The 226,580-nt window shown below is 74.1% G+C and carries 197 protein-coding genes, 2 pseudogenes and 1 riboswitch (2 of these 200 cut by a window edge); of the genes and pseudogenes, 119 read left to right on the plus strand and 80 right to left on the minus strand.

The annotated features are described in order from the left end of the window. Nucleotides 1-300, plus strand: the 3' portion of a protein-coding gene (locus GCE86_RS01605) for a carbohydrate ABC transporter permease (protein WP_154225248.1). It extends 588 nt beyond the left edge of the window; the window shows 300 of its 888 coding nt (coding positions 589-888); its start codon lies beyond the left edge, outside the window; it ends in the stop codon at nucleotides 298-300. Between the two features lie 52 nt (nucleotides 301-352). Here GCE86_RS01605 and GCE86_RS01610 read toward each other — a convergent pair whose 3' ends face one another. Beyond that, nucleotides 353-928 carry a GNAT family N-acetyltransferase gene (locus tag GCE86_RS01610; protein WP_154225249.1) on the minus strand — a complete coding sequence of 192 codons (576 nt, stop codon included), beginning with the start codon at nucleotides 926-928 and terminating at the stop codon, nucleotides 353-355. Nucleotides 929-963: 35 nt separating this feature from the next. Between GCE86_RS01610 and GCE86_RS01615 the strand changes: the two genes are divergently transcribed. Next, the gene (locus GCE86_RS01615) at nucleotides 964-2,274 is read left to right on the plus strand and encodes a glycosyltransferase family 87 protein (RefSeq protein ID WP_154225250.1); all 1,311 of its coding nucleotides are present in this window, start codon (nucleotides 964-966) and stop codon (nucleotides 2,272-2,274) included. On the opposite strand, the gene GCE86_RS01620 is transcribed toward GCE86_RS01615, so the two are convergent. Next, nucleotides 2,173-2,724, minus strand: coding sequence for a GNAT family N-acetyltransferase (locus tag GCE86_RS01620; RefSeq protein WP_154225251.1), 552 nt, complete (start codon nucleotides 2,722-2,724; stop codon nucleotides 2,173-2,175). The two genes, GCE86_RS01615 and GCE86_RS01620, sit on opposite strands and share 102 nt — an antisense overlap. 129 nt (nucleotides 2,725-2,853) lie before the next feature. Between GCE86_RS01620 and GCE86_RS01625 the strand changes: the two genes are divergently transcribed. From GCE86_RS01625 to GCE86_RS01655, 6 genes are all read left to right on the plus strand, one after another. Next, nucleotides 2,854-4,083, plus strand: a complete 1,230-nt coding sequence (locus GCE86_RS01625; RefSeq protein WP_154225252.1) for a winged helix-turn-helix domain-containing protein — start codon at nucleotides 2,854-2,856, stop codon at nucleotides 4,081-4,083. A 250-nt stretch (nucleotides 4,084-4,333) separates the two neighbouring features. Further along, a complete protein-coding gene (locus GCE86_RS01630) occupies nucleotides 4,334-4,864 on the plus strand; it encodes a DUF2752 domain-containing protein (RefSeq protein ID WP_244317332.1) in 531 nt (176 codons plus the stop codon). Between the two features lie 1,149 nt (nucleotides 4,865-6,013). Continuing rightward, complete coding sequence (gene thyX / locus GCE86_RS01640) at nucleotides 6,014-6,751, plus strand: FAD-dependent thymidylate synthase (RefSeq protein ID WP_154230289.1); 738 nt, start codon at nucleotides 6,014-6,016, stop codon at nucleotides 6,749-6,751. A gap of 52 nt (nucleotides 6,752-6,803) precedes the next feature. Next, a complete protein-coding gene (gene dapA / locus GCE86_RS01645) occupies nucleotides 6,804-7,730 on the plus strand; it encodes a 4-hydroxy-tetrahydrodipicolinate synthase (protein ID WP_154225253.1) in 927 nt (308 codons plus the stop codon). Between the two features lie 51 nt (nucleotides 7,731-7,781). Further along, on the plus strand, nucleotides 7,782-9,470 hold the full coding sequence (locus tag GCE86_RS01650; protein ID WP_154225254.1) for a ribonuclease J: 1,689 nt from the start codon (nucleotides 7,782-7,784) through the stop codon (nucleotides 9,468-9,470). Nucleotides 9,471-9,645: 175 nt separating this feature from the next. Next, nucleotides 9,646-11,202 carry a S1 family peptidase gene (locus GCE86_RS01655; RefSeq protein ID WP_154225255.1) on the plus strand — a complete coding sequence of 519 codons (1,557 nt, stop codon included), beginning with the start codon at nucleotides 9,646-9,648 and terminating at the stop codon, nucleotides 11,200-11,202. An 87-nt stretch (nucleotides 11,203-11,289) separates the two neighbouring features. Here GCE86_RS01655 and GCE86_RS01660 read toward each other — a convergent pair whose 3' ends face one another. Together GCE86_RS01660 and GCE86_RS01665 are read right to left on the minus strand one after the other, a co-directional pair. Further along, nucleotides 11,290-12,867 (minus strand): type III secretion system chaperone family protein, encoded by a 1,578-nt coding sequence (locus GCE86_RS01660; RefSeq protein WP_154225256.1) that lies wholly within the window; start codon nucleotides 12,865-12,867, stop codon nucleotides 11,290-11,292. Then, nucleotides 12,864-13,343: a type III secretion system chaperone family protein gene (locus GCE86_RS01665; protein WP_154225257.1), complete on the minus strand. Its 480-nt coding sequence runs from the start codon at nucleotides 13,341-13,343 to the stop codon at nucleotides 12,864-12,866. The genes GCE86_RS01660 and GCE86_RS01665 overlap by 4 nt, the downstream gene beginning before the upstream one ends. 113 nt (nucleotides 13,344-13,456) lie before the next feature. Between GCE86_RS01665 and GCE86_RS01670 the strand changes: the two genes are divergently transcribed. Continuing rightward, entirely contained in the window at nucleotides 13,457-15,904 is a 2,448-nt protein-coding gene (locus GCE86_RS01670) for a DNA translocase FtsK (RefSeq protein ID WP_154225258.1), read from the plus strand. Nucleotides 15,905-15,967: 63 nt separating this feature from the next. Here GCE86_RS01670 and GCE86_RS01675 read toward each other — a convergent pair whose 3' ends face one another. Further along, the gene (locus GCE86_RS01675) at nucleotides 15,968-16,207 is read right to left on the minus strand and encodes a hypothetical protein (RefSeq protein WP_154225259.1); all 240 of its coding nucleotides are present in this window, start codon (nucleotides 16,205-16,207) and stop codon (nucleotides 15,968-15,970) included. A gap of 91 nt (nucleotides 16,208-16,298) precedes the next feature. Beyond that, a complete protein-coding gene (gene sugE, locus GCE86_RS01680) occupies nucleotides 16,299-16,613 on the minus strand; it encodes a quaternary ammonium compound efflux SMR transporter SugE (RefSeq protein ID WP_154225260.1) in 315 nt (104 codons plus the stop codon). Between the two features lie 53 nt (nucleotides 16,614-16,666). After that, nucleotides 16,667-16,732: riboswitch (guanidine-III (ykkC-III) riboswitch) on the minus strand. Between the two features lie 95 nt (nucleotides 16,733-16,827). Here sugE and GCE86_RS01685 point away from each other — a divergent pair. From GCE86_RS01685 to pspM, 7 genes are all read left to right on the plus strand, one after another. Beyond that, nucleotides 16,828-17,751: an ornithine cyclodeaminase family protein gene (locus tag GCE86_RS01685; protein WP_167537018.1), complete on the plus strand. Its 924-nt coding sequence runs from the start codon at nucleotides 16,828-16,830 to the stop codon at nucleotides 17,749-17,751. Between the two features lie 76 nt (nucleotides 17,752-17,827). After that, nucleotides 17,828-19,327 carry a 30S ribosomal protein S12 methylthiotransferase RimO gene (gene rimO, locus GCE86_RS01690; protein WP_154225262.1) on the plus strand — a complete coding sequence of 500 codons (1,500 nt, stop codon included), beginning with the start codon at nucleotides 17,828-17,830 and terminating at the stop codon, nucleotides 19,325-19,327. A 47-nt stretch (nucleotides 19,328-19,374) separates the two neighbouring features. After that, nucleotides 19,375-19,956, plus strand: a complete 582-nt coding sequence (gene pgsA / locus GCE86_RS01695; RefSeq protein WP_154225263.1) for a CDP-diacylglycerol--glycerol-3-phosphate 3-phosphatidyltransferase — start codon at nucleotides 19,375-19,377, stop codon at nucleotides 19,954-19,956. Nucleotides 19,957-20,050: 94 nt separating this feature from the next. After that, nucleotides 20,051-20,623 carry a CinA family protein gene (locus GCE86_RS01700; protein WP_154225264.1) on the plus strand — a complete coding sequence of 191 codons (573 nt, stop codon included), beginning with the start codon at nucleotides 20,051-20,053 and terminating at the stop codon, nucleotides 20,621-20,623. 263 nt (nucleotides 20,624-20,886) lie between these two features. Then, the gene (locus tag GCE86_RS01705) at nucleotides 20,887-21,336 is read left to right on the plus strand and encodes a helix-turn-helix domain-containing protein (protein ID WP_154225265.1); all 450 of its coding nucleotides are present in this window, start codon (nucleotides 20,887-20,889) and stop codon (nucleotides 21,334-21,336) included. Nucleotides 21,337-21,503: 167 nt separating this feature from the next. Continuing rightward, entirely contained in the window at nucleotides 21,504-22,355 is an 852-nt protein-coding gene (locus GCE86_RS01710; protein ID WP_154225266.1) for a PspA/IM30 family protein, read from the plus strand. Between the two features lie 16 nt (nucleotides 22,356-22,371). Further along, a complete protein-coding gene (pspM, locus tag GCE86_RS01715; protein WP_154225267.1) occupies nucleotides 22,372-23,151 on the plus strand; it encodes a phage shock envelope stress response protein PspM in 780 nt (259 codons plus the stop codon). 102 nt (nucleotides 23,152-23,253) lie between these two features. Here pspM and GCE86_RS01720 read toward each other — a convergent pair whose 3' ends face one another. The 5 genes from GCE86_RS01720 to GCE86_RS01740 all read right to left on the minus strand — a co-directional run bounded on the left by GCE86_RS01720 (nucleotide 23,254) and on the right by GCE86_RS01740 (nucleotide 33,989). After that, nucleotides 23,254-26,865: a multicopper oxidase domain-containing protein gene (locus GCE86_RS01720; protein WP_154225268.1), complete on the minus strand. Its 3,612-nt coding sequence runs from the start codon at nucleotides 26,863-26,865 to the stop codon at nucleotides 23,254-23,256. A 181-nt stretch (nucleotides 26,866-27,046) separates the two neighbouring features. Beyond that, a complete protein-coding gene (locus tag GCE86_RS01725; protein ID WP_154225269.1) occupies nucleotides 27,047-27,907 on the minus strand; it encodes a zinc finger domain-containing protein in 861 nt (286 codons plus the stop codon). Between the two features lie 37 nt (nucleotides 27,908-27,944). Continuing rightward, complete coding sequence (locus GCE86_RS01730) at nucleotides 27,945-28,739, minus strand: SAM hydrolase/SAM-dependent halogenase family protein (RefSeq protein WP_154225270.1); 795 nt, start codon at nucleotides 28,737-28,739, stop codon at nucleotides 27,945-27,947. After that, on the minus strand, nucleotides 28,736-29,242 hold the full coding sequence (locus tag GCE86_RS01735) for a GNAT family N-acetyltransferase (RefSeq protein ID WP_154225271.1): 507 nt from the start codon (nucleotides 29,240-29,242) through the stop codon (nucleotides 28,736-28,738). The genes GCE86_RS01730 and GCE86_RS01735 overlap by 4 nt, the downstream gene beginning before the upstream one ends. A gap of 94 nt (nucleotides 29,243-29,336) precedes the next feature. After that, on the minus strand, nucleotides 29,337-33,989 hold the full coding sequence (locus GCE86_RS01740) for an ATP-dependent helicase (protein WP_154225272.1): 4,653 nt from the start codon (nucleotides 33,987-33,989) through the stop codon (nucleotides 29,337-29,339). A 172-nt stretch (nucleotides 33,990-34,161) separates the two neighbouring features. On the opposite strand from GCE86_RS01740, the gene GCE86_RS01745 reads away from it, so the two are divergent. From GCE86_RS01745 to GCE86_RS01790, 10 genes are all read left to right on the plus strand, one after another. Beyond that, complete coding sequence (locus tag GCE86_RS01745; RefSeq protein WP_154225273.1) at nucleotides 34,162-34,530, plus strand: hypothetical protein; 369 nt, start codon at nucleotides 34,162-34,164, stop codon at nucleotides 34,528-34,530. Between the two features lie 120 nt (nucleotides 34,531-34,650). Continuing rightward, the gene (locus GCE86_RS01750) at nucleotides 34,651-37,485 is read left to right on the plus strand and encodes a Na+/H+ antiporter subunit A (RefSeq protein WP_154225274.1); all 2,835 of its coding nucleotides are present in this window, start codon (nucleotides 34,651-34,653) and stop codon (nucleotides 37,483-37,485) included. Next, nucleotides 37,482-37,964: a Na(+)/H(+) antiporter subunit C gene (locus tag GCE86_RS01755; protein WP_154225275.1), complete on the plus strand. Its 483-nt coding sequence runs from the start codon at nucleotides 37,482-37,484 to the stop codon at nucleotides 37,962-37,964. The genes GCE86_RS01750 and GCE86_RS01755 overlap by 4 nt, the downstream gene beginning before the upstream one ends. Before the next feature lie 55 nt (nucleotides 37,965-38,019). Continuing rightward, nucleotides 38,020-39,516, plus strand: coding sequence for a Na+/H+ antiporter subunit D (locus GCE86_RS01760; protein WP_154225276.1), 1,497 nt, complete (start codon nucleotides 38,020-38,022; stop codon nucleotides 39,514-39,516). Further along, nucleotides 39,513-40,169 (plus strand): Na+/H+ antiporter subunit E, encoded by a 657-nt coding sequence (locus GCE86_RS01765; protein ID WP_154225277.1) that lies wholly within the window; start codon nucleotides 39,513-39,515, stop codon nucleotides 40,167-40,169. Before GCE86_RS01760 ends, GCE86_RS01765 begins: the two co-directional genes overlap by 4 nt. After that, nucleotides 40,166-40,429 carry an MrpF/PhaF family protein gene (locus tag GCE86_RS01770; protein ID WP_154225278.1) on the plus strand — a complete coding sequence of 88 codons (264 nt, stop codon included), beginning with the start codon at nucleotides 40,166-40,168 and terminating at the stop codon, nucleotides 40,427-40,429. Before GCE86_RS01765 ends, GCE86_RS01770 begins: the two co-directional genes overlap by 4 nt. 58 nt (nucleotides 40,430-40,487) lie before the next feature. After that, entirely contained in the window at nucleotides 40,488-40,817 is a 330-nt protein-coding gene (mnhG, locus tag GCE86_RS01775; protein WP_154225279.1) for a monovalent cation/H(+) antiporter subunit G, read from the plus strand. A gap of 161 nt (nucleotides 40,818-40,978) precedes the next feature. Further along, nucleotides 40,979-42,334 (plus strand): hemolysin family protein, encoded by a 1,356-nt coding sequence (locus tag GCE86_RS01780; RefSeq protein ID WP_154225280.1) that lies wholly within the window; start codon nucleotides 40,979-40,981, stop codon nucleotides 42,332-42,334. Further along, nucleotides 42,331-43,395, plus strand: coding sequence for a hemolysin family protein (locus tag GCE86_RS01785; protein ID WP_154225281.1), 1,065 nt, complete (start codon nucleotides 42,331-42,333; stop codon nucleotides 43,393-43,395). The genes GCE86_RS01780 and GCE86_RS01785 overlap by 4 nt, the downstream gene beginning before the upstream one ends. A gap of 91 nt (nucleotides 43,396-43,486) precedes the next feature. Beyond that, nucleotides 43,487-44,413: a sporulation protein gene (locus tag GCE86_RS01790; protein WP_154225282.1), complete on the plus strand. Its 927-nt coding sequence runs from the start codon at nucleotides 43,487-43,489 to the stop codon at nucleotides 44,411-44,413. Nucleotides 44,414-44,444: 31 nt separating this feature from the next. On the opposite strand, the gene leuE is transcribed toward GCE86_RS01790, so the two are convergent. Next, the gene (gene leuE, locus GCE86_RS01795) at nucleotides 44,445-45,113 is read right to left on the minus strand and encodes a leucine efflux protein LeuE (RefSeq protein WP_154225283.1); all 669 of its coding nucleotides are present in this window, start codon (nucleotides 45,111-45,113) and stop codon (nucleotides 44,445-44,447) included. Further along, complete coding sequence (locus tag GCE86_RS01800; protein ID WP_154225284.1) at nucleotides 45,110-46,357, minus strand: bifunctional pyridoxamine 5'-phosphate oxidase family protein/GNAT family N-acetyltransferase; 1,248 nt, start codon at nucleotides 46,355-46,357, stop codon at nucleotides 45,110-45,112. The genes leuE and GCE86_RS01800 overlap by 4 nt, the downstream gene beginning before the upstream one ends. A gap of 38 nt (nucleotides 46,358-46,395) precedes the next feature. Here GCE86_RS01800 and GCE86_RS01805 point away from each other — a divergent pair, with 38 nt between their 5' ends. Then, nucleotides 46,396-47,733 (plus strand): aminotransferase class I/II-fold pyridoxal phosphate-dependent enzyme, encoded by a 1,338-nt coding sequence (locus GCE86_RS01805; protein ID WP_154225285.1) that lies wholly within the window; start codon nucleotides 46,396-46,398, stop codon nucleotides 47,731-47,733. Nucleotides 47,734-47,959: 226 nt separating this feature from the next. Continuing rightward, nucleotides 47,960-48,658, plus strand: a complete 699-nt coding sequence (locus GCE86_RS01810) for a UdgX family uracil-DNA binding protein (RefSeq protein ID WP_154225286.1) — start codon at nucleotides 47,960-47,962, stop codon at nucleotides 48,656-48,658. On the opposite strand, the gene GCE86_RS01815 is transcribed toward GCE86_RS01810, so the two are convergent. Beyond that, on the minus strand, nucleotides 48,655-49,308 hold the full coding sequence (locus tag GCE86_RS01815) for a 4a-hydroxytetrahydrobiopterin dehydratase (protein ID WP_154225287.1): 654 nt from the start codon (nucleotides 49,306-49,308) through the stop codon (nucleotides 48,655-48,657). The genes GCE86_RS01810 and GCE86_RS01815 overlap by 4 nt on opposite strands. A gap of 94 nt (nucleotides 49,309-49,402) precedes the next feature. Here GCE86_RS01815 and GCE86_RS01820 point away from each other — a divergent pair, with 94 nt between their 5' ends. Further along, a complete protein-coding gene (locus GCE86_RS01820) occupies nucleotides 49,403-50,140 on the plus strand; it encodes a GNAT family N-acetyltransferase (RefSeq protein ID WP_163636816.1) in 738 nt (245 codons plus the stop codon). Between the two features lie 37 nt (nucleotides 50,141-50,177). Here the strand turns inward: GCE86_RS01820 and GCE86_RS01825 are convergent, their stop codons facing one another. Genes GCE86_RS01825 through GCE86_RS01840 form a run of 4 tightly spaced genes read right to left on the minus strand, consistent with a single transcriptional unit; the run spans nucleotide 50,178 to nucleotide 54,225 of the window. Beyond that, complete coding sequence (locus GCE86_RS01825; RefSeq protein WP_154225289.1) at nucleotides 50,178-50,990, minus strand: ABC transporter permease; 813 nt, start codon at nucleotides 50,988-50,990, stop codon at nucleotides 50,178-50,180. Beyond that, on the minus strand, nucleotides 50,987-51,901 hold the full coding sequence (locus tag GCE86_RS01830) for an ABC transporter permease (RefSeq protein WP_154225290.1): 915 nt from the start codon (nucleotides 51,899-51,901) through the stop codon (nucleotides 50,987-50,989). Before GCE86_RS01830 ends, GCE86_RS01825 begins: the two co-directional genes overlap by 4 nt. Nucleotide 51,902: 1 nt before the next feature. After that, entirely contained in the window at nucleotides 51,903-53,102 is a 1,200-nt protein-coding gene (locus tag GCE86_RS01835) for an ABC transporter substrate-binding protein (protein WP_154225291.1), read from the minus strand. Next, complete coding sequence (locus GCE86_RS01840; protein ID WP_154225292.1) at nucleotides 53,089-54,225, minus strand: ABC transporter ATP-binding protein; 1,137 nt, start codon at nucleotides 54,223-54,225, stop codon at nucleotides 53,089-53,091. Before GCE86_RS01840 ends, GCE86_RS01835 begins: the two co-directional genes overlap by 14 nt. A gap of 166 nt (nucleotides 54,226-54,391) precedes the next feature. Here GCE86_RS01840 and GCE86_RS01845 point away from each other — a divergent pair, with 166 nt between their 5' ends. The 7 genes from GCE86_RS01845 to rny all read left to right on the plus strand — a co-directional run bounded on the left by GCE86_RS01845 (nucleotide 54,392) and on the right by rny (nucleotide 63,183). Beyond that, nucleotides 54,392-55,534, plus strand: a complete 1,143-nt coding sequence (locus GCE86_RS01845) for an acyl-CoA dehydrogenase family protein (protein ID WP_154225293.1) — start codon at nucleotides 54,392-54,394, stop codon at nucleotides 55,532-55,534. A 70-nt stretch (nucleotides 55,535-55,604) separates the two neighbouring features. Next, nucleotides 55,605-56,981: an MFS transporter gene (locus tag GCE86_RS01850; RefSeq protein ID WP_154225294.1), complete on the plus strand. Its 1,377-nt coding sequence runs from the start codon at nucleotides 55,605-55,607 to the stop codon at nucleotides 56,979-56,981. Nucleotides 56,982-56,984: 3 nt separating this feature from the next. Beyond that, nucleotides 56,985-57,185 (plus strand): DUF3046 domain-containing protein, encoded by a 201-nt coding sequence (locus GCE86_RS01855; RefSeq protein WP_154225295.1) that lies wholly within the window; start codon nucleotides 56,985-56,987, stop codon nucleotides 57,183-57,185. 184 nt (nucleotides 57,186-57,369) lie between these two features. Continuing rightward, the gene (gene recA, locus GCE86_RS01860) at nucleotides 57,370-58,416 is read left to right on the plus strand and encodes a recombinase RecA (protein WP_091269420.1); all 1,047 of its coding nucleotides are present in this window, start codon (nucleotides 57,370-57,372) and stop codon (nucleotides 58,414-58,416) included. Nucleotides 58,417-58,430: 14 nt separating this feature from the next. Then, a complete protein-coding gene (locus GCE86_RS01865; protein WP_154225296.1) occupies nucleotides 58,431-59,129 on the plus strand; it encodes a regulatory protein RecX in 699 nt (232 codons plus the stop codon). 182 nt (nucleotides 59,130-59,311) lie between these two features. Next, nucleotides 59,312-60,016, plus strand: a complete 705-nt coding sequence (locus GCE86_RS01870; protein WP_154225297.1) for a 3-keto-5-aminohexanoate cleavage protein — start codon at nucleotides 59,312-59,314, stop codon at nucleotides 60,014-60,016. A gap of 1,400 nt (nucleotides 60,017-61,416) precedes the next feature. Then, a complete protein-coding gene (gene rny, locus GCE86_RS01875) occupies nucleotides 61,417-63,183 on the plus strand; it encodes a ribonuclease Y (protein ID WP_154225298.1) in 1,767 nt (588 codons plus the stop codon). 68 nt (nucleotides 63,184-63,251) lie between these two features. On the opposite strand, the gene GCE86_RS01880 is transcribed toward rny, so the two are convergent. Genes GCE86_RS01880 through GCE86_RS01895 form a run of 4 tightly spaced genes read right to left on the minus strand, consistent with a single transcriptional unit; the run spans nucleotide 63,252 to nucleotide 66,652 of the window. Continuing rightward, entirely contained in the window at nucleotides 63,252-64,214 is a 963-nt protein-coding gene (locus GCE86_RS01880) for an amino acid ABC transporter permease (protein ID WP_154225299.1), read from the minus strand. Then, on the minus strand, nucleotides 64,211-64,918 hold the full coding sequence (locus GCE86_RS01885) for an amino acid ABC transporter permease (RefSeq protein ID WP_091269415.1): 708 nt from the start codon (nucleotides 64,916-64,918) through the stop codon (nucleotides 64,211-64,213). Before GCE86_RS01885 ends, GCE86_RS01880 begins: the two co-directional genes overlap by 4 nt. 42 nt (nucleotides 64,919-64,960) lie before the next feature. Next, a complete protein-coding gene (locus GCE86_RS01890) occupies nucleotides 64,961-65,839 on the minus strand; it encodes a glutamate ABC transporter substrate-binding protein (RefSeq protein ID WP_154225300.1) in 879 nt (292 codons plus the stop codon). A 57-nt stretch (nucleotides 65,840-65,896) separates the two neighbouring features. Then, nucleotides 65,897-66,652: an amino acid ABC transporter ATP-binding protein gene (locus tag GCE86_RS01895; RefSeq protein ID WP_091269413.1), complete on the minus strand. Its 756-nt coding sequence runs from the start codon at nucleotides 66,650-66,652 to the stop codon at nucleotides 65,897-65,899. 198 nt (nucleotides 66,653-66,850) lie between these two features. On the opposite strand from GCE86_RS01895, the gene selD reads away from it, so the two are divergent. The 3 genes from selD (at nucleotide 66,851) to miaB (ending at nucleotide 70,216) form a co-directional block, all read left to right on the plus strand. Next, nucleotides 66,851-67,840 (plus strand): selenide, water dikinase SelD, encoded by a 990-nt coding sequence (gene selD, locus GCE86_RS01900; protein WP_154225301.1) that lies wholly within the window; start codon nucleotides 66,851-66,853, stop codon nucleotides 67,838-67,840. Between the two features lie 238 nt (nucleotides 67,841-68,078). Next, on the plus strand, nucleotides 68,079-68,558 hold the full coding sequence (locus GCE86_RS01905) for a hypothetical protein (RefSeq protein ID WP_091269411.1): 480 nt from the start codon (nucleotides 68,079-68,081) through the stop codon (nucleotides 68,556-68,558). 158 nt (nucleotides 68,559-68,716) lie between these two features. Continuing rightward, nucleotides 68,717-70,216: a tRNA (N6-isopentenyl adenosine(37)-C2)-methylthiotransferase MiaB gene (miaB, locus tag GCE86_RS01910; protein WP_154225302.1), complete on the plus strand. Its 1,500-nt coding sequence runs from the start codon at nucleotides 68,717-68,719 to the stop codon at nucleotides 70,214-70,216. A gap of 51 nt (nucleotides 70,217-70,267) precedes the next feature. Here miaB and GCE86_RS01915 read toward each other — a convergent pair whose 3' ends face one another. Together GCE86_RS01915 and GCE86_RS01920 are read right to left on the minus strand one after the other, a co-directional pair. Then, entirely contained in the window at nucleotides 70,268-71,878 is a 1,611-nt protein-coding gene (locus GCE86_RS01915) for a cellulase family glycosylhydrolase (protein WP_154225303.1), read from the minus strand. A 348-nt stretch (nucleotides 71,879-72,226) separates the two neighbouring features. Next, a complete protein-coding gene (locus tag GCE86_RS01920) occupies nucleotides 72,227-73,435 on the minus strand; it encodes a DUF349 domain-containing protein (protein ID WP_154225304.1) in 1,209 nt (402 codons plus the stop codon). A 202-nt stretch (nucleotides 73,436-73,637) separates the two neighbouring features. On the opposite strand from GCE86_RS01920, the gene GCE86_RS01925 reads away from it, so the two are divergent. From GCE86_RS01925 to dapF, 3 genes are read left to right on the plus strand one after another with little or no spacing between them, the layout of a single operon-like run. After that, on the plus strand, nucleotides 73,638-74,357 hold the full coding sequence (locus GCE86_RS01925) for a class III extradiol ring-cleavage dioxygenase family protein (protein WP_154225305.1): 720 nt from the start codon (nucleotides 73,638-73,640) through the stop codon (nucleotides 74,355-74,357). Nucleotides 74,358-74,406: 49 nt separating this feature from the next. Continuing rightward, nucleotides 74,407-75,312, plus strand: a complete 906-nt coding sequence (gene miaA / locus GCE86_RS01930) for a tRNA (adenosine(37)-N6)-dimethylallyltransferase MiaA (protein ID WP_154225306.1) — start codon at nucleotides 74,407-74,409, stop codon at nucleotides 75,310-75,312. 7 nt (nucleotides 75,313-75,319) lie between these two features. Further along, nucleotides 75,320-76,165 carry a diaminopimelate epimerase gene (gene dapF / locus GCE86_RS01935; RefSeq protein ID WP_154225307.1) on the plus strand — a complete coding sequence of 282 codons (846 nt, stop codon included), beginning with the start codon at nucleotides 75,320-75,322 and terminating at the stop codon, nucleotides 76,163-76,165. A gap of 112 nt (nucleotides 76,166-76,277) precedes the next feature. Here the strand turns inward: dapF and GCE86_RS01940 are convergent, their stop codons facing one another. Beyond that, nucleotides 76,278-77,750 carry an NAD-dependent malic enzyme gene (locus tag GCE86_RS01940; RefSeq protein ID WP_154225308.1) on the minus strand — a complete coding sequence of 491 codons (1,473 nt, stop codon included), beginning with the start codon at nucleotides 77,748-77,750 and terminating at the stop codon, nucleotides 76,278-76,280. A 196-nt stretch (nucleotides 77,751-77,946) separates the two neighbouring features. On the opposite strand from GCE86_RS01940, the gene hflX reads away from it, so the two are divergent. Next, the gene (hflX, locus tag GCE86_RS01945) at nucleotides 77,947-79,410 is read left to right on the plus strand and encodes a GTPase HflX (protein WP_154225309.1); all 1,464 of its coding nucleotides are present in this window, start codon (nucleotides 77,947-77,949) and stop codon (nucleotides 79,408-79,410) included. A gap of 50 nt (nucleotides 79,411-79,460) precedes the next feature. Next, on the plus strand, nucleotides 79,461-81,026 hold the full coding sequence (locus GCE86_RS01950) for a hypothetical protein (RefSeq protein ID WP_154225310.1): 1,566 nt from the start codon (nucleotides 79,461-79,463) through the stop codon (nucleotides 81,024-81,026). Nucleotides 81,027-81,075: 49 nt separating this feature from the next. Here the strand turns inward: GCE86_RS01950 and lexA are convergent, their stop codons facing one another. After that, complete coding sequence (lexA, locus tag GCE86_RS01955) at nucleotides 81,076-81,858, minus strand: transcriptional repressor LexA (RefSeq protein WP_154225311.1); 783 nt, start codon at nucleotides 81,856-81,858, stop codon at nucleotides 81,076-81,078. 544 nt (nucleotides 81,859-82,402) lie between these two features. Between lexA and nrdR the strand changes: the two genes are divergently transcribed. The 4 genes from nrdR to GCE86_RS01975 all read left to right on the plus strand — a co-directional run bounded on the left by nrdR (nucleotide 82,403) and on the right by GCE86_RS01975 (nucleotide 87,622). Beyond that, complete coding sequence (gene nrdR / locus GCE86_RS01960; RefSeq protein ID WP_091269402.1) at nucleotides 82,403-82,897, plus strand: transcriptional regulator NrdR; 495 nt, start codon at nucleotides 82,403-82,405, stop codon at nucleotides 82,895-82,897. Nucleotides 82,898-82,965: 68 nt separating this feature from the next. Then, on the plus strand, nucleotides 82,966-85,818 hold the full coding sequence (locus GCE86_RS01965) for a vitamin B12-dependent ribonucleotide reductase (protein WP_244317145.1): 2,853 nt from the start codon (nucleotides 82,966-82,968) through the stop codon (nucleotides 85,816-85,818). Nucleotides 85,819-85,937: 119 nt separating this feature from the next. Continuing rightward, nucleotides 85,938-86,873 carry a DUF2332 domain-containing protein gene (locus GCE86_RS01970; protein ID WP_154225312.1) on the plus strand — a complete coding sequence of 312 codons (936 nt, stop codon included), beginning with the start codon at nucleotides 85,938-85,940 and terminating at the stop codon, nucleotides 86,871-86,873. 8 nt (nucleotides 86,874-86,881) lie between these two features. Next, nucleotides 86,882-87,622 carry a nucleotidyltransferase domain-containing protein gene (locus GCE86_RS01975; protein WP_154225313.1) on the plus strand — a complete coding sequence of 247 codons (741 nt, stop codon included), beginning with the start codon at nucleotides 86,882-86,884 and terminating at the stop codon, nucleotides 87,620-87,622. 150 nt (nucleotides 87,623-87,772) lie between these two features. Here the strand turns inward: GCE86_RS01975 and GCE86_RS01980 are convergent, their stop codons facing one another. The 3 genes from GCE86_RS01980 to GCE86_RS01990 all read right to left on the minus strand — a co-directional run bounded on the left by GCE86_RS01980 (nucleotide 87,773) and on the right by GCE86_RS01990 (nucleotide 90,724). Next, nucleotides 87,773-88,963: an RNA polymerase sigma factor gene (locus GCE86_RS01980; protein WP_154230291.1), complete on the minus strand. Its 1,191-nt coding sequence runs from the start codon at nucleotides 88,961-88,963 to the stop codon at nucleotides 87,773-87,775. A 65-nt stretch (nucleotides 88,964-89,028) separates the two neighbouring features. Next, the gene (locus GCE86_RS01985) at nucleotides 89,029-89,370 is read right to left on the minus strand and encodes a YciI family protein (protein WP_154225314.1); all 342 of its coding nucleotides are present in this window, start codon (nucleotides 89,368-89,370) and stop codon (nucleotides 89,029-89,031) included. A gap of 97 nt (nucleotides 89,371-89,467) precedes the next feature. Then, nucleotides 89,468-90,724 carry an MFS transporter gene (locus GCE86_RS01990; protein ID WP_154225315.1) on the minus strand — a complete coding sequence of 419 codons (1,257 nt, stop codon included), beginning with the start codon at nucleotides 90,722-90,724 and terminating at the stop codon, nucleotides 89,468-89,470. A gap of 107 nt (nucleotides 90,725-90,831) precedes the next feature. Between GCE86_RS01990 and GCE86_RS01995 the strand changes: the two genes are divergently transcribed. The 4 genes from GCE86_RS01995 to GCE86_RS02010 all read left to right on the plus strand — a co-directional run bounded on the left by GCE86_RS01995 (nucleotide 90,832) and on the right by GCE86_RS02010 (nucleotide 93,360). After that, nucleotides 90,832-91,473 (plus strand): class I SAM-dependent DNA methyltransferase, encoded by a 642-nt coding sequence (locus GCE86_RS01995; RefSeq protein ID WP_154225316.1) that lies wholly within the window; start codon nucleotides 90,832-90,834, stop codon nucleotides 91,471-91,473. Between the two features lie 35 nt (nucleotides 91,474-91,508). Further along, entirely contained in the window at nucleotides 91,509-92,447 is a 939-nt protein-coding gene (locus tag GCE86_RS02000) for an asparaginase (RefSeq protein WP_204342332.1), read from the plus strand. A gap of 35 nt (nucleotides 92,448-92,482) precedes the next feature. Continuing rightward, the gene (locus tag GCE86_RS02005; protein WP_091269395.1) at nucleotides 92,483-92,725 is read left to right on the plus strand and encodes a DUF5522 domain-containing protein; all 243 of its coding nucleotides are present in this window, start codon (nucleotides 92,483-92,485) and stop codon (nucleotides 92,723-92,725) included. 86 nt (nucleotides 92,726-92,811) lie between these two features. Further along, nucleotides 92,812-93,360 carry a hypothetical protein gene (locus tag GCE86_RS02010; protein WP_154225318.1) on the plus strand — a complete coding sequence of 183 codons (549 nt, stop codon included), beginning with the start codon at nucleotides 92,812-92,814 and terminating at the stop codon, nucleotides 93,358-93,360. A gap of 16 nt (nucleotides 93,361-93,376) precedes the next feature. On the opposite strand, the gene GCE86_RS02015 is transcribed toward GCE86_RS02010, so the two are convergent. Continuing rightward, nucleotides 93,377-94,033: an iron-dependent transcriptional repressor DtxR gene (locus GCE86_RS02015; protein WP_239542818.1), complete on the minus strand. Its 657-nt coding sequence runs from the start codon at nucleotides 94,031-94,033 to the stop codon at nucleotides 93,377-93,379. Between the two features lie 128 nt (nucleotides 94,034-94,161). Here GCE86_RS02015 and GCE86_RS02020 point away from each other — a divergent pair, with 128 nt between their 5' ends. The 3 genes from GCE86_RS02020 to GCE86_RS02030 are packed head-to-tail and all read left to right on the plus strand — an operon-like array spanning nucleotide 94,162 to nucleotide 98,830. Continuing rightward, on the plus strand, nucleotides 94,162-95,019 hold the full coding sequence (locus tag GCE86_RS02020; protein WP_154225320.1) for a sulfurtransferase: 858 nt from the start codon (nucleotides 94,162-94,164) through the stop codon (nucleotides 95,017-95,019). A gap of 48 nt (nucleotides 95,020-95,067) precedes the next feature. After that, complete coding sequence (locus GCE86_RS02025; protein ID WP_154225321.1) at nucleotides 95,068-96,249, plus strand: acetoin utilization protein AcuC; 1,182 nt, start codon at nucleotides 95,068-95,070, stop codon at nucleotides 96,247-96,249. A gap of 25 nt (nucleotides 96,250-96,274) precedes the next feature. Continuing rightward, nucleotides 96,275-98,830, plus strand: a complete 2,556-nt coding sequence (locus tag GCE86_RS02030; RefSeq protein ID WP_154225322.1) for a bifunctional acetate--CoA ligase family protein/GNAT family N-acetyltransferase — start codon at nucleotides 96,275-96,277, stop codon at nucleotides 98,828-98,830. A 67-nt stretch (nucleotides 98,831-98,897) separates the two neighbouring features. Here the strand turns inward: GCE86_RS02030 and sigB are convergent, their stop codons facing one another. Then, nucleotides 98,898-99,884 (minus strand): RNA polymerase sigma factor SigB, encoded by a 987-nt coding sequence (gene sigB / locus GCE86_RS02035; RefSeq protein ID WP_154225323.1) that lies wholly within the window; start codon nucleotides 99,882-99,884, stop codon nucleotides 98,898-98,900. A 225-nt stretch (nucleotides 99,885-100,109) separates the two neighbouring features. On the opposite strand from sigB, the gene GCE86_RS02040 reads away from it, so the two are divergent. Next, nucleotides 100,110-100,898, plus strand: coding sequence for a sporulation protein (locus GCE86_RS02040; protein ID WP_091269450.1), 789 nt, complete (start codon nucleotides 100,110-100,112; stop codon nucleotides 100,896-100,898). A gap of 4 nt (nucleotides 100,899-100,902) precedes the next feature. On the opposite strand, the gene dtd is transcribed toward GCE86_RS02040, so the two are convergent. Together dtd and GCE86_RS02050 are read right to left on the minus strand one after the other, a co-directional pair. Further along, nucleotides 100,903-101,325 carry a D-aminoacyl-tRNA deacylase gene (gene dtd / locus GCE86_RS02045; RefSeq protein ID WP_154225324.1) on the minus strand — a complete coding sequence of 141 codons (423 nt, stop codon included), beginning with the start codon at nucleotides 101,323-101,325 and terminating at the stop codon, nucleotides 100,903-100,905. Continuing rightward, nucleotides 101,325-102,809 carry a DUF7782 domain-containing protein gene (locus GCE86_RS02050; RefSeq protein ID WP_208818062.1) on the minus strand — a complete coding sequence of 495 codons (1,485 nt, stop codon included), beginning with the start codon at nucleotides 102,807-102,809 and terminating at the stop codon, nucleotides 101,325-101,327. Before GCE86_RS02050 ends, dtd begins: the two co-directional genes overlap by 1 nt. A 185-nt stretch (nucleotides 102,810-102,994) precedes the next feature. Between GCE86_RS02050 and GCE86_RS02055 the strand changes: the two are divergent. From GCE86_RS02055 to GCE86_RS02070, 4 genes and pseudogenes are all read left to right on the plus strand, one after another. Next, nucleotides 102,995-104,209 (plus strand): annotated as a pseudogene (locus tag GCE86_RS02055) (S8 family peptidase); the annotation flags it as partial. Nucleotides 104,210-104,324: 115 nt separating this feature from the next. Further along, nucleotides 104,325-104,909: an HhH-GPD-type base excision DNA repair protein gene (locus GCE86_RS02060; RefSeq protein ID WP_154225326.1), complete on the plus strand. Its 585-nt coding sequence runs from the start codon at nucleotides 104,325-104,327 to the stop codon at nucleotides 104,907-104,909. A gap of 62 nt (nucleotides 104,910-104,971) precedes the next feature. Beyond that, nucleotides 104,972-106,171 (plus strand): low temperature requirement protein A, encoded by a 1,200-nt coding sequence (locus GCE86_RS02065; protein ID WP_154225327.1) that lies wholly within the window; start codon nucleotides 104,972-104,974, stop codon nucleotides 106,169-106,171. A 73-nt stretch (nucleotides 106,172-106,244) separates the two neighbouring features. Beyond that, on the plus strand, nucleotides 106,245-107,477 hold the full coding sequence (locus GCE86_RS02070; protein ID WP_154225328.1) for a low temperature requirement protein A: 1,233 nt from the start codon (nucleotides 106,245-106,247) through the stop codon (nucleotides 107,475-107,477). Nucleotides 107,478-107,480: 3 nt separating this feature from the next. Here the strand turns inward: GCE86_RS02070 and GCE86_RS02075 are convergent, their stop codons facing one another. Next, complete coding sequence (locus GCE86_RS02075; protein WP_154225329.1) at nucleotides 107,481-107,792, minus strand: hypothetical protein; 312 nt, start codon at nucleotides 107,790-107,792, stop codon at nucleotides 107,481-107,483. After that, entirely contained in the window at nucleotides 107,782-108,093 is a 312-nt protein-coding gene (locus GCE86_RS02080; RefSeq protein WP_244317147.1) for a hypothetical protein, read from the minus strand. Before GCE86_RS02080 ends, GCE86_RS02075 begins: the two co-directional genes overlap by 11 nt. A 107-nt stretch (nucleotides 108,094-108,200) precedes the next feature. Between GCE86_RS02080 and GCE86_RS02085 the strand changes: the two genes are divergently transcribed. Next, nucleotides 108,201-108,557, plus strand: coding sequence for a DUF3099 domain-containing protein (locus tag GCE86_RS02085; RefSeq protein ID WP_154225331.1), 357 nt, complete (start codon nucleotides 108,201-108,203; stop codon nucleotides 108,555-108,557). 102 nt (nucleotides 108,558-108,659) lie between these two features. Here the strand turns inward: GCE86_RS02085 and GCE86_RS02090 are convergent, their stop codons facing one another. Together GCE86_RS02090 and GCE86_RS02095 are read right to left on the minus strand one after the other, a co-directional pair. Beyond that, complete coding sequence (locus GCE86_RS02090) at nucleotides 108,660-109,556, minus strand: carbohydrate kinase family protein (RefSeq protein WP_154225332.1); 897 nt, start codon at nucleotides 109,554-109,556, stop codon at nucleotides 108,660-108,662. Continuing rightward, a complete protein-coding gene (locus tag GCE86_RS02095) occupies nucleotides 109,553-110,488 on the minus strand; it encodes a pseudouridine-5'-phosphate glycosidase (protein ID WP_154225333.1) in 936 nt (311 codons plus the stop codon). The genes GCE86_RS02090 and GCE86_RS02095 overlap by 4 nt, the downstream gene beginning before the upstream one ends. 88 nt (nucleotides 110,489-110,576) lie before the next feature. Between GCE86_RS02095 and GCE86_RS02100 the strand changes: the two genes are divergently transcribed. The 3 genes from GCE86_RS02100 to GCE86_RS02110 all read left to right on the plus strand — a co-directional run bounded on the left by GCE86_RS02100 (nucleotide 110,577) and on the right by GCE86_RS02110 (nucleotide 113,400). After that, nucleotides 110,577-110,795 (plus strand): DUF3039 domain-containing protein, encoded by a 219-nt coding sequence (locus GCE86_RS02100; RefSeq protein ID WP_030502976.1) that lies wholly within the window; start codon nucleotides 110,577-110,579, stop codon nucleotides 110,793-110,795. 40 nt (nucleotides 110,796-110,835) lie between these two features. Beyond that, nucleotides 110,836-111,486 (plus strand): trimeric intracellular cation channel family protein, encoded by a 651-nt coding sequence (locus GCE86_RS02105; RefSeq protein WP_154225334.1) that lies wholly within the window; start codon nucleotides 110,836-110,838, stop codon nucleotides 111,484-111,486. A gap of 180 nt (nucleotides 111,487-111,666) precedes the next feature. After that, the gene (locus GCE86_RS02110) at nucleotides 111,667-113,400 is read left to right on the plus strand and encodes a DEAD/DEAH box helicase (RefSeq protein ID WP_154225335.1); all 1,734 of its coding nucleotides are present in this window, start codon (nucleotides 111,667-111,669) and stop codon (nucleotides 113,398-113,400) included. Nucleotides 113,401-113,621: 221 nt separating this feature from the next. Here the strand turns inward: GCE86_RS02110 and GCE86_RS02115 are convergent, their stop codons facing one another. Together GCE86_RS02115 and GCE86_RS02120 are read right to left on the minus strand one after the other, a co-directional pair. Continuing rightward, nucleotides 113,622-113,855, minus strand: coding sequence for a DUF7455 domain-containing protein (locus tag GCE86_RS02115; RefSeq protein WP_013284786.1), 234 nt, complete (start codon nucleotides 113,853-113,855; stop codon nucleotides 113,622-113,624). A gap of 245 nt (nucleotides 113,856-114,100) precedes the next feature. Then, a complete protein-coding gene (locus GCE86_RS02120) occupies nucleotides 114,101-115,723 on the minus strand; it encodes an RNA polymerase sigma factor (protein WP_154225336.1) in 1,623 nt (540 codons plus the stop codon). Nucleotides 115,724-116,010: 287 nt separating this feature from the next. Here GCE86_RS02120 and GCE86_RS02125 point away from each other — a divergent pair, with 287 nt between their 5' ends. Then, on the plus strand, nucleotides 116,011-116,832 hold the full coding sequence (locus tag GCE86_RS02125; protein WP_154225337.1) for an inositol monophosphatase family protein: 822 nt from the start codon (nucleotides 116,011-116,013) through the stop codon (nucleotides 116,830-116,832). A 58-nt stretch (nucleotides 116,833-116,890) separates the two neighbouring features. On the opposite strand, the gene GCE86_RS02130 is transcribed toward GCE86_RS02125, so the two are convergent. Then, nucleotides 116,891-117,403: a LytR C-terminal domain-containing protein gene (locus GCE86_RS02130; protein ID WP_208818104.1), complete on the minus strand. Its 513-nt coding sequence runs from the start codon at nucleotides 117,401-117,403 to the stop codon at nucleotides 116,891-116,893. 435 nt (nucleotides 117,404-117,838) lie between these two features. On the opposite strand from GCE86_RS02130, the gene GCE86_RS02135 reads away from it, so the two are divergent. Beyond that, nucleotides 117,839-118,135, plus strand: a complete 297-nt coding sequence (locus GCE86_RS02135; protein ID WP_091269374.1) for a DUF4193 domain-containing protein — start codon at nucleotides 117,839-117,841, stop codon at nucleotides 118,133-118,135. 132 nt (nucleotides 118,136-118,267) lie between these two features. Continuing rightward, the gene (locus GCE86_RS02140) at nucleotides 118,268-119,167 is read left to right on the plus strand and encodes a hypothetical protein (RefSeq protein ID WP_154225339.1); all 900 of its coding nucleotides are present in this window, start codon (nucleotides 118,268-118,270) and stop codon (nucleotides 119,165-119,167) included. Nucleotides 119,168-119,189: 22 nt separating this feature from the next. Here GCE86_RS02140 and GCE86_RS02145 read toward each other — a convergent pair whose 3' ends face one another. Next, on the minus strand, nucleotides 119,190-119,681 hold the full coding sequence (locus GCE86_RS02145; protein WP_154225340.1) for a DUF3093 domain-containing protein: 492 nt from the start codon (nucleotides 119,679-119,681) through the stop codon (nucleotides 119,190-119,192). A gap of 86 nt (nucleotides 119,682-119,767) precedes the next feature. On the opposite strand from GCE86_RS02145, the gene dut reads away from it, so the two are divergent. The 4 genes from dut (at nucleotide 119,768) to GCE86_RS02165 (ending at nucleotide 122,268) form a co-directional block, all read left to right on the plus strand. Next, nucleotides 119,768-120,265 (plus strand): dUTP diphosphatase, encoded by a 498-nt coding sequence (gene dut / locus GCE86_RS02150; protein ID WP_208818063.1) that lies wholly within the window; start codon nucleotides 119,768-119,770, stop codon nucleotides 120,263-120,265. 25 nt (nucleotides 120,266-120,290) lie between these two features. Continuing rightward, nucleotides 120,291-120,941: a DUF3710 domain-containing protein gene (locus GCE86_RS02155; protein ID WP_154225341.1), complete on the plus strand. Its 651-nt coding sequence runs from the start codon at nucleotides 120,291-120,293 to the stop codon at nucleotides 120,939-120,941. A gap of 275 nt (nucleotides 120,942-121,216) precedes the next feature. Continuing rightward, nucleotides 121,217-121,597, plus strand: coding sequence for an OB-fold nucleic acid binding domain-containing protein (locus tag GCE86_RS02160; RefSeq protein WP_154225342.1), 381 nt, complete (start codon nucleotides 121,217-121,219; stop codon nucleotides 121,595-121,597). Then, nucleotides 121,594-122,268 carry a DUF3159 domain-containing protein gene (locus GCE86_RS02165; RefSeq protein WP_154225343.1) on the plus strand — a complete coding sequence of 225 codons (675 nt, stop codon included), beginning with the start codon at nucleotides 121,594-121,596 and terminating at the stop codon, nucleotides 122,266-122,268. The genes GCE86_RS02160 and GCE86_RS02165 overlap by 4 nt, the downstream gene beginning before the upstream one ends. 21 nt (nucleotides 122,269-122,289) lie before the next feature. Here the strand turns inward: GCE86_RS02165 and GCE86_RS02170 are convergent, their stop codons facing one another. Next, entirely contained in the window at nucleotides 122,290-122,979 is a 690-nt protein-coding gene (locus GCE86_RS02170; RefSeq protein WP_154225344.1) for a potassium channel family protein, read from the minus strand. Between the two features lie 2 nt (nucleotides 122,980-122,981). Then, complete coding sequence (locus GCE86_RS02175) at nucleotides 122,982-123,647, minus strand: potassium channel family protein (protein ID WP_154225345.1); 666 nt, start codon at nucleotides 123,645-123,647, stop codon at nucleotides 122,982-122,984. A 158-nt stretch (nucleotides 123,648-123,805) separates the two neighbouring features. On the opposite strand from GCE86_RS02175, the gene GCE86_RS02180 reads away from it, so the two are divergent. The 4 genes from GCE86_RS02180 (at nucleotide 123,806) to dxs (ending at nucleotide 130,328) form a co-directional block, all read left to right on the plus strand. Then, nucleotides 123,806-125,869, plus strand: a complete 2,064-nt coding sequence (locus GCE86_RS02180) for an APC family permease (protein ID WP_154225346.1) — start codon at nucleotides 123,806-123,808, stop codon at nucleotides 125,867-125,869. Next, nucleotides 125,866-127,104 carry a class I SAM-dependent RNA methyltransferase gene (locus GCE86_RS02185; RefSeq protein WP_154225347.1) on the plus strand — a complete coding sequence of 413 codons (1,239 nt, stop codon included), beginning with the start codon at nucleotides 125,866-125,868 and terminating at the stop codon, nucleotides 127,102-127,104. Before GCE86_RS02180 ends, GCE86_RS02185 begins: the two co-directional genes overlap by 4 nt. 13 nt (nucleotides 127,105-127,117) lie before the next feature. Then, the gene (locus GCE86_RS02190) at nucleotides 127,118-128,311 is read left to right on the plus strand and encodes an anhydro-N-acetylmuramic acid kinase (RefSeq protein WP_154225348.1); all 1,194 of its coding nucleotides are present in this window, start codon (nucleotides 127,118-127,120) and stop codon (nucleotides 128,309-128,311) included. 70 nt (nucleotides 128,312-128,381) lie between these two features. After that, a complete protein-coding gene (gene dxs / locus GCE86_RS02195) occupies nucleotides 128,382-130,328 on the plus strand; it encodes a 1-deoxy-D-xylulose-5-phosphate synthase (RefSeq protein WP_154225349.1) in 1,947 nt (648 codons plus the stop codon). Nucleotides 130,329-130,409: 81 nt separating this feature from the next. On the opposite strand, the gene GCE86_RS02200 is transcribed toward dxs, so the two are convergent. Beyond that, entirely contained in the window at nucleotides 130,410-131,054 is a 645-nt protein-coding gene (locus GCE86_RS02200; protein WP_154225350.1) for a hypothetical protein, read from the minus strand. Between the two features lie 178 nt (nucleotides 131,055-131,232). Here GCE86_RS02200 and GCE86_RS02205 point away from each other — a divergent pair, with 178 nt between their 5' ends. After that, complete coding sequence (locus GCE86_RS02205) at nucleotides 131,233-131,868, plus strand: GNAT family N-acetyltransferase (protein ID WP_239542792.1); 636 nt, start codon at nucleotides 131,233-131,235, stop codon at nucleotides 131,866-131,868. Here GCE86_RS02205 and GCE86_RS02210 read toward each other — a convergent pair. Together GCE86_RS02210 and GCE86_RS02215 are read right to left on the minus strand one after the other, a co-directional pair. Next, nucleotides 131,843-132,424: an HD domain-containing protein gene (locus tag GCE86_RS02210; RefSeq protein ID WP_154225351.1), complete on the minus strand. Its 582-nt coding sequence runs from the start codon at nucleotides 132,422-132,424 to the stop codon at nucleotides 131,843-131,845. The genes GCE86_RS02205 and GCE86_RS02210 overlap by 26 nt on opposite strands. After that, nucleotides 132,421-133,551 (minus strand): helix-turn-helix domain-containing protein, encoded by a 1,131-nt coding sequence (locus GCE86_RS02215; protein WP_154225352.1) that lies wholly within the window; start codon nucleotides 133,549-133,551, stop codon nucleotides 132,421-132,423. Before GCE86_RS02215 ends, GCE86_RS02210 begins: the two co-directional genes overlap by 4 nt. Before the next feature lie 406 nt (nucleotides 133,552-133,957). Between GCE86_RS02215 and GCE86_RS02220 the strand changes: the two genes are divergently transcribed. Both GCE86_RS02220 and GCE86_RS31525 read left to right on the plus strand, forming a co-directional pair. Further along, nucleotides 133,958-134,176 (plus strand): flavin reductase, encoded by a 219-nt coding sequence (locus GCE86_RS02220; RefSeq protein ID WP_154225353.1) that lies wholly within the window; start codon nucleotides 133,958-133,960, stop codon nucleotides 134,174-134,176. Next, nucleotides 134,173-134,346, plus strand: a complete 174-nt coding sequence (locus GCE86_RS31525; protein WP_167537019.1) for a hypothetical protein — start codon at nucleotides 134,173-134,175, stop codon at nucleotides 134,344-134,346. Before GCE86_RS02220 ends, GCE86_RS31525 begins: the two co-directional genes overlap by 4 nt. Before the next feature lie 209 nt (nucleotides 134,347-134,555). Here GCE86_RS31525 and GCE86_RS02225 read toward each other — a convergent pair whose 3' ends face one another. Further along, nucleotides 134,556-135,737, minus strand: coding sequence for a hypothetical protein (locus tag GCE86_RS02225; RefSeq protein ID WP_154225354.1), 1,182 nt, complete (start codon nucleotides 135,735-135,737; stop codon nucleotides 134,556-134,558). 168 nt (nucleotides 135,738-135,905) lie between these two features. Between GCE86_RS02225 and GCE86_RS02230 the strand changes: the two genes are divergently transcribed. Then, the gene (locus GCE86_RS02230) at nucleotides 135,906-137,783 is read left to right on the plus strand and encodes a DUF6311 domain-containing protein (protein WP_154225355.1); all 1,878 of its coding nucleotides are present in this window, start codon (nucleotides 135,906-135,908) and stop codon (nucleotides 137,781-137,783) included. After that, nucleotides 137,741-139,528 (plus strand): DUF6311 domain-containing protein, encoded by a 1,788-nt coding sequence (locus GCE86_RS02235; RefSeq protein ID WP_154225356.1) that lies wholly within the window; start codon nucleotides 137,741-137,743, stop codon nucleotides 139,526-139,528. Before GCE86_RS02230 ends, GCE86_RS02235 begins: the two co-directional genes overlap by 43 nt. Before the next feature lie 39 nt (nucleotides 139,529-139,567). Here GCE86_RS02235 and GCE86_RS02240 read toward each other — a convergent pair whose 3' ends face one another. Further along, complete coding sequence (locus tag GCE86_RS02240) at nucleotides 139,568-141,403, minus strand: DUF6311 domain-containing protein (RefSeq protein ID WP_208818105.1); 1,836 nt, start codon at nucleotides 141,401-141,403, stop codon at nucleotides 139,568-139,570. Between the two features lie 94 nt (nucleotides 141,404-141,497). Here GCE86_RS02240 and GCE86_RS02245 point away from each other — a divergent pair, with 94 nt between their 5' ends. Together GCE86_RS02245 and GCE86_RS02250 are read left to right on the plus strand one after the other, a co-directional pair. Next, a complete protein-coding gene (locus GCE86_RS02245) occupies nucleotides 141,498-142,784 on the plus strand; it encodes an outer membrane protein assembly factor BamB family protein (protein ID WP_154225358.1) in 1,287 nt (428 codons plus the stop codon). Then, the gene (locus GCE86_RS02250) at nucleotides 142,781-144,064 is read left to right on the plus strand and encodes an outer membrane protein assembly factor BamB family protein (protein WP_154225359.1); all 1,284 of its coding nucleotides are present in this window, start codon (nucleotides 142,781-142,783) and stop codon (nucleotides 144,062-144,064) included. Before GCE86_RS02245 ends, GCE86_RS02250 begins: the two co-directional genes overlap by 4 nt. Nucleotides 144,065-144,088: 24 nt before the next feature. Here the strand turns inward: GCE86_RS02250 and GCE86_RS02255 are convergent, their stop codons facing one another. Beyond that, nucleotides 144,089-145,342, minus strand: a complete 1,254-nt coding sequence (locus tag GCE86_RS02255) for a C39 family peptidase (RefSeq protein WP_154225360.1) — start codon at nucleotides 145,340-145,342, stop codon at nucleotides 144,089-144,091. Nucleotides 145,343-145,502: 160 nt separating this feature from the next. Here GCE86_RS02255 and GCE86_RS02260 point away from each other — a divergent pair, with 160 nt between their 5' ends. From GCE86_RS02260 to GCE86_RS02275, 4 genes are all read left to right on the plus strand, one after another. Continuing rightward, the gene (locus tag GCE86_RS02260) at nucleotides 145,503-146,171 is read left to right on the plus strand and encodes a response regulator transcription factor (RefSeq protein ID WP_154225361.1); all 669 of its coding nucleotides are present in this window, start codon (nucleotides 145,503-145,505) and stop codon (nucleotides 146,169-146,171) included. After that, nucleotides 146,168-147,241 carry a sensor histidine kinase gene (locus GCE86_RS02265; RefSeq protein ID WP_154225362.1) on the plus strand — a complete coding sequence of 358 codons (1,074 nt, stop codon included), beginning with the start codon at nucleotides 146,168-146,170 and terminating at the stop codon, nucleotides 147,239-147,241. Before GCE86_RS02260 ends, GCE86_RS02265 begins: the two co-directional genes overlap by 4 nt. Before the next feature lie 275 nt (nucleotides 147,242-147,516). After that, nucleotides 147,517-150,057 carry a malectin domain-containing carbohydrate-binding protein gene (locus tag GCE86_RS02270; RefSeq protein ID WP_154225363.1) on the plus strand — a complete coding sequence of 847 codons (2,541 nt, stop codon included), beginning with the start codon at nucleotides 147,517-147,519 and terminating at the stop codon, nucleotides 150,055-150,057. Nucleotides 150,058-150,261: 204 nt separating this feature from the next. After that, nucleotides 150,262-150,648 (plus strand): VOC family protein, encoded by a 387-nt coding sequence (locus GCE86_RS02275; protein ID WP_154225364.1) that lies wholly within the window; start codon nucleotides 150,262-150,264, stop codon nucleotides 150,646-150,648. Between the two features lie 64 nt (nucleotides 150,649-150,712). On the opposite strand, the gene GCE86_RS02280 is transcribed toward GCE86_RS02275, so the two are convergent. The 4 genes from GCE86_RS02280 to GCE86_RS02295 form a co-directional block, all read right to left on the minus strand. Next, entirely contained in the window at nucleotides 150,713-151,588 is an 876-nt protein-coding gene (locus tag GCE86_RS02280) for a hypothetical protein (protein WP_154225365.1), read from the minus strand. Between the two features lie 249 nt (nucleotides 151,589-151,837). Next, on the minus strand, nucleotides 151,838-153,907 hold the full coding sequence (locus GCE86_RS02285) for a 3-hydroxyacyl-CoA dehydrogenase NAD-binding domain-containing protein (RefSeq protein WP_154225366.1): 2,070 nt from the start codon (nucleotides 153,905-153,907) through the stop codon (nucleotides 151,838-151,840). Further along, nucleotides 153,904-155,100, minus strand: coding sequence for a thiolase family protein (locus GCE86_RS02290; protein WP_091311743.1), 1,197 nt, complete (start codon nucleotides 155,098-155,100; stop codon nucleotides 153,904-153,906). Before GCE86_RS02290 ends, GCE86_RS02285 begins: the two co-directional genes overlap by 4 nt. 103 nt (nucleotides 155,101-155,203) lie before the next feature. Next, a complete protein-coding gene (locus GCE86_RS02295; RefSeq protein ID WP_154225367.1) occupies nucleotides 155,204-156,526 on the minus strand; it encodes a ribonuclease D in 1,323 nt (440 codons plus the stop codon). Nucleotides 156,527-157,157: 631 nt separating this feature from the next. On the opposite strand from GCE86_RS02295, the gene GCE86_RS02300 reads away from it, so the two are divergent. Both GCE86_RS02300 and GCE86_RS02305 read left to right on the plus strand, forming a co-directional pair. Further along, on the plus strand, nucleotides 157,158-158,267 hold the full coding sequence (locus GCE86_RS02300) for a S1C family serine protease (RefSeq protein WP_154230295.1): 1,110 nt from the start codon (nucleotides 157,158-157,160) through the stop codon (nucleotides 158,265-158,267). 126 nt (nucleotides 158,268-158,393) lie between these two features. Further along, nucleotides 158,394-159,272 carry a hypothetical protein gene (locus GCE86_RS02305; RefSeq protein WP_154225368.1) on the plus strand — a complete coding sequence of 293 codons (879 nt, stop codon included), beginning with the start codon at nucleotides 158,394-158,396 and terminating at the stop codon, nucleotides 159,270-159,272. A gap of 124 nt (nucleotides 159,273-159,396) precedes the next feature. Here GCE86_RS02305 and GCE86_RS02310 read toward each other — a convergent pair whose 3' ends face one another. After that, entirely contained in the window at nucleotides 159,397-159,969 is a 573-nt protein-coding gene (locus tag GCE86_RS02310) for a DUF3000 domain-containing protein (RefSeq protein ID WP_154225369.1), read from the minus strand. 160 nt (nucleotides 159,970-160,129) lie between these two features. On the opposite strand from GCE86_RS02310, the gene hemE reads away from it, so the two are divergent. From hemE to hemQ, 3 genes are read left to right on the plus strand one after another with little or no spacing between them, the layout of a single operon-like run. Beyond that, the gene (hemE, locus tag GCE86_RS02315) at nucleotides 160,130-161,221 is read left to right on the plus strand and encodes a uroporphyrinogen decarboxylase (RefSeq protein WP_154225370.1); all 1,092 of its coding nucleotides are present in this window, start codon (nucleotides 160,130-160,132) and stop codon (nucleotides 161,219-161,221) included. Between the two features lie 13 nt (nucleotides 161,222-161,234). Beyond that, the gene (gene hemG / locus GCE86_RS02320; protein ID WP_154225371.1) at nucleotides 161,235-162,644 is read left to right on the plus strand and encodes a protoporphyrinogen oxidase; all 1,410 of its coding nucleotides are present in this window, start codon (nucleotides 161,235-161,237) and stop codon (nucleotides 162,642-162,644) included. Beyond that, complete coding sequence (gene hemQ, locus GCE86_RS02325) at nucleotides 162,641-163,342, plus strand: hydrogen peroxide-dependent heme synthase (protein WP_091269343.1); 702 nt, start codon at nucleotides 162,641-162,643, stop codon at nucleotides 163,340-163,342. The genes hemG and hemQ overlap by 4 nt, the downstream gene beginning before the upstream one ends. 46 nt (nucleotides 163,343-163,388) lie before the next feature. Here the strand turns inward: hemQ and GCE86_RS02330 are convergent, their stop codons facing one another. The 3 genes from GCE86_RS02330 to GCE86_RS02340 all read right to left on the minus strand — a co-directional run bounded on the left by GCE86_RS02330 (nucleotide 163,389) and on the right by GCE86_RS02340 (nucleotide 165,368). Next, the gene (locus GCE86_RS02330) at nucleotides 163,389-164,498 is read right to left on the minus strand and encodes a lytic polysaccharide monooxygenase auxiliary activity family 9 protein (RefSeq protein WP_154225372.1); all 1,110 of its coding nucleotides are present in this window, start codon (nucleotides 164,496-164,498) and stop codon (nucleotides 163,389-163,391) included. A gap of 129 nt (nucleotides 164,499-164,627) precedes the next feature. After that, nucleotides 164,628-165,077: a GNAT family N-acetyltransferase gene (locus tag GCE86_RS02335; RefSeq protein ID WP_154225373.1), complete on the minus strand. Its 450-nt coding sequence runs from the start codon at nucleotides 165,075-165,077 to the stop codon at nucleotides 164,628-164,630. A 30-nt stretch (nucleotides 165,078-165,107) separates the two neighbouring features. Then, on the minus strand, nucleotides 165,108-165,368 hold the full coding sequence (locus tag GCE86_RS02340; protein ID WP_091269340.1) for a Prokaryotic metallothionein: 261 nt from the start codon (nucleotides 165,366-165,368) through the stop codon (nucleotides 165,108-165,110). Nucleotides 165,369-165,524: 156 nt separating this feature from the next. Here GCE86_RS02340 and GCE86_RS02345 point away from each other — a divergent pair, with 156 nt between their 5' ends. Next, nucleotides 165,525-165,800, plus strand: coding sequence for an isoamylase early set domain-containing protein (locus GCE86_RS02345; RefSeq protein WP_148427919.1), 276 nt, complete (start codon nucleotides 165,525-165,527; stop codon nucleotides 165,798-165,800). Between the two features lie 21 nt (nucleotides 165,801-165,821). Here GCE86_RS02345 and msrB read toward each other — a convergent pair whose 3' ends face one another. After that, nucleotides 165,822-166,229, minus strand: a complete 408-nt coding sequence (msrB, locus tag GCE86_RS02350) for a peptide-methionine (R)-S-oxide reductase MsrB (RefSeq protein WP_154225374.1) — start codon at nucleotides 166,227-166,229, stop codon at nucleotides 165,822-165,824. Between the two features lie 47 nt (nucleotides 166,230-166,276). Between msrB and ligD the strand changes: the two genes are divergently transcribed. The 5 genes from ligD (at nucleotide 166,277) to GCE86_RS02375 (ending at nucleotide 175,044) form a co-directional block, all read left to right on the plus strand. Beyond that, nucleotides 166,277-167,305 carry a non-homologous end-joining DNA ligase gene (gene ligD, locus GCE86_RS02355; protein WP_154225375.1) on the plus strand — a complete coding sequence of 343 codons (1,029 nt, stop codon included), beginning with the start codon at nucleotides 166,277-166,279 and terminating at the stop codon, nucleotides 167,303-167,305. 105 nt (nucleotides 167,306-167,410) lie between these two features. Further along, nucleotides 167,411-170,584 (plus strand): ABC transporter permease, encoded by a 3,174-nt coding sequence (locus tag GCE86_RS02360; RefSeq protein WP_154225376.1) that lies wholly within the window; start codon nucleotides 167,411-167,413, stop codon nucleotides 170,582-170,584. 43 nt (nucleotides 170,585-170,627) lie between these two features. Continuing rightward, the gene (locus GCE86_RS02365; protein WP_154225377.1) at nucleotides 170,628-173,339 is read left to right on the plus strand and encodes an FtsX-like permease family protein; all 2,712 of its coding nucleotides are present in this window, start codon (nucleotides 170,628-170,630) and stop codon (nucleotides 173,337-173,339) included. Then, complete coding sequence (locus GCE86_RS02370) at nucleotides 173,339-174,331, plus strand: ABC transporter ATP-binding protein (protein WP_154225378.1); 993 nt, start codon at nucleotides 173,339-173,341, stop codon at nucleotides 174,329-174,331. Before GCE86_RS02365 ends, GCE86_RS02370 begins: the two co-directional genes overlap by 1 nt. Next, nucleotides 174,328-175,044, plus strand: coding sequence for an ABC transporter ATP-binding protein (locus GCE86_RS02375; protein ID WP_154225379.1), 717 nt, complete (start codon nucleotides 174,328-174,330; stop codon nucleotides 175,042-175,044). The genes GCE86_RS02370 and GCE86_RS02375 overlap by 4 nt, the downstream gene beginning before the upstream one ends. Here the strand turns inward: GCE86_RS02375 and GCE86_RS02380 are convergent. Next, nucleotides 174,986-175,567, minus strand: coding sequence for a hypothetical protein (locus GCE86_RS02380; protein WP_154225380.1), 582 nt, complete (start codon nucleotides 175,565-175,567; stop codon nucleotides 174,986-174,988). The genes GCE86_RS02375 and GCE86_RS02380 overlap by 59 nt on opposite strands. A 209-nt stretch (nucleotides 175,568-175,776) precedes the next feature. Continuing rightward, a complete protein-coding gene (locus GCE86_RS02385; protein WP_154225381.1) occupies nucleotides 175,777-176,229 on the minus strand; it encodes a GNAT family N-acetyltransferase in 453 nt (150 codons plus the stop codon). 63 nt (nucleotides 176,230-176,292) lie between these two features. Between GCE86_RS02385 and GCE86_RS02390 the strand changes: the two genes are divergently transcribed. Next, nucleotides 176,293-176,790 carry a potassium channel family protein gene (locus tag GCE86_RS02390; protein WP_154225382.1) on the plus strand — a complete coding sequence of 166 codons (498 nt, stop codon included), beginning with the start codon at nucleotides 176,293-176,295 and terminating at the stop codon, nucleotides 176,788-176,790. Here GCE86_RS02390 and GCE86_RS02395 read toward each other — a convergent pair. Together GCE86_RS02395 and GCE86_RS02400 are read right to left on the minus strand one after the other, a co-directional pair. Next, entirely contained in the window at nucleotides 176,750-178,336 is a 1,587-nt protein-coding gene (locus GCE86_RS02395) for an alpha/beta hydrolase (RefSeq protein ID WP_244317149.1), read from the minus strand. The genes GCE86_RS02390 and GCE86_RS02395 overlap by 41 nt on opposite strands. Before the next feature lie 34 nt (nucleotides 178,337-178,370). Beyond that, complete coding sequence (locus tag GCE86_RS02400) at nucleotides 178,371-179,483, minus strand: ATP-dependent DNA ligase (RefSeq protein WP_154225384.1); 1,113 nt, start codon at nucleotides 179,481-179,483, stop codon at nucleotides 178,371-178,373. A gap of 136 nt (nucleotides 179,484-179,619) precedes the next feature. Between GCE86_RS02400 and GCE86_RS32460 the strand changes: the two genes are divergently transcribed. Further along, nucleotides 179,620-179,832 carry a hypothetical protein gene (locus GCE86_RS32460; RefSeq protein ID WP_154225385.1) on the plus strand — a complete coding sequence of 71 codons (213 nt, stop codon included), beginning with the start codon at nucleotides 179,620-179,622 and terminating at the stop codon, nucleotides 179,830-179,832. An 11-nt stretch (nucleotides 179,833-179,843) separates the two neighbouring features. Here the strand turns inward: GCE86_RS32460 and GCE86_RS02410 are convergent. Then, nucleotides 179,844-180,314, minus strand: a pseudogene (locus tag GCE86_RS02410) (GNAT family N-acetyltransferase); the annotation flags it as partial. A 93-nt stretch (nucleotides 180,315-180,407) separates the two neighbouring features. Here GCE86_RS02410 and GCE86_RS02415 point away from each other — a divergent pair. Next, on the plus strand, nucleotides 180,408-180,908 hold the full coding sequence (locus tag GCE86_RS02415; protein WP_154225387.1) for a DUF1990 family protein: 501 nt from the start codon (nucleotides 180,408-180,410) through the stop codon (nucleotides 180,906-180,908). On the opposite strand, the gene GCE86_RS02420 is transcribed toward GCE86_RS02415, so the two are convergent. Continuing rightward, nucleotides 180,902-181,816, minus strand: coding sequence for a DNA-3-methyladenine glycosylase family protein (locus GCE86_RS02420; RefSeq protein WP_154225388.1), 915 nt, complete (start codon nucleotides 181,814-181,816; stop codon nucleotides 180,902-180,904). The genes GCE86_RS02415 and GCE86_RS02420 overlap by 7 nt on opposite strands. 455 nt (nucleotides 181,817-182,271) lie before the next feature. Between GCE86_RS02420 and GCE86_RS02425 the strand changes: the two genes are divergently transcribed. Genes GCE86_RS02425 through GCE86_RS02445 form a run of 5 tightly spaced genes read left to right on the plus strand, consistent with a single transcriptional unit; the run spans nucleotide 182,272 to nucleotide 191,866 of the window. After that, nucleotides 182,272-184,200 carry a stealth family protein gene (locus tag GCE86_RS02425; protein WP_239542791.1) on the plus strand — a complete coding sequence of 643 codons (1,929 nt, stop codon included), beginning with the start codon at nucleotides 182,272-182,274 and terminating at the stop codon, nucleotides 184,198-184,200. Further along, entirely contained in the window at nucleotides 184,193-186,253 is a 2,061-nt protein-coding gene (locus GCE86_RS02430; protein WP_154225389.1) for a PIG-L family deacetylase, read from the plus strand. Before GCE86_RS02425 ends, GCE86_RS02430 begins: the two co-directional genes overlap by 8 nt. Next, on the plus strand, nucleotides 186,250-187,863 hold the full coding sequence (locus tag GCE86_RS02435; protein ID WP_204342264.1) for a stealth family protein: 1,614 nt from the start codon (nucleotides 186,250-186,252) through the stop codon (nucleotides 187,861-187,863). The genes GCE86_RS02430 and GCE86_RS02435 overlap by 4 nt, the downstream gene beginning before the upstream one ends. Beyond that, nucleotides 187,860-190,088: a glycosyltransferase family 4 protein gene (locus tag GCE86_RS02440; protein ID WP_163636814.1), complete on the plus strand. Its 2,229-nt coding sequence runs from the start codon at nucleotides 187,860-187,862 to the stop codon at nucleotides 190,086-190,088. Before GCE86_RS02435 ends, GCE86_RS02440 begins: the two co-directional genes overlap by 4 nt. Nucleotides 190,089-190,111: 23 nt before the next feature. Beyond that, on the plus strand, nucleotides 190,112-191,866 hold the full coding sequence (locus tag GCE86_RS02445) for a stealth family protein (protein WP_204342263.1): 1,755 nt from the start codon (nucleotides 190,112-190,114) through the stop codon (nucleotides 191,864-191,866). 153 nt (nucleotides 191,867-192,019) lie between these two features. Here GCE86_RS02445 and GCE86_RS02450 read toward each other — a convergent pair whose 3' ends face one another. The 8 genes from GCE86_RS02450 to GCE86_RS02485 form a co-directional block, all read right to left on the minus strand. Next, complete coding sequence (locus tag GCE86_RS02450; protein WP_091269323.1) at nucleotides 192,020-192,676, minus strand: COG4315 family predicted lipoprotein; 657 nt, start codon at nucleotides 192,674-192,676, stop codon at nucleotides 192,020-192,022. Between the two features lie 205 nt (nucleotides 192,677-192,881). Continuing rightward, nucleotides 192,882-193,670 carry an anti-sigma factor family protein gene (locus tag GCE86_RS02455; RefSeq protein WP_154225391.1) on the minus strand — a complete coding sequence of 263 codons (789 nt, stop codon included), beginning with the start codon at nucleotides 193,668-193,670 and terminating at the stop codon, nucleotides 192,882-192,884. Then, on the minus strand, nucleotides 193,667-194,365 hold the full coding sequence (locus GCE86_RS02460) for a sigma-70 family RNA polymerase sigma factor (protein ID WP_154225392.1): 699 nt from the start codon (nucleotides 194,363-194,365) through the stop codon (nucleotides 193,667-193,669). The genes GCE86_RS02455 and GCE86_RS02460 overlap by 4 nt, the downstream gene beginning before the upstream one ends. Before the next feature lie 82 nt (nucleotides 194,366-194,447). Next, complete coding sequence (locus tag GCE86_RS02465) at nucleotides 194,448-195,305, minus strand: spermidine synthase (RefSeq protein ID WP_154225393.1); 858 nt, start codon at nucleotides 195,303-195,305, stop codon at nucleotides 194,448-194,450. Further along, nucleotides 195,305-196,264: a hypothetical protein gene (locus tag GCE86_RS02470; protein WP_154225394.1), complete on the minus strand. Its 960-nt coding sequence runs from the start codon at nucleotides 196,262-196,264 to the stop codon at nucleotides 195,305-195,307. The genes GCE86_RS02465 and GCE86_RS02470 overlap by 1 nt, the downstream gene beginning before the upstream one ends. Continuing rightward, complete coding sequence (locus GCE86_RS02475; protein WP_154225395.1) at nucleotides 196,261-198,735, minus strand: AAA family ATPase; 2,475 nt, start codon at nucleotides 198,733-198,735, stop codon at nucleotides 196,261-196,263. Before GCE86_RS02475 ends, GCE86_RS02470 begins: the two co-directional genes overlap by 4 nt. Continuing rightward, on the minus strand, nucleotides 198,735-199,883 hold the full coding sequence (locus GCE86_RS02480) for an exonuclease SbcCD subunit D (protein ID WP_154225396.1): 1,149 nt from the start codon (nucleotides 199,881-199,883) through the stop codon (nucleotides 198,735-198,737). The genes GCE86_RS02475 and GCE86_RS02480 overlap by 1 nt, the downstream gene beginning before the upstream one ends. Nucleotides 199,884-199,893: 10 nt before the next feature. Beyond that, nucleotides 199,894-201,642 (minus strand): ATP-binding protein, encoded by a 1,749-nt coding sequence (locus GCE86_RS02485; protein WP_154225397.1) that lies wholly within the window; start codon nucleotides 201,640-201,642, stop codon nucleotides 199,894-199,896. Between the two features lie 218 nt (nucleotides 201,643-201,860). Here GCE86_RS02485 and GCE86_RS02490 point away from each other — a divergent pair, with 218 nt between their 5' ends. Further along, nucleotides 201,861-203,513: a hypothetical protein gene (locus tag GCE86_RS02490; protein WP_420846466.1), complete on the plus strand. Its 1,653-nt coding sequence runs from the start codon at nucleotides 201,861-201,863 to the stop codon at nucleotides 203,511-203,513. Here the strand turns inward: GCE86_RS02490 and GCE86_RS02495 are convergent. Together GCE86_RS02495 and GCE86_RS02500 are read right to left on the minus strand one after the other, a co-directional pair. After that, nucleotides 203,485-203,937 carry a DUF7144 family membrane protein gene (locus GCE86_RS02495; RefSeq protein ID WP_154225398.1) on the minus strand — a complete coding sequence of 151 codons (453 nt, stop codon included), beginning with the start codon at nucleotides 203,935-203,937 and terminating at the stop codon, nucleotides 203,485-203,487. The genes GCE86_RS02490 and GCE86_RS02495 overlap by 29 nt on opposite strands. A 70-nt stretch (nucleotides 203,938-204,007) precedes the next feature. Next, nucleotides 204,008-204,841 carry an alpha/beta fold hydrolase gene (locus GCE86_RS02500; RefSeq protein ID WP_154225399.1) on the minus strand — a complete coding sequence of 278 codons (834 nt, stop codon included), beginning with the start codon at nucleotides 204,839-204,841 and terminating at the stop codon, nucleotides 204,008-204,010. 71 nt (nucleotides 204,842-204,912) lie between these two features. Between GCE86_RS02500 and GCE86_RS02505 the strand changes: the two genes are divergently transcribed. Beyond that, entirely contained in the window at nucleotides 204,913-205,944 is a 1,032-nt protein-coding gene (locus GCE86_RS02505) for a sigma-70 family RNA polymerase sigma factor (protein ID WP_208818064.1), read from the plus strand. Between the two features lie 74 nt (nucleotides 205,945-206,018). Here the strand turns inward: GCE86_RS02505 and GCE86_RS02510 are convergent, their stop codons facing one another. Further along, entirely contained in the window at nucleotides 206,019-206,804 is a 786-nt protein-coding gene (locus GCE86_RS02510) for a pyrimidine reductase family protein (protein WP_154225401.1), read from the minus strand. A 150-nt stretch (nucleotides 206,805-206,954) separates the two neighbouring features. Between GCE86_RS02510 and GCE86_RS02515 the strand changes: the two genes are divergently transcribed. The 6 genes from GCE86_RS02515 to GCE86_RS02540 all read left to right on the plus strand — a co-directional run bounded on the left by GCE86_RS02515 (nucleotide 206,955) and on the right by GCE86_RS02540 (nucleotide 213,626). Continuing rightward, nucleotides 206,955-207,500 carry a plasmid pRiA4b ORF-3 family protein gene (locus GCE86_RS02515; protein ID WP_154225402.1) on the plus strand — a complete coding sequence of 182 codons (546 nt, stop codon included), beginning with the start codon at nucleotides 206,955-206,957 and terminating at the stop codon, nucleotides 207,498-207,500. Nucleotides 207,501-207,750: 250 nt separating this feature from the next. After that, nucleotides 207,751-209,055 (plus strand): ABC transporter substrate-binding protein, encoded by a 1,305-nt coding sequence (locus GCE86_RS02520; RefSeq protein WP_239542790.1) that lies wholly within the window; start codon nucleotides 207,751-207,753, stop codon nucleotides 209,053-209,055. A 129-nt stretch (nucleotides 209,056-209,184) separates the two neighbouring features. Then, the gene (locus GCE86_RS02525; protein ID WP_154225404.1) at nucleotides 209,185-210,168 is read left to right on the plus strand and encodes a carbohydrate ABC transporter permease; all 984 of its coding nucleotides are present in this window, start codon (nucleotides 209,185-209,187) and stop codon (nucleotides 210,166-210,168) included. 41 nt (nucleotides 210,169-210,209) lie between these two features. Next, complete coding sequence (locus GCE86_RS02530; RefSeq protein WP_154230300.1) at nucleotides 210,210-211,067, plus strand: carbohydrate ABC transporter permease; 858 nt, start codon at nucleotides 210,210-210,212, stop codon at nucleotides 211,065-211,067. Then, nucleotides 211,064-212,497 carry a GH1 family beta-glucosidase gene (locus GCE86_RS02535; protein ID WP_154225405.1) on the plus strand — a complete coding sequence of 478 codons (1,434 nt, stop codon included), beginning with the start codon at nucleotides 211,064-211,066 and terminating at the stop codon, nucleotides 212,495-212,497. The genes GCE86_RS02530 and GCE86_RS02535 overlap by 4 nt, the downstream gene beginning before the upstream one ends. A gap of 82 nt (nucleotides 212,498-212,579) precedes the next feature. Then, nucleotides 212,580-213,626 (plus strand): LacI family DNA-binding transcriptional regulator, encoded by a 1,047-nt coding sequence (locus tag GCE86_RS02540; protein ID WP_154225406.1) that lies wholly within the window; start codon nucleotides 212,580-212,582, stop codon nucleotides 213,624-213,626. 5 nt (nucleotides 213,627-213,631) lie between these two features. Here the strand turns inward: GCE86_RS02540 and GCE86_RS02545 are convergent, their stop codons facing one another. Further along, nucleotides 213,632-214,843, minus strand: coding sequence for an acyl-CoA dehydrogenase family protein (locus GCE86_RS02545; protein ID WP_154225407.1), 1,212 nt, complete (start codon nucleotides 214,841-214,843; stop codon nucleotides 213,632-213,634). Then, entirely contained in the window at nucleotides 214,843-215,916 is a 1,074-nt protein-coding gene (locus GCE86_RS02550) for a phosphotransferase family protein (protein WP_154225408.1), read from the minus strand. Before GCE86_RS02550 ends, GCE86_RS02545 begins: the two co-directional genes overlap by 1 nt. Before the next feature lie 150 nt (nucleotides 215,917-216,066). On the opposite strand from GCE86_RS02550, the gene GCE86_RS02555 reads away from it, so the two are divergent. Both GCE86_RS02555 and GCE86_RS02560 read left to right on the plus strand, forming a co-directional pair. After that, on the plus strand, nucleotides 216,067-216,765 hold the full coding sequence (locus GCE86_RS02555; RefSeq protein ID WP_154225409.1) for an ACT domain-containing protein: 699 nt from the start codon (nucleotides 216,067-216,069) through the stop codon (nucleotides 216,763-216,765). A gap of 80 nt (nucleotides 216,766-216,845) precedes the next feature. After that, nucleotides 216,846-217,922: a GNAT family N-acetyltransferase gene (locus GCE86_RS02560; RefSeq protein ID WP_154225410.1), complete on the plus strand. Its 1,077-nt coding sequence runs from the start codon at nucleotides 216,846-216,848 to the stop codon at nucleotides 217,920-217,922. Between the two features lie 51 nt (nucleotides 217,923-217,973). On the opposite strand, the gene GCE86_RS02565 is transcribed toward GCE86_RS02560, so the two are convergent. From GCE86_RS02565 to GCE86_RS31770, 3 genes are all read right to left on the minus strand, one after another. Continuing rightward, nucleotides 217,974-219,539, minus strand: coding sequence for an aldehyde dehydrogenase family protein (locus GCE86_RS02565; RefSeq protein ID WP_154225411.1), 1,566 nt, complete (start codon nucleotides 219,537-219,539; stop codon nucleotides 217,974-217,976). Between the two features lie 267 nt (nucleotides 219,540-219,806). Then, nucleotides 219,807-220,331: an isochorismatase family protein gene (locus GCE86_RS02570; protein WP_154225412.1), complete on the minus strand. Its 525-nt coding sequence runs from the start codon at nucleotides 220,329-220,331 to the stop codon at nucleotides 219,807-219,809. A 99-nt stretch (nucleotides 220,332-220,430) separates the two neighbouring features. Then, nucleotides 220,431-221,213 (minus strand): LPXTG cell wall anchor domain-containing protein, encoded by a 783-nt coding sequence (locus tag GCE86_RS31770; RefSeq protein WP_163636812.1) that lies wholly within the window; start codon nucleotides 221,211-221,213, stop codon nucleotides 220,431-220,433. A 292-nt stretch (nucleotides 221,214-221,505) separates the two neighbouring features. Here GCE86_RS31770 and GCE86_RS02580 point away from each other — a divergent pair, with 292 nt between their 5' ends. The 4 genes from GCE86_RS02580 to GCE86_RS02595 all read left to right on the plus strand — a co-directional run. Further along, nucleotides 221,506-224,370: a glycoside hydrolase family 9 protein gene (locus GCE86_RS02580; protein ID WP_154225413.1), complete on the plus strand. Its 2,865-nt coding sequence runs from the start codon at nucleotides 221,506-221,508 to the stop codon at nucleotides 224,368-224,370. Between the two features lie 113 nt (nucleotides 224,371-224,483). After that, nucleotides 224,484-225,437, plus strand: a complete 954-nt coding sequence (locus GCE86_RS02585; protein ID WP_154225414.1) for a DUF559 domain-containing protein — start codon at nucleotides 224,484-224,486, stop codon at nucleotides 225,435-225,437. A gap of 63 nt (nucleotides 225,438-225,500) precedes the next feature. Continuing rightward, nucleotides 225,501-226,022 (plus strand): DUF488 domain-containing protein, encoded by a 522-nt coding sequence (locus GCE86_RS02590; RefSeq protein WP_154225415.1) that lies wholly within the window; start codon nucleotides 225,501-225,503, stop codon nucleotides 226,020-226,022. 51 nt (nucleotides 226,023-226,073) lie between these two features. After that, nucleotides 226,074-226,580, plus strand: the 5' portion of a protein-coding gene (locus tag GCE86_RS02595; RefSeq protein WP_154225416.1) for a GNAT family N-acetyltransferase. Its footprint extends 18 nt past the window's final position; the window shows 507 of its 525 coding nt (coding positions 1-507); its start codon is at nucleotides 226,074-226,076; its stop codon lies beyond the right edge, outside the window.

The raw sequence follows: 226,580 nt of genomic DNA on the forward strand, positions 1-226,580 counted from the left end.
CGGACCTTCTGGTCCGTGGTGCTACCGATGGCCCGGCCGGCCCTCATCACGTTGACGATCCTGTCGTTCCAGGGCTCCTGGAACGAGTTCCCGCACAGCCTGGTCTCGGTGCAGAATCCGGACCTGTTCACCCTGCCCCGCGGGCTGGCCGACCTGGTCAGCGGCTCGCTCGGCAAGGGCACCCAGTATCCGCTCAAGCTGGGCGCCGCGCTGCTCGCCACCATCCCGGTGGCGGTGCTCTTCGTGATCTTCCAGCGCTACTTCGTGCGCGGCGCGAACGAGGGCGCCGACAAGGGCTGACCGGCGGCCGGCGGTCCCGCCCCGTGCCGGGACCGCCGGCCCCGGCTCAGGCTCAGGCGGCCGGCTCGGTGGGGACGCCGACGTGCAGGCGGACCTGCGGGACCAGCATGTCGTCCACGTCGAGCGCGCGGCCCGCGCCGTCCGGCTCCCAGCCGGTCGAGGTGAGGAACTTCCGGGTCGCCGCGTCGGCGTCGAACGCCCAGGCCACCGCGCGGGTGAAGCCGTCTTCCCGCCAGTGGTCGACCATGGCGGCGAGCAGCCGGCTGCCGTGCCCGCGCCGGCCCCAGCGCGGCTCGACCAGCAGGTCCGTCACGGCCGCCACGCCGTCGGCCAGCGCGTCGGCCGGCTCGCCCGGCGCGAGCGCCTCCGCATCGGCCGGACCGGAGGCGGCGAACCCCACCAGATACGATTGCTCGGCCTGTTCGACGGCGACCAGCACGCGGTGCGCGCCCGAGGGCGGCTCCTGCACCGCCGCGCTCCACCGCCGGGCGAGGTACGCCTCGTCCAGGTTGTCGAGCACGTGCCGGGGCAGGATCCGGCGGTACGCGGCCCGCCAGGTGGCGAGCTGGAGGCGTGCGATCTCGCCGGCGTCCTCCGGACGCGCGGGGCGGACGAACCCGAGAGCCATGGCACGAGAGCCTACGCAGGGCGAGGAGGGCGACGGTGGCGCAGGGTGCCAGGCGGGCCATCGCGCAGGTCGTCGCCGTGGTGGCGCTCGCCGTGGCGGTGACCGCCTTCCTCTCGGTGGCGGCCGTGCGGCACGGCTTCTTCGACCTCAAGGTCTACTACGGCGCGCTGACCTTCTGGGTGCACGACGGCGGCGAGATCTACGACTTCCTCAAGGGCGGCACCCAGTACGGCTTCACCTACCCGCCGTTCGCCGCGCTGGTCATGCTGCCCATGGCGTACCTGCCGTGGCCGGCGGCCATCACCGTGAGCGTGGCCGCCACCGTGGTGGTCAGCGCCGTGGTGATCTGGTGGCTGCTCGACCCGGTGGCCCGCCGCGCCGGCTGGACCCGCTGGTTCGTCCTGGCGGTGGCGCTCTGCCTCGCCGCCGCCTACGAGCCGATGCGCGAGACGGTCAACTTCGGCCAGGTCAACATGCTGCTGCTGTTCCTCGTGGCGGTGGACCTGCTCCGGCTGCTGCCGGCGCGCAACCGGTGGGCCGGGGTGGGCATCGGGCTGGCCACCGCGATCAAGCTGACCCCGGGCATCTTCATCGTCTACCTGCTGGTCACCGGGCGCTGGCGGGCCGCGTTCACCGCCATGGGCGCGGCGGCCGCGGCGACCCTGGCGGCCGCCGCGCTCTTCCCGGACGCCTCCCGGGAGTTCTGGACCGAGGCGCTGTGGAACACCGACCGGGTGGGCGAGCTGGCCTTCGTCTCCAACCAGTCGCTGCGCGGGGTGGTGGCCCGGCTCGATCCGGAACACCCGAGCACCGTGGCCTGGCTCGCGCTGGTCCTCGCCACCCTGGCCGTCTGGGGCTGGCGTTCCCGGGCCGCGGTGGCCGCCGGCGACGAGGCCACCGGCCTGGCGCTGACCGGCGCCACCATGTGCCTGGTCAGCCCGGTGACCTGGGTGCACCACCTGGTCTGGCTGCTGCCCGGGCTGATCCTGCTGGTCGACAACGGCATGGCGGCCCCCGCCCGGAGCCGCCGGCGCCGCCTGCTGCTGGCCGCCGCGCTCATCGGGTACGCCTTCCTCATCAGCCGGATCGTCTGGGCCTGGGAGAAGGACTTCACCGGCGTCGACGGGTTCCTGGGCAGCAACGCCTACGTGTGGATCAGCCTCGCGCTGCTGCTCGCCCTGCCGATCCGGCACTGGGCCACGCCGACCGGCGGTGGCCCCGCCGAGCGGGGCGGGCCGGCCGGGTCAGCCGTCGAGCCGGGCGGTGTAGCGCAGCTCGAGGAGCCGGACCGGGTCCCGCCCGCCGTGCAGCGGGACCGCGTAGGTGGACTCCTCCCCGTCCGGTGACAGCCCGGCCCGCTCGTAGAAGCGGCGGGCCCGGGCGTTGCCGGCGAGCACCCAGAGCCGGTACTCGGCCACGCCCCGCTCCGTGAGACCGGCCCGGGCCGCCGCGAACAGCGCCTGACCGGTCCCGCTGCCCCACCGCGCCGGATCCAGGTAGATCGCCAGGATCTCCCCGTACGCCGGGTCGAGGTCGCCGCGGTCCTGGTTGTTCCGGTACGGCCCGAAGGTGGTGAAACCCTCGATCGTGCCGTCGGCCTCGGCGACCAGCGTGGTGAAGGGGTGCTCCGGGTCCGCCGTGCCGAGTTCCCGGCGGCGCTGCGCCCAGGCGGCCGGGTTCAGCCGGTCCAGCACCTCGGCCGGCATGATCCCCGCGTACCCCGACTGCCAGCCGCGGATGTGCACCCGGGCGATCGCCTCAGCGTCGTCCGGTTCCTCCCGGCGGATGGTGACCACCCGTCCGTTCTATGCCGCGCCGGGCCATCGGTCCAGCCGCCGCACTGCGACAACTCCAGCTCGGCGCGTCTAACGCCGCGCCGCGACCTGGAGTCGTCGTGTCAGACGGGTGGAATAGGGTCCCGGACGATGGCCGTACCGGAATCTCTCTCCCTCGCCCAGGCCCGCCGGATCGCCCTGGCCGCCCAGGGCTTCGCCGACCCGGCGCCCACCGGGGTGCCCACCCGCCGGCACCTGCGCCGGGTGCTCGACCGGGTCGGGCTCATCCAGATGGACTCGGTCAACGTCCTGCAACGCGCGCACTACCTGCCGCTCTACAGCCGGCTCGGGCCCTACCCGACCACCCTGCTCGACACGGCGGCCTACCGGCGTCCCCGCGACCTGTTCGAGTACTGGGCGCACGAGGCGTCGCTGGTCCCCGTGGGGCTGCACCCGGCGCTGCGCTGGCGGATGGCCAAGGCCCACGACGAGGCCTGGGGCGGCATGCGCCGGATCGCCCAGGAGCAGCCCGAGCTGGTCGCCTGGGTACGCGACGAGGTGGCCGCCCGGGGCCCGCTCACCGCCGCCGAGATCGAGCACGACGCGCCCCGGGAGACCGGCAACTGGGGCTGGAACTGGTCCACGGTCAAGCGCGCGCTCGAGTTCCTGTTCTGGGCCGGCGAGGTGACCGCCGCCGACCGCACCACCTCGTTCGCCCGCCGCTACGACCTGCCCGAGCGGGTGCTGCCGGCCGCCGTGCTGGACGCGCCCACGCCGAGCACCGCCGACGCCCACCGCACGCTGGTGGCGATCGCCGCCCGGTCGCTGGGCGTGGCCGCCGAGCCGGAGCTGCGCGACTACTTCCGGCTGCCGGTCGCCGGTGCCCGGCAGGCCATCGCCGAGCTGGTCGAGGCCGGCGAGCTGACCCCGGTCACCGTGGCGGGGTGGCGGCAGCCGGCCTACCTGCACGCTCAGGCCCGGCTGCCCCGCTGGGTGCGCGGCAACACGCTGGTCAGCCCGTTCGACCCGCTGGTCTGGGAACGGGGCCGCACCGAGCGGCTCTTCGACTTCACCTACCGGATCGAGATCTACGTGCCCGCGCCGCAGCGGGTCTACGGCTACTACGTGCTGCCCTTCCTCCAGGGCGAACGCCTCACCGCCCGGGTCGACCTCAAGGCCGACCGGAAGGCCGGCGTGCTGCTGGTGCCGGCCGCGTGGGCGGAGCCGGGCGCCGACCCGGGGGAGACCGCGGTGGCGCTCGCCGCCGAGCTCTACCGCCTCGCCGGCTGGCTCGGCCTGGACGCGGTCGCCCCGCCCGCCGGCGGCGACCTGGCCGCTCCGCTGGCCGCCGCCCTGGTGGGCGTGGCAGGTGTACGGTGAGCGCGTGACGAGCGTTGACCGGCCGGCCGCCGCGCCCGACCCGCATTCGGCGACCCCGCCCGCCGGTCCCACCGGTCCGGCCCTGGCCGGACCGCCCGCCACCGTCACCGGCCCGCACGCGGAGCACGCCGTGGGGCCGCACGCGGTGCATGCCGTGGGGCCGCACGCGGTGCACGCCGTGGGGCCGCACGCGGTGCACGCCGTGGGGCCGCACGCGGTGCACGCCGTGGGGCCGCACGCGGAGCATGCCGTGGGGCCGCACGCGGAGCATGCCGCCGGGGCTTACGGGGCGCCCGGGTCGTGGCCGGCCGGGGTGGCCTACCCGGCGGTCGAGCCGGACCGGTTCACCCGCCTGGTGCTGCGGCTGCACGCTCGCGCTCCGCGCTGGGCGGTGCCCCTCGCGGCGCTCGGCTGCGTCGGCCTGGGCATGGCCTACGCCCTGCTCAGCGACCCCACCCACAGTGACCCGGACGCGCGGCCGACCTGCCTGCTCAAGCTCACCACCGGGCTGGACTGCCCGGGCTGCGGCGGCACCCGCGCCCTCTGGTACGTGCTGCACGCCGACCTGCCCGCCGCCGCCCGGCACCACTTCCTGTTCGTCTTCTCGCTGCCGTTCCTGGCCTGGCTCTTCGTGAGCTGGGCGGGCAACCGGGCCTTCGGCTGGCGGCTGCCCGAGCTGCGGATCAGCCCCAAGGTGATCGGCGGCTTCCTGGCCCTGTGGCTCGCCTTCTCGGTGGCGCGCAACCTGCCCTGGGCCCCGTTCACGTCGCTCTACGTCTGACCGCCCGCGCAGCTCCCGCCGGTCGTTCCCGGCTCCGACGGTGGTTCCCGGCTCCGATGGTGGTTCCCGGCTCTCGATCGTGGTTCCCGGCGTTCCTGAGCGTGGTTCTCGCGCTTCCGGAAATCGAAGCCTGCCCCAAGCCGTTCGGCGTGCCGGCGGCCGTTCAGGAATCGCTCCGGCCGAGTCGCCGTCCAGCGCCTGCGTGCCTTTCGAGCTGAGTTGTTGGTGATGTCATCGCAGTCTTGTGCGCGCCCGCTCGCCGCCGACTCGTCGCCTGTCCTCCGTCGCCTGGACGGCCCTCATGGAGTAGCCGGCCGTTCAGGAGGCGCAGCCCCGGGATCGTTGTCCTGCGCCGGGTGCCTTTCGAGCTGAGTGGTTGGTGATGTCATCGCAGTCTTGTGCGCGCCCGCTCCCCGCCGACTCGTCGCCTGTCCTCCGTCGCCTGGACGGCCTCATCGAGTAGCCGGCCGTTCAGGAGGCTCAGCGCCGGGTCGTTGTCCTGCGCCTGCGTGCCTTTCGAGCTGAGTCGTCGGTGATGTCACGGCGGGCTTGCCACTCGCGCTGACCGCTGGGCCGCCCTCCGCCCGCAAACGCCCCAGCGAGCAGTCCGCCGCTGAATCTTGGAGAGTTTCTGTCCAGACCGAACGGAAACTCTCCAAGATCTCACCGCGGCCCGTTCACCGCGGCCCGTTCACCGCGGCCCGTTCACCGCGGCTTGTTCACCGCGGCCCGCACGCCGCGGTTTGTTCACCGCGGCCCGCACGCCGCGCCCGCACGCCGCGCCGCGCCCGCTGCGGCCCGGTGAGGCCGCGGTGCCCGACGAGCGTCCGAGCCTCATCGCGCATCGATCACCTCGGGCATGATGTCGGCACCGACTCAGCTCGACAGGCTGCCGCAAGAGACCCCGCCCCAACGCACCGCCCCCGAACCCACCGGCCCCGAACGCACCGCCCCCCAACGCACCGCCCCCCAACGCACCGCCCCCGAACGCACCGCCCCCGCCGCCGGAGGGCCGCCGAGATCTTGGACACTTGCCGTTCGGAGCGGACGGGAAGTGTCCAAGATTCGCAGCTGGTGCCCCGCTTCACCTCCGCGCGCCCAAGTTTCGCGACCGGCCCAGGGGCCACTACAGTCGCAGGAATGCCGGAGATGGTGCAGCCCCAGGTCAAGTTGATCGCGTGGACCCAGTTCCAGGCCCCGGACGACGTGCCGTGGTCGACCGACGCGGAGGGCGGTCAGGCGCTCGCCGAGTTCGCCGGCCGGGCCTGTTACCAGAGCTGGAAGAAGCCGAACCCGGCCACCGCGACGAACGCCGGTTACCTGGCGCACATCCTGGACGTGGGGCACCTGTCCGTGCTGGAGCACGGCTCCGTGAGCTTCTACTTCAGTGGGGTGTCCCGGTCCTTCACCCACGAGCTGATCCGGCACCGGCACTTCTCCTACTCGCAGCTCTCCCAGCGCTACGTCCCGGAGCGGGACGCGGCCATGGTCGAGCCCGCGGTGATCGCCGAGGACCCGGAGCTGCACAAGAGGTTCGTCGAGGCGAGCGAGGCGGCGGTCCGGGCGTACACCGAGTTGCTGGAGGGTCTGGAGGCCCGGTTCACCGACGAGCCCAACCCGACGCTGCGCCGCAAGCAGGCCCGGCAGGCGGCCCGCGCGGTGCTGCCCAACGCCACCGAGACCCGGATCGTGGTGACCGGCAACTACCGGGCGTGGCGGCACTTCATCAAGATGCGCGCCACCGAACACGCCGACGTCGAGATCCGCGAGCTGGCCGTGGAGTGCCTGCGGCAGCTCCAGGGCGTCGCGCCGAACGTCTTCGCCGACTTCGTGATCTCCACGCTTCCCGACGGCACCGAGGTGGCGGCGTCTCCGCACGCCGAGTGAGTCGTCGCCCTTCGCCGCCGGGGCCCCGGTGGTCGTCCGCTAGGTTGTGAACATGACGCACGACCTCCCTGCCGCCGCGAACCGGGGCGCGTCGCGCCCGTTCGGGCGACTGATCACGGCCATGGTGACCCCGTTCACCGCCGACGGGTCGCTCGACCTCGACGGCGCCGCACGGCTCGCCGGCCACCTCGTCGACGAGCAGGGCAACGACGCGCTGGTACTCAACGGCACCACCGGCGAGTCGCCGACCACCACCGACGCGGAGAAGGAGGCCCTGATCCGCGCCGTCGCGGAGGCGGTCGGTGACCGGGCCCGGATCGTGGCCGGGGTGGGCACCAACGACACCCGGCACACGGTCGAGCTGGCCGCCCAGGCGGAGAAGGCCGGCGCGCACGGCCTGCTGGTGGTGACCCCGTACTACAACAAGCCGCCGCAGGCCGGGCTGCTGAGCCACTTCACCGCGGTCGCCGACGCCAGCGGCCTGCCGATCATGGTGTACGACATCCCGCACCGCACCGGCACCGCGATCGCCACCGACACCCTGGTGAGGCTGGCCGAGCACGGCCGGATCGTGGCGGTCAAGGACGCCAAGGGCGACCTCACCGCCACCTCCTGGGTGCTGGCCCGCAGCGACCTGGCCTTCTACTGCGGTGAGGACGCCCTGACCCTGCCCGCCCTGGCGGTCGGCTCGGTCGGTGTGGTCGGCACCTCCACGCACTTCACGGGCGCGCAGACCAAGCAGATGATCGAGGCGTACGAGGCGGGCGACATGGCCACGGCGCTCACCCTGCACCGGCGGCTGCTGCCCCTGTTCACCGGCATCTTCCGGACCCAGGGCGTGATCCTGGTGAAGGCCGGCCTGGCGGCCAAGGGCCTGCCGGCCGGGCCGGTACGCCTGCCGCTGGTGGACGCCACCAGCGACGAACTGGCCCAGCTGCGCGCCGACTGCGCCGCCGCGGGCCTGCCCCTGCCCGAATGATCGAACGACACGACGGACGCCGCGCGACGGCGTCGCAGAATGAGGTGACGCGTGACCGAGGCGCACATCGAGGGTGAGCTGCCCCCGCCACTGCCGGAGGGCGGCCTGCGGATCATCCCGCTCGGCGGACTCGGCGCCATCGGCCGGAACATGACGGTCTTCGAGTACGACGGCAAGCTGCTGATCGTGGACTGCGGGGTACTCTTCCCCGACGTCGAGCAGCCGGGCGTGGATCTGATCCTGCCCGACTTCGGCCCGATCCTGGACCGGCTCGGCGACGTGCAGGCGATCGTGCTCACCCACGGACACGAGGACCACATCGGCGCGGTGCCGTACCTGCTCGCCCACAAGCCGGACATCCCGCTGGTCGGCTCGCAGTTCACCCTGGCGCTGGTCGAGGCGAAGCTGGCCGAGCGGCGGATCCAGCCGTACACGCTGACGGTCGCCGAGGGCCGGCGCGAGCGGCTCGGCCCGTTCGAGTGCGAGTTCTTCGCCGTGAACCACTCGATCCCGGACGCGCTCGCGGTGGCCATCCGCACCGGCGCCGGCCTGGTGCTGCACACCGGCGACTTCAAGATGGACCAGCTCCCGCTCGACGGCCGCATCACCGACCTGGCCGGCTTCGCCCGGCTCGGCGCCGAGGGCGTGGATCTGCTGCTCTCCGACTCCACCAACGCGGAGATCCCCGGCTTCGTCACCCCGGAGCGGGAGATCGGCCCGGTGCTCGACTCGATCTTCGCGAAGGCGCGTGGCCGGATCATCGTCGCCTCGTTCGCCTCCCACGTGCACCGGGTGCAGCAGGTCTTCGACTCGGCGATCGAGCACGGCCGCAAGGTGGCGCTGATCGGCCGGTCGATGGTGCGCAACATGGGCATCGCCCGCGACCTGGGCCTGCTCAACATTCCGCCGGGCCTGGTGGTCGGGCTGGAGGAGGCCACGACCCTGCCGCCCGAGCAGATCGTGCTGATGTCCACCGGCTCGCAGGGCGAGCCGATGAGCGCGCTGGGCCGGATGGCCAGCGGCGACCACCGGCACATCACCATCGCCCCCGGCGACACCGTGGTGCTCGCGTCCTCGCTGGTACCGGGCAACGAGACCTCGGTCTACCGGGTGATCAACCGGCTGGCCCGCGCCGGCGCGAACGTGATCCACAAGGACGTGGCCAAGGTGCACGTCTCGGGTCACGCTCCGGCCGGCGAGCTGCTCTACCTGCTCAACGTCACCCGGCCCAGCAACCTCATGCCGGTGCACGGCGAGTGGCGGCACCTGCGGGCGCACGCCCGGCTCGGCATCGAGTCCGGCGTCGCGCCGGACCGGGTGGTGCTCTGCGAGGACGGCGACGTGGTCGACCTGGTCGACGGTCGGGCCAGCCTGGTCGGCCACGTGAAGAGCCGCTACGTCTACGTCGACGGCCTCGCGGTCGGCGACGTGAGCGAGTCGCTGCTCACCGAGCGTCGGATCCTCGGCGACGGCGGCTTCATCGCGACCACCGTGGTGATCGACTCGGTCACCGGCAAGGTGGTCGGCGGGCCGACCGTCTCGGCGAAGGGCTTCTCGGAGGACCCGGAGGCGTTCAACCCGGTGGTCCCGCTGGTCACCGAGGCGCTCAACCGGGCCGCCGCGGACGGCATCACCGACCCGCACCAGCTCCAGCAGATCGTCCGGCGCACCGTCGGGCGCTGGGTCAACGACGCGTACCGCCGCCGGCCGATGATCGTCCCGACGGTCGTCGAGGTCTGACCCACGCCGGCTCCGCACGCCGGTCCACCGTCCGCGGTGGGCCGGCGTCGTCGCTCTCCGGGTACGCCCCGACGCGCTCCGTCGATGCTGGCCGCTCGCGTTCAACCGATCGGCGCCCGTCTCCGTATTCCGCTCCGGCAGGCGTACCCCGCGCCGGCCGGGAGGAGCGTGGCGGATGGACCGCAGACGGATGACAGCCATCGCCGTACTGGTGGCGGCGGCGGGCACGGCGGCGGCGGTGACCCTGCCGTCGTTCGCCGGCGAGAACCCGGCGACCCGGCGGGCCGCCCCGGCGGCGTCCGACGCGGTCGCGCCCGAGGTGCTGGACGCGCTGAGCCGCGACCTCTCGCTCACCCGGGACCAGGCGGTGCGGCGGCTGAAGACCGAGCGGTGGGCGTCCGGCACGGTGGCGAAACTCCGCGGCGAACTGGGCGCCGACTACGGCGGCAGCTGGCTCGGCGCGGACGGCACGACCCTGAACGTGGCGGTGGCCGACCCCGCGCAGGCGGCCCGGGTGACCGCCGTGGGCGCGGTGCCGAAGCGGGTCGACCGCGGGGTCGCCGAGCTGGACGCCGTGAAGACCCGCCTCGACGCGGCCGGCGGCGAGGCCACCCCCGACGTCGCGGGCTGGTACGTCGACGTGGCCGCCAACTCGGTCGTGGTGGTCGCCCAGCCCGGGGCGGAGGCGGCCGGTCGCCGGTTCGCGCAGGCCAGCGGCGTGCCGGCCGGTGCCGTCCGGGTGCGGACCGCCGACGAGGCGCCCCGCCCGCTGTTCGACGTGCGGGGCGGCGACGCGTACTTCATCAACGACGCCGGCCGCTGCTCGGTCGGCTTCTCGGTGGTCGGCGGCTTCGTCACGGCCGGGCACTGCGGCCGGCCGGGGGACCGGACCGCGGGCGCGAACCGGGTCGCCCAGGGCACGTTCGCGGCCTCCTCATTCCCCGGCGACGACTGGGCCGTCGTCGAGGTCAACGGGCAGTGGACGCCGCAGGGCGTGGTGAACGACTTCAACGGCGGCACGGTGCCGGTGAACGGCTCCACCGAGGCCCCGGTCGGCGCCTCGGTGTGCCGCTCCGGCTCGACCACCGGCACCCGCTGCGGGGTGATCCAGGCGAAGAACGCCACGGTGAACTATCCGGAGGGGACGGTCACCGGCCTGACCCGGACGAACGTCTGCGCCGAGCCGGGCGACTCGGGCGGCGCCTGGCTCTCCGGTGACCAGGCGCAGGGCGTCACCTCGGGCGGCTCCGGCGACTGCACGCGCGGCGGCGTGACCTTCTTCCAGCCGGTCAACGAGATCCTCCAGCGCAACAACCTGACCCTGGTCACCGCGAACGGCCAGCCCTCGGCACCACCGGCCGGGGGCGGCGCCACCGCCCCGCCGGCGAGCACCGCGCCGGCCACCCCGCCGGCCGGCGACGCGACGGACTGCACCGGGCAGGTGGGCCGGACCGGCCGGATCGCCGCCGGGCGGGCGCAGGTCCAGCCGGACGGCCGCTTCTTCCGGGTCTCCGGCGGCGCCCAGGAGGCGTGCGTGTCCGCGCCGGAGGGCGCCCGGGTGGTGCTGGAGCTGCAACGCTTCACCGGCAGCGCGTTCCGCACCGTGGCCCGCGCGACCAGCGCCGACGGGCTCGCCCGGCTGACCGCCGACACCCCGGCCGGCGCCTACCGCTACCGGGTGGTCGGGCTGGCCGGCGCCGGCGAGTACACCCTGGCGTTCTCCGCCCGCTGACCCGCCGCCGGGCCGGCTCCCGGCGGCACCGGACCGCGGCCCCCGTCCACCACCGCCCGGTGGCCGGGGGCCGCGCCACGTCCGGGCTCACGGCAGCGCCGCGACCGCCTCGGCGTACGCGGCCCCGGTGCTGACCGCCGACGTGACCAGCACGACGAGCTGCGCGCGGGCCACCCCGTACGCCAGATCGGTGGTGACGTCGGCGGCCAGCAGCAGCGTCCCGTCGCCCGGATCGTGGACGTACGCCGCGGGCAGCAGCCGGTCGTGGTTCCAGGCGTTGCAGAACGCGTACGCCTCGGCGCGACGGTCGGCCGGCAGCCGGCGTAGCGCCACGGCCCGCGCGTGCAGCACCTCGCCCTGCGGCCCGAGCCGCCGGAACTGGACCACCGCCTCGCCCCAGCGCCCCACCACGGTGCCGTCGGGCTCCACCCGGTACGCGTCGCCGCGCGCGTCGAGGGCGGCCGTGAGCATGCGCAGGCTCAGCGGGGCCGGTTCCTCCTCGCCGGGCGACCCGGGCTCGGCCGGGTCGTCGTCGGGGATCTCGTCCTCGGCGGGCAGCGGCACCGGCTCGGCGAGCGGCCGCTCGGCCAGCCAGGACGCGATCCGGCCGGACTGGTGGCCGGTGCCGTTGCGGGCGTCGAAGCTGCCGGCCAGCGTGGTGGCGAGGGACTGGAGCTGGCCGGCGAGCGTCGCCACGTCCACGTCGGCGGCCGGCCGGGGCCCGTGCCCGGGGCGATGGATGCGCCGTCCGCCGAGACCGGCCTCGACGGCCAGCCCGCAGAGCAGCGCGCCGGCGGCGGCGAACTCCATGGCGGACAGGTCGTCGGCCGGGTGGTCCAGCCCGGGCAGCTGCTCGGCCAGCACGTCCAGCCCGTGCGCCAGGTGCCCGCCCAGCGCGCAGAACCGCAGGTGCGCGGCGAGCTGCGGGAAGGCGGCCCGCTCGCGGCGGTGTCGCCGGTACGCCCGCACGTGCGCCCGCGCGGCGCGCGCCGCCTCGCCGGTACGCAGCCAGGGCAGCAGCCCCGCGGCGAGGGCCCGCTCCGGCTGGTCGGTGCAGGCCGGCTCGCCGTCCAGCGCCGGCCCCAGCGCGGCCAGCGCGGCCGCCGGCTCGCCCCACCCGGCCAGCAGCTCGGCGCGCCGGGCCGGTGCGCAGCCGGGGCAGCCGGCCACCGGGTGGGACGCGTCGGCGGCGGACCAGTGGTCGTACTCGTGGCGGGCCGCCGGCTCGTCGCCGAGGTGGTCGGCGAGCCGGCAGCGCAGCTCGGCCACCGGCCCGGCGTGCGGGCCCAGCCGGTCGGCGAGATCGTCCAGGAGGGAGCGGCCCTGGTCCAGGGGCACCCGGGGCGTGCCGAACAGCGCCTCCACGGCCTGTCGCTGGTGCCGTCGCAGCCGCTCGGCCTCGCCGGGCCGGCCGTCGAGCAGCTCCGGCCGGGCGTCCACGGTGGCCACGCACCGGCGCACCGGCTCCACCATCCGCCACCGCTCGCCCAGCTGCAGGTACGCCTCGATCAGCGCGAACCGCGCCGCCAGCCCGGTGCGCGGGTCGCCGGTGGCGTCCGCCCGGGCGGCGATCCGTTCCAGTTCGGCGCAGCGGGCCTCGCCGTCGGGCAGGTCCCGGGCGTCGGCGAGCGCGTCGGCCAGCCCCCGGTCCCGGAAGGTGGTCATCGCAGCGTCCCGCCGGGCAGGTCCGCCACGGTGGCGGCGAGCTGGCAGCCGGTGGAGACGCCGCAGTCGACGAGCTGGTCGAGCTGGTGCGGGGTGACCCCGCGTTCCAGGTCGGTGGTCACCTCGCCGCAGATCTGGGCCAGCCCGTCGTCGGCGACGTGCACGAACGCCTTGGGCCAGAGCCGGTCGTGGTTCCAGGCGTTGCAGAAGGCGTGCAGGTCCGGCACCCGCTCGATGCCGAACCGGTGTGCCGCGACGGTGCGCACCTGGAGCAGCTCCCCGGCGGTGCCGCGCCGGTAGAACCAGATGAGACTGTGGCCCCACCGGCCGACCAGGTCGCCGTCGGCGTCCTCGGCCACCGCGTACCCCCGGTTTGCCAGCACGGCGGCGATCAGCTCGCGGGTCAGCGGTCGCAGCGTCTGCGGGTGTCCGGCCAGGGGGCCGTCCGGACCGTCCTCGATCTCCGGCGACGCCATGAGGGCATCCCTTCTGAGGCGAATAACACAACCGGCGGCGGATCCGTGCCGCGACGCGCGGACACGACCCGGAAAAGCGGCGATCTGCCGGGTCCCGCCGTTACGGTGACTCTATGGCGGGCCGTACCTCTCAGGCGAGCCGGCGGCGCGGCGCGTCGCCGCGCGGGACCACGAACAGTCGCGCCCGCCAGCCGGCCAAGAAGGCCACCCGGGCGGCGCCCCGGCGGCGCCCGGCGCGCGGGCCGAGCCCGGCCGCGTTCGTGGGCCGGGCGGTGGGTGCGCTGTGGATGGGGCTGGCGCACAGTGTGGGCTGGGCGTTCCGGGCCGCCGGTCGGCAGGCCGCCACCACCCGCCAGCTGGACCCGGAGCACCGTCGCGACGGCGCCGGGCTGCTCCTGTTCGGCCTGGCCATCCTCAGCGCCGTGGGCATCTGGTCCGGCGGCGCGGGGCCGGTGGGCCGGCACCTCGCGGACACCGCCCGCCTCTTCGTCGGCGCGATCGCCATCGTGGTGCCGGTGCTGCTCATGGTGGGCGCCTGGCGGCTCATGCGCACCCCGGCCGATCCCGAGCACCGGGGGCGCGGCCTGGTCGGCTGGGGCTCGATGCTGCTGGCCACGGCGGCCATGCTGCACATCGGACAGGACCCGGTCGACGAGGTCCAGCGCGACTACGCGGGCGGCCTGCTGGGCGCCGGGGTGGGTAACCTGCTCAAGTCGGCGGTCACGGCCTGGGTGGCCATGCCGCTGCTGCTCCTGCTGCTGGTCTTCGGGCTGCTGGTGATCACCGCGACCCCGATCAACAAGATCCCGGAACGGCTCGGGCTGCGCGCCGGCCTGGTCCCCCCGCCCGACGCGGAGGAGGAGACCCAGGCGGAGGCGGCGGCGAAGCCGGCCCGCAAGCGGCCGGCCAAGCGCCTCCCGCCGCCGCTGGACCCGCTGGACCCGGACGACGAGCTCGACGGCGTCGACCTGCAGGACACCCTGGTGCTGCCGCGCAAGAAGGTGCCGGCCAGCCGCAAGCCGGTCGAGCCCCCGGAGCACTCGCCGCTGCCCACCCGCGCCGAGCAGCTCGCGCTCACCGGGCTGGCCGGCGACTACACCCTGCCGCCGGCCAACATGCTGGGCAGCGGTGCCGCCCCGAAGACCCGGAGCAAGGCCAACGACGAGGTGATCGCCGCGCTGACCGGCGTCTTCGAGCAGTTCGACGTGGACGCCGCGGTCACCGGCTTCACCCGCGGCCCGACCGTCACGCGCTACGAGGTCGAGCTGGGGCCGGGCGTCAAGGTCGAGCGCATCACCCAGCTCTCCCGCAACATCGCGTACGCCGTGAAGTCGCCGGACGTGCGGATCCTCAGCCCGATCCCGGGCAAGAGCGCGGTGGGTGTGGAGATCCCGAACACCGACCCGGAGAACGTGGCGCTCGGCGACGTGCTGCGGTCGCGGGCCGCCACCAGCGACCACCACCCCATGGTCGTGGCGCTCGGCAAGGACATCGAGGGCGGCTACGTGGTGGCCAACCTGGCCAAGATGCCGCACATCCTCATCGCGGGCGCGACCGGCGCGGGCAAGTCGTCCTGCCTGAACTCGCTGCTCGTGTCCATCCTGACCCGGGCCACCCCGGACGAGGTGCGGCTGCTGCTCATCGACCCGAAGCGGGTCGAGATGACCGGGTACGAGGGCATCCCGCACCTGGTCACCCCGATCGTGACCAACCCGAAGAAGGCGGCCGACTCGCTGGAGTGGGTCGTCCGCGAGATGGACATGCGCTACGACGACCTCGCCGCCAACGGGGTCCGGCACATCGACGACTTCAACCGCAAGGTGCGCAACGGCGAGATCAAGGCGCCGCCGGGCAGCGAGCGGGAGATGCGGCCCTACCCGTACCTGCTGGTGATCGTGGACGAGCTGGCCGACCTCATGATGGTCGCGCCGCGCGACGTGGAGGACTCGGTCGTCCGGATCACCCAGCTGGCCCGCGCCGCCGGCATCCACCTGGTGCTGGCCACCCAGCGCCCCTCGGTCGACGTGGTCACCGGCCTGATCAAGGCGAACGTGCCGTCCCGGCTGGCCTTCGCCACCTCCTCCCTGGCCGACTCCCGGGTCATCCTCGACCAGCCCGGCGCCGAGAAGCTGCTCGGCCGCGGCGACGGGCTGTTCCTGCCGATGGGCGCGTCGAAGCCGGTCCGCATCCAGGGCGCCTGGGTGACCGAACGCGAGATCCACGACGTGGTGAAGTTCTGCAAGGACCAGCGCGAGCCGGACTTCCGTCCGGACGTGCTCGCCCCCGCGCAGGACAGCAAGAAGAAGATCGACGAGGACATCGGCGACGACCTGGACCTGCTGGTGCAGGCGGTGGAGCTGGTGGTGACCTCGCAGTTCGGTTCCACCTCGATGCTCCAGCGCAAGCTGCGGGTCGGCTTCGCCAAGGCGGGCCGCCTCATGGACCTCATGGAGACCCGCGGTGTCGTCGGCCCGTCCGAGGGGTCCAAGGCCCGCGACGTGCTGGTCAAGCCGGACGAGCTGGAGGAGGTCCTGGTCGGCCTGCGCGGCGGCGAGGAATAGGCCTGCACCACGACGAGGGCCCCGCCGGGATCCGGCGGGGCCCTCGTGGCGCTGGTGGCGCGGTCAGGAATTCAGGATCGCCGCGGCGATCACCATGCCGAGAACGGCGCCGACGACGCTCGCCACGGCGGCGTACCAGCCGAGGGGCTTGTCGCCGAGCACCGCGCCGACGATGCCGAGGATCAGCCCGACGATGCCGAGGAACGGCACGAAGATGGCGATGACGGCGAAGACGAAACCGAGAATCGTGCAGATCCGGGCGGCGTTGCTGCGGGGTCGGGTGCTGGCGGGCATGTCGGCCATGATGTCCTCCGTCGGTGGGTTTCCTCTCGGGTGAAGCGGAGAGGAGATACCCCGGGCGGCACGCCGTCCAAACGGGACGCCGGCGGGTCGCTCAGTGGAAGAGCTTGAGACCGACCACGCCGGCCACCACCAGCAACAGGCTGGCGATCCGGGGCAGGTTGGCCGACTCACCCAGCGCCAGCATGCCGATCAGGGCCGTGCCGACCGCACCGATGCCGACCCACACCGCGTAGCCGGTGCCGACCGGGATGTCGCGCAGCGCGTACGCGAGGCCGGCCATGCTCGCCACCAGCGCGACGACGAAGACCAGGGAGGGGAGTGGGCGGGTGAAGCCGGCGCTGCGATCGAGGGCGATCGCCCACGCGGTTTCCAGCAGTCCGGAGAGCACCAGCACGAGCCAGGCCATGGGTCACCTCTGAGCGGGACGGGCCCGGCCACCGGGGCCGGGACGGGCGGTCACACGGGGCGTCTTGGCCTGACCGGGTACGCCCACCACTCGTCCGGGGCGGCACGGGGCCGCCGGATCCGACGCTAGCACCGCCGGGGCCGGCGGTCCGCTGCGGTGACAAACCCCACCATCGCTGGAGTTAACGCGAACTTCAGGTTGCAGGATGGTCGGCATGACCGTGCTCTTCTCCGACGAGGACGTCGCCGCCGCCCTGGACGCCCCGCTCACCGTCGCCGCCATGCGGGACGCGCTGCTGGCCGCGTACGAGGGTCGGCTCATCGCCCCGCCCCGGGCGTCCGCCCCGCTCGGCGGCGGCCGGATGGTGCTCACGGCCGGGCACCTCACCGGCGAGTGGTACGGCTTCCGCTCGTACGACACGTTCGGGCATCCGGAGAGCGGGCAGCTCGTGGTGCTGCACGACGCCGGCACCGGAGCGGTACGCGCCATCGCGGTCGGCGAGGAGCTGGGCTCGCGGCGCACCGGGGGGCTCGGCGGGGTGGCCGTGGACGCCCTCGCCCGCCCCGACGCGGCCACCCTCGGCGTGGTGGGCTCCGGCCGCCAGGCGTGGACCCAGGTCTGGGCCGCCGCCGCGGTCCGGCCGCTGCGCGAGGTGACCGTGCACAGCCGCTCGGCGGCCCGGCGCGAGGCGTTCGCCGCCCGGGTCCGCGCCGAACTGGGCGTGCCGGCCCGCGCGGTCGACTCGGCCGCCGCGGCGGTGCGCGACCGGGACCTCGTGGTGCTCGCCACCACCAGCACCTGCCCGGTGCTGGACGCCGCCGACCTGGCCCCCGGCACCCACGTGAACACGGTCGGCTTCAAGCAGGTCGACCGGCACGAGTTCGGGCCCGACCTGCTGGACGCCGCCGACCTGCTGGTCACCGACTCGCCCGCGCAGGCGGCCGCGTACGCCCCGCCGATGCTCGCCGCCGTCGACCCGTACGCCGACCGGCTGCGCGACCTGGGCGCGGTGCTGGCCGGTGCGGTCCCGGGCCGGACCGGCGCGGACCAGATCTCGGTCTTCTGCTCCACCGGCCTGGCCGGCACCGAGGTCTTCCTCCTCGACCGGCTGGCCCGGGTCGGCGCGGCCGCCCACTGACCCGCGGCTCGGTGTGAGCCGGCCGATGCCCGCGGCCCGCCGTCGTGGGGTTCCCGCCGCGGCCCGGTACCCTCGGATGGTGTCTGCCACCTCCCCTTCTTCTTCTGACGGCCGTCGCGTCGCCCTGCTGACCCTGGGTTGCGCCCGCAACGAGGTCGACTCGGAGGAGTTGGCCGCCCGGCTGCACGCCGACGGCTGGCAGGTGACCACCGACGGCGAGGGCGCCGACGTGGTGGTCGTGAACACCTGCGGCTTCGTGGAGAAGGCCAAGCAGGACTCGATCCAGACGCTGCTGGCCGCCGCCGACACCGGCGCCAAGGTGGTCGCCGCCGGTTGCATGGCCGAGCGCTACGGCCGCGAGCTGGCCGACAGCCTCCCCGAGGCGCAGGCGGTCCTCAGCTTCGACGACTACCCCGACATCGCGGCCCGGCTGGACGCCGTGGTGGCCGGCGAGGCGCTGGGCGCGCACACCCCGCGCGACCGGCGCGAGCTGCTGCCGCTCACCCCGGTCAAGCGCCGGGAGGCGGCGGTGTCGCTGCCCGGTCACGGCACCCCGACCCGGGTTGCCGCCGAGGCCGACGAGCACACCCCGGCGCACCTGCGGCAGGTGCTGCGGCACCGGCTCGACACCGGCCCGGTGGCCTCGCTGAAGCTGGCCAGCGGCTGCGACCGGCGCTGCGCGTTCTGCGCCATCCCGGCCTTCCGCGGGGCGTTCGTCTCGCGTACCCCGGACGAGCTGCTCGCCGAGGCGGAGTGGCTGGCCAAGACCGGCGTCCGCGAGCTGGTGCTGGTCAGCGAGAACTCCACCTCGTACGGCAAGGACCTGGGCGACCCGCGGGCGCTGGAGAAGCTGCTGCCGCAGCTCGCCGCGATCGACGGCATCGTGCGCGTACGGGCCAGCTACCTCCAGCCCGCCGAGACCCGGCCCGGCCTGGTCGAGGTGATCGCCACGACGCCGGGCGTGGCCGCGTACTTCGACCTGTCGTTCCAGCACTCCAGCGAGCCGGTGCTGCGCCGGATGCGCCGGTTCGGCTCGACCGACCGGTTCCTGGAGCTGCTCGCCTCCGCCCGTGAGCTGGCCCCGGAGGCGGGCGCGCGGAGCAACTTCATCGTCGGCTTCCCCGGCGAGACCCGGCAGGACGTGGCCGAGCTGACCCGCTTCCTCACCGAGGCGCGCCTCGACGCGATCGGCGTGTTCGACTACAGCGACGAGGACGGCACCGAGGCCGCCGGCCTGCCCGGCAAGGTCTCCGCCGCGACGATCAAGCGGCGCTACGACCGGCTCGCCGCGCTCGCCGACGAGCTGTGCTCGCAGCGGGCCGAGGAGCGGCTCGGCTCGACCGTGGAGGTGCTGGTCGACTCGGTGGCCGACGGCGTGGTCGAGGGCCGGGCCGCCCACCAGGCGCCCGAGGTCGACGGCTCCACCACGCTGGTCGCCCCGCAGGGCGGCGGGGTGGACCTGGCCGCGCTGCGCCCCGGCGACCTGGTCCGCGCCACGGTCACCGCGACCGAGGGAGTCGACCTGGTCGCCGTACCGGATGAGATGATCTCGGCGGCGCCCGGCGCGGCACGGTGACGGCGGGCCCGGACGGAACGGGGAAGCCACGTGGGGCGGTGCCGGACATGACCGGAGCGGAGTCGACGGTGGCGGCGCCGGTACCCCTGTTCAACGCCGCGAACGTGCTGACCGCGGTGCGGCTGGTGCTGGTACCGGTCTTCGCGGTCACGGTGGTCGCCTCGGCCATGAGCCACTCCGGCTGGCGGATGGCGGCCTGCATGATCTTCGTGGTCGCCTCGGCGACCGACCTCGTCGACGGCTGGATCGCGCGCCGGTTCGGCCTGGTCACCTCGCTGGGCAAGGTGGCCGACCCGATCGCCGACAAGGCCCTCACCGGTGCCGCACTGGTGCTGCTCTCCTGGTACGACCGGCTGCCCTGGTGGGTGACCGTGGTGATTCTCGCCCGTGAGCTGGGCATCACGGCGCTGCGGTTCTGGGTGATCCGGCACGGCGTCATCGCGGCCAGCCGGGGCGGCAAGGTCAAGACGGCGCTCCAGATCCTGGCCATCACCTGGTACCTCTGGCCGATGCCCGACGCCCTGGCCCCCGTCGGCCCCTGGATCATGGGCGCGGCCGTGGTGGTCACCGTGGTCACCGGTTTCGACTACATCGCCCAGGCGCTGCGCCTGCGCCGCCCGACCCGCTGACCCCGGGCGGCGCGTCGGGGGCGACAAACCCCATGATCGGCCGATCCGTGCGCAGGATGAGTAGGTCGCGGCGGGGCGGGAAGAGAGGGCGGGCATGGGAACGGATGCGAAGCACGAGCGGACCGCCGGCAGTCCGGCGGCCTCCGTCGTGCACAGCCTGCACGAGCGCAAGGAGACCCTGGCCACCGTCGAGTCACTGACCGGCGGGCTGCTCTCCGCCGCGATCGTGGAGATCGCCGGGGTGAGCGGGGTCTTCCGGGGCGGCCTGGTGGTCTACGCCACCGAGCTGAAGTCGGAGCTGGCCGGCGTACCCGAGGACCTGCTGGCCGAGCGCGGACCGGTCGATCCCGACGTGGCCGCCGCACTGGCCGAGGGCGGGCGGCGGCGCTGCGGCGCCGACTGGGGGCTGGCCACCACGGGCGTGGCCGGGCCCGAGCCGCAGGACGGCAAGCCGGTCGGCCTGGTCTACGTGGCGGCGGCCGGACCCGGGGGCACCGAGGTACGCGAGCTGTACCTCGACGGTGGCCGGGACCACATCCGCTCGGCCGCGGTGATCGAGGCGCTGCGCCTGCTCGCCGAGCAGATCCACGCCGCCGTCCAGGCCGACGAGGCGCGCTCGGCCGGGGAGGCGGACGACGCCGACCGGGCGGGGGCCGGCCAGCGGTGAGCCGGTCCGGAGGCGGTGGATCGCTCCGCGGCGGTGGGCCGGCGCGCGACACGCCCGGCGGCGGGCAGAGCGTGCGGAGCCGCCGATCGGCCCGCGCGTCCGGTTCTGCGGGATTGGAGAGGCGGGGTGGGATGTCGTCCGGGCGGCCAACGGGTACGGTTGCGGGAAGGCTCCGGCGGACGACGCCGGCGCCGGGGCGGTCCGCCGCGCCCGGCGCGGCACGCCCGGCCGGAGATGGTGGTTCCCGTCCAGGGGGAGGTGCGATGGTTCTGCTACGCCGGGTGATCGGTGACGCACTGCGGGCGCGCCGGCAGGGGCAGCACCGCACCCTCCGCGAGGTCTCCTCCGCCGCCAACGTGAGCCTCGGTTACCTCTCCGAGATCGAGCGCGGCCACAAGGAACCCTCCAGCGAGCTGCTGGCCGCGATCTGCGACGCGCTCGGCGCCCGCCTCTCCGAGCTGCTCCGCGAGGTCAGCGACACGGTCGCCCTGGCCGAGCAGATGCCCGGGGTGCTGGTGCCGGTCACCGACGAGCCGGTCGAGCCGGCGCCGGTCGCCCCGCCGGCCGTGCGCAAGGCGACCAATCGGGGGGTCCGCCAGGTCACCTCCGACGGTTCGGTGGCCGTCCAGGTCCGCCAGGACTCGCCCCTCAAGGCCACGCTGCGCACCACCCGGGTCCGCCCCGCGGACCGCGACGTCGTCTGCGCCGCCTGATTCCACCCGTCGCGCCGTGGTCCCCGGTGGCGGCCGCGTCGTAGTGTTGATCAGGGTCGTACGGGGTGCCGGGCTGGCGTCCGGCTGGAACCATGGAGGCACACCGCGCGGCCCGCGGGTCGACCCCGGCCGAGGCGACGCGACGCTACTGAGGGGACAAGGCGGAGATGGCGAACCCGTTCGTCAAGGGTTGGAAATACCTGATGGCGCTCTTCGGCGCGAAGATCGACGAGCACGCCGATCCGAAGGTGCAGATCCAGCAGGCCATCGAGGAGGCCCAGCGGCAGCACCAGGCGCTGGTCCAGCAGGCGGCCGCCGTGATCGGCAACCAGCGGCAGCTGGAGCTGAAGCTGTCCCGGCAGATGACCGAGGTCGAGCAGCTCCAGGCCAACGCCCGGCAGGCCCTGGTCCTGGCCGACCAGGCCCGCGGCCGCGGTGACGAGACCGAGGCGGGCCGCTACGAGCAGTCCGCGCAGTTGCTCGCCAGCCAGCTGGTCTCCGCCGAGCAGGCCATGGAGGACCTCAAGACCCTGCACGACCAGGCGCTCGGCGCGGCCGCGCAGGCCCGTAAGGCGGTCGAGAACAACTCGATGATCCTCCAGCAGAAGCTGGCCGAGCGCACCAAGCTGCTCAGCCAGCTCGAGCAGGCCAAGATGCAGGAGACCGTGGCCCGCTCGCTGGAGTCGATGTCGGCGCTCACCGCCCCCGGCACCACCCCGTCGCTCAACGAGGTCCGCGACCGGATCGAACGCCGCTACGCCGACGCCATGGGCCGGGCCGAACTGGCCGGCAACTCCGTCGAGGGCCGGATGCTGGAGATCCAGAAGGCGACCCTCGACTCGGCCGGGTCGGCGAGACTGGAGCAGATCCGGTCGAGCATGGCCGGCGAGCAGCTCGGCGCCCGGCAGGAGCGCCCCGGGGTGGGGCAGCCGGCCGACCCGGCGGCCGCCGCCCGGCTCGACGAGATCCGGTCCACCATGAGCCGGGAGCGGGGCACCGGGGAGAGCACCACGAGCTAGGGGACGGGGGAGACCGATGGTCGACGAGCGGGCGCGGCACTTCCGCCGGCTGCGCAGGTTGCGCCGGTCCGCACGGCGCTGGAGCGTCCTGGCCGGCGGGCTGGGCGGCGCCGCCGCGGTGCTGACCCCGTACGCGGGGCTGGGCCTGCCCGACGCGGCCTGGGCCGGCGCCGCCGGCAGCGCCATCGCCGTCGCCGCCTGGCGCTGGGTCGACCTGCGCGCCCTCGCCGCCGTGCCCGCTCCGCCGGCCCTCGACCCGGCCGCGGCCGCCGCCCGGTCCCGGGCCCGGCTGGTCGCCGCGCTCGAGCGGCTGCCCGTGGGCCCCGGCGTCCTCGCCGAGGTACGCCGCGTCCGCTCCCGTCTCGCGCTGCGCGGCACCACCGCCGCCGACGCCTGGGCCCGGCTCGACCGGGCCGCGCTGACCCTGGCCGGGCTGGCCGGCCGGCTCACCGGGCTGGCCGAGCCGGCGGTCCGGGAGGCGGCCGAGGCCGACCGCTCCCTGCGCGACCTGGCCAACCGGGTGGCCGGTGTGGAACGTGCGTTGAAGCTCGCCCCCGCCGAGGCGCGCGGGTCCCTCGCCGAGGCGCACGCCACCCTCGTCGGTCAGCTGGAGAGCGGGGTGGCCGCGTACGAGCGGCTGGTGGTGGCCGCCGCCGGCTACGTGGCCGAGGACGCCCACCCCAGCACCCAGGACCCGTCGGCCACCCGCCTCACCGAGGCCACCGACCTGCTGCACGGCGTCGCGTCCGCGCTCGCCGAACTCCGCACCGCCCACACCCCCCTGCGCACGCCCTGACCACCGCCCCGCCTTCGGCGCGTTGATCAAGAGGTTTGCGTCAGGATCGGCGCGATTCCTGACGCAAACCTCTTGATCGACAAGGGTCGGGTGGGCGGGCCGTCAGGGGGGCGTCGTCACCTGGGTGGGGGTGGTCCAGGGGGAGGTGCCCACCACGTTCGTCGAGCGGATGCGGTAGTGGTACGTCACGCCCCGGGCCAGGCCCGTGTTCGTGAAGCCGCGGCCCGTCACGCTGAACGTGGCCAGGTCCTGGGTGAAGGTGGCGTCCGTGGCGCGTTGCACCACGAAACCGGCGCCCGCGCCGGTGGGCGTGCTGGCCGACCAGCTCAGGATCACCGTGGCGGTGTCCGGGGCGGGTGCGGTGGCGGTGGCCAGCACTCCGGTCGGCACCCCGGGCCGGGGCGGTGTCGTCACGGCGGCCACCGTCGACCAGGGTGACGCCGCACCGAGGTACGTGGTGCGTACCCGGTAGTAGTAGGTCGTGTCCGGGGCGACCGCCGGGTCGAGGTGCGCCTCGCCCACGGCGATGGCGGTGGTCCCCGGGCCGCTCGTGAACGTCGGGTTGGTGGCCCGCTGCACGTCCACCCCGGTGGCGAAGGAGCGGTTCGCCCAGCGCAGCGCGATCCGCAGCGGCGCGGCCGCCGGCACCACGGCGGCCAGCTTCGCCGGTGCGGTGAGCTGCACCGAGGCGGGGGTGCTGTTCGACCACGCCGAGCAGCTCACGGCGTTCTCGGCCCGGATCCGGTAGTGGTAGGTGACCCCCGGGGTGACGGTCGCGTCGGTGTACCGGGTGGCGGTCGCGGCCACGGTGATCTCGGTGAGCCCCGCCGTGAAGGCCGCGTCGGTGGCGCGTTGCAGCCGGTGGCTGGTGGCCGGCGGGCGGCTGCCGTTGCCGGTCCAGGCCAGGGCGATGGCGGGCAGCACGGTGGCCGAGCCGGGGGCCGGGGTGGCGGTCAGCCCCGTCGGCGCCCTGGGTGCCACCCGCAGCACCAGCGGCCGGCTCATGCCCTGGTCGCGCAGCCCCGCCGAGCGGGTCTGCCAGCGGTACTCCCAACCCAGGTTGACCAGCTGGTTGACGACCACGGCGGGCCGCCCGTCGATCGGGCTGACCGGGCTGGCGTCCAGCCGGGCGCCGGCCGGCCGGGTCGGGTCGAGCAGCCGCACGCTGTCGCCGATCTTGAACGGCAGGCTGGGCGGGACCGGGCGCAGGGCCACGATCACGTCCTCCCGCGGGTTGACCCGGACGGTGTCCTTCCAGCCCAGCTCGTTGGCGTCCGGCGGGCGGACGCTGCCGTCCCAGCCGACCCGGTTGACGAGCTGCACGTCGCAGCCCTCGATGTGCACCGGGTGGGTGCGCGGCGCGTCGCCGACGATCCGCCACAGCTGGGTGCCGTCGGCCGGCGCGCCCACCGGCACGGTCGGGTCGGTCACGTGCAGCACCTCGGTGGCCGGGTCGACCGGGCCGAGCGGCAACGTCGCGGGGGCCCGCTGCCCGGCGCCCGGGTGGCCGACCCCGAGCCGTCCCACCGCCCGGCCGTGCCGGGACTCGAAGACCTGCCCGACCGACTTGACCGCCAGCGGCACGGTGACCGGCGCGGCCGCGCCCGCCGGGGTGAAGGTCACCGAGGTGGAGCGCGCCGGCACCAGCGTCGCGCCGGGGGTACGGGTGCCGAAGGCGGCGTCGTAGGCCGGCTGCGGCACGATCGGCGGTCGCTGGCTCTCCGCGTACGCGCCGGGTAGCCGCGCGGCGAGCCGGTCCCGGTCGTACGGCGCCGCCGGGCTGCCGGACACCCGGATCTGGAGCAGGGTACGGGTGTTCGGGCCGTAGCCGGGTCGCGCGGCGGGGAGGCCGCCGGTGGCGGTGCGGTCCGGCGCGTCGGTGTGCTGGTCGTACCGGGGATCGAACCGGGGCAGTGGTGCCGGGCAGTCGTTGTAGAGGATCAGCGTGCTGCCCGGCGGCACGCCCGCGAAGTCGACCACCACGTCGGCCCGCTCGCCGGGGGCGAGCAGCAGGGCGTGTCCGTCCACGTTGAGCACGGTGGGGTCCTGGCGGTCGTACCGGTAGCCGATCGGGCGGTTGGGCAGCACGACGGGGGCCGGCAGCAGGCCGCCCTCGTTGCCGATCTGGATCAGCTCCGGCCCGGCGGCGGCCGGGTCCGGCACCCCGCCGTCACGCCCGTCCACCGGCCAGTGCGCCGGGCGCCCGGCGGCCCGAACCGCCTCGACCATCGGCACCTCGCCGGCGAGCGGGTCGCCCGCCGCACCGGTCTCCGTCCACATCGGCTTGTCGGAGCGGGCCCGGTAGAGCTGCAGGTTGAGCGTCCGGTCCGGGCAGGCGTTGAGGATCCGGAACCGGTACGCCCGCGGCGCGACCTCCAGGTACGGGTAGGCCACCCCGTTGACCAGCGGCGTGTCCCCGTACGCCTCGGGCACGGCCGACGGGTGCGGCACGCCCGGCGCGAGCGGCGGCTCGTCCGGCTCGGCGACCGGGTCGTGGTGCGGGTTCGGCACCGGGGCGACCCAGGGGCTGGCCCCGCCGTCCGGGTCGTGCGTCCACGGGCCGTAGTCCCAGCGGCCGGTCGGGTTCCCGCCGCTGGTCCGGTAGGGGTTCTGCCGGGGCTGGTAGACGTGCGGGTGCCAGAGGCTGCCCTTCGCGCCCCAGCGGTCCCGGTCCCAGGTGGGGTCCTGTGCGGCGAGCTGGGCGTCGTCCGGCACGAAGGTCTTGTCCTCGATCACCAGGGGGAGCTGGTCGGCGGGGAGCACCCCGTCGTCCACCAGCCGCTCCTCGGCCGGGTCGGTGAGCAGGTAGAGCGCGAGTTGCCCGGAGTAGACGGTGAGCCGGGACAGGCCGAGCGTGTTGTCGTGCAGCCACATGAGCCGGCCGCTCTGCTCGTTGGGGAAGTAGAGCGTGGTGGCGCCCGCGCCGGGCGGCGGCATGTCCGGCACCGGGGTCACCCCCACCCCGGTCGGGTACGGGGTGATCTCGCCGGCCGGGGTGACCCACTGCCAGGGGTTGCCGGCGCTGATCCACCCGGTCTGCGCCCCGGCCAGGTGCGGCACCGCCCGGTTCTGCGGGTAGGGCGCCGGCCCGTCCAGCGGGCCGATGCCGGCGCCGTCGACCGTCTCGTCGACCGGCAGGAACAGCTCGCCGGCCTGGCCGGTGGGCAGCTGGTTGATGAACTTGACCCGCACCGGCCGGCCGCGCCGGGCCACGATCATCGGGCCGAGGTGCCAGGGCCGGTCGGGCGGCGCCACGGTGTTGTGGCCGGACGCGTCGGTGCCCAGGTTGAGCTGGCGGTAGCCGCGCAGCCGGGTGGCCGGCAGGTCGCGGTGCAGTCTCTGCGCGTACTCCTGGAGGCCGATCTCGTAGTAGTCGCAGCCCGGCCAGGTGATCGTGTCGGGGACCGCGACCGGCAGGCGGGCGCCCAGCCCGGCGGTGGCCGGCGGGCCGGGCACCGGCAGCGGGTCGACGAACTTGCGGACGCCGGTGCCGGGCAGCGGCCGACCGTCGGCGTCGACCGCGGGCAGCGGGCTGGCGGCGAAGTTCGGCACCGGGCCGAAGCAGCGCGGCACGGCGGCCGGGTCGAGGCTGGCCGGGGTGGGGCCGGTCTCCTCGTCGGCGGCGCGGGCGGCGGGCACGGTCGGCGCGTGGTCCTCGGCGGTCCGGGCGAACCGGTCCGTCCATCCCGGCCGGAGTCTGCGGAACAGCACCATGGCTCTCCCCGGGGTCGGGGCGCGCCTGCCGTCACCCCGACGTGGCGGGCGTACGCGCTGCTGACTAGCGGTGAGCACTCCACCGCAGCATGCGACGCCGAAGGTGGGGGAGGGAACTACCCAATCGTCCCTATCTCGGGCGATCTTGGGCGTTTCGTGGAAGTTCCACGCGCCGTCCCGCTCAGCGGTCCGGCTGGCAGACCGGGCACCAGTACGTGACCCGCTCGCCCAGCTCCTCCTTGCGGATCGCCGTCCCGCAGCGCCGGCACGGCTGGGCCCGCCGGCCGTAGACGTAGCTGGTCTGACCCCGGTGCACCGAGCCGGTGGTGCTCTGCGTCCAGCGGCCCCGGTTGGCGGCGAGCAGCCGCTGCGCGAGGGTGACCGTGCCCGGCAGGTCGGCCACCGCGCGGACCGGCGTCCACGGGTTGACCCCGCGCAGGAACAGCACCTCGCACTTGTAGAGGTTGCCCACCCCGGCCAGGTTCCGCTGGTCCAGCAGCGCCTCGCCGATCGTCTCGTCCGGGTGGGCCGACAGCCGACGCACCGCCTCGTCCGGGTCCCAGTCGGGGCCGAGCAGGTCCGGGCCGAGGTGGCCGACGAGGGACTCCTCCTCGGCGGTCGGGATCAGGGCCAGCTCGTGCAGGTGGTAGCCGACCGCGATCGCGCCGGGGGAGCGGAGCACCACCCGGATCAGGTGCGCGGGCCGGGCCGACCAGCGCTCGCCCGGGGCGTACGCCCGCCAGACGCCGTCCATCCGCAGGTGCGAGTGCAGCGTCCAGTCCCGCCCACCGCCGTCGGCCGACCCGGCGGCCGTTTGTGCGGCTTCGGCCGGCGTGCGTGTGGCCCGCGTGGCGGCTCCGGGGGGTGCGGTGAGCCGGAGCAGCAGGTGCTTGCCCCGGCTGGCCGACTCGCGCACGGTCCAGCCGGTCAGATCCGTCGCGGCGAGCTGCGGCACGCGGAAGTCGGAGCCGGTGAGCCGGGCGCCGGCCAGGGCGCGCTGGAGGACGCGGGCGGTGTTCCAGACGGTGTCGCCTTCGGGCACCCGTCCATCCTCCCTCGGCGCGCCGGATCCGCACGGCTCAGCCGCCGGTCACCGTCACCACGTCGCCCGGGTGCAGGCCCAGCAGGTCGACCGCGCGGCCCGTGTTGACCGCCAGGGCCACCAGCCCGGCCGAGTCCACGTACGCGACCAGGCCGCCGGCCGGGGCGTCGCCGAAGGTACGCCCGCGCACCGCCGCCCGGCCCGCCGCCCTGACCCGCTCCGGCAGCCCCTCCAGCAGCGCGCCGGGCGCGGCCAGCTGGACGTTGCCGAAGTGGTCGACGGTCAGCACCTCGGCCGTGAAGCCGCCGGCGTCGGTGCGGACCAGCGGCTCCGGCAGCCGGACCAGCGTCCCGGGGTCCACGGCGCGCCCCGCCTCGCCGAGCGGCGCGCCGAGGGCCAGCCGCGCGGCCACCGGCGCGAACACGTCCCGCCCGTGGAAGGTGCCGGAGACCGCCGGGGCGAGCCAGGCCGGATTGGTCAGCTCCACCGCCCCGGTGATCCCGCCGAGGGCCGTGGCCGCGTCCAGCAGCAGGCCGTTGTCCGGGCCCACCAGCAGACCGCCGGGGGTGGCCAGCGCGACACCGCGCCGCGCCGTGCCGACGCCCGGGTCGACCACGGCCACGTGCACCCCGACCGGCAGGTACGGCACGGTCTGCGCGAGCACGGCCGCACCCCGGCGTACGTCGGCCGGCGGCACCAGGTGGGTCACGTCGATCACCCGGGCGGCCGGGGCGAGCCGGGCGAGCACCCCGTGGCAGGCCGCCACGAAACCGTCGGCCAGGCCGTAGTCCGTGGTCAGCGAGATCCAGGGCGTCGCTCCGGGGCCGGTCACGGCCGTACCTCCGGCCCGGTCAGCCGCCGTTCCAGCCGCAGCTCGTCGTGGAGCGGGATGTCGTCCTCACCCAGGTGCGGGATGCCCGGCTTGACCGCGCGTGCCCGGTCGACCGCGCCCGGGTCCACCGCCACGATCCGCAGCCCCCGGCGCTGGTAGAAGCGCAGCGCCCGGAGATTGTCGTTGGTGGTGACCAGCCAGAGCCGGTCCGCCCCGGCGGCCGTGGCGACCGCCTCGGCGGCGGCCAGCAGGGCGCTCCCGGCACCGTTGCCCGGTGCCGTGGCGGCCAGGCTGACCACTTCGAGGCCGCCGTCGGCGAGCCGGTGCACCAGCGCCCCGGCGAAGCCGCCCGCCTCGTCCACGGCCACGAGGGCGGGCAGTTCCCGCAGGTCGTAGCGGGAGTCGTGGACCACCACGAACGGGCCGCCCCACTCCCGCTCGTGCAGGGCCGCGAGGTCGGCGTGGTCACCGGGCACGGCGGGCCGTACGTGGATCGAGGCCATCGGTCCCTCCTCGTCTGTGCGCGCACACCCTAACGACCACCAACTGGAGCTGACGCCGCCTCCCAAGACCGCGCACGCCTCACGCCGCCGGCGGTCAGCCGCGGAGGCGGAGGCCTCGGGGGGTGGCGCGGAAGCCGGCCGCCGTCAGCGCGTCCCGCAGCGGCGAGGAGTGCACCGCCTCGCCGTCGGCGCGTTCCACCGAGATCGCGCCGAGCGCCCCCGAGTGCACCGCGTCGGCGAGCGCCTTGCCGGCCGCGGCCAGCGTGTCGGTGTCGTCGGTGAAGGACAGGATGGTCCGCCCGCCCCGCTCGACGTAGAGCACCAGGTCGCCGCCGACCAGCACGACCAGCGCGCCGGCCTTGCGCCCGGCCCGGTGGCCGGTGGCCGGTGCGGCCCCGTCCCCGGAGTCGACCACCCGGTCGGGCCAGGGCAGGGCCGCGCCGTACGGGTTGGCCGGGTCGGTGGCGGCGAGGACCACGGTGGGGCCGCCGCGGGACCGGCTGTCGTCGGCGGGGTCGGCGAGCGCGCGGATGCGGTCGACCGCGCCGGGCACGGCGAACTGGGCCGCGCCCAGCCCTTCGACGAAGTAGCCGCGCCGCGCCGCCCCGCGTTCCTCCAGCGCGGACAGCACCGGGTAGACCGCCGCGAAGCCCCCGGTCACCTGCTCGGCCATGACCGCGCCCCGGGTGACCACGCCGTGCCGTTCGAGGAGCAGGTCGGCGAGGGCGGCGGCCCGCCGGGTGGGGTCGAGGTCGCGCTCGGGCAGCCGGGACCAGCGGCCGGCCACGGTGGGCGGGCCGCCGCGGCTGGGCAGCGCCACCCGGCCGGGGCGGCGGTAGCGGGTGCGCGCCGCGGTGGGCCGGGACCGGTGCGCCCCGCCACCGCCGAGCGCCGCCCGGAGCGGGGCCAGGGTGTCGTTGGTGAGGTGGCCGGCCCAGACCAGATCCCACACGGCGGCCGTCAGGGCGGTGTCGTCGGTGGAGCCGACCCGGTCGGAGAGGGAGCGGAAGAACAGCGCCTGCCCGTCGGCGAGTGCGTCGAGCACCGCCTCGTGCAGCGGGGTGAGGGTCAGCGCCTCGTCCGGCGGGGGCAGCAGCAGCGGCGCGACGTCCGCGTACGCGAGGGTGACCCAGCCGTCGCCCCCGGAGATCGCCCCGGACCCGGCCCAGACCACCTCGCCGCTGGCGCAGAGCTCGTCGAGCTGGGCGGGGGAGTAGTCGGCGACGCGGGCGGGCAGCACGAGGCGTTCCAGCGCGGACGCCGGCACGGCCGCCCCCTGCAACTGCTCGACGGTGGCGGCGACCGCCTCGACGCCCCGGGCCGAGGAGCCGACCTGCTGCCAGCGGGGCAGGAACGCGGCGAGCGCCCGGGGCGGCACCGGCTCGATCTCCCGGCGCAGCGCCGCGAGGGACCGGCGGCGCAGCAGCCGCAGCACCTCGGCGTCGCACCACTGGGTGCCGACGCTGTCGGGCGCGAACTCACCGGAGACCACCCGCCCGGTGGCGGCCAGGCGGCGCAGCGCCTGCTCGACCACGAACACCCCGAGCCCGAACCGGGCGGCGCAGGTGGCCGCCGCGAACGGGCCGTGGGTGCGGGCGTAGCGGGCGACCAGGTCGCCCAGCGGGTCGGCCACCGGTGCCAGGTACGCCTCGGCCACCCCGACGGGCAGCGCCACGCCGAGCGCGTCGCGCAGGCGGGCGGCGTCCTCGACGACCACCCAGCGGTCCTCGCCGGCAACCCGTACCCGCAGCACCCGCCGGGCCGCCTCCAGCTCGCCGAGCCACCCGGCCGGTACGCCCCGCTCGGCCAGCTCGGCCTCGCTCAGGTCGCCGACCACCCGGAGCAGCTCGACCACGTCCTCCGCGTCGCGGGGGCGACGCTGTTCGGTGCGCCAGCGCAGTTGCCGTTCGGTCTCGGCGAGCACCGCCGGATCGAGCAGTTCCCGAAGGTCGACCCGGCCGAGCAGCTCGCCGAGGAGCCCCGAGTCGAGGGCCAGGGCGGCGGCCCGCCGTTCGGCCAGCGGCGCGTCGCCCTCGTAGAGGAACGCGCCCACGTAGCCGAACAGCAGCGAGCGGGCGAACGGCGACGGGCGCTCGGACTCGACCTCGACCAGGCGGACCTTGCGGGCGCCCAGGTCGCGCATGAGCTGGGCCAGCGCGGGCTGGTCGAAGACGTCCTGGAGGCATTCCCGGGCGGCCTCCAGGGTGACCGGGAAGTCGGCGTACTCGCGGGCCACGTCGAGGAGCTGGGCGGCCCGCTGGCGCTGCTGCCAGAGCGGCTGCCGGCGGCGCGGGTCGCGGCGGGGCAGCAGCAGGGACCGGGCCGCGCACTCACGGAACCGGGAGGCGAACAGCGCCGAGGTGCCGACGGACTCCTCGACCAGCTGGGCGATCTCGTCGGGGTCGAAGACCACCACGTCGGCGCCGGGCGGCTCGTCGGCGGTGTCCGGCAGGCGGACCACGATGCCGTCGTCGGAGGGCATCACCTGGGCGTCGACCCCGTAGCGTTCGGCGAGCCGCCGCCCGATGGCGAGCGCCCACGGGCCGTTGACCCGGGCGCCGAGGACCGAGTGCACGGCGAGCCGCCAGTCGCCCAGCTCGTCGCGGAACCGCTCGACCACCACCGTGCGGTCGTCGGGCAGCGACCGGGTGGCCTCCTTCTGCTCGCGCAGGTAGGTCATGAGGTTGCCGGCGGCCCAGCCGTCCAGCCCGCCCGCGCGCAGCGCCGCCACCGCGTCGGCGTCGGACTGGCGCAGCAGCGCCCGGACCCGGGCGCCGATGGCCCGGCCCAGCTCGACGGGGCGGCCGAGCTGGTCGCCCTTCCAGAACGGCATCCGGGCCGCCTGCCCCGGGGCGGGGGAGACCAGCACCCGGTCGGGGGTGATCTCCTCGATCCGCCAGGACGACGAGCCGAGCAGGAAGACGTCGCCGACCCGGGACTCGTAGACCATCTCCTCGTCCAGCTCACCGACGCGGGCGGCCCGCTCGGCACCGGCCAGGAAGACCCCGAACAGGCCGCGGTCGGGAATGGTGCCGCCACTGGTCACGGCGAGCCGCTGCGCGCCGGGCCGGCCGGTGAGCACGTCGGCGGCCCGGTCCCACACCAGCCGGGGCCGCAGCTCGGCGAAGGCGGTCGACGGGTAGCGCCCGGAGAGCATGTCGAGCACCGCGTGCAGCGCCGAGTCGGGCAGCTCGGCGAACGGGGCGGCCCGGCGGACCAGCACGGCCAGGTCGCCGAGCCGCCACGGCTCCAGGGCCACCATGGCCACGATCTGCTGGGCCAGCACGTCGAGGGGGTTGCGCGGGTAGTGCAGCTCCTCGATGGCGCCCTCGCCCATCCGCTCGGCGACCACGGTGCAGGACAGCAGGTCGCCGCGGTGCTTCGGGAAGACCACGCCGCGGGACACCGCGCCGACCTGGTGCCCGGCCCGGCCGACCCGTTGCAGGCCGGCGGCCACGCTCGGCGGGGCCTCGATCTGCACGACCAGGTCGACGGCGCCCATGTCGATGCCCAGCTCCAGGCTGGAGGTGGCGACCACGGCCGGGAGCTGCCCGGACTTGAGCGCCTCCTCGATGTGCTTGCGCTCCTCGCGGGAGACGCTGCCGTGGTGGGCCCGCGCGATCACCGGCGGCGCACCGGCCGCCGCCCCGGACTGCGCCATCACCTCGGCCGGCTGCCGCGGCGCGCGCAGCGGCCCGACCGGCCCGCCGAACGCCTCGGCGCCCCGCCGCCGCGCCGGACCGGCGTCGTCCACGAGACCGCCGCCGTCCGGGGTGGCCGCCGCCTCCAGTTCCTCGGCGGCCAGTTCGTTGAGCCGGGCGCAGAGCCGCTCGGCGCTGCGTCGGGAGTTGGTGAAGACGATGGTCGACCGGTGCGACCGGATCAGCGAGAAGACCCGTTCCTCGACGGCCGGCCAGATCGACGCCCGGCGGGGGCCGAGCCCGCCCAGCGCGTCCTCCGGCGGCTCCTGCTCGTCGAGGCGGGTCATGTCCTCGACCGGCACCTGCACGCTGACCTCGATGGTCTTGCTGGTGGGCGGCTGCACCACGTCGACGGGGCGGGCACCACCGAGGAAGCGGGCGCACACGTCGATCGGCCGGACGGTGGCGGAGAGGCCGATCCGCTGCGCCGGGGTCTCCAGCAGCGCGTCGAGGCGTTCCAGGGAGAGGGCCAGGTGGGCGCCGCGCTTCGTGCCGGCGACGGCGTGCACCTCGTCGACGATCACCGTGCGGACCCCGCGCAGCGAGTCGCGGGCGGCGGAGGTGAGCAGCAGGAACAGCGACTCGGGTGTGGTGATGAGGATGTCCGGCGGCGTGCGGGCGAAGGCGCGCCGCTCGTCGGCGGGTGTGTCGCCGGTTCGCATGCCCACGGTGATGTCGGGCGGGGTGAGGCCGAGCCGGGTGGCGGCCTGCCGGATGCCGGTGAGCGGGGCGCGCAGGTTGCGCTCCACGTCGACGGCGAGCGCCTTGAGCGGGCTCACGTAGAGGACCCGGCAGCGCTGGCGCGCCTCGGCCGGCGGTGGCTCCTTGGCCAGCCGGTCGAGCGACCACAGGAACGCCGCGAGGGTCTTGCCGGAGCCGGTCGGTGCGACCACCAGGGCGTTGCGGCCGGCGGCGACCGACCGCCAGGCGCCCTCCTGGGCGGGGGTGGGCGCCGCGAAGGCCGCGGTGAACCACTCCCGGGTCGCCGCCCCGAACTCCGCCAGGACCGCCGCGCCCCGGGTCACCTCGTCCGCCACGCCCTCCATCCTGCCTCGCCGGTCTGACAACCCGCTTGCTGGCGAAACGCTGATCTGTCCGGGACGGGGCCTTAAGCGACGGATGCGGCCTTGAATGCGTTAAGTCTCACTTAACTGCTTGCTTGCACCGCGCAACATAAAGTAACTTCACCCGCAACGCAGCGTGGGGTGGAGGGCTTGGATGACCGTGCAGGGGCGAGGCTCCGGGTCCGGGACCGACGTGCTCATCCGCAAGGTCGACAGTCACCTCGCCACGCTCCGCACCGGTCTGCACGGTCCCGAGCTCGAGCTGGCCGAGGACCTGGCCCGCTGCCTGCGCGAGCTGGTCGTCGCCACCGCCCACTCCAGCGCCGCCGACCGGGGGCTCGTCCGCGCCGCGGTGCACTACTTCGTCCTGCGCCGGGAGAGCCGCGGCAAGCTGCTGCCGGTGCGCTCCCTGGCCGCCGCGCAGCGCGTGGTCAACAAGGCGGTCCGCCAGCTCGGCCGTCCCGACCTGCTCGTCGAGACCCCCCGCCGGGAGCGCTCCGCCCCCGACCCCGCCCTGCGCTGACGGCCCGCCCGCGGCCCGGGCCGGTTTCCGGAAAACCGCCCGGTCGGGCAGGAATGTGGCGTCTGATCGATCGTGGCCGCAGCGTGCCCCGGCGCGCTGTCACCTCGACCGGGAGTGCGCGTGCTCGTCCTGCTGATCCTGCACCTGGTGGCGGCCCTGTCCGCCCCGCTGCTGGTCCGCCGGTGGGGCCCCCGCGCGTGCCTGCTGCTCGCGCTCGCGCCGGCCGCCACCTTCGGCTGGGCCGTGGCGCACACCGGGGCGGTCCGCGCGGGCGGGGCGGTGGTCGAGACGTACCCGTGGGTTCCGGAGCTCCGGCTCGACGTGGCGCTGCGGGTCACCACCCTGTCCTGGCTGATGCTGCTGCTGGTCGGCGGCGTCGGCGCGCTGGTGCTGGTCTACTCGGCCCGCTACTTCCACGCGGGCTCGGCGGGCCTGGCCCGGTTCGCGGCCGTCCTGGTGGCCTTCGCCGGGGCCATGGTCGGCCTGGTCGTCTCCGACGACCTGCTGCTGCTCTACGTCTTCTGGGAGCTGACCACGGTCTTCTCCTACCTGCTGATCGGGCACAGCACCGAGCGGCGGTCCAGCCGGTGGGCGGCGGCCCAGGCCCTGACCGTCACCACCCTCGGCGGGCTGGCCATGCTTGTCGGTTTCCTGCTGCTCGGTCACCACGTGGGCAGCTACCGCTGGTCGGTCGTCACGGCCGCGCCGCTGCCCGGCGGCGGCTACCTGGTGGTCGCCGTGCTGCTCGTCCTCACCGGCGCCCTCGCGAAGTCCGCGGTCTTCCCGTTCACCTCGTGGCTGCCGGTGGCGATGGCGGCACCCACCCCGGTCAGCGCCTACCTGCACGCGGCCGCCATGGTGAAGGCCGGGGTGTTCCTCGTCGGGCTGCTCGGGCCGGCGCTCGCCCCGGCCGGGCCGTGGCGGCCGGTCACCGTGGTCGCCGGGCTGGTCACCCTGGTCGCCGGGGGCTGGGCGGCGCTGCGGCAGACCGACCTCAAGCTGCTGCTGGCGTACGGGACGGTGAGCCAGCTCGGCCTGCTCACCGTGGTGCTCGGGGCAGGCACCCCGAAGGCGGCCCTCGCCGGTGCCGCCATGCTGCTGGCGCACGCGCTGTTCAAGGCCGCGCTCTTCCTCGTCGTCGGCATCCTCGACCACAGCGCCGGCAGCCGGGACCTCCGTGATCTGTCCGGCGTGGGCCGCAGCGCGCCGGTGCTCGCCACGGTCGCCGCGCTGGCCGCCGCCTCGATGGCGGGCGTGCCGCCGCTGCTCGGCTTCGTGGCCAAGGAGGCGGTGCTCGGCGCGTTCACCGGGCGGCCGGTGGTGCTCGCCGGGCTGGTCGTGGGCAGCGCGCTGACCGTCGCGTACAGCATCCGGTTCCTCTGGGGCGCGTTCGCGTCGCGGCCGGGCGTCCCGGTGACCGACGTGGAGCCGCCGCCCGCCGCCATGCTCGTACCCCCGGCCCTGCTCGCCGTCGCCGGACTGGCCGCCGGTCCGGCCGCCGGCTGGCTGGGTGGCCTGCTGCGCCCGTACGCCGAGCTGTTCGGTCCGGTCGAGGAGAAACTCGCGCTCTGGCACGGGCCGACCGCGGCGCTCGGCCTCTCCGCCGTGGTGCTGGCCGGCGGGGCGGTGCTGCACCTGGTCCGTGGCCCGCTCGCCCCCGCGCTGACCCGGCTGCGCGCGCCGGTCGGTGGCAACCAGGGGTACGAGTGGATCACGCACCGGTTCGACCGGTTCGCCATCGAGGTCACCGGCGCCACCCAGCGCGGCGCCCTGCCGCAGTACCTCGGCACCGTGCTCGTCGTCCTGGTGCTCGTGCCGGGCGGCGCCATGCTGGTCACCCGGCCCTGGCGCACCGAGATCGCCGTGTGGGACAACCCGACCCAGCTCGTGGTCTGCGTGGTCATCGCGGTGGCCGCGCTGCTCGCGGTGGGCGCCCGGCGCCGGCTCACCGCCATGCTGCTGGTCGGGGTGACCGGCTACGGCACCGCCATGATGTTCGTCCTCTACGGCGCTCCCGACGTGGCGCTCACCCAGTTCCTCGTGGAGACCGCCACCATCGCCGTCTTCGTGCTGGTGCTGCGCCGGCTGCCGGAACGCTTCTCGGCCCGCCCGCTGCGCCGCAGCCGCTGGGTACGCCGGGGCATCGGGGCGGCCGCCGGCCTGGTCATGGCCGGGCTGGCGCTGGCCGCGGCCGGCGCGCGGCGGGAGCCGTCGGTCTCGGCGGCCTTCCCCGACCTGGCCGTGGCGCAGGGCTACGGCCGCAACGTGGTCAACGTGACGCTGGTCGACATCCGGGCCTGGGACACCATGGGTGAGATCGCGGTGCTCGTGGTGACCGCGACCGGGGTGGCCAGCCTGATCTTCGAGCGGTCCCGCACCGGGCCCCGCCCGCGCCGTCCCGACCCGGTGAGGTCGCTCCGGGACCGGCGGACGGTCTGGCTGCGTGGCGGGGCGACCCTGAACGAGCGCCGCCGCTCGATCGTCTTCGAGGTGGTCACCCGGCTGATCTTCCACACGGTGCTGCTGTTCTCCCTGTTCCTGCTCTTCTCCGGGCACAACGCCCCGGGCGGCGGGTTCTCCGGCGGCCTGGTCGCCGGCCTCGCGCTGACCGTCCGCTACCTGGCCGGCGGCCGGTACGAGCTGGCCGAGTCCGCCCCGGTCGGCGCCGGCACCGTGCTGGGCACGGGCCTGGCCGTCTCGGTCGGCGGCGGCGTGCTCGGGCTGCTCCTCTCCGGCCAGGTGCTGGAGAGCGTGAAGGTCAACCTCTGGCTGCCGCTGGTCGGCCACTTCTACCTGGTCACGTCGCTCTTCTTCGACATCGGCGTCTACCTCGTCGTGGTCGGGCTCGTGCTGGACATCCTGCGCAGCCTCGGCGCGGAGGTGGACCGGCACGTCGAGGCCGCCGGCGAGCCGGCGCGGGGGCTGGCCGTGCGGCGTGAGGGTGAGAGTTCATGACCCGGGGCGCGGCCGGGCCGACCCTGGTGCTGGTGATCGCCGTCGGGGTGCTCGTCGCGGCCGGGGTCACCCTGCTGCTGGAGCGCAGCCTGACCCGGATCCTGCTCGGCGTCATCCTGCTCGGCAACGGGGTGAACCTGCTCATCCTGCTCGGCGGCCGGTCGGGGGCCGCCCCGCTGGTGGGCACCGCGCCGGCCGCGGGCATGAGCGACGCGCTGCCGCAGGCCATGGTGCTCACCGCCGTGGTGATCACGTTCGGGCTGACCGCGTTCCTGCTCGCCGTGGCCTATCGGAGCTGGTACCTGTCCGGCGACGACGAGGTGCAGGACGACCTGGAGGACCGCCAGATCGTCCGGCTCGCCGACCGCAACGAGGTGTCCACGGCGGACCTCGGCGGCGAGGGTCCGGACAACGATCCGGAGCAGGTCGACCCGGAACCGGCGCTGCGCCGCCTGCGCCGGCGGGGCGAGGACCAGTGAGCGCGAGATGTGAGCCGGGTCTGCGAGCCCGGCAGTTGCGAACGAAGGCCAGCGCATGACCCGGGCGCTGGTGCCGCTGCCGGTGGTGGTGCCGCTGCTCGGCGCGGCGCTCACCCTGATCCTGACCAACCGGCCCCGGTTGCAGCGGTCGGTCAGCGTGCTCGGGCTGACCACCACCCTGGTGGTGGCGGTGGTGCTGCTGGTCGAGGCGTACCGGCACGGGCCCGTCGTGGTCCGGGTGGCCGGCTGGCCGCCGCCGGTCGGCATCGTGCTGGTCGCCGACCAGTTGGCCGCGCTGATGCTGGTGGTCTCCTCGGCGGTCACCCTCTGCGTGCTGCTCTACTCGATCGGCCAGGGGCGGGGGGAGACCAGCGAGAGCGCCCCGGTGAGCATCTACCACCCCACCTACCTGGTGCTCACCGCCGGCGTGACCAACGCCTTCCTGGCCGGGGACCTGTTCAACCTGTTCGTCGGCTTCGAGATCCTGCTGGCCGCGAGCTTCGTGCTGATCACCCTCGGCGGCACGGAGGTCCGGATCCGCACCGGCTCGACGTACGTGGTGGTCAGCATCCTGTCGTCGATGATCTTCCTGGCCGCGCTGGGGCTCGTGTACGCGGCCACCGGCACCGTCAACATGGCGCAGCTCGCCGGCCGGCTGGACGCCCTGCCGTCCGGCGTACGCCTGGCGTTGCAGCTCACCCTGCTGCTCGCCTTCGGCATCAAGGCGGCGGTCTTCCCGGTCTCCGCCTGGCTGCCGGACAGCTACCCGACCGCACCGGCCCCGGTGACCGCGGTCTTCGCCGGCCTGCTCACCAAGGTCGGCGTGTACGCGATCATCCGCACCGAGACGCTGCTCTTCCCCGGCGGGCAGGTCGCCAACCTGCTCATGGTGGTGGCCGGGCTGACCATGGTGGTCGGCATCCTCGGCGCGGCGGCCCAGTCCGACATGAAGCGGCTCTTCTCCTTCACCCTCGTGAGCCACATCGGCTACATGATCTTCGGGGTGGCGCTGAGCAGCGTCGCGGGCCTGGCCGGGGCGATCTTCTACGTGGTGCACCACATCACCATCCAGACCACGCTGTTCCTGGTCGCCGGCCTGGTCGAGGAGCGCGCCGGCAGCACCGACCTGCGCCGGCTCGGCGGGCTGGCCCGGATCGCCCCGCTGCTCGCCGTGCTCTTCTTCGTCCCGGCCATGAACCTGGCCGGCATCCCGCCGTTCTCCGGCTTCCTCGGCAAGCTCGGCCTGCTCCAGGCCGGTGTGGCGGCCGGCGGGACGCTGCCCGCCGTGCTCGTGGGGGCGGGCGCGCTGACCAGCCTGCTCACCCTCTACGCCGCCTCCCGGGTGTGGAACATCGCGTTCTGGCGGGCGCCGCGGCTGGCCACCTCCGGCCCGCCCGTCCGGCTGCCCGGGCTGATGGTCGGTGCCACCGCCGCCCTGGTGCTGCTCGGCCTGGTGCTCACCCTGGCCGCCGGGCCGCTGTTCCGGGTCACCGTGGACGCGGCCACCGACCTGCGCCAGCGCACCCCGTACGTCCGGGCGGTCCTGCCGTGACCGACGACCCGCCCCCGGGCCGGGCGGCCGGCGACGCGGAACCGCCGGACACGCCGCCGCCGGTCCACCTCGCGCCCGACGCGCCCGCTCCCGCCGTGGGCCGGGGCGGGCGGCGTCGCGACCAGGCCATCGCGCTCGGGTGGCTGGTCGCCATCTGGGTGCTCCTCTGGGGCGACCTGTCCTGGGGGAACCTGCTCGCCGGCCTGGTGATCGGCGCGGCCGTGCTGCTCTTCTTCCCGCTCCCGCCGGTCACCTTCGGCGGGCGGCTGCGCCCCGGCGCCCTGCTGGTCCTCGCGGTCACCTTCGCCGGCGAACTGGTCACCGCCAGCCTGCACGTCGCCGCCGTCGCGCTGCGCCCCGGCTACGTCCCGCGCGGCGCGGTCATCGCGGTGCCGCTGCGGGTCCGCACCGACCTCAACCTGGCGCTCACCGCCGAGGTGGTCTCCCTGGTGCCGGGGACCCTGATCCTCGAAGTGGACCGCGACCGGGGCGTGCTGTACGTGCACGTGCTCGACGTCCGCGGCCCGGAGGACCTGACCGCCAGCCGGGAGCGGGTCCTCGCCGTCGAACGGCGCGTCGTCCGCGCCGTCGGCTCCCCCGCGGAGGTACGCCGGCTCAACCCCGAACTCGTCGATCGGAGGAACCATCCGTGACCGCGCTGCTCGCCCTGGCGCTGACCGTGCTGCTCTCGGTCACCGCGCTGCTCGCCCTGGCCCGGATCTACCGCGGGCCGACCCTGCTCGACCGGGTCGTCGCCGCCGACCTGCTGCTGGCCACCATGCTCGGCGCGGTGGGCGCCGAGGCGGGGGTCAACGGGCACGCCAGCACCCTGCCCGTGCTGGTGGTGCTCTCGCTGCTCGGCTTCATCGGCTCGGTGTCGCTGGTGCGCTTCGCGGTCCGGGAGGAAGTGTGAGCGCGAGGAGTGTGCCGGGTCTGCGAGCCCCGCAGTCGCGAACGAGAGGAGGCACGGCATGAGCACGGTCGCCGACTGGCTCGGTGGGGCCTGCCTGCTGGCCGGGGGGCTGCTCAGCCTGGTCGCCGGGATCGGCGTGCTGCGCTTCCCGGACGTGCTGGCCCGGATGCACGCGGCCACGAAGCCGCAGGTGCTCGGCGTGCTCCTGCTGCTCGTCGGCATCGCGCTGCGGCTGCGTACGCCGTCGGACCTGGGCATGATCGCGCTGGTGGCGGTGTTCCAGCTGGCCACCGCGCCGGTCGCCGCGCAGATGATCGGGCGGGCCGCCTACCGCTCGGGGCGGATCGACCGGAAACTGCTGGACGCCGACGAGCTGGCCGGCCGCTGAACCGGACAGCGGGGAGCCTTCCGGCACCCTCAGCGAACGTCCAGCCGCCGCCGATAAAATGGCTGCATGATCGACTCCTCTGCCCAGGAGGGCAGCAGTAGCCAGCCGGGTCGTGCCCGGCAACCTCTGGACCCGACGGCCCCGGGAGCCCTGAACCTCCCGTGCTGATCCTCGTCGGACTCGTCCTCATCATCGTGCTCACCGCCGCCACCGGTTACTTCGTGGCCCAGGAGTTCGGTTACGTCGCCGTGGACCGGGGCAAGCTCAAGCAGCTCGCCGACGGTGGCGACCGCGCCGCCGCCCGGGCCCTGGAGGTGACCGGCCGGCTCTCGTTCATGCTCTCCGGCGCCCAGCTCGGCATCACCGTGACCGCCCTGCTGGTCGGTTACGCCGCCGAGCCGTACCTGGGCGCCGGTCTGGCCGACCTGCTCGGCGTGGCCGGCGTCTCCGACGCGGTGGCGCTGCCGCTGTCGGTGGCGCTCGCCCTGATCATCGCGACCGTCGTGCAGATGGTCCTCGGCGAGCTGGCCCCGAAGAACCTGGCCATCGCCCGCGCCGAGCCCCTGGCCCGGGCGCTCGCCCGGTCCACCCTCATGTACCTGCGGATCGCCGGACCGCTGATCACCCTCTTCGACCGGGCCGCCGTGCGGCTGCTGCGCCGGATCGGCATCGAGCCGATCGAGGAGCTGCCCAGCGGCGCCACCCCGGAGGACCTGGAGCAGATCATCGCGGAGTCCCGGGAGGAGGGGCGCCTGGACGCCGAGATGTCCGACCTGCTCGACCGGGGCCTCGACTTCCGGGAGCTGACCGCCGGGGAGGCCATGGTCCCCCGGGTCGACGTGCACACCGTACGGGCCGGCGAGCCGGTCAGCCGGGTCGTCGAGCTGCTCGACACCGGTCACTCCCGGTTCCCGGTGCGCGGCGCGGAAGGCGTCGACGACCTGGTCGGCGTCATCGGCATCGCCGACGTGCTCGGGGTGCCGCCGGCCGAGCGGGCGACCACCCGGGTCGCCGCGGTGGCCGTACCCCCGTTGCTGGTGCCGGAGACGCTGCCGCTGCCGACGGTGCTGGACCGGCTCCGGGTCGGGCACCGCCAGCTCGCCTGCGTGGTCGACGAGTACGGCGGCTTCGCCGGCGTGATCACGCTGGAGGACCTCGCCGAGGAGCTGGTCGGGCCGATCCGCGACGAGGACGACCCGCCGGAGCGCGCCCCCGCCCGGCAGGACGACGGCTCCTGGGTGGTGCCGGCCCGCTGGCGGATCGACGAGGTCGCCGACAGCACCGGCATCGCGCTGCCCGAGGCGCCCGAGTACGACACCCTCTCCGGCCTGGTCATGCGAGAGCTGGGCCGGGTGCCCGAGGTCGGCGACCGGCTGGAGATCGCGCTGGCCGTCGACGGCGAGGAGCCGGACACCGAGCCCCGCGCCCTGGTCGAGGTGCTCGCCGTGGACCGGCACGTGGCCGACTCCGTCCGGCTGCGGACCACGGCCGGCGTGCCCGGGGAGGAGGCGGCATGAGCCCCGGGTTCGCGCTCTTCTTCTCCGTGGTGCTGCTGGCGCTCAACGGCTTCTTCGTGGCGGCCGAGTTCGCGCTGGTCGCCGCCAAGCGGTACCGGCTGGAGCAGTCGGCGGCCGGCGGCGGCCGGGCGGCCCGCGCGGCGCTGGACGGCGTCCGCGAGCTGAGCCTCATGCTGGCCGGCGCCCAGCTCGGCATCACCCTGTGCACCCTGGGCCTCGGCGCGCTGGCCGAGCCGGCCATCGAGCACCTGCTCAGCCCGCTGCTGCACGCGGTCGGCCTGCCGGACGCGGTGAGCCACCTGGTCGGGCTGCTGTTCGCCCTGGCCCTGGTGACCTTCCTGCACCTGGTGGTCGGCGAGATGGCCCCGAAGTCCTGGGCGATCACCGACGCCGAGCGCTCGGCCATGCTGCTGGCGCTGCCGTTCCGGGCCTTCGCCCGGGTCGCCCGCCCGGTGCTGTCCGCGCTGAACGCCCTCGCGAACGCCGTGCTGCGGCTGTTCGGCGTACGCCAGCAGGACCAGCTCGCCCAGGTGCACGGCCCCGACGAGCTGCGCATCCTGCTGGAGCAGTCCCGCGAGCACGGGCTGCTCGGCGCCGAGCAGCACCAGCTGCTCACCAGCATGCTGGAGCTGCAGGGCACCCGGGTGGCGCAGGTGATGGAGCCGTTCGACCGGATCGTCACGGTGCGCCGGGACGACACCGCCGAGCGGATCGAGCACGTCTCCCGCGACAGCGGCCGGTCGCGGCTCGCCGTGGTCGACCGTGGTGGCGAGGTGTGCGGGCTCGTCCACGTCCGCGAGGCGGTCCGGGCGGTCACCACCGGCCGGCCGGCGACCGCCGAGGAGCTGATGACCCCGGCGTTCACGCTGCCCGGCGAGGCGTCGGTCACCGAGGCCGTCGCGGCCATGCGGGGCCGGCAGGCGCAGCTGGCGTTGGTCAGCAACGGCGGCGGCCCGACCCGCCCGATCGGCTTCGTGGCGCTGGAGGACCTCCTCGAGGAGGTCATCGGCGAGTTCGACGACGAGACCGACCCGGTGCCCCGCGGCCGCCGCATGCGCTGACGCTCCCGCTGCGGGCGCGCCCGGTGTCGCTCCGGCGACACCGGGCGCACCCGGCTCGCATGGGGGAGCGGGCGGTGGGAATGCCCGCGGCATGCGGCTGACCGGGGTGTCGTCGGAGTCCGTGTGGACCGGCCTGTCGGTGAGTACCACGCTGCCCAACCCGAGCACCCGCCCCGGCCTGCGCCTGCCCGGCCGGGTCACCCTGACGGCCGGCGGCACCGACGTGGCCGTCCGGCACATCCGCCTCGGGCTGGTCGCGCAGGCCGAGCCGGAGGACCCGGAGTCGCCGCGCCGGCTCGTGCAGTACCACCAGGTGCCGATCGCCGGCCGGTTCGTGGTGCCGGCCGGACGGCGGCGGGCCGTCGACTTCGCGATCCCGCTGCCCTGGGAGACCCCGGTGACCATGTTCGGCGGGGTGCCGCTCATGAGCCTGCGCACCGGGTTGCGCACCGAGGTCTCCGTCGACCCGGACCTGGACCAGGGCGCCATGGTGCCGGTGTTCGTCCACCCGCTGCCCACCCAGCAGCACATCCTCGCCGCGCTGGACACCCTGGGTTTCCTCATGCGGCAGGCCGGGCTCCAGTACGCGCGGCTGCCCGGGGTGGAGCAGGCGCTCCCGCTGTACGAGCGGCTGGGGTTCTGGGTGGCCCCGCTCTACGCCGGCCCGATCACCGAGCTGGAGGTGATCTTCGTGACCAACGCGGCGGGCCTGGAGGTGCTGCTCTGGATGGACCGGCGGCTCTCCCTGGCCGGGGTGACCCACCAGAGCATCAGCCGGTTCCGGGTCTGGCACGCCGGCGCCGACCGGCGGGACTGGGTCGCCACCGTGGACGGCTGGCTACGGAAGGCCATCGACCGGCACGCGGCGGCCGCCGCCCCCGAGGAATGGTCCGCCGCGATCCGGGAGTCCGCGCACGTCAGCCGCGCGCCGGACGAGCCGGTCGCGCCCGGCTACGGCCTGGGTGGCACGGCCGGCGGCGCGGGCGTGGGCGGCGGCGGAGGCAGCGACGGAACCTGATGCCGGCCGCCGCCCACGCCGGGAGGCCGGGTCAGACCGAGGCCGTGGCGAGCTTCAGGCTGAAGCCCAGGAAGAGCACGGCGACGGCGGTGGTGCCGGTCGCGGCCAGCCGCCGCCGGCGGTGGAACTGGGCGGCCAGGAACGTGCCGGTGAAGATCAGCGCGGTCAGGTAGAGCGCGCTGGTCACCTGCGCGATCAGCCCGAGCAGCAGGAACGACAGCGCCGGCCAGGCGTACCCGGGATCGACGAACTGGATGAAGAAGGAGATGAAGAACAGGATCGCCTTGGGGTTGAGCAGGCTGACCACCAGCGCCCGCCGGAACGGGTCGCGCACCGCCGCCGGCTCCGCCGCGTCGATGAGCCGCGGCGCCGCGGGGTCGTTGCGGTCGCGCCAGCGCCGCCACGCGCCGCGCAGCATGCTCAACCCCAACCAGCCGAGGTACGCGGCGCCGGCGTACTTGACCACGAGGAAGAGCGCCGGGTACGCCTTGAGCAGCGACGCCACCCCGGCGGCGGAGAGGATCATCAGCACCGAGTCGCCGACGAACACGCCCCCGGCGGCCCGGTAGCCGGCCGCCACCCCGCGGCGCGCCGCGGTGGACAGCACGAAGAGCGAGTTCGGCCCGGGCAGCAGCACGATCGCCACGGTGCCCAGCACGTACGTCCAGATGTCGGTGATCCCCAGCACGCCGGTCATCATGACGCCACAGGGGCCGCCGGGCGAAGCCGTTCCCGCAGCGTGACCTGTGCGTTTGGCCACTCCTCGGCGAGCATCGAGTAGAGGGCGGACTCCCGCCAGGTGCCGTCGGCGCGCCGTCGGTTGGACCGCAGAGTCCCCTCGCGGACCGCGCCGAGCCGCTCGATGGCCCGCTGCGAGCGCTCGTTGAGCGAGCTGGTCTGCCAGGTGACCCGGATGGCGTCGAGCTCCTCGAAGGCCCGGGTGAGCAGCAGCAGCTTCGCCTCGGTGTTGATCCCGGTGCGCCACCAGGGCCGGCCGAGCTGGGTGTAGCCGATCTCCACGGTCCGCAGCTCCGGGTCGGGCTGGTAGTAGGAGGTGGTGCCGACGACCGCGCCGGTCACCGCGCAGCGCTGCACCCAGGGCATCCGCACCCCGCGCCGGTGGGCGTCGAGCCCGGCCCGGATCTGGTCCGCCAGCTCCGCGACGCTGCCCGGGCGCGGGCTGCCGACGTACCGCCAGACCTCCTCGTCGTCGAGGGCGGCGTACAGCTCCTCGGCGTGGGACTCGTCGAGCGGCTCCAGCACGACGTGCTCGCCGCGCAGCACCACGGGCTCCAGCCACGGCGACGGCGCCGCCCGCAGGTACGGCGGCACGGGCGCGGTCACCCCGGCGGCCGGCTCGGGTAGGCCGGGGGTGAGCCGCAGCGGCACCACCCCGGCCCAGTACGGCAGGTCGCGGTCGGCGGGATCGTCGTTGGCCCCGGCGGCCCGGGCGCGGACCGACACCTCGCGCAGCGGCAGCGCCAGCACGGCCGTCTCGGCCAGCTCCCGCCGGCTCGGCGGCCGGCTGTCGGTGCTGCGCCCGGCGGCCACCTTCTCGACCAGCGCGGTGAGCACGGCGAGCTTCTCCCGCTCGTCGGTGACCAGGTGGGCGGTGCCGTGCGCGACCACGGACCGGTAGTTGGCGCTGTGGTTGAACTGGGAACGGGCGAAGACCAGCCCGTCGAGGTGGGTCACCGCGACGCAGATCGGCAGGCCGGCGTCGCCGCGGGCGGCGAGCAGCGGCCGGCTGCCGGTGGAGCCGTGCAGGTAGAGGGTGTCGCCGACGCGGACGTGCAGGGTGGGCAGCAGTCGCGGCTCGCCGTCCACGGTGAACCCGAGCGTGCAGTGGTACGCCTCGTCCAGGACGGCGTGCGCGGCGGCCTCGTCGTAGCTCATCCGGCCCCGCATGCGGGTGGCGGTGGTCCGTTCGGTCGGGGGGTACATGCGACATCCCACCTTTGTTCTAGTACAATCGCCAAACTGTGGCAGCACGTTATCAGATCAGCGGCTCCTCGTCGGCGGCGATTTCGGCGAGTGTGGAAAGCGGCATCCGGGCCGGCGACCTCGCCCCGGGCGACGCCCTGCCCGCCGTCCGCTCCCTCGCCACCGCGCTGGGCGTCAGCCCGGCCACCGTGGGGAAGGCGTACCAGGAACTGCGGCAGCGGGGCCTCGTCGTCACGGCCGGCCGGCACGGCACCCGGGTCCGCCCCCGGCCGCCGGTGGCCAGCCGCCGTTCCGCGCTGCTGCCCCCGCCGCTGCCCGGCACGCGCGACCTCTCCGCCGGCAACCCCGACAGCCGGCTGCTGCCGCCGCTCGGCCCGCACCTGGCCGCGCTGGCCGCCGAGTTCCGCACCCCCGGCGGCTACGCGGAGCGGGCCGTCCTGCCCGAGCTGGCCGCCGCCGCCCGCGACCGGCTCACCGCCGACGGGGTGCCCGCCGACGAGATCACCGTGACCGGTGGCGCGCTCGACGGCATCGAGCGCCTGCTCGCCGCCCACCTGCGCCCCGGCGACGCGGTCGCCGTCGAGGACCCGGGCTGGGCCAACCTCCTCGATTTGCTCGCCGCGCTCGGCCTGCGCGCCATCGGGGTGCCCGTCGACGACGAGGGGCCCACCGCGCCGGGGGTCCGGGCCGCGCTGGCCGCCGGCGCCCGCGCGCTGATCGTGACCAGCCGGGCCCAGAACCCCACCGGCGCCGCGGTCTCCGCCGGCCGGGCCGCCGAGCTGCGTACGCTCCTCGCCGGCCGCGCCGACCTGCTGCTGATCGAGGACGACCACGCCGCCGAGCTGGCCCGCGTACCCCTGCACCCGCTCGCCGGGGCGACCCCGGCGTGGGCCTTCGTCCGGTCGGTGAGCAAGCCCTACGGCCCCGATCTGCGGCTCGCCGTGCTCGCCGGCGACGAGGCCACCGTGGCCCGGGTGGCCGGCCGGGCCCGGGTCGGCGCCGGCTGGGTCTCCACCGTCCTGCAACGCCTGGTCCTGGCGCTCTGGCGCGATCCGGCCACCGCCGGCCTGGTGGGCCGCGCGGCGGAGAGCTACGAGCGGCGGCGCGACGGGCTGGTCGACGCCCTCGCGGCGCGCGGGCTGGCCGCGCACGGGCGGACCGGCATCAACGTGTGGGTGCCGGTGCCGGACGAGACGGTCGCGGTCACCGCCCTGCGGGACGCCGGCTGGTCGGTGGCGCCCGGCGCGCTGAACCGGATCGCGGCCGCGCCCGGCGTGCGGATCACCGTCAGCCGGCTCGACGAGGCCGACCTCGGCCCGCTGGCCGACGCGGTGGCCCGCGCGGTCCGGCCGGCGCCCGCCGGGTTCACCACCTGAGCCGCGGCATGGCCGGGCCGCCCGCGGGTAACCGCGGCCGGGAGGTGCGTGGCATGGCTTCGAACAGATCCCGGACCGGTCTCTGGATCGGCGTGGCGGCAGTCGTGATCATTCTGGTGATCATCGCGATCGCGCTGGCCTCGCGCGGCGGTGGCGGCGGCTCCGGCTACTGACGGCGGTCCGGGCGCATCCGGCGTCGATGCCGAAACCGGTATATAAAGCTGGCATGGCCGAGACTGAGAACGCCCCCGGAGCCCAGGAGTTCATCCCGCCGCAGGCGGACACCATCGACGAGCTGCGCGACGCCGCGGCCGGCTGCCGGGGCTGCGAGCTCTACCGGGACGCCTCTCAGACGGTGTTCGGCCGGGGCGACGAGAGCGCCCGGGTGGTCTTCGTCGGGGAGCAGCCGGGCGACATGGAGGACCAGAAGGGGCTGCCGTTCGTCGGCCCGGCCGGCCGGCTGTTGCGCAAGGCCGTGGACGACGCCGGCATCGACCCCGGCCACATCTACCTCACCAACGCCGTGAAGCACTTCCGCTTCGAACTGCGCGGTAAGCGGCGGATCCACCAGACGCCCGACCGGGTGCACATCACCGCCTGCCGGCCGTGGCTGGTGGCCGAGTTCGCCCGGCTGCACCCGGAGATCGTGGTGGTGCTCGGCGCCACCGCCGCCAAGGCCCTGCTCGGCCCGGCCTTCCGGGTGACGAAGCAGCGCGGCGAGCTGCTGCCCTGGCCGGCCGCCGCCCAGCACCCGGAGGACTTCGCCCGGGTCCCGGTCGACAACACCGGAAAGGTCGCCGACGCACCGGACGCCCGGCTGCTGGCCACCATCCACCCCTCCGCGGTGCTGCGCGCCGACAACCAGGACGTCGCGTACGACGGGCTCGTGAAGGACCTGAAGGTGGCCGCCCGCGCCCTGCGCTAGTCGCGGCCCTGCCAGGTGCAGAGGCAGACCCGGTTGCCGTCGGAGTCGGCGAGCACCCAGAAGTGCGGCGCCGCCGCATCGCCGACCAGCGTCCCGCCGGCGGCCAGCGCGGCCTCGATGCGCGATGCCACCTCCACCGGGTCCACCCACACGTCGGGGTGCCAACGCTGGCGGGGCTCCTCGCGGCCGGACTCCTGGAACCACACCGTGGGCAGCGCGCCGGCCGGATCCCGCACCTCGTCACCGAACCCGGGACCGGCCAGGTGCTCCCCGGCCAGCACCGCCCGCCAGAACGGCAGCACGGCGGCGAAGTCGGGGCTGTCCAGGGCGAGTTCGAGCCGGGACACGCCGGTGTGCGCCGGCGACAGGCCGGCCTCGGCCGCGAGCGCGGAGATGGCCCGGGCCAGCCGGACGTCGCGGTCGGTGACCCCGCGCGCGTCGTGCGACCAGAGCCGCACGTCGACGTGGGTGTAGCGCAGGTCCAGGTCGGGATGGTGGTCCCGCCGCTCGGCCTCCGCGCCGATGGCGTCCACGAGGGACAGCCCGGCCGCGAAGTCCGGCGTACGGATGCGGGTGTGCAGGGCACCCAGCAGGTAGGTCCAGCCGTCCAGTTGCTCGTCGGCGATCTGTTCTCCGGTCAGCGTGGTCATCCCGCCATGCTGGCGTACCCCGCCGGAACGGACCAGCCCGACGGCAGCGAAATGGACCTGCACGATGCCGGCCGGCGGCCCTAGCGTCGAGGGCATGACGAGTGATCTTGAGCTGTCCGTCCGGAACGCCGCCGCCATGTGGACGGCGCTCGCCGAGAGCCGCGGGCACCGGCTGCTGCGCCGGCCGGGATTCCTCGCCGTGCTGGGCGACGCGCCCGCCGGGCTGCGGATCCTTCTGCGCGACCCGGACCCGTCCCCGGACGACCGGGCCGCGCTGGCCGCGCTGGTCCGCGGGCGGACCGGTCCGGTCGTCGTCGAGGACCAGTACGCGTGCCTCGACCTCGCCGACCTCGGCCTGACCCCGCGCACCCTGCCGGTGATGATCCGCCGCCCCGGGCCGGTGCCCGACCCGTCGCTGCCGGTCACCCCGGTCGAGCACGACCACCAACTGGCCGTCGCCGAGGACGTGGTGGTGCACGCCTTCCCGCTGGAGCCGTTCCAGCCCTACCGCCCGGGGCAGGCGTTCCCGCGCGCCCTGCTGGACCGGCCGGAGGTTCGGTTCTTCCTGGTCCACCGGGACGTCGCCGGCGCCACCGGGCCGGCTGCCACGCCGGCCGGGGCCTGCCTGACCGTCCGGGACGAGGGCGTCGGCCTCTACTGGATGACCAGCCTGCCCGCGCACCGCTCGCAGGGCGTGGGCCGCGCCCTGCTGCACGGCGTGCTCGCCCGGTTCGGCGACGCCCCCATGACGCTCACCGCAGCCCGCGCCGGCCGCCCGCTCTACGACTCGCTCGGCTTCATTCCGGTGGCCGACGCCACCTGGTGGGGCTGAGCCGCCCGCACCGGGGAGCGTGGGCGGCGGCGGGCGCTCAGAGGCGGCCGCCGCTGGCCGTGTCGGAGAGCCGCTGGGCCAGGTAGATCGGCACCACCGAGGCGACGATGAGCACGGCGGCCACCACGTTGATGACCGGCGCCTGGTTCGGCCGGAACAGGTTGCTGAAGATCCAGATCGGCAGGGTCTGCACGCCCGGACCGGCGGTGAACGTGGTGACGATGATCTCGTCGAAGGAGAGCCCGAACGCCAGCAGCGCGCCGGCCAGCAGCGCCGAGCGCAGCACCGGGAACGTCACGTACCGGAAGGTCTGCCAGCCGTCGGCGCCCAGGTCGGCCGACGCCTCCTGGAGGTTGCCGCCCGACCGGCGCAGCCGGGCCAGCACGTTGTTGTAGACGACGACCACGCAGAACGTCGCGTGCCCGACGATGACCGAGAAGAGCCCCTTGCCGACGCCGAGCGGCGCCATCACCGAGCGGAACGCGGTGTCCAGGGCGATGCCGGTGACGATGCCAGGGAGCGCGATCGGCAGCACGACCAGCAGCGACACGGTCTCCCGACCGAAGAACCGGTACCGCTGCACGGCGAAGGCGACCAGGGAACCGAGCAGCAGCGCGACGCCGGTCGCACCCAGCCCGGCCTGGACCGACGTCCACAGCGCCTCCCGGGCGCCCGCGTTCTCCCCGGCGCGTACCCACCACTCGGTGGTCCAGCGGGGCGGGGGCCAGGCGAACGTGCGGTCGGCGTTGAACGAGTTGACCAGCACGATGGAGAGCGGCAGGTAGATGAAGGCCAGGCCGAGCGCCATCGCCCCGCGCAGCAGCCAGCGCGCCGACCGGGAGAGCGTCACAACTCCTCCAGGGCCCCGGACCGCCGTACGGCGACCAGGTAGACGACCATGATCAGGACCGGGATGGTGGCCAGCGCGGCGGCGAACGGCAGGTTGTTCGCCGCCCCGATGTTGACGTAGACGAGGTTGCCGATGAGCTGCGTCTTGCCGCCCACGATCTGCACGGTGATGTAGTCACCCAGCGAGAGCGAGAAGGTGAAGATCGAGCCGGCGATCACCGACGGGACCACCACCGGCAGCACCACGGCGCGGAACGTCCGGCCCGCCCGGGCGCCGAGGTCGGCCGACGCCTCCAGCAGCGAGTCGGGCAGCCGCTCCAGGCCCGCGTAGATCGGCAGGATCATGTACGGCAGCCAGAGGTAGGCCAGCACCAGTACGGTCGCGCCCAGCCCGTACCCCGGGCCGCTGCCCGGCCCGCCGAACAGCCAGTCCACCGGCCCGCCGTTGGCCAGCAGCACCCGCCAGGCGTACGCCTTGACCAGGTAGCTGGCCCAGAGCGGGGTGAGGATGGCGACCACCAGCCAGCGTCGGTGGCGGGGCTTGGCGACCTTCGCCATGTAGAAGGCCATCGGCAGGGCGATCAGGGTGTCGATCACGGTCACCCCGGCGGCCACGCCGACGCTGCGCAGCGCGACCGTCCGGTAGACCTCGTCGGTGACGATGGTGCGGAAGTTGTCCAGCGTGGGCTGGCGGACGACCTCCCCGGTGAACCCGTTGACCGTCCAGAGTGCCGAGACGAACAGCACGGCCAGCGAACCCAGGTAGGCGATCACCAGCCAGAACAGCGGCGCGGTGAGCAGGGCGGCGAGGCGTACCCCGGCGTGCCGGTGCAGCCAGGCCGAGAGCCGGCGGACCGGCCCGCGGAGGGCGGTGGTGCCGCCCGCGGGCCGGTCGAGCGTGGAGGTGGCCACCTCAGCCCTTGATCGTCGTCCAGGCCTGGGTCCAGGCCGCGTAGTCCTTGCACTTCACGTCGGTACGCCCGTCCAGGCACTGCTGCACCGGGGTGTTCCAGTACCAGACCTTCTCGAAGTAGGACTCGTCCTCGGCGTGGTACGTCGCGCAGTGGTTCTTGTCGGCGGTCTCGGCGCAGGACAGCTTGTTGGACGGCGCCTCACCGAACCACTCGGCGACCGCCGCGTTGGCCTTCGGCGAGATGATGTGGTCCATCCAGCGGTACGCGCAGTTCGGGTGCTTCGCCTTGGCGGAGACCATCCAGGTGTCGGACCAGCCGGTCGCCCCCTCCTCGGGCAGGATCGCCTCGACCGGGGCCTTGTCGGCGGTGGCCAGATTGGCGATGACCTGCCAGGTGGTGCCGAGCACCGAGTTGCCGGCCTTGAAGGCCTGCACCTCCTTGGTGTAGTCCGACCAGTACTCGCCGATCTGCTCGTTCTGCTTCTTCAGCAGGTCGACGGCGGCGGCGAACTGCTTGTCGTCCAGCGCGTACGGGTTCTTGATGCCCAGTTCCGGCTGGTGCTTCATCAGGTACAGCGCCGCGTCGGCGAGGTAGATAGGCGAGTCGTACGCGGTGATCTTCCCCTTGTAGGGCGAGTTCGCGTCGAACACCGCGCCCCACGAGGTCGGGGCGGGCTTGACCACGTCGGTGCGGTACATCAGCAGGTTCGCGCCGCGCCCGTGCGGGACGCCGTAGGCCACCCCGTCGACGGAGTTCCACTGCTTCAGCTTGAGCCCGTCGAAGACGTCCTTGTAGTTGCTGATCAGGTCGGTGTTCACCGGGGCGACGTCGCCCCCGTAGATCAGCCGCAGCGAGGCGTCCCCGGAGGCGGAGACCACGTCGTACTCGCCGGTCTTCATCAGGGTCACCATCTCGTCGGAGGTGCCGGCGACCTTGACGTTGACCTGGCAGCCCGTCTGCTTCTCGAAGTCGGTGACCCAGTCCACCTTCGGATCGGTGGAGCCGTCCTCCACGTACCCGGCCCAGGCGACGACGTTGACCTGTCCCTCGCCGGCGCCCAGCGCCGCGAGCTTGTCGATCCTGGGCGGCTTGATGCCGCCCGGGCCGGAGCCGCCGGTGGCCGTGCCGCCGTCGCCGCAGCCGGTCAGGGCGAGCAGGCCGACCGCGGCGAGCGCGGTGAGGTTTCTACCGGTACGCATTAGCGCTCTCCTTCGCAAGGGGGGTCGGTACGGCGGGGACAGGTACGGCCACGGCGTGCTCGGTGCGCCACGCCAGGCGGACCGGGGTGCCGCGCAGTGCCGCCACGTCGGCCGAGGAGGTGGTCAGGTTCTGTTGCGTCACGACCAGCCGGGCGCCGGCGTCGAGGTCGACGACGAACCGGGTGCTCGCCCCGGCGTAGACGACCTCGGCCACCCTGCCGGTGGCCGACGTCTCCTCGTCGGTGGCCGTCGACAACTCCAGCTCGGGCGCGTCTGACGCCGCGCCGCGACCTGGAGCCGTCGGTTGGCCCACGAGCCGGATCTTCTCCGGCCGGATGGAGAAGGTGCCGTCGCGGCCGAGCACCGAGCGGGCCACGTCGCCACTGAGCAGGTTGGATGTGCCGACGAAGCCGGCGACGAACGGGGTGGCGGGCCGCTCGTAGACCTCGGCGGGCGTACCCACCTGGGCGATCCGGCCGTTCTCGAAGACCGCCACCCGGTCGCTCATGGTGAGCGCCTCCTCCTGGTCGTGGGTGACGAAGACGAAGGTGATGCCCACCTCCCGCTGGAGCGCCTTCAACTCCACCTGCATCTGCTCGCGCAGCTTCAGGTCCAGCGCGCCGAGCGGTTCGTCGAGCAGGAGCACCTTCGGCCGGACGACCAGCGCGCGGGCCAGGGCCACCCGCTGCCGTTGCCCGCCGGAGAGCGCGGCCGGTCGCCGGTCGGCCAGACCGTCGAGCCGTACGCCCCGCAGCGCCTCCGTGGCCCGGGCCCGGCGCTCGGCGCGGCCCACCTTGCGCACCCGCAGCCCGTACTCGACGTTCTGCTGCACGGTCATGTGCGGGAACAGCGCGTAGTCCTGGAAGACGGTGTTGACGTCCCGCTCGAACGGGGCCAGCCGGGTGACGTCACGCCCGCCGAGCAGCACCCTTCCGGCGGTCGGCGGCTCGAACCCGGCGATCATGCGGAGCACCGTCGTCTTGCCCGAGCCGGACGGCCCGAGCATCGAGAAGAACTCGCCGTCGGCGATGTCCAGATCGACGCCGGCCACCGCCTCCACCGCGCCGAACGACTTGCACAGTCCGCGGAGGGAGACGGCGGGGGTGGCGGACCCGGCTGACATGGGCGCTCCTCAGTCCTACGGTTAACGTTGCGCCAGCGGACCAGAGTCCACGGAAATCGTGCCGTGAGAATAGAGCCGCGACGGATAGCGTCGTCAAGAGCTGATGGCGGTTTGCCTTGCCGGACGCCCCTTCCCGGCGGCCGCCCCGGCGGGCACACTCGTCGCCATGGAGCAGCATCTCTACGAACCCGTCCACCAGGAATTCCGGGACCTGTGCCGCCAGTTCCTCACCCGGGAGGCCGTGCCGCACCACGAGCGCTGGGAGGCCGACGGGATCGTCGACCGCGAGGTGTGGCGCCGGGCGGGCGCGGCCGGGCTGCTCGGCATGGACGTGGACCCCGAGCACGGCGGCGGCGGGCAGCGCGACTTCCGGTTCAACGCCGTGCTCGACGAGGAGATTATCGCGGCCGGCTGCACCGGGCTGGGCTTCGGGCTGCACAACGACGTGGTGGCCCCGTACCTGACCGAGCTGACCACCGACGACCAGCGCAAGCGCTGGCTCCCGGGCTTCTGCTCCGGCGACCTGGTCACCGCCATCGCGATGAGCGAGCCGGGCGCGGGCAGCGACCTGGCCGGCATCCGCACGAGCGCGGTACGCGACGGCGACAGCTGGGTGCTCAACGGGCAGAAGACGTTCATCACCAACGGCGAGCTGGCCGACCTCGTGGTGGTGGTCGCCAAGACCGCCCCCGACCAGGGCGCGCACGGCGTGAGCCTCATCGTGGTGGAGACCGGCACGCCCGGCTTCGGCCGGGGCCGGCGACTGGCCAAGGTCGGCCTCAAGGCCAACGACACCGCCGAGCTGTTCTTCGACGACTGCCGGGTGCCGGCGGAGAACCTCATCGGCACCGAGAACCACGGCTTCTACCACCTCATGGCCAACCTGCCGCGGGAGCGGCTGAGCATCGCGGTGGCCGCGGTGGCCGCGGCGGAGAAGCTGCTCGCGCTCACCCTCGACTACGCCCGCTCGCGGGAGGCGTTCGGCCGGCCGATCGGGCGGTTCCAGCACAACCGGTTCCTCCTGGCCGAGCTGGACACCGAGGTCACCATCGCGCGGACCTTCGTGAACCACTGCGTGGCCGAGTACAACGCCGGCCGGCTCTCGGTGACCGACGCGGCCAAGGCCAAGTGGTGGACCACCGAGCTGCAGAACAAGGTGGCCGACCGCTGCGTGCAGCTGCACGGCGGCTACGGCTTCATGCTGGAGTACCCGGTGGCGAAGGCCTGGCTGGACAGCCGGGTCCAGACCATCTACGGCGGCACCACCGAGATCATGAAGGAGATCATCGGCCGCGGTCTCGGCCTGTAGCGAAACCGGGTGCGCGCGAGCCGGTCGGGTGCGGGAGGATGGTGACCCCTTACTCCCGGGAGCATCCGCCATGGCCACCGACCTGACCGCACCGGCACCGAGCCGGCTCGACGTCGTCCCGATCCAGCGGCGCACCGTCCGGCTGCTCCTCCTCACGCAGATCATCGGCGGCATCGGCGTCACCATCGGCATCTCGGTCGGCGCGCTGCTCGCCGCCCGGGTCGCCGGCACCGCCCTGGCCGGAGTGGCGCAGAGCGCCGGGGTGGTCGGCGCCGCGCTGCTCGCCGTACCGGTCACCCGGATCATGACGGCCCGGGGGCGGCGGCCGGGGCTGGTCACCGCGTACCTGGTCGGGTCGGTCGGGGGCGTGCTCGTGGTGGTCTCCACCGTGCTGCACGTGGTGCCGCTGCTCTTCCTCGGCATGCTGCTCTTCGGCGGGGGGACCGCCGCCAACCTCCAGGCCCGCTACACGGCGGTGGACCTGGCCGAGCCGGCCCGCCGGGGGCGACAACTCTCGCTGGTCGTCTGGGCCACCACCATCGGCGCGGTGGCCGCCCCCAACTTCGCCGCGCTCGCCGACGCCACCACCCGTGGCTGGGGCCTGCCGGCGCTGGCCGGCCCGTTCGCCTTCAGCGCCGCCGCGTTCGTGCTGGCCGCCGCCGTACTGGCCGCGTTCCTCCGGCCGGACCCGCTGCTCACCGCGCGCCGGCTGGCGGCGGCCGAGACCCCGGCCGAGCCGGTCGCGGCGCCCGGTGCGCCCGCCCGGCGCCGCGCGGGCATGGTGGCGGCCTGGCGCACGGTACGCGAGCGGCCCGCCGCCCGCCTCGGCATCGCCGCCGTGGCCATGGGCCACCTCGTGATGGTCGCCGTCATGTCGATGACCCCGGTACGCCTCGGCGAGTCGCACTCCGACGCCGACGTGCTGCGGGTGGTCGGCATCGTGCTCAGCCTGCACATCGCCGGCATGTACGCGCTCTCCCCGCTGGTCGGCTGGCTCACCGACCGGCTGGGCCGGCGCCCGGTGATCCTCGGCGGGGTGGCCCTGCTGCTGGCCGCCTGTGCGGTCGCCGGCACGGCCGGACACCACACCCCGCTGCTCTCGGTGGGTCTGGCCCTGCTCGGGCTGGGCTGGTCGGGCACCATGGTGGCCGGCTCGACCCTGCTGTCCGAGTCGGTGCCGACCGCCGACCGGCCGGGTGTGCAGGGCCTGTCCGACCTGGTCATGGGGCTGGCCGGGGCGGGCGCGGCGGCGGCGAGCGGGTTTGTCATGCGGGCCGCGGGTTATCCGACCCTGACCCTGCTGGCGGCGATCGCGGTGGTGCCGCTGGTGGCGCTAGCGTTGCGTCCGGCGCCGGTCGAGGTGCCGGAGGAACTCGGGCGTCCGGCGGACGAGGTGCCCGGCAAGCTCGGGCGTCCTTTGGACGACCTGCCCGGCAAGGAGGAGTGACACGTGCGGCTGACCGACTTCTGGGCGCGGCTGGAGGAGGCGTTCGGGCCGGGCTACGCGACCAGCATCGCCAGCGACCAGGTGCTGTCCCAGCTCGGCGGGCGGACCATCGAGCAGGCCCTCGCCGCGGGGGTGGAGACGCACGTGGTGTGGCGCGCGGTGGTCGCCGCCTATCCGGACCGGGTGCCCGCACGACTACGCTGAGCAGCCTTTTCGCCGGTTCCGCGTGTCGCTTGTCGAGTCGTACACCTGTTCGGCTATTGTCCACAGCGGGGTGCTCGTCCACAGCTCGCGGCCCGTCGGCTGGTTTTCTGTCGGACCCAGCGCCTAGCGTGTCCGCGTGACGCGAAGCTCAGGAAAGACGCCGGCGAAGGCAGGGGTGGCAACGATGGCGGCAGGGCCGGACCGGGAGAAGGCACTCGACCTTGCTCTCGCTCAGATCGACAAGCAGTTCGGCAAGGGTTCGGTGATGCGGCTGGGGGAGCGGCCCGTCGTCCAGACGGCGGTCATCCCGACCAGCTCCATCGCGCTCGACGTGGCGCTCGGCGTGGGCGGTCTGCCCCGCGGTCGGGTCGTGGAGATCTACGGTCCCGAGTCCAGCGGTAAGACCACGGTCGCCCTGCACGCGGTGGCCAACGCCCAGCGGGCCGGCGGCATCGCCGCCTTCATCGACGCCGAGCACGCGCTCGACCCGGAATACGCGAAGGCCCTCGGCGTCGACACCGACGCCCTGCTGGTCTCCCAGCCGGACACCGGCGAGCAGGCGCTGGAGATCGCCGACATGCTGGTCCGCTCCGGCGCCATCGACATCATCGTCATCGACTCGGTCGCCGCGCTCGTGCCGCGCGCCGAGATCGAGGGCGAGATGGGCGACAGCCACGTGGGTCTCCAGGCCCGGCTCATGAGCCAGGCGCTGCGGAAGATCACCGGTGTGCTCAACAACACCGGCACCACGGCGATCTTCATCAACCAGCTCCGCGAGAAGATCGGCGTGATGTTCGGCAGCCCGGAGACCACGACCGGTGGTCGGGCGCTGAAGTTCTACGCCTCGGTCCGGCTCGACGTGCGCCGCATCGAGAGCCTCAAGGACGGCACCGACGTGGTCGGCAACCGCACCCGGGTCAAGGTCGTGAAGAACAAGGTCGCGGCGCCGTTCAAGCAGGCCGAGTTCGACATCATGTACGGCAAGGGCATCTCCCGCGAGGGCTCGCTCATCGACGTCGGCGTGGAGCAGGCGATCATCCGCAAGTCCGGCGCCTGGTACACCTACGATGGCGACCAGCTCGGCCAGGGCAAGGAGAAGGCCCGCGAGTTCCTCCGCGAGAACCCGGACGTGGCGGCCGAGATCGAGAAGAAGATCCTGGAGAAGCTCGGCGTCGGCACCGGCGCTGGCGACGCCGCCGGCGGCCCGGAGCTGCCGCCGGTCGACTTCTGATCCCCGGCTGACCCGTGGCAGGACGACGCGCCCGCACGGGGCGTGGCTGGGACGCCAGCCCGCCCCGTCCGGGTGACGCCACCACTCCACCGCGGCCGCGCCGCGGCCGCCGTGGCCGCGGCGAGGAGCCCGCTGCCGAGGCGGCACCCGCGCCGCCCCGCGACGAGGCGGAGCTGGCCCGCGAGATCTGCCTGCGGCAGCTCGCGGTCCGGCCCCGCACCCGTGCCGAACTGGCCGGCGCCCTGGCCAAGCGGGGCATCTCCGAGGAGGTCGCCGACCAGGTCCTCGACCGCTACGACGAGGTCGGCATCGTGGACGACGCCGCCTTCGCCCGGGCCTGGGTGAGCAGCCGGCACACCGGCCGCGGGCTGGCCCGCCGGGCGCTCGCCAACGAGCTGCGCCAGCGCGGCGTCGACGGCGAGGTGGCCGGCGCGGCCCTCGACGAGATCGACGAGGAGACCGAGGCGGAGACCGCCCGGGTCCTCGTGGAGCGGAAGCTCCGCTCGACCCGGGGCGAGCCCGACGCGGTGTTCCGTCGCCTCGTCGGGATGCTGGCCCGCAAGGGCTACCCGGCCGGCGTGGCCATCCGGGCCGTGAAGGACGCGCTGGCCGCGCAGAGCGCCGAGGCGGCCGAGTTCGCCGAGCACATCGACGCCGACGCCCTGGCCGACGCCGAGCACGACCTCGACCCCGCCGCCCGCCCCCTCGACTGACCCCGACCGAGCGACGTCAGGATCCACCCGGACGCCCTCGCCCCGGCCGGTGCCGCCGGCGCCGGCGGCGAACGACTCGCCGCGGCCGGTGCCGCTGGCGGCGGCGGCGAACGACTCGCCGCGGCCGGTGCCGCTGGCGGCGGCGCCGACGAACGGCTTGCACCGGTGGAAAGGTGGGCGGCGTGCTGAAGGCGTGTTTGAACGGCGGACGGCGGCGGGCGGAGCATCCGGCGGTGCCGGTGACGCCCGACGAGCTGGCCGCCGAGGCGGCCCGGTGCGCGGCGGCCGGCGTGGCAGCCGTGCACGTGCACCCCCGCGACGCCGACGGCGCCGAGTCGCTCGACCCGGGCGTCATCGCCGCGGCGGTCACCGCGATCCGGGCCGCCCGGCCCGGCCTGCCCGTCGGGGTGAGCACCGGCGCCTGGATCGCCCCCGAGCCCGCCGACCGGGTCGCCGCCGTCCGCGCCTGGACGGTGCTGCCCGACTTCGCCTCGGTCAACGCCCACGAGCCCGGCGCGGCGGCCGTCGCGGCCGCCCTGCACGAGCGGGGCGTGCTGGTCGAGGCCGGCCTCTGGACGGCGGCGGCGGTCGACGCCTGGCGCCGCTGGCCGGCGCCGACCGGGCGGATCCTCGTCGAGTGCCTGGCCGACCCCGTCGACGTGGCCCTCGCCGACGCGGCCGCCATCCTCGCCGCGCTGCCCGCCGACCGCCCGCCCGTGCTGCTGCACGGTGAGGGCCCGGCGACCTGGGCAGTGCTCGCCGAGGCGGTACGCCGCGGCCTCGACACCCGGATCGGCCTGGAGGACACCCTGGTCCTGCCGGACGGCGGCGTCGCACCGGACAACGTGGCACTGGTGAGGGCGGCCCGCGCCCTCGGCGCGCACTGATCCAGCAACCGCGCCCGCAGGGCCGGCAACCGCGCTCGCCCCGGCCCGCTACGGCGCTCGCCGGGGCGGCTACCGCGTTGGCGGGGGTCGGCTTCCGCGCTCGCCGTGGCCGGCGCTGGCGGGGCGGCGACCGCTCGCCGGGTCGGCGGCAGCGCTGACTGGCTCGTGCTTCGCGCCTGGTGGTCCAACGATCTGCGACCGCTCGGACTGGTGCCCTCGCTGCTGTGCCGCGCTACCGGGGGAGATCTTGGCCTGGCAGGGCTGGCAACCGCGCTGGCGGGGCCGGCAACCGCGCTGGCCGGGTCGGCGACAGCGCTGGCTGGGTCGTGCTTCGCGCTTGGTGCCGCGGCGATCTGCGACCGCTCGGACTGGTGCCCTCGCTGCTGTTCAGCGCTACCCGGCGGAGATCTTGGTAGGAAATGGCCCCTATAGGGGCCACTTCGTACCAAGATCTTCAAGCGGCCGGGTGTCGGCGTGGGATCTTGGAGAGTTGGCGTGCGCCTCGAACGGAAAGTCTCCAAGATCTGTCAGTCGTCGTCCGAGCGGAGCCTCAGTGTGTGAGTCGTTGACGACGTCAGGTCCACACGCGGCGGTGGAGTACCCGGGACTGAGCCGCCGCCACCTTCGCGGAGAGCTCGGCGGGCGGTGAAACGCGAATCACTCTTGCGGAAAGTTCTGGGGTCGGCGGAGTCGACGACGAGTCACCCCGGAACCCGGCCGGCACGGTCGCGTTGCGGCTCTGAGCAGGTCGGGAGCGTGACCGAGGCGGCCCGGAGGGGTGAGTTTTGTCCAGCCGTGTCCGGCATCTGGACAGCGCTGAGTGACGCCTCAACTTCTCTCCGTCCGGGTGGTTTGATCATGAGTCCTTGACCGAACGGCCCCTCGCGACCTAGCCTCGCCATACAGGCTCACTTTGCCCGACCAGCGCAGGCTAAGCGCACAACATAGATCGCGTAACAGAACAGCATCACTTTGGCCAGCTACACCGGCCTTTGACGGCAAGCTCCGGGACGGTGCGTCCGGAGCCGACCCGACAACTGCAACCGGCCGCCGGCGATGTCCCCACGGGGGCACCGCCGACGGAAAGCTACCCACAGCCAGCCGCTCCGGTCGGGCGTCCAGAGCCGCAGGTGCGTGCCGTCCGCACGCCGCCTGCGGTGCCGACGTTCAGGGGAGGCGGCCATGGCGGGGCGGCAGAGGTTCACCGGCGGTCTTCCACGCGCTGCCGGCCGCTCCTCGCCGGCCGATGGCCCGGGCTCGCCCGGAATGGACTCGCCGGCCGCCGGCCCGGGCTTGCCGCGAGCGAACGCGCCGGACCGCAGCGAAGCGGGCGTGCCGGACCGCGGCGGAGCAGGCCTGCCGGACCTGATCGGCGTGAGCGGCCGGTCCGGAGCGGGCGCATGAGCGCCTTCGACGTCGTCATCCTCGCGGTGGTGCTGCTGCTCGTCGTCGTGGTGGTCGGTGCCGTCCTGTTCGGCGTGCGTACCCTGCGGCGGCTGAACTTCGCGCCCGCACCGGAGGACCCGGCCTTCATCGCCGAGAAGGACCGCCAGGAGCAGTCCCTCGCGGCCCTGCGGAGCGCCGCCGACGAGGCGAACAGCACGATCGACGTGGCGAAGTCGGCCGCCGCTGCGGCCCGTACCGAGGCGGCCGCCGCGAAGGCCGAGGCGAAGGCGGCCCGGGCCGAGGCACGGCGGGTGCTCGACGACGCCCGGGCCGAGGCCGACACGGTGCTGGAGCGCGCGCACAAGCAGGCCGAGGCGGACGCCGAACAGCTTCGCGCCGCCGCCCGGCGCAGCGGTGAGCGGGAGGTGGCCGTGCTCGCGGCGACCACCCGGGAGCAGGCCGCCGAGGTCGAGCGCCGGGCGGCCCGGATGGACGAGCGGGAACGGCTGCACACCGAGGAGGTGGAGCGGCTCGCCGAGCGGGAGCGGCAGCTCACCGCCGCCAGCGCCGCGCTCGCCGCGCGGGAGGCCGCAATCGTGGAGCGGGAGCAGGCGCTCACCGAGGCGGAGGAGCAGCGCCGCCGCGAGCTGGAGCGGGTGGCCGGGCTGACCGCCGACTCGGCGCGCGCCGAGCTGGTCGAGTCCATCGAGGGGCAGGCCAAGCGGGAGGCCGCGCTGCTGGTCCGGGAGATCGAGGCCGACGCCCGTGGTACCGCCGAGCAGCGGGCCCGGCACATCGTGGTCGACGCCATCCAGCGGGTGGCCAGCGAGCAGACCGCGGAGAGCGTCGTCAGCGTCCTGCACCTGCCCGGGGACGAGATGAAGGGGCGGATCATCGGCCGGGAGGGCCGCAACATCCGCGCCTTCGAGTCGGTCACCGGGGTCAACCTGATCATCGACGACACCCCCGAGGCGGTCCTGCTCTCCTGCTTCGACCCGGTACGCCGGGAGGTCGGCCGGCTCACGCTCGAGAAGCTGGTGCTGGACGGCCGGATCCACCCGCACCGGATCGAGGAGGTCTACGACCTGGCCCGGCACGAGGTGGAGGAGCTGTGCCACCGGGCCGCCGAGGACGCCCTCGTCGAGGTCGGCATCACCGAGATCCACCCGGAGCTGGTCACCCTGCTCGGCCGGCTGCGTTACCGGACGTCGTACGGGCAGAACGTGCTCAAGCACCTCGTGGAGACCGCGCACATCGCCGGGATCATGGCCGCGGAGCTGCGGCTGGACGTACCGACGATCAAGCGCTGCGCGTTCCTGCACGACATCGGCAAGGCGCTCACCCACGAGGTGGAGGGCAGCCACGCGATCATCGGCGCCGACCTGGCCCGGAAGTACGGGGAGAGCGAGGACGTGGTGCACGCCATCGAGGCGCACCACAACGAGGTGCCGCCGCAGACCATCGAGGCGGTGCTCACCCAGGCGTCGGACGCCTGCTCGGGCGGGCGGCCGGGGGCCCGGCGGGAGAGCCTGGAGGCGTACGTCAAGCGGCTGGAGCGGATCGAGGAGATCGCGGCCGGCAAGCTCGGCGTGGAGAAGGTCTTCGCCATGCAGGCCGGACGGGAGATCCGGGTGATGGTCAAGCCGGAGGACGTCGACGACATCGGCGCGGCGGTCCTGGCCCGGGACGTGGCGAAGCAGATCGAGGAGGAGCTGACCTACCCCGGTCAGATCCGGGTGACGGTGGTCCGCGAGTCCCGGGTCACCGAGATCGCCCGCTGACGACCGCGACGACGCGAAAAGGGCCGGCCCGGAAACCTCCGGGCCGGCCCTTCGCGACAGGCGGGCGGTCAGGTGGCGGTGCCGGCGACGGCTTCCGTGCCGAGCTCGGTGCCGCCGGCCCCGGTGCGGGGGGCGGAGCGGCGGCCCTGGCTGAGCCGGCGCTGAACGAACTGCGCCAGCTTCGACAGCGAGTAGTTCACCGCGATGAACAGTACCGCGATCACCGCGTAGACCTGGATCGGGTTGCCCAGCACGCCGATGATCTGCTTGCCGATGTTGAGGGTCTCCTCGTAGCTGATGATGAAGCCGAGCGAGGTGTCCTTGAGCACCACGACGAGCTGGCTGATCAGCGCCGGAAGCATGATCCGGAACGCCTGCGGCAGCAGGATCATCCGGGTGGTCTGGGCGGGCGAGAGCCCGATCGCGGCGGCGGCCTCGGCCTGGCCGCCGGGCAGGCCCTCCATGCCGGACCGGAGGATCTCGGCGATGACCACCGAGTTGTAGATGGTCAGGCCGATGACCAGGTACCACAGCGTGTCGAAGGTGACGCCGAACTCGGGGAAGCCGCGGGCCACGAAGAAGATGGTGATGACCACCGGCAGGCCCCGGAAGACCTCGACGCAGACCCGGGTCAGCGCGGACAGCACCCAGCTCAGCCCGCGCAGCAGGTACGCCACCGGCGTCGCCAACCCGGTGAAGCGCCGCCGGGTCAGGCTCTTGAGCTGGATCCGCAGCACGGCGATCAGGGTGCCGACCACGAGGGAGGCGACGATGGCCAGTACGGCGGCGGTCAGCGTGTTCTTCAGGCCGAGGCCGATCCGGTCCCAGACCTGGGAGAAGTTCTCGTTCGAGGGGTCGACCAGCGGCCCCCACAGCTCCATCGAGAACTGACCCTTGTCGGCCAGCGGCCGGTAGATCAGGAAGTACGCCCCGACCAGCACGACCACGGTGGCGACCAGGCTGCTGATGAGGGTGATCCGCCGCTGGCGGGGACCGGGGACGTCGTAGAGGACACTGTTCTGCTGGCTCATCGGGCCACCGCCTGTCGCTTCTCGATCCGGTCGAGGAGGGCTCCGAGCGGCACGGTCATGATGAGGTATCCGACGGAGATGCCGATGGCGACGGGGATGAAGGCATAGCCCTCGGCCCCGGTGAGCTGGTCGGCGGTCGCCGACAGGTCACCGACCACGCCGAAGAAGCCGATCAGCGCCGAGTTCTTGATCATCGCGATGATCACCGAGCCGAGCGGCACCACGGAGGCCTTCCAGGACTGCGGCAGCACCACGTACCGGAGGTTCTGGCCGAAGGTGAGGCCGAGCGACCGGGCGGCCTCCGCCTGCCCGGCGGGGACCGCGTTCACACCGGACCGCAACGCCTCGCAGACGAACGCCGCCGTGTAGAGCACCAGGGCGATCAGCGCGAAGCGGAAGTACGGCAGGTCCGTGCCGAGCCGGCTGAAGACGGCGTCCAGCCCCGGGATGCGCAGGAAGTCGGCGTTGGAGCCGAGCGCCGGCAGCCCGAAGGCGGCGAAGAACATCACCACGGTCAGCGGCATGTTCCGGAAGACGTTCACGTAACCGGTGCCGAGCGCCCGCAGCGGCGGCACCGGGGAGATCCGGAGCACCGCCACGACGGCGCCCAGGATCAGGGCGCCGATCGCGGCGAGCACGCAGATCTGGAGGGTGAGCCAGAATCCACCCGCGAAGACGTCGAACTTGTCGATGAGCACACTCACGGGTCGGACTTCCTCCCCACCCTCCAGATCGAACGGGTCAGATCAGTAGCGGTTGACGGTCGGCGGGTTGCCCAGCTCGGCGCCGAACTTGCCCGCGGTGTCGTCCCAGGCCTTCTTCCAGCTGCCGTCGCCGAACGCCTTCTCCAGCGTGTCGTTGACGAAGTTGCGGAAGTCGGTGTCCTCCTTCTTCACCCCGATGCCGTACGGCTCCTTGGTGAAGTTGTCGCCGGCCAGCTTGAAGGAGGCCTCGTCCTTGGCGATGTAGCCGAGCAGGATGACGTTGTCCGTGGTGACGGCGTCCACCTGGCCGCCCTTCAGGGCGTCACGGCACTTGTCGTAGGTGTCGAAGAGCACCACCTGGGTGGCGACGTCCTTGACGTACTTCTTGATGTTCTCGGCCGGGGTCGAGCCGGTCACCGAGCAGACCTTCTTGGTCCCGTCCTTGAACGAGTCCGGGCCGGTGATGGCGGTGTCGTCCTTCTTCACCAGGATGTTCTGGCCGGCCTCGTAGTACGGCCCGGCGAAGGCGATGCGCTCCTTGCGCTTGTCGTTGATCGTGTAGGTCGCGGCGACCAGGTCGACGGTGCCGTTGACGATCACGTCCTCACGGACCTTGGACGGCGTCTCCACCCACTCGATCTTGTCCTCGGGGATGCCGAGCTCCTTGACGATGATCTTCGCGACCTCGACGTCGAAGCCCTCCGGCTTGCCCGACAGCCCCTTCAGGCCGAAGCCCGGCTGGTCGAACTTCGTGCCGATCTTGATCTTCTGGGCCTTGTTGAGCTTCTCCATGGTGCTGCCGGCGGCGAAGGACTTGCTGCCCGAGCCGGTGCCCTCGTCGCCGTCGTCACCACCGCAGGCGGCCAGGCCCAGCGCCAGGGTCGCCGCCGCGGCGACCGCGGCCACGCGCTTGAAACGCATACTCTTCTCCTTCTTCGACGGAGCCACCGGGGGACGGCGCACTCCAACTACGGACGCTCAGTGCGTGAGGATCTTGGACAGGAAGTCCTTGGCCCGCTCGCTGCGCGGGTTCGCGAAGAACTCCGTGGGCGGGGCCTCCTCGACCAACTGGCCGTCGGCCATGAAGACCACCCGGTTGGCCGCGTGCCGGGCGAAGCCCATCTCGTGGGTCACCACGACCATGGTCATGCCGTCGCGGGCCAGCGAGGTCATCACCTCCAGCACCTCGCCGACCATCTCCGGGTCCAGCGCGCTGGTCGGCTCGTCGAAGAGCATCGCCTTGGGCTGCATGGCCAGCGCGCGGGCGATGGCCGCCCGCTGCTGCTGGCCGCCGGAGAGCTGTGCCGGGTACTTGTCCGCCTGGTTGGCGATGCCCACCCGGTCGAGCAGGGCCAGGCCGCGCTCACGGGCGGCGGCCGGCTTCTCCCGGCGCACCTTGACGGGGCCGAGGGTGACGTTCTCCAGGATGGTCTTGTGCGCGAAGAGGTTGAACGACTGGAACACCATGCCGACCTCGCTGCGCAGCTTGGCCAGCGCCTTGCCCTCGGCGGGCAGCGGGGTGCCGTCGAAGGTGATGGTGCCCGAGTTGATCGGCTCCAGCCGGTTGATGGTGCGGCAGAGCGTCGACTTGCCGGAACCGGACGGGCCGATCACGACGACCACCTCGCCCCTACCGACGGAGAGCGAGACGTCGTCCAGCACGTGCAGCGGGCCGAACCACTTGTTCACCCCGTCCAGCACGATCAGCGGTTCGCCCGTCGTCACGTCGTCCACCGTCCCTGTCGTCCATATGGAAAAGCGGGGTCGCGAGACCCCCGGTTGGGCAACTGTAGGCGGGGTGATGTGGCAGAACGCAACTCGAATGGTCACGGAGCGGTAACACCGGTCACCGCCGTACCCGTCAGTCCGAATTCCGTCACGAAACGGGCCGTCCGAATGGCGACCACACCGGTTCACGGAGATCATGTGGGGATGACAACTGCGGTCCGGCTGACCGATTACGCCCGCGGCGGCGGGTGCGCCTGCAAGATTCCGCCGGGCGAGCTGGAGACGATGGTCGCCGGGCTGGCGCCGGCGGTCGGCGTCGCCGATCTGCTGGTCGGTCTGGAGCACGGCGACGACGCCGCGGTGGTCCGGCTGGACGAGCGCACCGGCCTCGTCAGCACCGCCGACTTCTTCACCCCGGTCGTCGACGACGCCTACGACTGGGGGCGCATCGCCGCCGCCAACGCACTTTCCGACGTGTACGCCATGGGCGGCACCCCGCTCGTCGCGCTGAACCTGCTCTGCTGGCCCCGGGACGTGCTGCCGCTGGAGCTGGCCCGGGAGGTGCTGCGCGGGGGTCAGGACGTGGCCCGGGAGGCGGGCTGCCACCTGGCCGGCGGGCACAGCGTGGACGACGACGGCCCGAAGTACGGGCTGGCCGTCACCGGGGTGGTCCGGCCCGAGGAGCTGATCACCCTGGACGCCGGCCGAGCCGGCCTGCCGCTGTCGCTGACCAAGCCGCTCGGCGTCGGGGTGCTGAACACCCGGCACAAGCGGACCGGGGAGCGGTTCGGCGAGGCGGTCGCCTCGATGGCCCGGCTGAACCGCGACGCGGCCCGGGCGGCGGTGGCGGCCGGGATCCGCTGCGGCACCGACGTGACCGGGTTCGGGCTGCTCGGGCACGCGTCGAAGCTGGCCCGGGCCAGCCGGCTCACCGTGGCGATCGACGCCGCCGCGGTGCCCTACCTGCCGGGCGCCCGGGAGGCGCTGCGCGACGGGTACGTCAGCGGCGGCACGCGGCGCAACCTGGACTGGGTGACGCCATGGACCGACTTCGGCGGGGCCGACGAGGGGGAGCGGCTGCTGCTGGCCGACGCGCAGACCTCGGGCGGGCTGCTGGTCGCGGGCGAGGTCCCGGGGGGCACCGTGGTCGGTGAGCTGCTGCCGGCGAGCGAGCACCTGATCCGGGTGCGCTGACGGCCGGCGCCCTCATTCGCGAATCCGTCAGCAGGTATCGGTGGTTCGCGTCGCGAACGCGGCACCATACCCGATAAACTGTCACCTTCCCGCTACTCTGGGCAAGGCCACCCGGGGAAATTTTGCCCGTAATGGTCACAGACCGGTAACTTGCGCCCGGCTGAGGTCATAAGCACCCCACCATCGTGAGTAAGGCCCGATCCGGAGGCCGGTGGGACGAGCGCAGCGAGGAGGCGGCATGACCGAGCTGTGGAACTGGAGAATCGACGGCGCGGCGCCCGTGGAGGTCTACCCGGCGCTGGCCGAGGCACTCGGCCGGGTGGTGATGCCCCTCGCCGTCGCCGACCCGGCCCGACTCCCCGCGTACGCGGTGGTCTGCGACGTGTGGGAGGCGCCCGGGGTGTACGGCACCATGGTCGACTGTTACGGCGTGCCCGAGCGCCTGCCGGAGCTGCCCAGCATCGCGGCGCTGGCCCGGCTGCTGGACCGCAACTGCCTGATGCGCGACGACACCCTCGACGCGGGACGGCACCTGCTGGTCGCCCCGGACGGCACGATCCGCCCGGTGCACTTCGACGTGGTCGAGACCGACGACGGCGAGGTCCTCAGCGACCAGCGGCTCTGCACGGTGGCGGACCCCCGCTGCCGGGGCTGGTCGCAGTGCCACCGCTCCCGCTGGGCCCCCGACTCGGTCGCCCCGGCCCTCGCCGCCGCCTGACCGGCGGCGAGGGGGCGGCCCCGGCACGGCAGCCCGAGCACCCGCCGCCTGACCCGGCGGCGAGGGGGCGGCCCCGGCACGGCAGCCCGCCTGACCCGCGCGACGGCGCTCATCCTCGTTCGGTCCGGCCAGGTCCGCCCGGATACGCTGTCCGGGTCATGACTACCGCAGCCGCGGGCAGCCCGCGCACCTACCAGGTGCGCACGTACGGCTGCCAGATGAACGTGCACGACTCCGAGCGCATCTCCGGCCTGCTCGAACAGGCCGGCTACGTGCGCGCCGCCGAGGCCGACGAGCAGCCCGACGTGGTGGTGTTCAACACCTGCGCCGTCCGGGAGAACGCCGACAACCGGCTCTACGGCAACCTGGGTCACCTGCGCCCCGTCAAGGACAAGCATCCGGGGATGCAGATCGCGGTCGGCGGCTGCCTGGCCCAGAAGGACCGCGGCGAGATCGTCCGCAAGGCGCCCTGGGTGGACGTGGTCTTCGGCACGCACAACATCGGCTCGCTGCCGGTGCTGCTGGAGCGCGCGCGGCACAACACCGCCGCCGAGGTCGAGATCCTCGAATCCCTCGACGTGTTCCCCTCGACGCTGCCGACCCGGCGCGAGTCGACGTACGCCGGCTGGGTGTCGATCTCGGTGGGGTGCAACAACACCTGCACGTTCTGCATCGTGCCCTCGCTGCGCGGCAAGGAGAAGGACCGCCGCCCCGGCGACATCCTCTCCGAGGTGCGCGCCCTGGTCGACGAGGGCGTGCTGGAGGTGACGCTGCTCGGGCAGAACGTCAACTCCTACGGCGTCGAGTTCGGCGACCGCTACGCCTTCGGCAAGCTGCTGCGCGCCTGCGGCGACGTCGACGGCCTGGAGCGGGTCCGGTTCACGAGCCCCCACCCGAAGGACTTCACCGACGACGTCATCGCCGCGATGGCCGAGACCCCCAACGTCTGCCACTCGCTGCACATGCCGCTCCAGTCCGGCTCCGACGACGTGCTGCGGGCCATGCGCCGCTCGTACCGGTCCGAGAAGTACCTGGGGATCATCGAGAAGGTGCGGGCCGCCATGCCCGACGCGGCGATCACCACCGACATCATCGTGGGCTTTCCCGGCGAGACCGACGCGGACTTCGAGCGCACCCTCGACGTGGTGCGCGAGGCCCGCTTCTCGTCGGCGTTCACGTTCCAGTACTCGAAGCGCCCCGGCACCCCGGCCGCCACGATGGACGGCCAGCTGCCCAAGCAGGTCGTGCAGGAGCGGTACGAGCGGCTGATCGCGACGGTCGAGGAGATCACCTGGGCGGAGAACCGGAAGCTGGTGGGGGAGACCGTCGAGGTGCTGGTGGCGGTCGGCGAGGGGCGCAAGGACGAGCGCACCGGCCGGCTGTCCGGCCGCGCCCGCGACGGCCGGCTCGTGCACTTCGACGCCGGGTCGCTGGCCGGGGAGATCCGCCCCGGCGACATCGTCCACACCACGGTCACCTACGCCGCCCCGCACCACCTCAACGCCGACGGGGAGCCCCTGTCGCACCGGCGCACCCGGGCCGGCGACGCGGCCGAGGCGGGGCGCGCCCCGCGTACCCCCGGAGTGCTGCTCGGCCTGCCCACGATCGGCGCGCCGGCCGCGGCGCCCGCCCCCACCGGCGGCTGCGCCGCGCACTGACCGACGGCCGACGGCCGGGACCGCCCCGTGGCGGCCCCGGCCGTCGGGTGTTCAGCAGGCGGTGCCGTTGAGCTTCACGGCGCCCGGCGCCGCGGCCGTGCCGTTGGCCGTGAAGCCGACCGTCACCGAGGCGCCGGGCGCCAGCGACGACGCCCAGCTCGGCGCCGCCGCCGTGACCGTGGTGCCGGACTGGGTGACGGTGGCGTTCCAGCCGCTGGCCAGGGTCACCCCCGACGGCCAGGTCCAGGTGGCCGACCACGGGTTGACCGCGGCCGTGCCGGTGTTCTTCACGGTCAGCTCGCCCTGGAAGCCGCCCTGCCACGCGTTGACCTGCTTGTACGTGGCCGTGCAGCCCCCGGTCGGCGCCGGCGTGGTCGGGCTCGGCGACGTGTTCGGGGTGCCCGTCGGCGACGGGCTGGTGGTCCCCCCGCCCGGCGGGATCAGGTAGGGCTGGAGGATGTCCTGCTTGGCCTGGTTGATGGTGGTCCAGTCGTCGTTGGCGATGCCGCCCGTGTCACCCGAGTTGGGGTTCCACGACCAGTAGGTGAAGGACATGCCGTTCACCCCGGTCCCCGTGTAGGCCATGAGGTTCTGCAGCCACACCTTGTCCTTCGGGTCCTGGAGCGTGGTGCCGAACTCGCCCATCATGATCGGCGCGAGGTTCTGCTTGTAGAGGTAGCCCCAGTACTTGTCCCAGATGGCCGGCATGTTCGCCGGGTAGGTCGGGTCGTCGAACCAGGCCTGGTGGTAGACCGAGGTCGCGTACTCGTGCGGGGAGTAGACCAGCCGGTTGGCCACGTTCAGCCGCACCGGGAACTGCCCGGCCTTCGACAGGTTCCCGCCCCACCAGCCGCAGTCCTCGTCGTTGCTGGGGTCGTTGTCCCAGACGTTCGACAGGCCGCCGCTCGGGCAGCTCACCCCCTCCACGAAGATCAGCCAGTTCGGCTGCACCCCGAGGATCGCGTTGCCCGCCCGCTCGGCGGCCAGCCGCCAGTCCCGGGTGGTGTCGCCGCAGCCCCAGCAGGCGCCGGTGGCCGCCGGGTTGGTGCCCTCGGCGTGGGGCTCGTTGTGCAGGTCCGCACCGATCACCGTCGGGTTGTTCGCGTACCGCTGGGCGAGCATCTTCCAGTCGGCGATCCAGGTCGCCTCGGAGACCGTCGACGTGTACCAGAGCGGCGACTGCCCGGCCGAGGTGGGCCGGTGCCGGTCGAGGATGACCCGCATACCCTTGCTGCCCGCGTAGTCGATCACCTTGTCGAGGATCTGCAGGGGGGAGAGCCCGACCAGGTCCGGGTTCACGAAGTCGTTGATGCCGGTGGCCGTCGCGCCCGGCTTCAGCGCGTCGTTCGAGTAGGGGATGCGCAGCGTGTTGTAGCCCAGCCGGGCCATGGTGTCGAGCTGGCCGCGCCACGGGTTGCTCGACCACAGGCCGTGGAAGGTCTTGTTGTCGGTCTCCATGCCGAACCAGTTGATGCCGGTGAGCCGGACGGTGGCCCCCGTACTGTCGACGATCTTGTTGCCGCTGGTGTGCAGGTAGCCGGTGCCGGTGCCGGCGGTGGCCGCGGCGGCCGGTGTGGTGCTGAGGGCGGCGGCGACGAGGACGCCGGCCGCGGCGGTGGCGAGCGCCGCGAGGGCGCCGCCGAGGGCGGAGGGTCGGTGCATTGGCGAGCTCCACTTCGGATGCCCGCGCCGCGCGAGCGCCGCGGGCGGAAGGACCAGGGACGGCCCGCTCGTCATCGAGTACGCGGACAGCGCGCACCGGGCCGTGTCACGTAGACGGCCACTCGCGGAGGAAGGCACCGGCGAATCCCGACGGCGGATCGTGCCCGTCGTGCCCTCGCGCCGGTGCGGAACCTGGCTCTGCCGCCCATTTTGATCAGCTCAGGTCGATGCGTCAACAGGTGGCCCGGGGGCCGCGCCGAGCAGGCGCTTTCCGCTTCCCGGCCGGCGACGGACACGGAGGAGCCCCCGGTCCCGAGGCGGGACCGGGGGCTCCCGGTGAGGCTGAACTCAGCCGGCCTGCTCGGCCAGCTGGAGGAACTGCCGCTTCGAGGCGAGCGCCTGCTCGGCCTCCTTGATCCGGCGGGCGTCGCCGGCGGCCTGCGCCCGGGCCAGCCGCTCCTCGGCCTCGGCGACCTGGGACCGCATCTGGGCCAGCAGCGGGTTGTCCTCCTTGGAGGTGCGCCGCCACGCCGAGTCCATGACCTCGCGGACCTTGTCATCCACGGCGCGCAGCCGCCGCTCCAGGCCGGCGGCCGCCTCGCGGGGGACCCGGCCGGCCTCGTGCCACTGTGCCTGGATCTCCCGCAGCTTCGCCTGGGCGCCCTTCGGGTCGCCGTCGACGTCGAGCGCCTCGGCCTCGGCGAGCAGGGCCTGCTTGCGCTCCAGGTTGGCGCGCTGCTCGTTGTCCCGCGCCGAGAAGACCTCGCTGCGCCGGGTGAAGAACTCGTCCTGCGCCGCCCGGAACCGTTCCCAGAGCTTCTGCTCGGCCTCCTTGGAGGCGCGCGGCGCGGCCTTCCACTGGGCCATCAGGTCCTTGAGCTGGTTGGCGGTGGTGCCAAAGTCGGTCGACTCCTTGAGCTTCTCGGCCTCGGCGACCAGCTCCTCCTTGATCCCCTGCGCCTGCTTGCGCTGCTGGTCCAGGGAGGCGAAGTGGGCGCCCCGGCGGCGGGTGAAGCCGTCGCGGGCGGCGGCGAACCGCTTCCACAGCTCACCGTCGGCCTTCTTGTCGACCCCGCGGATGGTCTTCCACTCGTCGAGGATCTCCTTGAGCCGGTCGCCGGCCGTCTTCCAGCCGGTCGACTCGGCGGCCAGCTTCTCCGCCTCCTCGACCAGGGCGGTCTTGCGCGCCAGGGCCTCACCGCGGGCGGCGTCCCGGGCGGCCCGCGCCTCGCCCGCCTTCTCCTCGGCCACGGAGGCCAGCTTGTCGAGGCGGGCGGCCAGGGCGTCGATGTCGCCGACGACGTGCGCCTCGGCCAGCGAGGCGCGGATCCGCCGGATCGTGGTCAGCGAGTGGCCCGCGTCCGCGGCGCCCGAGTTGAGCCGGGCCTCGGTCAGATCCACCTCCGTCACCAGGTCGGCGAAGCGCCGGGCGAAGTGGGCGAGCCCTTCCTCCGGTGCCCCCGCCTGCCAGGATCCGACCACCCGCTCGCCCTCGGCGGTCTTGACGTAGACGGTGCCGTCCTCGTCCACCCGTCCGAAGGCAGTCCAGTCGCTCATGTGCCCATCCTCGTTCTCCCGGCGTCGTCGGGACACCTCCCGCGATCGCCGCCACGGCGCAGCAAAGTTCTCCCGGCATTGTCACAGGTCCGACCCGGTCCGTGTCGAGCGCCTGTCGTCGACCGTGACCATACGGTGTCGTAGCGCCTCGATGACCGGATCGGCGCGGGGACGCACCGGGGGATACGGATAGGTTGGTGCCGTGCCACTGGTCGCCGCCGCCGTCTGCCCCCACCCGCCCCTGATCGTGCCCGAGGTGGCCGGCGCCGCCGCGCCCGAGCTGGACGACCTCCGCGCCGCCGCCGACGCGGCCGTGGCCCGGCTGCTCGCCGCCGATCCCGAGGTGATCCTGCTGCTGGGCGCCGGTCCGGAGACGGAACGGTTCGGCGCCGCCGACCACGGGTCGCTGCGCCCGTTCGGGCTGGACCGGGACGTCCGGCTCTGGAAGGTCAACTGTGCGGGTGCCGACGTCCTGCCGCTCAGCCTGACCATCGGGGCCTGGCTGGTGAACCGGTCCGGGACCGAGCTGCCCCGCCTCGCCCGAGCGGTCGCCGCCGACGCCGCCCCGGCCGGCTGCGCCGCGCTCGGCGCCGAGCTGGTCGCCGAGGCGGACGGGCGGGTCGCGCTGCTGGTGCTCGGGGACGGGTCGGCCTGCCGGGGCGTCAAGGCGCCCGGCTACGACGACCCGCGCGCGCCCGCGTACGACGAGGGGGTTGCCGCGGCCCTGGCCGGCGCGGACGCCGAGGCCCTGCTCGGCCTGGACCCGGCGCTGTCGGCGGAGCTGAAGGCCGCCGGGCGGGCGCCGTGGCAGGTGCTGGCCGGCGCGGCCCGCGCCGCGGGCGGCGACTGGCGCGGCGACGTGAGCTACCACCGGGCCCCCTACGGCGTTGCCTACTTCGTGGCCAACTGGGAGCGGGTGTGAGCGCGAGGAGTGAGCTTGCGAGCCCCGCAGTCGCGAACGGAGAGCGGCCGTGACCGTCGTGGCCGTGGTCGGGCCGACCGCGGCGGGCAAGTCAGCGCTGAGCATCGCCCTGGCGCACGCCCTCGACGGCGAGGTGGTCAACGCCGACTCCATGCAGCTCTACCGGGGCCTGGACATCGGCACCGCCAAGCTGACCCCGGCCGAGCGGGAGGGCGTGCCGCACCACCTGCTCGACATCTGGCCGGTGACCGAGCCGGCCAGCGTCGCCGAATACCAGCGGCTGGCCCGCGCGGCCGTCGACGACATCCTGGCCCGGGGGCGGGTGCCGCTGCTGGTCGGGGGCTCCGGGCTCTACGTGCGGGCGGTGCTGGAGCAGTTCGAGTTCCCCGGCACCGACCCGGCGGTACGGGAGCGGCTGGAGGCCGAGCTGGCCGCCGTCGGCCCGGCGCCGCTGCACGCCCGGCTGGCCGAGGCCGACCCGGTGGCGGCGGCCGGCATCCTGCCGAGCAACGGCCGGCGCATCGTCCGGGCCCTGGAGGTCGTCGAGCTGACCGGAGCCCCGTTCACGGCGTCGCTGCCCGCGCCGACGCCGTACTACCCGTCGGTGCAGCTCGGCGTCGACCTGGACACCGCGCTGCTCGACGAGCGGATCGCGCGGCGGGTGGACCGGATGTGGGCCGACGGCCTGGTCGCCGAGACCCGGACCCTGGTCGGCCAGGGCCTGCCCGAGGGGCGGACGGCCAGCCGGGCGCTCGGCTACCAGCAGGTGCTGCGCTTCCTGGCGGGGGAGCTGACCGAGGCCCAGGCGTACGAGGAGACCGTGCGGGCCACCCGGCGGTTCGTCCGCCGGCAGCGTTCCTGGTTCCGCCGCGACCCGCGCATCCACTGGCTGGACTCGGCCTCGCCGGACTTTCTCGACACGGCGCTGCGGGTGGTCGCCGAGCATCGGGAATGATGGGGGCGTGGAGTTCACCAAGGGCCACGGCACCGGCAACGACTTCGTCATCCTGCCCGACCCGGACGGGGCGCTCGACCTGACACCCGGCCTGGTCGCCGCGCTCTGCGACCGGCGGCGCGGCCTGGGCGGCGACGGCGTGCTGCGCGTGGTCCGCGCCGCCAAGCACCCGGACGGCGCCGCGCTGGCCGGCGAGGCCGAGTGGTTCATGGACTACTGGAACTCCGACGGCTCGTTCGCCGAGATGTGCGGCAACGGGGCCCGGGTCTTCGTCCGCTACCTGCTGGAGACCGGCCTGGCCACCCCGTCCGGCCCGACCCTGCCGCTGGCCACCCGCGCGGGTCTGGTCCGCGCCCGGGTCGAGGGCGCCGACGTCGCCGTCGAGATGCGCCGCCCCCGGCTGTACGACACGGCCACCGCCACCGTGGGCGGGCTCACCCTGACCGGCGCCGCCGTCGACGTGGGCAACCCGCACCTGGTCTGCGCCCTGCCCGCCAGCCTCGACCTGGGCGTCCTGGACCTCACCCGGGCCCCCGACGTCGACCCGTCCGTCTTCCCGGCCGGGGTGAACGTCGAGTTCACGACCCCGGGCGAGCCGGTCGAGGGCAGCGACGGGCACGTGCTCATGCGGGTCTACGAGCGCGGCTCGGCCGAGACGCTCTCCTGCGGCACCGGCGCGTGCGCGGTGGCCGCCGTGGCCCTGCGCGACGCCGGCCGGGAGACCGGCACGACGACGGTGGACGTGCCCGGCGGCCGCCTCACGATCACGATCACCGACGACACCTGCTGGCTCGCCGGCCCCGCCGTCCTGGTGGCAACCGGCGAGATCAACCCGGAAACCCTCACGACGTAACCCGGCGGCGGGGTGCCCGCGGCTTTGGGATCATGGGGTTGGCGGGTTGGTTTGTCCTGGTTCGGGCCGGCCAACCTCATGATCGACGCGCCGTGGCGGCGCCCCGCCCGGGTCAGGGGGTGGCGCTGGCGTTGGCGGCGATCTCCGGGAGGTCGGCCGGGCCGGGGTCGGCGGCCGGCGCGGGGGTCGCGGCCGGGTTCTGGGCGGCGGCGCGGACGGCGGCGGCGACGGCCGGGGCGACCCGCGAGTCGAAGACGCTCGGCACGATCACCGTGGGGTTGATCTTGTCCTCGCCGACGACGTCCGCGATGGCCCGGGCCGCCGCGATCGCCATCTCCTCGGTGAACTCCTCGGCGTGCGCGTCGAGCATGCCGCGGAAGACACCCGGGAAGGCGAGCACGTTGTTGATCTGGTTCGGCTGGTCGGACCGGCCGGTCGCCACCACGGCGGCGTACTTGCGCGCCTCCCGCGGGTCCACCTCCGGGTCCGGGTTCGCCAGCGCGAAGACGATGGCGTCCTTGGCCATGCCGGCGATGTCCTCGCCGGTGAGCAGGTTCGGGGCGCTCACCCCGATGAACACGTCCGCGCCCCGGATCGCGCCGGGCAGGTCGCCGGCGTAGTTCTCCTTGTTGGTGTGCTCGGCCAGCCACCGCCAGGCCGGGTTCAGGTCGGGCAGGTCGCGGTGCAGGGCGCCCTGCCGGTCGTACGCGATGATGTCGCCCACGCCCTGCCGCAGCAGCAGCTTCATGATCGCGGTGCCCGCCGCGCCGGCGCCGGAGACCACGACCCGGACGTCCGCGAGCTGCTTGCCCACCACGCGCAGCGCGTTGGTCAGCGCCGCCAGCACGCAGATCGCGGTGCCGTGCTGGTCGTCGTGGAAGACCGGGATGTCCAGCGCCTCGCGCAGCCGGGCCTCGATCTCGAAGCAGCGCGGCGCGGCGATGTCCTCCAGGTTGATGCCCCCGTACGCGGGCGCGATCGCCTTGACGATCTGCACGATCTCGTCGGTGTCCTGGGTGTCCAGCACCACCGGCCAGGCGTCCACGCCGCCGAAGCGCTTGAACAGCGCCGCCTTGCCCTCCATGACCGGCAGCGAGGCGGCCGGCCCGAGGTTGCCGAGGCCGAGCACGGCGGAGCCGTCGCTGACCACGGCCACGGTGTTGCGCTTGATGGTGAGCCGGCGGGCGTCGGCCGGGTTCTCGGCGATCGCCTGGCAGACCCGGGCGACCCCCGGCGTGTACGCGCGGGACAGCTCGTCGCGGGTGCGCAGCGCGACCTTCGAGCTGACCTCGATCTTGCCGCCGAGGTGCAGCAGGAACGTCCGGTCGGAGACCTTGCGGACGTCCACCCCGTCGAGCGCGGTCAGTGCGTCGACCACCTGGTCGGCGTGGTTGGCGTCGGCGGTGTCGCAGGTGAGGTCGACGATCACGTGGGCCGGGTCGGAGTCGACCACGTCCAGCGCGGTGACGATGGCGCCGGCCTCGCCCGCCGCGGTGGTCAGCCGCCCGATGGAGGAGGCGTCCGCGGGTACCGCGATCCGGATCGTGATCGAGAATCCGGCACTCGGCAGTCGGGTGTTGGCCACGTAGAACTCCTCCGTCGGCGCTGAGCGGCTCGCCTGGCATTTCTACTCGCCCGCCCAGGTCGGCCGCCATCCGACCCCGCTACCGGTTAGTAGCGCCACGGGCATATAGCAGGTGCGTCGGGCGTTGCTACATGTCAGGATGCTCATGCACACCGGAAATGCCCCGGCAAACGACATAACGGACAGGAGTCGCGGTTTGCGAGACCAGGAGACCTTCCTTCCCTACGAGGACGACGAGCTCGACGCCACCACCGGCGAGTTCGAGCTGTCGGAGCGGCAGGCGCTGCGGCGGGTCCCCGGCCTCTCCACCGAGCTAAGCGACATCACCGAGGTCGAATACCGCCAGCTCCGGCTGGAGCGGGTCGTCCTCGTCGGCGTCTGGACTGAGGGGACCCAGGACGACGCCGACAACAGCCTCACCGAGCTGGCGGCGCTGGCCGAGACGGCCGGCTCGCAGGTGCTCGAGGGGCTGATCCAGCGGCGCAACCGGCCGGACCCGGCCACGTACATCGGTCGGGGCAAGGTCGACGACCTGAGCGCCGTGGTGCTCGCCACCGGCGCCGACACGGTCATCTGCGACGGTGAGCTGTCCCCGTCGCAGCTGCGCAACCTGGAGCAGCGCACCAAGGTCAAGGTGGTCGACCGCACCGCCCTGATCCTCGACATCTTCGCCCAGCACGCCAAGAGCCGTGAGGGCAAGGCGCAGGTCGAGCTGGCCCAGCTCGAATACCTGCTCCCGCGACTGCGCGGTTGGGGTGAGACCCTCTCCCGGCAGACCGGTGGTAGCGGCCGCGGCGGTGGCGCCGGCGGCGGCGTGGGCCTGCGCGGTCCCGGTGAGACCAAGCTGGAGACCGACCGGCGCCGGATCCGGCACCGGATCGCGCGGCTGCGCCGCGAGATCAAGAGCATGGCGACGGTACGCCAGACCAAGCGCGCCCGCCGCTCCCGCAACGCGGTGCCCGCGGTGGCCATCGCCGGCTACACCAACGCCGGCAAGTCCAGCCTGCTCAACCGCCTGACCGGGGCGGGCGTGCTGGTGGAGAACGCGCTGTTCGCCACCCTGGACCCGACCACCCGCCGGGCCACGGCCTCCGACGGCCGGCTCTACACCCTCTCCGACACGGTCGGGTTCGTCCGGCACCTGCCGCACCAGATCGTCGAGGCCTTCCGCTCGACGCTTGAGGAGGTCGGCGACGCCGACCTGGTGGTGCACGTGGTCGACGGCACCCACCCGGACCCGGAGGAGCAGGTCCGGGCGGTCCGCGAGGTGCTCGCCGAGGTGGGCGCCGACCGGCTGCCCGAGCTGCTGGTGGTCAACAAGGTCGACGCCACCGACGAGGAGACGCTGCTGCGGCTCAAGCGGCTCTGGCCGGAGGCGGTCCTCGCCTCCGCGCACAGCGGGCGCGGAGTGGACGAGCTGCGCGAGGCGATCGAGCAGCGCCTGCCGCGGCCGGCCGTCGAGGTCCGGGCCGTGCTCCCGTACGACCGGGGCGACCTGGTGGCCCGGGTGCACCGGCAGGGCGAGGTGCTCAGCACGGCGCACCTGCCCGAGGGCACGTTGCTGCACGTGCGGGTGGGCCAGGCGCTGGCCGCCGAGCTCGTGCCGTACCGGGCCGGTGACCGGCTCACCAGCGAGGAGCGGGTGGGCGCCGGGCGGTGAGCCGTCCGGCGTCACCCGCCGGAAACCTGGGTCGTGCGACACTTGGCGCCATGCGGCACGCAGTCTCCTCGGTCACGATCGCGCTGAGCCTCGTCGGCGCGGTCGTGGCGCCGGCCGGGCTCGCCCTGGCGGCTCCCGCCGCGGCCCCCGTGCTGGCCGCGGCTCCCAAGAAGAAGTGCACCATCGAGGACAAACGGCTCCGGGAACTGTCCGGCATCGTCGCCACCAGCACCGGCTATGTCGTGATCAACGACGGCAGCGACGACGAGAGCCGCAAGCGGATCTTCTTCCTCGACAGCAAGTGCGAGATCGCCAAGGACCCGGTCCGATACCCCGATCCCGGGCCCCGCGACACCGAGGACCTGGCCGTCGGGCCGGACCGGAAGAACCTCTGGATCGCCGACACCGGGGACAACTTCGACGCCAAGACCCGCCGGGAGCGGGTCGCCGTCTGGATCATGCCGCTGAGCGGGTCGAAGCAGCCGGTGCTGCACCGGTTGACCTACCCGGGCAACGAGCCGCACGATGCGGAGGCGCTCCTCGTCGGCGACGACAACCTCCCGCTGGTCATCACCAAGGACCTGTCCGGCAAGTCGGAGATCTTCACGCCCACGGCGGCGCTGAAGAGCACCGCGGACACCGAGCCGATCCCGATGAAGAAGGTCGGCGAGGTCACCCTCCCCAAGACCAACACGGAGAACAAGCTCGGCGCCCCCGGCCGGCTGCTGGTCACCGGTGCGGCCCGCTCGCCCGACGGCAGCAAGGTGGTGCTGCGCACCTACGGCGACGCCTTCGAGTTCGACGTGACCGGCGGCAACATCGTCGCCGCGCTCACCACCGGCAAGCCCCGGATCACCCCCCTGGCCGACCCGTTCGGCGAGGCCATCTCCTACACGCCCGACGGCAAGTCCTTCGTCACCGTGTCCGACGGCGGCCTCCTGGACGCCACGGACCCGATCGACATCCTCGGCTACACCCCGGCCACCACGGGGGCCGAGGCGCTGCCCAACGGCGGCAAGGACGTGACCAAGCCGGCCGCCGAGAAGTCCTGGATCGAGGGGCTCAGCCTCGACGAGATCACGTACCTCATCGCGGCGGTCGGCGTGCTCGGCGCGCTCCTGGTCGGCGCGGGCATCTTCGGCATCCTCAAGGCCCGCCGCAAGCCGGCGCCGCCGGAGGAGCCCACCGACGAGCATGACGACGGGTTCCCGGGCTACCCGCCGGCCCGGCCGGACGTCCCGCCGCGCGGCGGCGTCTACGGCGGCGGTGGCGGTCCGGGCGGGGTCTACGGTGGCACCCCGGCCAACGGCCGCCCCGCCGGCGGGGTCTACGGCGGCGGCCGTCCGCAGGGCGGCGGCCGCGGCGGCGCGGTCTACGGCGGCGGCCCGCAGCAGGGCGGTGGCCGCCCGCAGGGTGGCGGGGTCTACGGCGGTGGCGGAGCCCCGGGCGGCGGCTACGGCGGTGGCCGGCCGGCCGGCGGTGGCGGCTACGGGCCGGGGCGCGCCGAACCGCCGCGCCGGGAACCCGACCGCCGGGACGGTGGCTACGGCGACCGCGGCCAGCAGTACGGCCAGTTCTCCGGCGGTGGCCGGGAGTACCGGGGCGACCGCTACTGAGCGCAGGAGAAAGGGGGGTGACCGCCGGTCACCCCCCTTTTCCGTGGTCTCAGATGCGGCGGAGCACGGCGACGACGCGACCCATGATGGTGGCGTCGTCGCCCGGAATCGGGTCGAAGGCCGGGTTCTGCGGCATCAGCCAGACGTGCCCGTCGCGCCGCCGGTAGGTCTTCACGGTCGCCTCGCCGTCGAGCATGGCCGCCACGATGTCGCCGACCTCGGCCGTCGGCTGCTGCCGGACCACCACCCAGTCGCCGTCGCAGATCGCCGCGTCGAGCATCGAGTCACCCTTGACCTGGAGCATGAAGACCTCGCCCTCACCGACCAGCTCGCGGGGGAGCGGGAAGATGTCCTCCACGGCCTGCTCGGCGAGGATCGGGCCACCGGCGGCGATCCGGCCCAGCATGGGCACGTAGGCCGGGGCGGGACGCTGGGCGCGGGCGGCCTCGTCGTCGATGTCGCCGGGGGCCCGGACGTCCACGGCGCGGGGCCGGTTGGGGTCGCGGCGCAGGAAGCCCTTCTTCTCCAGCTCCTTGAGCTGGTAGGCGACGCTCGACGGGGAGACCAGGCCGACCGCCTCGCCGATCTCGCGCACGCTCGGCGGGTAGCCGTGGCGCTCGACCCAGGTGCGGATGAACTCCAGGATCCGGCGCTGCCGGGCCGTGAGGTCGACCGTCGACGGGTCGGGGAAGCTGCTGACCACCGGGGTGACCGTGCGCACGGCGGGCTGGGCCGCCCGGCTGCGCGCGGTGCGGGGCCGACGGGTCGCCGGCGGACCCGCCCCGTCGATCGGCTGCGGGTTCTTCTGCCGGCTGGCCCGGTCCTCGGTCACGTCCGTCCTCCCTGGTCGGCGCTGGGTGCCTCGTCGGCTCGTGGTGCGTGCTCACGTGGTGCTGTCGACCGGTCCGCCGCGATCCGCCGCGCCCGGTCGTTGTTGACCGTATAGGTGAGATCGGCCATTTTCAAACATCTGTACGACGTGTTGTCGGCGTGTCGCGGCAAAATCCTGGATTTCCGAACGCCTGTTCTGATAAATGGTACGTCGCTCTAGAACGAATGTTCTATCCCGGCGTCCCGTGACCCCGGCGGCCGGCGGCCGTTGGGCTCCTCGGTGCGCCGGGGACGGGGCGGGACGGGTGCGTGATTCTGGCGACTCGCCGGACACGCCGCTCAACTTGACCTCGCTAGTGCGACGGCATACGGTCGACCCCTAGATGTTGTGGTTACATGGGCGTAAGTCGCCTACAGGTTGGGTCCGGTTACCGACCGCACTCCCGTACCGTCGGCCCGGCGGCGGCCATCGAGAGATGGTGCCGCCGCGGTGACGCGTGCCCGGAGGCGGCCGGCGGGCCGCGGTCGATGAAGGAGGTCAGGCGATGCGGTGTCCGTACTGCCGGCATGCCGACTCCCGGGTGGTCGACTCGCGGGAGGCCGACGACGGCCAGCTCATCCGGCGGCGGCGGTCCTGCCCGGAGTGCGGCAAGCGGTTCACCACCGTCGAGGAGGCGGTGCTCGCGGTGGTCAAGCGCAGCGGGGTGACCGAGCCGTTCAGCCGCACCAAGATCATCGGCGGGGTGCGCAAGGCGTGCCAGGGCCGGCCGGTCGACGACGACTCCATCGCGCTGCTCGCGCAGAAGGTCGAGGAGACCGTCCGGGCCAAGGGGGCCGCCGAGATTCCCAGCCACGAGGTCGGGCTGGCCATCCTCGGGCCGCTGCGCGACCTCGACGAGGTGGCCTACCTGCGGTTCGCGAGCGTCTACCGCTCCTTCGACTCGCTCGCCGACTTCGAGCGCGAGATCGAGACGCTGCGGGCCGCCGCGCAGGCCCGCGAGGGTGCCGGGGCGGTCGGGGCCGCCGGCGCGACCAGTTGAGTTTCCACGGATTTCTGACAGTTGGACGACGCGCGGCGGGTGACCGCGCTGACGAGGGGGGCGAGGGCGTGACGACCAGCAAGTCACGGAACAAGGCCGGGGCAGGGCTGAAGATCGAGCGCGTCTGGACGACCGAGGGGGTGCATCCCTACGACGAGGTCACCTGGGAGCGCCGCGACGTCGTGATGACGAACTGGCGGGACGGTTCGATCAACTTCGAGCAGCGCGGGGTGGAGTTCCCCGAGTCCTGGTCGGTCAACGCGGCCAACATCGTGACCACCAAGTACTTCCGGGGCGCGGTGGGGACCCCGGAGCGGGAGTGGTCGCTGCGGCAGCTCATCGACCGGGTGGTCGACACCTACCGCACCGCGGGTGAGGAGTACGGCTACTTCGCCTCGCCGGCCGACGCCGAGGTGTTCGCGCACGAGCTGACCTGGATGCTGCTGCACCAGGTGTTCAGCTTCAACTCGCCGGTGTGGTTCAACGTCGGCACGCCGTCGCCGCAGCAGGTCAGCGCCTGCTTCATCCTGGCCGTCGACGACTCGATGGACTCGATCCTCGACTGGTACAAGGAGGAGGGGCGGATCTTCCAGGGCGGCTCGGGCGCCGGGGTCAACCTCTCCCGCATCCGTTCCTCGAAGGAGCTGCTCTCCTCCGGCGGCACCGCCTCCGGCCCGGTCAGCTTCATGCGCGGCGCGGACGCCTCCGCCGGCACCATCAAGTCCGGCGGCGCCACCCGGCGTGCGGCCAAGATGGTCATCCTCGACGTCGACCACCCGGACATCGAGGAGTTCGTGGCGACCAAGGCGCGCGAGGAGGACAAGATCCGCGCGCTGCGGGACGCCGGCTTCGACATGGACCTGGGCGGCGCGGACATCGTCAGCGTGCAGTACCAGAACGCCAACAACTCGGTGCGCGTCTCCGACGAGTTCATGACCGCGGTGGAGAACGGCGGCGGCTTCGACCTGCGCGGCCGGCTCGACGGCCAGGTGATCGAGACGATCGACGCCAAGAAGCTGTTCCGCACCATCTCCCAGGCGGCCTGGGAGTGCGCCGACCCCGGCCTCCAGTACGACGACACCATCAACGACTGGCACACCTGCCCGGAGACCGGGCGGATCACCGCGTCGAACCCGTGCTCGGAGTACCTGCACCTGGACAACTCCTCCTGCAACCTGGCCTCGCTGAACCTCATGAAGTTCATGCGTGCCGACGGTGGCTTCGAGGTGGAGAAGTTCGTCAAGTCGGTCGAGTTCGTCATCACCGCGATGGACATCTCGATCTGCTTCGCCGACTTCCCGACCGAGAAGATCGGCGAGACCACCCGCGCGTACCGGCAGCTCGGCATCGGCTACGCCAACCTCGGCGCGCTGCTGATGGCCTCCGGCCTGCCGTACGACTCGGAGCACGGCCGGGAGGTCGCCGCGGCGATCACCTCGCTGATGACCGGCACCGCCTACCGCCGCTCGGCCGAGCTGGCCGGCATCGTCGGCGCCTACGAGGGCTACGCCCGCAACGCCGAGGCGCACAAGCGGGTCATGCGCAAGCACGCCGCCGCCAACGACGCGATCAAGGCGACCGGCGCCGTGGCCACCGCCATCCAGCGCGAGGCCACCAAGCAGTGGACCCTCGGCAACAAGGTCGGTGACAAGTCCGGCTGGCGGAACTCGCAGGCCAGCGTGCTCGCCCCGACCGGCACCATCGGCCTCATGATGGACTGCGACACCACCGGTGTCGAGCCGGACCTGGCCCTGGTCAAGTTCAAGAAGCTGGTCGGCGGCGGCTCCATGCAGATCGTCAACCAGACCGTGCCGCGCGCCCTGCGCAGCCTCGGCTACCCCGAGGAGCAGGTCGAGGCGATCGTCGAGCACATCGCCGACCACGGCCACGTCGTGGACGCCCCCGGCCTGAAGCCGGAGCACTACCCGGTCTTCGACTGCGCCATGGGCGAGCGGTCCATCGCCCCGATGGGCCACGTCCGGATGATGGCGGCCGTCCAGCCGTTCATCTCGGGCGCCATCTCCAAGACGGTCAACATGCCCGAGCAGGCGACCGTCGAGGACGTCGAGAAGATCTACTTCGAGGGCTGGAAGCTCGGCCTCAAGGCGCTGGCGATCTACCGGGACAACTGCAAGGTGGGTCAGCCGCTGTCGGCCGCCAAGCCGAACAAGGCGGTCGAGCCGGTGGCCGAGCCCGCGAAGGTCGTGGAGAAGGTCGTCGAGTACCGGCCGGTCCGCAAGCGGCTGCCGAAGAAGCGCCCGTCGGAGACCATCTCGTTCTCGGTCGGCGGCGCGGAGGGCTACCTCACCGCCTCGTCGTACCCGGACGACGGCCTCGGCGAGGTCTTCCTCAAGATGTCGAAGCAGGGCTCGACCCTGGCCGGCGTGATGGACGCCTTCTCGGTGGCCATCTCCATCGGTCTCCAGTACGGCGTCCCGCTGGAGACGTACGTCAGCAAGTTCACCAACATGCGCTTCGAGCCGGCCGGCATGACCGACGACCCGGACGTGCGGATGGCGGCCTCGGTGATGGACTACATCTTCCGTCGCCTGGCCCTGGACTTCCTGCCGTACGAGCGCCGCGCGGAGCTGGGCATCTTCACGGCCAAGGAGCGGGCCGCCCAGCTCGCGGCCGAGGCGGAGGCGGAGGCGAGCGGTGCGGACCTCACCGCGATGGCCGCCTCCGCCCCGGTCGAAGCGCCCGAGCCGAAGACCGGCCCGGTGGCCCAGCCGGCCCGGGAGGTGGCCGAGGTGGCCGCCGCCAAGCCGGCGCCGTCGGTGGGCTCCAGCACCGAACTGCTGGAGGCCGTGATCGGCAAGGCCGCGGACGCGCCGCTCTGCTTCACCTGCGGCACGAAGATGCGGCCGGCCGGTAGCTGCTACGTCTGCGAGGGCTGCGGCTCCACCAGCGGCTGCAGCTGACGGACAACCGCTCGCGAGCGCGGCAGGGGTCTCCCTGCCGCGCTCGCGGCGTCTGAACGGGACGAAGCTCACGCCGCCGGGGCGGCTCCGTTCCGGCCTCCGGCTGGGATGCTCGGGCCATGAGCACCGCGGACCGCTACGCCACCTTCGCCGCCCGGGAGGCGCGCGGGGTGTCGCCCGCGTACGAGCGGCTGTCGGAGGCGGTCGCCCGCGACGACGAGCTGCTGGCCCGGATCGACTCCCTGCCGCCGGCCAGGCGCCAGCCGAACCTGCTCTTCGGCGTGGTGCGGCTGCTCGGCGGCCCGGTCGAGGATCCGGCCGCCTTCCGCCGGTACGCCCTCGCGAACTGGCCGGCCGTCGAGGCGGAGATGCGGGTCCGGGCCACCCAGACCAACGAGCCCGGCCGGTGTGCCGTACTCCTGCCGGTGCTGGCGTCGCTGCCCCAGCCGCTCGCCCTGCTGGAGGTCGGCGCCTCCGCGGGCCTGAACCTCTACCCCGACCGGTACGCCTACCGCTACGGTGACCACCCGCTCGGCGCGGGCGAGCCGGTCCTCGACTGCGCGATCAGCGGGACGACCCCACCGGTACGCCGGCCCGAGGTGGTGTGGCGGGCGGGCCTGGACCTCAACCCGCTCGACGTGCGCGAGCCGGCCGACGTGGCGTGGCTGGACGCGCTCATCTGGCCGGAACACGAGCACCGCCGCGAGCGGTTGCGGGCCGCGGCGGCCGTGGCCGCGGCGGAGCCACCGCTGCTGGTGCGGGGCGACCTGGTGGACGACCTGCCGGCGCTGGCCGCGCGGGTGCCGCGCGACGCGACCCTGGTGGTGTTCCACACCTCGGTGCTCTACCAGGTGCCGCCGCCCCGGCGGGAGGCGTTCGCCGGGGTCGTGCGCGGGCTGCCCGGCCACTGGATCGCCAACGAGGACCCGGACGTGCTGCGCTACCCCGCGCTGCCGGACCAACCGCCCGGCGGGTTCCACAACGTGCTGGCCCTCGACGGGAAGCCGCTGGCCTGGACCCGGGGCCACGGCCAGGCGATCACCTGGTTCGGGTAGGGCTGCGCATGGTGAGGCTGCCGGTCATCGATGACTTCGCCGGTGAGCTCGCGTCGCTCGGCTGGGTCACCGGCCTGCTGGTCGCGGGGTCGCTGGCGACCGGCGACCACCGGCCCGGCGTGAGCGATCTCGACCTGGTGGCGCTGACCGACGGGCCGGTCGACGCCGCGCGGGAGGCCGCACTCGTCGCCGTGCACCGCCGCCTTGACGCGGGCAGCGCCGCCGGGCTGCACCTGGGCTGCGTCTACGTCGACAGTGCCACCATCCCGGACGCCTTCCGGAAGCATCCGACGTGGACGCACGGGCAGCTCGTCCAGCGCATCCTGTCCGGCATCTCCCGGGCGGAGCTGGTCCGCCACGGGTACGCCGTCCTCGGGCGCCCGCCCGGCGAGGTGTTCCCGCCGGTGAGCGACGACGACGTGCGGGCCGCCGCCCGCGCCGAGCTCACCGGCTACTGGGCCTGGGCGGCCCGGCGTCCATGGCTGTGGCTGAATCCGGCCCTCGCCGACCTCGGCCTAACCTCGATGGCCCGCGGCCGGCACGCGCTGCGCCACGGCGACCTGCTCACCAAGACCGCGGCGGTCGAGGCGGCCGCCGCCCCGGCCTGGCTGATCGGTCAGCTCGCGGCCCGCCGCAGGGGCGAGCCGGTCACCTCGCCCCGGCTGCGCACGGCCCTGATCGCCTGGCGGGACGCCCGCCGCACGGTACGCCGAGCCCGCCGCGCGATCGTCGCCGCTGGTCGATCATGACGGTGCGGCGAGCACCGGCGTCGCGGCGAGCTGCCGTCCGGGGCGCTTGCGTCCCGGGCGCTGACGTCCGGGGCGCCGCGACGAGCCGACATCACGAACGACTCAACTCGACAGGCGCGTGCGGTGGGACCGGCAGGGCCGGCAGGCCCGTCAACCCGCCTCGCTGACCTCGGTGAGGCGGGCGGTGAGGAAGGCCCGTTCCGCCTCGTTGTCGACCAGATCGAGTGCGGCGCCGTAGGCGTCGGCGGCTTCGGCCGGCCGGTCGAGGCGGCGGAGCAGGTCGGCCCGGACCGCCGGCAGGTAGTGATAGCCGGCCAGGTGGGGGTCCGCGGCGAGAAGATCCACGTCCGCCAGGGCGGCCGCCGGGCCGTCCACCATCGACACCGCCACCGCCCGGTTCAGCGCCACCACCGGCGACGGCCAGCGTTTCAGCAGCTCGTCGTAGAGGCGGACGACCTGGGGCCAGTCGGTGGCCGCGTAATCGGGGGCGACCGCGTGCAGCGAGGCGATGGCGGCCTGGAGGGCGTACCGGCCCACCCGGCCGGTGCGGAACGCGCCGAGGACCAGCTGGTTGCCCTCGGCGATGGCGGCCCGGTCCCAGCGGGACCGGTCCTGCTCCTCCAGCACCAGCAGCCGCCCCGAGTCGTCGGTGCGGGTGGCGCGGCGGGCGTCGGTGAGCAGCAGCAGGGCGAGCAGCCCGCGTACCTCCGGCTCGTCCGGCATCAGGGCGAGCAGCATCCGGGTCAGGTGCACCGCCCGGTCGACCAGATCGGCGCGGACCAGACCGGCCCCGGTCGGCGCGGTGTGCCCGGTGGTGAAGAGCAGGTGGATCACCGTGAGCACGGCGTCGAGCCGTTCGGGCAGCTCGGCGGCCTCCGGCACCCGGTAGGGGATCCGGGCCGCGGCGATCTTCTTCTTGGCCCGGGTGACCCGGGCCGCCATGGTCGTCTCGGAAACCAGGAACGCGCGGGCGATGTCGCCGGTCGCGACCCCGCAGACCAGGCGCAGGGTCAGCGCCACCTGGGCCTCCCGGGCCAGCGCCGGGTGGCAGCAGGTGAAGACCAGCCGCAGCCGGTCGTCGGGGACCGCGTCGTCCCCGGCGGGCTCGTCGGTCGTCTCGGCCTCCGCCGGTTCGACGAGCAGGGGCATCTTCGTCCGGAAGACCTTCTCCCGCCGCAGCACGTCGAGCGCCTTGCGCTTCGCCGTGGCGGTCAGCCAGGCGCCCGGCTTGTCGGGTACGCCGTCGCGCGCCCACGCGGCCAGCGCGGCCAGGTAGGCGTCCTGTACGCACTCCTCGGCCACGTCGAGGTCGCCGGCGACGCGCGCCGTCGCGGCGAGCACGTAGGCCCACTCGCGACGGTGCGCGTCCGCCACGGCGCGTTCGGCGGCGACCGCAGCGGCGTCGCTCACTCGGCCGGTGGCTGGAACAGCGGCCGGACCTCGACGCCACCGTCGATGGTGGCGGGGTTCAACTTGGCGATCTTCAGGGCCACGTCCAGGTCGGGCGCCTCCAGGATGAAGAAGCCGGCGACGACCTCCTTGGCCTCGATGAACGGGCCGTCGGTGACCAGGTCGCCGCGGATCGCCGTGGCGGTGGTGCTCGGCTGGAGCGCGAACCCCGTGAGGATCTGCCCGCCCAGTTCGGTGACCTGGTCGCCGTAGCGCTCGAGCAGGGCCACGTAGTCGGGGGTCAGGTCCATCGGGTCGGCCGGCGCGGGCGAGTAGACGAGAACTGCGTACTGGGCCATCGGTATCTCCTCGGGTTGTCGTTTCCCTCTTCCGCCTCACCGACGGACGGGCGCGGCCGGATTCGACAGCGGACCGGAAAAAAGATCCTGCCTCTTTTCACGGCGTCGCGAAGTCCCGCATCCGGCGCAGCGGCGAGAACACCACGAACAGCGCGGCGCTCCACATGCCGAGCACGCAGACCAGCAGCGCCGGGCGCAGCCCGAGCCGGGTGCCCAGGGCGCCGCCGAGCAGGGCGCCGAGCGGGATCGCGCCGTAGCAGATCCACAGGAACGCCGCGTTGACCCGGCCGAGCAGCCCGGCCGGGGTGACCCGCTGCCGGTACGACATGGCCGCCACGTTGAACAGCACCGCGTTGGCCGCGAACGCCGCCGTGCCGACGGCGTAGAGCAGGGCGCCCCAGCCGGGCCGGGCCAGCGGCATCAGCAGGTAGAGGGGGCCGGGCACGGCCATCGACACCCAGATGGTCCGGGCGCCGCCGAGCAGCGCCGTGACCCGCCCGGCCAGCACCCCGGCCAGCAGCCCGCCCACCGACCCCAGGCTGAACAGGAGGCCGATGGTGGCCGGGCTGGCGTGCAGCACGCGCAGCAGGTAGGGCACCTCGATGGACCGGGTGGCCATGACGAAGAAGTTCGAGGTGGCGGTGCAGGCGAGCACCAGGGCCAGGATCCGCTGCCGGCGGATGAACCCGAGCCCCTCGGTGAGCGCGGCCCGGACCGGCACCCGGCCGCCGGCGCGCGGCGCCGGGCGGTGCCGCATCAGCAGCAGCGTGACGGCGCTGGCCAGGAAGCTGGCGGCGTCGGCCACGAAGGTGCGGGCCGCGCCGAGCAGGCCGACGAGCACCCCGCCGGCGCTCGGGCCGGCCAGAGCGGCCAGGTTCTCGCTCACCTCCAGGCGCGCGTTGGCCGAGGTCAGGTCGCCGGGCGGGACGAGGGCGGGCAGCAGGCTCCGGTACGCCACGGTGAACGCGACGGTCAGCACACCGGAGAGCCCGACCACCACGTACAGGAAGGGCAGGGTGAGGTGGCCGGCCAGGGCGACCACCGGCACCGACAGCAGCAGCGCCGCCCGGCCCAGGTCGCACGCGAGCATCAGCCGCCGCTGGTCGACCCGGTCGGCCAGCATCCCGGCCGGCAGCGAGAACACCAGGTACGGCGACCAGGCCAGCACGGTGAGCAGGGAGACCTGGAAGACGGTGGCGTCCAGCACGTCGGCGGCCAGCAGCGGCACGGCCACCCCGGAGACCCGGGTGCCCACCTCGCTGACCGTCTGGCCGCTCCACAGCAGCAGGAAGTTCCGGCCCCGCCACAGCGAGGTGCGGGTTCCGGTGGTCGGGGGCGTCAGTTGCCGGGTCACCGTTCGGGCCTGTCGTCGGGGTCGTGCGACCCGGCACCGTAACCCGCCGGACCGCCGCCGGGCGCGCCATTTCGGCCGGGGCCGGCCGGCGACTAGGGTCGACCTTCATGATCGAACCGAACTGGCTCACCGAGACGCGCGCCGCCTACGACACGGTGGCCGTGGACTACGCACGGTTGATCCCCGACGTGCTGGAAGGCCCGCTCGACCGGGGGATGCTGGCCGCGTTCGCGGAACTGGTGGGGCCCGGCCGGCCGGTGCTGGAGGCGGGCTGCGGGACCGGCCGGATCACCGCCCACCTGCGCGGTCTCGGGCTCGACATCTCCGGGGTCGACCTCTCCCCGGGCATGCTCGAGGTGGCCCGCCGGAACTATCCGGAGCTGCGCTTCGAGGTCGGCTCGATGACCGCGCTGGACATCCCCGACGCGACGCTGGCCGGCCTCGTGGCCTGGTACTCGATCATCCACCTGCCGCCGGACCTGTTGCCCGGGGTGTTCGCCGAGTTCCACCGGGTGCTCGCTCCGGGCGGCGCCGTGCTGATCGGCGTCAAGGCCGGCGACGAGCGGATCCGGCTGGAGCAGGCGTACGGCCACACCGTCTCGTACGACGTGTACTGGCTGCCGCCGGACCGGCTCGCCGAGCAGCTCACGGCGGCCGGGCTGGCCGTGCACGCCACGCTGGTCCGCGAGGCGGAGGAACTCGACCGGGGGCCGCAGGCGTTCCTGCTCGCCCGGAAGGCCGCCCGGTGACCGTCGCGCTGTTCACCCTCGGCGGCACGATCGCCATGGCCGGCACCGGCGCGCAGGGAGTGGTCAGCCGGCTCACCGGCGCCGACCTCACGGCCGCCGTACCCGGGCTCGCCGACATCCCGCTCGACGTGCGGGACGTCGAGGCGGTGCCCAGCGCCGCCCTGGCGTACCGGCAGATCCTCGACCTGGTGGACGCGGCCGGCGCGGCGGTCGCCGACGGCGCGACCGGCGTGGTGGTGACCCAGGGCACCGACACCCTGGAGGAGACCGCGTTCCTGGCCGATCTGCTCTGGCCGCACCCGGAGCCGCTCGTCTTCACGGGCGCCATGCGGAACCCCACCCTGGCCGGCCCGGACGGCCCGGCCAATCTTCTCGCCGCCGCCCGGATCGCCGCCGCGCCCGCCGCGCGGGACCTCGGGGCGCTGGTCGCGTTCAACGACGAGATCCACGCCGCCCGCTTCGCCCGCAAGACCCACAGCACGAGCACCGCCACCTTCGCCTCGCCGAACGCCGGCCCGCTCGGGCACGTCATCGAGGGCGCCGTACGCCTGCTCACCCGGCCGCCCCGGCACGCCCCGCTGCCGCCGGTGGACCGCGACCGGCTGGCCGCGACCCGGGTGGCGCTGCACACGGTCACCCTCGACGACGACCCGGCGCTGCTCGACGCGCTCACCCCGGGCCTGCACGGCCTCGTGGTGGCCGGGTTCGGGGTCGGCCACGTGCCGCCGGATTTCGCCCCGGCGCTCGGCGCGCTGGCCGCGCGGATGCCGGTGGTGCTCGCCTCCCGGACCGGAGCGGGATCGGTGCTGCGGAACACCTACGGCGCGGTGGGCTCGGAGACCGACCTGCGGCGGCGCGGCCTGGTCGGCGGTGGGCTGCTCGACCCGTACAAGGCGAAGGTGCTGCTCCGGCTGCTGCTGGCCGGGGGCGCGGACCGGGCGGCGGTCGCCGAGGCCTTCGCCCGGCACGGGTGAACCGGCGCCCGCGGCGGGCTCCGTAGACTCGCGCGGTGACCGGAGAGCGACGACCGCTGGCGGACCGGCCGTTGACGGAGCCGCACCCGTCGCGGCTGTCGCCCGACCACCCGGACCGGGCGCGGATCCTGGCCGCGCACGCCGCCGCGCTGGCCGCCGGGGAGGCCGGCTACCTGGATCCGGCCACCGGGCTGTTCGTGCTCAGCGCCGGTTTCCTGGCCCGCCGCGGCACCTGCTGCGGGCGAGGGTGCCGGCACTGTCCGTACGTGGACGATTGAGGACTTCCGTCGCAGCGGGGCAGCCCGTACGGTTTCCGACGGACATCCGGCGGGCGGCACCCGCCGACGACTGCGGAGGTCTCCACGTGCGCGCCCGGACCTGGCTGGCTGCTTCGGCCGTACTGCTGACCGCCGGCTGCGCCAAGGAGGCTCCGCCGGTGGCGGTCCCGGCGGCGGAGCCGAAGGCGGTCGAGGTGTCCGCCGCCTCGTCCGGCGGGGCGTGCCGGCTGCTCGACTTCGCGGTGATCGCCAAGCACACCGGCGGCAGGTTCGACGTGGCCGCCGCCATGGACAAGGGCGACACCCACACCTGCGTCGTCCGGGCCGAGCGGGCCGTGCTGCCGGAGTTGACCCTCACGGTGACCGACACGTCGATCGACACGTCCAGCTTCGCCATCGACGTGCTGCCCCGGGGCGCGAAGAAGGTCACCAAGCTCGGAAAGACCGCCTACCGGCACACGCTGCCGAAGACGGCGACCAACGGCCCGGCGGCGGAGGTGGGCTGGCTCGCCGGTGAGGGGCGGCTGGCCACGCTGCGCTGGACCAGCCCGCGCGGCACCAGCACGGCCGACGCCGACAAGGTGGCCGGCAAGCTGGTCAGCCTCGCCAAGGTGATCGACACCCGGCAGCTCTGAGCGCCGGGCCGGGCGGTCAGTGGGCCGCGACGAACACGCGGGAGGCCACCTCGCGGGGCAGCCGGACCCGGTCGCCGGAGCGGTCGATGGAGACCCCGTCACGTTCCTGGGCCACGGTCACCGTGGCGCCCGGGTCGACGCCCGCCGCGTGCAGCTGCCGGAGCACGTCGGCGTCGGTCTGCACGCTCTCGCAGATCCGCCGCACCACGACCGGCCCCGAGAGGCCCGGGAACGCCAGGTTGCGCTCACCCTCGGCGGTCTCGGTCTCGCGCAGGCCCGCCTCGCCCAGCTCCTCGAGGCCCGGGATCGGGTTGCCGTAGGGGGAGCGGGTCGGGCGGTTGAGCAGGTCGTAGACCCGCTTCTCGACCGCGTCGCTCATCACGTGCTCCCACCGGCAGGCCTCCTCGTGGGCCTCCTCGTAGGGCATCCCGATCACGTTGACCAGCAGCAGCTCGGCCAGCCGGTGCTTGCGCATGACCGACACCGCCGTGCTGCGGCCCAGCGCGGTGAGCATCAGGTGGCGGTCGCCCTCGACGGTGAGCAGGCCGTCGCGCTCCATCCGGGCGACGGTCTGGCTGACGGTGGGGCCGCTCTGCTTCAGCCGCTCCGCGATCCGCGCACGCAGCGGCGGCACCCCCTCCTCTTCCAGCTCGAGGATGGTGCGCAGGTACATCTCGGTCGTGTCGACCAGGTCATGCTTCACGTCAGCGGCCCTCCGGCGTTCGATGCTACCCCGGACCACCGACGATCCACCGATGCCGAACCGGGAGGTCGCTGCCCGGATGGTGTTGACTGGACCGCATGTCCGGAACCGAAGACCTGCTGGTCGAGCCCGACCGGCTCGCCGCCGAGCTCGACCACGCCGACCCGCCGACCCTGCTCGACGTCCGCTGGCGGCTCGCCGGACCGCCCGGCCGGGAGGACTACCTGGCCGGTCACCTGCCCGGCGCCGTCTTCGTCGACCTGGACACCGAGCTCTGCGGTCGGCCGGGCGCCGCCGGCCGGCACCCGCTGCCCGACCCCGCCGCGCTCCAGGCCGCGCTGCGGGCCGCCGGCGTCCGGGCGGGCCACCCCGTCGTCGTGTACGACGGCGGCGACGGCATGTCGGCCGCCCGCGCCTGGTGGACCCTGCGCTGGGCCGGCCACCGGGCCGTCCGGGTGCTGCACGGCGGCTTCCCGGCCTGGGTCGCGGCCGGTGGACCCGTCTCCACCGAGGCGCCGGCGCCCACGCCGGGGGACGTCACGGTCACCCCGGGCGAGCTGCCGGTGCTGGACGCGGGGGAGGCCGCCGGGCTGGCCGCCGCCGATGCCGGGGTGCTGCTCGACGTGCGGGCCGCCCCGCGCTACCGGGGCGAGACCGAGCCGATCGACCCGGTGGCCGGGCACGTCCCGGGCGCGGTCAACCTGCCCGCGCCGGAGTACGTCACCGAGGGGCGCTTCCCCGCCGCCGAGGCGCTGCGCGAGCGGTTCGCCGCCGCCGGGGTGGCGCAGGGCGCGCCGGTCGGCGCGTACTGCGGCTCGGGGGTGACCGCCGCCCAGGCGGTCCTGGCGCTGCACCTGGCCGGTCGCCCGGACGCCGCCCTGTACGTCGGCTCGTGGAGCAACTGGGTGGCCGATCCGGACCGTCCGGTCGCCACCGGGGAGACTTCCGGCCGCTGAGCCCGCGCGCGCCGCGAGCCCGCCCGGGCCACGTGCGACGATGGCCCCATGGCCGACGACACGGTGGTGGTGTGGGACGAGGCCCTGCTCGGGTACGACATGGGCGACCATCCCCTCGACCCCGTGCGGGTCGAGTTGACCATGGCGCTCGCCCGCGAGCTGGGGGTGCTGGACCGGCCCGGCGTCCGGCTCGTGAAGCCGGAGCCGGCCGACGACGCGCTGCTGACCCGGGTGCACGACCCGCGGTACCTGGAGGCCGTCCGGGCCGCGCCCCGGGACCCGCTCTTCGCCGGCTTCGGCCTCGGCACCTCCGACAACCCGGTCTTCGACGGCATGCACGAGTCGAGCGCGCTGATCGCGGGGGCGAGTGTGGCGGCCGCCGAGGCGGTCTGGCGCGGTGAGGCCCGGCGGGCGGTCAACGTGGCCGGCGGGCTGCACCACGCCATGCCGGCGCGGGCCTCCGGCTTCTGCGTCTACAACGACCCGGCGGTGGCCATCGCCCGCCTGCTGGACCTGGGCGCGGAGCGGATCGCGTACGTGGACGTGGACGTGCACCACGGCGACGGGGTGCAGGAGATCTTCTACCGGGACCCGCGGGTGCTCACGGTCAGCCTGCACGAGACCCCCCTCGCGCTCTTCCCCGGTACCGGGTTCCCCGACGAGACCGGCGGCCCGGGCGCGGAGGGCTCGGCCGTCAACGTGCCGCTGCCGCCGGGGGTGGGCGACCCGGGCTGGCAGCGCGCGTTCCACGCGGTCGTGCCGTCGGTGCTGCGGTCGTTCCGGCCGCAGGTGCTGGTCACCCAGTGCGGGGCGGACGGGCACCGGCTCGACCCCCTGGCCGACCTGCACCTGTCCGTCGACGGGCAGCGGGCCACCTACCGGGCGCTGCGCGCGCTCGCCGACGAGCTCTGCGACGGCCGCTGGGTGGCCCTCGGCGGCGGCGGGTACGCGCTGGTCGAGGTGGTGCCGCGGGCCTGGACGCACCTGCTCGCGGTGGCCACCGGTGAGCCGCTCGACCCGGCCACGCTCACCCCGCCGGGCTGGCGGGACCTGGCGGCGCGGCGGCGCCCCGGGCACGAGATCCCGCTGCGGATGACCGACGACGTCGACCCGTCGTACGAGCCGTGGCAGCCGAGTGGCGAGCCGACCGCCGTGGACCGGGCCGTCGCGGCGACCCGCAAGGCGGCCTTCCCGCTGCTCGGGCTCGACCCGCACGACCCGCGCGACTGATCCGGCGGTGGGGGAGGACCGGCCGGTGACCACTGTCGAGCAACCGCTGGACGTGCTGCTCAGCGACGGCACGACCGTCCAGCTGCGGCAGATCCGCCCGGACGACGCCGCCGCGATCGTGGCGATGCACGCGCGCTTCTCCGAGCGCACCCGTTACCTGCGCTACTTCTCGCCGTACCCGCGGATCCCGGAGCGGGACCTCCAGCGGTTCGTCGTGGTGGACCACCGCGACCGGGAGGCGTTCGTGGTGCTGGCCGGCGACCGGATCGTCGCCGTCGGCCGGTACGAGCGGCTCGGCCCCGGCTCGCCGGAGGCCGAGGTGGCCTTCGTGGTGGAGGACGCGTACCAGGGCCGGGGCATCGGGTCGGTGCTGCTGGAGCACCTGGCCGACGCGGCCCGGCGGTACGGCATCGTGCACTTCGTCGCCGAGGTGCTCCCGGCCAACGGTGCGATGCTGCGGGTGTTCTCCGACTTCGGCTACCAGGTCCAGCGCCAGTACGCCGACGGCGTGGTGCACCTGAACTTTCCGATCGCCCCCACCGAGGCGACCCTGGAGGTGCAGCGCGGCCGGGAGCACCGCACCGAGGCCCGCTCGATCGCCCGGCTGCTCGCCCCGCGCGGCATCGCCGTCTACGGCGCCAGCACCACCGGCCAGGGTGTCGGCGCGGCCCTGCTGGGGCACCTGCGCGACGGCGGGTTCACCGGCGCGCTCGTCCCCGTGCACCCGACCGCGGCGACCGTGGCGGGGCTGCCCGCGTACCCGTCGGCGGCCGACGCCGGCGAGGCCGTCGACCTGGCCGTGGTGGCTGTCGCCCCCGAGGCGGTGACCGAAGTGGTGGCCGACGCCGCGAAGGCCGGCGCGCACGGGCTGGTGGTGGTCTCCGCCGGGTTCGCCGAGTCCGGCCCGGCGGGGGCGGCCGCGCAGCGCGCCCTGGTCCGCGCCGCCCACCTGGCCGGCATGCGGGTGGTCGGCCCGAACTGCCTGGGTGTGGCCAACACCGACCCGGCGGTACGCCTCAACGCCACCCTCGCGCCGGTGCTGCCGGCCCCCGGGCGGGTGGGCGTCTTCAGCCAGTCCGGCGCGTTCGGGGTGGCCCTGCTCGCCGAGGCGTCCCGGCGCGGGCTCGGCCTGTCGAGCTTCGTCTCCGCCGGCAACCGCGCCGACGTGTCCGGCAACGACCTGCTCCAGTACTGGCAGGACGACCCGGGCACCGACGTCATCACGCTCTATCTGGAGACGTTCGGCAACCCGCGCAAGTTCGCCCGGCTGGCCCGGCGGATCGGCCGGAGCAAGCCGGTGGTGGCGCTCGCCTCGCTGGCCCGCCCGCCGGGGGTCGGCGACGCGCCGGCCCTGGACGCCGCGGCGGTCAGCGCGCTCTTCGCCCAGTCCGGGGTGATCCGGGTGGACACCGTCGCCGAACTGCTCGACGTCGGCGTGCTCCTGGCCCACCAGCCGTTGCCGGCGGGCCGCCGGGTGGCCGTGGTGGGCAACTCCTCGGCGCTGACCGGGCTGGCCGCCACCGCCTGCGCGGCCCAGGGCCTCACCGTGGCCGACGGGTACCCGCACGACGTCGGCCCCCGGGCCACCGCCGCCGCGTACGCCGGCGCGCTGGCCGCCTCCGCCGCCGACGAGCGGGTGGACGCCGTGGTGGCGGTCTTCGCCCCGCCGCTGCCCGGCCAGCTCACCGACCCGGAGGCGGACTTCACGGCCGCCCTGCCGGACGCGCGGACCACCGGCAAGCCCGTGGTGGCGACCTTCCTCGCCGGCCGGGTGCCCGCCGGGGTGCCCGCGTACCCGAGCGTGGAGGAGGCGGTCCGGGCCCTGGCCCGGGTCACCGCCTACGCCGACTGGCTGCGCCGCCCGCCCGGCGTGCTGCCGGAGCTGGACCGGGTGGACCGGGTGGCCGGGCAGTCCGCGCTGCGCCCCGAGGGCGCCGATCCGGCGGCGCTGCTGCGGGCGTACGGGATCGACGTGGTGGAGTCGGCCCCGGCGGGATCGGCCGACGAGGCGGTGGCGGCGGCCGAGCGGCTCGGCTGGCCCGTCGCGCTCAAGGCGGCCGCCCCGGGGCTGCGGCACCGCCTCGACCTCGGCGCGGTCCGGCTCGACCTGGCCGACGCCGCGGCGCTGCGCCGCGCGTACGCCGAGACGGCCCCGGTCTTCGGCCCGGAGGTGCTGGTGCAGCCGATGGTCCCGCCCGGGGTGGCCTGCGTGGTGGAGCTGGTGGAGGATCCGGCGTTCGGGCCGGTGGTGGGCTTCGGCCTGGGCGGTGTGGCCACCGAACTGCTGGGTGACCGGGCCTGGCGGGCGGTGCCGCTGACCGACCGGGACGCCGCCGAGCTGGTCGACGAGCCCCGGGCCGCGCCGCTGCTGCGCGGCCACCGGGGCGCCGCGCCGGTGGACCGGGACGCCCTGGTGGACCTGCTGCTGCGGGTCGGCCGGCTCGCCGACGAGCAGCCCCGGGTCCGGTCGCTCAGCCTCAACCCGGTGCTCGCCCGGCCGGACGGCATCTCGGTGCTGCACGCCACCGTGCGCACCGGCGCGGAGGCGCCCCGCCCCGACACCGGCCCGCGCCGCCTGTGAGGCCCCGGTCCCCGCTGCACGCGCGACCGGCCCCGGCGAAGCGCCGGGGCCGGTCGTGAATCGGGGATCAGCAGGCGTATGCCTCCAGCCGGTTGGCCCGCTCCGGGGCGCGCAGCTTGAGCAGCGTCACCTTCTCGATCTGCCGGATCCGCTCGCGGGACAGCCCGAACTCGCGGCCCACCTCGTCCAGGGTGCGCTGCCGGCCGTCGTCCAGGCCGAACCGGAGCCGGATCACCGCCTGCTCCCGCTGGGAGAGGGTGGCCAGCACGATGCGTACCTCGTTGCGGAGCTCGCCGTCGCCGGCCGTGTCACCGGGGTCCGCGTTGGGGTCCACGGCCGCCACGAAGTCACCCAGCGCGCTCTCGCCGTCCTCGCCGACGGTCTGGTCCAGGCTCACCGGCTCCCGGTCGTACGAGATCAGCTCGATCACCTGGAACTCGGGGATCTCCAGCGCGGTGGCCACCTCGGCGACGGTGGGCTCGCGGCCCAGCGTCACCGACAGCTCGCGGCGGACCCGGACCATCCGGTTGACCTGCTCGACCATGTGCACCGGGATGCGGATGGTGCGGGCCTGGTCGGCCATGGCGCGGGTGATGGCCTGGCGGATCCACCAGGTGGCGTAGGTGGAGAACTTGTAGCCCTTGGTGTAGTCGAACTTCTCGACGGCGCGGATCAGGCCGAGGTTGCCCTCCTGGATGAGGTCGAGGAAGGCCATGCCGCGGCCGGTGTAGCGCTTCGCGATGCTCACCACCAGCCGCAGGTTGGCCTCCAGCAGGTGGTCCTTCGCGGCGCGGCCCTCGGCCGCGACCAGCTCCAGGTCGGCGCGCAGCTCGGCGGAGACCGGGGTGCAGGTGGAGAGCTTCTCCTCGGCGAAGAGCCCGGCCTCGATCCGCTTGCTCAGCTCGACCTCCTGGGCGGCGGTGAGCAGCTTGGTGCGGCCGATGCCGTTCAGGTACGCCCGGACCAGGTCCGTGGAGACGCCGCGCTCGTCCGTGGCGTCCAGGTCGGTCAGGGTGACATCCATGTCCTGGTGCTCGATCATCTGCTGAGCCATCTCGATTTCTCCCCGTGTCCGTCGTGCCGTACCGGTTCCGTGTCGTCCGCGACGCGGAGGTGCCGGTGATGAACAGCTTGGCGGGCGGGGCGTGAAACGGGAGTGAGGCGATCGGGGACCCGACAGCAATCCGGGCGGAACGCCGGCTGTGCCTTGCCGGGCCTGGTTACCGTGCCAGCGGCCGGCCAAGCGGGGCCGGCGGCGCACAGGCGATCGGAGGACGTGGTGGTCTTCAAGCGGCTCATGCAGGCGATGGGTGTGGGCGGACCGTCGGTGGAGACGGTGCTGGCCAACCCGAACTGCCGCCCCGGCGGCCAGGTGGAGGGCCGGATCCAGGTGGTCGGCGGGGACCACCCGGTGGACGTGAGCTACGTCGCGCTCGGCCTGGTGACCCGGGTCGAGGTGGAGAGCGGCGACTCGGAGTACGACACCACGCAGGAGTTCGGCCGCGCCCAGGTGACCGGCGCGTTCCGGCTGGACCCGGGGCAGCGGTACGAGGTGCCGTTCCGCTTCCAGGTGCCCTGGGAGACCCCGCTCACCGACCTGTACGGCCAGCACCTGCACGGGATGACCATGGGGCTGCGCACCGAGCTGGAGGTGGCGCGGGCGGTCGACAAGGGCGACCTGGACGCGGTGGCCGTGCACCCGCTGCCCGCCCAGGAACGGCTGCTGGAGGCGTTGCTGCGGCTGGGTTTCCGGTTCGCCCGGGCCGACGTCGAGCGTGGCCACATCTACGGCCTGCGGCAGAGCCTGCCGTTCTACCAGGAGATCGAGTTCCACCCGGCGCCGCAGTACGCGCGCGCCATGAACCAGCTCGAACTCACCTTCGTCACCGACCCGCACCAGATGCACGTGGTGCTGGAGCTGGACAAGCGCGGCGGCCTGTTCACCGAGGGCCACGACGCCTTCGGCCGCTTCACGGTCGACCACGCCACGGCTGACCGTACCGACTGGACCGCCCAGCTCGACGGCTGGCTCCGCCAGTCCCTGTCCCGCCGCGGCCTGTTCTTCTGACCGGTCAGAGGTCCAGCAGGAGGGTTCGGGGGCCGACGTTGACGCTCTCCACGAGCATGTGGGTGCGGAAGCGGCCGGTCTCCACCTTGGCGCCCCGGGCCCGCAACGCGTCGACGACGGCGTCGACCAGCGGTTCGGCGACCTCCGCCGGGGCCGCCGCGGTCCAGCTCGGTCGCCGGCCCTTGCGGGCGTCGCCGTAGAGGGTGAACTGGCTGACCACGAGGATCGGCGCGCCGGTGTCGGCGGCGCTGCGTTCGTCGTCCAGGATGCGCAGCTCGTGGACCTTGCGGGCCATGGTGGCGGCGACCTCGGGGGTGTCGGTGTGGGTCACGCCGAGCAGCACCAGCAGGCCGTCGGCGATCGCGCCGACCACCTCGCCGTCGACCGTCACGGCCGCCCGGCCCACCGTCTGCACCACGGCCCGCATCAGTCCGCCACCGGCTCGACCAGGCCCCGCTCGACCAGGTGCGCCACGATGGGCCCGGCCGCCTCGGCCAGCTCGTCCGGCGCGACATCGTGCGCGGCGGCGAGCAGGGCGAGCTGGTCGCGCAGCGGCAGCCGGCCGTCCGCGCCGCCGACCAGGGCGAGCACCAGCGGGTCGATCTCCTCGGACCAGCGCAGCCCGTGCGGCATGGCGAGGACCTGCCGGTCCACGGCCCAGCCGTCGGCGCCCATGGTGGCCTCCTGGCGCAGCTGGAGCCCGTCGGCGGCGCGGTAGCGGGCGGCGAGCAGCCCGTCGGTGTCGCGGGCGCGCAGCCAGTCCTGCCGGTCGAACCACTCGCCGACCCGGTCGCCCAGCGGCGGCTCGACCCGCTGGCGCAGGTCCTCCACGCGGACGACCGGCTCGTCGTGGCCGGCCCGGCGCAGCGAGACGATGCCGAACCCGATGGCCTCCACCTTGTGCGCGTCGAACCAGTCCAGCCAGGCCGCCATCCGCTGCGGGTCGGCCGTCTCGCCGACGTCGGTGAGCCACAGGTTCACGTACGCCATGGGGTCGGCCACCTCGCGCTGGATGACCCAGGCGTCCAGGCCGGTGCCGGCGAACCAGCCGGTCACCCGCTCGGCCCAGTCCTCGCCGGTGACGTGCACCCAGTTGGCCAGGTACTGCATCGTCCCGCCCTCGGTGAGCAGGTGCGGGGCGGCGGCGGCCAGTTCGGCGCCGATCGCGTCGCCGACCCGGCCGGAGTCCCGGTAGACGTGGGTGGTGGTGCCGGGCCCGACCACGAACGGCGGGTTGCTGACCACCAGGTCGAACCGCCGGCCGGCCACCGGGGCGACCAGGTCGCCGCGGAGCAGTTCCCAGTCCTGCCCGTTGAGGGCGGCGGTCGTGGCGGCGAAGCGCAGGGCCCGTTCGGAGACGTCGGTGGCGGTGACCCGCCGGGCGTGGGTGGACAGGTGCAGGGCCTGGACGCCCGAGCCGGTGCCCAGGTCCAGCGCGGTCTCGACGGGCCGGCGCACGGTGGCGCCGATCAGCGTCTGGGTGGCCCCGCCGATGCCCAGCACGTGCTCGGCGTGCAGCGGGCGGCCGGGCCGGGCGCTGGCCGGCACGTCGGCGAGCACGAACCAGTCGTCCCCGTACGGCTCCAGGTCGACCCCGGCGCGCAGCCCGGCACCGTGCCGCTCGACCAGGCCCCCGGCCAGGGCCTCCTCGACGGTCAACGGGGCGAGCGCGGCGGCCACCGCCGGCTCCGGTTCGGTCTGGTCGCAGATGTAGACCCGGATCAGCGTGGCGAGCGGGTCGCGGTCCTCGGTGGCGCGCAGCGCGGCGCGGAAGTCGTTGCGGGCCACGGCCCCGGTGGCCTGCGGGCCGAGCCGGTCGGCGATGCCGTTGGCGGTGAAGCCCGCCCGGGCCAGCGCCGTGCGCAGCGCGTCGACCCCTTCGGGGGAGAGCAGCATGTCGTGACGGTCCACGTCGTCATCCTGCCTCGCCGTGCCGCGCCTCCGGCCGGCACCCGGCAGATCCATACCACCAGCTCAGGGTATCGGCCGTTATCTCTTTCATGTTCATCGATGTATGGCTACCATCTGCCCCAACATCCGCCGATGGGCGTCCCCGGTGACCGAGAGCCCGGGCGCGCCCGGTAGGGAGCCAGACGATGTCCGACGTGTCCGTTCCCCGGCGGCGCGCGCTGCGCGCGCTCGCCGTCACGGCCGCCGCCGCGGCCCTCACCGCCGCCGCCTCCACCCCCGCCCTCGCCGCACCGACCGGCGACGTCCGCTACGCCTCCGCCCCCGACGCCATCAGCGGCAGCTACCTCGTGGTGCTGAAGGGCGACGCCGTCGGCGCCGCGAACAGCCTGACCGCCCGCACCGCCGTGCCGGACCGGGCCGCCGGCCTGGCCAAGCGCTACGGCGGCAGCGTCGGCACGGTGTGGAGCGCCGCCCTCACCGGCTACAGCGCGAAGCTGAGCCCCGCCCAGGCGCGCCGGCTGGCCGCCGACCCGGCCGTCGCGTACGTCGAGCAGGACCGGGTGGTGACGACCCAGGCCACCCAGACGAACCCGCCGTCCTGGGGCCTGGACCGGATCGACCAGCGCAACCTGCCGCTGAACGCCAGCTACACCTACCCGAACACGGCCTCGAACGTCCGGGCGTACATCATCGACACCGGCATCCGCACCACGCACACCGACTTCGGTGGCCGGGCCACCTGGGGCACCAACACCGTCGACTCCAACAACACCGACTGCAACGGCCACGGCACCCACGTCGCCGGCACGGTCGGCGGCACCCGGTACGGCGTGGCCAAGGGCGTCCGCCTCATCGCCGTGAAGGTGCTCAACTGCTCCGGCAGCGGCAGCACCACCGGCGTGGTGAGCGGCATCAACTGGGTCACCTCGAACGCCGTGAAGCCGGCCGTGGCCAACATGAGCCTCGGCGGCGGCGCCAGCAGCTCGATCGACAACGCGGTGACCAACTCGGTCAACTCCGGCGTCACGTACGCGGTGGCGGCGGGCAACTCCAGCGCCAACGCGTGCAACTCGTCGCCGGCGCGGGCCGCGGCCGCGATCACCGTCGGCTCCACCACGAGCAGCGACGCGCGCTCGTCCTTCTCCAACTACGGCTCCTGCGTGGACATCTTCGCCCCCGGGTCGAGCATCGTCTCCGCGTACCGGACCAGCGACACCGCCAGCAGCACGCTGAGCGGCACCTCGATGGCCTCGCCGCACGTGGCCGGCGCGGCGGCGCTGGTGCTCGGCGCCAACCCGGGGTACAGCCCGGCGCAGGTGACCAGCTACCTGACCACCAACGCCACCACCGGCAAGGTGACCAACCCCGGCTCCGGCTCGCCGAACCGGCTGCTCTTCGTCGTGAACTGACGATCCCGCCGCCGCGCGGCCCGGTGGACCCCACCCCTGTCCACCGGGCCGTGCCGCGCACCCGGCGCGGGGAGTCGGCGTGGCGGGCGGCCGCGGAAGCGGCAGGATGGTGGGCATGACGCTCTCGCTGCCCATCGACCCGCAGGCCAACGAGCTGCTGGCGCGCAGCCCGCTGGCGCTGCTCCTCGGCATGGTGCTGGACCAGCAGGTGCCCATGGAGAAGGCGTTCTCCTCCCCGTACGTGCTGGCCCAGCGGCTCGGCCACGAGCCGGACGCCCGGGAGCTGGCCGAATACTCCCCGGAGGCCCTCGTCGAGCTGTTCGCCACGCCGCCGGCCCTGCACCGGTTCCCCAAGGCCATGGCGGCCCGGGTGCAGGAGGTCTGCCGGGCCCTGGTCGAGCGCTACGACGGCGACCCGGCCCGGCTCTGGTCCGAGGCGGCCGACGGCCCGGACCTGCTGCGCCGCGTCGGCGAGCTGCCCGGCTTCGGCCGGCAGAAGGCGCAGATCTTCGTGGCCCTGCTCGGCAAGCGGTTCGGGATCACCCCGGACGGCTGGCGCGAGGCGGCCGGCGGCTACGGCGACGCGGACGCGTACCGGTCGGTGGCCGACGTGACCGATCCCGAGTCGCTGCGCCGGGTCCGGGAGTTCAAGCAGCGGATGAAGGCGGAGGCGAAGGCCGCCAAGGGCTGACGCAACCGGGGTCCGCCCTGGCTCGTTGTCATGATCGTCAAGGCGGCGACGGCGGGCGGGTGATGACGGACGAGCGGGGGGCGGAACTCCTGCGCGGCGGCGGGGGCAGCCACCGCGCGACCTTCCTGGAGCTCTTCCTCGACGTCGTCTTCGTCTTCGCCTTCACCCGGGTCTCGCAGCGCCTGATCGACGACGTGGCGGCGGGCGGCGGACGCCTCCCGCTGGAGCTGACGCAGACCCTCGTGCTGCTGCTCGCGCTCTGGATGGTCTGGTCGCTGACCGCCTGGGCCACCAGCCACTACGACCCCGAGCAGCCGCCCATCCAGGCGGTGATGGTCGGATCCATGTTCGGCAGCCTCGTGATGGCCGTCTCGGTGCCGGCCGCGTACGGCCCGCACGGGTTGAGCTTCGCCGCCGGGTACGTCGCCATCCAGGTCGGCCGTTCGCTCTACCTGACCGTGGCGCTGCGCCGGCACTTCCAGCGGCACCTCTCCAGCCGGATCCTGATCTGGTCGGCCGTCTCGGCCGTGCTGTGGATCGGCGGTGGCCTGGTCGGGGAGGACGGCCGGCTGCTCTGCTGGGCGCTGGCCCTGCTGATCGACTACGCGGGGGTGGTCGTCGGCTGGCCGGTGCCCCGGCTGGGCCGGGCGACGGCCACGGCCTGGACGGTGACCGGCGAGCACCTGGCCGAGCGGTACCAGCAGTTCACCATCATCGCCCTCGGCGAGATGATCTTCGTGGCCGGCGTCGGGTTCAGCGGCAGCGACTTCACGCTGCTGCGCTGGATCGCCCTCCTGGACGCCTTCGCCACCACCGTGCTGCTCTGGCGGATCTACTTCCACCGGGCCGGTTCGGTGCTGGTCGAGGCGGTGGCCCAGGCCCGGCAGCCGGCCCGGCTCGGCCAGTCGGCCACCTGGACCCACCTCACGATGATCGCCGGCATCGTCACCACGGCGGTCGGCTACGAGGTGGCCATCGCCGAGCCCGGGGGCCACGCCGACGTGGTGCGGGTGGCGGCCATCGTCGGGGGCCCGGCGCTCTTCGTGGTCGGCCGGGCCCGCTTCGAGTACGAGGTGTTCGGCCGGGTCTCCTGGTCCCGCGTGATCGGCCTGCTGCTCCTGGTGCTCGGTGTGCCGCTGCTGAGCCGGCTGCCGCTGCTCGGCATCGCGGCCGGCGTCACGGCGGTGCTGACCGGGATGGCCGTCGCCGACGCGCTGCGGGCGCGGGGCCGCCCGCCGGAACACCCCGCCTCGCCCATGTGAGTTGCCGGTCGGGCGCGCAACCGGTGCGGCGCCCCGGTCGTTGGGAGCCAGGACGGCGGACGGGGGTGGCACGGTGGACGAACGCGGTGCCGCGCTGCTGCGCCCGCCGGGAAGCGCCGCGCGTGCCACCTTCCTGGAACTTTTCTTCGACCTGGTCTTCGTCTTCGCCCTGACCCGGGTCTCCCAGCGGCTGATCAACAACCTGCCCGCCACCGGGTGGACGCTGGCCGCCGCGGTCGGCCGTACCGTGCTGCTGTTCCTGGTGCTGTGGCTGGTCTGGACGATCACCGTCTGGGTGACCAGCCGCTACGAGCCGGAACAGACCGTCATCCAGGCCGTCGTGGTCGGCACCATGTTCGCGAGCCTGGTGATGGGGGTGGCGCTGCCACGGGCCCTGGAGGAGCGGGCGCTGCCGTTCGCCCTCGCGTACCTGGCGGTGATGCTCGGCCGGCCGCTGGTCGTCGCGGCCGCGCTGCGGGGCCACCCACGGCGGCTGGTCCCGCTCCGGCTGGCCGTCTGGGCGGCGGCGACCGCGCCGGTCTGGCTGGCCGGGGCGCTGGGCCCGGACGACCTGCGCCTGCCGCTCTGGGCCCTCGCCCTGACCGTCGACTACGCGGCCCTGTTCACCGGGTGGCCGCTGCCCCGGCTGGGTTCCTCGCCGATCCTCGGCTGGCGGATCGCCGGCGAGCACCTGGCCGAGCGGTACCAGCAGATCTTCCTCATCGCGCTCGGCGAGTCGATCCTGGTCATCGGCGTGACGTACAGCGGCGAGAAGTTCTCCGGCGAGGGCGCGGGCGCCTTCGTGGTCGCCTTCGTCACCACCGCGCTGCTCTGGCGGATCTACTTCCACCGGGCCGGGCACCTGCTGGGCGAGGCGCTGCGGCTGGCGCGCGTGCCGGGCCGGCTCGGCACGTCGGCCGCGGTCACCCACCTGGTCATCGTGCTCGGCGTGCTCACCGCGGCGGTCGGCTACGAGGTGGTCATCGCCGAGCCGTTCCACCGGTCCGAACCGGGCCTGCTGCTCTTCGTGGTCGGCGGGCCGCTGCTCTTCCTGGCCGGCCGGGCGCGCTTCGAGTACGAGATCTTCGGCCGGGTCTCGCTGCCGCGGATCCTCGGCGTGGCCGTGCTGCTCCTGCTCGTCCCGCTGCTGGCGCGCATCCCCGCCGTGCGGGCCCTGACCCTGGTGGCCGCCGTGCTGGCCGCCGTGGCGCTGCTGGACGCGCGGCGCAGCCGCGGCCGCCCACCGGAGATGTCGGCCTCCCCGCTCGGGCGGAAGGGGCCGGAACGCAGCGGCCCGGAGGCCTGACGCTCAGGCGGCGGTGGGGCGGGACAGCGCGGCCAGGGCACGGCGCACGTCGGCCAGGGAGACCGTGGCCGAGTCGTCGAGGTCGGCCAGGCCGGCCTCGATCCACTGGCGCATGAGCGTGGTCACCCCAATGCCGCGCGTCTCGGCGGCCGCCCGGACCCGCTCGTACGTCTCGAGCGGGAGGCGCACCGAGCGGCTGACCATCGGCACGTCGGTGTCGGGGGTGGGCAGATCCGCGGGCTGGGTCTCGTCGATCAGGTCGGCGAGCGCGTCGCCGCCGTCGTGGAACCGCTTCGTCGCCTCGTTACGGTGCATCGTGACCGCCTCCTCGTCGGCGTGACCTCCGCACCGCGTCGTCGTAGCGCTTGGCCTCGACGTCGCTCAGTTCGCGGGCGGAGAGGATGTCCCAGTCGTTGTCGGTGCCGTCGGCCTCGGCCAGCAGCACCGCGATGCGCCGCCCACGGTGGTCGGTCGCGTAGACCACCATGACGTCGTCCCCGAGGTGCCGGATGACCCGCCGTGTGCTGTGCAGGGCCTCCCAGACTTCCCCGGGCGTGACGTCGTAGACCCGCAGGTTGGCCAACGCCTCGTCGGAGAAGCTGAACCGGTTGCCCACGCGGCGAGCGTACCACGGGCGTAACACGCGACGGCCTCGTCACGATTTTCTCCGATCAGCCGTCGGGGGTGACAGGATGAGTCGTAATCCCCTCGAGGAGGTCCGTGGTGAAGCGTCAGGCGTATCAGCCGATCCTGATCACCGACGCCTCGCGCAGCCAGGACGACCAGCTCACCAGCCGGCAGAAGCGCTACGTGCTGATGATGGGAATCCGGGTCGTGTGCCTGGTGATCGGTGCGGTCCTGATGGGCGTGCATGCACCGCTGCTCTGGCTCTGGCTGCCGCTCTGCGGTCTCGGGATGGTGCTCATCCCGTGGCTGGCCGTGCTGCTGGCCAACGACCGCCCGCCCAAGGAGGAGCACCGGCTGGCCGGGAAGTTCCAGCCCCGCCACCGCGACGAGACCCCGCCCATGGCGCTGTCCGCCGAGGAGCGCCCCCACAAGGTCATCGACGCCGAACCCTGACCCGGTCCACCCTCCGCCGCGATCTTGCACGTCGCGCCCGGGTAGAACCGCCCAGATCGGACGTGCTCGGGGCCGCCAGTGCAAGATCGCCGCGGGAGGGGGTCAGGGCTGGGGGCGGGCCCCTACCGTGGTCACCGCCAGGGCGCCCAGGTCGCCGGCCCGGGCCAGGGCGGTTCGGGGGTTGCCGCCTTCCAGCCAGGCCGTGAGCAGGCCGGCGGCGAAGGCGTCGCCCGCCCCGGTCACGTCCACCACGGCCACCCCGGGCGCCGGGGCCGTCTCCACCAGCCCGGTCCGGTCCACCCAGACCGCGCCGGCCGCGCCCCGCTTCACCACCACCCGCCGGGCCACCGAGGTCAGCGCCCGCGCCTGCGCCGCCGGGTCCAGCCCGCCGGCCAGCACCGTCGCCTCGTCCGTGTTGACCAGCAGCAGGTCGACGTCGCGTACCCAGGTCAGGAACGCCGTGCCGACCCGCCGCAGCGGCGCCGCGGAGGCCGCGTCGACGCTGGTGGTGAGCCCGCGCTCGCGGGCGGCGGCCAGCGCGCGCAGGCCCGCGCCGCGCGACCCGACGTCCAGCAGGGTGTACGCGGACAGGTGCAGGTGCCCGGCGTCGGGCGCCGCCGCGACGGCCCGGTCGACGTGCGCGGTGGTCAGCCGCAGGTTCGCCCCGCGCTGGCTGACCATGGTGCGCTCCCCGTCGTGGGTGAGCACGATGACGGTGCCGGTCGGGTAGCCCTCGTGGCGCTCCACGGCACAGGTCACCCCGACCCGCTCCAGTTCGGCGACCCGCTCGCGCCCCGTCTCGTCGTCGCCGACCGCGGCGACCAGCGTGACGGCCGCCCCCTGGCCGGCGAGCCAGGCCGCGGTGTTGGCCGCCTGGCCGCCGCCGCTGAACCGGATCCCGGCCGCGGTGTCCGAGCCGGTGGCGAGGGGGCCGGAGAGCACCGCGAGCACGTCGGTGATCACGTCGCCGACGACGACGATGCGCGGCCCGGTGCTCATGCCGAGGTGGCGGTGCGGCGGGCCGCCGCGGCGACCGCGATCCGCGCCGCCAGGTCGGCGTTGCGCAGGATGATCCGCACGTTCACGGCCAGGCTCGCGCCCTCGGTGGCGGAGTGGAAGTGGGCCAGCAGGAACGGGGTCACGGCCTTGCCGGTCACCCCGTCGCTGGCCAGCATCTCCAGGCCCGCGGCCAGGGTGCGGTCGTGCAGTGCCGGGTCGAGCTGCTCGTCCACCGGCAGCGGGTTGGCCACGATGAGCCCGCCGGAGTGCACGCCCTGCTCCCGCCGGGCGGTCAGCACGTCGGCCGCCTGCTCCGGCGACTCCACCGACCAGTCCAGGTCGAAGCCGGCGTCGGTCAGGTAGAAGCCGGGGAAGCGGCGGGTGCGGTAGCCCACCACGCCGACCCCGAGGGTCTCCAGCCGTTCCAGGGTGGCGCCCACGTCGAGGATCGACTTCACGCCGGCGCAGACCACGGCGATCGGGGTCCGGGCCAGGGTGACCAGGTCGGCCGACTCGTCGAAGGTCTGTGCCGCCTCCCGGTGCACTCCGCCGAGCCCGCCGGTGGCGAAGACGCCGATCCCCGCCGCCGCGGCCACCGCGCTGGTCGCCGCGACGGTGGTGGCGCCGTCGGCGCCGGTCGCCGCCGCCACGGCGAGATCGCGGACGGAGAGCTTGCTCACCCCGTCGACGGTGGCGAGGCGGGTGAGCTGGGCGTCGTCCAGCCCCACGATCAGCTCACCGGCGACCATGCCGATGGTGGCCGGGACGGCCCCCGCGTCCCGGACCGCCTGCTCGATCTGCCGCGCGACGCGAAGATTGTCCGGCCGGGGCAGGCCGTGCGAGACGATGGTGCTCTCCAGGGCGACGACCGGACGCCCGTCGCGCAGGGCGTCGGCCACCTCGGTGCCGAGACTGATGTGAAAGTTGGTCACTTCGGCTACGGTACGGGCCGCCTCCGGCGCGGGCCCAGGTGGACCGGGCCGGATCGACCTGCAAAACTGGACCGTTGGAGGTGTAGTCGTGAGTACAGAGGTTCTCGAGCGTCCCGAGCTGAAGGACGCCGACACCGGCCCGGAGATGTTCCACTACGTCCGCAAGGAGAAGATCGCGGAGAGCGCCGTCATGGGCACCTTCGTGGTGGCCCTGTGCGGCGAGACGTTCCCGGTCACCAAGGCGGCCAAGCCGGGTTCCCCGGTCTGCCCCAAGTGCAAGGAGATCTACGACTCGTACGCCGAGTGATCCCGGGCGGCCGCTCCGGCCGCCCGCGTAACCTGCGGCGGTGACCACCTCCACCGCCCTGCTCCTCGCCGACCTCACCGGCGTGGCCGTCTTCGCGGCCTCCGGCGCCTCCGCGGCGGTGGCCAAACGGCTCGATCTCTTCGGGGTGGTCTTCGTCGGCGTCGTCGCCGCCCTCGGCGGCGGGATCTTCCGCGACCTGGTCATCGACGAGGTGCCCCCGCTGGCCTTCGGCGACTGGCGGTACGCGGTCACCGCGGCGGTCACCGCCGCCGCCATCTTCTGGCTGCATCCCCAGTTCGCGCGGCTGCGCACCACCGTGCTGGTGCTCGACGCGGCCGGCCTCGCCCTCTTCACCGTCACCGGCACGCTCAAGGCGCTCGACGCCCACGTGCCGGCCGTCGGCGCCTGCATGATCGGCATGCTCACGGCGATCGGCGGCGGGCTGGGGCGCGATCTGCTCACCGGCGAGATCCCGGTGGTGCTGCGCCGGGAGATCTACGCCGTGGCCGCGCTCGCCGGCTCGATCGCCGTGGCGCTGCTGTCGGCGTACGGTGCGGCGACCGCGGCGCCGCTGACCGCCGCGGCCGTCTTCGTCTTCGCGCTGCGCCTCGTGTCCCTGCGGCGGCGCTGGTCCGCCCCGGTGCCGGCGCTGCGGCCGCCCCGCACCGGCGCCCGGGGACCGCAGCTCTGAGCCGCCGCACGGCGGGGTGGGCGGATGTGACCAGCGTGGCGTCGAGTGGGGCGGAACGCCCCCGCTGGTTATGCTGAGTCGGCCTTCGCGGCACCGGATGCGCGAGGGCGTTTTCATGGGCGGCGGCACCCGTGGCCCTCGGCCGGGGTCCGCCGTCGTGCGGTCGGAGAGGAGCTACGCGTGGCACCGCGGTTGCCGGCGCTCGACACGTTCCCACCCCTGCGTGCCTGGCAACGCAAGGCGATGGTGGAGTACCTGCGCCGCCGCACCGAGGACTTCACGGCGGTCGCCACGCCCGGCGCCGGCAAGACCACCTTCGCCCTCCGGATCGCCGCCGAGCTGCTGAACGACGGCACCGTCGAGGCGGTAACCGTGGTCGCCCCGACCGAGCACCTGAAGACCCAGTGGGCCGAATCCGCGGCCCGGGTCGGCATCCAGCTCGACGCCGCCTTCCGCAACGCCGACCTGCACTCGGCGGCCGACTTCCACGGCGCCGTCGTCACCTACGCCCAGGTCGGCATGGCGCCCCAGGTGCACCGGCGGCGCACCATGACCCGGCGCACCCTGGTCATCCTCGACGAGATCCACCACGCCGGCGACTCCCGCACCTGGGGCGACGGCGTCAAGGCGGCCTTCGAACCCGCGGTACGCCGGCTGATGCTCACCGGCACGCCGTTCCGCTCCGACGACAACCCGATCCCGTTCGTCAGCTACGAGCGGGGCGGGGACGGACTGCTCCGCTCCCGCGCCGACTCGGTCTACGGCTACTCCGACGCCCTGCGCGAGGGCGTGGTCCGGCCGGTCCTCTTCCTGGCGTACTCGGGGGAGACCCGGTGGCGCACCAACGCGGGGGAGGAGCTGGCCGCCCGGCTGGGCGAGCCGATGACGCAGGACCTCATCGCGCAGGCCTGGCGTACCGCGCTGGACCCGGCCGGCGACTGGATGCCGCAGGTGCTGCGCGCGGCCGACGCCCGGCTGACCGTGCTGCGCGACAACGGCATGCCCGACGCCGGCGGCCTGGTGATCGCCAGCGACCAGCAGGTGGCCCGCTCGTACGCCAAGCTGCTGGAGCAGGTGACCGGTGAGAAGGCCGCCGTGGTGCTCTCCGACGACCAGGGCGCCTCCGCGCGGATCGCGACGTTCGCGGCCTCCGAGCAGCGCTGGCTGGTCGCGGTGCGGATGGTGTCCGAGGGCGTCGACATCCCCCGGCTGGCCGTCGGCGTCTACGCGACCAGCGCCAGCACCCCGCTCTACTTCGCGCAGGCGATCGGCCGGTTCGTCCGGGCCCGCCGGCCCGGCGAGACGGCCTCGGTCTTCCTGCCCAGCGTGCCGCACCTGCTCGGCCTGGCCAGCGAGATGGAGGCCGAGCGGGACCACGTGCTCGGCAAGCCGAAGGACTCCGACGGCTTCGACGACGACCTGCTGGAGCGTGCCCAGCGGGACGACCAGGCCAGCGGCGAGCTGGAGAAGCGCTTCGCCGCACTCTCCGCGACCGCCGAGCTGGACCAGGTGATCTTCGACGGCGCCTCGTTCGGCACCGCCGCCCAGGCGGGCACCCCGGAGGAGGAGGAATACCTCGGCCTGCCCGGGCTGCTCACCGCCGACCAGGTCTCGATGCTGCTCACCAAGCGGCAGGCCGAGCAGCTCGCCGCGCAGCGGCGCAGGGCGGCCCAGCGGACCGCTGAGCCGGCCGCTGCGGCCCCGTCGGCGGCCCCGCCGCCAATGAGTGCGGCCCAGCGCCGGGTGGCCCTCCGGCGGCAGCTGAACGCCCTGGTGGCCGCCCGCCACCACCGCACCGGCCAGCCCCACGGCAAGATCCACGCCGAGCTGCGCCGCCTCTGCGGAGGCCCGCCGAGCGCCCAGGCAACCATCGAACAACTGGAAGAACGCATAGCGACGGTCCAGACCCTCTGAACCACCCCACCGTCCCCCCGCCGGGCCCCCGGCCCCCTCACCCGATCCGGGTGATCATGGGGTTGGCGGCGAAGTGGATCTCTGAAACTGCCGCTAACCTCATGATCACCGGGCGGGGGGCGGCGCGGGGCGGGGGAGCGTTCAGGTGGGTGGGTGCGCAAAAGCCGGCCGGAGGTCCCAGGGACCTCCGGCCGGCTTTATGTCGGGTTGCGGATTCTTACTCAGTTCGCCATCAGATCGGCGCCACGCCAGCTGAACTCCGGGTCCGACGCGTAGCGCACGGTGATCTTCACGAGATCCTCCGCGTACTTGTTCGCGTGGTGCCCACAGAACACCAGCTCGCTCCCACCCGCCAGAGTGATCCGGAGCTTGCCGGCAGCATTGCAGCGGTCGCACCGTTCATCGGCGGCCGGGGGGCTCACCGTCTCGGGCGGCGGCGTGAGGGTCGGGGTCATCGCCTTCCTCCTCTGGTCGTCACCGATGAACACTCTCTTCGGTTGCTCACCTATCGTGCAACACCCTTCTCGGGCCCTGCCTTCCCTGTGTGCCCGTCGGGGACGGAGGTCACACCTGGCGTGGAAGACAGTGTGCCGTGCACCAAGGGTGCCACGTCAACGATCACAAACGGGCAACCGTCAGGTCACCGGTGAGTGTTCTACGGCTGGTGATCAAACCGACACGTCTGGTTGACGCGTGCCGGTCAGTCCAGGTAGTCGCGGAGCACCTGGGAACGCGAGGGGTGCCGCAACTTGGACATGGTCTTGGATTCGATCTGCCGGATGCGCTCCCGGGTCACGCCGTACACCTGGCCGATCTCGTCCAGGGTGCGCGGCTGGCCGTCGGTGAGGCCGAAGCGCAGGCGTACCACGCCCGCCTCGCGCTCGGACAGCGTCTGGAGGACCTGCTGGAGCTGGTCCTGCAGCAGCGAGAACGACACCGCGTCGACCGCGACGACAGCCTCGGAGTCCTCGATGAAGTCGCCGAGCTGGCTGTCACCCTCGTCGCCGATGGTCTGGTCGAGCGAGATGGGCTCCCGGGCGTACTGCTGGATCTCCAGCACCTTCTCCGGTGTGATGTCCATCTCCTTCGCCAGCTCCTCCGGGGTGGGCTCGCGGCCCAGGTCCTGGAGCAGCTCGCGCTGGATCCGGCCGAGCTTGTTGATCACTTCGACCATGTGCACCGGGATGCGGATGGTGCGGGCCTGGTCGGCCATGGCGCGGGTGATGGCCTGGCGGATCCACCAGGTGGCGTAGGTGGAGAACTTGTAGCCCTTGGTGTAGTCGAACTTCTCGACGGCGCGGATCAGGCCGAGGTTGCCCTCCTGGATGAGGTCCAGGAAGGCCATGCCGCGACCGGTGTAGCGCTTGGCCAGCGAGACGACGAGCCGGAGGTTGGCCTCCAGCAGGTGGTTCTTGGCCCGCTCGCCGTCCCGGGAGATCCACAGCAGGTCGCGCTGCATGTCGCGGGTGAGCTTCTCCTCGCCCTCGTCGGCGGCGCGCAGCCGCTCGGCGGCGTAGAGGCCGGCCTCGATCCGCTTGGCGAGCTCGACCTCCTGCTCGGCGTTGAGCAGCGGCACCTTGCCGATCTGCTTCAGGTACGCCCGGACGGAGTCGGCGGAGGCGGTCAGCTCGGCGTCCCGGCGCGCCTGCTTGAGCGCCTCGGACTCCTCGTCGTCCCACTCGAAGTCGTTGTCGGTGGCGGAGCTGGCCGCGTCGGCCTCGGCGGCCTGGGTCAGCTCGGCCGGCTCCTCGACCACCACGTCCTCGATCTCGGCGGCGAGTTCCTCGGGGTCGATCTCGCCCTCGGCGCCCTCGCCCTTCGGGGCGTCCTTGGCCGGCTTCGCGGCCGCCGTCTTGGCGGCCACGGTGGCCTTGGTGGCCCGGGTGGTCTTGGTGGCCTTCGCCGGGGCGGCGGCCTTGGCGGCCACCTCGGCGGTGGTGCCGGCGGTGGCGCCGGCGGCCTTGCGGGCCGTCGCCTTCCGCGGGGCGGGGGCCGGGGCCTCCTCGACGGCCGGCGCCTGCTTCGGGGCGGGCGCGGCGGCCTTCTTGGTGGTCTTGGCCGTGGTGGCCCGGGAGGCCGGGGTGGCGGACCGGGCGGCGGCGACCCGGCGGCGGGTGCTCGCGGAGCCGTCGACGACCACCGTCACGCCCGCCTCGGAGAGCGCGCGGAGGATCTTCTTGGCCTGGGCCGGGGTCACCTCGGCGGACTCGACGGTGCGCGCGAGCTGGGCCGACGTGAGCTGACCACCGGCGCTCTGCGCGTGGGCGATCAGCGTGTCGGTGAGCGAGCGAACGTCGGCGCCGGTCTGGCGTGGTTCTGTCACGAATGACCTTCCGGAGGCGAAGAGCGAGCACGGCCGGGTCGTCCGGCGCAGCACGGAACGCCGTGCCGGGCGATGTCGTTGAGGGACCCCCGTGTCCCGGGCCGACCGGTCGCTGGCGGTCCGTGGCGCGTGGGGCAGGGTGAATTGTAACGCCGTCTGCGGCGATCATCCTGCGCCGCACGGCGGACGGGCCGTACGGACCACTGAATAGGCACAGTTGTGGACTTTGTAAGGATGATACCCGCGCACGAACCGGCCGGTCCGGATCGTGCCGGAAGGGGACGAACATGATCGCCTCGGCGCCCACGCCGCAGGAACTGCTCACGATCGCCGTCGAGGTGGCGCGGGACGCCGCGGCGACCGCGCACCGGATGCGGGCGGAGGGAGTCTCGGTCGCCGCGACCAAGAGCACCGTCACCGACGTGGTCACCGCGGCCGACCGGGCGGTCGAGCGGCAGGTGCTGGAGGCGCTGCGGGCGCGGCGCCCGGGCGACGCCGTGCTGGGCGAGGAGTACGGCGCGGGGGAGACGGGCCCGGCCGCCGAGGACGGGGTGCGCTGGATCGTCGACCCGATCGACGGCACCGTCAACTACCTCTACGGGCTGCCGTACTGCGCGGTCTCGCTGGCCGCGGAGGTGGGCGGCGAGGTCGTCGCCGGGGTGGTGCGCAACGTGGTCACCGGCGACGAGTGGACCGCCACGGCGGGCGGCGGCGCCTGGCGGGACGGGCAGCGGCTGCGCTGCTCCGCCGAGACGGATCTCGGGCAGGCGCTGGTGGCCACCGGGTTCGGCTACGACGCCGGGCGCCGGGCGCACCAGGCCCGGGTGGTTGCCGAGTTGATCCCGGAGGTGCGCGACATCCGCCGGATGGGCGCGGCCGCGCTCGACCTCTGCCTGGCCGCCGAGGGCCGGGTCGACGCCTACTACGAGAAGGGGCTGGCGGCCTGGGACCTCGCCGCGGGCGGGCTGGTCGCGCGGGAGGCCGGGCTGCTGGTGACCGGGCTGTCGGGCCGGCCGGCCGGCCCGGACCTGGTGCTCGCCGCCCCGCCCGCGCTGTACGAGCCGCTGCACACCCGCCTCGCCGCCCTGGACGCCTCCGGCGGCCCGTGACCGGTCCTGCGGATACGGAAAAGGTGGCCGCCGGAGCGACCACCTTTCGCGAGGACGGTTACTTGACCGGGCCCGGGCAGGTGCCGGCCGGCGCCTGCGGCGAGCCGAGGTCACCCAGGGACTGGTTGACCTCGGTGGTGGTGGCCAACTGCTGGAAACCGTTGCCGAGGATCACGTCGACCGTGTCGTCCTTGCGCTTCAGGTCCGGTTCCAGCTTCGCGTTGTTCAGGAAGTAGGCCCGCAGGAGGTGGGCGGAGCCGACGCCCTTGGGGCCGAAGCGCAGCACCGCCACGTCGTCCACGGCCTTGGGGGCGTTGCCCTCCTTCTTGACCTGGAACTTGCGGTTGCGGAAGTCGTCCGCGACGCTGCCGGCCAGCCCGACCTCGTCGGTGCCGTTGTAGACATTGATCTTGACGTCCTTCTGCTCGCGCAGCCGCACGTCGGCGATGGGCCAGCCCTCGGGGCAGTTCTCGGCGGTGCCCGCCTTGCTCTGGGTGTCGCGAACCACCGCGACCACGACGAAGACCAGGGCGATGACCGCCAGCAGTCCGACGACAACGAGTGCCCGCACTCGCGCAAAACTCATTCTGGGCGCTCCCCGGACGGTGATGGGTGGCGGCGACCGCCGGCGTCGGTCCGCCCCGCCGGCCGCCGAGTACGCCGCTGAGGTTAACGCTTGTCCGGCTGTCGCGTGGAAACAGTCCGACATACCGGCGCGCCACCGAGGGAACGGGTACTACTACCCCTATCTTCGTGTCGCCTGAGTCACATTGGGAACAACTTCGGGCGCAGGGGCGTACATCTCTGCCGCGAGGGCGGTATACATGCCTCGCCCAAAGGGGGGGTAAGGTTCCGCGCTCGCTGGGGGAGTTCCTTCCTGGCGGTCCCGGCCCATGATGGTCGGGTCGGGTGACTGACACATTTGGTGGCCGGCCAGCGGAACCGAAACAGCGTCGTCCGGCGTTACAACCGGAAGCGACCATATCGATATGGGAGAGTGAAACCGATGGCCACCGACTACGACGCCCCGCGTCGCGACGAGGTCGACCTCGGCGAGGACAGCCTGGAAGAGCTCAAGGCCCGGCGCGTCGACACACAGTCGGGCGCCGTGGACGTCGACGAGGCCGAGGTGGCCGAGAGCTTCGAGCTGCCCGGCGCCGACCTGGCCGACGAGGAGCTCACGGTCAAGGTGCTACCGATGCAGCAGGACGAGTTCCGGTGCGCCCGCTGCTTCCTGGTCCACCACCGCAGCCAGCTGGCGGTCGAGCGCAACGGCGAGCTGATCTGCCGCGAGTGCGTCTGACCCTGACCCGAGACACCGGCGGCGGCCTCCTCGACGGGGCCGCCGCTTATCGAGCCGCCGTGCGCCGGTGGCGGGAAGCTGCTTGACTCGTACCGGCGGCTGAAACGCCGCGCGGAGCAGGAGGGCGGACGGGTGAGCGAGCGCAGCGAGCGGGCCGACGGGCCGGGCGCCGAGGGGGACGGCGCCAACCGGACGACCGACGAGACGGCCCGCTCGGGCGCCGCCGCCGAGCCGACACCGCCGGGTGCGGACGGCGAGCGGCCCGGCGCGGACGGCGGCCAGCCGGGTGCGGACGCCGATCAGCTCGGCGCGACCGTCGCCGCGCTGACCGCGGACGACCTGCCCGTGGCCCGCCGCCGCCAGCTGCTCACCCGGCTCGTCGGTCAGGCCCGCGCCCGCGGCCTCTCCGACCTGTACAAGCCGAAGGCCGCGGTCCGCTGGATGGCCGACACCGTCGCCGAGATCGCCCCGCGCGTGCCGATCCGCGACCGGGCCACGCTCCAGAAGCACTTCCCGGGCCTGGACGACGACGCCCTCGCCGACCGGTTGATCCGCAACGCGGCCCGGGCCACCGCCGGCGTGGGGGCGGCCGGCGGCGGGGTCGCCGCGGTCGAGTGGGCGGTCACCCCGACCCTGCTCTCCGCTCCGGTACTCCTGGCCGCCGAGACGGTCGCCGTGGTGGCGATCGAGCTGAAGCTCATCGGCGAGCTGCACGAGGTGCACCGCATGCCGCTGCCCGCCGGCGGCGCGCAGCGGGCCGTGTCGCTCGTGCAGTCCTGGGCCACCCAGCGGGGCGTCAACCCGATGATGCCGGGGGTGGGAGTCAGCGCGGTGCTGGGCACCGCCGCCCGCCGCGAGCTGCGGGACAGCCTGCTGCGCCGCTTCGGCCGCAACCTCACCACGCTCGGCCCGTTCCTCACCGGCGCCGCCGTGGCCGGCTACCTCAACCGGCGGGCCACCCGCACCCTCGGCGACCAGCTCCGCAAGGACCTCCGCCACCAGGCCCGCGCGCTGCCCGGCTCGCACCCCTGACCCGGGGCGCCACCCGGCGGGTTCAGGCGGCGTCGCGGGCGGCGAGCAGGGCCGCGGCCAGCTCGACCGGCCGCCGGGAGCTGACCACCCAGAACGGGGTGGGGTCGTCGGGGTCGTCCAGCACCACCTGCACGGCGCCGCCGACCCAGGGGCGCTGCACCACGAAGGCGAGCGGGTCGGCGCCGACGCCGAGCACCTCGCGCCGGCCGGCCGCGTCCAGCGGCACCGCGTCCGCGACGTGGCGCACCGGCAGGCGCGCGTCGTCGACCCGCAGCTCACCGTCGCGCACGGCGACCCGGATCCGGCCCAGCCACCACAGGGTCGCCGCGGCCGCCGGGAGCAGCAGCACGAACGGCAGCCAGGCCCGGACGCCGGTCGCGCCCATCCACAGCTCGGCGGCGAGCAGCCCGGCGAGGGCCAGGCCGATCGGCCAGGCCCACCAGGGCAGCCCGAGGCGCTCCGAGTAGGCCGGGGTGGCGGCCACCGGGGCGGCCGGGGATGACGACTGACGCACACTCCGAGGGTACGGCGCGCGGGCGGCCGCCGAACCGGCAGGATGGCAGGGTCACCCCCGCTCGGACCGGACGGAAGAGGATCACCGTGACAGACGTCGTACCCGTGCCCGTACGGCAGCTCGACCCGGAGCTGCCGCTGCCGGCGTACGCCCATCCCGGGGACGCGGGCGCGGACCTGGTGGCCGCCGCGGACGTGGAGCTGCCGCCCGGCGGGCGGGCCCTGGTGCCGACCGGTGTGGCCATCGCGCTGCCGGAGGGCTACGTCGGGCTCGTGCACCCCCGATCGGGGCTGGCGGCCAGGCTCGGCGTGACGGTGCTCAACGCGCCCGGTACGGTCGACGCCGGCTACCGGGGTGAGATCCTGGTCAACCTGATCAATCATGATCGGGAGACGCCGGCGAAGATCAGCCGGGGCGACCGGATCGCGCAGCTCGTGGTGCAGCGGGTCGCCCGGGCCGCGTTCCAGCCGGTGGTCGAGCTGCCCGCGTCCCGGCGCGGGACCGGCGGGCACGGCTCCACGGGCGGGCACGCCGGGCTGGTCCCGGCTCCGGCGGGCGGGCGGACGGAAGAGGTGGCAGGGTGAGTGCGAACAGCGGAGGGTGGGCGCAGTGATCTTCTCCCGTAAGCGGGCCGAGGGCGCGCGGCACGCGCGTGACGAGCGGGACGCCGGGGTCCTCGACGAGGAGACCCCGCTGACGCCGGCCCGTGGCCCGTACGACGTGTCCGAGGCGCCGGACGCGCCCCGGCTCGACCTGGGCAGCCTGCAGATCCCGGCGGTGCCGGACGTCGAGGTGCGGGTACAGGCCGACCCGCAGGGCGTGATCCAGCAGGTGGTGCTGGTGCACGGCCAGAACGCCCTCCAGCTCGGCGTCTTCGCCGCGCCCCGCTCCGAGGGCATCTGGGACGAGGTGCGCGAGGAGATCCGGCAGTCGCTGTTCAACGACGGCGCCGCCGCCCAGGAGGTCGAGGGGGACTACGGCACCGAGCTGCGCGCCCGGGTCCGCACCCCGGACGGCATCACCGACCTGCGCTTCGTCGGCATCGACGGGCCGCGCTGGATGGTGCGCGGGGTCTACCAGGGCGAGGCCGCCACGAACCCGGCCGCCGCCGGCTCGCTCCAGGCGTGCCTGGACGGCCTCGTCGTCGACCGCGGCCAGGAGGCCAAGCCGGTGCGGGAGCCGCTGCCGCTGCGGCTGCCCCGCGAGGTGGCCGAGCAGCACGCCCAGCAGGAGGGCGCGCCGCAGCAGCGCGAGGCCTGAGCCCTCGCGCCGCAGCAGCGCGAGGCCTGAGGCCTGAGGCCTGAGGCCTGAGGCCTGAGGCTGAGGTCCGAGCACCGCGATCCGGGCCCGGTGGGAGTCGGCGTGACGTCGACGACGCCGGGCCCGTCGCGTGTGCGGCCCCGGCGGTGCCACGGTCCGACGCCGGTCCCGCCCGGGGGTGGGATCGGCGTACGCTGGCGGGACGGTTCCGGCAACCCGGGGCCGACCCAGAGCCGGCGCGAGCCGGCCGGCGTGGAGAGGGTGACGCGGAGGTCATGACGACCGACGAGAGCCGGGTGTCGCTGCGGCGGCTCCTGCAACGGCTCACCGCGAGCGAGGCCGAGATCGAGGCGGAGGAGCTGCGCCGGGAGAGCGCCGAGTGCGGCGGCGTGCCGGCCCAGCAGTGCATGCGCGGCCAGGTGGTCTCGGTGGCCGGGCGCCTGCGCACGGTGGTCTACACGCCCCGGACCAACCTGCCCACGCTGGAGGCCGACCTCTACGACGGCAGCGACGTGGTCACCCTGGTCTGGCTGGGCCGGCGGCACATCGCCGGCATCGAGCCGGGCCGGCACCTCACCGCCCGCGGCCGGGTGGCCGTACGGGACGACCGCAAGGTGATCTACAACCCGTACTACGAGCTGGAGTCGCCGAAGTGACGACCGGACAGCACACCGAGCCGGAGCTCGGGCCGGAGGACGAGCGGCTGCCCAGCATCGCCGAGCAGATGGCCGACCAGCTCGGCGGCTGGCGGGGCCTGGTCGAGTCGAGCATCCCCGTGGTGGTCTTCGTGATCGCCAACGTGGTCGGCGACCTGCGTCCCGCGGTGATCGCCTCCGTGGCGGTGGCGCTGCTGATCGCCGGGCTGCGGCTGGCGCAGCGCCGGCCGGTGCGGCACGCCGTCAACGGCCTGTTCGGCATCGCCGTCGGCGCGGCCATCGCCTGGCGCACCGGCGACGAGCGCGACTTCTACCTGCCCGGCATCCTCTACGGCATCGGCTACGGCCTGGCCCTGCTGCTCTCGGCGGCGATCCGGCAGCCGCTGGTCGGCTGGATCTGGTCGGTGCTGGTGGCCAAGGGTCGCTCCGAGTGGCGGGACGACCCGCGGCTGGTGCGCACCTTCACCCAGCTCACCGTGCTCTGGGGCGTGGTGTGGCTGGCCAAGGTCGGCGTGCAGGCCGGGCTCTACCTGGCCCACCAGGACACCGCGCTGGGCGTGGCCCGGCTCGCCCTCGGCTACCCGCCGTACGCGCTGCTGCTGCTGATCACCGTCTGGGTGGTGCGCCGGGTGACCCGGGAGACCGCGCCGGCGCCGCTGCGGGGGGCCTGAGCCCTCCGGGGCGCCGGCCGGTCAGGGGCGCTCGCGGTTGCGCTCGACGCTGTCCGGGCCGAGGATCACCGCCCGCACCTCGTCCTCCACGGCCGCGGTGCACACGAAGATCAGCTCGTCGCCGGCCTCGATCGGGTCGTCCGGGCTGGGCACCAGCACCCGCTTGCCGCGCAGGATCGCCACCAGCGCCGCGTCCCGGGGGATCGGCACGGCGTGGATGGGCTGCCCGACGTAGGGCGCGGTGGGCGGCAGGGTGATCTCGACGAGGTTCGCCTCGCCCTGGCGGAAGGTCATGAGGCGGACCAGGTCGCCGACCGTGACCGCCTCCTCGACCAGCGCGGCCATCACCCGCGGCTTGCTCACCGCGACGTCCACGCCCCACTGCTCGGTGAAGAGCCACTCGTTCTCGGCCCGGTTGACCCGGGCCACCACGCGAGGCACCGCGAACTCGGTCTTGGCCAGCAGCGACACCACCAGGTTGACCTTGTCGTCGCCCGTGGCGGCCACGACCACCTCGCAGCCGGCCACGTTGGCCTCCTCGAGGCTGGCCAGCTCGCAGGCGTCGGCGAGCACCCAGTCGGCGGCCGGCACCCGGTCGGGGCGGAGCATCTTGGGCTGGCGCTCGATCAGCATCACCTGGTGGCCGTTGTCGATCAGCTCCTGGGCGATCGACCGGCCCACGTTGCCCGCGCCGGCGATGGCGATGCGCATGCTCACTGCCCCCCTTCGGGCGGCGCCGCCGCCACCGAGGTGACCGAGGCGGTGATGTCGTCGGTCACCAGCATGAAGACCTGGTCGCCCTCCTGCACCACGGTGGAGGCGGTGGGCAGCGTGCCGATCCCGAACCGGATCAGGTAGGCCACCCGGGCGCCGGCGGCCTCCTCGAGGTGCCGCAGCGACCGGCCGATCCAGTCCTTGTGCACCGGCACCTCGATGATCGACACCGTACTCGTCGGGTCGCGGAAGATCTCCACGTTGCCCTCGGGGACGAGGTGGCGCAGCATCCGGTCGGCGGTCCACCGCACGGTGGCCACGGTGGGGATGCCGAGGCGCTCGTAGACCTGGGCGCGGCGCTGGTCGTAGATCCGGGCGGCCACCCGGGACACGCCGAAGGTCTCCCGGGCCAGGCGCGCGGAGATGATGTTGGAGTTGTCGCCGCTGGAGACCGCGGCGAAGGCGTCGGCGCGCTCGATGCCCGCCTGGCGCAGCACCTCGCCGTCGAAGCCGGCCCCGGTGACCGTGATGCCGGCGAAGTCCGGCCCGAGGCGGCGGAACGCGTCCGCGTCCTGGTCGATCACCGCCACCGAGTGCCCCCGGGACTCCAGGCTGTGGGCCAGGGTCGACCCGACCCGGCCGCAGCCCATGATCACGACATGCACGGTGTCCGCTCCTCCCACGGTGCCGCCCGCTGGCCCGTCGTGTGCGAGCCTGCCACGTTCCCGCTGCGGGCGGAGGACCGAACGGTACCGCGCGGGCGCGGGCGGGGCGATCAGGCACCCCCACCGCCCGGCGCGCGGTGGTCGTACTCTTGGCGCTTGTGGCCAGACCCACCTCGCTGCTGAAGCGACTCCTCCTCGGTCGACCGTTCCGGTCCGACCGCCTCCAGCACACCCTCCTGCCGAAGCGCATCGCGCTGCCGGTCTTCGCCTCCGACGCGCTCTCCAGCGTCGCCTACGCCCCGGACGAGATCCTGCTGACGCTCTCCATCGCGGGCGCGTCGGCCTTCATCTTCTCGCCGTGGATCGCGCTCGCGGTCGTCGTGGTGATGCTGACCGTGGTGGCCAGCTACCGGCAGAACGTGCACGCCTACCCCTCCGGCGGCGGCGACTACGAGGTGGCGACGGTCAACCTGGGGCCGCGGGCCGGGCTCGCGGTGGCCAGCGCGCTGCTGGTCGACTACGTGCTCACCGTGGCGGTGTCCGTCTCCTCGGGTGTGGCGAACCTGGGCTCGGTGGTGCCGTTCGTGGCCACCCACAAGGTGCTCATCGCGGTCAGCGCGGTCGTGCTGCTCACCGCCATGAACCTGCGCGGCCTGCGCGAGTCGGGCACGGCGTTCGCCATCCCCACCTACGGCTTCGTGATCGTCATCGGCGGCATGCTGCTGACCGGGCTGTTCCGGATCTTCATCCTCGGTGAGGACCTCCGGGCGCCGAGCGCGGGCCTGGAGATCCACGCCGAGCACAGCGTGACCGGCTTCGCCCTGATCTTCCTGCTCCTGCGGACCTTCTCCTCCGGCTGCGCGGCGCTCACCGGTGTGGAGGCGATCTCCAACGGCGTGCCGGCGTTCAAGACGCCGAAGTCGAAGAACGCGGCGACCACCCTGCTGCTGCTCGGCACCATCGCGGTCAGCATGCTGGTCGGCATCATCCTGCTGGCCCGCAGGACCGGCCTCCAGTTCGTCGAGAGCCCGTCCCAGATCGTCTCCGGGCCGGACGGCTACGTGCAGAAGACCGTCACCGCGCAGCTCGGCGAGACCGTGTTCGGCGACGGCTCGGTGCTGCTCTACGTGGTGGCCGGGATGACCGCGCTGATCCTGTTCCTGGCCGCGAACACCGCCTTCAACGGCTTCCCGGTGCTCGGCTCGATCCTGGCCCAGGACCGCTACCTGCCCCGCCAGCTGCACACCCGGGGCGACCGGCTGGCGTTCTCCAACGGCATCGTCTTCCTGGCCGTCGCCGCCGTCGTGCTCATCATCGGCTTCCAGGCCGAGGTGACCCGGCTCATCCAGCTCTACATCGTCGGGGTGTTCGTCTCGTTCACCCTGTCCCAGGCCGGCATGATCCGGCACTGGAACCGGCACCTGCGCACCGAGCGGGACCCGGCGGCGCGCGCCCGGATGGTCCGCTCCCGGGCCATCAACGCGTTCGGCATGGCGCTGACCGGCGTGGTGCTGATCATCGTGCTGGTCACCAAGTTCCTGCTGGGCGCCTGGATCGCCATCGCCGCCATGGCGGTGATCTACCTGCTCATGCTGGCCATCCGCCGGCACTACGACCGGGTCTCCGCGGAGCTGGAGCCGACCGAGCAGCGGGCCGTGCTGCCCGCCCGCAACCACGCCATCGTGCTGGTCAGCAAGCTGCACCAGCCGACGCTGCGGGCCATCGCCTACGCCCGGGCGACCCGGCCGGACACGCTCACCGCGGTGACCGTGAACGTCGACGAGAAGGACACGCGGGACCTCCAGGCGGACTGGGAGCGGCGGGAGCTGCCGGTGCCGCTCACCGTGATCGACTCCCCGTACCGGGAGATCACCCGGCCGATCCTCAACTTCGTGGCGTCGACCCGCCGGGAGTCGCCCCGCGACGTGGTCACCGTCTTCATCCCCGAGTACGTGGTGGGCCGCTGGTGGGAGAACCTGCTGCACAACCAGAGCGCGCTGCGGCTCAAGGGACGGCTGCTCTTCGAACCGGGCGTCATGGTCACCAGCGTGCCCTGGCAGCTCGCCTCGACCGCCACCAAGAACCTGGACCGGCTGGACGCCACCCTCACCCGCGGCCCGGCGCGCGGCCCCCGGGTGGCCCCCCGCAGCACCCTGCCGCCCAGCGTCCCGCCGGTGGTCTCGGCGCCGCCCGGCGAGAGCGGCGCGGGGGACCGCCCGTGACGGCGCCGGCCCGCAGCGGGCTGGAGGAGGCCGAGCGGGTCGAGCTGACCGTGGACGCGGTCGCCCCCGGTGGGCACTGTGTGGCCCGGGTCGGCGGCCAGGTGGTCTTCGTCCGGCACGCGCTGCCCGGCGAGCGGGTCGTGGCCGAGGTGACCGAGCTGCACCGGGGCTTCGCCCGCGCCGACGCCGTGGAGATCCTGACCGCGTCGCCGGACCGCGTCGAGCAGCCCTGCCCGTACGCGAAGCCGGGCCGCTGCGGCGGCTGCGACCTCCAGCACGTCACCCCGGCCGCCCAGCTCGACTGGAAGGCCGCCGTGGTGCGCGAGCAGCTCACCCGGCTGGGCGGGCTCACCGGCGACCAGGTCGACGCCCTCGGCGTCCGGGTCGAGGCGCTGCCCGGCGGGCCGCTGGGCTGGCGCTCCCGGGTCCGGTACGCCGTCGACGCGGCCGGCCGGGCCGGGCTGCTGAAGCACCGCTCGCACGAGGTGGTGCCGATCGACCGCTGCCTCATCGCCCACCCGGCCATCCAGGACCTGCCGGTGCTCCCCCCGACCGGGGCGAGCTGGCCGGACGCCGACGCCGTCGAGACGGTCGCCTCCACGGGGGGCGACGTGAGCGTCGTGGCGTACGCCGAGGGGGTCCCCACCCCGGTCAGCGGCCCGGCGGAGGTCCGCGAGACGGCCGCCGGCCGCGACTGGACGCTGCCCGCGTCCGGCTTCTGGCAGGTGCACCCGGCCGCCGCCGACACCCTGGTCGGGGCGGTCCTCGACCTGCTCGACCCGCGGTCCGGCGAGACCGCCTGGGACCTCTACGGCGGCGCCGGGCTGTTCGCCGCGGCCCTCGCCGGCCGGGTCGGCGACGCCCGGGTCACGCTCGTCGAGTCCAGCCAGGACGGGGTGGACGCGGCGCGGGCCAACCTGGCCGACCTGCCCCGGGTCGAGGTGGTCGCCGCCCGGGTGGAGACCGCGCTGGCCCGCCGCCGGGTCACCGGCCCCGTCGACCTCGTGGTGCTCGACCCGCCGCGCTCCGGCGCGGGCGCCCCGGTGGTGCGGGACATCGTGGCCGCCCGGCCGCGCGCGGTCGCGTACGTGGCCTGCGACCCGGCCGCCTTCGCCCGGGACGTGCGCACCTTCACCGGGGCTGGCTGGCGGCTCGCCGCCCTGCGCGGCTTCGACCTGTTCCCGATGACCCAGCACGTCGAGCTGGTCGGTCTGTTCCTGCCACCCGAGTCGTGACTAGCCTGGCCCGATGAAGATCGTCGGGCTGATGTCGGGCACCTCGTACGACGGGGTGGACGTGGTGGCGGCCGAGTTCACCCGGGACGGGGACACGCTGCGGCTGCGCCCGCTCGGGCACCGCAGCCTGGACTACCCCGACGACCTGCGGGCCGAGATCGGTGCGCTGCTGCCACCGGCGGCCACCACCATCGAGGCGGTCTGCCGGCTCGACAACCGGCTCGGCGAGGTCTTCGCCGAGGCGGCGGCGGCCGGCGTCGAGCTGGCCGGCGGCACGGCCGACGCGGTGGTCTCCCACGGGCAGACCGTCTTCCACTGGGTCGAGGCGGGGCACGTGCGGGGCACCCTCCAGCTCGGCGCGCCGGCCCGGGTGGCCGCCCGCGTCGGCGTACCCGTGTTGCACGACCTGCGGTCGGCGGACGTGGCGGCCGGCGGCCAGGGCGCGCCGCTGGTCCCGGCGTTCGACGCGCTGCTGCTCGACGCGGCCACCGCTCCGCGCGACGCGCGGAGCTCAGACGGAATTGCGCCGCGAGCCGCACTGAATCTCGGCGGCATCGCCAACCTCACCGTGGTCGCACCGGGGGCGCCGGTCCTCGGGTACGACGTGGGCCCGGCCAACGCCCTCCTGGACGCGGCGGCCCGGCGCTTCCTGGACCGCCCTTGCGACCTGGACGGGGCGCGGGCGGCGGCCGGCCGGTTGCATTCGCGGCTGCTGGGGTTGCTGCTCGACGAGCCCTACTATGCCGCGGCGGCCCCGAAGTCGACCGGCAAGGAGCTGTTCCACGCCGGCTACCTCGACGCGAAACTGGCCGCCCTGGGGGAGCCGGTGGGCGCCGACGACGTGCTCGCCACGCTGACCGTGCTGACCGCGGCCACCGTGGCCGCCGAGTGCGCCCGACACGGGGTGACCGAGGTCATCGCGGCCGGTGGGGGAGTGCGCAATCCCACACTGATGTTCCGGCTGGTCGAACTCGCCGAGGGGCGCTGGCGGCTGCGGACCACCGACGAGCTGGGGGTGCCGGCCCAGGCGAAGGAGGCGTACGCGTTCGCCCTGCTGGGGTGGCTCTCCTGGCACGGGCTGCCCGGGGCCATCCCCTCGGTCACCGGGGCCTCCCGGGCGGCCGTGCTCGGCTCCTGGACCCCCTCCGGCCCCCCGTTCGCCGCGGCGCCGGCGGATCCGCCCCGCCGGCTGGTCGTCACCCCCTGATCGGGGGCCTGACCTGGGAAGATCCACGGCCGGGCTGCGGGCTGTCGGGTGGCCGATAGACTCTTCGGTCATGAGTGTTGAAGAGGGCACGGCCAACCACGGTCGGCTGCTGGGCACCGTCCGCGGCCCGCAGGACGTGAAGCGGATGACGGCCGAGCAGCTGGACATCCTCGCCGCCGAGATCCGGGACTTCCTGATCGCCAAGGTCTCCCGCACCGGCGGGCACGTCGGCCCCAACCTGGGCGTGGTCGAGCTGACCCTGGCCATGCACCGGGTCTTCGACTCGCCGCGCGACCGGCTCCTGTTCGACACCGGGCACCAGGCGTACGTGCACAAGATCGTCACCGGCCGGCAGGACGGCTTCGACAAGCTCCGCCAGCGCGGCGGCCTCTCCGGCTACCCGAGCCAGGCGGAGAGCGAGCACGACCTCATCGAGAACTCCCACGCCTCCACGGCGCTCTCCTACGCCGACGGCCTCGCCAAGGCGTACGCGCTGCGCGGCGAGAAGCGCAGCGTCGTGGCCGTGGTCGGCGACGGCGCCCTCACCGGCGGCATGTGCTGGGAGGCGCTCAACAACATCGCCACCGCCGGCAACCCGCTCGTCATCGTGGTCAACGACAACGGCCGGTCCTACTCGCCGACCATCGGCGGCCTCGCCGACCACCTGTCGTCGCTGCGGCTCAACCCCGGCTACGAGAAGGTGCTCGACACCGTCAAGGAGGCCCTCGGCTCGACCCCGCTGGTCGGCAAGCCGATGTACGAGGTGCTGCACGCGGTCAAGAAGGGCATCAAGGACGCGGTCGCCCCGCAGGCCATGTTCGAGGACCTGGGCATCAAGTACGTCGGCCCGGTCGACGGCCACGACGTCCCCGCGATCGAGTCGGCGCTGCGCGCCGCCAAGAACTTCGGTGGCCCCGTGATAGTCCACGCGGTCACCCGCAAGGGCTACGGCTACCGCGCGGCCGAGGAGGACGAGGCGGACCGCCTGCACGGCCCGGGCGGCGCGTTCGACATCGAGACCGGCAAGCTGCTCGCCGCGCCGTCGGTGAAGTGGACCCACGTCTTCGCCGACGAGCTGGTCTCCATCGCCGACGAGCGGCCCGACGTGGTCGGCATCACCGCCGCCATGGCCGAGCCGACCGGCATCGCCACCCTGGCCCGCAAGTACCCGAACCGGGTCTACGACGTGGGCATCGCCGAGCAGCACGCCGCCACCTCGGCGGCCGGCCTCGCCATGGGCGGCCTGCACCCGGTGGTCGCCGTCTACGCCACCTTCCTCAACCGCGCCTTCGACCAGGTCCTGCTCGACGTGGCCATGCACAAGCTGCCGGTCACCTTCGTGCTCGACCGGGCCGGCATCACCGGTCCCGACGGGCCCAGCCACTACGGCATCTGGGACATGTCGGTGTTCGGCGTGGTGCCCGGCCTGCGCATCGCGGCGCCCCGCGACTCGGCCACGCTGCGCGAGGAGCTGCGCGAGGCGGTCGCCGTGGACGACGGCCCGACCATCCTGCGCTTCCCGACCGGCACCGTGGCCGCCGACCTCCCGGCCGTGCGCCGGGTCGGCCCGGTCGACGTGCTGGCCGAGTCGGCGCGTACCGACGTGCTGCTCGTCGCGGTCGGCTCCTTCGCCGGCCTCGGCATGGAGGTCGCCACCCGGGTCGCCGAGCAGGGGTACGGCGTGACCGTGGTCGACCCGCGGTGGGTGCGGCCCGTGCCGGCCGAGCTGGTCGAGCTGGCCGCCGGTCACCGGCTCGTCGTCACCGTCGAGGACGGGGTCCGGGTCGGGGGCGTCGGCTCCGCCCTCGCTCAGGCCATGCGGGACGCCGACGTTCGGGTGCCGGTGAAGGACCTGGGCGTGCCAGCGGACTGGCACCCGCACGGGACGCGGGCGCAGATCCTCGCGGACCTGGGGCTGACGGCGCAGGACGTGGCGCGGGATGTGACCGGGTGGATCTCGGGGCTGGACGCGCAGTCGGTGGACCCGGCCGCCGACGAGGCGACCGCCAAGAATTGATCTCAGCTACGCCGAACCGGGCGGTCCTGCCACGCGCGGGGCCGCCCGTTCGCGTCGTTGACCGCGCCTGAGCGCTCTCGGCTAACCCTCTGCCGATGAATGAGGCTGCCCATCGTCGTTCGCTGTCTCTAGCAGGCGCGCAACCCTCAACAGGTCCCGGGCGCGGGAGTAGGCGACCGGGTCGTCGGCCCAGAGATCAGGCTGCATACGTCCTTCAAGCTCCGCGGCGGCCAGAACGAGGAGCTGCCGTTGCTCCGATGTCAGCTCGCCACCCGACGACAGAGCAGCGGCAACGAGGACGTCGACGGTGTTGCCGGCCTCGTCAGCTGTAACCCTCAACGCGGGACGGCGCGTGCGGCTCCAATAGCGCAGGGCGGACAAGGCGGCCGACCTGGCCGCGCCGTACCAGATCGGCGGAGAGCCGTTCGGGTTGCGATCCTGAGCGGGCGGAATCCGTTGGCCACTTTGCTTGGCCTGCCGGCGGCTGTGCGCGTAATCCCGCATGTCAGCATGCCACTGAGCGCGGCTTGCCTCTATGGCGTCGAGCGCCTTCAGGAGCGCGGCCTCGTCTCGCTGAAACGGACCTGCGATCTCCTTCAGGAAGCCCAGCGTCGCGTGGAATCCGATCGGTCGGTAGAGCTGAACGCAGGATCGCAGAGCCGACACGCGGAGGCCGTAGGGCAGAGACCTGTCACGGACCTTCCGCGCGTACGTGCCGAAACTCACCGAGCGAGGGTAGCCGCAGGCGCAAAGCCTGCGAGGGCGCGCCGAGTCTGTCTGTCCGCCTCAGTCCAGCCACTCCGGTTCCGCGCCACGGATGCCACGTCGCGCCACGGATGCCACGTGGGTGGTCACCGGCCGCTTCGTCTGCGAGCAGGGCCCCGTGGCGGCATAGAGGCCAGTAATGTCGATGCATGGATCTGCGCTGGTCGAGGCCAATCGAAGGTTGTTCACCCACACGACTCGGGAGATCGCGCGCGTGAGCGGGTCGATGGAAGTACGGCATGCGACCCTCGCCGATCTGGACGGAATCATCGACGTGCACACCCAGGCACGTCTGGCCTATTACGGAGCCGGCGGCCTGACCTCCGAATCCATCGTGAATCCCACGCTGGAGCGCGAACAGCGAACCGGTTGGACGGCGGCGATCGGGTCACCCCGCAAGAGGGTCATGTGCGCTGTCGTCGGAGACCGCATCGTCGGCATCGCCGCGATGGGTCCTCCGCTGTCGTCGCAGGTGGACGCCGGCACGGTGGGCCAGTTGTACCAGATCCACGTCGTCCCCGGCAGTTGGCGGAAGGGTATCGGCAGCACCCTGCACGCGCTCTTCGTGCGATACCTGGAGGAGATCCCACTGCCGACCGGTCTGCTCGAAGTCTGGGAGCGAAACAGCCGTGCGCGAGCGTTCTACACCAGACACGGCTGGAAGCCGGACGGTGAATTTCGGGAAGGACCAGACAACTCCAAATACATCGGTATGCGGCTGGAGTTGATGGCCCACCGTGCGGCGGCCTCTACTCCTCCTCAGGAGGAGGGCTAAGCCAGGCGAGAGGTTGTCCGCTGAGGGCGGCGTCCGCGAGGCGGTGGGCGGATGCGGTCTTGAGCGCGGCCCGTGAGCTGTCGATCCAGCGCTGGACGTTGTCGACGCCCTGATGGCGGTACTCGACAGCTTGGACCAGGCATTCGAGCTTGTCGGCGTCGCGGGCGACGACGGCTTCCAGAGTCTCGCCGGCTTCGTACTCGGCAACGGCGGCGGCGATGACGTCGGCGACAGCCGGTGGGCAGTCCGCCACCTGATCCGCGGTCACTGCGGTGTTCGGCGCGGCGGTGAGATAGCGCTTGGCGATGTGGGGGATGTCGGTGATCCGGGTTTCCTGGGTGTCGTGCAGGACGCAGAGCATGGACACCCGGGCCGGGTCGGCGCCTTCCATGGCGGCGAGCATCATGCCGATGAGCGCGGTGCGGAACGAGTGCTCCGCGATGGATTCGGGGTGCTTCACGCCGGCGAACCACCAGCCGGTGCGGGCGGCGCGCTTGAGCACGCCGGCTTCGAAGATGAAGGTCATCGCCCCGGCAACGTCGTGATCGTCGCTCATCTGCCCATCCCTGTGCCGGTGAGTCCGTCTGCGCGCAGGCTGTAGACGATAGACGTTAGTTCCTGCCGGGATTGCGCGGAGATTCGGTCGCTGTCCAGCAGCGTGGTAGCTCGGTCGGCAAGCGCCCGTCCGGTGGCGGGATCACCAATTGCGAGGCCGCGCCGTGCGGTGAGCAGGGCCCAGACGTTGTGAATGTTGAGGTCCACGAACGGATGCCCCACATCGAGTCGCTGGACGAGGTGCCGCAGGAGACGGGAGCCGCGCCAGTCGGTGAGGGCGGCTGGCATGAACGAGTCGTCGCGTTCCCGATAGGGAATCTCGCCAACCCAGTAGGCCGAGTAGTTGAGGGCTGCCCGTTCGCAAGCGTCGTCCGGGTGCGCCCGGGCGATGAAGTGCCGCAGTGGTTCGGGGTCGCCCTGGTTCGCCAGCGAGGTCACCACTGAGCGGACGTCAGGCCATAGCGGTGACCAGGTGTGGAAGGCGGGCGCCTGGCGGGCTGTCCGGGTGTTGCTCTGGGTCAGCCAGGCGGCGGACGCTCTGGTGGGATCCATGCCGGCCAGGAAGCAGGCTTGCCGGTGCAGCAGAACGTGCGGATGACGCCTGGCGGCGGAACGGTCGGCGAGGACGTGCAGGTGCGCGAAGAAGCTGCGCCGCTCGTCGGCGGGCAGGAACGGCCCTGTCGCCACCGGTCCTCGTCTGTGCTGCGGTAGCGGCAGGCCCCTGATGAAGGTGGGGGTCTGCCCCAGGACGGCCCAGAGGATCAGATCGGCGAGACGGTGGGTGAGCACAGACCAGCCGAGGGGCTGGTCAGTCACGTCGGTGCGCTCGACCTGCCCGTCCAAGACTGCGGTGAGGATGAAGTCTGCTTCGGCCGCGTCGTCGAGCGCGGCGAGAAGGCTGGTGTTCGCTCCGAATCGTCCGAGCCTCTGGCGGATGGCAATCGCCTGTCCGAACGGCACGGCTGTGAACGGCCGGCGTCCTGACTCCCAGCTCTGCACAGTGGCACGGTCGATGTCGAGTTCGGCGGCGAGCTGCTCTTGGGTGAGCGGGATGGACTCCCGGATGAGCTTCACCAGGTAGCCCGTTACTTCACCGCGCTGCGGTGCTGATCGTCTGCGACCTGCCATCCGACATCCCTACGTTGACCGGTGGTCGACGTTTCCTGCCGGAGCGTTCCTCGCAGCGGGAAACATGCCCTGCTCACCCGTACTGCTGGTGAGTCCAACGACCATCGTCGTGATCGTAGCGTCGCAGTTACCGAGCGTTCCAGAGCCGGTCCCGTAGTTCGGGGTCGGTCATGTCGCGCTGCCCTACCGAGGAGGCACCGATGCGGGACAACACGCGGTCGTGGCGACGAGTCTCCTACGACCAGTATCTGAGTGCGGTCGCGATGACGCTGGCGCGGCGGCACCGCCCGGCCTGGTCCTGGCGGAAGTGGAAGTGGGCCTGCCGCTGTGGATCCGATCTGCCGTGCCGTAACCGACACCGCATCCCGATCAACCGCGGCCACTGGCCCGGTCAGGACACCACGCGATGACGACCCACCTCCCGGTCACGCCAGCGTGGACCTGTGGCGGCTGCGGCGCCCACTGGCCCTGCCAAACCCGCCGCCAGGAACTGCGAGCGGAGTACGAAGCCGCCCCGGTCTCACTAGCTCTCTACCTGGCCGCCCAGCTGGTCGACGCCAGCCACGACCTGGCCCATGTCCCCGCCGGCCACCTGCACAACCGCTTCCTCGGCTGGACCCGATGAGCATCCTCCGAGTCGGCGACGAGAAGTACCACTACAGCGACGGCTCCCACAAGTGGATCCCGCCGGACCCGGACTACGACCAGGAGGTCTGGGACGAGCAGGTCCGCCAACACAAGCAGTCCCACCTGAGAAACGAGCGCCCCAAAGTCCGCCTCCACCGCCTCGTCTAACGACCCACGGAGAAGATCTTGGACGGAAAGGGCCCCGATAGGGGCCACTTCGTACCAAGATCTCCAGCGGCGGCGAACGAAGCCGCAACTCACCGGCGGACCAGAACCAGCGCGGGGTTCGGGGCAGCCCGACCCGCGCAGGGATCAAGCCTGACCGCCCGGAGCGGGCCGGGCTGCCCCGAACCCCACCATCGCAACCATCGACGGCCTCAGCGCCCGCCCACGGACCGGTACCAGGTCTTCTCGGTCCCCGCCAGGCTGAACGTTTGCTTCCGGTCCGGCTGCGCCACCACCACGAGGCCCGGCCGGTCGACGAGCCGGGTCGTCCCCGGCGGCGCGGCGAACGAGGCGTCCCGGGTCCGCCAGCTCAGCACGGCGAGCGGCTGTCCCGGCACCGGCAGGTAGTAGGCCTGCAAGGTCGTGGACCGGTCGGCAGGCGAGACAACAGGAGCGCCCCCACCAGCAGGCCGGTAGACCACGGCGGTCATCGTCCCGGTGGCACTCTCCCAGGTGAGCTGCTCCAGCTCACCCGGCTCCCCGCCACCGAGAGAAACCGACCCGAGCGACCGCACCGCGATCTTCGCCATCGGCCACGATTCCGGCGCCGACAGGGGCGCCTGCCGGTCCCCGATCCGCCGCGGCACGCTCCCGAACGGTCCCCGCTCCCCGGCGAGCACACACGTATCCAACCCGCTCAGCGCCCGTTTCCCGGAGCCCGTCTCATCGCGCACCAAGGGGTAACGAGGCGCACGAGTCGCCGTACCCAGGTCGAGGACGCGGTCCGCGGCCCGGCCGCGCGGCAGCGAGCGGGTGGGCCGCAGCGTCGCGGTCACCGACACGGCCTGGCAGGGCGGCACGGCGACCGGCTCGGTGATGCCGTCGGCCGCGGGCAGCGCCCTGCCGTCGGGGCCGAGCAGGCGTTCCACCCGGGCGGAGGTGAGGTAGCGGCGGCCGGTGGGCTGCTGGACGGGCAGCACGTCGGAGTAGACCAGGTAGCCGGGGTCGGTGTACTCGGTGGCGTGGGCCACCCGCCAGCGCTGCCCGTCGCGGTCGAGTTGCAGCAGCCAGGAGGCGGCCTCGCCGGGCACGTCGGCGGCGACCAGGGCCACCGGCGATCCCGCCACCTCGCCGGAGTAGAGGATGCCGGAGGAGGAGAGGTGGGCCCGGTCGTCGATGGGGGAGCGCCAGTCGCGCACGGCGTCGGTGATGCCGGCGGTGGCGGCGGCGTCGCGGGCCAGGCTGCCCCGCGCGGGCCACACCTCGAGGGTGCCGTCCAGGCTGTCGTAGCCGACCGGCAGCGTCGCGGGCTGCCGCCCGGCGACCGGGCCGCAGCCGGTGAGCAGCAGGACCAGCAGCGCGGTGGCCGTCGTGCCGCGTCGGGCTGAAGCCACGCTGTACGCCCCCTGTATCCCATCGCTGGTCGTGTCCGGAAGCCCACATGGTACGAGACGGCCCGTCACCCGGCCGCGCCCGCCTCACCCTTTCGGATGATGACCATTGAGGACGGTGGACGGTGCGATTCGTACGCCAATTTCCGGCTCCGGTAGACTCCGCCGACTGTGACGCCTGCCGAGCCCCGTGGCGACTCGACCCCGGACGCCGACGCCTCGGGCGGACCGCTCTCCGTCATGGTGGACGAACCGCCGGTCACCGCCCGCGACGCGGAGACCGTCGCGCCGGCCGCGCGGCGGCGGTGGCGGTGGACGCCGCGCCGGCTCGACCTTGCCGTGTACGGGGTGTTCCTGCTCGCGGCGCTCTGGGTGACCAGCGGGATCTGGGCCGACCCGGCGGGCCGGGTGGCCGCGCTGTACAGCAGCGACCCGGCGCAGGTGCAGTTCTTCCTGGCCCACTCGGTGCGGGTCGTGCTGCACGGCGAGTTCCCGTTCTTCACCGACCAGTTCAACTATCCGGACGGGGTCAACCTGATGGCGAACACCGCCATCCTGGCCCTCGGCATCCCCATGGTGCCGGTGACCCTCCTGTTCGGACCGGCGGTCTCCTTCGTCACCCTGGTCACGCTCGGCCTCGCCGGCACGGCCGCCGCCTGGTACCGGGTGCTCTCCCGGCACCTGGTGCGCCACCGGCTGGCCGCCGCGGTGGCCGGCTGGTTCTGCGGGTTCTCGCCGGCCATGCTGTCGCACGCCAACTGGCATCCGAACATCATCAGCCAGTTCCTGCTGCCCTTCATCGTGTGGCGGGTGCTGGTGCTGACCCGTTCCACCCGGCCGGTCCGCGACGGCGCGTTGCTGGCGTTGCTGGTCACCGCGCAGGCGTTCGTCAACGAGGAGATCCTGCTCTTCACGGCGCTGGCCTGCGGAGTGTTCCTGGTCGCCGTCGTGGTGCAGCAGCGCGAGCGGTGGGCCGCCGCCTGGCGCCCGCTCGGCGCCGGGCTGGCCGTGTGCGCGGCGCTCGCCGGGGCGCTGCTGGCGTACCCGCTGTGGGTGCAGTTCGCCGGCCCCATGGCGTACCACGGGCTCAGCGACACGGTCCGCGACTACGGCAACGACATCGCCGCGTTCTTCACCCCCGGCTCGCCCACACTGGGCGGCAACGAGCGCGCCAACGCCAACCTGGCCCCGAACTACTCGGAGGAGAACGCCTTCTTCGGCTGGAGCCTGTCGCTGCTGGCCGTCGGCATCGTGGTCTGGCTGCGGCGGGACGTGGTGGTCCGGGCACTCGCCGCGACCGGGCTGTTCTTCGCCGTGCTCTCCCTCGGCGAGCGGGTCTCCTGGTGGGACCGGGACCTGGTCACCGGCCCGTGGGAGGTGCTGGTCAAGCTGCCGCTGCTGGACGCCGTGGTGCCGACCCGGTTCGGCCTCATCACCACCGTGGTCGTCGGGGTGCTGCTGGCCCTCGCCGTGAAGCGGGCCGCGGCGCTGCGGGTCGTGGAGCGGCGCACCATGCGTACGCTGACCGCCGCCGGCCTGGTGTTCGCGCTGCTGCCCATCGCGCCCATGCCGCTGCGGGTCACCACCCGCCCGGCCGTGCCGAAGTTCATCAACGCCGACCGCTGGCGGGAGTACGTCGGGCCGGACCAGACGCTGGTCTCCGTGCCGGTGCCGGCCATGGGCAACACCGACCCGATGCGCTGGGCGGCCAGCACCGACCTGGCCTTCAAGATCCCCGGGGGCTACTTCCTCGCACCCCGCAACGGGGTCACCGGCGACCCGGGCCGCTTCGGTGGCCGGCCCAGCGGCATCGGCGAACTGCTCGCCGAGGTCGAGGCCACCGGGCGTACGCCGAAGCTCGACGAGCGGCAGCGCCGCCGCTTCCTCGACGAGCTGCGCCACTGGCGGGCCGCCATCGTGGTGCTGCCGCTGAACGAGCAGAACGCCGAGCCGCTGCGCCGCACCGTGGAGCAGCTGGCCGGGCCCGCCCGGCAGGAGCTGGACGTGTGGTTGTGGGACGTCCGGACACTGACCAGCCAGTCCGCCTGACCGGCCCGGACCGCCCCGCCCCCGCGCCCCGGCGCCGGTGGCGGCCGCGCCCGGTCGACGCGCTCGTGGTCGCCGGCTACCTGGGCCTGGCCGTGCTGCTCACCGCCGGCCAGTGGCGCCGGCCCGACCGGCTGTTCCACCAGGCCGGCGACCAGATGCTCTTCGAGTGGATGCTGGCGCGGGCCGCCCGGGCCGTGACCGGCGGGGAGAACCCGCTGCACAGCACGGCGTTGAACGTCCCCGACGGGGTCAACCTGATGGCCAACACCTCGGTGCTCGGGCTGGGCGTGCCGCTCGCCCCGGTCACCGCGCTGTTCGGCTCCCAGGTGGCCTTCCTCGTCGCCGTGGTGCTCTGCCTCGCCGGCACTGCCACCGCCTGGTACGCGCTGCTCGCCCGCCGGCTGGTCCGGTCCCGGGCGGCCGCGGCGGTGGGCGGGCTGTTCTGCGGCTTCGCCCCCGGGCTGGTGTCGCAGGCCGGGGCGCACCTGCACATGGCCGCCCAGTTCCTGGTCCCGGTGATCCTCGGGCTGGTGTTCCGGCCGGCCGCCGACCGGGTCCGCCGGGACGGGGTGCTGCTCGGGCTGGCCGTCGCCTACCAGGTCTTCCTCGGCGAGGAGGTGCTGGTCTTCCTGGCCCTCGCGGCCGGGGTGTTCGCCGGGGCGTACGCCCTCGCGGACCGGGCGGGGGCGCGCCGGCTGGCGCCCGCGGTGGCGCGCCGGCTCGGCATCGGCGCGCTGGTGGCCGGGGTGCTGCTGGCCTACCCGCTCTGGGTCCAGTTCCGCGGCCCGGGGCACTACACGGGCATGCCCTTCTACGCGCGGGGCTACCGGCTGGACCTGGCCTCCTACGCCACCGCCGCCCGGCAGACCGTCGCCGGGGACGGCCACCACGCCGGGCTGCTCTCGCCCAACCCCACCGAGGAGAACTCCTTCTTCGGGCCGTTCCTGCCGCTGCTGGCCGTGCTCGTGGTGGTCCGGCTGTGGCGGCGGCCCCTCGTCCGGGCCCTGGCGGCCTGCGGGCTGCTCTTCGCGCTGCTGTCCCTCGGCACCACGGTGGTGGTGAACCGGCACGACACCGGGCTGCCCGGGCCGTACCGGCTGCTGGCCCGGGTGCCCCTGCTCGACCTCGTGGTGCCGGCCCGGTTCGCGCTGGTGTGCGTACCGGTGCTCGGGGTGCTGCTGGCCCTCGCCCTGGACCGGGTCCGGCGGCGCGCGGCCCGGACCTGGGCGCCGTGGGCGGGGGCCGTCGCCGCCGCGCTGCTGCCGCTCACCCCGACCCCGATCCGCACCGTGCCGGTCACGCCGGTGCCGGCCTTCGTGGCCGACGGCGACTGGCGGGCGTACGTGCCGCCGGGGCGGACGCTGGTGCCGGTGCCCCCGGTCACCGGGTCGGCGGTCAGCCCGGCCACCTTCTGGTCGGCGCGCGCCGGGCTGGCCTTCGACGCGCCGGGCGGCTATTTCATCGGCCCCCGTGCGGCGGACGATCCCAGGGCGCACTGGGGCGCGCCGGACCTGCCCACCTCGCTGCTGCTGCGCCGGGCCGCCGAGACCGGCCAGGTGCCGCCGATCGGCGACGCGGAACGCCGCCAGGCCGTCGCGGACCTGCGGCACTGGCGGGCCGCGGTGCTCGTGCAGGCCGACTCGGCGCCGGGCGACCCGGTCCGCGCCACGGTGGACGCCCTGGTCGGCCCCGGCCGCGACGTCCCCGGCGCCCATCTGTGGGACGTCCGCCCCCTGGTCGGCTGACCCTCCCGCCGTCAGCCGTCAGCCGTCAGCCGTCGGCCGTCAGACGCGGTCGCGGACGTCCCAGAGCCAGACGTCGTCGACGCGCTGCGGCTCGCCGAGGAGCTGCGTCAGCAGGTCGCGCAGCACCGCCTCGCGGGGGTTCGCGCCCAGCACCACCACCGATGCCTTCCAGAAGCGCAGGTCGTCGAGGGCCTGGCGGCGGTTCTCGTCGGTGAGCGGCGGGACCTTGTCCGCGTCCATCGTGGCGTAGATGAGGGTGCTGGTCGGCCGGTTCGGGGCGCCGAAGACCCCCTCGCCCGCCTCGTTGGGGCCGATGAAGTACCCGCCCGGGATGGGGAACTCCTGCCGGGTCAGCGCACTCCAGCGCAGCGTGGGCAGGCCGTGCACGTTGCTCGGGATCGGCACCGGCACCAGGGTGCGGCCGTCCGGCACGTAGGGCCGCCAGCCGCCCGCCGTGATGAAGTGCGGCGGCGGGTCGATCTGCTGGGCCGGCAGCGGTCGGGGGAACAGCGGGAGCAGCGCGGCCACGATGGCGGCGTACCCGACGGGGCGCAGCCAGCGCCGACGGAGCCCCGGGGCGGCCGACCCGGTGCGCTGGGCGGGCACCGGCGGGCGGCCGCGACCGGACAGGGCCTCCCAGGCCAGCGCGAGCAGCACGCCGACCGCGGCGGCCACCACGAGGCTCAGCCGGGTCGGCATCATCATCTCGACCAGCGGCAGGTCGTCCGGCACGTACGCCCAGGGGCCGTCGACGGTGGTCTCCACGCCGTCGAAGCGCACCTTCGGGCCGATCGCGGCGACCGAGAAGACCACCACGAGCACGGCCAGGATCCGGGCCGGCAGCGAGCGGCGCACCAGCAGCACGAGGGCGACCAGCGCCACCAGCACGAGCGGCCAGCCGAACCACGTGTTCTGCTCGGTGAGCCCGATGGTCTTCTCCACCGCCTCGTCACCGGCCACGGTGTCCCGGGCGAAGGTGACGAAGGCCATCAGGTCCTCGCCCCAGTTGTGGAAGACCCCGCCCTGCAGGCCCCGGTAGGACTGCGGCCCGTTGAACTGGAACCAGATCGGGTAGGCGGTCAGCAGCAGGGCCAGCCCGGCGCCCACGCCGCCGGCGGCGAGGAACGCGCCGGCCCGCTCCCGCGCGGCCCGCGGCCGCTGCACCACCCAGGCCACCACGACGACCAGGCAGGCCAGCGCCGTGAGCAGCAGCATCTCCTCGTTGATGAAGATCTGGTACGCCACGAGCAGGCCCAGCGCGACGCCGTTGCGCCGCCACCGGCCCGGTTCGCCGAGCCGCAGGACCCGGGCCACGATCAGCGGGAGCAGGAAGTTGGAGACGAAGTTCGGCTGCCCGTTGGCGTGGTGCACGATGCCCGGGGCGAAGCCGAGGAACGCGCCGCCCACGAAGGCCGCCCCGCGCGAGCGCACCAGGTGCCGGGACAGCATCCAGTAGGAGGTGGCCGCGGTGGCCGAGAGCGCCGCGCCGAGGTAGAGCGCGTACATCACCTGCGGGCCGAGCAGCAGGGTGAGCGGCGCCAGCGGCAGGGTGACCCCGAGCAGCGAGGTGTTCGCCATCATGTTCACGCCGTCCGGCGCGTTCTGCCGGGCGGTGAACAGGGGATTCTCGAGGTGACGCACCGAGTAGGCCCCGTGCGCGAACAGCCACTCGAACCAGCTGTGGTCGGTCGGCAGGTGCGAGGAGACCCGGTGTTGCACGTCGCCCCAATAGTTGAGGCAGACGAGAACGCCGAGCACCACATAGGCTCCGATGGCCAGCACGTCGGCGCGGGCCGGCCGGCGACGGAGCCGGCGCGGCGGGTCCGCCACGGCGGGCTCGGCCTCGACGGGCGAGGAAGTCAGCGAGGGGTCCACCACCGGCACGGCCACGACGGGCCATCGTACAGGCGGCACGTCTCGTACCGGTTTCGGCCGAGACGCCGGGGCGCGGCGTGGGGAGGGGGTGGTCGTGACCGTCATCGATCTCGGTGAGCTGCGCGACGACGCCCCACCGGAGCCGGCGCGGCGTCGTCCGCGGGCCGCCGGCCGTCCGTTCCGGAGCGTCATGGTGCTGCTGGTGGCGTTGGTCACGCTCACCGCCGCGGCGCCCCCGTCGCGGCCCGCCGCGCGCACCCTGGCCGGCGGTCCCGCGGCCGCCGCGTTCGTCTCCGGCGACCGGGTGTACGTGGTCGAGCCGGCCGACCCGCAGCGCGGCGTGGGCCGGCAGCTCGTCGCGTACCGGGCGGGTGAGGGTCCACCCCGGACACTGTGGCGGATGCCGCTGCCGGGGGCGGGCGAGGCCATCTCCGTGTGGGAGCAGGACGGCAGCGTCCTGCTCGTCGGGCGGACCGCCGGCGACTCCGCGTACGAGACGGCCGCCTTCGACGCCCGCACCGGCAGGGTGACCTGGGTGCAGCCCGGGGTGGGCTTCCCGGCCGGCGAGGCGCTGCTCATGCAGGTGCCCGAGATGGCGGACCGGCAGCCGATCCGCCGGGTGGCGGTGAGTGACGGCCGGACCCTGTGGTCGGCGCCCGGCACGCCGGACGACGTCGAACTCAGCTTCGGCCCGTCCGGCGTGGATCGGCTGGTCCACCTGCCGGCCGCGGGCGAGACCGCCGTCTACGACGCGGTCAGCGGTGCCCGGCTGGTCGCCCGCGACCTGCGCCCCGGCGACCTGCCCACCCGGCAGCGCACCCTGCTCGCCGCCGGGATGCTGCTGGTGGTCGGGGACGCGGGCAGCACCGTCACCGCCTACGACCTGGACACTCTCCGGCGGCGCTGGACGGCCGCGCTCCCGCTGGTCGGGTACGCGGAGCGGTGCGGCGGCCTGCTCTGCGCGAGCAGGCAGACCGGCGGGATGTGGGCGCTCGACCCGGCCACCGGGGCGGTGCGGTGGACCGACGACCGGTGGGTGGGTGCGTTGTCGGCCGCCGGCGGCCGGCTCCTGGTCGCGACGGGCATCGCCCCGGACACCGGGGCCGGAACCGGCCTGGCGGTCGTCGAGGAGGCCACCGGCCGGCTGCTGGCCGACCTCGGTGTCTGGGAGGTCGTGCAGCAGGACGAGTTCGACGGCCGGCTGTTCGGCGTCCGGCGGATCCGGAACAGCCGCCTGCTCCTCGTCGAGCTGGACCCGGCCGGCGGCCTCCCCGAGATGCGCGACGTGCTGTTCGGGGCCGTCGGCGACTGCCGGATGGGCGCGAAGCTGGTCGTCTGCCGCCACACGAACGGTGGGTTCGGACTGTGGCGGCTGCCGTGAGTCCGGTCATCGAGCTGGGGGAGATGCGGCACGGCGAGGAGGCCGACGAGCCGTCCCGTGCGCCCGGCCGGCCGCCGGGCCGGGTGGCCCGGGTCGTGGCGGTCTGCTGCCTCGCCCTGCTGACCCTGGCCGGCGCGACCCCGCCGGCCCGGCCGCCTGCGGGGCTCAAGGTGCCCGCCCCGCAGGGCGCCATCTTCCTGGTCCTGGCGGGCCGGCTGGTGGTGGCCGACGGCCCGGGCACCGTCGGCCTGGGCGGCCGGGTGGTCACCGGGCACCGGCTGCCCGGCGGCGAGCCACTGTGGCGGTTCACGCTGACCGCGGGGGACCACGTCCTCGGGCTCGGCACGGTGGCCGGCGGGCTGCTGGTGACGAGCAGCCCGGCCGGGGCGGGCGACACCCTCTCCACCCTGCTCGATCCGGCTACCGGGGCGGTGCGCTGGCGCCAGTCCGGGTACCCGGTGTCGACCGCGTCCGGCGGGGTGCTGTTCGAGACGCCGCGCGCGGCCGGGACGGGCACGGTCCTGGCCGTCGACCCCGCCTCCGGCGCGGTGCGCTGGTCGCTGCCGCTGCCCAGCAACGGGGTGGCGTACCGGACGGGTGACCGGGGGGTGACGCAGATCGTGCTGGTCACCCCCGACGGGCGGGTGGAGGTGCACGACGCGGACTCCGGGGCGCTGGTGCGTGCCGGCCGGGTGCCGCCCGCCGCCGACCGCGTCTCCTACCGGTTCACCCAGGTGGTGGCCGACCTGCTGCTGGTCGACGGCGCGCCGGGCACCGTCACGGCGTACGGGCTGGACCGGCTGGACCGGCGCTGGGACGTGCCGGTGGAGCCCCGCGCCGGGGTGTGGTTCGTCGAGTGCGCCGGGATGGTGTGCATCCGCGACCAGGTCGGCGGGGTACGCGCCCTCGACCCCGCCACCGGCCGGCCGGGCTGGGTGGACGACCAGTGGATCGGGATGGCGCCGTTCGGCGGCCGGCTGCTCGGCGCCCAGCCGGGCGTCGGGCTGGAACTGGAGCTGTCGGTGCTCGACCCGGCCACCGGCCGCGCGCTCGCCCGGCTCGGCCGCTGGCGCACCGCGGGCGTCGAGAGCGGCCAGCTGCTCGGGCTGCGCCGCCTGACCGGCGACCGGACACTGGTCGGCACGCTGGACGTGGCGGCCGGCGAGGCGCGCATCCGGGCCGTGCTGCCCGGCTCCTGGGACGAGTGCGCCGACTCGGGCACCGCGCTGGTCTGCCTGCACCCGTCGGGCGGGCTGGTGATCTGGCGGACGGGCCGCTGACTCAGCGGGTGGCCGGCGGCCGGGTCACCAGTTGGCCTGCGCGGGCGCCGGCGGCAGCGGCACCGACTCGGGGCGCACGACGTAGACGACGCCGCCGCTGCCGCCCTGCCAGGCCGCCTCGAACGCCGCCCGGGGCACGGTCCGGCGGACCCCCTCGTCGTCCGGGGCGTACGGGTCGTTGAGCACCGGGTCGCCGTCGGCCGTGAAGCCGACGAGCACGATGAGGTGCCCCCGGGTGTCGTAGTCCAGCCCGGGCACCTGCCCCCGGCGGAAGGACGCCGAGACGATCAGCGGGATGCCGGCGGCCACGAACCGTTCCGCCTCGGCCAGCGAGCGCAGCCGGGTCACGAACGCGTCCACCCCGTGCAGCCCCGCGTACGCGGTGTTGAACGGCCAGTTCCCGGCCCCCGCGTACGCGTGGTCGTAGCAGTGCCGGGCGGCGTGCACCACCACCGGCCGGGGGCCGGGCGGGGCGACCCAGGCGTACCGGTCCGGGGTGGGGCCGGCGCCCCAGAAGTCGAGCACCATCGAGACGCAGGTGGGGCTGCACCAGGAATCCCCGCCGCCACCCCAGCGGGTCTCCCCGCCGGCGTGCAGCCGCTGCGCGTACCGGGGCACGTCGAGCACCCGGCCCCGGGCCTCGCCGGCCTGCGTGCCGGTCGGGACCGGCGCCGGGACCGGGCCGCCGTCCGGTGCACCGGGCGCGCCCGCCCGGGTGGCCGGCGTGCCGGTGCTGGTCCGGTCGCCCGCCGAGGCGACCACGCCGACCGTGCGCAGCACCGGGCCGGCCGGCGCGCCGGTGCGCCGGAGCAGGGTGACCCGGACCTGCCAGCCGGTGACCGTGGCGCCCGTGACGCGCAGCGTGTCGGCCGCGACCGAGGCCGCCTCGTCGGACTGCCCCGGCACGGAGGAGCGGTGGATGGCCGTCTCGTCGGCGGCCCACCGGCCCAGCTCGTACCAGCCGGTGGTGGGGGTGTCCCCGGCCCACCCGCGCAGCTCCACGCGCAGCCAGCAGCCGGCCGGGGCGTCGGCGGTCCAGGAGGGGACCAGTTCGGTGGCGGCGAAGCCGACCGGCACCACCGGGGAGGTCCAGGTCGCCGCGTCGTAGCCGGCGGTGTCACCGGAGTGCGGGTCGGTGTGCTCCAGCCGGTCGGCCGGCGTGCCGAGCACCAGCCCGTCCGGGCCGGCGGCCACCCCGTCGGCGGTGCCGAGGTGCAGGTCCGCCGGGAAGCGGAAGCGGTGGTACGTCACGTCCCGGCCGGGGTCGACAGCGGTCATGCGGGCTCCCGTCGGGCTCGGGCCCGCGGCCGGTGGCCGGGGCGTTGTCGCTCGCTGCCGGGCAGCATCGCGTACCTGAAGATTTTTTGCAACGACGGCGCGCGCGGGACGCTTGGCCTCCCGCACTAGGTTGTGGGAGGTCACGAGGTGGGAGGCCGGGATGCGGGTACTGGTGGTCGAGGACGAGCGGAACCTCGCCGACGCGATCGCGCGGGGGCTGCGCAAGCGCGGGATGGCCGTGGACGTCGCCTACGACGGCCACGCCGGGCACGAGGCCGCCTTCGTGACCCGCTACGACGTGGTGATCCTGGACCGGGACCTGCCCGGCGTGCACGGCGATCGGATCTGCGCCGACCTGGCCGCTTCCGGCGCGCTCACCCGGGTGCTGATGCTGACCGCGAGCGGCACCGTCGCGGACCGGGTGGAGGGGTTGCAGCTCGGCGCCGACGACTACCTGCCCAAGCCGTTCGCCTTCGACGAGCTGGTCGCCCGGGTGCAGGCACTGGGCCGGCGGGCCACCCCGGCCGCTCCGCCGGTGCTGGAGGTCGCCGACCTGGTGCTCGACCCGGCCCGCCGGGTGGTCGCCCGCGGCGGCGAGCCGGTCGACCTCACCAACAAGGAGTTCGGCGTGCTGGCCGAGCTGCTCAGGGCCCGCGGCGCGGTGGTCTCCAGCGAGGAGCTGCTGGAGCGGGTCTGGGACGCCAACACCGACCCGTTCACCACCATCGTCCGGGTCACCGTGATGACCCTGCGCAAGAAGCTCGGCGACCCGCCACTGATCGAGACGGTGGTCGGTGCGGGCTACCGGATCGGCGAGGCCGCCGCATGACGGGCCGGTCCCGGCTGCGGCCGACCCTGCGGCTGCGGCTCACCCTGCTCAACGGGGTGCTGCTGGTCGGCGCCGGTGCGGTCCTGGTGCTCCTGGCCTGGCTGCTGGTCCGGGACGCGCTGCGCCCCGCCGACGAGCGGGAGCTGCTGGTCAAGGCCCTGGTGGCGCTGGTGGCCATCGGCATGGTCGGGGTCGCCGGGGCGTACGCGGTGGCCGGCCGGGCGCTGCGCCCCCTGCACCAGGTCACCGCCACCGCCCGCCGGCTCGGCGAGACCACACTGGACGAGCGGATCGGCTGGTCCGGCGCGAACGACGAGGTCGCCGAGCTCGCCGAGACGTTCGACGCCATGCTGGACCGGATCAGCGACGCCTTCGAGGCGCAGAAGCGGTTCGTGGCCAACGCCTCGCACGAGCTGCGCACGCCGCTCGCCGTGATGCGCACCGAGATCGACGTGACACTCAGCGACGACGAGGCGGACCTCGCCGAGTACCGCCGGATGGCCAGCGTCGTCCGGGAGGCGTCGGAACGCGCCAACGGGCTGGTCGACGCGCTGCTGGTGCTGGCCCGCAGCGAGGCGCAGACCGGCGGCCGGCTGGCCCGCCGCACCGAGTTCGACCTGGCCGTGGGCACCGCCAACGCGCTCTCCGCGATGGCCCGCGAGGTCGAGCGGATCGGCCTCAAGGTGCACACCTCGCTGCGTGCCGCCCCGGTGGTCGGCGACCCGGGCCTGCTCGACCGGCTCGCCGGCAACCTGGTGGAGAACGCGGTCCGCTACAACCACCTGCACGGCCGGCTCTGGGTGCGCACCGGCACGGACGGGCAGCGGTCCTGGCTGGTGGTCGGGAACACCGGCTTCGAAGTCGCGCCCGCCGACGTGCCGGGGCTGTTCGAGCCGTTCCGGCGCGGCGGGCAGGAACGCACCGGCGCCCGCGGCTCCGGCCTCGGACTGTCCATCGTGCGCGCGGTCTGCGACGCGCACGGCGGCACGGTGAAGGCCGTCGCCCAGCCGGGCGGCGGCCTCGAGGTGACCGTCACCCTGCCGTCGGCCGACGCCCCCGCGGCCACCTGAGGACCCGACCGGCGTCCGCGCGGCCGACCGACGTACGCGCGGCCGACCGACGTACGCGCCGGACCGCCGACCTGTCGGCCGCCGCCCGCCGAACCACCATCGGTGGTCACCTGTTCGTGCGTCCGGCCCGGCTGTCCGATCCGGTCGGCGCCGGTGGTCGGCCGGGTGCGACGCGGTGGTCGGGCAGAAAGCGTGGCCGGTGCTGGACGGCGGGTGACCGGTGGCCCAGGGTGATTCTGCGACACGCCTGTCCGTACCAGTCTCCGGAGCTGCCAGTGACCCCACCCTCGGCCCTCGCGCGCCGTGTCCTCGCGGCCCTCGCCGCCGTCGCGCTCACCGCCGCCGGGCTTGTCCCGGCCGGCCCGGCCGCCGCCGCGCCCGGCCACGGCACGTTGGTCAAAGCGGCGCCCTCCACCGCCTCACCGGACATCATGGACGGTTCGGTGGACGCGATCCACGACGCCGGCACGAAGATCATCGTGGCCGGCTCGTTCACCCGGGTGCAGAACCGCGGGACCGATGTCGACATCCCTCGCAACTACCTGCTCGCCTTCGACAAGGCCACCGGCACGGTCGACACCGCCTTCGCGCCCACCGTCGACAACGAGGTGTACGCGCTGGCCGCCGGGCCCACCGCCGGGACGGTCTTCGTCGCCGGCAAGTTCAACACCGTCAACGGGGTGACGCGGCGCAAGGTTGCCCTGGTCAACGTCTCCACCGGGGCCCTGGTCACCAGCTTCGCCGGCCCGGCGTTCAACGGGCTGGTCAACGACATCGCCGTGGCCGGCGGGCGGCTGCTGGTCGGCGGCATCTTCACCACGGCCGGCAACGCCAACCCGCGCGGCGGCCTCGCCTCGCTCAACGCGAACACCGGCGCGCTGGACGGCTACCTCACCACGGCGCTCACCGAGCACCACAACTACGACGGGGTCAGCGGCGCGAACGGCGGTGTCGGGGCCGAGAAGCTGGCGGTCTCGCCCGACGGCACGAAGCTCGTGGTGATCGGCAACTTCAAGAAGGCCGACGGGGTGCTGCACGACCAGATCGTCAAGCTGGACCTGGGCGCCACCACGGCCACCGTGGCCGACTGGAACACCAACCGGTACACCCCGCGCTGCGCCTGGTGGGCGTTCGACTCGTACATGCGGGACCTCGCGTTCGCCCCGGACGGCAGCTACTTCGTGGTGGTGACCACCGGCGCGCCGAACGGCGGCACGCTCTGCGACGCCGCCGCGCGCTGGGAGGCCGGCGCCACCGGCACGGACCTCCAGCCCACCTGGGTCGACTACACGGGCGGCGACACCTACCTGTCGGTCGGCATCAGCGAGCAGGCGGTCTACGTCGGCGGCCACTTCCGCTGGTTGAACAACAGCTTCGGCGGGGACTCCGCGCAGGCCGGCGCCGTCGGCCGGGCCAGCATCGCGGCCCTCGACCCGGGTACCGGCCTGCCGCTGTCGTGGAACCCGGGCCGGCACCCGCGCGGCGTCGGCGCCTCCGAGATGCTGGTCACCCCGGCCGGCCTCTGGGTGGGCTCGGACACCTCGTGGATCGGCAACTTCCAGTACCGGCGGGAGCGGATCGCGTTCTTCCCGCTGACCGGCGGCGCGGCCCCGCACCCGACCACCCCGGCCACCCTGCCCGGCAACGTGTACCAGGCGGGTGTCCCGGCGCCGACGAACGTGCTGTACCGGGTCAACGCGGGCGGCCCCCTGGTCGCCTCGACCGACAACGGGCCGGACTGGGCGCCCGACGACGGCGGCAGCCCCAGCCCGTACCACAACGCCGGGAGCAGCACCGCCGGCTTCGCGGCCGTGGGCGGCCTCGACGGCAGCGTGCCGGCCGGCACCCCGGCCGCGCTCTACAGCGACGAGCGCTGGGACCCCGCCGGCGACGCGGAGATGAGCTGGCAGTTCCCGGTGCCCGCGGGCACCGAGGTCCAGGTCCGGCTCTACCTGGCCAACCGGTACGACGGCACCGCCGCCCCCGGTTCCCGGGTCTTCGACGTGGCGGTGGAGGGCACGACCGTCCTGGACGACCTCGACCTGTCCGCCAGCGTCGGGCACAACGTGGGCACCATGCGCGCGTTCACCGTGGTCAGCGACGGCTCGGTGGGCGTCGACTTCCGGCACGTGGTGGAGAACCCACTGGTCGACGGCATCGAGATCGTCAAGACCGGCACCCCGCCCGCCGGCACCGGCAACGAGGTGCAGGTCCGGTCGTACGACGGCGGCACCACGGTCGGCGCGGCCACCCCGGTGGCCGTGCCGGACGGCACCGCGTGGTCCACGGCGCGGGGTGCGTTCTGGGTCGGCGGCACGCTCTTCTACGGGATGAACGGGTCGCTGTGGTGGCGCACCTTCAACGGGTCCACCTTCGGTGCCGCGTCGGCGGTCGACCCCTACCACGACGCCTACTGGGACGCCGTGGAGACGGACTCCGGCCCGGCCGGCCAGACGTACGCCGGGGTGACCAACAACTTCTATCCCGAGATTCCCAACGTCACCGGCATGTTCTACAGCGGCGGGCGGCTCTACTACACGCTCGCCGGGCAGGGCGGCCTGTTCTGGCGCTGGTTCACCCCGGACAGCGGCGTGGTCGGTGCGGAGAAGTTCACCGTCGCCGGGACGAGCGGCTTCGCCGACGCCGGGTCGGTCTTCCTGGCCGGCAGCACCCTCTACAAGGTCAACCGCAGCACCGGCGACCTGTCGGCCACCGACTGGGCGGGCGGCACGCCGGCCGCCGCGTTCACCGTGCGCAGCGGCCCGGCCGTGGACGGCGTCGACTGGCAGGCGAAGGCGGTCTTCGTCGGCCCCTGACCCGGGTGGTCCTCCGGCCCGGTTCCGCCTCGCGGGGCCGGGCCGGCCTTGTCCCCGCCGCCGGGTGGTGACATGATCAGCAACGTCAGCCCGAGACGTGGAAGGGGGTGTGGTCGATGTCCACCGTGAACCGTCCCGCGCCCCGCAGTCGCCGCTGACTCCCTCACTCCGGCGGGGCGCACTCCGATCCAGGAGGAAAGCACCGTGAGTGCACAGATCCACTGCGTCACCGTCGAGAGCGACGACCCGTACGCCCTGGCCAGTTGGTGGGCCCGGGTTCTCGACCGCAAGCTGAACGACGACGACTACCCCGGCGACCCGGAGGCGGTCCTCGCCGCACCCGGCGGCCACGGCCCCGACCTGCTGTTCGTCTCGGTGGGGGAGCGGCACGGCAAGGGCGCGTTCCACCTCGACGTGCACGCGGCCGAGGGGACCCGGGACGAGGAGGTGGCGCGGCTGCGCGACCTCGGGGCGGCGCTGGTCGCCGACCGGCGGCGGCCGGACGGCACCGGCTGGGTGGTGCTCGCCGATCCGGAGGGCAACGAGTTCTGCGTCTGCCGCAGCCCCGCGGAGCGGGCCGCGTCGGCCTGACCGGTGAAACGGGACCGGGCCCCCGCCGTCAGGGCGGGGGCCCGGTCGACCGGGTCTGCGGGGGTCAGTCCCGCTTCTCGATCTCGCCGCGCATGGTCACGAACTCCGCCTGGATCTCGGCGGCGGACTTGAAGTACACCACCACCATGCCGAGGCTGCCCTTGTCGGCCCAGATGCAGACGCCCACCGGCACGTCCTCGGCCTTGCCGTCGCCGCACTTGGCGTCGCCGCCCAGCGGGCCGGCGTCGACCGTCTTGAACTCCTTGGCGCCCAGCTCCGGGGTGATCGCCGTGATGGCGTCCGCCATCTCCTTCTGCGGGTCGGCGATGACACCGGACGCGCCGGCGATCATGACCAGGTCCTTCTTCGCCGGCTCGCCGTAGAACGCGCCAACCGTGCTGGTGGCGTTCGGGACGTCCTTGGCGATCTCCGACTTCATCTGCGTGGCGACCGCCTGGAGCTGCGGCTCGCTCACCTTGGCGCGGCCGGCCAGCGTGGGGGGCTCGACCAGGCGGGTCTTGGTCGCCTGGACGACCTCGCCGACCTCGTCCTTGGCGGCGAACCAGATGGCGACGCCGCCGCCCACGCAGAGCACCAGCACCACGGCCAGCACGATGAGCAGGATCTTGCCGACGCTCGACTTCTTCTTCGGCGGCAGCGGGGCCGGGGCGCCGTAGCCGGGCTGGCCGGTCTCCAGGTAGCCGCCGCCGTACTGCTGGCCGTACTGCTGGCCGGGCTGCCCGGTCTCCGGGTAGCCGCCGCCGTACTGCTGGCCGGGCTGCCCGCTCTCGGGGTAGCCGCCGCCGTACTGGGGCTGCTGCTGGGGAGCCGGCGGGTAGCCGCCGCCGTACTGGGGCTGCTGCGGCGGCTGGTAGCCGCCGGGCTGCTGCTGGGGCGGGGGGTAGGAACCGGGGTAGGGATTGGACGGCGGCTGGGACATGGTGACAGCTCCTCAGAAATCCGGACGCGTGATCGTAGCGAGCCGCGCCGACGCGGCAACGTCCGGACGGTCCCGACGTGACGAAACCGGAACCCGGTTGTGACCGGGCCGTCCGGACGGTGCCGCCCCGGCGGACGCCGGGTGTCCGCGTGGTGACCGGCCGGCGGCAGGCCCGGAAACGCCGATCGCGGTGGCCGGGCCGTCCGGAGGGGACGGCCGGCCACCGCGATCGTGGGGAGCGGCGGTGGGTCAGCTGCGGAGGCTGGCGACCCCGCGCGGCAGGAACCGCCGGCCGGTGACCCGCTCGGCGGTGCCGGTCCGGTCCAGGTACGGCGTGACGCCGCCCAGGTGGAACGGCCAGCCCGCGCCGAGGATCATGCACAGGTCGATGTCCTGCGCCTCGGCCACGACGCCCTCGTCGAGCATGAGCCGGATCTCCTGCGCCAGCGCGTCCAGCGCGTTCTGCCGGACCTGCTCGGCCGTGAGCGGCTGGTCGCCGACCACGAGCAGCTTGGCGACGTCCTCGTTGACCTGGTCGTCGACCACGATCGCCTGGCCCGAGTCGGCGATCCGCTTGAGGTTCTCGCTGACGCCGAAGCGCTCGGGGAACGCGGCGTGCAGGGTGCCGCCCACGTGGTACGCCACGGCCGGGCCGACCAGCTGGAGCAGGGCGAGCGGGCGCATCGGCAGGCCCAGCGGGTCCAGCGCGCTGTTCGCCACGTCCAGCGGGGTGCCCTGGTCGACGGCCGCGAACACGGTGCCCAGGAAGCGGGTCAGCAGCCGGTTGACCACGAACGCCGGGGCGTCCTTGACCAGCACGCTCGACTTCTTCAGCTGCTTGCCGACCGCGAAGGCGGTGGCCAGCGTCGCGTCGTCGGTCCGCTCGCCGCGGACGATCTCCAGCAGCGGCAGCACGGCGACCGGGTTGAAGAAGTGGAAGCCGACCACCCGCTCCGGGTGCTCCAGGTCGGCGGCCATCTCGGTGATCGACAGGCTGGAGGTGTTGGTGGCGAGCACCGCCTCCGGCGTGACGATCTTCTCCAGCTCGGCCCAGACCTGCTTCTTGACGCCGAGGTCCTCGAAGACGGCCTCGATGACGAAGTCGGCGTCGGCGAAGACGGACTTGTCGACCGAGCCGCTGACCAGCCCGTACAGCTTGGCCGCGGTGCCCTTGTCCATCCGGCCCTTGCTGACGGCCTTCTCGATCTGGGCGTGCACGTAGCCGACACCCTTGTCCACCCGGGCCTGGTCCAGGTCGGTCAGGACGACCGGCACCTGGAGGCGGCGGGCGAAGAGCAGCGCGAGCTGGCTGGCCATGAGGCCGGCGCCCACGATGCCCACCTTGGTGACCGGCCGGGCCAGGCCCTTGTCCGGCGCGCCCGCCGGGCGCTTGGCCCGCCGCTGCACCAGGTCGAAGGCGTAGAGGCCGCTGCGCAGCTCCTCGGAGAAGACCAGATCGGCGAGCGCCTCGTCCTCGGCGGCCGTGCCGGCGGCGAAGTCGCCGTCCTTCGCGGTCTCCAGCAGGTCCAGCGCCTTGTACGCGGCCGGGACCGCCCCGTGCAGCCGCTGGTCCAGGGTCTGCCGGGCGAAGTAGAGCACGCCTGCCCACATGTCCTTGTCGACCTCGGGCCGGGTCACGGTGACCTCGCCCCGGACAACGCCGGCGGCCCACTCCAGGGAGCGCTCCAGGAAGTCGGCCGGCTCCAGCAGCACGTCGGCGATGCCCATCTCCGCCGCCTGCTTCGGCTTGAGCATCTTGTTCTGCATCAGCGGGTTCTGGAGGATCACCTGCGTCGCGGCCGGGATGCCGATCAGGTTCGGCAGCAGCTGCGTGCCGCCCCAGCCGGGGACCAGGCCGAGCGAGACCTCGGGCAGCGCCAGGGCCGCCGCGCCCGCCGACAGGGTGCGGTAGTGGCAGTGCAGAGCCAGCTCCAGGCCACCGCCCATCGCCGCGCCGTTGACGAAGGCGAAGGTGGGTACGGCGCTGTCCTTGAGCCGGGCGAAGACCCGGTGGCCGAGCCGGCCGATCTCCAGCGCCTGCTCGCGGTTCTCCAGCTGCGGCAGGCTCGTGATGTCCGCGCCCACGCAGAAGATGTACGGCTTGCCGGTGACCGCGATGAACGCCGGCTCCGCCGCCAGGGCGGCGGTGATCGCCTCGTCCAGGCTGGTCAGGCCGCCCGGGCCGAAGCTGTTCGGCTTCGTGTGGTCGAAGCCGTTGTCCAGGGTGATGAGGGCGGCGGGACGGTCCAGCCCCGGTACGTTCACCTGGCGCAGCAGCGCCCTGGTGACGACCTCGTTCGGTGCGGCGAGCGCGCTCACTTGTTGCCACCCTCCCAGTGCGGGTTCTCCCAGATCACGGTGCCGCCCATGCCGATGCCGATGCACATGGCGGTGAGGCCGTAGCGGACCTCGGGGTGCTCGGCGAACTGCCGGGCGAGCTGGGTCATCAGCCGGACGCCGGAGGAGGCGAGCGGGTGACCGATGGCGATCGCGCCGCCCCACGGGTTGACCCGCGGGTCGTCGTCGGCGATGCCGAAGTGGTCGAGGAAGGCCAGCACCTGCACGGCGAACGCCTCGTTCAGCTCGAACAGGCCGATGTCGTCGATGCTCAGGCCGGCGATGCGCAGCGCCTTCTCGGTCGACGGGATCGGGCCGACACCCATCACCTCGGGCTCGACGCCCACGAAGCCGTACGACACCAGCCGCATGCCGATCGGCAGGCCCAGCTCGCGGGCGGTCTCCTCGGCGACCACCAGCGCGGCGGTGGCACCGTCGTTCAGGCCGGCCGCGTTGCCCGCGGTCACCTTGCCGTGCGGGCGGAACGGGGTCTTGAGCGTGGCGAGCTTCTCCAGCGAGGTCTCCCGGGGAGCCTCGTCCGTGGTGGCCAGGCCCCAGCCGGCCTCGGGGTCGCGGATCGCCACCGGCACCAGGTCGCCCTGGAGCTTGCCGTTGGCGTACGCCTTCGCGGTCTTCTGCTGCGAGGCGAGCGCGAACGCGTCGGTGCGCTCCTTGGTGATGTGTGGGACCCGGTCGTGCAGGTTCTCCGCGGTGGCGCCCATGACCAGCGCGGACGGGTCGACCAGCTTCTCCGCGATGATGCGCGGGTTGGGGTCGACGCCCTCGCCCATCGGGTGGCGGCCCATGTGCTCGACGCCGCCCGCGATGGCCACGTCGTAGGCGCCCATGGCGATGCCGCTGGCGACGGTGGTGACGGCGGTCATCGCGCCGGCGCACATCCGGTCGATGGCGAAGCCGGGCACCGTCTTGGGCAGGCCGGCCAGCAGGGCGGCGGTGCGGCCGATGGTCAGGCCCTGGTCGCCGATCTGGGTGGTGGCCGCGATGGCGACCTCCTCCACCTTCTCCGGCGGGAGCTGCGGGTTGCGCCGCATCAGCTCGCGGATGCAGCGGATCACCAGGTCGTCGGCGCGGGTGTTGGCGTACATGCCACCCGCCTTGCCGAACGGGGTACGGACGCCGTCGACGAAGACGACATCCCGAACTTCACGGGGCACTGAGAGCCTCCCTAGCCGGCACTGGCGTTTCCCCGGATGCTACTCGCCAGTAACCATGGCCGACAGCACCCCCCGTGTGGCCAACCCCACACCCCGCGAAGCGTCAGGGCCGGGGCAGGTGGAGGGCCTCCGTCAGGGCCGGGAGGAGGAGGGTGATCTGCCACTCGCGGGCGCCGAAGGTGCGCAGCACCTCCGCGACCGTGTCGTCGGTGATCTCCTCGGGCGGTTGCCAGGCCAGGCGGCGGATGTAGTCCGGGGCGATCAGGTTCTCCGGCGGCAGGTGGTGCGCGCCGGCCGTGCCGACCACCACCTCGCGGCAGCGGGCCAGGCGGCCGGCCGCCACCGGGTCCCGCTCCGCCCACCGGTGTGGCGGGGGCGGACCCTCCACCACCGGGCTCACCGGCAGGGCGTCGTCCGGGAGCTGGCGCGCGTCGTCCAGGGCCGCCAGCCAGGTACGCGCCAGCCGCCGCACCGACCGGCCACCGAAACCGGGGAGCGTCAGCAGCGTCTTCTCGTCCTTCGGGTCCAGCTCGGCGGCCGCCACGATGGCCGAGTCCGGCAGCACCCGGCCCGGTGCGGCGTCCCGCCGCGCGGCGATCTGGTCCCGCGCGTACCACAGCGAGCGCACCCGGGCCTGGGCCCGTGCGCCGCGCACCCGGTGGATGCCCGAGGTGCGGCGCCACGGCTCGGCGCGTACCCGCGCGGGGCGGGCCCCGTTGCGCACCAGCGCCGCGAACTCCTCCGCCGCCCACGCCGACTTGCCCTGCTTGGTCAGCTCCTCGTCGAGCGCGTCGCGCAGGTCGACGAGCAGCTCCACGTCCAGCGCCGCGTACGTCAGCCAGGACTCCGGCAGCGGCCGGCTCGACCAGTCCGCCGCGGAGTGGTGCTTCTCCAGGCTGTAGCCGAGCAGCTGCTCGGTCAACGCGGCCAGGCCCACCCGCTCGAAGCCGGCCAGCCGGGCGGCCAGCTCGGTGTCGAACAGCCGGCGCGGGCGCAGCCCCAGCTCGGCGAGGCAGGCGAGATCCTGGCTGGCGGCGTGCAGCACCCACTCGGCCTCGGCGATCACCCCGTCGAGGCCGGTGAGGTCAGGCAGCGGCAGCGGGTCGATCAACGCCGTGCCGGAGCCCGCCCGGCGCAGCTGCACCAGGTAGGCGCGCTGGCTGTAGCGGTAGCCGGAGGCGCGCTCGGCGTCCAGGGCCACCGGGCCGGTGCCGGCCGCGAAGCGGGCCACGACCTCGTCGAGCTCGCTCGGAGTGGCCACCGGCGCGGGCGTGCCCTCGCGCGGGGCGGTCAGCGGGACGGGCCCGCCGGCGGTGGGTTCGGTCCCCGCGTCCGCCGGCTCCGGCGCGGCCGAGGACGGATGCGGCGCTGCCTCTTCCGTACGGCTTTCGGCGGCCCGACGGCGCAGGGGTGGTTCGTCGGTCACCTGACAACCCTAGTGCGCCGGGCGATCCGGTGTGCGCAGCCGGTCGGGCGCGTGTCGGCGGGATGTCCGGCGGGTGTCGTGACCGGGGCGGGTTGCGCGGGGGTGGCAGGGTCGGACAACGGGGGAGACAAACCCCGTTCACGCAGGTACGGTCCATCGAGCCGCGGGCCGAGAGGACGACGGTGCGGCCACGGGGAGGACGAGAAGCATGACGGGCGCGTACGGGGCCGGTGACGGCCCGCCGGAGCAGGGCGGCGACGAGACGGCCGCCCCGGATCGGGCCGGGACCGACCGGCCGGGGCCGCTGCCGCCGCGCATCGTCCCGCCGACCGGCCACGCCGCCGTTCCCGGCCACCCCACCGCGCACCTCCCGGGCACGCCGGCCGCGTTCCCGCCGGGCAGCGCCCCGACGCAACCCGGCGCCGCCTACGGTTCCGCACCCGCCACCCCCGGCTACGGCTCCGCGTCGGTCGCGCCCGGCGCCGGCTTCGGCGCCGCCGACGCGCCTGGCGTCGACCCGTCGGGAGCCCGGGCGACCTGGGCGCCGCCGCCGAACGCCGGCCAGTGGGGCGGTGCGGCCGCGCCGACTCCGCGCACGCCCGACGGCTGGCCGCCGGCACCGCCGGGCGCCGTGCCCGGGCAGCCGACCGCGCCGGGGCAGTTCGCCGGCCAGCCCGCCGCCGCCCCGGCGGCCGCGACTTCCGCTGCTTCGCCGGCCGCCTACCCGGCCCAGCCGACATTCGACCCGGCACCCCCGGGTCAGCCGACCTCCGGGCCGGCCTTCCCGGGCCAGCCGACCTCCGGGCCGGCCTTCCCGGGCCAGCCGACGTCCGGTCCGGCCTTCCCCGGCCAGCCGACCTCCGGGCCGGCCTACCCGGGGCAGATGACGTCCGGCCCGGCCTACCCCGGGCAGCCGGCCGGGCCCGTGCCGGGGATGCCCGCCGCGCACCCGGACCGTCCCGGGCGGGGACGCCGGCTGCCGGTGGTGGCGCTCGTGCTGGCCGGGATCCTGGCCCTGGTGGCGGGCGTGCAGGCGTACCAGATCCACCGGCTCGACGATCGGCTCGCCGCGACCGACCGGCGGTTGGCCGAGGCGGAGGGCGCGGCCGCCGGCCGGCTCGACGGCCTGGAGCGGCGGGCGGGGGCCCTGGAGAAGCAGGCCGGCGCCGCGTTCAACCCGGAGGCCGTGGCCAGCGCGGTGCTGCCCAGCGTGTTCCGGGTCCGGGCCGGCCAGTTCACCGGCACGGCCTTCGCCATCGGCAAGGCGCCCGCGGGCGGCGGCACCACGCTCCTCACCAACTTCCACGTGGTCGAGTCGGTCTTCGCCGCGGGCGACCGCAAGGTCTTCCTGGAGCGCACCGACCAGCGTTTCGAGGCGACCATCGTCGAGGTCGACAAGGACAAGGACCTGGCACACCTGCGCACCACCGCGAAGTTCAGCGGTCTGGTCGCGGCGCCCACCGCGGTCAAGTCCGGGCAGCAGATCGTGGTGGTCGGCGCCCCGCTGGGCCTGCAGGACAGCGTCACCACGGGTGTGGTGAGCGCATTCCGCAAGGACGAGGGCGGCTCCGGTCCGGTGATCCAGTTCGACGCGCCGATCAACCCGGGCAACTCCGGCGGGCCGGTGATCAACGGCTCCAAGGAGGTCGTGGGGATCGCCACGGCCAAGGCCCGCGACGCCGAGGGCATCGGCCTGGCGGTGCCCATCAAGACCGCCTGCGACCGGTTCAAGCTCTGCTGACCGGCGCGCCGCCGGCGACGGCTTGACCGCGTACCGCACCGTCGAGCGTGGGCCCGACCACGCCGACCGCAGACCCCGGCCCTACGGGCCACCCCGCGGGGGACCAGCAAACCTGGAGGAAGAACCATGTCCCAGCCACCGACCGGAGCGGGCGGCTACCCGCCCCAGCCGCCGGGGGGCACCGTGTACGGCAGCCCGTACGGGGCCCAGCCCGAACCCTCGCCGTACCCGGCGGCCCAGCCCGAGCCCACCCTGCCGCAGCCCACCGCCCCGGTCCCCGGGCAGTACGCGCCGGGCGCCGCGCCGGTTCCGCCGCCGGGCGCCCCGGTCTCCGCACCGGGCTACCCGCAGCCGATGTCGGCCCCGCCGACCTCCGGCGCGGGCTCGGCGCCCGGATACCCGCAGCCCATGTCGGCGCCGCCGACCTCCGGCGCCGCGCCGGGTTACCCGCAGCCCATGTCGGCCCCGCCGACCTCCGTCCCGCCGTTCTCCGGCGCGGGCTCGGCGCCCGGGTACCCGCAGCCGATGTCGGCTCCGCCGGGCTACCCGATGTCGGCTCCGCCCGGCCCGGTGCCGCCCTACGGTGCGCCCGCCAGCGGCGGTGGCAAGGGCCGGGCCGTCCTGATCCTGGGCATCGTCGCCGGTCTGCTCCTGGTCCTCGGCGGCGTGATGACCGGCCTCTACGTCACCACCAACGGCAAGCTGCACAAGTCCGAGCAGCAGGTCAGCCAGCGGGACGGCACGATCACCGCGAACCGGCAGGAGATCGACAAGCTGAAGGCTGACCTGCAGACGGTCCGCGACAAGCTCGCCGACACCGAGCAGGACCTGACCGGCACCAAGAACGACCGGGACGAGCAGGCCCGGCAGAAGAAGGTCATCGCGAGCTGCCTGGACAAGCTGACCAAGGCCATGGTGGCGGCGTCCCGGGGCGACAAGGCCGGCTTCGACGCCGCCAACAAGGGGCTGGACAAGGTCTGCGACGAGGCCGAGAACTACCTCTGACCCGGCGTCACGACGGGCCGCTCCGAACACTCGGGGCGGCCCGCGCCGTGCCCGGACACGCGGATCTCGGCGAGTTGCCGTTCACCGTGAACGGCAACTCGCCGAGATCGCAGAAGTCGCGGGGTCAGGCGGCGCCGGCGGGGCGGCGGGTGGGTAGCGCCGTGACGCCGGGCGGGGGGAGGCCGGCCGTCGAGGCCAGCAGGGTGCACCAGCCGAGCAGGTGGGGGGCCAGGTCGGTGCTGAGCGGCGTCCAGGAGGCGCGGATCTCGATGTCGCCCGCGGCGGGCGGCCCGGCCAGCTCGCCGAACCGGGTGGAGAGCGTCTGGGTGACCGTGCCGCCGATGGCCCGGTAGCGGGCCTCCTGCGCGTCGAGGGCGTCGGTGAGCCAGGTCCAGCCGACCCCCGGCAACAGCGGGTCACTGGCCAGGTCGACCTCCAGCTCGGCCGTCACGTAGGTGACCAGCCGCAGAGTGCCCTGCCACGCCTCGTGCCCGGCCGGATCGTGCAGCAGGATGAGCCGCCCCGTGGCGATCTCGTCGCCGTCGCGCAGCACGCCGGCGGAGAGCGCGAACGCGTAGGGAGCCAGGCGCTGCGGGGCACCGACCTCCTCCAGCACGATCTCCGGGCGGCAGGTCACCGATCGCAGCCCCGCGACCGCGCGGGCGAAGGGTTCCGGGAGCGCGATCGGGGGGGCCATGACGGCAGCCTATGCCGCCCCGCTCCGCCCGGTGTGACGGCACGCCGGGCGGAGGGTCACGATCTTGCGCGCCGGCTCGCGCCCGGCGGCGGAGGGTGGCCGGTCACAAAAGGTGACGGTGGCGGCGGGGGCCACCCGGTCGCGTGGCACGATTGCCGCGATGACCACCGACACCACGGGCACTGCCGCCCGAGACGGAGAACCCCGCCGCGGCGGGCCGGCCGACTCGCCCTTCGTCCGCGCCTGCCGGCGCGAGCCGGGCCCGCACACCCCGGTCTGGTTCATGCGCCAGGCCGGCCGGTCGCTGCCGGAGTACCGCGAGATCCGGGCCAACGTGCCGATGCTGGAGTCGTGCCGCCGCCCCGATCTGGTCACCGAGATCACCCTCCAGCCGGTTCGCCGGCACGGGGTCGACGCGGCCATCCTGTTCAGCGACATCGTGGTGCCGGTGGCCGCCGCCGGGATCGACCTGGACATCGTGCCCGGCACCGGCCCGGTGGTCGCCGAGCCGGTCCGCACCGCCGCCGACGTCGAGCGGATCAACCCGATCGGCCGGGACGACGTGTCCTACGTGGACGAGGCCGTGCGGCTGCTCGTCGCCGAGCTGGGCGACACGCCGCTGATCGGCTTCGCGGGCGCGCCGTTCACCCTGGCCAGCTACCTGGTCGAGGGCGGCCCGTCGCGGACCCACGCCAAGACCAAGGCGCTCATGTACGGCGACCCGGAGCTGTGGCACGCGCTCTGCGCCCGGCTCGCCGAGGTGACGCTGGCGTTCCTGCGGGTGCAGGTCGACGCCGGGGTCTCCGCGGTGCAGCTCTTCGACTCCTGGGCCGGGGCGCTCTCCGAGGCCGACTACCGCCGCTACGTGCTGCCGCACTCGGCCCACGTGCTCGCGGGCCTGGTTGAGGCGGGCTTGCCGCGGATCCACTTCGGGGTGGGCACCGCGGAGCTGCTCGCCGCCATGGGCGAGGCCGGCGCCGACGTGGTCGGCGTGGACTGGCGTACGCCGCTGGACGTCGCGACCCGCCGGATCGGCCCGGACAGGGCGGTGCAGGGCAACCTCGACCCGGCCGTGCTGCTCGCGCCCTGGGAGGTCGTCGAGTCCCAGGTGCGCCGGATCCTCGACCAGGGCCGGGCCGCCCCCGGTCACGTGTTCAACCTCGGTCACGGCGTGCTGCCGGAGACCGACCCCGAGGTGCTGACCCGGGTGGTCGCGCTGGTGCACGAGCTGTCCGCGCGGCCGGCCGCGTAAGGGAGGGACGACCATGGCGCGACCGTGGCGGGTGGCGATCGTCGGTGGCGGGATCACCGGGCTGGCCGCCGCCGTCCGGTTGCGCGACCGCGCCCCCGCCGGCACCGAGATCACCGTGTACGAGCAGTCCGGCCGCCTCGGCGGCAAGCTGCGCACCGGTGAGCTGGCCGGCGGCCCGGTCGAGTTCGGTGCCGAGTCGTTCCTCATGCGCGACCCGGCCGGCGGGGAGTCGGCCGCGGTGACCCTGATTCGCCGGCTCGGCCTGGCCGGGTCGATCGTGCACCCCACCGTCGGGCAGGCCGCCCTGCTGGTCGACGGCGGGCTGCGCCCGGTCCCGGGCGGCACGCTGGTGGGCGTACCCGGGGATCTGGAGCGGGTGGCCGCGGTGGCGCAGCCGGCCGCGGCGGCCGACCGGGACGGCGGCACGCCGCTGCTCCCGCCGGACGCCGACGTGTCGGTCGGCGCGCTGGTCCGCGACCGGCTCGGCGACGAGGTGGTGGACCGGCTGGTCGACCCGATGCTCGGCGGCGTCTACGCCGGCCGGGCCGACGACCTCTCGCTGGTCACCACCATGCCGGCGCTGGCCCGGGCGGCCCGCGTCGAGCACACCCTGGTCGGCGCGGTCCGGGCCGCGCAGGCCGCCGCGCCCCGCGCCCCCGGCGCCCCGGTCTTCGGCACCCTGGCCGGCGGGCTGAGCACGCTGGTCGAGGCGGCGGCGCGGGAGAGCGGGGCGACGATCCGCCGGGACGCCGCGGTGCGCGAGCTGCACCGCACCCCGACCGGCTGGCGCCTGGTGGTCGGCCCAACCCGCGACACCGAGTTCGTCGAGGCGGACGCCGTGGTGCTCGCCGTGCCGGCCCGCCCGGCCGCCCGGCTGCTCGACGGCCCGGCGCCCGAGGTCGCGGCGACCGTCGGCGGGCTGGACTACGCCAGCGTCGCGCTGGTCACCATGGCCCTGCCCGAGCCGGAGCTGCCGGAGCTGTCCGGCTTCCTGGTGCCGGCCACCGAGGGGCTGCTCATCAAGGCGTCGACGTTCTTCACCACGAAGTGGGGGCACCTGCGCCGGCCCGACGGACTCGCCCTGGTCCGCGCCTCGGTGGGCCGGTACGGCGAGGAGACCTCCCTCCAGCTCACCGACGACGACCTGGTCGCCACCGTGCACCGGGAGCTGTCGAAGGTGCTCGGCACGCCGCTGCCGACCCCGGTGGCCCGGCACGTGCAGCGGTGGGGCGGGGCCCTGCCGCAGTACACCCCCGGCCACCTCGAGCGGGTGGCGGCGGCCCGGACGGCGCTGCGCGCCGCCCACCCGACGCTGGCCCTGGCCGGGGCCGGCTACGACGGCGTCGGCATCCCGGTCTGCGTCCGCTCCGGCGAGACGGCGGCCGAAGAGATCATCACTGCACTGGGAGGATCGGCAGCATGACGGAGCAGACCAACGCGGCCCGGCTGCGGGAGCTCAACGAGACCATCCGCTACACCATGTGGTCGGTGTACCGGGCCACCAGCCCCCTCCCGTCGCTGCGCGAGAACGTCGTCGCCGAGGTCGAGTCGCTCTTCGAGGAGCTGGCCGGCAAGGACGTCACCATCCGCGGCACGTACGACGTGGCGGGCCTGCGCGCCGACGCGGACCTGATGATCTGGTGGCACTCGTCGTCCAGCGACGCGCTCCAGGACGCCTACCTGCGGTTCCGGCGCACCACGCTGGGCCGGGCGCTGACCCCGGTCTGGTCGCAGATGGCGCTGCACCGGCCGGCCGAGTTCAACAAGAGCCACATCCCAGCGTTCCTGGCCGGCGAGGAGGCCCGCGCCTACCTCTGCGTCTACCCGTTCGTCCGGTCCTACGAGTGGTACCTGCTGCCCGACGCCGAGCGTCGGGAGATGCTGGCCGAGCACGGCAAGATGGCGCGCGGGTACCCGGACGTGCGGGCCAACACGGTCGCCTCGTTCGCCCTCGGCGACTACGAGTGGATGCTCGCCTTCGAGGCCGACGAGCTGCACCGCATCGTCGACCTGATGCGCGACCTGCGGGCCTCCGGCGCCCGCCGGCACGTGCGCGAGGAGGTCCCCTTCTACACGGGCCGCCGCCGCTCGATCGCCGACTTCGTCACCTGCCTGGTCTGACCCGTGCCGGCCGGGGCCGCGCTCCGCGCCCCCGGCCGGACGGCGGTCAGGCGACCGTCGTGCAGGAGAGGATCCCGGGCACCGGGTTGGTCCCGCCCGACGTGCCGACGAATCCGAACGACGTGCTCGCCCCCGCGGCGAGGGTGCCGTTGTAGGCGGCGTTGCGCGCGGTCACCAGCGTCCCGTTGGTGCTCACCGTGGCGTTCCACGCCGAGCTGACCTGCTGGCCGTTGGCGTAGTTCCAGCTCACCGACCAGCCCCGGACCGGCGACCCGCCGTTGGTCACCTGCACCTCGGCCTGGAAGCCGCCGCTCCACTGTCCGGTGATCCGGTACGTCGCCGTGCACGCCCCGGCCGGGTTCGGCGTCGTCGGGGGCGGCGTGGTCGGCGGGGTCGTGGTCGGGGGCGGCGTGGTGGGTGGGGTGGTGGTCGGCGGCGGCGTGGTCGGCGGGGTGGTGGAACCGCCACCGAAGTCCACGTCGCTGCACAGGTAGTACGACTGGTCCAGGTGGCTGGCCTGCCAGATGGTGTAGACGACGTGCCGGCCGGTCCGGCCCGGCGCGTTCGCCGGCACCTGGATGGACACGCCCGAGGTCTCGGGCGTCCACTGGCCGGCCGGGGTGTTGCCGATCTGGCCGACCAGCTCCAGGTCGCTCCAGCGCAGCGGTGTGGTGAGCGCGTTGTAGCCCTGCTTCGTCACGTACACCCGGATGTAGTCGGCGCCGTGGCTGGCCTGGTCGTACAGCTTGATCCGGAAGTTGCTGGTCACCGGCGAGGTCTTCCAGGCGCCGACCGTGTCGAGGGCGTTGTAGCGTCCGCTGGCGGTGCGCCCGCCGCTGCACAGCTGACCGTCCGGGATGGCCCCCTGGTGGTTGCCGGCGACGCCCTCCCGGAACAGGCCGTTCCAGTTCCACATGGCGTTCGGGTCGGCCTGCCAGGCCTGCCAGCACATCGGGTCCTGGGTGGCCATCGCCGGGTTCTGGAAGTCGCTGCCCCAGCGCTGCCAGCAGCCGTAGTTGCGCGACGCCGGGTCGACCACCGACCCGTGCGCCGAGGCCGGGCCGGACAGGGCGGTGGTGAGCAGCGCCGCGACGACCGCGCAGACGCTCAGGATCGCCGCCACGAGCGGAGCGCGGCGGCGGTGCGGAGTGGACATTGTGAGCCTCCGGGGATGGGGATGTCGGTGCACGACGCCCGGACGGCGCGGGAGTTGCCCCCTCCCGCGGCTCACGTGGTGGCCCGCCTGGCACGCTGCCACAGGAAAGCGGTATCCGTCAATGTCCGCTCACGCGGCGGCGCGGCCCTCCCGCCGCATGGGGGTGTGCGGGATGCCGTCCTCGACGTAGCCGGGGCCGCTGACCGCGAAGCCGTGCGCGGCGTAGAAGCCGACCAGGTGGGTCTGCGCCTCCAGCACGCACGGCCGGTCGCCCACCGCGGCGAGGGCCTCGGTCATGAGCGCGCCGGCCAGGCCCGCCCCGCGGGCGGCCGGCGCCACCACCACCCGCCCGATCCGCGCCACCCCGCCCGGGTCGGCCAGGATCCGCAGGTACGCCACCACGTCGCCGTCGCGGGTCAGCCAGAGGTGCCGGGTGCCCGGTTCGACGTCCCGGCCGTCGAGTTCCGGGTACGGGCAGGACTGCTCCACCACGAAGACGTCGATGCGCAGCCGGAGCAGGTCGTGGAAGGTGCGCGCGTCCAGCTCGGCGAAGCCGGCCAGGTGGGACTCGGTAGGCATCCCGCGATGGTAGGCCCGCTCCGGCGGGGCTCAGGCGGGGCGGGCCCCGACCGCGTCGCGGACCTCGGCGCCCTGGGAGCCCTCGACCGCGCGGGCGCAGTGGGCGCAGCAGAAGAAGCGGCCGGAGACCTCGACCCCGTGCCCGACGATCTTCGTCTGGCAGTGCTCGCAGATCGGCGCCATCTTCTGGATGGCGCACTCGAAGGAGTCGAAGGTGTGCGTGGCCCCGTTGACCGTGCGCACCTCGAACGCCATCCAGTAGTCGTTGCCGCAGACCTCACAGGTAGCCATACGAAACCCCCCGAAAACGGACCCGTCATCCCAGGGTCGGTCAGCGGACACACCCCGGCAACCGAAACCGGCGAACCTGATCCGGCTCGACGGCGAGTCGCCCCCGGCGTGTCGCGCGTTAGACCCGGTGACCGCCTCGAACCTCGGAGGAACCCCTTGATCAAGCGCAACAAGCTCTTCGGCAACCAGACCCGGGTCACCTTCTGCCTGCCCCGGGACACCCCGCCCGGCACGGTCAGCGTGGTCGGCTGCTTCAACGACTGGCAGCCCGGCCGGCACGAACTGGTGGCCCGCCGCGACGGCACCCGCACGGTGACCGTGCGGCTCGGCCCGGGAGAGTACCGCTTCCGCTACCTGGCCACCGGCGGCGTGTGGCTGGACGACGAGGCCGCCGACGCGGTCGACGAGCAGGGCAGCCGCCTGCTGCTGTGACCGGCCGGCGGCCGCGTGCCGTCAGGCCTTCGGCTCCAGCCGGACCGAGATCGAGTTCACGCAGTGCCGGGTGTCCTTCGGGGTGAAGCCCTCACCCTCGAAGACGTGCCCCAGGTGGCTGTCGCAGCGGGCGCAGCGGATCTCGACCCGCCGCATGCCGAGCGTGTTGTCGGGGATCTCCTTGACCGCACCCGGGATGGCGTCGTCGAAGCTCGGCCACCCGCAGTGCGAGTCGAACTTGTCCTCGCTGCGGAACAGCTCGGCCCCGCAGGCCCGGCAGTGGTAGACGCCGGGGGTCTTGGTGTCGACGTACTCGCCGGTCCAGGGGCGCTCGGTGCCGGCCTCGCGGAGCACCCGGAACTCCTCCGGGCTCAGCCGGACCCGCCACTCGTCCTCGGTGCGGGGCAGTTCATTGTCGGAAAGACTCACCGGACAACGGTACGTCGGCCGTCGGTGGCATCGCATAGGGTCGCCCAATGGCTGGCAGCAAGGCCGCCGTCGAGGAGATCGAGGTCGCCGGGCACACCGTACGGCTGAGCAGCCCCGACCGGGTGATCTTCCCACAGCGCGGCTTCACCAAGGCGGACGTCTTCCACTACTACCTGTCGGTCGGCGAGGGGATCATGCGGGCCCTGCGCGACCGGCCCACCACCCTGCAACGCTTCCCCGAGGGCATCGAGGGGGAGGCGTTCTTCCAGAAGCGGGTGCCGGCCCGGGGCGTCCCGCCGTGGGTGGCGACCGCGGAGATCAGCTTCCCCAGCGGCCGGAAGGCCGCCGAGCTGTGCCCGGCCGACCTGGCCCACGTGGCCTGGGCCGCACAGATGGGCACCGTGGTGTTCCACCCGTGGCCGGTGCGCGCCGCCGACGTCGACCGCCCCGACGAGCTGCGCATCGACCTGGACCCGCAGCCGGGCACCGACTTCAGCCACGCGGTCACCGCGGCCGGCGAGCTGCGCGGGCTGCTCGACGAGCTGGGGGTCACCGGCTGGCCGAAGACCTCCGGCGGCCGGGGCGTGCACGTCTACCTGCGCATCGAGCCGCGCTGGACGTTCGTCGAGGTGCGCCGGGCCACCATCGCGCTGGCCCGGGAGCTGGAACGCCGCCGCCCCGAGCTGGTCACCACCGCCTGGTGGAAGGAGGAGCGGGGCGCCCGGGTCTTCGTGGACTTCAACCAGATGGCCCGCGACCGCACCATCGCCTGCGCGTACTCGCTGCGGGCCAACGGGCGGGCCACCGTCTCCACCCCGGTCGACTGGGACGAGCTGACCGAGGCCGACCCGGACGACTTCCACCTGGGCAGCGTGCCGGCCCGGTTCGCCGAGCGGGGCGACCCGCACGCCGGCATCGACGACGCCCCCTCGGACATCACGCCGCTGCTGGAGTGGGCCGAGCGGGACGCAGCCGCCGGGCAGGGCGACATGCCCTACCCGCCGGAATACCCGAAGATGCCCGGCGAGCCGAAGCGGGTGCAGCCGTCCAAGGACCGCGACCGGCCGCGCTCCTGACGGGCGCCACCGGCCGGATAACGATCATGTAACGCACGCGAACCTTTTCCAGTCCCTGAAGGGTCTTCCTGGTCGTCGGCCCGCCGGGGCCAGGGGAGGGGCCGGATGAGACTGGTATGGAGGCGGGCCAGGAGTGCGCGCGGTCTGCTGCTCGCCGCGACCGCCGCGGCGCTGGTCGCGATCGCTCTGATCGCCGGTCTCACCGAATACAACCGGCGGGCGGTGGAATCCGGTCAGCGGGCGCTGCTCGCCGGAGCCCCGCTGGCGGAGCGCAGCCTGCTGGTCACCGGATCCAGCGGCAAGGACGCCGCCGAGCTGGCGGCGCGCGACCGGAAGATCCGGGACGGCTTCGCCCGCGGCCTCGCCGGCGCCCCGGTCACCGTCTACGGCGCCCGCTACGGCTCCGGACGGGAACTCACCGGTGACCTGGGCCCGCGGCCGCGGGGCGAGGATCCCGTCTTCGCCAACCTGGCGACCCTCGACGACCTCCCGGCGCACGCCGAGCTGACTGCCGGGGCGTGGGCGGTGGCGGGATCGAGCCCGCGCCAGGTGACGCTGCCGGAGAAGGTCGCCGGCGCGCTCGGCATGGCCGTGGGCGACCGGGTGCCCATGCTCGACCGGAGCACCGACCGGCCCGGTGAGGTGATGCTGGTCGGCACCTGGCGGCCCCGTGACCCGGCAGAGGCGTACTGGCGGCTGGCGCCGGGGGTCGGCACCGGCAGCGCGGCGGCCTCCGACACCTCGTACGGGCCGTTCGTGCTGGATCCCGCGGACTTCGCGGTCACCTTTCCGGGCTCCGTCTCCGCGTGGTGGGTGGTCCAGCCGGACCTGGCCGAGGTGGCCGGACAGGGCCGGCTGCTCGACGTCCGCGACGCGCTCCCCGCCGCGGTGGCCGGGGTGCCCGACGAGGCCGGGCTCGGCGACTCCGCCCAGGTCGTCACCTCCATGGACCGGTTGCTCGGGCGAGTCGCCGGGGCGGATCTGGTCGGCCGATCCTCGCTGGCCACCCCGGTCCTGCTGATCCTGGTCCTCGGCGGTTACGCCCTGGTGCTGGTGGCCGCGCTGCTGAAAGAGGACCGACGGAACCAGACCGCCCTGCTGCGCGCCCGAGGCGCCGCCCGGCGGCAGTTGGCCGGCCTCGCGACCCGGGAGGCGACCCTGGTCGTGCTGCCGGCGGCCGTGCTCGGCCCGCTGGCCGCCGGGGCGGCACTGCATCAGGCCGGCGGCTCGGTCGGCGAGGGCGGCCTCACCCCGCTCTGGTTGGCGGCGTCCGTGACCGCCGTCGGCTGCCTGGTCGCGATGGTCGCCCCGACGCTGCGCGGCGCCGGTACCTACGTGGCCGACATGGCGGCCCGGTCGCGGCCCACCCGGTCCGCCAGCGTGCAGCGTGCCAGCATCGACCTGCTGCTGGTCGGCTTCGCGGTGCTCGCCTGGACCCAGCTGCGGCAGTACTCCTCTCCGGTGTCGGGCGCGGCCGGCCGGCTCGGCGTGGACCCGCTGCTGGTCGCCGCACCGACGCTCGGAGTGCTGGCCGGTGCGGTGGTGGCGCTGCGGCTGCTGCCCCCCGCGACGCGGTTCGCCGAACGGTTCGTCGACCGCCGGCCGTGGACGGCCACCATCCTCGGCATGTGGCAGGCGGGTCGCCGTCCGCACGCCGGCCCGGTGCTGCTGCTCGCCCTCGCGGTCGGCGGAAGCACGCTGGCCTGGTCGCTCGTGGCCACCGGTGAGCGGTCCCAGGTCGACCAGGCCAACCACACCGTCGGCGCGGACCTGCGGCTCACCGAGGGCAACGGGGTCGCCCCGACCGGTCGGGCGGGGGAGATCGCCGCACTGCCGGGCGTCCGGGCGGCCCTGCCCGGCTGGCGGGACGAGATCCGGGTGGGTCGCGCGGATCTGCCCGCCACCGTGGTGAGCCTCGACGCGGCCCGTGCCGCCGGGGTGGTCCGATTCGACGAGCGGCTGACCGACGAGCCCGTGCCGGCGCTGTTCGACCGCCTCGTCCGGTCGCGGAGCGCGCCGGCCGGGGTCGAACTTCCCGCCGGCACCCGGTCGGTCACCGGCACCGTCCGCACCTTCGTGCGCGACGCCGTGTCCCCGCAACGCATCGACGTGTGGCTGCTGCTGACCAGTGCGGACGGGCTCGCCCTGCGGCTGCCGGTGGCCACCGGCGACGACACCGGCCGGGCGGCGTCGTTCCGCGTGGCGCTGCCCGACGCCGGCGTGCTGCGGCTCGCCGGCTTCGAGGTCGACGGCGGTGACGTGGCCGGCACGGCGTACCGGTTCGAGGTGAGCGACCTGCGCCTGGTGGACGCCGGTGGGACGGCCCGGCCGGCGGCACTGGGCGGTGACTGGAAGGCGACCAACGGCACACCCGGCGGGAACCTGAGCGTCAAGCCCACGCCCACCGGGCTGGTCGCCGAGAACTCCGTGGTGATGCTGCCGGGCGGCCAGTTCGCGTTCCAGGCCTCCTCCCGGTTCGTGGTGGTGCCGACCGGCGACGACCGTCCCGTCCCCGCGCTGATGACCCCCCGGGTACGCGAGGCGCTGAGCCTGAATCCGGGTGAGAGCGTGACCCTGTCGCTCTCCGGCGTCTCGCTGCCGGTGACGGTGGTCGGTGAGGTGGACGCGGTGCCCTCCACCGCCGGGGAGGGCGTGCTGCTGGACATGCCGGCCGCGACCGACTGGCTGATCCGGGACCGCGGCACCGTCCGGCCGGTGCAGGAGTGGTGGCTGGGCACCGACGGCGACGGGCAGCCGGCCGCCGACGGGGCCGCCCGGGAACTGGCCGGCGTCACCGTGCTGGACCGCCGGGAACTGGCCGAGCGGGCGGCGGCCGACCCCTACTGGCGGGGGGCCCGCACCGGACTGCTCGTCGCGGCCCTCGGTGCGGTGCTGCTGGCGCTCGTCGGACTGCTCGTCGACGTGTGGGCCACGGCCCGGCACCGGCTGGGCGAGTTCGCCGTTCTGCACACGCTCGGCGCGACTCCCCGCCTGCTGGCCCGGGCCCTGCTCGCCGAGCAGACCTTCCTGGCCGGTATCGGTGTCGGGGTGGGGCTGCTGCTGGGCGCGGTGGTCGGCGTGACGATGGCGCCGCTGGTCGTCCTCACCCCGTCGGCCAGCAGACCGGTGCCCGAGGCGGCCTTCGTCTTGCCCTGGCTGCCGGTCGGGGTGACCGCGTTCGGCCTCTTGCTGGCGGCGCTGGCCTTCAGCGCGTTCATCGCCCTCGGCATCCGCCAGCGGGTGGCGGCGGCACAGCTGCGGATCGGGGGAGACCAGTGACCGGGTGGAGCACGGCGGCGACCGGCGGCGGGGAGGCGGCGTGATGAGCATCGGCGCGGTAGCCCGCCGGGTTCGGGCGTACGGCGGACAGTTCCTGCTGCTCGCCGCGCTGGCGATGGTCGTACTGGCACTGATCGGCGGCGTACCCCGGTTGGTGAACGGGCGCGCCGAGGAGGGCCTGCGGACCTTCCTGGCCGGCCAGCCGGCCGCGGCGCGGGACGTGACGTACGGGACCGAGTCGATCTTCAACGCCGGCAACGGCACCTCGTTGATGGAAGCGTTCGCGGCCGACCTGCCCCGGCTGGAGGCCGAGATGCCACCGGACGTGCGGGCGCTGGTCGACCAGCGGTGGTTCGCCGCGGAGACCGACGCCGGCCGGCTGACCGGCCCGGACCTGGCGGCGGAGAACCTCCTGGTCGACCTCGGGCTGCGGAGCCTGCCCGGGATCGCTGACGCGGGCAGCCTGACCGAGGGGCGCTGGCCGGACCCGGCGGCGCCGCCCGGCCAGCCGGTGCAGGTCGCGCTGGCCGGCGAGGTGGCGCGCAAGCTGAACCTGCGGGTCGGTAGCCGGCTCACCCTCGCCGGGCCCGCGTCGGCGTCGCCCGAAGGCGCCCCGGATCCCGTTCGGATCGTCGTGGTGGGCGTGTTCGAGCCGCGTGACCGCGCGGATGGCATCTGGCAGGGGCTGCCGCAGGTCCTGCACGTGGTCGAACCGCCCGGGGACGCCCAGCCGTTCGTCGCCCTCGGGGTCGCCGACGGCGCCGCGCTGGACCGGCTCTCCGCCGACGGGTGGGGCCTGCGGTTCACCTGGCGGTACCGGATGGGTGCCAGCGGCATCCACGCCGCGGACGTGGACCAGCTCATCGGCGACCTCCAGCGGATGAGCCGCCGGGCGGAGGGCCGGGTCTTCACCCAGGGGCTCGACATCCCGCTGCGCGAGTTCCAGGGCCAGGTGGCCGCCGTCCGTACCGTCCTCGCGGTCATCGCCGCCGGCGTGCTGGCCGCCCTGGCCGGCCTGGTGATTCTGGCGGCCGGGCTGACCGTGCGCCGGCGACGGACCGAGTTCACCCTGCTGCGGGCCCGGGGCGGCACGGCCGGCTCGGTGGCAGCCCGCAGCCTGGCCGAGTCGATGCTGGTGCTGCTGCCCGCCGCGGCTGTCGGCTGGGCGCTCGGCAACCTGGCCCCGGGCCCGGCGGCCGACTCCCTGCCCGCCGCCGTGGTGGCCACGGCACTGATCGTCCTGGCGCTGCCGGTGGCCGCGCTCGCCGCGCCGACCGGCGTCGCCGGTCGGCGCGACCTGGTGCGGCTCCGGCCGTCGACCCGGCGCATCACCGTGGAGGCCGCGGTGCTGCTGCTCGCCGCGGTCGCGGTGCTGCTGCTGCGCCGCCGCGGCCTGGTCCCGGGCGTGGTGGACCCGCTGCTGGTCTCGGTCCCGGTGCTGCTCGCGGCCGCCGCGGCGGTGCTGGCGGTCCGGCTCTACCCGTGGCCGCTGCGGCTGCTCGGCCGGCTCGCCGCCCGCACCCGGGGCAGTGTCGCCTTCCTCGGCTCGGCCCGGGCCGCCCGCGCCGTCGTCACCACGCCGCTCGTGGTCGTGGTGCTGGCGGTCGCCACGGCGGCTTTCTGCGCCGTGGTCACCGCCGGGGTGGCGGTGAGCCGGGACGAGGTGGCCGGCCGGCGCGTGCCGGCCGACGCGCTGATCCAGGGCCAGCGGCTCGCGCCGGAGACCGGGGCCGAACTGGCCCGCCTGCCCGGCGTGCGGCGGGCCACTCCCGTGCTGCAGGAGTCGGGCCAGCGGCTGGCCACGGACGAGCGCGGCACCGACCTGCGTACCGGCGACGTCACCGTGCTGCTGGTGGACGGTCCCGCCCTCGCGGGGCTGGTCCGGGACAGCGGCGTACGCGTGACGCTGCCCCAGGCGCTGGTGGCCCCGGCCGCCGCGGGACCGCTGCCGGCAGTGGTCTCCCCGGCCGTCGCCGCGGATCTGGCCGCCGCGGGCCGCGACGGTTCCGCCTTCGTCGGGGTGCAGAACCAGCGGTACGAGTTCCGGGTGGCCGGCCAGGCGGAGACCTTCCCGCTGCTCCGGGCCGACACCACCCGGTTCGTCGTGCTGCCGTGGCAGGGGTTGCCCCGCCGGTCGACCGGCGCCGTGCCGACCGGGTTCCTCGTGGCGGGCGACCACCTCGACGTGTCGGAGCTGCGCCGGGTCGGCAACGAGGGCCAGCGCCGCTTCCAGCAGGACGCGGGGCTGGTCGGGCGTGAGCCGCCGCGCGAGGTCGAGGTGCTCACCTGGGCCGACGTCCGGCAGCAGGTGGGCGAGGGCAGCATGAACGGCGTGCTCGGCTTCGGCTTCGTCGCCGGTGCCGTCGCGGGGACGGTGCTGGGCCTGCTGGCCATCGGGTTCGTGGTGCTGGCCGGGGCTCGCGCGCGTGGCCAGGTGCTGTCCCGGCTGCGGACCCTCGGCCTGTCCCGCGGCCAGTGGCGCGGCCTCCTGCTCGTCGAGCTGGGTCCACTGGTCGCGGTGGCGGTGGTCACCGGCGCGGTGGTCGGCGCGCTGCTGCCGCTCCTGCTCACGCCCGTGCTCGGCCTGTCCGCCTTCACCGGCGGTGCTCCCGTCCGCGTGGCGTTCGAGCCGCGCCTGGTCGCCGGGGTCATCGCGCTCGGGGCGGTCGCCCTCGGCTTCGCGATCGCCGTCGAAGCCCTGAACAACCGCCGGATGCGCCTCGGTGAGGTGCTCCGGCTCGGAGAGGAGAGCTGATGACCGCTACCGCAGGCACCTCCGTCGTGCCGGATCTGGCCGCGCTCCAGCGGCAGGCCGCTGAGCGTGCGGCCGAGCGGGCCGGCGGCCAGGACCGGTTGCGCGGGCACATCGTCTGCGACGGCCTGGTGCGCATCTTCAAGACCGAGGGGGTGGAGGTGTTCGCCCTCCAGGGCCTGGACCTGGTCATCGACCGGGGAGATCTGGTCGCGATCGTCGGCGCTTCCGGCTCCGGCAAGTCCACCCTGCTCAACATCCTCTCCGGGCTGGACACCCCGACCGCCGGCATCGCCCGGGTCGCCGAGTACGACCTGCTCGCCCTGTCGAACCGGCGCCGCCTCGCCTACCGCCGCCAGGTGGTCGGCTTCGTCTGGCAGCAGACCGGCCGGAACCTGCTGCCGTACCTCACCGCGCTGGAGAACGTCGAGCTGCCCATGAAGCTGGCCGGCGGCCGTTCCGGGCGCGACCGACGGGAACGGGCCCGCCAGTTGCTCGACCTGGTCGGGGTGGGCTACTGCGCGGACCGCCGCCCCGGCCAGATGAGCGGGGGCGAGCAGCAGCGCTGCGCGGTGGCGGTGTCGGTGGCCAACGATCCGGAGGTGCTCTTCGCCGACGAGCCGACCGGCGAGCTCGACGAGGCCACCGGCGCCGAGGTCTTCGCCGCGCTGCGCACCATCAACGCCGAGCTGGGCGTCACCATCGTGGTGGTCACCCACGACCACGCCGTGGCCCGCCAGGTCCGCCGGACCGTCTCGATCCGGGACGGCCGGACCGCCTCCGAGGTCCACCGCACGGCCCGGGTCACCGCCGACGGCAGCACCGAGCTGGTCAGCGAGGAGTACGCGGTGCTCGACCGGTCCGGCCGGATGCAGCTGCCGGCGTCCTTCGTGGACGCCCTGTCCATGCGCGACCGGGTCCGGCTGAACCTGGAACCCGACCACGTCGAGGTGCGGCCGGGCGACCGGGCGCACGGCGAGGAGAATGAGCGATGACCGAGCAGCTGACCGTGCCGCCGGACCGCGTCGCCGTGGACGAGGTGGTGCGGGTCGAGGGGGTGAGCCGCACCTTCGGCCGGGGCGAGCATGCCGTCCACGCCGTGCGGGACGTCTCCTTCGCGGCCCGCCGGGGCGAGCTGGTCGCGGTCCGGGGCCGCTCCGGCGCCGGCAAGACGACCCTGCTGAACCTGGTCGGCGGGCTGGACCGGCCGGACAGCGGGCGGGTGCGGGTGGCCGGGCACGACGTCACGACCGCCAGCGAGCGGGAGTTGCTGGCGCTCCGCCGCGGCACGGTCGGGTTCATCTTCCAGACCTTCGGCCTGGTGCCGATCCTGTCGGCGGCGGAGAACGTCGGGGTGCCGCTGCGCCTGGCCAAGGTGCCGGCCGCCGAGCGGGAGCAGCGGGTGGCCGTGCTGCTGGAGCTGGTCGGGCTGGGCGGGCACGCCGCACAGCGCCCGTACGAGCTGTCCGGCGGCCAGCAGCAGCGCGTGGCGGTGGCCCGGGCGCTGGCCAACGAGCCGGACCTGCTCATCGCCGACGAGCCGACCGGCCAGCTCGACTCGGAGACCGGGCGGTCCATCATGGACCTGCTGCGGGCCGTGGTGCACGCCCGCGGCATGACCGCGCTGGTCGCCACCCACGACCCGGCCCTCATCGACATGGCCGACCGCACCCTGACCCTCCGCGACGGCCGCCTCCTCCCCGACTGACCCGGCGGCGGTGGTAGGACAGCGCCAGGGTCAGCAGGAGGGGGCCCCACAGGAGGAGGGGGGCGTAGCAGGCCAGAAGGAGGGTGAAGCCGGGCCTTGTGAAACCGAGGTCGTTGCCGTTGGCGGTTACGCCCCAGGCGGCGTATCCCCAGATCAGGGTCAGTGCGGCGGCGCCCGTGATGGCGGTGGTGACCGCGAACCGCGGCGGCACCCGCCGGCCGCCGACCAGCGGTAGCCAGCCCGGGAACACCTCGCCCCACGGGCGGACCAGGCCGAGCGCGAGCAGCGCCAGGCCCTCGGAGACGAGGCTCAGCGAGACGATGTAGACGCTCTCGCCGAGCCCGGGATCGACCGGGGCGCCGTACGCCGACGCGCCGATCGGCAGGCCGGCGACCAGCGCGATCCGCCACAGCCCGGACGGCAGCACGGCCAGCGGGATCAGGTGGGCGACGCGGACCGCCCAGGCGGGCGCGGGACGGCGGGCGCCGGCGTGGACGGTGCGGGACGCGGTGTCGCTGGTCATGGGACCTCCCCGGGGCTCGGAAACCGGCTTCCAGCCTCGCGGCCCGTCCGGCGAGCCACCTCCCCGCGACCGGGGAGTCAGCTCCCCCGATCCGGGGAGGGATCGTCCGGCAGGGCTCCCCTCGGCGGGAGGAGCAGACAGCCGAGCAGGGCCAGCAGCCCGCACAGACCAGGGCCCAGGGCAGCGCGATCCGCCGCCAGGCCAGCCCGTCAGAGGGCCAGCTTCATGCCCTCGTGGCTGGCCACGAAGCCGAGGCCGACGTAGAAGCGGTGCGCGTCGGCGCGGCTCTTGTCGGTGGTGAGCTGCACCAGCGCGCAGCCCCGCTCCCGGGCCCGGTCGATCGCCCAGGTCATGAGCTCCCGGCCCAGGCCCCGGCCACGCAGGTCGGAGCGGACCCGGACCGACTCGATCAGCGACCGCTCGGCGCCGTGCCGGCCCAGCCCCGGGATGTACGTGATCTGGAGGCAGCCGACCAGCTCGCCGCCGGTCTCCGCGACGACCAGGTGGTTGCGCGGGTCGGCGTCGATGGCCGCGAACGCCCGCTCGTACGCCTCGTCGACCTCGGTGAAGTCGCGTGCCTTGCCCAGCACGTCGTCGGCGAGCAGGGCGATGACGGCGGGCAGGTCGGCCCGGACGGCCTCCCGGAAGGTCAGATCGCTCACGCCGGCAGCCTCGCACAGTCACGCCCGACGATGCGGTTGCCGGCACCGGGCAGCATGTGCGCCATGGACGCCCTGCTGCTGCCGTTCCGCTGGATCTACCGGGGGCTGGTCTGGTTCGCCAACTCGCCGCGCACGCTGATCGTCTCGTACCTGCTCATGATCGTGGTGGCCGGCGTGCTCTACAGCCAGGCCGAGCACAAGAACGCCGCGGACTCGGTCTGGTGGGCGGTGGTCACCGCCTCCACGGTCGGCTACGGCGACATCTCCCCGACCTCCTTCGCCGGCCGGTTCCTCGCCGCGCTGCTCATCTCCACCATGGTGCTGCTGGTCATCCCGCTGATCACCGCGCACTTCGCCAGCCGGTTGATCGTCGACGACGACGCCTTCGAGCACGCCGAGCAGGAGGAGCTGAAGGCGGACGTGCGGCGGCTGCGGGCGCTGGTGGAGGAGCTGGCCGCCCGGCAGGGTATCGAGCTGCCCGAGCCGCCGCGCCCCGAGCGGGCCGGCCGGCCGCGCACCGTCACCGGGCGGGGCAGCGCAGCCCCTCCCGGGGCACGGTGAGCGAGAGCAGGTAGGCGTCGACGGCCCGCGTCACGCAGGCGGTCTGCGGGTAGGCCGTGTGCCCCTCGCCCTCCCAGGTGAGCACCCGGCCCACGCCCAGCATCGAGGCCAGCGCGGGGGTCTGCTCGTAGGGCGTGGCCGGGTCGCCCGTGGTGCCGACCACCAGGATCGGCGGGGCGCCGGCCGCCTTCCCGGTTGGGTACGCGTCCCGCCCGCCGGGCCACTCCACGCAGCCGAGCATGCCGACCGCCAGCGCCGGGCCGAACAGCGGGTATTTCTGGCGCCACTGCGACTGGACCGAGCGGATCTGCTCCCGGGTCGGCTTCTCGGTCTCGTCGGTGCAGTTCACCGCCATGTTCGCGTCGAACATGTTGGAGTAGTGCCCGTCGTCCCCGCGCTCGGCGTACGCGTCGGCGAGCTTGAACACGCCGGTCGGGTCGCCGCCCTGCAACGCGTCGATGGACCGGGCCAGCTCCTGCCAGCCCTGCTCGGTGTAGAGGGAGGAGATGACCGCGTAGAACACCCAGCCGGCGGTGGCCTCCCGGCCGTCCCGGCCGCGCACCGGCGACACCCGCGCCTTGTCGATGGCGGTGGTCACCGCGGCCCGGGCGTCCGGCGCGATCGGGCAGCGGCCGGCATTCGCCGTGCACCAGCGGGCGAAGTTGTCGAACGCCCGCTCGAAGCCCTTCGCCTGGCTCTCCGAGCCGGCCAGGAGCCGCTGCCGCGGGTCCACCGCCCCGTCGAGCACCAGCGCCCGTACCCGCTGGGGGTAGAGCTGGGCGTACGTGGCGCCGAGCAGGGTGCCGTAGGAGTAGCCGAGGTAGGTGAGCTTCTCGTCGCCGACGGCCGCGCGCACCGCGTCCATGTCCCGGGCGGCCTGCTCGGTGCCGTAGAGCGGGAGCTGGTCGCCGTACCTGGTGCCGCACTGCTGGCCGATCCGCCGGTTGAGGTCGACGAAGCCGTCGAAGGACGCCTGGCTCTCCGGGTCGGGGTCGTAGCCGAAGCTGGCGTCGAGCTCGGCGTCGGAGATGCACTTCACCGGGCTGGACCGGCTCACCCCGCGCGGGTCGAAACCGACGATGTCGAACCGGTCGGTCACCTCGGTCGGCAGCCCGCCGAACCCCGGCCCGAAGGACAGGTAGACCGCGGTGTCCACGCCGGACGCGCCGGGACCGCCGGGGTTGACCACCAGCGACCCGATCCGGTCGCGCTGCTTGACCGACCGGATCCGGATCAGTGCGATCTCGAAGGTCTCCCCGGCGCCCGGCCCGGCGGTCGCGCCGGCCGCCGCCCCGGTGCCCCAGTTGCGGGGTACGGCGATCCGGGCGCACTCGTAGCGCATGCCCGTCGCGCCCCGCCCGACCAGCTCGTCCGGCACCTCGGGGCACGCCCGCCAGGTCGGCGCGGTGCCCGGAGCGGCCGCTGCGCCCTCGCTCTCGGCCTTCGGGGCGAACGCCGGCAGCGTGCAGCCGGCGGTGAGCACCAGCGCCGCGAGGAACCCGGCCAGCACGGGCCGGCGGCGGATCCGGTCGGAGAAGCGGGTCACGTGGGAGCCCTCCATGATCGTGTGGACCGCCAGGCTACGCCCGGCCCGGCCCCTCGCCGACGGTCGCCGCCGGGTCGCCGCGGAGCACCTGGTCGACGTCGTAGCGGATGGGGCGCTCCAACTGGTCGTAGGTGCAGGAGCGCGGGTCGCGGTCGGGACGCCAGCGCACGAACTGGGCGGTGTGCCGCAGCCGGTCGCCCTCCATGGCGTCGTAGCCCACCTCGACCACGAGCTCCGGGCGCAGCGGCTCCCACTCCAGGTTCTTGCCGCCGGTCCACCGGCTCACCCCGCCCGGGATGCGCTGCCCCCGCTCGTGGTCGCCGTGCACCCACGGGTGGTCGCCGCCGACCTCGCGGTAGGGCTCCAGCTCGTCCAGCAGCTCCTTGCGCCGGGCCGCGGTGAACGAGGAGCTGACCCCGATGTGGTGCAGGACCCCGGCGTCGTCGTAGAGGCCGAGCAGCAACGAGCCGACCACCGGGCCGGACTTGTGCCAGCGGAAGCCCGCCACCACGGCGTCGGCGGTGCGCGCGTGCTTGACCTTGAACATGAGCCGCTTGCCCGGCTCGTAGGGCAGGTCGGCCGGCTTGACGATGAGCCCGTCCAGCCCGGCTCCCTCGAACACGTCGAACCAGCGCCGGGCCGTCTCCGGGTCGGTGGTCACCTGGGTGACGTGCACCGGTGGCCGGACCTTGGCCAGTGCCTTCTCCAGGCGGCCCCGCCGCTCCGGATAGGGCCGGTCGGTGAGCAGCTCGTCGTCGAGGGCGAGCAGGTCGAAGGCGACGAAGTCGGCCGGGGTGGTCTCGGCGAGCAGCTTCACCCGGGAGGCGGCCGGGTGGATCCGCTGGGCCAGCAGCTCGAAGTCGAGCCGCGGCTGGCCGTCGGGGCCGTCCCGGCGGATCACGATGAGCTCGCCGTCGACCGCACAGCGCTCCGGCAGCTGGCGGCGCGCCTGCTCCACGACCTCGGGGAAGTAGCGGGTCATCGTCTTGCCGCCGCGGCTGGCCAGCTCGACCTCGTCGCCGTCGCGGAAGATGATGCAGCGGAAACCGTCCCACTTGGGCTCGTAGGTCAGGCCGGGGTGGGTGGGGAGTTGGGGCACGCTCTTGGCCAGCATCGGCTCGACCGGCGGATTGATCGGCAGGTCCACGGCGACCAGTCAATCAGACCCCACCGACGGTCGTGAGGCAGATCACTGGCGGCGCCGCGGCGGCGTGTCCGGTCCCAGGCCCGTTCGTCCCCCGCGACCGGATGGTGAAAGCGCAGGTCAGCGCTAGGTTCGCGGCGTGCCGGAGTGGAGCTGCCGATGCTGCGGGCGCTGGCGGGTCAGCGTGGAACTGATCCGCGGCCGCTACCGCTACCGGCTCGTGCACCGCTACCCAGCCGAGCACGGCGGCGGCGCGAACGTCGTGGGCGAGGTGGCCTCGGTGGCCGAGCTGGAGGTGCTGCTCGGCCGGTACGCACCGGTCGGCCTGGCCGATCTGTGCGAGGCGGCCTGACCGGGATCGCCCGGCACCACCTTCTCCAGCACCGCCAGGCGGTTGCCGTTCTCGTCCGGCCGGTGCGTCACGACCCGGTAGCCGCGCCGGGCGTACAGGCCCAGATTCTCGACGCTCTCCGCGCCGGTGAACAGGGCGAACCGGGCCACCCGGCCGGCGCAGGCCGCTTCCACGGCGGTCAGCAGCCGGCCACCGATGCCGCGTCCCTGCTGGTCGGGCGCGACCGACAGCCGGCCCACGTGGGCGGTGTCGCCGTCGATGCGGGCGCGCACCGAGCCGACGAGACGGGACCCGAGCCGGGCGGCCAGCACCACGGTCGGGCCGGCCAGAGCGGCGCGGACCTCGTCCAGGGTCTCGGTGAGCGGGGGCAGGAACACGTCCCGGTAGCGCTGCGCCTCCACCAGGTACGCGGCGCGCTGCACGGTGAGGATCTCGCCGGCGTCCGCGACACCGGCCGGGGCGACGGTCAGCTGATCGGTCACCCGGCAACCTCACCACAGCCCGCCGGACCGGGCCCGGTCGGGCCACCCGGGCCGCCCGTACCCTGGCGGTGTCCGCGCGAGGAGGAGACCGACGTGCCCGAGCTGACGTACCCGGAGGTGGGGGCCACCCGCGACGGGCGCCTGCCGGCCGGCTACCACCACCTGCGCCACCGGGTCCGGCTGCCGGACGGAGCCTTCGCTGCCGCGGCCGACGCGGTGCTCGGCTGGCGGCTGCACCGGGCCGCCGGCGTGGTCATGCGCACGGACGCGCCCCGCGCCGCCCCCGGCGTGCGGGTCACCCCCGGGCTCGGCGTCGGCCCGCTGCGGATCTGGGGCCCCACCGAGGTGGTCTGGACGGTGGACGAGCCGGACCGGGCCGGGTTCGGCTACGGCACGCTGCCCGGGCATCCGGAGGTCGGCGAGGAGGCGTTCCTGGTCACCCGGACCGCCGGCCGGGTCTGGTTCGAGGTGAGCGCGTTCAGCCGTCCGGCCCGCTGGTACGTGCGCGCCGCCGGGCCGGCCGCCCGGGCCGTGCAGCGGGGGTACGCCTGGTGGCTGGGGCGGACCGTGCGCCGGCTCTGCGGGGGTCAGTAGCCGGCGAAGGAGCGGATCGGGGCGCGCGGCCCGTACTTCGGGGCCTGGATGCCGGCGGCCTCCAGCAGCACGCAGACCCGCCCCCGGTGACCCCGGAACGGCTCCAGCAGGGCCAGCATCCGGGCGTCGTCGCCACGCGGTTCCCCGGCCAGCGCCCAGGCCACCGTGTTCGGGATGTGGTAGTCGCCGACGCTCACCGCGTCCGGGTCCCCGTAGGCGACGCGGACCACCTCGGCGGCGGTCCACGGGCCGATGCCGGCGATCGCGGTGAGCCGGCGGGTGGCCTCGGCGGCGTCGGCGCAGCGTTCCAGCCGGTCCGCGACGGCGGCCGCGCGGCGCAGCGTGTCGGCCCGCCGCTGCTCCACGCCGAACGGGTGGAAGACCCAGTACGGCGTGGCCGCCACGGCGGCGGCCTCGGGCGGCAGCAGCAGGGGTTGCAGCGGCCCCGGCGCCGGCTCCCGGAAGTGCCGCACGGTCGCCGCGTACGCCCGGTACGCCTCCTTGCCGGTGACCTTCTGTTCGAAGACGGCACGCAGCAGGCGGGGAAAGACGTGGCCGGTGGCGGGCATCCGCAACCCGTGGTGCTCCCGTGCCAGCCGGGCGACCAGGGGGTGCGCGCCGGCCAGCGCGGCGAACCCGCTCAGGTCGTCGCGGAGCCCGGCCACCGCGTCGGCCCGCTCGACCACCCAGTCCGCCCCGGGGCCGTAGCCCTCGGCGGCCAGTTCACCCGCGTCGGGGCGCAACGCGAGGGTGGCCGGGCCGGCCGGGGTGCGGGCCGCCCACCAGAAGCTGCCGGCGGCGATCCGGGCGCACGGGTCGTACGGGCTGAAGGTGAGGGCGCGGACCGAGGCGGCCAGCCGGTAGCCGGCCGGCGGGCGCAGCGTGCGGCGGGCGGCGGGGGAGGTCACCCCGCCACTCTGCCAGGTGTACGGCGGGGAACCGTCGCGGCGTGGCGCGGAGCGACCGGACGGACGCGGACGGGTCGGATGGCATATCAGCCGATCCGGTAGCCGCTCGTCATCCGTAACGGCGTACTTGGCTAATGTGAACCGTCCGCGAGACGACCAAATGCCGCATTTCGGCTCGGACACCCTTCGAAACAGGATGAACAGCGGATGTTCCAGACGTGAACGGCTGTTAATGTCCCGCTTTGCCGCCACGGGGGTGGTGTTTCCGGCTCCGCGCCAATGCACGGGACCTGGACCTCCGGGCGGCCAACGGGGATGCAGTGAGAAAGGCTGTCGGCGATGGGTGCTGATCCGGTTCCTGTCCGAGTACCGACTCGGAACGTGCCCACCTCACCCGACCGGTCCTGAGCCGTGGCGGGGAAGGTCGGGATCGTCGGCATCGGCGGTCCGCTCGCATGATCGCGCTCAAGCTCTACCGCACCCTGCCGCCGGGGATGCGGCGCCGACTGGTCAACATGCTGCCCCAGCAGCGGCGGCTCAGCCTCGTGCGCACACTCACCCTGCCTGCCGGCGGGGACACCGTGCACCCGCTGGGCTCCCGGGTGACCGTCGGCGACGGCGGCGCGCGGACCGAGGCCGAGGTGGTGGCCGCGGCGACGCCGCTGGAGATGTGGCACCGCAACCTGACCGCGGTCACCGCGGCGCTCGCGGCGGCCGGCATCGACCACCACTGCCTGCGCAACGACGACTACCTGCGCAGCTCGGTCGCCGTGCTGAAGGACCGGCGCGCCGAGGTGCTCCGACTGGTTCGCTCCGCACCGGCGCTCGCCGGCGCGCACGTCCGGGTGGTCGAGGTCCGGCCCGGCCGCAACCAGCCCGACCTGGCGCCCACCGAGATCGTCCAGGTGTGGTTCCCGGTGACCGACGCCCGGGCGGGTGTGGTCCTGGGCGCCCAGTTCGCCTGCGAGATCGAGTTCTGGTCGCGGGTGGGCGACGTGGTCCGCGCCCCCCGGCACAACGCCGTGGTCGACGAGGCGCCGGCCTGGGCCGAACCGGTGCGCGTGGCGGCGGCGCTGCTCAGCCACTTCATTCCCGAGGCGGACGACCACACGTACCGCACCCGTCGGGACCTGACCGTGCGCGCGCCGGACCGGGTGGGCTTCCCCATCGATGCCGTGTTCACCTGGGTGGACGGCTCGGATCCCGAGTGGCTGCGCCGGAAGATGAGCGCCCTGGCCCTGCCCGAGGCCCGGCACGGGGTCGCGGCCAACTCCTCCCGGTACCACAACCGCGACGAGCTGCGGTACGCGATGCGGTCCCTGCACAGCTTCGCGCCCTGGCTGCGGAAGATCTTCCTGGTCACCGACAGCCAGCTGCCGAGCTGGCTCGACCCGACGCACCCCATGGTCACCGTGGTCAGCCACGCCGAACTCTTCGCCGACCTCGGCGTCCGGTCGTCGTTCAACTCGCACGCCATCGAGTCCCGGCTGCACCGGATTCCGGGGCTCGCCGAGCACTTCCTCTACTTCAACGACGACGTCTTCCTGGGCCGGCCGCTGCTGCCGACCCACTTCTTCCACGCCAACGGGATCGCCAAGTTCTTCCTCTCCCCGGCCCAGTTCGGGCTGGGCGACGCGCGGCCGAGCGACCCGCCGGTGAACGCGGCCGGCAAGAACAACCGCCGGCACATCCAGCGGCAGTTCGGTGTGACCATCACGCAGAAGATGAAGCACACGCCGTTCGCGCTCCGGCGCAGCATCATGTACCAGATCGAGCAGGTGTTGAAGGCGGAGGTGACCGAGACCGCCGGACACCTGTTCCGCCACCAGGGCGACCTGTCGATCCCGTCGTCGCTGCACCAGTACTGGGCCTACCTCACCGGCCAGGCGGTGCCGGGTGAGATCGAGTACGAGTACGCGGACCTCGGCCACCCGTCGACACCCGCCCGCCTCGCCGAGCTGCTGGCGCGCCGGCACCGTGACGTGTTCTGCCTCAACGACACGGACTCCGACCCGGGGGCCTTCGCGGAGCAGGAGCGCATGCTGGCCGACTTCCTGCCGCGCTACCTGCCCTTCCCGGCGCCGTTCGAGTTGACCGACGACGTGGTCGCCGAGCGCCGCACGGTCGGGGCTTCGGTGCTGTGGCGGCGGGCGCGCGGCGTCGACCGGCCCCGCAACCAGGTGGACGCGGCGACGACGCCCTCGCTGCGGGTCGGCGTGCAGGCGGACGGGGCGGCGGCACCCACCCTGCGGGTCGGCCCCCGGCTGGACGCGCCTACCCTGCCCTCGGTCCGCATCGCGGCCGCCCGGGTCACCGACGACGAGGGCGGTCCAGAACGCGGGACCGGAACCGCTGCCACGTTAGGAGAGGCGTCCGATGCCTGATCGCCCGGACTGGGCCGGACCGTTGCTCGCGCTGCGCCGTCGCGCCGCCCGCCTCCCGCGCGACGTCATGAGGCGGCCGGAGCGCGCCGGCGCCCCCCGGTCGATGGCGATCATGGCGCACCAGGACGACGACCTCTACTTCCTCAACCCCCTGCTGGTGAGCCAGCTGCGCAGCAGCGAGGAACACCTGACGGTCTGCCTGACGGCGGGTGAGGCGGACGGCCGTAACGTGCCGGGCGGCACCCGGGAACAGGACGCCGGCCCGGTGAACTTCGAGGCCTTCGCGGCCGCCCGCTACAACGGGCTGCGCTGCGCGTACGCGGACATGGTGCTGGGGGACCGGGACGCCAAGTGGCGCCGCGAGGTGACCGTGCTGGCCGGTGGCGCCGAGGCGGACGTGTCGATCCTGGTCGACGCTCCGCACGTCCGGCTGGTGTCGCTCAACCTGTGGTGCACGCCTCCGGCCGACGCCGTCCCCGGCGCCGGGCCGCTGCACCACCTGTGGACCGGGCAGGCGGAGTCGAACCCGACGATGATCCCGCTCGGCTCGCCGGTGTCCGGCGTGCACAGCTACACCCGGGAGAGCCTGATCGAGTCGCTCGTGCTGCTCCTGGACCGTTTCGCGCCGACCCTGCTCTGGACCATGGACCCGGACCCGGACCTGCAGGTGCACGACGGGGCCAACCCGCGGTACGCGGACTCGGGAGACCACTCGGATCACATCTCCCACACGGCCACCGGTCTGTTCACGCACGAGGCGATCACCCGGTGGTTCGCCGGCGGAGGTGGCGCGCGCACCTCGGTCGAGGCCTTCCGCGGCTACTACGTGCGGCGCTGGCCGTCCAACCTGAGCCCCGAGGGGCGCGCCCGCAAGCAGCGCTACAAGGACGTCTACGGCTGGGCCGACCGCCGCCCGAGCGGCGACCCGGCCGGCCTCGGCGACCGGAAGGTCGGCGGGGACCTGATCGGCGGGGGCAACGCCTCCGGCACCACGCTGCGCTACCCCGGCTCGCGGTCCTGGGCCGGCGCCGGGGCCGGCGGCAGGCTCTCGGCCTTCGCCGTACGTGGCGGACAGGTCGTGCAGTGGCAGGAGAGCCGCCCCGGCGAGTTCGCCGCGAGCCGGAAGGTGCCGGGGCGCCGGCTGCTGCCGCACGTGGACGCCGTGCCGACCGAGGACGGGGGCTGGCGCCTCTTCGCCGTGCGGCAGGGCCTGACCGCCGACCCCGACCGGCACGTGCGGGACCTCTGGACCGTCGTGCTGCCGGCCTCCGGGGACTACCGGGACGTCAAGTGGGAGTCGCTGGGCAACCCGAACGCGCACAGCGGCCGGACGAAGGTGCGGAACATCGGAATGCCGCAGGCCGTCCGGCTACCCGGCGACCGCCTTCTGGTGCTGGTCAGAAACGCCGGCAAGGGGCTGAGCGGGCGGCTGTACGACGGCTCGTCCTGGACGCCCTGGCGCGATCTCGACGGTGGGGGCACCCAGGACGGCCTGACCGCGACCGTGCTGGACGACGGGTCGGTCGAGGTGCTCGCGGCGGGACGGGCCGGCATCGCCCGCTGGCTGGTCTCCATCCCGGAACTCACCGCCGTGTTCTCGGTGGTGCCCACCGAGGCGCCCGCCGGCCCACCCACGGTGGTACGGCTCCCCGACGGCTCCCGGATGCTGTTCTGCCGGTGCCGCGACTCCGCCTCCATCGTGTCGTTCCGCACCGGCGACGACGGCCGGAACTGGGACCCGTCGACCCTCGTCGACCTCGGCGGCCACGGCGGGCCCGGCCCGATCGCCGCCCGGTTCGTGCCGGGCGCCGGCGCGGTGCTCGTCGCGGTCCGCGACGACGAGTCGGCGACGAGCGTGACCTGGGTGGGGCTCGACGGCCGGGCGCGCGGCCCCTGGCTGCGGGAACCCACCCCGATCGCCGGCAGTCACGCCCTGTCGATCGACTCCTCCGGGCTGCCGCTGGTGCTGGCGGTCTCCGCCGGCGGCGGACTGCTCCGGCTCCGGCTGAAGCACTCGGCCCCGTCGGTCACGTCGATGAAGGAAGTACCGTGAGCTCCACGCCCCCGGCCCTTGAGCCGCTGCAGGACCCGTCCGTCGCCCCGGGCGGGACCGATGAGGTCCGCGAGGTGCTGCTGGACGGGGGGCGCCGGCGGGCGCACGTCCGGGCGGACCTCACCCCGCTGCTCGCCCGGCAGTTGAACGTCGCGGCGGTGACGGCGGCGCTGGAGGCGCACGGCGTGGACCACTTCCTGGTCCGCGGCATGGACGACCGGGCGCCGGTGGTCGGGGTCAGCGAGGAGGATCGGGTCGCCGCGCTCGGCGCGCTCGAGAAGCTCGGTGCGACCGGCCCCTGCTACGTGAGCCAGGTGCTGCCGAAACCGCCGATCGTCAGCGCCCTGCGGGACGCCGCCGACCCGGCCGTCTGGGCGGACCTGCAGACGGTGCGTGCGCTCAAGCTGACCTGGTTCCGGGCCGACCCGGCGGGGAAGCTGATCCTCGGCACCGCGTACGGCTGCGAGGTCGAGTTCTGGCGGCCGGACCGCAGGGCCGGCGTGCTCCGCGCGCCGCGGCGCAACCGGATGGTGCCCGCGGTCTCGATGACCGGTGTGCCGGTGGAGGCCGGCGAGCACCGCTACACCCGGCTGGCCTCGGCGGCGAAGCCCGGCCGTCGCTTCCGCACCCGGCCGGAGTTCGACCACTCCCTCCCGGACGACATCGACTTCCCGATCGACGTCGTGTACACCTGGGTCGACGGCGCGGACCCGGAGTGGCAGCGCCGCCGGGCCGAGGTGAAGGGCGAGGCGTTCCACGCCGAGGCCGCCAGCGACTCGCGGTACATCAACCGGGACGAGCTGAAGTACTCGCTGCGGTCGCTGCACCTCAACGCGCCGTGGGTCCGCAACATCTACATCGTCACCGACCGGCAGCGTCCGTCCTGGCTGGACCTGAGCGCCGGGAACATCTTCCTGGTCAACCACGACGAGATCTTCACCGACCGCAGCGCGCTGCCGACGTACAACTCCTGTGCGATCGAGAGTCAGCTGCACAACATCGACGGCCTCGCCGAGCACTTCCTCTACCTGAACGACGACATGTTCTTCGGCCGGCCGCTGGCGCCGCAGACCTTCTTCCTCGCCAACGGCAACACCAAGTTCTTCCTGTCCCAGAACCGGATCCCGATCGGCCCGATCACCGATCTCGACAGCCCGGTCGACGCGATGATCAAGAACAATCGGCGGCTCATCGAGGAACGGTTCGGGCGGACCCTCACCCAGGGCAGCCAGCACGTGCCCTACCCGCTGCGGCGGAGCATCCTCGCGGAGATCGAGCGCGAGTTCCCGGCGGAGCACGCCGCGACGGTCCACAGCCGGTTCCGCAGTCCCACCGACCTCACCATCACGTACTCCCTGCACCACTACTACGCGTTCCTGACCGGGCGCGCCCTGCCCGGCCACGTCAACTACGGCTACGTCCAGCTCGCCGTCCCGGATCTCGTCGCCCGGCTGAAGCGCGCCGAGGCCCGGCGGGACTGGGACACCTTCTGCATCAACGACGCCTTCTCCACGTACGAGCAGCTCCAGCAGCAGATGGCCATCCTGGAGCCGTTCCTCGAGGCGTACTTCCCGGTGCCCAGCCCGTACGAGTCGGCGGGCCGGCCGTGAAGTTCGCCTTCCTCATCCACAACTTCTACGGTGTGGGTGGCACGAACCGGGCCGTGCTGAACCTGGCCACCGCCCTGGTGGAGGACGGTCACGAGGTCGAGATCGCCTCGGTCTTCCGCCGGCTCGACCGGACCATGTTCGAGGTCGACGACCGGATCACGGTCGTGCCCCTGGTCGACACCAGGCCGCGACGGCCCGACCGGTCCCACCCCGCGCACCGGGAACCCTCGACGCTCATCCCGGAGAGCGAGGAGTTCCACCTGCACTACAGCCGGTTGACCGATGAGCGGATCATCGCCTACCTCCGGTCCACCGACGCCGACGTGGTCGTGGGCACCCGCCCGGGGCTCAACCTCGCGGTGGCCCTGCACGGGCCGGAGCACGCCGTGCGGGTCGCGCAGGAGCACATGACCCAGGACCTGATCGACGACGCGCTGAAGGCCGAGATCAGCAGGTGCTACGGGCGGATCGACCTTGCGTACACGGTGACGAGTGCGGACGCGGCGGCCTTCCACGCCGGCAACCCGGTGCCGAACACCCGGATCGAGGTGCTGCCCAACAGCTCGCCCCCACCGGGCGTGCCGCCCGCCGACGGGCGGGCCCGGATCGTCGTGGCGGCCGGCCGGCTCGACCCGATCAAGCGGTACGACCGGCTGATCACCGCCTTCGCCCGGGCGGCGGCGGACTGCCCCGGCTGGGAGTTGCGGATCTACGGTGACGGGGAGCAGCGGTCGGCGCTCGCGGCGCTGATCCGGGAACTGGGCGTCTACGGCCAGGTCCACCTCATGGGTCGCCGGGACGACATGTCGACGGAGTGGGTGAAGGGCAGCATCGCCGCCGTCACCTCCGCACGCGAGTCGTTCGGCATGACGATCGTCGAGGCCATGCGGCTCGGCCTGCCCGTGGTGAGCACCGACTGCCCGGTGGGCCCGCGCGAGATCATCGACGACGGCGAGGACGGCCTGCTGGTCCCCACCGACGACCTCGACGCGTACGTCGTCGCGCTGCGCGCGCTGATGTGGGACGACGACCTGCGCGTACGGATGGCCAGGACGGCCCTGGCCAACTCCGCCCGCTTTGATCCGGCCCACCTGGCCGCCCAGTTCACTCGCCACTGCGCGGAGGTGCTGGCCGTCCGGCGCGGCGAGACGCCCCGCCCCCGGCGGGTCCGTCCCCGCACGGCGCGGACCGCCCTCACCCGGTCCGCCCTCGCCCGAGGTGGCGAGCTGCTCCGGGAGCCGCACCTGGTCCGGGCGCTGGCCGATCCGGTGCTGCGCGGCATCGCCGGGCACGACTTCGCCCGGCGGGCCAGCATGGGCGCTCTCACGCGGCTGGCCCGGGTCCGGCGGGCCCGGGGCACCAGCACGCGGCTGCAGCAGGCGATCCGGCGGCGGGCCTCCACCGCGGCCGACGGCCCGGTGGCGGACTGCCTCGTGCTGCCCGATCTCGGGCTGCGGCTGTCCCTCGACGCTGCCGCCTGCTCGCCCGAGGCGTCGGTCGTGCTGCGCAACCGCGACACCCGGGAGGTCGTGCAGCTCGCGCTGGCCCCGTCGCCCGACGGTCTGCGGCACGTCGCCACGCTCGACGCGGCCGGCCTCGGTGAGGGCCGGTGGAACGTCCACGTCGCGGACGGGAAGGGGGCGCGGCACCGCGTACGGCCGCGCCGCCTCGACAGCCGCGTCCTCGCCGGCCGGCCGGGCGGCGGCCGAACCGGGGTGCGGGCGCACGTCCCCTACCGCACGACCGACGGATACCTCGCGGTCCGCAGCTGGGTACGCACCGCCCACGGCGAGGTACGCGGGATCGCCCTCGACGGCGAGGGCGTCACGATCGCGTTCACCTGGCACGGGCCGGGCGCCCCGGACGGCGCGGTGCTCCGCCGGCGGGGTCACCGGCCCGACGCGCTCACGGTGCCGGTCACCTCGACGAGCGACGGGGCCCTGACCATGGTGGTGCCGCTGGCGCCGCTGGCCGACCTCCGGCTGGGCCGCTACGAGGACTGGGACATCCTCCTCCGGCAGGCGGACAGCCTCGGCGAGGTCCGGCTGGGACGGTTCCTCGACGACGTGGTCGACAAGAAGCGCACCTACAACTACCCGGAGATCCACCTGACCCAGGAGGTGGAGCTGGACCTCGTCGAGGAGGATCCGGCGCCGATGCTGCGGGTGCGCCCCTACTACACGATCGACGGCGAGCTCTCGCTCGTGGTCATCGACCGGCCGTAGTCGCCCGGGAGGAGGGGACAGCAGTGGACGAGCCGACGCAGGAGCAGCCGGGCGCGGCCCGGGCCCTCGCCGAGCCGACGAGGTTCGTGGACACCTACCGCCGGGTGCTCAGCCCCCAGGCCCGCAGGGCGATCGCCCGGCGGCTGAGCCCGCAGACCCGCCACCGGGTGAAGCAGTGGGTGGCCCAGGTGGCCGGCGACCAGCGGACCGACGGCCGGCTCGCCCGCCGGCAACCGGAACTCCTGGCCGGTGCGGACCGTGCCCTCGTCACGGTGGACCGCCGGTCGCGCGTCGCCCTGGTCCGCCCCGACGTGTCCCCCTGGTCCGCCCGGGCCGGCAACCTGGCCGCGGTCACCACGGCGCTCGCCGACGCCGGAGTGGAGCACTTCTGTGTCCGCGGGGCCTCCGACCGCAACGCGGTGGTCGCCGTCGACGCGGCCGATCGCGGACGGGTGCACGCCGCGCTCGCCGAGGCGTGCCGGCGGGTGCCCGGATACGTCGCCGAGGTCGTCGACCGTCAGCCCCGCGCGCCCCTGCCGGGGTTCGAGCCGCCGGCGTGGCGGCGGCTGCGGGAGGCCGACGTGCTCCGGCTGACCTGGTACTGGACCGATCCGCGCCACCGCCTGGTGCTCGGCGTGCCGTACGGCTGCGAGGTGGAGTTCTGGACTCGGCGGGAGAACCGGCTGGTGGCCCCGCGCCGCAACCTGGTGGCGCAGGAGCTGCCGGCGGCCGGTCCGGTGCTCCACGCGCCCGCCGACCTGTTCACCGCCCTCGGGCCGGCGACCCCGACGGTGACCGTCCGAACCCGGCCGGAGTTCGCGATCCGGCGCCCGGACGACGTGACGTTTCCGGTCGACGTCGTCTACACCTGGGTCGACGGCACCGACCCGGCCTGGCTGCGCCGGCGTGCCGAGGTGGCGGGGACGCCGTACCACGCGGAGTCGGCGAGCGCGGCACGGTTCCTCAGCCGGGACGAGCTGCGCTACTCGCTGCGGTCCCTGCACACGTACGCGCCCTGGGTGCGGACCGTGTACCTGGTCACCGACGACCAGGTGCCGGCCTGGCTCGACCCGACGGCCCCCGGGCTGCGGGTGGTCAGCCATCGGGAGATCTTCCGCGACCCGTCGGTGCTGCCGACGTTCAACTCGCACGCCATCGAGAGCCAGCTGCACCACATCGACGGGCTGGCGGAGCACTTCCTCTACTTCAACGACGACGTCTTCCTCGGCCGGGACGTCACGGCCCGGGACTTCTTCCTGGCCAACGGCATCACCCGGTTCTTCCCCTCGCCCGCGCTGGTGCCGCCGGGCCCGCCCGCGGCCGACGACATCCCGGCGTCGGCGGCGGGGAAGAACAACCGGACGCTGATCGCGGAGCGGTTCGGCACGGTGTTGACGCAGAAGATGAAGCACATGCCGCACGTGCTGCGGCGCAGCGTGCTGTACGAGATCGAGGAGACCTTCGCGGCGCAGCACCGGAGGACCGCCGGCAGCCAGTTCCGCAGCATCACGGACATCTCGGTCGCGTCTTCGCTGCACCACTACTACGCCTTCCACACCGGACGGGCGGTGCCGGGCGAGCTGGACTACACCATCGCCGAGTTGTCGCACCCCGACACGCCCGCGCGCCTGGCCCACCTGCTCGCCAAGCGGGACCGGCACGTGTTCTGCCTCAACGACGCGTTCTCCACCGAGGAGGACCTGGCCGCCCAGTTGTCGGTCCTCACGCCCTTCCTGGACACCTACTTCCCGGTCCCGAGCCCCTGGGAGAGGGGCTGACGTCCGGTCCGCGCAGCGGGGTGCGGCGCCGGCCCGCATCGGGCCGGCGCCGCGCCGGGACGCGGGGCTGCCGGATCGCCGCCGTCCCGGGACCAGGACGGTGGCCGGCCGCGCCCTCCCCGGCTGCGACCGGCCACCGTGTCCGGGGATCCGTCAGTACGAGTAGCCCGAGTCGCCGCCCGAGTCGCCCGAGTCGCTCGACGCCGGTGGGGCGACCGCCTTCGGGGTTCCGGTGGGCAGGCAGGTGAGGTTCTTCTTGCCGTTCGGGTCGACGACGAACCAGGTGCCGCCGACGCCCTGGCCCTTCCACTGGCCCGGCTTCTTGTCCCCGATGTAGCGGTAGACCGGCCAGCCTCCGATGGTGATCTGCCGGGTGCCGTCCTGCCGGGTGACCGTGCCGACCTTGTCGTCGGACACGCCCTGGAGCTGCGGGTTGCCGTCGGTCAGCGCGGGCGGCCAGACCTGGGCGCACTTGTCGACGCAGTTGGACTGCGGCGGGTCGGCCGAGTCCTTGTCGAACCGGTACAGGACCCAGCCGTCCTGGTCGGTGACGACCTTGCCCATCCGGGGCAGCTTCTTGCCGACCAGTTCGTCGGTGAGTTGCACGTCGGACGGGGGCGCCTTGTCGTCGGCGGCCGCGTCCGGGGACGCGGAGGCTTCCGGTTCGGCCGACGCGGTGGGTTCGGCCGCGGCGACGGCGACCGGCTCGGCCGCGCTCGAGTTCGCCCCGTCGTAGCCCGCGGGGGCGCAGGCCGTTAGTGCGACCATCGCGCTCGCGACGATGACGGTCGTCCGCTTCAGGTGTGCCACGTGCCCTCCTCGTTCTTGGCAGTTCGCCGAGTAGTACGGGCGGCGTGCTGTCAAGGTTGAAGAGAAAAGGGTGCTCCATTTCACAGTGGATCCGTTGAACCGATCCGGCCGGCGGCGCGTGGGGAGCACATCGGGGTCGATGTCCCGGGGAACGACAGAACGGCGCCGGGCGGTGTCGCTGCCCGGCGCCGGCGTTCCGGCGGGCTCAGAGGTCGCTGACCGTCACCAGCGGGCTGGCGATGCCGTTGACGTCGACCGACTGCACCTGGATCTTCTCGATGTCCTTGAGCGCGGCCGAGGTGGACGCGCTCAACTCCAGCGGGAGCTGGTTCGTGTTCGTGCCGTAGCCGCCACCCGGCACCGACCAGGTCGAGACCACCTCGCTGGTGGCGTTCTTGCGGACCACGACCAGCCGGCAGGTGCGCGGGCCGGGCAGGCGGGTGAGCTGAAGGTCGATCTGGGTGCCGTACTCCTTCGACGCCAGCCACATCGTGGTCTTCACGCCGGTGCCCGGGTCGACCGCGTTGTGCTGGTCGCCCTCCTGCTCGTTGCCGCCGACGTTCGGGTCGTTGGGGTCCGAGGGCTCGCTGTTGGGCGGCGCGGTGACGGGCGCCGTGAGGGTCGGCCCGGCCTGCGGGACCCGTTTCCCGTCGTCGCCGCCGAAGATCCCGGCCATGCCCACGCCGCTCAGGCCGCCGAACACCACGACCGCGGCCGCGGCCGCGAAGACCTGCCGCATCCGGGTGCGCCGCCGGTCCCGGCGGACCGCCATGAGGGTACGGTCCAGCAGCGCCGGATCGGTGTGCGTCTGCTCCAGCGCGGCCATCGCCTCGCCGTCGATGCCGGACAGCAGCCCCACCACCGGGACCATCGTCTCCAGTTCCGCCGCACACGCCCAGCAGGTGGCGAGGTGCTCCTCGAACCGTTCCGCGTCCTGCGGGTCCAGCACGCCGAGCGCGTACGCGGCGACATCCATGTGGTCCGCGCGGCTCATTCCGTCACCCCCCTCTCCTGCAGAGCCGTGCGCAGCGCGCGCAGCGCGTAGTAGACCCGCGACTTCGCGGTGCCGAGCGGAAGGCCCAGCTCCTCGGCCGCCTCGGGCACGGTACGCCCCCGGAAGTACGTCGCCACCAGGATCTCCCGGTGCGACTGGCTCAGCGTACGCAGCGCGTCGGCCACGGTCATCGTGCGCAGCACCCGGTCGGTGCTGTCCGCCTCGGCGAAGGCCGTCAGGTCCCGGTCGTACGTCTCCGCCGGCCGGGCCTGCTCGCTGCGGTGCTCGTCGATGGCGATCCGCCGGGCCACCGTGACCAGCCAGGGGCGCAGCGAGCCCTGACCGTGGGTGCCCAGCCGGTGCGCGTTGCGCCACGCCCGCAGCAGCGTCTCCTGCACGATGTCCTCGGCGCGCTGCCGGTCGCCGCCGGTCAGCCGCATCACGAACATCAGCAGCGGCCCGGCGTGCTCGGCGTAGAGCAGCCGGATCAGCTGGTCGGAGTGGCTGGCCTCGGTCGACGTGGCCTGGTGGCGTCCGGGAGCGGGTCGCGGCGTCACCGGGTCATTCTGGCGACCGGAGGAGCGGCCGTCGACCCCCCGGCCCGACCTCGACGCGCGCGACTGGGGCTGTGCCCGGGCGAACATCCACTCGGGCCGCGCCACCTCGCCGTGCCAGCCGGCCGCCACCGCATGCATGCAAGACCTCCGGTGTCCAATGACTCAGCCGACCCCCCACGGGCATGGCCGCCCGGTGATACGCAACGGTGCGCCGAGCGGATCAACGCCGGACGGAAAAAATTCCGGGCGGGGGCGGGGTGGAGTCGGTGGCATCGGCGTCGTGGACCACCGGGACGCCCCCGGCGAACCGGTCGAGCTCGGCGCCGGCCAGCACCCGGCCGGGGAACCAGTCCCCGGCGGCCCGCCGGGTCAGCTCCGGCACCGGTGGCTCCACGCGGGACGCCACGAGCACCAGGTTGCCGTAACGGCGGCCGCGCAGCACCGCCGCGTCGCCCACCAGGCAGGCCCGGGGCAGCACCGTGCGGACCGTGGCGACCTGCCCGCGGGCGTGCCGCAGCGGCGGGCCGTCCGCGACGTTCGCCAGGTAGTACCCGTCGGGCCGGAGCACCCGGGCCACCTCGGCGGCGTACTCCACCGAGGTCAGGTGGGCCGGGGTACGGGCGCCGGCGAAGACGTCCGCGACCACCACGTCGTAGCTGCCGTCCCGGCTCGACGACAGGGTGGCCCGGGCGTCGGCGACCCTTACCCGCAGCCGGGGATCGGCCGGCCAGGGCAGCTCCCGGCGCACCAGCTCCACCAGCGCCCCGTCCACCTCGGACACCCGCTGGGTCGAGCCGGGACGGGTGGCCTGCACGTAGCGGGGCAGGGTGAGCGCGCCGCCGCCCAGGTGGAGCACCCGCAGCGGCGCGCCGGCCGGCGCCACCAGGTCGATCGCGGCGGCCAGCCGGCGGACGTACTCGAATTCCAGGTGGGTGGGGTCGGTGAGGTCCACATGCGACTGCGGGGCGCCGTCGAGCAGCAGTGTCCAGGAACCCGGCCGGTCCGGGTCGGGCACCAGCTCGGCCTGCCCGGTGTCGACCTGCGCGACCGCCCGGTCCGCCCCGCGTCGCCGGCCCATCAGCGCCGGATCCCCCGGGCCGCCGCCGTGAGCACCCGGTGCAGCAGCCGCGCGTCGCCGAGCAGCCCGCGCAGCCGGCGCTCCAGGCCGGCGATGGGGATGAGGTTCTGCGGGGCGCGCGGGTCCTTGTACGGGGTGGAGGCGAAGCGGGGCAGCGTGACCAGGGACAGGTCGGCCAGCTCGATCGCCTCGGCCTCGGTCAGGTCGGCGGAGCACTCCACCCGCACGATGCCGGCCCACGGGGCGCCGCCGGCCACGGGCAGCCGCAGGTACCACGAGTAGCCGCCCCACGCGGTGCCCAGCCGGAACACCGGGCAGCGCTGCCCCGGCGCCAGCCCGGTGACGACCGCGGTGAGCCGGCCGTCCAGGTACTGGCTGTGCTGGGTCTTGATGTAACCGAGGGTGCGGGGCAGGTTCCGCCGGCTGCGCAGCGGCCCGTCCACGACCAGCAGGTCGCCGTCGGCGCGTACCGCGTCCGAGACCGCCACCTCCAGGGCGGTCAGCGGACCCTGCACGGCGGCCGGGAGTTTGCTCAGCTCGCCGGTGCCGCTGACCCGGTGCACCGGGTAGCGGATCGAGCCGGCCACCACGTCCTGCGCTGAGGGGCTGGCCGTGAACAGGCCCCGGCCCACCCGCGAACCGGCCAGCTCCGCCGCGCCCCGCTCCAGGTCGCAGCGGACCACGCCGGCCGCGTAGGAGGCGGCGATGCCGGGAAACGAGCCGCCGTCGTCCTCGGCCGTCCAGACGCTGGCGTCGATGCGGCGCACGCCGTCGACCAGCAGCACCACGGCCGGGGCCGCGACGTCGCGCCGGACGTCGAGGGCCCGCCAGTCGGCGGCCGGAAGCTCGACGTCGGCGTCGACCTGGGCGCTGCTCGGCGCCGCCGGACCGCCCCCGCCGCCCGCCTCGAACGACGCGCCGTACGCCGGGTCCCAGGCGTCGACGAAGAACCTCGTCACAGGCCCGTCCGCTCGACACGGGCCGTCCGGGCGTCCTTGCGGACCTCGAAGCGGACCGGGATCCGCTCGGCGAGCGCCGGCACGTGGGTGACCACACCGACCATCCGGTCGCCCCGCGCGGCCAGGTTCTCCAGGGTGGCGGCCACCGTGTCGAGGGTGGCGGCGTCCAGCGTGCCGAACCCCTCGTCGAGGACGATCGACTCCAGGCTGGCCGCGCTCGTGGACATCCCCGCGAGCTGCTCGGAGAGGGCCAGCGCCAGGGCCAGCGACGCCTGGAACGTCTCCCCGCCGGAGAGCGTGCGCACCCCGCGCCGCAGCCCGGCGTCGTGGTGGTCGACCACGAAGAACTCGCCCTTGTCGTGCACGAGGTCGTACTGGCCGCCGGACAGCTCGCGCAGGATCCGCGAGGCGCCGTCGACCAGCAGGTCCAGTGCCTCGGCCAGCAGCCAGCGCTCGAAGTTGTTGGCCCGCAGGTGCCCGGCCAGGGCGCGGGCCACCCGGGCCTCCCGCTCGTGGCCGGCCCGCTGCTCGTGCAGCTCGGCGGCCTGCGCGCGGCGCTCCTCCAGCCGGCGCAGCTCCGCCTCGGCCCGCTCCACCGCCACCGCCGCGTCGCGCTGCGGGTCCTGCGGCGCGGGCAGCCCGGCGGCCTCGAAGAGCGCGCCGATCCGCTGCGCCACCTCGCCCGCCGCGGCCTCGGCGGCCTCCACGGCGGCGGCCAGCCCCGCCCGGTCGGCGCGCCGCCGCCCGGCCTGCTCGGCCGCCCACGCGGCGAGGGCCGTCCAGGCGCCGGCCACGTCGTCGCGGTCGGCGGCGGGCGGGCCGAACCGGGCCAGCCCGTCGCGGACCGTGTCGAAGTCGCGCCAGGCCCGCCGCAGCCGCTCCTGCGCGCCGTCCAGGGCGCCGCGGGCCCGGCGCGCGGCGTCACGACCGGCGCGTACCGCGCCCGCCGCCTCGTCCAGCGCCCGGCGCAGCCGCGCCTGCTCGGCCAGGGACGCGCGCAGCGCCTCCGGCGTGGCGGCGCCGGCGAGCTGCGCGTCCAGCTCGGCCAGCCGGGCCTGGAGCTGGTCGTGCTCGGCGCGGGCGCGCAGCAGCACCCGATCCAGCTCGCGGGCGGCCGTGTCCCGCTCCTGCACCACCCGCTTGGCGGTCTCGCTGGCCGCCCGGGCCGCCTTGCCGGCCGCCAGCGCGCGGGCCACCGCCGATCCCTTCGGCACGGCCGGAACCCGGGGGACCGGCTGCTCACAGACCGGGCACGGGCCGCCGTCGACCAGGTGCGCCCGCAGCGCCACCGCCTGGTCGGTGGCCTTCGCCTCCTCGTGCGCCCGGAAGGCCGCCTCCAGCTCAGTCTCGGCACGCTCGGCCTCGGCCCGGGCCGTCGCCAGCGCCCCGGCCGCCGCGTCGTGCTCGGCCTGCGCCGCGTCCACCGCCGCGCGGACCGCCGCCGCCTCGCCGGTCAGCCGCTCGCGGTCGCCGTGGGCCTTGAGCTGGAGGCGCAGCGCGCTCTCGTCGCCGGCCGCGGCCAGCTCGCCGCGCACCTTCTCCTCGCGCTCCTCGGCCAGCCCCACGGCGGCGGCCGCCTCGTCGGCGGCGGCCCGCGCGTCGGACACCGCCCGGGCCAGCTGGGCGATCCCGTCGGGCGGCCGGACCCGGGCCAGCACGGTCAGCTCGGCGTCGAGCGCCGCGAGCGCCGCCGCCTGCTCGCGCGCCGTCGCCCGCACCCGTTCCAGCTCCGGTACGGCCGCCTCGACGGCCCCGGCCAGCTCGCGCATCCGGTCGACCCGCTCCGAGGCGGCGGCCAGGCTCTCCTCGTCGACGTCGGCGAGGCCGCCGAGTACCTTGTCGACCGCCTCCAGCTTCGCCTCGGCCTGGCCGGCGCGCTCGGTGGCCTTCTTCTGCACCTCCTCGTAGATGCCCAGCCCGAGGAGGTTGACGAGGATCTGCTGCCGGGTTGCCGGCTTGGCGTGCAGGAAATCGGCGAACTGCCCCTGCGGCAGCACCACGCAGCTGGTGAACTGCTCGTACGGCAGCCCGACCGCGTCCAGCACCGCCTGCTCCATCTCGGCCGGGGTGCCCGCCACCACCTCGCCGAGGTCTTCCGGGCTGAGCCCGGTGTCGAGCTTCGTGACGTCGAACCCGGGCGGCATGAGCTGGAGCCCGGCGTTGGCGGTCTTCACCGTGCCCCGGCCGTCCCGACGGACGACCCGGGTGGCCACGTAGCGGTCGCCGGCGGACTCGAAGACCAGCCGCACCCGCGCCTCGGTGGCCGAGGGGGCGAGGGCGTTGGCCAGCCCTCGCGTGCCGCCCCAGCGGGGCACGGTGCCGTAGAGGGCGAAGCAGATCGCGTCGAGCACCGTCGACTTGCCCGAGCCGGTCGGCCCGACCAGCGCGAAGAAGTCCGCGTCGGTGAAGTCGACCGTGGTCTCCTCGCGGAAGACGGTGAAGCCCGCCATGTCCAGCCGCATGGGCCGCATCAGTGCTCCACCTCCTCGAGCAGCTCGTCGAAGAGCTCCCGCACGTCGTCGTCGGCGTGGCCGCGGCTGCCCAGGTAGTCGGCGAACAGCTCGCGCGGCGAGCGGCCGGCCCGCTGGGCGGTGCGGGTGCCGCTGCCCGGTGCGGGCACCAGCTCCGGGTCGATCCGGATCTCCAGCGCGCGGGGGAGCAGCTCCTGCACCTCCTCGCGCAGCCCGGCGCGGGGCTGCTCGCGGACGTAGACCCGCAGCCAGCCCTCGGGCACGTCGATCTCGGCGAGCTGGGCCAGGGTGCCGCGGACCGTGCGCAGGGGGACGGCGCCGGGCACCGGCACCTCCCGGATCTGCGCGGCGGTCGTCGCGGTCACCTCGACGATCGTCACCGACCCGACGTTCTCCTGCTCGCCGAAGTCGACGGCGAGCGGGCTGCCGCTGTAGCGGACCGGGCAGGGGCCGATCACCCGCTGGGAGCGGTGCAGGTGGCCCAGCGCCACGTAGTGCGCGTTGCCCGGGAACACGGTGGCCGGCACCGCGTAGCCGAGCACGGTGTGCGCGTCCCGCTCGCCGCCGCCGGTGCTGGCGCCGACCACGGTGAGGTGGGCGGTGACCAGGTGCACCCGGTCCGGCTCGGTGAACCCCTCGGCGAGCCGGGCGAGCACCCGCCCGAGGTGGTCGGCGTAGGTCTGGTTGGCCTCGGCGGCCGTCAGCGCGTACATCTCCACGGCGCGGACGGCGTAGCGCTGGGAGAGGAAGGGCAGCGCGGCGACCTGCCAGCGCTCGCCGTCGCGGGTGGTGCCGTCGATGACGTGCTCGGCCGGATTCTCCCGGACGCTGCCCCGCAGCGTGATCCCGGCGGCCTCGGCCCAGGGGCGCAGCGCGTCGAGCGCCGCGCCGTTGTCGTGGTTGCCGCCGATGGCCACCACGTCGGCCCCGGTGCGGCGCAGCGCGGTCAGCGCCCGGGTGACCAGCCGGGTCGCCTCCGGGGTGGGCGCGGCGGTGTCGTAGAGGTCGCCGGCCACGATGACCAGGTCGGGCCGCTCGACCCGGGCGATCTCGATGACCTGGGCGAGCACCTGCTTGTGCTCCTCGGCCCGGGACTGCCCCTTGAGGACCTTGCCGACATGCCAGTCGGAGGTGTGCAGGATCTTCATGGTCAGCCCTCTAGAACGGGATGTCGTCGTCGGAGGTGCCCGAGCCCACGACCGCGAACGGGTCGGCCGCCTGGGTGATCGAGCGCAGCGTCTCCGAGGGCGCCCGGCCCGCCTCGGAGACCCGGGTGGCCCAGGCCGGGAAGGGGAACTCCAGGCAGAGCGGGACCGGGATGTCGGGCTGGTTGACGAACATGGTTCCCGGCTTGGCGAGCAGGGCGCGCTGCCGCTGGGCGGGCGGCAGGAAGCCGTATTCGGGGCGGGACGCCTCGGCCGGGTCGAGCCGGCCGACGACCCGGATCGCCGAGTTGGTGACGATCCGCCGCTCGACCTCGCTGGCGGTCTGCTGGGCGCCGACGAGGATCACCCCGAGCGAGCGGCCACGCTCGGCGATGTCGAGCAGCACCTCCTTGATGGGCGAGGAGCCCTCCCGCGGGGCGTACTTGTTGAGCTCGTCGAGGACGACGAACAGCAGCGGTTTCGCGGTGCCCGCCTTCTCCTTGCGCTCGAACTCGCTCTTGAGCGTCACGCCGACCACGAAGCGTTGCGCCCGGTCCGGCAGGTTGTGCAGGTCGACCACCGTGACCTGGGCGGACTCGGCGGTGTTGATCGAGTGCGGGCGGCGGGTGGCCAGGTCGCCCCGGATCAGCCGGCCCAGGTCCTTCTTGCTGCCGATCAGCCGGCGGGCGAACGCGTTGACCGTGCCGAGGCCGACCGCGCTGCCCGCCCAGTCGCCCCGGGTCTCGTCGTCGTTGAGCTGCTCGACGATGTGGTCGACCAGGTCGGCGTAGGACCCCAGCCGCACCCCGTCGATGCTCACCCCGCCGTCGGCGGGCTGGGCGTATCTCGCCAGGTGGGCGGCGACCGAGTGCACCACCATCGTGTACTGCTGCCGCTCGTCGTCGGCGTCGGCGAAGACGTAGGGGAGCAGGCGGTCGGCGCAGAACTCGCTCAGCGTCCAGTAGAAGCTGTCCACCCCGGTGAGCCGGCTGCTCACGTCGGGGGTGCCGGAGGAGTCGCCGACCCGGGGCGGGGCGTGGACCCGGACGTCGGGGAAGGCGCCGGCGTCGAGCCCGAGCTTCGCGTAGCCGGCCCGGGTGGCGTCGTCGAGCCGCGTGTTGGGGTGGTCGAGGAAGAGCAGGTCCTCACCCTTGACGTTGAAGATGAGCGCCTTGGCGTTGACCGCGTCGCCGCCCAGCACCCCGGAGCGGAAGACCGAGTAGAGCAGGAAGGTGGCGAAGCTGGTCTTGGTGGCCACGCCGGAGATGCCGGAGATGGAGACGTGGGCACCCCGGGTGCCGTCGAGGAAGTCGGCGTTGAGGTAGACCGGGACGCCGTCGCGGCCCATGCCCATGGGGATGCGCCGCTCCATCCGGTCGAAGTGCAGGGCCCGGGCCCGGGCGTCGCCCTCGGCCCGGTGCACCACGGCGCCGGGGGTGGGCGGCACGTAGAACTCCGGGTCGACGCGGGTGGTGGTGACCTCGGCGGCCTCCTGCACCTGGGCGGGGAGGGTGCCGTCGGCGATGGCGAACACGTCGGAGTCGAACTGCGCGCCCTCGTGCCGGGCGCGCACCTGGGTGACCACCCCGGCGATGGTGACCGGCTCCCGGTCGGGCAGCTCGCGGCGGGTCACCACGACGTCGTCGAGCTGGAGGTAGCTGCCGGGGGCGACCGCCGTCCAGAAGGTGAGCGGGGTGGCGTCGGCGGTGCCGAGCACCCGGCCGACCCCGTCGCCGGGGCCGTCGAGCAGGTCGTCGGTCATCGGCGGTCTCCGGTCGGCTGGTCGTCCCGTTCACGGCGCACGTCGTGCATCCTGCCCGAGGGATGCGACAGGTTGCCACGCGACGCGGCGGACGCCACCTCGCCGTTCCGCGGATCCTGCGCAGCGGGTCCGTCCGCTGACTCTCCGTACGCCCTGGTCGGCCGTTCCGGCACCCGCGGGCCGGATCCCGGGAGATCCTGCAAGGGGCCGGAGGACGGATGGCACGAGGAGCGGCGGTGGAGGCAGTCCGGAGCCGGACGGCGATGCTGCTGGTGCTCGCCGTCCTGCCGCCGGTCCTGGAGGAGGCGGCGCTGGTCGCCATCAGCTTCCACGGCGCCCGAGGGCTGGCGCCCCAGGTGACCGCGGTCTGGCCGTACGACTCGTTCCACGACCTGCGGTGGCTGCTGGTCTACCACAACTCCTGGTGGACCTTCGCTCTCGGGCTGGTGGTGCTCACCGTCTTCCGCGGTCTGCTCACCGCCGGGCTGACCGCCCTGGCCTGGCCCGAGCGGGCGCCACGTCCCCCGTTCGGCTGGCTGGTCCGGCGGAACCTGGAGGTGGCCGCCCTCGCCCTGGTCATCATCTCGCCGTGGGCGGCGATCTCGGTCGCCTTCTCGGCCGTCGCGCTCTCGCTCTACCTGTTCGCCTCGCTCGCCCCGATGCTGGTGCTCGCCCCCTTCCTCCAGCGCGCCGGGGTGGTCCGGAACTGGTGGCGCGGCCTGCCCACCATCGAGCTGCTCGGCTGGTCGGTGCTCAACTTCGTGGTGCTCACCGTCGCGGGTGCGGTCATCTCCAGCACGACCGGCTGGTGGGGGGTCCCGGTTGCGGCGCTGGCCGGCCTGGCCAACGGCCTGCTCTGGCAGCGCACCGTTTCGGCCGCCGTGCTGCCCGCCCGGATCCGCCTGGCCCGGGTCCCGGTTGCGCCGGTGGCGATCGCCCTCACCATGGCCGCCGCGGTCGCGTCGCAGACGCTCGTCGGCCTGGCGGCGGGTCCGCCGGCGGAGTGGCGGCCCCCGGTGCTCGCCGAGCGGCTCCCCGACCGGGTGCCGCACGCGGTGATCGCCATCGCCGGGCACGACTCGCAGTGGAACGGTCGCCTACCGGAGGATCCCCGGGTGGAGCGCTTCTCCTACGTGGGCCTGGACCGGCAGGGCCGGCCGCTGCCGTACGGGCCGGAGGCGACCCACCAGTCCCTGGACTCCAGCGCGGTCCTGCTCGCCACGCAGGTGAGCGAGTTGCACCGCCGTACGGGCCGGCCCATCGCCCTGCTCGGGTTCAGCGAGGGGGCCATGGTGGCGCGGACCTACCTGGACAAGTGGGCGCAGCCCCTGCCGGTGGAGGCGGTGCTGCTGTTCAGCCCGCTGATCCAGCCCGGCCGGGCCTACTACCCGCCCGCGGGCTACGAGGGGTGGGGCGTCGCCGCCGGCTGGGAGCTGCGCGGGATCTTCTGGCTGGCCAACCTGGGCCGCAGCGTGAAGAGCCGGCCGGACGAGCCGTTCGTGCGGTCGGTGCTGGTCAACGCGCCCTTCTACCGCAACCGCACCCTCTGCCCGGTGGCCGGCGTCCGCGTGATCGCCTTCCTGCCCACGGTCAGTGCGGCGGAGGCGCCGCCCGGCGAGTACAGCCGGATCCCGGTGTTCCAGATGCCCGCCCTGCACGGGGGGCTGATCGGCCAGCGGCTCGCCCAGGAGCGGGTCGTCGACTTCCTCGCCGGCGGCCGGGTGGACGAGCCACGCCGGGAGTACCGCCTGCTCCAGCGGCTCGGCGCGGCGTGGCAGGCCCCGCCGCTCCCGCTGGCCCTGAACCCGGTGTGGGCGGCGGACCGGGAGGGCGACCCGGCCATCACGGGCCGGATCTGCGAGCCCCGCTGACCGTCGGGCGCATCCCGCCCGGCCGGGTGGCCCGGCGGTGCCGGAGCAGCAGCCGGATCGCCGCGGCGTCGACGGCGGCCACCAGGAGCACCCGGATCGGCGCGTACGGCAGGAGGAGCAGGTCCACGGCGATCGCCAGCAGGGCGCCGCCGATCGCGACGGTGGCCGCGCCCCGCCGGCCGGTGACCGCGGCCACCAGGCCGGCGAGCGCGACCGCCACTCCGACCGTCAGCTGCGACCAGGCCCAGGCGGTGAGGTCGACCGGGTAGAGGCCGCCCCGGATCAGCACCATGAACGTCCCGGACCGGAGCATGCCGTACGCGGCCAGCGCGTCGGCCAGGCCGGTGGCGACCAGCAGCGTACCGGCGAGCACCGGGCGGCCGGTCCGCTCCGGCGCCGTGACGGTGGCCCCCGGTGTCCGCATTCCCCGAGGTTACGGCGCTGATCATGGGCGAGTCCGCGAGACGCCGCAGCCCGACCCGGCCGGAGGCGCCTCAGCGCTCGGCGAGCACCTCGCGCAGCCGCGCGGCGAAGGCCGGCGGGTCCTCGACGAAGCCGATGTGCCCGCCCGGGAACATCGTCGGCGCCGTGCCCAGTGCCGCGGCGAGCGCCCGGGAGGTGCGGTCGCAGACCTCGCCGGCCGACCGCTCCCCGAGTCCGACGACGATCCGGGCCGGTCCGTCGCGCAGGGCGTCGACGTCGGGCCGGAAGCGGGTGGTTCCCCGGATCATGTGCAGGTACTGGAAGTGCTCGTCGGCCGCCGCCTGCGGATCGGGCTCGCCGCCGAACATGCCCAGGACCACCTCCTCCGGCAGCTGGATGTTCGCCGCGGCGAGGAACTTGCGCCCGGCGCCGAGCCGGTCCCCGGCCCGGTAGGTGGCGATCATGTCGTCCTCGCTCGCCAGGAGTTCGGCCCGGTCCGGCAGCAGGCCGAGCAGCGGCGGTTCGTGCGCCACGACCGTGTGCACCCCGGCGGGAGCCGCCTGGGCCAGGGCGAGGACGGTCACCGCCCCGCCGCTGGACCCGAGCACGGCGGCCGGGCCCGCGTCGACGTGGGCGAGGAGCCGGACGACGTCGTCGGCGCGCAGCTCGGGGGTCGAGTCCTGGTGCGGGTCGTGCAGGACGCTGCGGCGGATCCCGCGCGGGTCGGTGGTCAGCACCGTGTGCTCCGCGGCCAGCAGGTCGGCCAGCGGGGCGAAGGCGTCGGCGTCCATCGGGGCGGCGACCAGGGCCACGAGCGGGCCGTGCCCGCGTACCTCGTAGTACAGCCGCCCGTCGGGCACCGCCAGGGTGCCGGTGGTGACGGACGCGGTCGACATGCTGCTCATCGGGTCCTCCGGAGTCGTGGTGGGTGAGCCGTTCACCTTCCTGACTCCGGCGCTGCGGCAGAATCGTCGGTGTGAGCGTCAGTTCTCCCGCCGCCGCCGGATCCGCGGACCGGCCGCCGGCCGACGAGGCCACCTTCACGGCGCTCGTCGCGCCGCTGCGCCGGGAGCTGCACGCCCACTGCTACCGGATGCTCGGCTCGGTCCACGACGCCGACGACGCCCTCCAGGACGCGCTGCTGCGGGCGTGGCGCGGGTTGCCGACCTTCGCGGGGCACGGTTCGCTGCGGTCGTGGCTGTACACCGTGGCGACCCGGGTCTGCCTCGACGCGATCGCCGGCCGCGCCCGGCGGGCCCTGCCGGTCGACCTCGGCCCGGCCAGCGACCGGGCGGTGACCGACAGCGGTCCGCTCCACGACGTCGCCTGGCTCGGCCCGTACCCGGACACCGGCCTCGCGGCCGGCCCCGTCGCCCCCGGTGCCCGGTACGAGCAGCGCGAGGCCGTCGAGCTGGCCTTCGTGGCCGCGGTGCAGCACCTGCCCGGTAACCAGCGGGCCGCGCTGCTGCTCTTCGACGTCCTCGGCTACCCGGCCGCGGAGATCGCCGCCATGCTGGGCACCTCGACCACGTCGGTGAACTCGGCCCTCGCGCGGGCCCGCCGGGTGCTCGCCCAGCGGGCTCCCGCCGCCACCCAGCAGCGCACCCTGCGGATGCTCGACGACGTGCGGCTGCGGGAGGTCGTCACCGGCTACACGGCGGCCCTGGAGAACGGTGACGCGGACGCCCTGGTCGCCCTGCTCACCGAGGACGTCACCTGGTCCATGCCACCGATGCCGCACTGGTACCGGGGCGTCCCCGCCGTGCTGGACTTCGCCCGGTCGGCGCCGCTCGGCCCGTGCGGCAGCTGGCGGCACCTGCCCGTCGGCGCGAACGGGCAGCCCGCCGTCGCCGGCTACCTGCGCCGGGCCGGGACCGGCCCGTACCTCCCGTGGTCGGTGAACGTGCTGACGCTGCGGGAGGGCCGGATCGCCGGGATCACCTCGTTCCTGGGCGCGGCGCACGTCACGGCGTTCGGGCTGCCGGACGCGCTGCCGCCGACCCGCTGACCCCGCGGGGTGCCCGCCCACCCGGCCCCGGCCGTGGGAGGCTGCCCGCGTACCCCCTCCGGTGTGGCGCCCGGTCAGGCGGCGGGTGCGGCGCCGGCGGGCGGTGTCCCGCCGGGGTCGCGGGCGTAGCGCAGCATCAGCACGCCGTCGGCGGCGGCCAGCACGTGGCGCAGCGGCAGGTGCCGGGGCGCGCTGCCGGCCCCGGCGGTGATCCGGCCCGGGCCGGCCCCGGCGAGCAGTGGCGCGACGGTCAGGCACAGCTCGTCCACCAGGTCGGCCGCGGTGAGCGCGCCGAACAGCTGCGGCCCGCCCTCGCAGAGCAGCTGGTCGAGCCCGCGCCGGCGCAGCTCGGCCAGGCCGGCGGCCAGGTCGACCCGGTCGGTGCCGCAGCGGACGAGGTCGGCCACCTCGGTCAGCCCCGGCGGCGGCTCGGCGTTCGCGCGGGTGAGCACGAGCGGCCGGACCGGCGCGTCGGCGAAGCAGGCCTGGGCCGGGTCGAGGTCCAGCGAGCCGGAGACCACCACGAGGGTCGGATATTCGGCGAGGCCCTGCTCGCGGCGCCAGGCGCGGCGCGCCTCGCCGAGCCGGACCGCCCGGTAGCCCTCGTGGCGCAGCGTGCCGGCGGCCACCACGAGCCCGTCGCAGAGCATCCGCAGCAGGCCGAAGACGCGCTTGTCGGGCTCGCCGGAGAGCCCGGCGGAGTAGCCGTCCAGGGTGACCGCGCCGTCGGCGCTGGCCACGAAGTTCACCCGCAGGTGCGGGTGCGGGGCGCGGCCGTAGAGCGCGGTCAGCTCCGGGTCGGTCAGCGGCCCGGTGACGGGTGCCGGCCAGATCCGTTCGATCGGTGTTCCGACGCTCATTCGCCGGCCGGACCGGTGACCGGAGGGGTCGGTTCGGGGGTACGGTGCTGGCAGTCGCACCACTTCCGACCAGGACAGTCGTCGTGCCGTCGCTCCCGGCACGCTCGGCAGATCATGTGGGCAGCCTATGCCGGGGAAGGATGGGACAGCATGTCGCGTCAGATCTTCCAACTGAAGATCTCCCTCGCCGGGGTCCGGCCGCCGGTGTGGCGGCGGGTTCTGGTCCCCGGCGGCTACACCCTGGACCGGCTGCACCGGGTGGTCCAGCACGCGATGGGCTGGCGCGACTGCCACCTGCACTCGTTCGACATCGACGGCCGCCAGTACGGCGAGCCCGACCCGGACGGCGAGCTGGCGCTGCGCGACGAGCTGGACGTCCGGCTGGACGCGGTGGTGGGCAAGGGCGACCGGTTCCGCTACACCTACGACTTCGGGGACTGGTGGGAGCACGACCTGGTGGTCGAGGACGTGTGCACGGCGGACCCGGACGAGCGCTACCCGGCCTGTGTCGAGGGGGAGCGGGCCTGCCCGCCGGAGGACGTGGGCGGCCCGGCGGGGTACGCCGTCCTGCTGGCCGCGCTGGCCGACCCCGGGCACGCCGAGCACGGGATGATGCGGGAGTGGGCCGGCCCCGGTTTCGAGCCGGATCTCTTCGCTGCCGACCGGGCCACCACCCTGCTGCGTCGCTTCTGCTGACCGCGTCTCCGGCGGTGCGCCGTGGGTCGGCGCGGTAACGATCTGGGAACGCTCCCATCGGTCTATTGACACCCCTGACACGTCCCGGCAATCTCATGGGAGCGCTCCCGGACGTGTGTCCCAAGCCACATCGTCGCGGCGGCGCCCCAGAACCAGAGCCTCACCATGCGACCCGCCCGGCCGACGGGCGGTCGCGAGTCAGAACCCACCACACGAGTTACCCACCTGAGAGGGGTCAGGGATGAGCGTCATGAGGCGCCGCCTCCGGATTGCCGCGGCCGCCGTGCTGGCCACGGGCCTTGCTCTCGGCAGCGCCGGGTGCAGCAAGAAGAACGACGACGAGGGGTCGACCGGCGAGGGCGGCCAGGTCAAGCTGGTCCTGCAGACCTTCCAGAACTTCGGGTACGACCAGGCCATCAAGGACTTCGAGGCGGCGCACCCGAACATCAAGGTCGAGCACCAGAAGATGGGCGAGCTGCGCGACTTCCAGCCGAAGCTGGTGCAGTGGCTCGCCGCGGGCAGCGGTGCCGGCGACGTGGTCGGTCTGGAGGAGGGCGTCCTGTTCGGGTACGTCCAGAACCCCGACAAGTTCGCCAACCTGCTCGACCTGGGCGCCGGTGAGCTGAAGGCCAACTTCCCCGAGTGGAAGTGGAACAACGCCCTGACGCCGGACGGCAAGAAGCTGATCGCGCTCGGCACCGACGTCGGTGGCCTGGCCATGTGCTACCGCAAGGACCTGTTCCAGCAGGCCGGTCTGCCCACCGACCGGGACGAGGTCTCGAAGCGGATCAGCACCTGGCAGGACTACATCGCGCTGGGCAAGGAGTTCAAGGCCAGCGGCAAGGTCAAGGCCGCCTGGCTGGACAGCGCCACCAGCCTGATGCAGCCGTACGTCATGCAGAACTCGGAGACCTTCTTCTTCGACAAGGACAACAAGTTCATCGGCGACACCAACCCGGTCATCAAGCAGACCTGGGACATGGGCCTGCAGATGGCCAAGGACGGGCTGACCGCCAAGACCCAGCGGTGGAGCGCCGACTGGGACGGGGCTTTCAAGAACTCCGCGTTCGCCACCCTCCCCTGCCCGTCGTGGATGACCGAGGGTGTCATCGCCCCGAAGTCCGGCCCGGCGAACTCCGGCAAGTGGGACATCGCCAAGATCCCCGGCGGCGGCGGCAACTGGGGTGGCTCCTACCTGGCCGTCCCGGCGCAGACGAAGCACCCGAAGGAGGCGTACGAGCTGGCCAAGTACCTGACCAGCAAGGAGGGCCACCTGGCGGCGTTCAAGGAGGCGGGCGCCATGCCGTCCGACATCGCCGGCCTCGAGGACCCGGCGTTCAAGGACAAGACGAGCGAGTACTTCAGCGGCGCGCCCACCGGCAAGATCTTCGGTGAGAGCGTCAAGAACATGAAGCCCGTCTTCCTCGGTGCCAAGCACCAGCAGGTCTGGGAGACCATCTTCGAGCCGCAGATGCAGGCGGCCGAGCGTGGCCGGCTCAGTTCGGATGCCGCCTGGAAGAAGGCGGTGGACGAGGCCAAGAAGGCGACCAGCTGAGTCGCCGGTGACCGGCCGAGCCCACGGGGAATCGCTGCCCGTGGGCTCGGCGGCGGCGCCCACACCCGGCCCACGGGTGTGGGCGCCGCGGCGAGGTCGCCGCCGTCCCACCTCCCGGAAGGACCTGCAATGAGTTCTACTGTCCGCGCGGTGCCACCATCGCGCGCCGGCTCGCCGCCTCCGCCCGCCCCGCTGCACCGCCGCCGGACGTACCGGCTCGGCCGCTGGGACCTCAAGTACTCCCCGTACCTCTACGTGGCCCCGTTCTTCGTCCTCTTCGGAGTCTTCGGCCTGTTCCCGGTCCTGTACACGGTCTACGTCTCGCTCTTCGACTACGAGCTGCTGAGCGGGACCAGGGAATTCGTGGGGCTGGAGAACTACCACCTCCTGATGCAGGACGCCCAGTTCTGGAACGCGGCCTACAACACCCTCGGCATCTTCGTGCTCAGCACCGTGCCGCAGCTCATCGTGGCGCTGATGCTCGCCAACCTGCTGAACCGGCAGATGAAGGCACGCACGCTGCTGCGGATGGGTGTGGTCATCCCCAACATCACCTCGGTGGCCGCGGTCGGCATCATCTTCGCGCTGATCTTCGCGGACCGGTACGGCCTCATCAACTGGTTGCTCGGCACGGTGGGATTCGACCCCATCGCCTGGCGGGACAACCGCTTCGCCTCCTGGTTCGCCATCGCCTTCATGGTCGACTGGCGGTGGACCGGCTACAACGCGCTGATCTACCTCGGTGCCATGCAGGCCATCCCGAAGGACCTGTACGAGTCGGCGTCGCTGGACGGGGCCTCGACCTGGCGGCAGTTCTGGGCGATCACCGTGCCGCTGATCCGGCCGACGATCCTCTTCACGATCATCATCTCCACCATCGGTGGCTTCCAGATCTTCACCGAGCCCCTGATGTACGGCAACGGCCTGGTCCGCGGCGGGGTGGACCACCAGTTCCAGACCCTGGCCATGTACATCTACGAGAAGACCTTCACCGGGAACTCCGAGTACGGGTACGGCTCCGCGATGTCCTGGCTGCTCTTCATGATGATCATCATCTTCGCGCTGATCAACTTCGCGCTGGTACGCCGGTCGGTGAAGGGGGACAAGAAGTGACCACCACGCGCACCCTTCCCCGCTCGGTCGCCCCGTCTCCGGTGGCGCCCCGCAACCGCGGCCGGCTCCCCGGTGCCCAGCTCTGGCAGGCCAGCCCGCTGACCTACCTCGCGCTCATCCTCGGCGGCGTCCTGTCGGTCTTTCCGATCATCTGGTCGTTCATCATCGCTTCGCGGGACAACAGCGCGGTCTACGAGATGCCGCCGACCCCCGGCGACCAGCTGTTCACCAACATCGACCGGATGCTCGCCAACGACGACGCCGCGTTCGTCTACGGCCTGGTCAACTCGGCCGTCGTGTCGACCGTCGTCACCATCTCGGTGATCTTCTTCTCCAGCCTGGCCGGCTTCGCCTTCGCCAAGCTCAAGTTCCGGGGCAGCAACGCGCTGCTGCTGATCATCATCATGACCATGATGGTGCCGACCCAGCTCGGTGTCATCCCGCTCTACCTGATGATGGTGGAACTCGGCTGGACGGGCACCCTGCAGGCGGTCATCGTGCCGTTCCTGGTGCAGGGCTTCGGCGTGTTCATGATGCGCCAGTACGCGATGTCCGCGATCAGCGACGAGCTGATCGAGGCGGCCCGGCTCGACGGCTGCTCCACGTGGCGGATCTACTGGAACGTGGTGCTGCCCGCGCTGCGGCCGGCGGCGGCGGTGCTCGGCCTGCTGACCTTCATGCAGACCTGGAACGAGTTCCTCTGGCCGTTCATCGTGCTGACCCCGGACACGCCGACGGTGCAGTACTCCCTGAAGATCCTCTCGTCCGGGCTGTACCAGACGGATTACGTGGCACTCTTTGCTGGTACCGCGCTGGCGACCCTGCCACTGTTGATCGTGTTCATCATCTTCGGCCGCCAGATCATCGGCGGAATCATGGAAGGCGCCGTCAAGTCGTGAGCAACCCAGCCAGCCCGCCCGCCGTCGGAGTCCTCGACCAGGGCGCGGCAGCCACCTTCCCGCCCGGCTTCCTCTGGGGCGCGGCGACCGCCGCGTACCAGATCGAGGGCGCGGCGAGCGAGGGCGGCCGCACCCCGTCGATCTGGGACACCTTCAGCCACACCGAGGGGCGGACGGTGGCGGGCCACACCGGCGACGTGGCCTGCGACCACTACCACCGGATGCCCGACGACGTGCGGCTGATGGCCGACCTGGGGTTGAAGTCCTACCGCTTCTCCGTCTCCTGGCCCCGGGTGCAGCCCGGCGGCAGCGGGGCGGTCAACGCGGAGGGGATGGACTTCTACCAGCGGCTGGTGGACGAGCTGCTGGGTCACGGCATCGAGCCCTGGCTGACCCTCTACCACTGGGACCTGCCCCAGCCGCTGGAGGACGCGGGCGGCTGGCCGGCCCGGGACACCGCCGGCCGGTTCGCCGACTACGCCCAGCTGGTCGCCGACGCCCTCGGCGACCGGGTGAAGTACTTCACCACCTTCAACGAGCCGTGGTGCTCGGCCTTCCTCGGCTACGGCTCCGGCGTGCACGCGCCCGGGCGGTCGGACGGGGCGGACGCCGTCCGGGCCGGGCACCACCTCATGCTCGGGCACGGGCTGGCCGTGCAGGCGCTGCGGGCCTCCCGCCCGGACGCGCAGCTCGGCATCACGGTCAACCTCTACCCGGTCACGCCGGCCACCGACTCGCCGGCGGACGCCGACGCCGCCCGCCGGATCGACGCGCTGGCCAACCGGTTCTTCCTCGACCCGGTGCTGCGCGGCGCGTACCCGGCGGACCTCGTCGCCGACCTGCGCCGGGTCACCGACTTCGGGCACGTCCGGGACGGCGACCTGGCCGTCATCTCGACCCCGCTGGACATGGTGGGTGTCAACTACTACAGCCGGTACGTGGTCGCCGCGCCGTCGGAGACCCCGGCGGCGGAGGCGTACTGGCGGGCACCCTCGTGCTGGCCCGGCAGCCCGGACGTCCGGTTCGTCACGCGGGGCGTCCCGGTGACCGACATGGGCTGGGAGATCGACGCTCCCGGCCTGGTGGAGACGCTGGAGCGGGTCCACCTCGACTATACGGACCTGCCGCTCTACGTCACCGAGAACGGCTCCGCGTTCGTCGACGCGGTGGTCGACGGCCAGGTCGACGACCCGGACCGGCTGGCGTACTTCGACGCGCACCTGCGCGCCGCGCACGCCGCCATCAGCGCGGGGGTGCCCCTCAAGGGCTACTTCGCCTGGTCGCTCATCGACAACTTCGAGTGGGCGTGGGGCTACACGAAGCGCTTCGGCATGGTCTACGTCGACTACGACAGCCAGGCCCGGATCCCGAAGTCCAGCGCGCGGTGGTACGCCGATGTGATCCGACGCAACGGCCTGGCCGCACAATAGGCTGGGCCAGCCAGTGACGGGCGGCCCGGCGCCGGCGCCTCACCAGGTGCCGGGCCCGCCCGATGTCGGAGGAGCACAGACGATGACAACGCAGCGCACGCGGTCGCTCGGGCGCCCGACCCTCGACGCGGTCGCGGCCCGCGCCGGCGTCGGGCGCGGCACGGTCTCCCGCGTGGTCAACGGCTCGCCGCAGGTCAGCCCGGAGGCCCGGGCCGCCGTCCAGGCGGCCATCGCCGAGCTGGGGTACGTGCCCAACCGGGCGGCCCGGGCGCTGGTCACCCAGCGGACCGACTCGGTGGCGCTGGTGGTCTCCGAGTCGGGCGAGCGGGTCTTCACCGAGCCGTTCTTCGCCGGCATCGTCCGGGGCGTCAGCTCCGCGCTGCTGGAGACCCCGATGCAGCTCTGGCTGGCCATGGCGCAGACGCAGATCGAGCGGGAACGCGTCGAGCACCACCTCACCAACCAGCACGTCGACGGCGTACTGCTGCTCTCGCTGCACGACGCGGACCCGCTGCCCACCCTGCTGGAGGAGCGCGGCCTGCCCACCGTGCTCGGCGGCCGGCCGGCCCGGATGCTGCACCCGAACGCCCAGCCGGCCTGGTTCGTCGACGTGGACAACGTCGGCGGCGCCCGGCAGGCCGTGGAGCACCTGTTCGCCCACGGCCGGCGCCGGGTCGCCACCATCGCCGGCACCCAGGACATGGGCGCCGGCCTGGCCCGGCTGTCCGGCTACAAGGAGGCGGTCCGGGCCGCGGGCGTCGACCTCAACCCGGACCTCATCGCGTACGGGGACTTCAGCGAGGGCAGCGGCACGGCGTGCATGCGCCGGCTGCTGGAGGTCTGCCCGGACCTGGACGCCGTCTTCGTGGCCTCCGACCTGATGGCCTTCGGCGCGCTCCGGGCGCTGCGCGAGGCGGGTCGCCGGGTGCCCGAGGACGTGGCGGTGATCGGCTTCGACGACGCCCCGATCGCCCGGCAGGCCGAGCCGCCGCTGACCACGGTCTTCCAGCCGGTCGAGGAGATGGGCCGGCAGATGGCCCGGCTGCTGGTCTCCCGGATCCGCGGCGAGGAACTGCCCAGCCCGCACGTGCTGCTGGACACCAAGCTCATCCACCGCGCCTCCGCCTGAGGCGCTCAGGACCAGCGGCGCAGTTCCCGCTTCGCCAGGGACGCCCGGTGCACCTCGTCCGGGCCGTCGGCCAGCCGCAGGGTGCGGGCCTGCGCCCAGAGGGCCGCGAGCGGGGTGTCCTGGCTGACGCCGGCCGCGCCGTGCCCCTGGATGGCCTTGTCGATCACCCACTCGGCCATGGCCGGCGTGGCGATCTTGATGGCCTGGATCTCGGTGTGCGCGCCCTTGTTGCCGACCGTGTCCATGAGCCAGGCGGTCTTGAGCACCAGCAGCCGCGCCTGCTCGATGCGGACCCGGGACTCGGCGATCCACTCCCGGATCACGCCCTGCTCGGCGAGCGGGCGGCCGAACGCCACCCGGGCGGCGGCCCGCCGGCAGAGCAGCTCCAGGGCCCGCTCCGCCATGCCGATCAGCCGCATGCAGTGGTGGATCCGCCCGGGCCCGAGCCGGGCCTGGGCGATGGCGAAGCCGGCCCCCTCGGCGCCGACCAGGTTCTCCCTCGGCACCCGCACGTCGGTGAAGTCGATCTCGGCGTGCCCGCCGTGCGGGGCGTCGGTGTAACCGAAGACGGTCATGCCCCGGCGCACCGTCACGCCCGGGGTGTCCCGGGGGACCAGGATCATGCTCTGCTGGCGGTGCCGGTCGGCGCCCGGGTCGGTCTTGCCCATCACGATGAAGATCTCGCAGCGCGGGTCCATGGCACCGGACGACCACCACTTGCGGCCGTTGACCACGTACCCGTCGCCGTCGCGGACGATGCGGGTGCCGATGTTGGTGGCGTCGGAGGAGGCCACCTCGGGCTCGGTCATGCAGAACGCCGACCGGATCTCGCCGGCCAGCAACGGCGTGAGCCAGCGCTCCCGCTGCGCCTCGGAGCCGAACTCGGCCAGCAGCTCCATGTTGCCGGTGTCCGGTGCGGCGCAGTTCAGCGCCTCCGGGGCCAGGTGCGGGCTGCGCCCGGTCAGCTCGGCCAGCGGCGCGTACTGGAGGTTGGTGAGCCCGGCGCCGTAGCGGCGGTCGGGCAGGAAGAGGTTCCACAGCCCACGGGCGCGGGCCTCGGCCTTCAGCTCCGCCAGCACGGGCGGGCGGGCCCACGGGTCACCGGCCGCGAGCACCTGCTCGTGGTGCACCGGCTCGGCCGGGTAGACGCATTCGGTGAGGAACGCGTCGAGCTTCTCGCGCAGCTCGACCGTCCGGGCGTCGTACGCGAAGTCCATCAGTTCCCCTTCGCGGCCCGCAGGCCGTGCTCGACCAGCGGCGCCACCATCTCACCGATCCGGTCGAAGCCGCCGCCGAGCGTCTGACCGAGGGTGTGCCGGTAGTGGATGCCCTCACAGATCACCGCGAGCTTGAAGCAGCCGAGCGCCACGTGCCAGTGCAGCGGCCCGACGTCGACGTCGCTGCGGCCGGCGTACCGGTCGATCAGCTCGGCGCCGGTGGGGAAGCCGGCCCGCGGGCCGATGCCGTCGGCCACCGGGTTGCCCTCGGCGCTGTCGCTGTCGCCCAGCACGTCCCAGTAGGTGAGCAGCAGCCCCAGGTCGGCGAGCGGGTCGCCGAGGGTGGCCATCTCCCAGTCCAGCACCGCCCGCACCGCCACCGGCTCGACCGTGGCGAGCAGGTTGTCCAGCCGGTAGTCGCCGTGCACGATCCGCCCGGCGTTCGCGCCCTCCGGGACGCTGCCGGCGAGCGCGTCGCGCAGCTCGTCGATGCCGGGCAGCGGGCGGCTGCGGGAACGGTCGAGCTGGCCGGCCCAGCGGCGGACCTGCCGGGCCAGGTAGCCGTCGGGACGGCCGAAGTCGGCCAGCCCGACCGCGGCCGGCTCGACCATGTGCAGCTCGGCGAGGGTGTCCATCATCGCCATGGCCAGGTCGCGCCGCTGGCCGGCGGTGAGCGCGTCGGTCTGCTCCCGCCGCCGGTAGACCTCGCCGTCGACCTTCTCCATGAGGTAGAACGGCGCGCCGATCACCTCGGGGTCGGCGCAGAGCAGCAGCGCCTCGGGCACCGGCACCGCGGTGGGGGCCAGCGCGGAGATCACCCGGTACTCCCGGACCATGTCGTGCGCCGTGGCCAGCACGTGCCCGAGCGGCGGCCGGCGCAGCACCACCTCGCGGTCGCCGGCGCGCAGCAGGTAGGTCAGGTTGGACTTGCCCCCGGCGATCAACCGCGCGGACAGCGGCCCGGCCAGCTCCGGCCGGTGCGCGGCCAGGTAGGTGGCGAGCCGGTCGAGGTCGAGGCCCGGCGGGGCCGGACCGGTCGGGGTCTGCGGTGCGTCGACGGCCGGATCGGTCATCCGGTTAGTTGATGGCAGCTCAGCTTTGTTGTCAAGGTGGGATGTTCCCGGCGGGACATGCCGCTGCAACGGGGGCGAAATGGTCAACCGGCAGGCTGGGGCCCAGCCTGCCGGCCGCCACGGCCGGCCCGCCGAGCGGAGGGACCAGACATGCTGCTGCGAGTGCGGGTGACCCTGCCCGACCGGCCGGGCACGCTCGGCCAGGTGGCCCGGACGCTCGGCGTCTCCGGCGCCGACATCGTCCAGGTGGTGGTGCTGGAACGGCTCGGCGGCCGGGCGGTGGACGACTTCACCGTCGTCTGGCCGGGTACGGCACGGGTGGAGCGCCTGCTCGCCGGGCTGGCCGCGATCCCGGGCGTCCGGGTGGACGGGGTGTGGCGGGCGATCGGCGCACCGACCACCACGGGTCAGGACGCCGAGCTGCTCGCCCAGGTCGCGGCGAACCCGGCCGACGGCGTCGCCACGCTGGTCGACGCGGTGCCCGGGCTGCTGGCCGCGGACTGGGCGGTGGCCGCGGTCGTACCGCTGGACTGGGCCGCGCGCGGCAGCGGCGGGGCGACGGTCGGCCACGCGAGCTGGCGCGCCCCGGTCCCGCCCCGGCTGCCGGAGGTGACGCCGCTGCGCGCCCGGTCGATGACCACGCCCGACGGCCACCACTACGCGGTCGCGCCGTTCGGCCGGGCCGGCCTGGTGCTCGTGGTGGCGCGCGACCACAGCGAGCCGCTCGCCGCGGCCGCGTTCCACTCGACCGAGGTGGACCGGCTCGCCCAGCTCGTCCGGGCCGGCGCGGTGATCCTCGGCGACCGGCTCGACCTGGTCGGCGCCCCGCCCGTGACCACCATCACCTGACCGGTCCCGCCGTTTCACCCGTGGGCAACGGGGGCGCAACAGGCACCCGGCAGGGTCGGTGGTGAGGAAGGGAGCGAACCATGGCGCTGTGGCGGATCCGTGCCACCGTGGACGACCGGCCGGGCTACCTGTCGGTGCTCACGGCGAGCCTCGCGTTGCGTGGGGTCAACATCCTCACCGTGCAGGTCCACACCACCGAGCTGGGGGCGGTCGACGACTTCCTGGTCGACGCGCCCGACCGGCTCACCGAGGCGGACCTGCGGGCGGCCGTCGAACGGGGGCGCGGGCGGAACTGCTGGGTCGCGCGCAGCGAGGCGCGCGGTCTGGCCGACCAGCCCACCCGGGTGCTCGGCCTGGCCGGCCGGCTGGTCCGGGACCCGGACGCGGCCGGTGAGACACTGCGCGTCCTGCTCGGCGCGGACGCGGTGACCTGGCGGCCGACAGCGGCCGCCCCGCCGGGCGGGGTCGACGACACCACGATGCTGCTGGCCGACCCGGCCGGCGGCTCGTACGAGCTGCGCCGGCGGGAGCCCACCTTCACCCCGGCCGAGTACGCCCGCGCCCAGGCCCTGGTCGAGCTGGCCGCCACGGTGGCCCGCCGGGACGCCGACCGGGTCACCCTGGTGCTGCCGGACACGGCCGAGGTGCCGGTGCGGCCGGCCACCGCCGACGACCTGCCGGGCGTGCTGGAGCTGCACGCGGGGTGCTCGGACCGGAGCCGACGGCGGCGCTACCTGAGCGGGGCGCAGCCGGCGTCGGCCCGGCTGCGGCGGCTCCTCGAACCGGCGCGGGGGCTGACCCTGGTCGCCACGGCCGGTGGGGCCGGGGCGCCCGTGGTCGCGATGGCCAACCTTCTCGGCGAGGGGGACGAGGCGGAGGCGGCGCTGCTGGTGCGGGACGACTGGCAGCGCCGGGGCCTCGGCTCGGCCCTGCTGCGGCGCCTGCTCGGGCACGCCGACCGGGCCGGCTACGCGGCCGTGCTGCTGCACGTGCAGGCCGAGAACACCCCGATGCTGCGCACCGTACGCCGGTTGGACCGGCCCACGACGGTGCAGCGGGACGGCGGCGTGGTGACCGTGACGGTGCCGCTGGCGCCGGGCCCGGCCCGGGTGCCGGGGCAGGCGGACGTGACCGTGCGGGCGCGGCGGTCGTCCTGACGTCACGGTGACCCGGCAGGGCCCCCGGTGCGGGGGCCCTGCCCGCCCCGGTCAGGTCGCCGGGTAGCTGCTGTAGTCCGGGAAGTTGCCGTAGAGCCGGCCGTCGCCGCCCACGGTGACCGCCTGCACCAGCAGGTCGCCGCCGACGAAGGCGCCCTTCCAGGACGCGCCCCGGCCGCCGAACGGCTCCTCCCGGTCGCCCCGGGAGCGGGGCTTGTTGATCCCCACCTTGAACGCCTGGAGGTCGACCGCGAGCTTGCCGGCCAGCTCCTCGTCGTCGCAGGCCAGGGAGGCGACGAGAGCGCCGTTGGAGGCGTTCATCTGGGCCAGCAACTCGTCGGTGGTGTCCACCACGACGATGGTGTCCACCGGGCCGAACGGCTCGGCGTGCATGAGCCGGGACCGGCCGGGCGGGGCCAGCAGCACCGCCGGCGCCACGTACGCCGAGGTGTCCTGCCCGTCGAGGAAGGGCGCGCCGTCGAGCTTGCCCCGGTGCAGGGGCACCGCCCCGCCGCGGACCGCCTCGTCGACCTTGCGGCGCAGCTCCTCGGCCTTGGCCGCGCTGATCAGCGGGCCGAAGTCCAGCTCGGGCAGCGGGTCACCGGCCGACCAGTCGTCGGCCACGGCCAGCGGGTGTCCGAACCGGACGGAGCGCACCACCGGCAGGTACATGTCGAGGAACTCGTCGACCAGGTCGCGCTGCACCACGAACCGCGGGTACGCGGTGCAGCGCTGCTTGCCGTACTCGAAGCCCTTCTTCAGGTGCGCGGCGAGCAGGTCCCACTGGGAGAAGTTCCAGATGCCCCACGCGTTGAGCCCTTCCTGCTCGATGAAGTGCCGCTTGTCGGAGTCGAGCAGCGCCGCGGCCACCTTGCCGCCGTTGGAGCGCCCGCCCACGAACGCCACGGCGCCGATCTCCGGTGCGCGGACCAGCACCTCGGAGAGCTCCTCGCCGCTGCCGGAGAGCAGGGTCGCGGGCAGCCCGGCGCGGCGCATGAGCGCGTGCGCCACGGTGAGGCAGACCGCGCCGCCCTGCGACGGGGTCTTGGCGATCACGGCGTTGCCGGCGAGCAGCTGCACCAGCTCGGCGTGCACGAGCACGCTCATGGGGTAGTTCCACGAGGCGATGTTGCTGACCGGGCCCGGCAGCGGCTCGCGGCCGTCGGCGAGCATCCGGTCGATCTCCTGCACGTACCAGCGCACACCGTCCAGCGCGCGGTCGACGTCGGCGCAGGCCAGCCGCCACGGCTTGCCGATCTCCCAGACCAGCAGGAGGGCGAGCAGGTCCCGGTGGGCGGTCAGCGCGTCCAGGGCGTCGTCGACCCGGGCCTTGCGCTCGGCGAGCGGGGTCTGCGCCCACTCCCGGTGCGCGGCGGCGGCGTGCGCGACCGCGGCGCGTGCCGACTCGGCGTCGAGGCGGGCCAGGTTGACCAGCACGGTGTTGTCGACCGGGGTGCGTACCGGTGCCGGCGCGCCGACCGCCCGCCACCCGCCCTCGACCAGGTTGTGCAGGGTGGTGATGCCGTCGGCCGCGGTGCCGAAGGCCTCCGGGGTGGCGGCCACCGCGCGGGCGAGCGTGTCGGACCAGGAGGTGCCGTCGGCGAGTCTGAGAGCCATCGCGATCTCCTCAGGGTTGTCCGGGGGAGCGGCGGCGTCGATGGCACCGCTGGTGTCGCGTACTGTCCCGCGCGGCCGAGCGGGCGGGCAACCGTACGCTCGTATGCCAGGACGCCCGTCCCGCCGCCGCGACACGTCGCGGCCCGACCGGCACCAGCTTGACCTGGGGGTACGCGGGAAGGGTGTAGAAGTCCGTCAATGATGTGATTCAGCTCCGGGCGGCGTCGACCGGGTTACCCGTCAGTACGGCGCACGCCGCCGGCCGGTTCAACCGCGCAGCGCGGCGATCGCCTCGGCGGTCGTGCAGACGGTGCCGAGCCGGCGGAAGACGTAGTCGACGGCGAACTCGTGGGCGTACGCGTCCAACCCGGACATGGCGTCGTGCGGCAGCACCACCCGGTAGCCGATCTCGTCACCGATCCGGGCCGTCTGCTCCACGCCGAAGTTGGTGGCGATCCCGCCGATCACCAGGGTGTCCACCCCGCGTGCCCGCAGCGCGGCGTCGAGCCCGGTCTCGTGGAAGGCGCCCCAGGTGTGCTTGACCACCGCCACGTCGCCGTCGCGGGGCGCGACCTCGGGCAGCAGTTCGCTCCCCGGCGGCTGCGGATCGGGGCCGGGCCGGTCGACGCGCACCACCACGACGGTGGCGCCGGCGGCGCGCCCCGCCTCGGCGAGGGCGAGGCAGCGCGCGACCACCTCCGGGCCGCTGTGCGGGGCGGTCGGCAGGTCCACGATGCGCCGCTGGAGGTCGATCAGGACGACGGCGGTGCGGGTGGGGTCGAGAGCATCCACCTCAAGATCATATCGAGCTGGGGTCGCCGCGGCTGCCCCGAACGGCGGAGCCGGCCGCCGGACCGGGGTCCGACGGCCGGCTCCGCGCCGTTGTCCGGGTCAGCTCGTGAAGGTGATCCGGTCCCGGCGGCGCCGCAGCGCCATCAGCAGGACACCGCCGCCGATCAGAGCGAGGCCGGTGAGCGAGATGCTGGTCGCGGCCACGCCGGTGAGCGGAAGGCCGCCCTCGGTGCCGCTGCCGCCACCCTGGCCGCCGCCGGCCGAGGTGCCGGGCGCCGGGGTGCCCGACGGGTTCTCGGACGGGTTCTCCGAGCCGCCCGGCGTCGGGGTCGGCGTCTCCTCGCCCGGGGTGGACGGGGTCGGCGTCGGGCTCTGCGACGACTCGCACGGCTTCAGCCAGAAGACCTTGTGCTTGTCGTCGAACGCCTTGCCGTCGGTGAGGTCCACGTCGAGCTTGAGGTGGTAGCCCTGCTTCGGGTGCAGGCTCAGCCCGGTCAGGTCGAGGTCCTTGGAGGAGAGCTTGATGACCTCGTCGTGGTCGTTCTCCGCGCCGGAGGCCGGGTCGGTGCTGATCACGACGTCCTTCTTCGACCAGACGACCTTGTCCTTCGGCGTGGCCGACGGCGCCTGCGCCCAGAGGGTGATGTTCGCCTTCTGGTCCTGGTCGAAGTTGAAGAACTCCAGCTCGAACTCGCAGGTGACGTGCGGCTGGTTGTCGACCTTGTCGGAGAAGGGCGTGCCGTCGATCTTGACGGTGCCGTTGTCGCCCTTGGGGTTGTGCGGGTTGCCGGTGGCCCAGGCGGGGGCGGCCACCAGCCCGAGCATGGCCGTGGCGGCGGCTGCGGTGAGGGCCGCGCGCGCCACGTGCCGACGCTGTGGCATGAGGAATCCTCCGAGTTCGGGAGAGGGGACGGCACATGATCGCATACCGGCACTCGTCCGGCGACATCGGACGAACGGTCTGACCTGCACGGATGTGGCCTCAGGTGAACGAAATCGGGGCCACTTTCCAGGCGTGTCGACGTAACGCGGAAGTGCCGCTCGACGCTGCGCCGTTCCCGGCGCGGAGCGGTCTTCACAACCGGCGGTGCCGACATTACATTGTCGATTATCCATGGGAGCGCTCCCGCGCTTCACCGGCTCACCCCGCCACCGCCACCCACAGGAGCTCGCCATGCCCCGTCCCACCCCGCCACCTCGTGGCCCGTCCCGGCTCCGCAGGTTGCTCGTCGCCGGCGCCGCGCTGGCCGCCGGCCTGGCCGCGGCCGTCGCCGTCCCGCCACCCGCACCGGCCGTCGCCGCGCCCGCCTTCAACTACTCCGAGGCGCTGCAGAAGTCGCTGTTCTTCTACGAGGCGCAGCAGTCCGGGAAGAAGCCCGCCTGGAACCGGGTCTCCTGGCGGGGCGACTCGGCGCTCACCGACGGCGCGGACGTCGGCCTCGATCTCACCGGCGGCTGGTACGACGCCGGTGACCACGTGAAGTTCGGCTTCCCCATGGCGTTCAGCGCCACCATGCTGGCCTGGGGCGCGGTCGAGTACCGGGACGGCTACGCCGCCTCCGGCCAGCTCCCGCATCTCCTGAACAACCTGCGCTGGGTCAACGACTGGTTCGTCAAGGCGCACCCCGCACCGAACGTCCTCTACGGACAGGTCGGCAAGGGCGACGACGACCACAAGTGGTGGGGACCGGCCGAGGTGCTGCCGATGGCGCGGCCCGCGTACAAGATCGATGCGAGCTGTGGCGGCGCGGACCTGGCGGGGGAGACGGCGGCCGCCATGGCCGCCTCGTCGATGGTCTTCCGGCCGACCGACGCCGCCTACGCCGACAAGCTGCTCGGCCACGCGAAGCAGCTCTACACCTTCGCCGACACGGTGCGGAAGAGCTACCACGAGTGCATCACCGATGCGACCAGCTTCTACCGGTCCTGGAGCGGGTGGCAGGACGAGTTGGTCTGGGGCGCCGTCTGGCTCTACCGCGCCACCGGCGACGCCGCCTACCTCACCAAGGCGGAGAGCGAGTACGACAAGCTCGGCACCGAGCCGCAGTCCACCACCCGCTCCTACAAGTGGACCATCGCCTGGGACAACAAGCAGTTCGGCACGTACGTGCTGCTGGCCAACCTGACCGGCAAGCAGAAGTACGTCGACGACGCCAACCGCTGGCTCGACTGGTGGACCGTCGGCGTCAACGGCTCCCGCGTGAACTACTCGCCCGGCGGCATGGCCGTCCTCGACTCCTGGGGCGCGCTGCGGTACGCCGCCAACACCGCCTTCGCCGCGCTGGTCTACAGCGACCGGACCCCCGACGCCACGCGCAAGGCCCGCTACCACGACTTCGCCGTCCGGCAGATCAACTACGCGCTCGGCGAGAACCCGCGCAACTCCAGCTACGTCATCGGCTTCGGGGCGAACGCGCCGAAGAACCCGCACCACCGCACCGCCCACGGCTCCTGGTGGGACAGCCAGACCGTGCCCACCGAGACCCGGCACGTGCTCTACGGCGCGCTGGTCGGCGGGCCGTCCTCGGCCAACGACGCCTACACCGACAGCCGTTCCGACTACGTCATGAACGAGGTCGCCACCGACTACAACGCCGGCTTCACCTCCGCCCTGGCCCGGCTGGTCACCGAGTACGGCGGCAGCCCGCTCGCCGGCTTCCCGACCGCCGAACAGCCCGACCTGGACGAGCTGACCGTGGAGACCACGGTGATGCAGGCCGAACCCCGCGCCACCGGGCTCAAGGCGATCATCTACAACAAGTCGGCCTTCCCGGCACGGGCGCTGACCACCGCGAAGTTCCGCTACTACTTCCGCCCCGACGGCACCGGCCCCGTGCAGGTCACCCCCGGCTACACCCAGGGCTGCCCGTCGCCCACCACGGCCAAGCAGTTCTCCGCCGACATCTGGTACGTCGAGGTCGACTGCACCGGCTGGACGATCGCGCCGGCCGGGCAGTCGCAGCACCGGATGGAGGTGCAGTTCAAGGTCGGCGTGCCGGAGGGCGGCACCTGGGACCCGACCAACGACCCGTCGTACCAGACCACCGCCGGTCCCAACCGGAAGGTGCCGCTCTACTCCGGCGGGACTCGGGTGTGGGGCGACGAGCCCGGACCGGCCACCCCGGACACCACCGCGCCGACCGTGCCGGGCACCCCGGTCGCCTCGGCCGTCACCGCCACCGGCCTCACCCTGACCTGGCCCGCCTCCACCGACACCGGCGGCAGCGGCCTGGCCGGTTACGAGGTCACCCGGGCGCAGGCCGGCAGCGACGCGCTCGTGCTCACCGACGCCCCGGGCAACACCCTCGCGGTGACCGGGCTGCTGCCCGAGCGGACGTACCAGTTCACCGTGCGCGCCCGCGACGGCGCCGGCAACCGGTCGGCGGCCTCGCCCGCCCTCACCGTGACCACCCCGGCCGCCCCGGCGCCGGACACCACCCCGCCCACCGCCCCGGGCACGCCCACCGCCTCGGCGATCGGCCCGACCGGACTCACCCTCGCCTGGGGCCCGGCCACCGACAACGTGGGCGTCACGGGCTACCGGGTCTACCGGACGGGGAACGTCCTCGTCGGGTCGAGCACCGGGACCACCCTCGCCGTCACCGGGCTGAGCGCCGCCACCGCGTACACCTTCACGGTGGTCGCCGTGGACGCGGCCGGCAACGTCTCCGCGGCCTCGCCGGGGCTCACCGTCACCACCGCGGACCCGCCGGCCGCGGGCGGCTGCGCGGTGACCTGGACGACGAGCAGCTGGGACACCGGGTTCACCGCGAACATCACGGTCACCAACACCGGGACCAGCGCGATCAACGGCTGGACGCTCGGCTTCACGTTCCCGAGCAGCGGGCAGAAGGTGGGCCAGGGCTGGTCGGCGAACTTCACCCAGACCGGTACGGCGGTGACCGCCACGAACGTCTCCTACAACGGCACGCTGGCGCCGGGGGCGTCGACGAGCTTCGGCTTCAACGGCACCCACACCGGCGCCAACCCGAAACCCACCACGTTCACCCTCAACGGTTCCCCCTGCACCACCTCCTGAGCGGTTGAGATCTTGGACAGTTGCCGTCGCCGGCGAACGGCAACTCTCCAAGATCTGCTTCCGGCCTGTGGACGGGGCGGAGCGACGGCGGGATCGGGGGCAGAGTCGGGCGAGTGAAGGTTCTTTCGGGCGACGGCGCCGCGGCGGTGGAGTGGGCGGCGTTCGCACAGGCGGGAGTGCTCACCACCGCGCAGGCGACCCGGCTGTTGAGCGAGGGCGTGGTGCGCGGCCTCGTCCGCTCCGGATGCTGGCGGTCGCTGTGCCGGGGGATTCTCCTCACCGGTAACGGCCGGCTGACCCGGGACCAGCAGCTGTGGCTCGGCGTGCTGGCCGCCGGGCCGGGTGCGGTGCTGGCCGGCCCTACTGCCGCCGCCGAGGCCGGTGTGCGGGGGCTGCGAGCGGAGCCGCTGCACGTCCTCGTGCCGGCGGATCGGCAGGCCCCGACACTGCTGCGCCGGCTGCCGATCGACATGCCCGCGGTCGTGCTGCACCGCACGTCGATCCTTCCCGGGGCGCACCTTCAGCTGGCCCGGCCGCCCCGGACGACGACCGCCCGGGCCGTGGTGGACGCCGCGGGGTGGGCCCGTGGCGTCGAGGAGGCGCAACTCGTGCTGGCGTCGGCCTGCCAGCAGCGGCGGGTGCTGCCCGAGGAACTGGCCGAGGTGGTCGACGTGCTGCCCCGCGCGCCGCGTCGCCGCCTGATCCGGCGCACCCTTGCCGACCTCGCAGGCGGCGCGGAGGCCTTGTCCGAGCTGAACTTCCTCACCCTGTGCCGGCGGTACCGGCTCCCCGAGCCCGACCTCCAGCATCATCGGCGGGACGCGGCGGGCCGGCGCCGCTGGCTGGACGCCTACTGGCGGGAGTGGCGGTTGCACGTCGAGGTCGACGGCGCGCACCACATGGACGTCCGGCAGTGGGCCGACGACATGCGCCGGCAGAACGACGTCTGGACCACCGGCGACCGCATCCTGCGCTTCCCCGCGTGGCTGGTCCGCGCCCACCCCGACGAGGTGGCCGCCACCCTCCGCCGCGCCCTCCGGGCCGCCGGCTGGCATCCCGAGAAGTGAATCTTGGAGAGTTGGCGTTCGTTTCGAACGAAAAGTCACCAAGATCTGGGGCAACCTGGGGGCGTGTTGGTGACCGTCGGGCACGGGGCCGCGGATCGGGAGCGGCTGGGGGAGTTGCTGGCCGGTGCCGGGGTGGCGCTCGTCGTGGACGTGCGGCGGTACCCGGCCAGCCGCACCAACCCGGACGTCCGGCGGGAGGAACTCGAACGCTGGCTCCCCGAGCGCGGCATCGACTACCGCTGGGAGCCCCCCCTCGGCGGCCGACGGCACGTGCCGGCCGGAGAACCGGAGCCGGACACCTGGTGGACGGTCGCGGCCTTCCGGGCGTACGCCGCCCACACCCGCACACCCGAGTTCGACGCGGCGCTGGACGCGGTGCTCGCCGACGCCGCCCACCGGACCACCGCCGTGATGTGCAGCGAGAGCGTGTGGTGGCGCTGCCACCGGCGGCTCATCGCGGACGTGGCGGTGCTCGGTCGCGGGGTGCCGGTGGCGCACCTCATGCCCGACGGCCGGCTCGGCCCGCACCGCCCCGCCGAGGGCGCCCGCCGCCTCCCCGACGGCCACCTGCTCTGGAACGGCTGACCGCCCGGAACTCGGTGGCCCAGCCACGGATCACGCCGCTACCCTGCCCGCATGCCGGAGCTGATCACCCCCACCGCCCGTCTGCACCGGTCCTGGCTGGCCGCCCGGGACGACTGGGGGCGAGGCGTCCACCAGGACGGCAGCGGACTGAAGCCGAGCGACGACGTCGACTCGCCGGAGGGCTTCGCGACCTGGGTACGCCGGCTCCAGGAGGGTGCGGACGAGTCCCGGCTGCCGGCGGGGCTGGTCCCGGCGCTCTACTGGTGGATCGTCGAGGGTGACGAGGTGCTGGGCGCTGTCAGCCTGCGGCTACGCCTCAACGACTTCCTGCTCCGGGCCGGTGGCCACATCGGCTACGGGGTGCGGCCCGCGGCCCGCCGGCGCGGCCTGGCGACCTTCGCGCTCGGCGGGGCACTGGCCGAGGCGGCCCGGCAAAGCATCGACCCCGTCCTGGTCACCTGCGACGTCGACAACACTGCGTCGGCGCGGACCATCGAGCGGCACGGCGGCGTGCTGGAAGACGTGCGGGACACCGAGCTGGGCCGCCTCCGCCGCTAC

The sequence above is a fragment of the Micromonospora terminaliae genome, from assembly GCF_009671205.1.
Lineage (GTDB): Bacteria > Actinomycetota > Actinomycetes > Mycobacteriales > Micromonosporaceae > Micromonospora > Micromonospora terminaliae.

What these genes read in the sequence shown, in the direction of transcription:
- GCE86_RS01950 (WP_154225310.1), top strand. Translation starts at nt 79,461, where the DNA reads ATGCGGCACGCAGTCTCCTCGGTCACGATCGCGCTGAGCCTCGTCGGC.
- mnhG (WP_154225279.1), top strand. Translation starts at nt 40,488, where the DNA reads ATGAGCACGGTCGCCGACTGGCTCGGTGGGGCCTGCCTGCTGGCCGGG.
- sigB (WP_154225323.1), bottom strand. Translation starts at nt 99,884, where the DNA reads ATGGCTCAGCAGATGATCGAGCACCAGGACATGGATGTCACCCTGACC.
- GCE86_RS01820 (WP_163636816.1), top strand. Translation starts at nt 49,403, where the DNA reads ATGACGAGTGATCTTGAGCTGTCCGTCCGGAACGCCGCCGCCATGTGG.
- GCE86_RS02330 (WP_154225372.1), bottom strand. Translation starts at nt 164,498, where the DNA reads ATGTCCACTCCGCACCGCCGCCGCGCTCCGCTCGTGGCGGCGATCCTG.
- GCE86_RS02215 (WP_154225352.1), bottom strand. Translation starts at nt 133,551, where the DNA reads ATGGCAGGTCGCAGACGATCAGCACCGCAGCGCGGTGAAGTAACGGGC.
- nrdR (WP_091269402.1), top strand. Translation starts at nt 82,403, where the DNA reads ATGCGGTGTCCGTACTGCCGGCATGCCGACTCCCGGGTGGTCGACTCG.
- GCE86_RS02265 (WP_154225362.1), top strand. Translation starts at nt 146,168, where the DNA reads ATGACGGGCCGGTCCCGGCTGCGGCCGACCCTGCGGCTGCGGCTCACC.
- GCE86_RS02065 (WP_154225327.1), top strand. Translation starts at nt 104,972, where the DNA reads ATGACGGACGAGCGGGGGGCGGAACTCCTGCGCGGCGGCGGGGGCAGC.
- GCE86_RS01840 (WP_154225292.1), bottom strand. Translation starts at nt 54,225, where the DNA reads ATGTCAGCCGGGTCCGCCACCCCCGCCGTCTCCCTCCGCGGACTGTGC.
- GCE86_RS02190 (WP_154225348.1), top strand. Translation starts at nt 127,118, where the DNA reads ATGAAGATCGTCGGGCTGATGTCGGGCACCTCGTACGACGGGGTGGAC.
- hemE (WP_154225370.1), top strand. Translation starts at nt 160,130, where the DNA reads ATGACCACCGACACCACGGGCACTGCCGCCCGAGACGGAGAACCCCGC.
- GCE86_RS01835 (WP_154225291.1), bottom strand. Translation starts at nt 53,102, where the DNA reads ATGCGTACCGGTAGAAACCTCACCGCGCTCGCCGCGGTCGGCCTGCTC.
- GCE86_RS02125 (WP_154225337.1), top strand. Translation starts at nt 116,011, where the DNA reads ATGATCGCCTCGGCGCCCACGCCGCAGGAACTGCTCACGATCGCCGTC.
- GCE86_RS02370 (WP_154225378.1), top strand. Translation starts at nt 173,339, where the DNA reads ATGACCGCTACCGCAGGCACCTCCGTCGTGCCGGATCTGGCCGCGCTC.
- GCE86_RS01665 (WP_154225257.1), bottom strand. Translation starts at nt 13,343, where the DNA reads ATGGCGTCGCCGGAGATCGAGGACGGTCCGGACGGCCCCCTGGCCGGA.
- GCE86_RS02020 (WP_154225320.1), top strand. Translation starts at nt 94,162, where the DNA reads ATGTCCGGAACCGAAGACCTGCTGGTCGAGCCCGACCGGCTCGCCGCC.
- hemQ (WP_091269343.1), top strand. Translation starts at nt 162,641, where the DNA reads ATGACGGAGCAGACCAACGCGGCCCGGCTGCGGGAGCTCAACGAGACC.
- GCE86_RS02475 (WP_154225395.1), bottom strand. Translation starts at nt 198,735, where the DNA reads ATGCGGCCCATGCGGCTGGACATGGCGGGCTTCACCGTCTTCCGCGAG.
- dtd (WP_154225324.1), bottom strand. Translation starts at nt 101,325, where the DNA reads ATGCGGGCCGTGGTGCAGACGGTGGGCCGGGCGGCCGTGACGGTCGAC.
- GCE86_RS02480 (WP_154225396.1), bottom strand. Translation starts at nt 199,883, where the DNA reads ATGAAGATCCTGCACACCTCCGACTGGCATGTCGGCAAGGTCCTCAAG.
- GCE86_RS01810 (WP_154225286.1), top strand. Translation starts at nt 47,960, where the DNA reads ATGGCCGAGACTGAGAACGCCCCCGGAGCCCAGGAGTTCATCCCGCCG.
- GCE86_RS01660 (WP_154225256.1), bottom strand. Translation starts at nt 12,867, where the DNA reads ATGACCACCTTCCGGGACCGGGGGCTGGCCGACGCGCTCGCCGACGCC.
- GCE86_RS01985 (WP_154225314.1), bottom strand. Translation starts at nt 89,370, where the DNA reads ATGGCCCAGTACGCAGTTCTCGTCTACTCGCCCGCGCCGGCCGACCCG.
- pspM (WP_154225267.1), top strand. Translation starts at nt 22,372, where the DNA reads ATGGTCGACGAGCGGGCGCGGCACTTCCGCCGGCTGCGCAGGTTGCGC.
- GCE86_RS01670 (WP_154225258.1), top strand. Translation starts at nt 13,457, where the DNA reads ATGGCGGGCCGTACCTCTCAGGCGAGCCGGCGGCGCGGCGCGTCGCCG.
- GCE86_RS02455 (WP_154225391.1), bottom strand. Translation starts at nt 193,670, where the DNA reads ATGAGCCGCGCGGACCACATGGATGTCGCCGCGTACGCGCTCGGCGTG.
- GCE86_RS02170 (WP_154225344.1), bottom strand. Translation starts at nt 122,979, where the DNA reads ATGCGCATCGCCATCGCCGGCGCGGGCAACGTGGGCCGGTCGATCGCC.
- GCE86_RS01755 (WP_154225275.1), top strand. Translation starts at nt 37,482, where the DNA reads ATGACCCGGGGCGCGGCCGGGCCGACCCTGGTGCTGGTGATCGCCGTC.
- GCE86_RS02255 (WP_154225360.1), bottom strand. Translation starts at nt 145,342, where the DNA reads ATGACCGCTGTCGACCCCGGCCGGGACGTGACGTACCACCGCTTCCGC.
- leuE (WP_154225283.1), bottom strand. Translation starts at nt 45,113, where the DNA reads ATGATGACCGGCGTGCTGGGGATCACCGACATCTGGACGTACGTGCTG.
- GCE86_RS01655 (WP_154225255.1), top strand. Translation starts at nt 9,646, where the DNA reads ATGGACCGCAGACGGATGACAGCCATCGCCGTACTGGTGGCGGCGGCG.
- GCE86_RS01920 (WP_154225304.1), bottom strand. Translation starts at nt 73,435, where the DNA reads ATGAGCGACTGGACTGCCTTCGGACGGGTGGACGAGGACGGCACCGTC.
- GCE86_RS01735 (WP_154225271.1), bottom strand. Translation starts at nt 29,242, where the DNA reads ATGGCCTCGATCCACGTACGGCCCGCCGTGCCCGGTGACCACGCCGAC.
- GCE86_RS02000 (WP_204342332.1), top strand. Translation starts at nt 91,509, where the DNA reads ATGGCCGGCACCGGCGCGCAGGGAGTGGTCAGCCGGCTCACCGGCGCC.
- GCE86_RS02260 (WP_154225361.1), top strand. Translation starts at nt 145,503, where the DNA reads ATGCGGGTACTGGTGGTCGAGGACGAGCGGAACCTCGCCGACGCGATC.
- GCE86_RS01745 (WP_154225273.1), top strand. Translation starts at nt 34,162, where the DNA reads ATGACCGTGCAGGGGCGAGGCTCCGGGTCCGGGACCGACGTGCTCATC.
- GCE86_RS01800 (WP_154225284.1), bottom strand. Translation starts at nt 46,357, where the DNA reads ATGTACCCCCCGACCGAACGGACCACCGCCACCCGCATGCGGGGCCGG.
- GCE86_RS01760 (WP_154225276.1), top strand. Translation starts at nt 38,020, where the DNA reads ATGACCCGGGCGCTGGTGCCGCTGCCGGTGGTGGTGCCGCTGCTCGGC.
- GCE86_RS01785 (WP_154225281.1), top strand. Translation starts at nt 42,331, where the DNA reads ATGAGCCCCGGGTTCGCGCTCTTCTTCTCCGTGGTGCTGCTGGCGCTC.
- GCE86_RS02090 (WP_154225332.1), bottom strand. Translation starts at nt 109,556, where the DNA reads ATGAGCACCGGGCCGCGCATCGTCGTCGTCGGCGACGTGATCACCGAC.
- GCE86_RS02220 (WP_154225353.1), top strand. Translation starts at nt 133,958, where the DNA reads ATGACGACCCACCTCCCGGTCACGCCAGCGTGGACCTGTGGCGGCTGC.
- GCE86_RS01625 (WP_154225252.1), top strand. Translation starts at nt 2,854, where the DNA reads ATGGCCGTACCGGAATCTCTCTCCCTCGCCCAGGCCCGCCGGATCGCC.
- GCE86_RS02510 (WP_154225401.1), bottom strand. Translation starts at nt 206,804, where the DNA reads ATGAGCGTCGGAACACCGATCGAACGGATCTGGCCGGCACCCGTCACC.
- GCE86_RS02460 (WP_154225392.1), bottom strand. Translation starts at nt 194,365, where the DNA reads ATGCATGCGGTGGCGGCCGGCTGGCACGGCGAGGTGGCGCGGCCCGAG.
- GCE86_RS02495 (WP_154225398.1), bottom strand. Translation starts at nt 203,937, where the DNA reads ATGCGGACACCGGGGGCCACCGTCACGGCGCCGGAGCGGACCGGCCGC.
- GCE86_RS01970 (WP_154225312.1), top strand. Translation starts at nt 85,938, where the DNA reads ATGAGCACCGCGGACCGCTACGCCACCTTCGCCGCCCGGGAGGCGCGC.
- GCE86_RS02490 (WP_420846466.1), top strand. Translation starts at nt 201,861, where the DNA reads ATGGCACGAGGAGCGGCGGTGGAGGCAGTCCGGAGCCGGACGGCGATG.
- GCE86_RS02465 (WP_154225393.1), bottom strand. Translation starts at nt 195,305, where the DNA reads ATGGGCCGGCGACGCGGGGCGGACCGGGCGGTCGCGCAGGTCGACACC.
- GCE86_RS02025 (WP_154225321.1), top strand. Translation starts at nt 95,068, where the DNA reads ATGGCCGACGACACGGTGGTGGTGTGGGACGAGGCCCTGCTCGGGTAC.
- GCE86_RS02205 (WP_239542792.1), top strand. Translation starts at nt 131,233, where the DNA reads ATGTCGATGCATGGATCTGCGCTGGTCGAGGCCAATCGAAGGTTGTTC.
- miaB (WP_154225302.1), top strand. Translation starts at nt 68,717, where the DNA reads ATGACTACCGCAGCCGCGGGCAGCCCGCGCACCTACCAGGTGCGCACG.
- GCE86_RS01905 (WP_091269411.1), top strand. Translation starts at nt 68,079, where the DNA reads ATGACCGAGCTGTGGAACTGGAGAATCGACGGCGCGGCGCCCGTGGAG.
- GCE86_RS01790 (WP_154225282.1), top strand. Translation starts at nt 43,487, where the DNA reads ATGCGGCTGACCGGGGTGTCGTCGGAGTCCGTGTGGACCGGCCTGTCG.
- GCE86_RS31770 (WP_163636812.1), bottom strand. Translation starts at nt 221,213, where the DNA reads ATGCCACAGCGTCGGCACGTGGCGCGCGCGGCCCTCACCGCAGCCGCC.
- GCE86_RS02555 (WP_154225409.1), top strand. Translation starts at nt 216,067, where the DNA reads ATGCTGCTGCGAGTGCGGGTGACCCTGCCCGACCGGCCGGGCACGCTC.
- GCE86_RS02485 (WP_154225397.1), bottom strand. Translation starts at nt 201,642, where the DNA reads ATGACCGACGACCTGCTCGACGGCCCCGGCGACGGGGTCGGCCGGGTG.
- GCE86_RS01815 (WP_154225287.1), bottom strand. Translation starts at nt 49,308, where the DNA reads ATGACCACGCTGACCGGAGAACAGATCGCCGACGAGCAACTGGACGGC.
- GCE86_RS02520 (WP_239542790.1), top strand. Translation starts at nt 207,751, where the DNA reads ATGAGGCGCCGCCTCCGGATTGCCGCGGCCGCCGTGCTGGCCACGGGC.
- GCE86_RS01610 (WP_154225249.1), bottom strand. Translation starts at nt 928, where the DNA reads ATGGCTCTCGGGTTCGTCCGCCCCGCGCGTCCGGAGGACGCCGGCGAG.
- dxs (WP_154225349.1), top strand. Translation starts at nt 128,382, where the DNA reads ATGAGTGTTGAAGAGGGCACGGCCAACCACGGTCGGCTGCTGGGCACC.
- GCE86_RS01700 (WP_154225264.1), top strand. Translation starts at nt 20,051, where the DNA reads ATGGGAACGGATGCGAAGCACGAGCGGACCGCCGGCAGTCCGGCGGCC.
- GCE86_RS02210 (WP_154225351.1), bottom strand. Translation starts at nt 132,424, where the DNA reads ATGAGCGACGATCACGACGTTGCCGGGGCGATGACCTTCATCTTCGAA.
- sugE (WP_154225260.1), bottom strand. Translation starts at nt 16,613, where the DNA reads ATGGCCTGGCTCGTGCTGGTGCTCTCCGGACTGCTGGAAACCGCGTGG.
- GCE86_RS01995 (WP_154225316.1), top strand. Translation starts at nt 90,832, where the DNA reads ATGATCGAACCGAACTGGCTCACCGAGACGCGCGCCGCCTACGACACG.
- GCE86_RS01880 (WP_154225299.1), bottom strand. Translation starts at nt 64,214, where the DNA reads ATGAGCCAGCAGAACAGTGTCCTCTACGACGTCCCCGGTCCCCGCCAG.
- GCE86_RS02365 (WP_154225377.1), top strand. Translation starts at nt 170,628, where the DNA reads ATGAGCATCGGCGCGGTAGCCCGCCGGGTTCGGGCGTACGGCGGACAG.
- GCE86_RS02375 (WP_154225379.1), top strand. Translation starts at nt 174,328, where the DNA reads ATGACCGAGCAGCTGACCGTGCCGCCGGACCGCGTCGCCGTGGACGAG.
- GCE86_RS02135 (WP_091269374.1), top strand. Translation starts at nt 117,839, where the DNA reads ATGGCCACCGACTACGACGCCCCGCGTCGCGACGAGGTCGACCTCGGC.
- GCE86_RS02060 (WP_154225326.1), top strand. Translation starts at nt 104,325, where the DNA reads ATGGTGGGCATGACGCTCTCGCTGCCCATCGACCCGCAGGCCAACGAG.
- GCE86_RS01705 (WP_154225265.1), top strand. Translation starts at nt 20,887, where the DNA reads ATGGTTCTGCTACGCCGGGTGATCGGTGACGCACTGCGGGCGCGCCGG.
- dapA (WP_154225253.1), top strand. Translation starts at nt 6,804, where the DNA reads ATGACGCACGACCTCCCTGCCGCCGCGAACCGGGGCGCGTCGCGCCCG.
- GCE86_RS02335 (WP_154225373.1), bottom strand. Translation starts at nt 165,077, where the DNA reads ATGCCTACCGAGTCCCACCTGGCCGGCTTCGCCGAGCTGGACGCGCGC.
- GCE86_RS02515 (WP_154225402.1), top strand. Translation starts at nt 206,955, where the DNA reads ATGTCGCGTCAGATCTTCCAACTGAAGATCTCCCTCGCCGGGGTCCGG.
- GCE86_RS02560 (WP_154225410.1), top strand. Translation starts at nt 216,846, where the DNA reads ATGGCGCTGTGGCGGATCCGTGCCACCGTGGACGACCGGCCGGGCTAC.
- rimO (WP_154225262.1), top strand. Translation starts at nt 17,828, where the DNA reads ATGGTGTCTGCCACCTCCCCTTCTTCTTCTGACGGCCGTCGCGTCGCC.
- GCE86_RS02280 (WP_154225365.1), bottom strand. Translation starts at nt 151,588, where the DNA reads ATGTCCCAGCCGCCGTCCAATCCCTACCCCGGTTCCTACCCCCCGCCC.
- GCE86_RS01845 (WP_154225293.1), top strand. Translation starts at nt 54,392, where the DNA reads ATGGAGCAGCATCTCTACGAACCCGTCCACCAGGAATTCCGGGACCTG.
- GCE86_RS02390 (WP_154225382.1), top strand. Translation starts at nt 176,293, where the DNA reads ATGGACGCCCTGCTGCTGCCGTTCCGCTGGATCTACCGGGGGCTGGTC.
- GCE86_RS02525 (WP_154225404.1), top strand. Translation starts at nt 209,185, where the DNA reads ATGAGTTCTACTGTCCGCGCGGTGCCACCATCGCGCGCCGGCTCGCCG.
- selD (WP_154225301.1), top strand. Translation starts at nt 66,851, where the DNA reads ATGACAACTGCGGTCCGGCTGACCGATTACGCCCGCGGCGGCGGGTGC.
- GCE86_RS01975 (WP_154225313.1), top strand. Translation starts at nt 86,882, where the DNA reads ATGGTGAGGCTGCCGGTCATCGATGACTTCGCCGGTGAGCTCGCGTCG.
- GCE86_RS02425 (WP_239542791.1), top strand. Translation starts at nt 182,272, where the DNA reads ATGATCGCGCTCAAGCTCTACCGCACCCTGCCGCCGGGGATGCGGCGC.
- GCE86_RS02430 (WP_154225389.1), top strand. Translation starts at nt 184,193, where the DNA reads ATGCCTGATCGCCCGGACTGGGCCGGACCGTTGCTCGCGCTGCGCCGT.
- GCE86_RS02380 (WP_154225380.1), bottom strand. Translation starts at nt 175,567, where the DNA reads ATGACCAGCGACACCGCGTCCCGCACCGTCCACGCCGGCGCCCGCCGT.
- GCE86_RS02500 (WP_154225399.1), bottom strand. Translation starts at nt 204,841, where the DNA reads ATGAGCAGCATGTCGACCGCGTCCGTCACCACCGGCACCCTGGCGGTG.
- pgsA (WP_154225263.1), top strand. Translation starts at nt 19,375, where the DNA reads ATGACCGGAGCGGAGTCGACGGTGGCGGCGCCGGTACCCCTGTTCAAC.
- GCE86_RS02015 (WP_239542818.1), bottom strand. Translation starts at nt 94,033, where the DNA reads ATGTACCTGCGCACCATCCTCGAGCTGGAAGAGGAGGGGGTGCCGCCG.
- rny (WP_154225298.1), top strand. Translation starts at nt 61,417, where the DNA reads ATGAGCGCCTTCGACGTCGTCATCCTCGCGGTGGTGCTGCTGCTCGTC.
- GCE86_RS01675 (WP_154225259.1), bottom strand. Translation starts at nt 16,207, where the DNA reads ATGGCCGACATGCCCGCCAGCACCCGACCCCGCAGCAACGCCGCCCGG.
- GCE86_RS02310 (WP_154225369.1), bottom strand. Translation starts at nt 159,969, where the DNA reads ATGGCCCCCCCGATCGCGCTCCCGGAACCCTTCGCCCGCGCGGTCGCG.
- GCE86_RS01685 (WP_167537018.1), top strand. Translation starts at nt 16,828, where the DNA reads ATGACCGTGCTCTTCTCCGACGAGGACGTCGCCGCCGCCCTGGACGCC.
- GCE86_RS01710 (WP_154225266.1), top strand. Translation starts at nt 21,504, where the DNA reads ATGGCGAACCCGTTCGTCAAGGGTTGGAAATACCTGATGGCGCTCTTC.
- GCE86_RS02540 (WP_154225406.1), top strand. Translation starts at nt 212,580, where the DNA reads ATGACAACGCAGCGCACGCGGTCGCTCGGGCGCCCGACCCTCGACGCG.
- GCE86_RS02305 (WP_154225368.1), top strand. Translation starts at nt 158,394, where the DNA reads ATGTCCCAGCCACCGACCGGAGCGGGCGGCTACCCGCCCCAGCCGCCG.
- GCE86_RS02545 (WP_154225407.1), bottom strand. Translation starts at nt 214,843, where the DNA reads ATGGACTTCGCGTACGACGCCCGGACGGTCGAGCTGCGCGAGAAGCTC.
- GCE86_RS02580 (WP_154225413.1), top strand. Translation starts at nt 221,506, where the DNA reads ATGCCCCGTCCCACCCCGCCACCTCGTGGCCCGTCCCGGCTCCGCAGG.
- thyX (WP_154230289.1), top strand. Translation starts at nt 6,014, where the DNA reads ATGGTGCAGCCCCAGGTCAAGTTGATCGCGTGGACCCAGTTCCAGGCC.
- GCE86_RS02550 (WP_154225408.1), bottom strand. Translation starts at nt 215,916, where the DNA reads ATGACCGATCCGGCCGTCGACGCACCGCAGACCCCGACCGGTCCGGCC.
- GCE86_RS02340 (WP_091269340.1), bottom strand. Translation starts at nt 165,368, where the DNA reads ATGGCTACCTGTGAGGTCTGCGGCAACGACTACTGGATGGCGTTCGAG.
- GCE86_RS02565 (WP_154225411.1), bottom strand. Translation starts at nt 219,539, where the DNA reads ATGGCTCTCAGACTCGCCGACGGCACCTCCTGGTCCGACACGCTCGCC.
- hemG (WP_154225371.1), top strand. Translation starts at nt 161,235, where the DNA reads ATGGCGCGACCGTGGCGGGTGGCGATCGTCGGTGGCGGGATCACCGGG.
- GCE86_RS01890 (WP_154225300.1), bottom strand. Translation starts at nt 65,839, where the DNA reads ATGCGTTTCAAGCGCGTGGCCGCGGTCGCCGCGGCGGCGACCCTGGCG.
- GCE86_RS02115 (WP_013284786.1), bottom strand. Translation starts at nt 113,855, where the DNA reads ATGACCCCGACCCTCACGCCGCCGCCCGAGACGGTGAGCCCCCCGGCC.
- GCE86_RS02075 (WP_154225329.1), bottom strand. Translation starts at nt 107,792, where the DNA reads ATGCACCGTAACGAGGCGACGAAGCGGTTCCACGACGGCGGCGACGCG.
- GCE86_RS01740 (WP_154225272.1), bottom strand. Translation starts at nt 33,989, where the DNA reads ATGGAGGGCGTGGCGGACGAGGTGACCCGGGGCGCGGCGGTCCTGGCG.
- GCE86_RS01850 (WP_154225294.1), top strand. Translation starts at nt 55,605, where the DNA reads ATGGCCACCGACCTGACCGCACCGGCACCGAGCCGGCTCGACGTCGTC.
- GCE86_RS31525 (WP_167537019.1), top strand. Translation starts at nt 134,173, where the DNA reads ATGAGCATCCTCCGAGTCGGCGACGAGAAGTACCACTACAGCGACGGC.
- ligD (WP_154225375.1), top strand. Translation starts at nt 166,277, where the DNA reads ATGGCTGGCAGCAAGGCCGCCGTCGAGGAGATCGAGGTCGCCGGGCAC.
- GCE86_RS01915 (WP_154225303.1), bottom strand. Translation starts at nt 71,878, where the DNA reads ATGCACCGACCCTCCGCCCTCGGCGGCGCCCTCGCGGCGCTCGCCACC.
- GCE86_RS02360 (WP_154225376.1), top strand. Translation starts at nt 167,411, where the DNA reads ATGAGACTGGTATGGAGGCGGGCCAGGAGTGCGCGCGGTCTGCTGCTC.
- GCE86_RS02160 (WP_154225342.1), top strand. Translation starts at nt 121,217, where the DNA reads ATGACGACCGACGAGAGCCGGGTGTCGCTGCGGCGGCTCCTGCAACGG.
- GCE86_RS01720 (WP_154225268.1), bottom strand. Translation starts at nt 26,865, where the DNA reads ATGGTGCTGTTCCGCAGACTCCGGCCGGGATGGACGGACCGGTTCGCC.
- recA (WP_091269420.1), top strand. Translation starts at nt 57,370, where the DNA reads ATGGCGGCAGGGCCGGACCGGGAGAAGGCACTCGACCTTGCTCTCGCT.